This window comes from Tenacibaculum sp. XPcli2-G (assembly GCF_024124505.1).
Taxonomy (GTDB): domain Bacteria; phylum Bacteroidota; class Bacteroidia; order Flavobacteriales; family Flavobacteriaceae; genus Polaribacter; species Polaribacter mesophilus.
Genome location: NZ_JAMXSH010000002.1, coordinates 230,687 through 461,372 on the forward strand (window position 1 = coordinate 230,687; position 230,686 = coordinate 461,372).

A 230,686-nucleotide genomic window follows, 5' to 3' on the forward strand; every position below is an offset into this window, starting at 1 on the left:
TTTTTTTGCTGCTTCAAAACTCATATCAGCCGCCAATAAAGAGAATGAAAAACGTTGTTCATTCTCATTCACTAGATTATAAATATCTGCTAGTTGCCCTTCGCTTCCTCCTTCTATAAAAAAACTTTCACCAAATAATGCTTGTGCAATAATAGCTGCATTGTTATCTTTCTCTACAATTTCTTGCCAAGTTTCAATAGGGTCTGCTTGTATCTTTTTTGCCCATACTTTTTCTAAACTTGGTAATCGTTTTCCATCACGAGAAAGCACGTATTTTTCTAATGTAAAACCACTTTTGTTTGTCTTTTTCCAAGCATTTGCTGTAGTTGCAGCCCAACGTAATAAAATTTTATCTTCTTGTACCCTAGCAAGTATTTGTATATTTGGGTCATTTATAATTTCATTTCTTTGAGCTAAAGAACTCATAGGAAGCAAAAAACTCATAGCTACGAAAAACAATATCTTACAGACAATAAACTGTTTTTTCATGTTCTTTTATCTTTTTTTAAACCTCTAATTAATATTTTAAATTACTACCTAAACTTATTAGGGTTTTTAAATTTATATATAACGCTGGTTCCTTTTATTCCACTTGGTAACGTGTAAAACAATTCAGTTTTATAATCCCCATACCTCATAAATAAGTAATTCTTATCTAAAAACTCCAATACTGGATTCCCATCATCGATAATTCCATCACTATAATCATTTACTATTTGTGATTGTATATCTATCCAATCTTGTTTGTATACATACCCTAAATTATACCTGAAAGGGAATGTCGTTTCTAACATATTTTTATTTACTTCGTACTCTGCGTTACTTATATAAGTATTTAACAATGGAAGTGCATATTTTGGAGGTGCTCCCAACTCACTTTCGTCACGTCTTTTTACTCGGTAACCTCCTAATGGATATTTTGCATACAATGGTGGATTTATATCTTTTTCAAAATAATCATCTTGTAAAGTTGCTTCTATATTTACTAAAGGAACATTATCTGTGTAGCTTGTTCCTAACAGTTCTACTATATCAAACGGCTCATGATTCTCTATTCTATTGCTTAAATAAATAACATCTGAATAAATTTTACCCCAATTATAATTGGTTGTTTTTATTGAGTTTATTTTATTTCTAAAGGTTTTATATTTTGAAGTACTAAAATCGTAAGCTAACCTTTCTATTTCTCCATCTTTAGAAATATTCTCCGCTTTATTTTGCTGTACCTTCACAGAGTTATCTTCACTATCATTTCCTAAATCCACATTTTGATAAGTACTGTTATCATTACTTACATTATTCTTTGTTTTTGGTTTACTTACAATACTTAAATGATACTTAGATGATTGTACTACATTAGGTAAGTCGTATGTAAGTACATTATCTGATGTATTGTAATTAAACTCATATTTAGAAGGTAGCTCGCCTTCTTTTTCATAAATTAAATAACTATTCCATTGTGCATCATCGAATAGGTAATCTTGCCCTCTTTTTAGTTGAATATATCCCTTATCATATTCTTTCTCTAAAAAATATTTTTGATCTAAAACAGGGTATGCATAGGTTATATTATGTAATGGAATTACTGTTGGTGCTCCTCCTGTTACAAAAGTTCTTTCTTCTTTTTCAATAGCTTTTTTTCCATCTATCATTATTGTTTTAAAGACTCCTTTTACTTTTTCTTTAAAACTTACTTCTACCTCAACGGTTAATTCTTCATTCGGCGGTAAAATATCAGTAGAAATAAAGTTGGCTCTATCTTTATAATTAGACCACTCAATATTTCCTTCTATTTCTTTCCCTTTATGTAGTATTCTATATTTTTCAAGAATAATCTTGTATGTTTTATCTCCTTCATCTTCCGGTATTATAATAGGTTCTCCTACTTTCATACTAAAAGTAGCCTGAGGTATAGCAAATACATCTACATCTTTACCTCCATCATCTGGAGTAACGTCTGTTATTATTTTCAGTCCTCCAAGTGGTGATGCATCTTCAAATACACATTCTTCTCCTAATGTTAATTTAAACCTAAATCTCCCTTTAATCAATCCTCCTAAAACGTTAAAATGCCCTCCAACATAACCTCTCATCCATACAGGGTTTGGAGCTTTTGCTTGCAACAATACTGCTGCGCCAGCTTTTATAATCGGTATTTTTTTACTTATAAAAAATAATTTAACATGAATCCCTAACTCCCCTTGTAAGTACACATACGCCTGTCCGTTAGCATACCATCCATTAATTCCTACTTGATCTCCTGTATTTGAACATTTTGCCTCCCCATAATCTTTCAACATAATATCAAAACCAGCCCCTGCTTGAAAACGAGCATAAAAAATTAAAAAACGTAAGTCTCCTGTATCGATAGAGATATCTGCTCCAAAAGCAAATCCTCCCCCATTACTTAAACTATTTTCATCTCGCATATAATCAAGTTCATTGACATCAACTCCTAAAATTTTAGCAACTATAGGTGGAGGTGGTGGTGACCCCGGTAGTTTAGATCCTACCATAAAATACCCTCCTGATTCTACACTTACAGGACCAACACCTATACGCAACCCTAAACGATCTTCTGGTGTACCTATATATATATACCAATCTTCTGGTGAAAAGTGCAACACCGCCCAACCTGCTCTACCTCCTGTTCCTCTACCTTCAACAAAACCACCAGCTACATTTACATAAGCATCTAACTCACCGTGAAGCACATCATTTTGAAAGTCATAGGTAATTCCAACTTTGGCACTAATAGCCATCTTACCTGTTGGTGTTTGTGGAAAATCTCCAGAAGCTTTATTTAAGAGGTTTCTTCCTGTCCAAGAATTATCTATATTCTCTTTAGTTACCCCTAAAAATTTTTCTTTGGCTACAGTATTTTCCTTCAGTTTTGACATTAACTCACTTACTTTTCCCATTCCTGGAATTTCCACCCCCATAAGTGTTGCTTGCCCATAAAAGCCTAAAAAGTCAACACCTCCTTTACTGTTAAAAACTATTTCGAATCCCGCTCCTCCTTTTACTAATTCTTTCTTAACAGCATTAAACATTACCATAGCTTTAACTCCTAACCCAACCTTACTATCTGGAACATAGCCTATACCTGAAGGTGAAAAAGAAGATGAAAAATCTGTACGCTTCATTCGATAAGAAGCCCCCCCCGAAAAACCTTCTAAATTCAATATTCCTGACCCTGTTCCTGGAGGTAAATTATCCACCATAGCTTCAAATTGCCAATACCTAAAAGTAGTTTTCCCGAAAACCCCTTTAGCTTCTACCTTAATTCCATTTCCTGACTTAAACTCAGCCTTCAAATTAGCTGCAAAACCGTTACCATACTCTGGATCGTCATTCATTAATGTTAAGTTTCCCTCCATAGAAAAACCTCCTAAGTCAGCTTTTAAGGCTATAGCATTAAGCTCTATTTCCTGAAACTTCCACTTTTGCCTGTAGTTTTCTTCCTCATAAGCTCCTATAATACCTAAACTAGTTTTTGCCGCAAAACCATTATTTTCTCCCATTAGGTTAATCCCTAAGTCAAAATATAAATTTGCATTCGTTTTATTTGCTGTAATCCCTATATTTTCTATAGAAACTGGAAATCCAGCTAGAGCTACCTTATCACGATACCCCATATAATCAACCGAAAAAACTGGACTTTCAGTCTGTAAAACTAAGTTTTGAAAAACAATTCCTTTAAATTCAACTAATTTCTTTTTACCTGAATTATCTACTAGCGAATCTCCTTCGTTTTCTAAACTTTTTACTTGATTTGCACTAATTGCCAAACGACCATGTAACGTTGCTTTAGGTTTGAATTCACCTTCCTTAACTTTTAATTCAATAGCACTATTAGGCAATAGTTCTCCTTTAGCTTTCCATATATTAAAATCAATAATAGAATCATTACGTACATTCAACAAATATTCTTCTTCTGAGATAATACCTGTATATCTTAAACCTAGTTTTTCATTTTTCTTTTCAGATTTTGAAATAGGTAACTGAATACGTCCACCAAAAGATGCCCCAATTAATTTATTTGCTACTAACGACACTTCTATTTTATCTAAAGAATATGCCCAAGCTTTTTCTTTATTGGTTCTTCCTTCATTTAATGGAAAAATGTTTTCTGCATAAAAAGAACCTGAAACCCCATGACCGTCAATTAATAAGTTATGAGCTCCGAAAGCTATTCTCTTATCTCCTTTAGAAATAGTTTTTGAAGTTTTAAACTCTTTAGGTAGTTTTACATCTAACGTGTTTACATAAACTCCTCTCCAAATATTTTGATTTGGTAGTAATAATCCGTTTTTATGATAATGTTCGGGGAATTTAACACTAGAAGAGTTTCGTAAGTCACTAAAATCTAGAACAGCTTCATTTAAATAGAATTGAAAATTACCATCATAATCTTTTTTATTTCTCTTTTTAGCTAAAACAAAAGGTTGTAGACTTATTCCGACCAATAAATCGTTCCAATCTGAAGCAATAGCTTTAAAAGCTCCTTTTACACGATAAGGCACTTGGAGGGTTTGCGTTCCGTTTTCTGTTTCTACTTTATAAGGAACTTTTGTTTTTCCTTCATTTACTTCTCCATTTTCTTCTAAAGGTACAATCAATTCTCTTGAAAACTCAATTTCTCCTTCTATTCCTAACTCTTTAACACCATCACAATTAATGGTTACATATGTTTTATTTTGCGTTAGACCTGTTCTATAATCAAACCCTCCTTTTAAAGTTAACATCCATTTGCCTCCATTAAAAGGTATATGCATATCTCCTAACAATACTAAGTTAGCATCTCCGATAATACCTCCATCATGCGATAACTTAACATTATTAGCTCCAAAAAACAGCTCTACAGGATAACCGTTTTCATTAGTTTGCGGCAAACGTACCCTTGCAAAAACAGTTAACTCTGTATAGTCTTTGTAAATGTTAGCTTGTGTTATCCCTATGGCATATTGAATATTCTCTCTAGTATGCTTAACACCGACTGGAAGTTCTTTTATATCTTCATTTGAAAAATTGTCTACCCAAGACTCATGCTTTTCAATTTGTTCAAATGAAGCTAGCGCTTTATCTCTATCATTAACTACAAGCGAAGAAGCTGGATACCATTTTTTAATATTGGGCCAAGAAAATTCTTTTGCCTTTGGTGAAGTCTCTATTTCATAAGTTTCTTTTAATAAAGAATTAGAAAAAGAGTTTATTGGCTTAACTTTTAAGCTATCTTTTATTGTTTCTTTAACAGCATTATAGCCTTCTGATGCAATCGTTATCTGAACAGTAAACAACCACAAAAGAAAGAAAATAGCAATTTTCTTTAACATAGTTTTTTATATAGTAGACTTAATCTTTTATTCCCCTTTAATAGTCTGCAAATTAAGTGAAAAATGTAATCACAACAAAGCTTTTTTACCTTATAATACTTTTTTATATAAAAACCACTTAAAATACTGTTAATTTTTATTAACAAATTAAATTTATGTATAAAGAATTTTAAGTCTTAAAAAAAGAATTCTCTATACTATAATAAACTTTGCTTGACAAGCAAAAACATTTATACAATAGCAATACAAATCCTTCTAAAAAAAGCCCGCTAATTGTGATAAACTATGCACACTAAAATTTATACTCCTCCCTTTAAGTTTATAAAAGTAACGGTGTCAAATTGCTGTTCTAAAAAATCAATTGCACATTGGCTACGTACTCCTGATTTACAGTACACTATTACAGGTTTTTCGGTATTTATATCATCATATCGTTGAGCAAGCTCTCCTAAAGGGATATGTTGTCCTCCAATATGGTGCTGCTCTCGTTCCCAATCTTCACGAACATCTAATAAATTATAGAATGTTAGATTATTTTGTAACTCCTCTAAAGTTATTTCGTGGGTCGCTGTTTTAATTCCACAAAAGAATTCATAATCGTTATCTAACTCTGTTACCTCAGCTTTATCAGTTCTTTCAAACTTTAATATCATTTGACGCATGCTTAATGTATTATACATCAATAATTTATTAGCTAACACCTCCCCTATTCCACAAATAATCTTAATAGCTTCATTAGCTTGTAAACTTCCTATAATTCCAGGTAATACACCTATCACACCAATTTCAGAACAATTGGGTGATTCTTCTGGTTTGGGTGGAGTTGGATATAAACATCGATACGTAGCACTTCCCTGATAATTAAACACACTTACTTGTCCTTCAAACTTAAAAATAGCACCATATACCAACGGCTTTTGAGTTAGTAACGCTGCATCATTGGTTAAATAGCGTGTTGCAAAATTATCGCTACCATCTACAATTACATCATATTTTTCAAATAAAGAAATAGCATTCTGGTTCGTTAGTTTTTCTTTATACACATAAAACTGAACAAAAGGATTCAATTTTGACAAGCGGTTTGCAGCCGTTTCTGCTTTTGACTTTCCTATATCGTCTATTGTATATAAAATCTGACGCTGTAAATTACTTTGGTCTACTACATCATCGTCTATAATTCCAATCGTACCTACACCTGCAGCCGTTAAATACTGTAATACAGGACAACCCAATCCACCAGCCCCTATCACTAATACCTTGGCTTGCTTTAATTTTAATTGCCCTTCTTCTCCTACTTTGTCTAGAATAAGATGGCGATTGTATTGTTTTTGTTCTTCTTGACTTAAGTTCATGTTTAATTGTAGAATAAATTCACCTCATTAACTCTTAAAATTTTCATTCTTGATTCTAATAATGTAACGGTTTAACTTCTAAAATGCTCCCAATCTTTCCAAACCACTTCTAATCCCTGACCTTTTAGCATCTGTACAATTTCTTCAGTGCTTCGTTCGTCTGAAATTTCAAATTGCTCTAACGACTGTGGTTCAACACTATACCCTCCTGGGTTTGTCTTAGACTCCGCACTTATTGAGGTAGCCCCTAAATTAACAATATTATTCCTAAAAATTTCACTTTCTCGGGTAGACATTGACAGTTCTACATCTTCATCTAACATTCTAAACGCACAGATTAATTGTACCAAATCTGCATCCGTCATTTCTACTTTGGGCTCTAATCCTCCTGAATGTGGTCTTAAACGTGGAAATGAAATAGAATACTTTGTTTTCCAATAGGTCTTCTGTAAATATTTTAAGTGCAATGCTGTAAAAAAGCTATCAGCTCGCCAATCTTCCAGTCCAAATAAAGCTCCTAATCCTATTTTATGAACACCTGCTTTCCCCAATCTATCAGGGGTTTCTAAACGATACTCAAAGTTTGATTTTTTCCCTTTCGGATGATGTTTTTTATACTCTTGTTTATGATAGGTTTCTTGATATACCAATACGGCATACAACCCATTCTCAATTAACAATTCATATTCATCTTGATCTAAAGGTTGAACTTCAATAGTAATATTTGAAAATTGTGAACGAATGAGCTGAATCGCGTTTTTGATATAATCAACTCCCACTGTTCTGTTAGCTTCCCCAGTAACTAACAAAATATGATCGTAGCCTTTTTTCTTTAAAAAAGCAACTTCTTTTAATATTTCATCGTCGGTTAATGTTCTTCTCGGAATTTTGTTTGTAAAACTGAATCCGCAATACGTACATATATTCTGACACTCGTTACTCAAATACATTGGAGCATACATTTGAATGGTATTTCCAAATCGCTTTTTAGTAAGCATGCGACTCCTTTGCGCCATTTGCTCTAAAAATGGTTTTGCTGCAGGAGAAATGAGCGCTTTAAAATCTTCCAAATCGAGTTTATCCTTAGATAAAGCACTTTCAACATCAACGGATGTTTTATTGAAAATGCTTTGTAAAGTTTCATCCCAATTGTATTGATTAAATATGGTTGTAAATGTTTTACACATCTTTTAATTTTTATTCGTCATCGTAAGCGAAGCGAAGAAATCTTTATTTTTTTAGGTTCTCAGCAAACAGATTACTTCGTCCTTTTCTCCTCGTAATGACGTTATACTAACTTAAAAAACTCGTTAATGGGCTACTTGCTTCTGCTTGTTTTCTTACGGGAGCTAATTTTGCTTCATATGCCATTCTTCCTGCTTCAACTGCCATCTTAAAAGCTTGTGCCATCGCTACCGGATTTTGTGATACCGCAATAGCTGTGTTTACTAAAACAGCATCAGCTCCTAATTCCATAGCATATGCCGCATGCGAGGGTGCTCCAATACCAGCATCTACAACTACTGGAACATTAGATTGTTCTATAATGATTTCTAAAAACTCCAACGTCTTCAATCCTTTATTACTTCCAATGGGCGCTCCTAAAGGCATTACACATTGTGTTCCTACTTCTTCTAATCGCTTACATAAAACCGGATCTGCATGAATGTAAGGCATCACTACAAAACCTTTTTTCACCAATTCTTCCGCAGCTTTTAAGGTTTCTATAGGATCTGGCAATAAATACCTTGGATCTGGATGTATTTCTAATTTCACCCAATTCGTTTCTAATGCCTCTCTAGACAATTCAGCTGCAAACACTGCTTCTTTTGCTGTACGAACTCCCGAAGTGTTTGGTAATAAATTGATTCTTGAGTGGCTTAAATGTGATAAGATATCATCATCTTCATTTTGAACATCTACTCTTTTTAAAGCAACTGTTATCAATTCACTTTCTGATGCTAGCAAAGCCTCTTTCATTAATTGTGAGGAACTGAATTTTCCTGTTCCTGTAAATAATCGTGAGGTAAATGTTTTATCGGCTATTGTTAAGTTGGTATTCATTATTGCTAATTTATTGCGCTCCTATTTTGTACACTTGTTCATTGGTACTTGGAGCTTTTAAAATTTTATGAAATGTAGGAATCGAGTTGAAATTTTGTGTAATTGCTCCTGAAACAGCGACTCCATATACTCCTGTGTTTATAACTTCAGATACGTCTTCTATAGTAATTCCTCCAATGGCTATTATTGGAGTGGTTGTTTTCAACTCTTCTAAAAGCATCTGGTAGCCAGTAGTCCCTAAAACTGGACTCAAATTCTTTTTAGTTTCAGTAAACTGATAAGGACCTAAACCAATATAATCTACTTTTTTCTCTAGTAGCATTTTACAATCTTCTAAAGTATTTGCTGTTCCTCCTACGATATATAAATCACCTAAATACTCTTTTGCTTTTAACGGACACGTATCTGTTTTTCCTAAATGAACTCCATCTGCTTTGATTTCTTTAGCTACTTTGTAATAATCGTTTATGATTAAACGAGTTTGAAAATGACTCGTAATTTCTCTCGCTTTTTGAGCTGTTTTTAAAATAGTTTTCGGATCCAGATTCTTTAATCGGAGTTGTACCCACTCTGCTCCAGAAGCACAAGCTCTTTGAACATTTTCTAAGTGTTCTTCTGGAGTTTTCCCTTGAGTTATATAGTGTAATTTACTTATCATGTATAGTTGTGCTCTCCTAAGAGCGTTTTATTAGAGTTTAAAAATTGTTCTGTATACCATTTGGCATTTGTACATGCATCTTCTAAAGAAAGTTGTTTGGCTATGTTTGAAGCTAAAGCTGAAGACAACACACAACCGCTTCCATGCTTTTCAAAAACGGATGTAGCTTTCGGTGGAATATTCAATTGTACTATCTTACTGTGATATACTTCATCCCATCCTTTTTTATCTTCTCTATGTCCTCCTTTTAAATAGATATTGGTCTTTTCTGAAATGAATTCAATGGTTTCTTCAATCGATTTATTAGAAAACAAAACTTTGATTTCATCATAATTTGGGGTGATAAAATCACAGTGTTGTATTACTTCTTCAAACACTTTTATATGCTCTTCAGAATGAAAATCAAATCCAGCGCTGGCTTTTAAAATAGGATCCAAGACTATTTTTATGGATGAATTGTATTTTTTTAGTGATTGAATAACCTCCAATAATACATTCCAAGATTGGATGATTCCTATTTTTGCTACTGATATTTCAAAGCGTTCAAATAAAGTTTCTATTTGATTGATGATGGTTTCTTTATCAACCCAAACACAGTCTTTAAAATCAATATCATTTTGAACTGTAACTGCTGTACATACCGATAATCCATATAATCCATGTGCTTCAAAAGTTTTAATATCCGAAGTCAATCCTGCTCCACTTGACGGATCAAATCCTGCAATCGTTAGTATGTAAGCTTGTTGTTTCATTTTTTATTAATATACTTTCTTTGACAAAAAGATTACTTCTTCATATACTTCTCGTAATGACGCTTGATATTTTTAAAGCTTTCAACTGGAGTTTCTGTATTCCAAACTCCTCCTAAGACACCAATTCCTTGAAAACCTAGCTCTAAGGTTTCTTGAATGGTATCTGTATTGATTCCGCCCATACCTATAATGGTTTTATCAATATGGTTTACATCAAAGCCTCTCCCTTCGTATCCTTCCTTTGAAATAGAAGAGAAAACAGGACTCAATAAATGGTAATCGAACTCAATATCACAATTTGCTAGTTCTTCAGGTTCATGAAAAGAACTACTCATCGTTTTTCCTATCATATCTAATCCAATAAAATATTCGCTTCCATTCTCTAAAGCATCAATTCTTTTTTGCTCTTGAAAATGAATTCCTTTTAGGTCGAATTCATTAATGAGTTCATGAAAATAATGAGTAACTATTCTATCATGATACTTTTCATCTATCTTACTCAAATAAACCACGTGCTCTTCGTAATTCTTCTCAGGTTTTCTAAAATGATAATATTCCAATCCTTCTTCAAATAATTGTTGAAGGATTTCAATCTCATTTGGAATATCTTTTTCTGGAGCTATTAGAACAATCATATAGTGAATTTTAAATTATGAATTACGAATTTAGAAATTGTCAACTCGTAATTCATAATTCTAAGTTTAGGTTTTATAGATAAACTTCTGAACCTTTGTCTTTAAACTCTTTAGATTTTTCCTCCATTCCTTTTACAAATACTTCGTCTCCTTCCACTTTATTTTCTGCTGCAAAGTCACGTACTTCCTGCGATATTTTCATAGAACAGAATTTTGGCCCACACATAGAGCAAAAATGTGCAATTTTAGCTCCTTCTGCTGGTAAGGTCTCATCGTGATATTCTCTAGCTAATTCTGGGTCCAATCCTAAATTGAATTGATCTTCCCAACGGAACTCAAAACGTGCTTTACTTAAAGCATCATCTCTGTGTTGCGCTCCCGGATGTCCTTTTGCTAAATCCGCTGCATGGGCTGCTAATTTATAAGTAACTACTCCTGTACGTACATCTTCTTTATTAGGTAACCCTAAATGTTCTTTTGGTGTTACATAACACAACATGGCACAACCAAACCAACCAATCATTGCCGCTCCAATTCCTGAAGTTATATGGTCGTATCCTGGAGCAATATCCGTAGTTAAAGGACCTAAGGTATAAAACGGAGCTTCATCACAAGCTTCCAATTGCTTATCCATATTTGCTTTAATCATATGCATTGGCACGTGACCTGGACCTTCTATAAAGCATTGTACTTCATGTTTACGTGCTATTTTTGTTAGCTCCCCTAACGTTTCTAATTCAGCAAATTGCGCTTCATCATTCGCATCGGCAATACAACCTGGTCGTAAACCATCTCCTAACGAAAAAGCAACATCATAAGCCTTCATAATTTCACAAATTTCTTCGAAATGGGTATATAAAAAACTTTCTTTATGGTGTGCTAAACACCATTTTGCCATGATAGAACCTCCTCTTGATACAATCCCTGTAATACGTTTTGCCGTCATAGGCACATAACGTAAACGAACTCCTGCGTGAATCGTAAAGTAATCTACTCCTTGCTCAGCTTGTTCAATTAAAGTATCTCTAAAAATTTCCCAAGTTAAGTCTTCAGCAATCCCATTTACTTTCTCTAAAGCTTGATAAATAGGTACGGTTCCTACAGGTACAGGTGAATTACGGATAATCCACTCTCTAGTTTCATGAATATTTTTACCTGTAGATAAATCCATAATATTATCAGCACCCCAACGACATGCCCAAACTGCTTTTTCTACTTCTTCTTCTATGGAAGAAGTGGTAGCTGAATTTCCAATATTCGCATTGATTTTCACCAAGAAATTACGACCTAAAATCATAGGTTCTGCTTCTGGATGGTTGATGTTTGAAGGAATAACTGCGCGTCCTCTTGCTACTTCCTCTCGAACAAATTCAGGAGTAATTTTTGTAGGAATACTTGCTCCGAAATCTTGCCCTGGATGTTGTTTAGACAAACGTGTCATTTCATCTATTCGCTGGTTTTCACGAATGGCAATATATTCCATCTCGGGGGTAATAATTCCTTTTTTTGCATAATGTAACTGAGTTACATTTTGTCCTTTTTTAGCTCTCTTAGGTTTATGCTTTAAGTTAAATCGTAAATGGTCTAAACTTTTATCATTTAAACGTTCGTTACAATAATTCGAAGTAAATTCATTTAATTCTTCTACATCTCCTCTCTCTATAATCCATTCTTCTCGAATACGTTCTAATCCATTATGAATATTAATCTCTTTATTGGGGTCTGTATAAGGACCTGAAGTATCGTATACTGTAACTGGCTCATTAGGTGTTCTTTTTTTAGTCATCGAATCCACAGTATCACTCAATTCAATTTCGCGCATTGCTACTTTTATCTGTGGATGAATTTTTCCTTGAACATATATTTTTTTGGAGTTCGGAAATGGTTGTCTTGTTACACCATCTTGTTTTGGAGCTGTATCTTTTTTCTTCATTTTAGGGTTGTTTGTTTATGTTTTTGTTTTGCTTTCTGAAAATATTATCCTCCTTGTGTAGATTTAATGATTAAAACTTCATCATTGTTTTGGAGTAGTTTTGAAGACCAATCTGTTTTTTTTACCACACTACTGTTAACAGCAATAGCAATTCCATTGGTTTTAATTTGTAGTTTATCTACTAATTCTTGCAATACTAATGGGCTTAAAAACTCTTGTTGATTATTGTTTACTTTTATCGTTATCATACTAACATATATTTAAAGTAAACTGTAGAAGAAATTCAGAATTGTTTTATTATGAACAATACCTAAATAAGATTTTATAACTTTTCCCTACGCTGGTGTTAACCATATCAGGTTCAAAGGATCTTTCTCAAACTAGCGAACTAGCTACTCCTAAAGTTTACTGCAACAAATATAAACGTTTATTTTTTCTAAAACGACCTCTATAAAAATAAAAAAGCGAACTTTTAAAAGTTCGCTTTTTACAAAAATTATTATAATACTATAAACTCTTTACCTTTTTAGTTACTTCTTCAAGAACTTCAAACGCCGTTTCAGCCATTTTATTTCCTTTAAAGTCTAGTAATGGGTTTACTTCAACAAACTCCAAACAAGCTACTTTATTACTTGCTAACAATCCGTTAATTATATCAATGATTTCATGTTGATCAAATCCTTTAGGTACTGGTGTTCCTGTACCATAAGATATCATATCACAATCCATTGAATCTACATCAAACGACACATATATTACATCACAAACAGATAATTTATCTAAAGCTTCGTTTACACAAACATCTAATCCACGGTAACGAACTTCAGCAACCATATAGTTTTTAATACCATATTTTTCCATTTGTTTGTCTTCTGGTTCTTCTGTATCACGAACACCAAAGAAAATGATGTCTTCAGGTAAAACTTTTTGCCCTGGAGTACCTATGTTTTTCATACGTTCCCACAACTCTGATGTTTCTCTGTCTACATCATTAATTTGGCAGTCTAAATTATCGTCTGAAATAGCGGCAGATAAAGGCATTCCGTGAATATTTCCTGATGGTGATGTATAAGGAGAATGTAAATCTCCATGAGCATCAATCCAAACTACCCCTACTCTTTTATTAGGGTTAGCTGCTTTTATTCCACTGATAGTTCCTAACGCTGAAGAATGGTCTCCAGACAAAACTATAGGAAACTTCCCTTCTTGTAAATTTACTTTCACGTGGTTACTTAATCGTTTACATTGATTAAAAACGCTATCAATTCGTTTTGCAAACGAATTATTTACCTTATTATAAATAGATTCGTTTTCAGTGATTACATCTTCAAAATAAAAAGAATCGAAATAATTACTTTTTTTATTTATCGCTGCAATTTCAATCGCATCTACTCCCATGTCAGACCCACGAGTTCCTGCTCCAATGTCTGATCTGTTTTTGATAATTTTAATTTCTTTCATCATGAGTTATTTTACATAAAAAAATGCCATTTAATTATTTTAAATGACACTTTTTAAATAGTTTATCTCTTGTCTAATTCTACGAATTCCCTTAAGTTCTCTCCAACGTAAACTTGACGTGGACGACCAATTGGTTCTTTGTTTAAACGCATTTCTCTCCATTGAGCAATCCATCCTGGCAGGCGCCCTAGAGCAAACATTACTGTAAACATTTCTACAGGAATCCCCATAGCTCTATATATTATTCCTGAATAGAAATCTACATTTGGATATAGTTTTCTATCTACAAAATATGGATCATTTAATGCTTCTTGCTCTAATCCTTTTGCTATATCTAAAATTGGATCTTCAACTCCTAAGTCGTTTAACACTTCATCAGCAGCTTTTTTGATGATTCTTGCTCTCGGGTCGAAGTTTTTATATACACGATGTCCGAATCCCATTAAACGGAAAGGATCATTTTTATCTTTAGCTTTTGCCATGTACTTTTTAGTATCTCCCCCATCTTCTTTAATTGCTTCTAACATTTCAAGTACTGCTTGATTTGCTCCACCATGTAAAGGTCCCCATAAAGCTGAAATTCCTGCTGATAGCGATGCAAATAACCCTGCATGAGAAGAACCTACAATACGTACTGTAGATGTAGAGCAGTTTTGTTCATGGTCTGCATGTAAGATTAATAACTTATCTAGGGCATCTTTAACTATTGGATTTAATTCATACTCGTCATTAGGTTTTTGAAACATCATTGTTAAAATATTCTCAACATAACCTAACTTACGTGAACCGTAATTTAATGGCAATCCTTGTTTCTTACGTAAAGTCCAAGCTACCAATACTGGGAATTTCCCCATTATTTTAACAATAGCTTTATACATATCTTCTTCTGAGTCAACATTAACAGAAGATGGATTAAAAGCTGTTAATGCAGACGTTAACGACGATAATACCCCCATTGGATGTGCATTCTTTGGAAAGGCATCAATAATTTTTTTGATGTCATCATCAACAATAGCTTCATCTAAGATGTCTCCATAAAATTTATCTAATTGTTCTTTAGTTGGTAATTCTCCAAAAATTAACGCATAAGCCACTTCTAAGAAATCTGCTTTTTCTGCCAATTCTTCAATTGAATATCCACGGTATCTTAAGACACCTTCTTCACCGTTTAAAAATGTTATAGCACTTTGGCATGAACCTGTATTCTTGTATCCTGGGTCAATAGTTATAACTCCACCCGTGGCTCCTCTTAAGGCTTTAATATCAATTGCAGTTTCATTTTCTGTTCCTTTTATTAAAGGAAACTCATACGTATTTTCGCCAATTTGTAATTTTGCTATATCTGACATTTTTTACTATAATTTTTTATGATTGAAGTGAGTTGCGAAGATACCATTTTTTGAATTATTTTAAAAGTTAGAATTGATAGATTTTTAATATGTAAAAATCAGTTTATTTTATTAAAAAAAACAAATCTAATCTTACTTATAATACAACGCCTTACCTAGAAGAAAGACATAATTAATTTCTCTTATAAAATTGATTTAATCTTAATTCTCTTATTTTTTCAGACCTTACAAACTTATTTAAGCATACCAAATTCCGTATTCTTTTAGAGTGTGTATTTTTTTCTTGATAACAAATCAAATACACAATATCTTTTATTTAACTCCGTTAACAAAACAACATATATTTTTAGAAAAAATTAATTCAATTCATAAAACCCTTTCACAATGAAAAAAATTAAATTTATTATTGCATTATTATGCATATCAATTCTTGCCGTACAATGTACCAAAGAAGACAATAATTTAACAAGCGACAACGCCCCTATGGGGATTAACTCTCCAAGCATGCTAGAAATTAACAATGCTGAGTGTTACACTGTTGACGGTTTTGGTCCAAACTCTTATTGGGCTGATTATATAGTTAACCAATCTACCACCAATTTTTTAAAAACTGAACACAACGAAGCTGCGAGTTTTTTTGGAATGGGTAATGTACCTTTATACTTAGCAGGTGGAGACGGAACTTTCAATGCTCTTTCTTATTCTAATGGTTATGTAATATGGGGAGAAGAATTGCTAGCTAGTGCTTTAAATTATGGTAATGTTGCTATTGCTTATGTTGCTGCTCATGAAATGGCACATCAAGTACAGTTTAGAGACAATACTATTCCTAGCGGCAATCATGTTAGTGCTACTGAATTAGAAGCTGATGGTTTTGGAGGATATTTTATCCGTAGAACTTATACTAGTGATTGGAATACTGCAGCGGGTGCTTACAACTTCTCACAAACATTAGCTGGTCCAAATGGAAGTTCTCATGGTACAGCTGCACAAAGAAGATCTGCTTTTAGGTTAGGTTACTTATTAGGAGATAACGGTACCTATTCTAACAGAAACTTTGATGCAAACTTTTTTTACTACTATGACTATTATGTAAAAGATGGTAGATTAAAGTTAGAATTAGTTAAGCCTGCTACTATCGAACAAAGTCAGCACGAGCATATTGTAGCACACTTAGAAGAGTTACAAAAAATTGCTTCAGGAGAAATTTCTGAAGAAGAATTCTTAAACTTAAATTAAAATATAATCGACTAAAATAAACGAATTGAATTGAATTTCAAAGGCTGTTTTATAATTTAAAACAGCCTTTGTTTTTTATACTATTTAGCCTTGATTTGGTTTTTCTTTATCTTCTTCATAATTCTTTTCAAAGCACTATGAATAATAAGGTTTGAGTTTTTTGAAAGCGCATAATCATTATCTTTTTCAGAAACAACTAATTTACCAACTACTGTTTGACTGTATATTATTTTAAATATGTTTAAATCGTAGATACTAAGTGTCACCTCACCTATGTTTTTTGAAGGATCAGTTAGAGAATTACTTGCCCCTAAAACACCTACTTCATTGGATATATTTTTAGTTCTAATATCAATAAAGTAATCATAACCTGTGCCGTATTTTATATCTTTTAAAATAGATTTATCAAGACTAGGTGAAATATTACTAGGAATTAATAGTCCTTTCATGTTGCTAACTACCAAAAGTCTATTACCTATAAGTTCAGAAAATCGTTCATTTGCCATTTCAGTTAAGCCATCTTTTCTAATGTTTTTAAAAGAAGTAACATCATTTAACAACCACTTTCCTTTTCTGAAATCTAATCGTGAATTTACATCTCCAGAATGAGTGTATTTTACCAAATTACAAGACGTAATTACAATAACAGCAAGTAATATGTATAAGTATTTCATATTTCTATAAATCAAACCCTAAATTTAGTTGTAACATTAAGGGGAAAAAACCATGACCTCCATTTACATCAAAATAATAAATAGGTCCCATATCAAATAAAAAGTGAAAGTTTTTACCATATTTACGTTGGATACCCCAAGTAGGTCCGACAGCAAAATCTAAATTATCAGTTACTACATCATCTCCAAAAAGAGTTTTACCTCTTGTTAAAATACGAGCTGATATAAAATTTGCTGAATTGTTGGTTATATTCAAACCTTTAGTTTTACGTTTATCAAAATTATAAAACCATCTCTGTTGCACATCTAAAAAAGGGTTTATGGCATATACTAACCCTGTATCTACATCAGAAGCTGAAGAGTGTGGATAACTTCCACTATATCCTATTCCTACCCCTATAGAAAGAGTTGAGTTATTTCCAATAGGCATTTCATATTCAATCCCTGGGTTTAAAAAATTTACTCTCCAAACACGCTGCGTTAGTTGTTCTTGAGAAAATACTGTTGCAACAAATAAGCTACAAATAAGCAGGAATGATTTTTTCATAATTATTTTTTTAGTTCATAAACAACTATATAAAAAGTTAGAAGTGTTTTACCCTACTTTTACTTCTTATATTTAAACTATTTATCAAAAAACAATACTATACTTAACTAAAAAAGCCCGTACTTAAGTACGGGCTTTAAAGTTTATTAAAAAATTATTTTATTTTAAACGCTTTTTCTTTCGGATAATAAGCTACATCTGCCAATTGTTCTTCAATACGTAATAATTGATTGTATTTTGCCATACGATCAGAACGTGAAGCAGAACCTGTTTTGATTTGTCCACAGTTTAATGCTACAGCTAAATCTGCAATGGTATTATCTTCAGTTTCTCCAGAACGATGACTCATTACAGAAGTATATCCTGCATTATGCGCCATGTTTACCGCTGCAATTGTTTCTGTTAATGTACCTATTTGATTTACTTTAATTAAGATTGAATTTGCAATTCCATTCTCAATTCCTTTTGATAAACGCTCAACGTTTGTTACAAATAAATCATCTCCAACTAACTGAACTCTATCTCCTACTTTTTCTGTTAACATCTTCCATCCATCCCAATCGTTCTCATCCATTCCATCTTCAATAGATATAATAGGGTATTTTTCACATAATTCAGCTAAATAAGTAGCTTGTTCTTCTGAAGTTCTTACAGCACCTTTATCTCCTTCAAACTTAGTATAATCATACTGTCCATCTATATAAAACTCAGCTGAAGCACAATCTAATGCAATCATCACTTCTTCTCCAAATTTGTATCCAGCATTCTTGGTTGCTAAGGCAATTGTTTCAATAGCATCTTCTGTTCCTTTTAAAGTTGGAGCAAACCCTCCTTCATCTCCTACTGCTGTAGATAAATTACGGTCATGCAATACTTTCTTTAAGTTATGGAAGATTTCAGACCCTACTTGCATTGCTTCTGTAAAGTTTTGAGCTTTTACTGGCATAACCATAAATTCTTGGAATGCAATTGGTGCATCTGAATGTGAACCTCCATTAATGATATTCATCATAGGAACAGGTAAAGTATTTGCTGAAACTCCGCCTACATAACGATATAATGGTAATCCTAATTCATTTGCTGCTGCTTTTGCTGCTGCTAAAGAAACACCTAAAATAGCATTCGCTCCTAAAACTGATTTGTTCGGAGTTCCATCTAAATCAATCATCAATTGATCGATCATGTTTTGCTCAAATACAGATACTCCTAATAACTCTTGGGCAATAACTGTGTTAACATTTTCAACCGCTTTTAAAACACCTTTACCCATATAATTGTCACCTCCATCACGTAATTCAACAGCTTCGTGTTCTCCTGTAGAAGCACCAGATGGTACTGCTGCTCTACCTACGATTCCATTTTCTGTAGTTACATCTACTTCCACTGTTGGATTTCCTCTTGAATCAAAAATTTGACGTGCATGAATGTTTATTATGATACTCATAGTTATTTACTTTTAATATAGATTCCCGTGATTGTTAATTCACGGGAATTTATTTATTATACTTTTTAAAAATTTATGCTTTTACTTTTTTAATGTTTTCAATGAACTGATCAAATAAGTATTCAGCGTCATGCGGTCCAGGACTAGCTTCTGGATGGTATTGTACAGAAAATACATTTTTAGACTTCATTCTAATACCTGCTACAGTATTATCGTTTAAATGTACATGTGTTATTTCCACATCTGGATGCGATTCTGTTTCTTCTCTATTAATAGCAAAACCATGATTTTGAGAAGTAATTTCTCCTTTTCCTGTCAATAAATTTTTAACAGGATGATTAATACCTCTATGACCATTATGCATTTTATAAGTAGAAATTCCATTAGCTAATGCAATTACTTGGTGCCCTAAACAGATTCCAAATAAAGGCAAATCTTTTTCTATTATTTCTTTGGCTGTCTTTTGAGCTTCTACTAAAGGCTCTGGGTCTCCAGGTCCATTAGAAATAAAGTATCCATCAGGGTTAAAATCACTCATTTGTTCGAAACTAGCATTGTAAGGGTACACTTTAATATAAGCGCCTCTTTTAGCTAAGTTTCTTAAAATATTTTTCTTTATACCTATATCTAAAGCTGATATTTTTATTGGGGCATTTTCATCACCTACGAAATAAGGTTCTTTGGTTGATACCTTAGAAGCTAATTCTAATCCTTCCATGTTAGGAATTTCAGCTAATTGCTTCTTTAATTCGTCTATTTTATCTATTTCAGTTGAAATAACAGCGTTCATAGCTCCATTTTCTCTAATGTAAGATACTAACGCACGTGTATCAACATCTGAAATAGCTACTAAATTGTGCTTTTCGAACCAATCGAATAGATTCCCATCTGAATCTACACGAGAGTGTGTAAAACTGAAGTTACGACAAATTAAGCCTGAAATTTTAATTCCTTCTGATTCTACTTCTTCATTATTAACTCCATAATTACCAATATGAGCATTGGTCGTTACCATTAATTGTCCGAAGTAAGAAGGATCTGTAAAAATTTCTTGGTATCCTGTCATACCTGTATTAAAACAAATTTCTCCTGTTGCGGTTCCTTCTATCCCAATAGATTTACCGTAGAAAATAGTCCCATCTGCTAATAGAACTAATGCTTTTTTACGTGTTTGATATTTCATTTAGTGGTGTTGTGTAATTTGTTTGCAAAAATATATAAAAAAAGGGACAAACATTAAATGTTTATCCCTTTGATATAATTTATAAAAATTCTCATTTTTATTCTTCTTCTTGTGAAGTTTGAGTTTCAACAGCTGCAGCTTCAGTTTTCTTCGCTCCACCACGACGGCTACGACGAGTACTCTTTTTAGCTTTGTTTCCTTTTGGATTGTATAACTCGTTGTAGTCAACTAATTCAACCATCGCCATTGGAGCGTTATCTCCTTGACGGTTTCCTAATTTGATTATACGAACGTATCCTCCTGGTCTGTCTGCTACTTTTACAGAAATTTCTTTGAATAATTCTGTAACAGCTTCTTTGCTACGCAAGTAACTAAATACTACACGACGGTTGTGCGTTGTATCGTCTTTAGATTTTGTAATTAAAGGCTCAACAAACTTACGTAAAGCTTTCGCTTTAGCTTCAGTAGTATTGATTCGCTTGTGCTCTATTAAAGAACAAGCCATATTAGATAACATCGCTTTTCTATGCGCTGTTTTTCTACCTAAGTGATTAAATTTCTTTCCGTGTCTCATGACATTTGGTTTTAGCTCTCATCTTGCTACTACTCTAATTTAGAGGAGCAAAATATGAAAGGTTAATCTTTATCTAATTTGTATTTGCTTAAATCCATTCCGAAATTTAAACCTTTGTTAGCCACTAACTCATCCAATTCTGTTAATGATTTTTTACCAAAGTTTCTGAACTTCATTAAATCGCTTTTGTTAAATGATACTAAGTCTCCTAAAGTATCTACTTCTGCAGCTTTTAAACAATTTAAAGCACGAACTGATAAATCCATATCAACTAGTTTCGTCTTTAATAACTGACGCATATGTAATGATTCTTCATCATAAGTTTCAGTTTGTGCAATTTCATCTGCCTCTAAAGTGATACGCTCATCAGAGAATAACATAAAGTGGTGGATTAAAATCTTAGCTGCTTCTGTTAAGGCATCTTTAGGATTGATAGATCCATCAGTATCGATATCGAAAACTAATTTTTCGTAATCGGTCTTTTGCTCTACACGGAAATTTTCAACAGCATATTTTACATTCTTTATTGGAGTGTAAATAGAATCTGTAAAAATTGTTCCTAAAGGCGCACCAGCCCTTTTATTTTCTTCTGCTGGTACAAAACCTCTACCTTTTTCAATGGTAATTTCAGCATTTAACGTTACTGATTTATCCATGTTACAAATTACTAAATCTGGATTTAGTACTTGAAAACCTGAAATGAACTTTTGTAAGTCACCAGCTGTTAATTGCTCTTGACCTGATATTGCAATAGAAACTGTTTCTCTATCTGATTCCTCAATCTGCTTCTTAAAACGTACTTGCTTTAAATTTAAGATAATTTCTGTTACATCTTCTACAACACCTTGAATAGTTGAAAACTCATGATCAACTCCGTCGATACGTAATGATGTAATAGCGAATCCTTCAAGAGATGATAATAATACTCTTCGTAATGCATTACCAACTGTTAATCCAAAACCTGGTTCAAGAGGTCTAAATTCGAATCTTCCTGAAAAATCAGTAGATTCAATCATTATTACTTTATCAGGCTTTTGAAAATTTAAAATTGCCATATTATTTTTCTTCGTTTTAATTGTTATTTAGTTGCGCGGTTTATAAGTGTGAAGAAATACGAATAAACCCTTTGGCTAAATACCAATATGATTAATTTATTACTTAGAGTATAATTCTACGATTAATTGCTCTTTAATGTTTTCAGGTATTTGTAATCTTTCTGGAGCTTTTACAAATGTTCCTGATTTTTGATCTGCATTCCAAGTTAACCACTCGTAAACATTGCTATTAGCTGCTAAAGCATTTTCAATAGCTTCTAACGACTTAGATTTTTCTCTTACTGCTACTACATCTCCCTCTTTTAATCTATAAGATGGAATGTTAACGATATCTCCGTTAACTGTAATGTGACGGTGAGATACTAACTGACGTGCAGCTCTACGTGAATTTGCAACACCTAAACGGTATACTACGTTATCTAAACGAGATTCACATAATTGTAATAAGATTTCACCTGTTACTCCTTGAGAAGCTGATGCTTTTTTGAAAAGGTTACGGAACTGACGTTCTAAAATACCATAGGTATATTTAGCCTTTTGCTTTTCCATTAACTGGATTGCATATTCAGATTTTTTACCTCTTCTTTTACCTACTCCATGTTGTCCTGGAGGGTAATTTCTTTTTTCGAAGTTTTTATCGTCTCCGAAAATTGCTTCGCCAAACTTACGAGCAATTTTAGTTTTTGGTCCTGTATATCTTGCCATTTCTAATTAGTTTAGTAGGGATTATGAATTAAGGCGTACTCCTTCGATAATCTTTTTTATCCTACTGTGTTAAAATACTTAATTTTTCACGCACAAAAGTACGCTAAATAAAGTATAAGTTGAAAATTAATTCAACTTATACTCTTCTTCTTTTAGGTGGACGACATCCGTTGTGAGGAATCGGAGTAACATCAATAATTTCTGTTACCTCAATACCTGAATTGTGAATAGATCTGATTGCAGATTCTCTACCGTTACCTGGTCCTTTAACATACACTTTTACTTTACGTAAACCTGCTTCTTTAGCAACGTTTGCACAATCTTCTGCTGCTAACTGAGCTGCGTAAGGAGTGTTCTTTTTAGAACCTCTGAAGCCCATTTTTCCTGCAGATGACCAAGAAATAACGTCACCTTTTTTGTTTGTTAAAGAAATAATAATATTGTTGAAAGATGCAGTTACGTGAGCTTCACCAACTGACTCTATTACAACTTTACGTTTTTTTGTTACTTTAGACTTTGCCATAATTCTTTACTATTAGTAAAAAATAATCATTGATTATTTTTTCTTGTTAGCTACAGTTTTTCTCTTACCTTTTCTTGTACGAGAGTTATTCTTTGTTCTTTGTCCACGTAATGGTAAACCAAGTCTGTGACGAATACCTCTTTGACATCCGATATCCATTAAACGTTTGATGCTTAATTGAACCTCAGAACGTAACTCACCTTCAATAGTGTAAGTTCCAACTTGCTCACGAATTGCTGCAATTTGATCATCAGTCCAATCTTGAACTTTGATACTTTCATCTATATTGGCAGCAGCTAAAACTTCTTTAGCTCTGCTTCTTCCTATACCAAAGATGTAAGTTAAAGCGATAACACCTCTTTTATTCTTTGGAATATCTATACCTGCGATTCTTGCCATAACTACCCTTGTCTTTGTTTAAATCTAGGATTCTTTTTGTTAATTACATATAATCTGCCTTTTCTGCGTACAATTTTGCAGTCGGCACTTCTTTTCTTTAATGATGCTCTTACTTTCATCAGTGTGTGTTTTTAATATCTGTAAGTAATTCTTGCCTTTGATAAATCATACGGACTCATTTCTAACTTTACCTTATCTCCTGGTAATAGTTTTATATAATGCATACGCATTTTTCCTGAAATGTGAGCCGTAACAATATGTCCGTTCTCTAATTCTACTCGAAACATTGCATTCGATAATGCTTCTGTAATAGTTCCGTCTTGTTGAATTGCTGGTTGTTTAGCCATATTATTTTAATGATTTTCTGTTACTGTTACCTGTTTTCATTAAACCATCATAACGACTGTTTAATAAATACGAGTTTATTTGCTGAATAGTGTCTATTGCAACTCCTACCATAATGATTAATGATGTTCCTCCATAAAACATTGCCCAGTTTTGAGTAACTCCAAACTTTACAATGATTGCTGGTAAAATAGATAAAGCTGCTAAGAAGATAGATCCTGGTAATGTAATTTTCGACAATACTGAATCTAAAAAGTTAGCTGTTTCTTCACCTGGTTTATAACCGGGAACAAAACCATTACTTCTCTTTAAGTCTTCTGCCATTTTATTCGTTGGAATAGTAATAGCAGTATAAAAGTAACTAAAGACAATAATTAATAAAGCAAATATAACGTTATACCATAAACCGTTAATATCAGTTAAACTGTTTAATGCTGGATATTTTTGACCTAATGCTATTGGTAAAAACATAATAGCCTGTGCAAAAATTATTGGCATTACTCCAGCTGCATTCAATTTTAAAGGAATGTACTGTCTTGCGCCATCAACATCTTTAATGTTTGTAACTGCTGTACGACGTGCGTATTGAACGGCTACTTTACGTACTGCTGTAACTAATAATACGGTTAACAAGATTACTACAAACCAAACTATTAATTCGATTAAAATCATCATAATTCCTCCAGCACCTGCAGTTTGCTTAGAAACTAATTCTTGAATAAAAGCTGCTGGGAAATTTGCGATAATACCAACGGTAATTAATAATGAAATTCCATTACCAACTCCTTTATCAGTAATACGCTCTCCTAGCCACATTGCAAAAATTGTTCCTGCACTTAAAAGAATGATAGATGATACCCAAAATGTTGCTCCAGTTACTAAGAATGCTTCTTGCGGTAAACCCATTTGGTTTTGGATTACTCCAATGTAGGTTGGTGCTTGAAACAACGTAATAGCAATCGTAAGCCATCTTGTTATTTGCGTAATCTTCTTACGTCCACTTTCTCCATCTTTTTGTAATTTCTGTAAATATGGTACTGCAATACCCATTAACTGAACTACAATTGATGCAGAAATATAAGGCATTATACCAAGTGCCATAACTGACGCTCTAGCAAATGCCCCACCTGTAAATGCGTTTAATAAACCTAAAAGTCCACCGTCAGTACTGTCTTTTAATGCTGATAACTGAGTAGGGTCAATTCCTGGTAATGGAACTGCTGCCATAAAACGGTAAACAGCGATTAAACCTAAGGTTAAAAGTAATTTTTCTTTTAACTCTTCAATCTTCCAAATGTCTTTTAAAGTATTTATAAAATTCATCATTTACAATTCTTATAATGTTACTGCTTCACCTCCTGCTGCTTCAATAGCTGCTTTAGCTGATGCTGTAAATTTATGTACAGTTATATTTAATTTAGCTTTTAACTCTCCACCACCTAATATTTTAACTAAGTCGTTTTTACGAGCTAATCTGTTTTCTACTAAAACGTCTAAATTAACTGTATCTGTTATCTTTCCGTTATCTACTAATGATTGTAACTTGTCTAAATTTACACCAACATATTCTTTACGATTAATGTTAGTGAAACCAAATTTAGGCACACGTCTTTGAAGTGGCATTTGCCCTCCTTCAAATCCTATTTTACGAGAATAACCAGAACGAGATTTAGCTCCTTTATGTCCTCTTGTAGAGGTACCTCCGTGACCAGAACCTTCTCCACGAGCGATTCTTTTACCGCTTTTTGTAGATCCTGCTGCTGGTTTTAAGTTGTGTAAACTCATCTTTATATTGTCTTATTTAATTTCTTCTACAGAAACTAAGTGTGAAACTTTACTTACCATACCCAAAATTGTAGCTGATGCTTCATGCTCTACAGTTTGGTTCATTTTACGTAAACCTAACGCCTCTAACGTTCTTTTTTGATTTTTAAGGCGACCGATTTGACTTTTTACTTGTGTAACTCTAATTTTACTCATCGTCTTAAATTTTAACCGTTAAAAACTTTCTCTAAAGATATACCTCTTTGCTTAGCAATTGTAGCAGCACTACGTAATTGTAATAAAGCATCAAAAGTTGCTTTTACTACGTTGTGAGGGTTTGATGATCCTTGAGATTTTGATAATACGTCTTTAATACCTACAGCTTCTAATACTAAACGTACAGCACCTCCGGCAATAACCCCGGTACCGTGTGAAGCAGGCTTGATGAATACTTTTGCACCACCAAATTTACCTTTTTGTTCGTGTGGTAATGTTCCATCTAAAATAGGAATACGTACTAAATTTTTCTTTGCATCTTCAACTGCTTTTGCAATTGCAGAAGAAACATCTTTAGACTTCCCTAATCCGTGACCTACAACTCCATTACCATCTCCAACTACTACGATTGCAGAGAAACCAAATGCTCTACCTCCTTTAGTTACTTTGGTAACACGTTGTACACCAACTAATTTATCTACAAGCTCTAATCCGCTTGGTTTTACTCTTTCTACGTTTTTATATCCTAACATAATATAATTTCTTAAAATTTTAAACCAGCTTCTCTTGCAGCGTCTGCTAATACTTTAACTCTTCCGTGGTATAAATATCCGTTACGGTCAAAAGCAACAGTATCAACACCAGCCTTTACAGCTTTTTCAGCAATAGCTTTACCTACAGCTGTAGCCGCTTCTGCTTTAGAACTAGATGTAATTTCTTTATCTCTTGATGATGCAGATGCTAATGTAACACCAGCAACGTCATCAATTAACTGAGCATAGATTTCTTTGTTACTTCTAAAAACTGATAACCTTGGTTTTTCAGCTGTACCTGTAACAATCTTTCTAATTCTATGCTTAATTCGTTGTCTTCTTTCAAGCTTTGATAATGCCATAATAATTTCTCTTATTTATTATGCAGATTTACCTGCTTTTCTTCTTAATACTTCTCCTACAAACTTAATTCCTTTTCCTTTGTAAGGTTCTGGCTTACGGAATGAACGAATTTTTGCTGCAACTTGACCAACTAATTGCTTGTCATGTGAAGTTAATTTTACGATTGGGTTCTTACCTTTTTCAGATACTGTTTCAACCTTAACTTCTGGAGCTAAATCTATTACAATATTGTGAGAGAAACCTAGGGCTAAATCTAATTTTTGTCCTTGGTTAGATGCTCTATAACCAACACCTACTAACTCTAACTCTTTAGTAAATCCTTTGCTAACACCTTCAACCATGTTATTGATTAAAGCACGGTATAAACCATGTGCTGCTCTGTGATCTTTACTTTCTGATGGTCTTTCTAAAGTAATGGTACCATCTTCAACTTTTACAGTAATATCAGACTTAATTTCTTGAGTTAACTCTCCTAATTTTCCTTTTACTGTAACCACATTTCCGTCTACTTTTACTTCAACACCTTGTGGCAATGCGATTGGATTCTTCCCTATTCTACTCATCTTACAAAATGTTTTTTAGTAAACGTAACATAATACTTCACCACCAACGTTCTCTTGTCTTGCTTTTTTGTTTGTCATTACACCTTTTGATGTAGAAACAATAGCAATACCTAATCCGTTCAATACTCTTGGCATTTCTTTAGCGCCAACGTATCTACGTAAACCTGGTGTTGAAATTCTTTGAATCTTTCTGATTACTGATTCTTTCGTATCACGATCGTATTTTAAAGCTATCTTAATCGTTCCTTGAACCTTATCGTCATTGAACTGATAACTTAAAATGTAACCTTGATCGAACAAAATCTTCGTCATTTCCTTCTTCAACTTTGAAGCAGGAACTTCAACTACTCTGTGATTTGCTGCAATAGCATTTCTCACTCGAGTAAGAAAATCCGCGATTGGATCTGTATACATAGTTAATTAATTTTCGGTTTTGGTTTTTAGCATTATTATCTTATCAACGCAAATACTAAACCTGAAACCAGTTAATACTTATTTATTTGTTTTTTGAGTAAAATCTCATAAGCATTATACCATTTAAGTGGTATTTACTTACAAGGCGTAATTTACCCTATAAAAACAGAGTGCAAATATACATAAACTTTTTGAAAATCAAACCTTTTTGATGATTATCATTTTTAGTATCAAAATATTACGTTTCTGTAAGAGTATTTTAATTTTAAAATGAAATTAAAGTATGTATTAATTACACCTTTTTATTAAGCAAAAAGGTGTACAACTTTGTTTAGTTATACACCTTTATTTTGTATGGAAGAGCTTCTTACCAGCTTGCTTTCTTTACTCCTGGAATTAATCCTTGGTTAGCCATTTCACGGAAAGTAACACGTGAAATTCCGAACTGACGCATATATCCTTTTGGACGTCCAGTTAGTTTACAACGATTGTGCATTCTAATTGGTGATGCGTTTTTTGGCAACTTTTGTAATGCTTCATAGTCTCCAGCTTCTTTTAAAGCTTTTCTCTTTTCTGCATATTTAGCAACCATTTTAGCTCTTTTGCGCTCACGCGCTTTCATTGATTCTTTAGCCATCTTATTAATTCTTTTTAAATGGTAATCCTAATTCTCCTAATAATGATTTAGCTTCCTTATCAGTGCTTGCTGATGTTACAAAAGTAATATCCATACCACTAATTTTTTTCACTTGATCAATATTAATCTCTGGGTAGATGATTTGCTCAGTAATTCCTAAATTGTAATTACCTCTACCATCAAAACCATTTGCTTTGATACCGTTAAAGTCTCTTACACGTGGTAAAGAAGCTGTAACTAATCTATCTAAAAATTCGTACATTTTGTCTCCTCTTAACGTAACTTTTGCTCCAATAGGCATTCCTTTACGTAATTTGAAGTTTGCAACGTCTTTCTTAGAAATTGTAGGTACTGCTTTTTGACCAGTAATAGTAGTTAACTCATCAATAGCGTATTCTATTAATTTCTTATCTGCTATAGCTGCACCAACACCTTTACTTACTACTATCTTTTGTAATTTAGGCACTTGCATTACATTGCTATAACCAAATTCATCAGTAAGAGCTTTGATAACTCTGCTCTTGTACTCTTCTCTTAATCTTGGTACGTAACTCATTGTTATATTGCTTTATCTGATTTTTTTGAAACTCTGAACTTTTTTCCACTTTCCTTATCAAAATCATACCCTACTCTAACAGCTTCACCGTTTTCGATTAAGGCTACATTCGATATATGTAATGGAGCTTCCTTTTTTACAATTCCTCCTTGAGGGTTAGCAGCACTTGGTTTAGTGTGTTTAGACACCATATTTACACCTTCTACTACTACTCTATCCTTATCTTTAAGGATTTGTAAAACTTTTCCTTCAGATCCTTTATGATCCCCTGCTATAACTTTAACAGTATCTCCTGATTTAATTTTAAATTTTTTCATTTTAAAATCTGATTTTATAACACCTCAGGTGCTAATGATACTATTTTCATAAATTGTTTCTCACGTAATTCACGAGCCACAGGTCCGAATACACGAGTACCTCTCATTTCCTCTGAAGGATTTAAAAGTACACAAGCATTATCATCAAATCTGATATATGATCCGTCTTTACGTCTAACTTCTTTCTTAGTACGAACAACAACTGCACGAGATACTTGACCTTTCTTTACAGTTCCGTTTGGAGTTGCAGATTTTACTGAAACTACAATTTTATCTCCAACACTAGCGTAACGCTTTTTTGTTCCTCCTAAAACTCTAATCACTAAAACTTCTTTTGCTCCAGTGTTATCTGCGACTTTTAATCTTGATTCTGTCTGTAACATATTATTTAGCTCTTTCTAGGATTTCTACTAATCTCCAACGCTTAGATTTACTCATAGGACGTGTTTCCATGATCCTTACAGTATCACCTTCGTTGCAATCGTTATTCTCGTCATGTGCAACGTACTTCTTAGTCTTCAATACGAACTTTCCGTACATTGGGTGCTTTACTCTTTTTACCTCGCTAACTACAATAGATTTCTCCATTTTGTTGCTAGATACTACACCTATTCTCTCTTTTCTAAGATTTCTTTTTTCCATCTTTAAAACTGACTAGAATTATTGTAATTCTCTTTTAGTTAACTCTGTAGCAATTCTTGCTACAGTTTTTCTTAAGCTACGTAACTCTAATGGGTTTTCCAATGGAGTTATGGCGTGAGCCATCTTAAGATCAGTATAATTTTTCTTCAACGCCCCTAGCTTTTCTTGTAAGTCAGCTGTTGATAATTCTTTAATTTCTGATTGTTTCATGATCTAATAGAATTAAGCGTTATAATCAAAATCTCTTGCTATTACAAACTTCGTTTTTACAGGAAGTTTTTGCGCTGCTAAACGTAAAGCTTCTTTTGCTACTTCCATTGGTACTCCACCAATTTCGAACAAAATTCTACCTGGTTTTACAACTGCTACAAAGTGATCTGGTGCACCTTTACCTTTACCCATACGTACCTCTAACGGTTTCTTTGTTATTGGTTTATCTGGGAAAATCTTAATCCAAAGTTGCCCCTCTCTTTTCATATAACGAGTTGCCGCAATACGAGCTGCCTCAATTTGACGAGAGGTAAGTAAGTTCTGGTCTAATGATTTGATACCAAACATTCCGTTAGAAAGTTGAGTACCTCTACCAGAGTTACCTTTCATATTTCCTTTCGCCTTCTGTACCTTACGGTATTTTACTCTTTTTGGCTGTAACATTGTTAATTTCTTTTAAAAATTATTTTCTTCTGCGAGGTTGACGTTTACCACCACCTTTGTTTCCACTACCTTTTTGCTTAGATAGTCCAACTAATGGAGATAATTCACGTTTTCCATAAACCTCACCTTTCATAATCCATACTTTCACACCGATTCTTCCGTATGTAGTATGTGATTCAACAAGTGCATAATCGATGTCTGCTCTGAAGGTAGAAAGAGGAATTCTTCCTTCTTTGTAATGCTCAGAACGTGCCATTTCAGCTCCGTTTAAACGACCTGATAATTGAACTTTAATTCCTTCTGCATTCATTCTCATTGCAGCAGCGATTGCCATTTTAGTAGCTCGCTTGTAAGAAATTCTATTTTCAATTTGACGTGCGATACTAGCAGCAACTAATTTTGCATCTAATTCTGGACGCTTAATTTCGAAAATATTAATTTGAACTTCTTTACCAGTAATTTTCTTAAGCTCTTCTTTTAACTTGTCTACCTCTTGACCTCCTTTACCAATAATGATACCTGGACGTGCAGTAGTGATAGTAACGGTTACAAGTTTTAAGGTACGCTCAATAATAATTCTTGATACACTTGCTTTAGATAATCTAGCATATAAATACTTTCTTATCTTATCATCTTCAGCAATCTTATCTCCGTAGTCATTTCCACCATACCAGTTAGATTCCCATCCTCTGATAATTCCTAAACGATTTCCTATTGGATTTGTCTTTTGTCCCATTTCTACTTTGATTAATTACTATTATTTTTAGTTCCTAACTCTAAAGTTACGTGATTAGAACGCTTACGAATTCTATGTGCACGACCTTGCGGAGCTGGTCTTAACCTTTTTAACATACCTGCGCTATCAACACAAATTGATTTTACGTATAATCCAGCATCTTCAATGCTTGCATCTTCATTTTTAGCTTGCCAGTTAGCAATAGCTGATAATAATAACTTTTCTAAGTTACGTGATGCTTCTTTTGGACTGAACTTTAAGATTTGTAAAGCTTTTTCAACTTCTACTCCTCTTACTAAATCTGCTACCAAGCGCATTTTTCTTGGTGATGTAGGACAATTAGTTAATTTAGCGAAAGCTCTAGACTTTCTAGCTTCTTTTAACTGTGTTGCCATGTTATGTTTACGACTTCCCATAATTTCCTACTATTTTTTACCTTTATTTTTTGCACCAGCATGTCCTCTAAATGAGCGTGTTGGTGAAAATTCGCCTAATTTATGACCTACCATGTTTTCAGTAACGTAAACTGGTACAAACTGACGTCCGTTGTGAACTGCAATTGTTTGCCCTACGAAATCAGGAGTAATCATACTTGCTCTAGACCAAGTTTTGATAACTGACTTACTACCTGCTTCTACGTTAGCTAACACTTTTTTCTCTAACTTATAGTGAACGTAAGGTCCTTTTTTTAATGATCTTGCCATGGTTTATTATTTCTTTCTACGTTCTACGATATACTTATTACTAGCTTTGGTCTTTGATCTAGTCTTAAATCCTTTAGCAGGAATACCGTTTCTAGATCTTGGATGCCCTCCAGAAGAACGTCCTTCACCACCTCCCATTGGGTGATCAACTGGGTTCATTCTTACTGCATTTGTTCTTGGTCTTCTTCCTAACCATCTACTTCTACCTGCTTTACCTGAAACTAATAATTGGTGGTCTGAGTTAGACACTACTCCAATTGTAGCCATACAAGTTAATAAGATAAATCTTGTTTCTCCAGAAGGTAATTTAACTGTTGCATATTTACCTTCTTTTGCAACTAACTGAGCAAAAGCTCCAGCAGAACGAGCCATAACAGCTCCTTGACCTGGGTGTAACTCAATACAAGAAATTGTAGTTCCTAAAGGAATTTCACTTAAATACATAGCGTTACCTACTTCTGGAGCTACTTCCTTTCCTGAAATGATTGTTTGACCTACTTTTAATCCGTTTTGTGCAATCACATAACGTTTTTCACCATCAGCATAACTAACTAATGCAATAAATGCAGTACGGTTTGGATCGTACTCAATAGTTTTTACTGTTGCAGGAATACCTTGCTTATCTCTTTTAAAATCGATAATACGGTATTTTTGTTTATGACCTCCACCGATGTTACGTGTAGTCATTCTACCCTGGTTGTTTCGACCTCCAGATCGTTTTTTCGGAGCTAATAAAGATTTCTCCGGCTTATCAGTAGTAATGGTGTCGAACCCATTTACAACTCTAAAACGCTGACCTGGTGTTATTGGTTTTAATTTTCTAACTGACATTCTGTCTTTTCTTAAAGATTGTTATAAAAATCAATAGTTTCTCCTTCAGCTAACTGAACGATTGCCTTTTTGTATCCACCTGTTAATCCAGTAACTAAACCTTTTTTAGTGTATTTAGTTTTTCTTTGTACTGGATAATTCATTGTTTTTACAGATTCAATCGCTACACCATAAGCAGCTTCTACAGCTCCTTTGATTTCTAATTTGTTAGCTTTTTTATTTACAACAAATGTATAACGGTTGTTTAACTCGCTATCATTTGTAGCTTTTTCTGTAATAATAGGTTTAATTAAAATACTCATCTTGTTCCCTATTTACTTAAATTAGACTCAATTCCTTCTAGAGAGCTTTCTGAAATAACCACTTTATTAGCATTTAAAACGCTATACGTGTTAATACCTGAAGCATCTACTACTTTAGAACCTTTTAAGTTACGAGATGATAAGTAAACATTCTTACTTTCTTCACCTAATACGAATAAAGACTTTTTAGCGTCTAATTCTAAAGCTTTTAATACATTGATAAACTCTTTAGTTTTTGGAGCTTCAAAATTGAAATCTTCAACAACCACTAAATTGTTTTCTTTTGCTTGAATACTTAAAGCTGACTTACGTGCTAAACGCTTTAAGTTTTTATTTAACTTAAAAGAATAGTTTCTAGGTCTTGGACCAAACATACGTCCACCACCTCTAAAAACACCAGACTTGATACTACCCGCACGAGCTGTACCAGTTCCTTTTTGTTTTTTTATCTTTCTTGTACTACCAGCAATCTCAGCTCTTTCTTTCGATTTATGAGTACCTTGTCTTTGATTAGCCAAATACTGCTTTACATCTAAATAAATTGCATGATCATTTGGCTCAATTCCGAATACCTCGTTAGAAAGTTCAACTTTTCTACCAGTATCTTTTCCTGTAATATCTAATACTGCTACTTTCATTATTTCTCGATAGTTACATAAGAGTTTTTGTGACCAGGAATTGCTCCTTTTACAACGATAAGATTCTTATCTGCAACCACTTTTAAAACTCTTAAATTTTGAACTTTTACTTTGTCTCCACCCATACGACCTGCCATACGCATTCCTTTGAATACTCTTGCAGGGTATGATGCTGCACCAATTGAACCTGGAGCTCTTAAACGGTTATGTTGACCGTGAGTTGCTTGTCCAACCCCGCCAAAACCATGACGTTTAACAACACCTTGAAAACCTTTACCTTTTGAAACTCCTGATACATCAACGAATTCTCCTTCAGCAAAGTGTTCAACAGTAATTGAGTCACCTAATTTGTACTCACCTTCGAATCCTTGGAACTCAACGACCTTTCTTTTAGCAGATGTACCAGCTTTTTTAAAGTGACCATCTAAAGCCTTGTTAGAGCTTTTTGCTTTTTTGTCATCGAAACCAAGTTGTAACGCGTTATAGCCGTCAACCTCTTCGGTTCTGACTTGGGTAACAACGCAAGGACCTGCTTCGATTACAGTACAAGGAATATTTTTCCCATTTTCATCGAATAAGCTGGTCATTCCTACTTTTCTTCCTATTAACCCAGACATATTTGTTAATTTTCAGACGATAGATTTTAATTTATCCAGCGCGTCTATTAATAAAATAATTTTTTGAAACAAATGTTTCTTGTTTTCCTTCGAACTTCTCAAAAAAAAAAAAAAAAAAAAAAAAAAAAGAGCGAAAAACATCTTCACTCTTTGAATTTGTTTTACCGTTTTTCCTTCGCGAAACCCTCAGGACATGTCATTTCTGAATACTTTTCAGAAACTTACACACTCCGAAAACTAAAATTTCGGTGTGCAAAAGTATAAAAAACTTTCGGCTTAACAAAATTAAACCGAAAGTTATTGATTTATTTACTTATACTTTGATCTCAACTTCAACTCCACTTGGTAACTCAAGTTTCATTAGCGCATCAATAGTTTTTGAAGAAGAACTATAAATGTCTAATAATCTTTTGTAAGCAGATAATTGAAATTGTTCTCTTGATTTTTTGTTTACGTGTGGTGAACGTAACACTGTAAAAATCTTTTTATTTGTTGGTAAAGGAATTGGTCCGTTTACTACAGCACCAGTACTCTTTACTGTTTTTACGATTTTCTCAGCAGACTTGTCTACTAAATTATAATCGTAAGATTTTAACTTTATTCTAATTTTTTGACTCATCTTAATTAACCTTTAGCGTTTGCGATTACTTCTTCTGAAATGTTACTTGGAGTTTCTGCATAGTGAGAGAATTCCATAGTAGAAGTTGCTCTACCTGAAGATAATGTTCTTAAAGAAGTAACATATCCAAACATTTCTGATAAAGGAACGATTGCTTTTACTACTTTAGATCCAGCACGATCGCTCATATCGTTTACTTGTCCTCTTCTTCTGTTTAAGTCTCCAACGATATCTCCCATGTTCTCCTCTGGAGTTAACACTTCTAATTTCATCATTGGTTCCATGATTACAGCTCTTGCAGCTTTTGCAGCAGCTTTATAACCTAACTTAGCAGCTAATTCGAATGATAATTGATCAGAATCTACAGGGTGGAAAGATCCATCCTTTAAAGTAATCTTCATCGAATCCATTTCGTAACCAGCTAAAGGACCATTCTTCATTGCCTCTTTGAATCCTTTCTCTACTGAAGGTACAAATTCCTTAGGAACGTTACCACCTTTAATAATAGACTCAAATTGTAACCCTGTAACACCTTCATCAGCAGGCTCCATAGTAAATACAATATCAGCAAACTTACCACGTCCACCAGATTGTTTCTTATAAACCTCTCTGTGATCTGCAGTAGCTGTTAAAGCTTCTTTGTACTCTACTTGTGGTTGTCCTTGATTTACTTCAACCTTAAACTCACGCTTTAAACGGTCAACAATAATATCTAAGTGTAACTCACCCATTCCAGAAATTACAGTTTGACCTGAAGCATCATCTGTTTTTACAGTAAATGTTGGATCTTCCTCTGCTAATTTACCTAAAGCCATACCTAACTTATCAACGTCAGCCTTAGTTTTTGGTTCAACAGCAATACCGATTACTGGATCTGGGAAATCCATTGATTCTAAAACAATTGGATTCTTTTCATCAGATAAGGTATCTCCCGTTTTAATATCTTTAAATCCTACAGCAGCTCCAATATCTCCAGCTTCAATAAAGTCGATAGCATTTTGCTTGTTAGAGTGCATTTGGTAAATACGTGAAATACGTTCTTTTTTACCTGAACGGTTGTTCAACACATAAGAACCTGCATCTAAACGACCAGAATAAGCACGGAAGAATGCTAAACGTCCTACGAAAGGATCTGTAGCTATTTTAAACGCTAAAGCTGAAAATGGTGCTTTTGCATCTGGCTTACGTGTTTCTTCCTCACCAGTATCAGGATTAGTTCCTACGATATTATCTCTATCTACCGGAGAAGGTAAATAACGACATACAGCATCTAATAAAAACTGAACACCTTTATTTTTGAATGAAGAACCACATACCATTGGAATTATAGACATATCCATTACAGCAGCTCTTAATGCAGCATGCACTTCTTCTTCTGTAATTGAATCTTCATCTTCCATGTACTTCTCTAATAAGTTTTCGTCATAAGCAGCAACCTCTTCGATTAACTTACCACGTAACTCACGAGCTTCTTCTTTCAATTCTTCTGGAATTTCTACAACATCGAAAGTCGACCCGTAGTTATCATCATGCCATACAATAGCACGGTTTTTAACTAAATCAACAATTCCTTTAAAATCTGCTTCATCACCAATGTTTAATACGATTGGCACTGCATTAGACTTTAACATGTCTTTTACTTGCTGACATACAGCTAAGAAGTTTGCTCCTTGACGGTCCATTTTGTTAACGAAACCGATACGTGGTACTTTATAGTTATCAGCTAAACGCCAGTTAGTTTCAGATTGTGGCTCAACTCCGTCTACTGCAGAGAATAAGAACACTAACCCGTCTAATACACGTAACGAACGGTTTACCTCTACGGTAAAATCAACGTGACCTGGAGTATCAATAATATTAAAATGGTATCCCTTAGCATCAGCGGTAGGCTGTCCATTTTCGGTTGGAAATTGCCAAGTACAAGTAGTAGCTGCAGAAGTAATTGTAATACCTCTTTCAGCTTCTTGCTCCATCCAGTCCATTGTAGAAGCACCATCGTGAACCTCTCCAATTTTGTGAGACACCCCTGTATAGAAAAGGATACGCTCAGTTGTTGTTGTTTTACCAGCATCAATATGAGCAGCAATACCGATATTTCTTGTATATTTTAAATCTCTTGCCATTTCTTATTAAAATCTAAAGTGTGAGAATGCTTTGTTTGCTTCAGCCATCTTATGAGTATCAACTCTTTTCTTAACAGCAGCACCTTCTTCTTTAGCAGCAGCTAAAATCTCAGCAGCTAAACGTTGTGCCATTGTTTTTTCATTACGCTTACGCGCATAAGAAATCATCCATTTAATCGCCATAGAAACCTTACGGTCTGGACGAATTTGCATTGGAATTTGGAAAGTTGCACCACCAACACGGCGAGAACGAACTTCTACGTGAGGCATCACGTTAGACAAACCATCTTTCCACACTTCTAAAGCCGACTTTTCTTCGTCAGTTTTCTTTTCGTTTACGATATCCATTGCATCGTAAAACACTTTGAACGCTACAGATTTTTTACCGTCCCACATTAAGTTATTCACAAAACGTGTAACTAATTGATCGTTGAATCTTGGATCCGGTAACAAAACTCTTTTTTTAGCTCTTCTTTTCCTCATGTCTTTACATTAAAAAAGTTACTAATTAATTTTTACTTTTTGTCTTTTGGGCGTTTTGCACCGTACTTAGATCTACGTTGGGTTCTACCCTCAACTCCAGCAGTATCTAATGCTCCACGTACCACGTGATATTTAACACCTGGTAAATCTTTTACCCTTCCACCTCTAACTAATACTATCGAGTGCTCTTGCAAGTTGTGTCCCTCACCTGGAATATACGCGTTGATTTCATTACCATTTGTTAAACGCACCCTTGCAACCTTACGCATCGCTGAGTTAGGTTTCTTAGGTGTAGTGGTATACACACGCGTACAAACTCCACGTCTTTGTGGACATGCTTGTAAAGCAGCCGATTTACTCTTCTTAGTTATTTTGGCTCTTCCTTTACGAACTAATTGTTGAATAGTTGGCATACTAAATTATTACTTGTTTTTTTAATTTGTACTTAAATTACTCTAATTTTAAGAGTGTGCAAATGTACGACAATTTTCTATTTATTCAAATATCAAGGAGTTATTTTTAACAAACCTCGAAAAAACTTCAAAAACTCAAATTCACAGTACCACTTACACCTCCTCCAAAACACAAAAAACAAACAATCAAAAAAAATAAACAACAACCTTACATTCTACAACAAAACAAATACTTTATTTTAGAATTATTTAACAAATACCTTGTTTTTTTAAGTTTTATTTATGAATTTTGACTCAATCAATTCAAATAATTACATAATGAAAACAAAAATTAATGGAATACTAACACTACTCTTAGCGTTAGTTGTGCAAATATCCTTTGCACAAGAAAAAGTGATTTCAGGTACTGTTTCCGACGAAACAGGCCCCCTGCCTGGAGTTAACGTACTAATAAAAGGGACAACTTCCGGAGTAGAAACTGACTTTGACGGAAAATTTTCTATTAAGGCTAAGACTGGTGATACACTTATTTTTAGTTTCGTAGGAATGAAAACTGTTGAAAAAATAGTTGGAACTACTAACGTTATCAATTTAACCATGGCTAGCGACAATGTACTTGATGAAGTTGTTGTAACTTCCTTAGGTATAAAAAGAGCTAAAAAGAGTTTAGGTTACGCTTCTCAAGAAATCAAAGGAGACAAGGTTTCTACTGTAAAACTTGATAATGTAGTAAACTCTTTATCTGGTAAAATTAGCGGTGTTCAAATTAAAGCTAACAACAATTTTGGCGGATCTTCTAATTTTTTAATCAGAGGAATTAGCTCTTTAACAGGAAACAATCAACCTTTATTTATCATAGACGGAATCCCTATTTCTAATCAAATAGAAAATAGCGCAAATCAAAAAAATGGTAGAAGAGGCTTTGACTACGGTAACGCAGCTTCTGACATTAACCCTGATGATGTTGAATCTATTAATATTTTAAAAGGAGCCGCTGCATCTGCTATATATGGATCTAGAGGAGCAAACGGAGTTGTCATTATTACAACCAAAAAAGGAAAAGAAGGAAATATGAAGGTAAATATATCTTCCGGTATTACCTTAGGAAAAATAGATAGATCTACTTTTTTAAAGTATCAAGATAAATACGGTGCTGGATATGGCCCCTACTATGGAAGTACAGGATATTTTGAAGATATTGATGTTAATGGAGATGGGATTAACGATTTAGCAGTGCCTACCTACGAAGATGGTTCTTTTGGAGCTCCTTTAGATGGATCTCTTGTTTATCAATGGGATGCGTTTGTTCCTGAACACCCAAACTACCAAACTGCAACACCTTACATCGCTGGTAAAAACACTCCTGCAGATTTCTTCGAAACTTCTCACCAAATCAATAACTCAATATCTATTTCAGGAAGCGATGATAAAGTGAGTTACAGATTAGGGTACACAAACTTTCAAAACAAAGGTATTTTACCAAACTCTAAACTAGACAAAAACACCTTTAACTTTAATGGTACTTTGAAAGTTTCAAATAAACTAACTACAGGTGCCAATGCCAACTTTATCAACCAAGATGTTATTGGTAGAAATTCTACAGGATATGGAGATAATTTAATGTCTCAATTTAGACAATGGTGGCAAGTAAACGTTGACATTAAAGACCAAAAGTATATTTACGACTTAACTGGCAAAAACTATAGCTGGAATCACCAAGGTTCGGTTGGAGGATCTCCTTTACAACCACAATACTGGGACAATCCATATTGGACTAGATATCAAAATTACCAATCTGATAACAGAAACAGATTCTTTGGTAATGCATTTGCTACATATAATATTAATGATTGGTTGGATTTAACTGGTAAAGTAGCTGTTGATACATACTCTGAAGTACGTGAAGATAGGAGAGCTGTTGGATCAGTTGCTACAGAGTTTGGACTAACAGTTGGAGACCAAGCGTCTGGTTATCAAAGAACACAAATTAACTTTTCAGAATTCAACTATGATCTAATGTTGAACTTCAGTAAAGATTTATTTGAGAAATTAACCCTAAATGGTGTTTTAGGAATGAATATCAGAAAAGAAAAATACCACTTCTGGAGAGCCTCAACAAACGGAGGTTTAGCTAACCCTGGTGTATATTCTTTAAGAAACTCTGTCTTACCCGTTAACCTACCCGAAGAACGTTTAGCCGAAAAACAAGTTAACGGATATTACGTTCAAGCTACTTTAGGATATAACGATAGACTCTTCTTAGAATTCACAGACAGATACGATGTATCTTCCTCTCTTCCAACAGCAAACAATAGCTATAACTATTTTGCTGTTAGTGGTAGTTTTATTTTTTCAGAACTAATAAACACAAACTGGTTAAACTATGGTAAACTTAGAGCTGGATACGCTGAAGTAGGTAACGACCTACCTGCCAACAACGTTTACGACACCTATAATGTTATAGATCATTTCGGCAGTGTAGCTTTAAGCTCATTTAATGGCACCAAGAAAAACGAAAACTTAGTACCTGAAAGAACCAAAGAAATAGAACTTGGTCTAGAAACTAGATTTTTAAACAATCGCTTGGGCTTAAATTTATCTTGGTATAAAAAAGACACAGAAAACCAATTAATGCCAGTCACCACAACAGCTGCTTCAGGTTTCTCTAGTAGATGGGTTAATGCTGGTACCATAGAAAACAAAGGGGTTGAAGTAAGTTTAGATGGAAAAATAATTCAAAATGAAGACTTTAAATGGAACACTACAATTAACTGGTCAAAAAACAACAACTTAGTTAAAGAATTATATTCCGACGTAGAAAACATTCAACTTGCATCGTTCCAAGGGGGTATTTCAATTAATGCCACTAAAGGTCAACCCTATGGAACAATAAGAGGTACTGGGTTTGTCTACGATGATAACGGCAACAAAGTTGTTAACGATAATGGTTACTATAAAGTTAAAAGCAATCAAATTATAGGAGATACTAACCCTGACTGGAACGCCGGTATCACAAACACTCTTTCTTATAAAAATTTATCGTTAAGCTTTTTAATTGACATCCAACAAGGAGGAGATGTATACTCATTAGACCTTCATTATGGCCAAGGTACAGGTTTACCAGACTACACAGGGGGGCTTAACGAACTTGGAAACCCAATAAGAAATCCTATTACATCAGGACCAGACAGTGGAGGTGTACTTAACCCTGGTGTTACAGAAGACGGACAACCAAACACTACTCGTACTCCTGCAGACACATACAATGGAGCTTTCTACTGGGGAGACTCGAACGTAAACCCAGCCGCACTTACTATATATGATGCTTCATATATTAAACTAAGAGAGTTAAGCCTTAAGTACAATTTTCCTAAAACTTGGCTTCAAAATTCTGCAGTATCGGATTTAACAATATCTTTAGTAGGTAGAAATTTATGGATAATAGACAAAAACGTACCTTTTGCTGATCCTGAATCAGGATTAGGAGCAGGTAATGCTCAAGGATATTTATCCGGATCATACCCTACCGTAAGAACAGTTGGTCTTAATGTTAATTTAGAATTTTAAAAGATTATGAAAAAAATATTTTTATTTTTAATTTCAACATTCTTAATCGTCTCTTGTGTCGATGAAGACTTAAATGTTGATAAAAAAAATCCGAGTGAAGTATCAGGTGCAACACTTTTTGCCAACGGTACCAGAAACATGTTTGACTTAATGAACTCATGTAGTGTTAATGAAAACGTTTTTAGACTATATGCTCAATATTGGGCACAAACAACCTATCCTGATGAAAGTCAATTTAATCAAGTTAGTAGAAACATAGGAGGCTCAATTTGGAACACACTATACAGAGATGTTCTTAAAGATTTAGATGGAGCTAGAGTCTCTACAGAAAACTCAGTAGATAACCCTAACAAAGAAAATCAATTAGCAATCATAGAGTTTACTACAGTTTACGCATATAGTATCTTAGTAGATACCTTTGGAGATGTGCCATACACAGAAGCACTTGATCCAAACAATCCAACTCCAAAATATGATGATGCTGAAACAATTTATTTAGATTTATTAGATAGACTATCAAAGGCCATTCAAACTATTAACACCAATGGAAACTTTGGTTTTGATGATTTTATTTACGGTGGTGACCTTTCAAAATGGAAAAAAGCTGCTAACTCATTAATGTTAAGAATGGCTATGAGAATAGCAGACTCTAACCCTACCGAATCTATCCAGTATGCTAACTTAGCTTCAACAGATTTAATTCTTAATAACAGTGATAACTTCTCTATTAATTATCTGGGAGCCTCTCCTAACACCAATCCTCTATACGTTAGCTTAGTACAGAGTGGTCGTAATGATTTTGTTGCAGCTAACACATTTATTAACAAAATGCAACCAAGAGAGTATTTAACTTACAATTCATCTGACTTGAATGGAGACGGCGTAATTGATGAAAAAGATGAAGTAGAATACATAGATCCAGACTCTTTTACTAACACAGATCCTAGAATGTTTGTATATTTCAGAACCAATAAAGTAATCCCTGAAGAGTTAAACATAACTGACTCTAATGACAATGTAGTTGCTACTTTCTCATACACAAATGCATACAACAACCAAACTCAATTGTTCGAAGGAGGTACTTATGGTACTGCCAACAGCCACAGTGGTCATACTCAACTAGGAGACATTCTAAGAGTACCAGACCTTAAAGGCACGATTATATCAGCTGCTGAAATTAGGTTTTTATTAGCAGAGGCATCTGCTAGAGGTGGATATAGTGTAAGCGGAGATACCGAAACTCACTATAACGAAGGTATCAGAGCCTCTTTTGATGAATGGGAAATAAACGATGTTAACTCTTATTTAGCAATGAGTCACGTTGCTTACTCAACTGCATCTGGTGACTGGAAAGAAAAAATTGCTACTCAAAAATGGTTAGCTTTGTATAATAACGGTTTTGAAGGATGGACAACTTGGAGATTATTTGACCAACCAACCTTAAACAACTTACCTGTTACTGACCCTGAACAAATTCCTACTCGTTTTCTATACCCTACTTCAGAATCAACACTTAATGGTACAAACTATCAAAGTGCTTCTTCAAGTATTGGAGGGGATGAAAAAACAACAAAGATTTTTTGGGATAAAAACTAACACCTAAAAACATTAAAAGCTGAAGTTAGTAACTTCAGCTTTTTTTATCATATCCAATAAAAACACAAAATTTTACACTAAAAAATCATGAAATTGAAATTATTATTAATTACAGCGCTAATCACAAATACTATTTTCTCACAATTTACCAGAGCTCAAAAAATTCCCAAACACGCAAACAGTATATTCAATAACAACATGGATCATTTTGCTATGGCTAAAATTGATATGAAATTCAATAATGAATTTGGAAAAAATGTATCTGGCACATATTACTTAACTAAAGAATGGAAAAAATGTAAAATAACTACTAAAGAAAGTAAAAGCTATACTCTACCAAACTGCAATTACAATTTATTCGATAAAAGATTTGAAGTTCAATTTGAAAATAATGATTTTATCTACTTAAAAAAACAAAGCATAGATCAAATTATTTTTGACAACAAAACTTTTAAACCTATAAGCAACACCCTTATACCTAACACAGATAATAATTATTATCAAGAGATTGCTCAAAACAAGAATATCACTCTTGTAAAACTATACAAGCTTAAAAAGAGAACAGTAAACTCAAAGGAGTCTCTAGGCATAATCGAAAACAAAATAATCAATAAAGGCTACAACTATTTTATTAAGGATAACCAACTCATAAAAATACCTAGATCAAAAAAGAAAACCCTATTTATTTTAAACATTAAATACAAAAAAGAAGAACACAAAAAAATTAACATAAAAAAGACAAATGATTTAAAAAGACTTATCTTAAACCTATAGTTATTGCTACTACTCATTCTCCTTAATTAATTCAAGTTACCCCCTTCTCTGCCTATCATAAAATAGCTATCACATATCTATTTTAACACTCAAAATTAATAAGCTTTACACTATTCAACCATTAAAGATTAAGTTATTTTTAAAAAATAATGTGTTAACTTTCTTCTACCAATACTCAAAAAAAAATAATTCATTATTAATATTTGCATATCAACTATATCAATGAACAAATAAAATTAACTCTTAACAACAAACAAGTAAATTTATATACTTTTTCTAATTAAAACTAAAGTTATTTATGTTAAAAAATTGTTTATTTAAGATAATTTTATGATTTTAGCAACTAATTAATTCAAATAATTACATAATGAGAACAAAGTTTAATGGAATGTTAACGTTATTCCTAGCGTTAATTATGCAAATGTCCTTTGCACAAGAAAAAACAATTTCAGGTACAGTTTCTGATGAATCTGGACCATTACCTGGAGTTACAGTATTAAAAAAAGGTACCACACAAGGTACCGAAACGGATTTTGACGGAAAATTCTCTATCCAAGTAAAAGTTGGAGACATCTTGGTATTTAGTTTTGTAGGTATGAAAACTACAGAAAGAACAGTAAATAGCCAGCAACAGATTAACGTGATAATGACGGGTGATAATATTCTTGATGAGATTATAGTTACTGGTACAGGTGCGGGTATAAGTAAAAAGAGATTATCAACCACTGTTGACGCTTTAACAAGTAAAGACATCGAAAAAACTCCTACGAAACAATTAGATCAGCTTTTACAGGCCTCTGCACCTTCTGCACAAATTAAGTTAAGCTCAGGACAACCTGGTACAAACTCAATTATCAGAACAAGAGGACCTCTAAGCGCTAACGGTAACACTACCCCAGTTATAATTGTTGATGGTATCAGGGTAGACAACTTGAACTCAAACGCCCAACTTGGCCTTGCTACTGGTGGAGCTAATAGTTCTTCAATTGCAGACATCCCACTAGAATCAATAGAAAAGATTGAGTATGTAAAAGGTGGAGCTGCCACAACACTTTATGGAGCTGATGCCGCTAATGGGGTTATTCAAATCATCACAAAAAAAGGAACCGTTGGTAGAACTTCTATCAATTTCGAAGCTTCTACGGGTGTAATTAGTGGTACTAAAGATTTTTTAAGATTTAAAAGAACTGCAGATTTAATATTCGAAGATGGTGTTTTTCAAGATTATAAAATAGGACTGAATGGAGGTACTGATAAATTTAGATATAATGTTGCAGCTTCAATGTACCACGACGATGGTTTTAATAATGTAAATAAACAATTTAGAAGAACAATAAGATCTGGATTCACTGCAAAAATCACTGATAAACTAACCTACCAAGGTTCTGCTGTATTTAGTACATTTAACTATACTCGTGACTATAATGCTAATAGTGGATTTTCAAGGTTTTCAAACGCTGAAGGTGGAGATAATGGTGATATAGACACTTTATCTGACGAAGATTTTAATACCCTTAAAGCAAGATATGATAAAGAAGGTGAATTAACTGATATAACAGACAGAATTAGAAGATTCCAAACATCTAACAAATTCACCTATGATTTTACCGAAGACTTTAAAGTTAATTTAATCTTTGGGCTTGACTCAAGAAATAATAGACAGGAGCTTATCGCAACCAACGCACTATTGATCGCCAAAGGTAATCAACCTGAAGGAACAACTGATAGGGGATCTATACAAAGAGCTACTAGAAACTTCATCTCTTTTACTGGAGAAATAAACGCTCAACATAAATTTAATATAAATAATAATTTTTCATTTATAACAACAGTTGGAAGCCAGTTTTTTAGAAATGATGACTTTCAACAAAATATAACCGCTACTGGTGTAACTGATGGTGCTATTACAGTTAATGGTGCTGAACATTCTGTAACTGACTTTCAAAGAGGTTTTTCTAACTTTGGCTTTTATTTATCTGAGAATGTAGGTTTATGGGATAAAATTTTTATCGATCTGGGATTAAGGATTGATGGTAACACCGCATTTGGTGATGACATAGGCTTATTATATTTACCTAAATTTGGTATAACTTATAACATTTCTGATGAAGATTTTTGGAAAAACACATTCGGAAACACATTGTCTAATTTCAAATTAAGAGCTAACTGGGGACAAGCAACTAACTTCCCTACTCCTTTTGCTGGAGATTTGACTATCGCAGCAAATAATTTTTTAGGTCAACAATCATTTACCTTCAACAATCCTGGAAACACAAAATTAACATCTGAAACTGTAACCACAAAGGAAATCGGAGTTGATGTTGGCTTATTTAATAATAGAATTCGCTTAAGTGCAACATATTATGATGGATTAACAGAAGACGCATTATTCACACCTCCACAAGCTCCTAGTTCTGGTCAATTAAACCAACTAAAAAATATTGGTGAAATATCAAACAAAGGTTATGAATTATCTCTACAAGCAAACATAATAAACAATGAGAAACATAATTTACAATTCAATGTTTCTTATAATAGAAATGAAAATTTAGTTGTTAGCTCAGGAGGGGCTCCTGAATTTAATGTTGGTGGATTTACCTTCCTTGGTGCTTATGTAAAGGAAGGACAACCTTTAGGTTTTCTAAGAGGTGCAAAAACTACTGTTGATGAAAATGGTGTGGCTACTATTTTAAGAAACCAAAATATTGGTAATACTTTTTCGCCAAACTTTGGTAGCTTTTCAATTAACTACACTTTCAATAATAAATTAAATTTATTCTTAAATGGTGATTATCAAACTGGAGGGCAAGCTGTTGCTGTTGATGATGTACTTAGGTTTTTTGCAGGATTAGAAGATGAAGGAAGATTCCCTCAAGAAATATTAGACTACCAAGCAAATGTAGGAGGGTTAACATTTTTTGACTTAGCTAGTTATTGGGTAGAAGATTCAGATTTCTTAAAAATAAGAAATATTGGTGGGACCTATAATTTTGGAGAAATCTCCAATACAGTAAAAGACTTTACATTAGGATTTAATGTTGCTAACCCTTTCAACTTTGTGAAATCAAGATTTGATCCTGAAGCATCAGGTTCTGGTTTTGGTGCTCAAGGAGGGTTCTCTGGTGGAGGATTTGGATACGGTACCGAATCTGCACCAAGAATCTATAGTTTAACATTAAAAGCAAGATTATAAACTTAACAACAAAGTATAACATGAAAATATTTAAATATTTAGGAGTAACATTGGCTTTATCAATTTCTTTTTCTTCTTGTAACGAAGATCTTATTGATTTCACAGATGTCACTAATCCTAATTTATCAGAACAAAGTGTTGTTGGTCAAGCCAACTCATCAAAAGCCTGGTTAACAGGTATCAAAAGACAAAACGCATTATTATATAATGAAATTGTAACTATTTCTGAAATAGCCTCTGATAACTATGTAAATTCTCAAACCTTCTATAATCAATTGTTAGATAATTTAACTATTGATTTTCAAGACAGAGATTTAAACGATTTACATTTTGACATTGCAAGATTGAGAGAGATGTGTACATTTGGTATAAACCGTATTTCGCCTAATGATGTTAATTCTTCAGACGAAACATTGGCTGAATTTCATTTCTATAAGGGCTTATCATTTCTTTTAGCTGGAGAATACTTCAGCTTTTTGCCACAAGAAGACAAAGGTGTACCTAAAAGCTCTACAGAAAACTATAATTCAGCTCTTGAAAGCTTTAATACTGCAATTAATCTTAATAACGACTCTAAATATCATTTAGCAAAAGCTAGAACTTATTACAATTTAGGAAACAAAATTGAAGCTGTTAATTCTGCTAACACATCTTTAAATATGGATGATAGCTTATTATTTACAGTTGATTTTGATGAAACTAACGGTCCTTCAAATACTATGGAAGATGCTTTATATGAAAGAGGTACTTTTGACGACTTACAGCCTCTTCCTTCATTAGATTTTTTAGACCCTAAATATTCTTTTGTTGACAATGCTATTGATGCTTCTATCGCTGTATTAAAAGCCGAAGAAGCTTATTTTATAATTGCTGAAGCAAATCTATCTGACAACTCTTTAGAGGATGCTAAAACAGCAATGAAGAACGCTCTATCTATAATTAATAATAGACCAACAAAGATAGTTGATGAAACATCAGAAGACAGAACTCAAAGAAACCCTAACTCTAGACCTAATAGTTCAAGTATACTCGTTAGATACGAAGGTGATGTTTTATATAAAACTGGTTTGGTTATCGACAGAACTGCTACAGCTACAACTTATACTGTATCAGGAACTTCACTTACAGAAACGTCTATTAACGCTCTTACAACCATAGATGAGGCTCTTGAAGCATTGTACTTAATGAGACAAGAAGTATTTATCGCTGAAGGTCGAAGAATTATTGACTTGGGTGTTAAATATGTTTTATCTGAAAATGAATTATTATTAAACTCCAATGTTGACGAAAGTCATCCAGGATTAACAGGTGTTATACCTAGTTTTATTAACTCTATAAAATCAGAACTAGATGCTTTCACTTATGACCCTAATGCTGGAACTGTTGAAATAAAGCACAACTTGAATAAAATCTTAGTTCAAAACAAAACTTCAAATGAAGTACTACCTTTTCACTAAGTTTTATTATAAACTATAATAATAACTAATAAAAAAGCTGCTTATGAGCAGCTTTTTTTGTTAAAAAATTGTTTATTTAAGATTTAATTAAGATTTTAGCCACTAATTAATTCAAATAATTACATAATGAGAACAAAGTTTAATGGAATACTAACACTATTCCTTGCATTTCTTGTACAAATATCCTTTGCACAAGACAGGACAATTTCTGGTACTGTTTCAGATGAAACGGGTCCATTACCTGGAGTTACAATCCTAAAAAAAGGTACTACTTTAGGTACCGAAACTGATTTTGATGGAAATTATTCCATTAAGGCTAAAACTGGAGATGTATTAGTTTTCAGTTTTGTAGGTATGAAAACTACAGAAAAGACTGTAGGAAGCTCTAATCAAATTTCTTTGGTACTTAAAAGTGATAACTTACTCGAAGAAGTTGTCGTAGTTGCTTATGGTACGCAATCAAAAAACTCGGTTACTGGTGCAGTAAGTGTTATTAATCAAGAGCAAATAGAAAACACTAACTTTTCAAATCCTTTAAAAAGCTTAGAAGGTTTAGCTCCTGGTATCAGAGTTATTCAATCTAGTGGACAACCTGGTTCTTCACCTATAATTAGAGTAAGGGGTTTTAATTCTATCAATGCAGATGCTGCTCCACTAATTGTTTTAGATGGAGTTCCTTATTCTGGTAGTATGAGCAGTATTAACCCAAAAGATATTGAATCTACATCTATTTTAAAAGATGCTTCATCTACTTCATTATATGGTAATAAGGCAGCAAATGGGGTATTATTAATTACCACTAAGAAAGGGAGTAAAAATAGGATTCAAGTTAATATTGATAGCAAATTTGGTATTACTCAAAGAGGTGTTAAGGATTACAATATAATAGAAACACCTGGTAAATTTTATGAATCTTACCATAGTGTCTTAGCTAATTCTGAGTTTTATCGTCAGAGCAAAGCTGGTACTCCTATTACAATGGCTGAAGCCAGACAATTTGCTTCTGACAATTTATTAGATAGATTAGGCAACTACAACCTATACAATGTCCCTGGAAATCAAATAGTTGATCCGAACACAGGAAAAATTAACCCTAATGCTAAATTACTATTAGAAAATAATGGTTGGGAAGATGCATTATTTAGGAACGCTGCTAGTTTTACTTCAAATAATATTTCTATTTCTGGTGGTTCTGAAGAAGCAACGTATTATTTATCTTTAGGTTCAGAAACAAATAACGGTTACACTATTCTAAGTAATTTTGAAAGACATAATGCTCGTTTAAAAGCTACTTCTGCTAAAATATTTGATGTACTAACAATAAGTGGTGATGCCTCATACTCTAACTCTATTAGTCAATCTGTTCCTGGTAACAATACGACTCAGTTTAGTAATGCTTTCTTTTGGAACAGAAGAATAGCTCCTATTTACCCTGTTTATCAACATGATGAGAACTGGAATCTTATTTCAGATCCTAATACTCCTAGTGGCTTTGCTTATGATTTTGGTCAACCTCAATTTTTTGATAATGGTACTAGTCGAGGAGCTAGACTTTATGCTCCTGGTGAACACCCTTTAGCTGTAATTGAAAATACAACATTAACAACTAAAAGAGATAATTTTAATGGAGGTTTAAGGGCTAAATTTGATTTACCTTTAGGTTTTGACTTTGAATATGTAACAAACTATCTTACTGAATCTGATAGAGACACTGACTTTAGAGGTCCTGGAGCTGGTGTGTTTGCTGCAGCTCAAAATGGTTTATTAACTAGTGGCACTAATCATTTTTCTGCATTTACAAATCAACAATTATTAACATGGAAAAAAGATTCTGGAAGGAATACTTTTGATGTTCTTTTAGGTCATGAAACATATACAGAAAAGTTCTCTTTATTATCTCTTTCTAAAAGAAATCTTATTGGAGATCTAAACCCAGTGATTGACAATACTGCTGTTTATGCTTCTGCAGAAGGATATAATACAAAGTATGCTACCGAGGGGTACTTCTCAAGGTTTATCTACGGTTTAGACAATACTTACTTTTTAAACCTTACAGGTAGATATGATTCTACTAGTGTTTTTCACCCTGATAATCGATGGGGATTTTTTTGGTCTGCTGGTGCTTCATGGGTTATTAGTAACGAAGATTTCTTGAGTAATTCAAATGTAATTAACTATGCAAAATTGGCAGTGAATTACGGTACAACAGGTAACGATAGAATTTTTTATGATAATAGTACAACTCGTAACCTTTCTGCTTACCTAAATCAATTTATAATTGGAGAAAGTAATGGACAATTAACACAAGAGTTACGTTATTTAGGAGGAGATGCTGTTACATGGGAAAATTCTGCAAGTTTTGATGTATCTTTAGATTTAAATTTATTTAATAAATTGAGCTTAACTGCAGGTTACTTTAGAAAAGAAACTGATAATCTTTTATTTAACGTTCCAATAGCTATTTCTGCAGCTGCTGAACAAGGTTCTAGAGCTGTTAATTCAGGTACTATGGTTAATAGTGGTTTTGAAACACAGTTAGCTTGGAAAGCTGTAGATAAAGAAAACTTTAAAGTAAATTTAAACGCAAATTTATCTACTCTTAGAAATGAAATGACGTATTTACCTCCAAGTGCTCCAGCACAATCAGGCAGCTTCCGTAGAGAGGTAGGTAGAAGTATTTTTGAATACCATATGGTGAAGTTTGCAGGGGTAGATCCTCAAAATGGAGATGCGTTATACTGGGCAAAAAACAAAGCTACAGGAGAGGAATTTAAAACCGATGATTATAGTCTTGTGTTTGAAACTGATACTACAATTGACAATAGACAATTTGTTGGAAAGAGTGCTATTCCTGATTTTACAGGAGGATTTGGTGCAAATATACAAGCAGGTAATTTTAGTTTAGATGTGCAATTCGCCTATCAAGTCGGCGGATACGGCATTGACAGCGAGTATTTCAGTCTACTTTCCGCGACTCAAAATGTTACTAATTTCCCTGATTATGATAAAACTTGGACTGTTGATAATCCTAAAGCTGAATTACCAAGAATTGATCCTTTAGCAAGAAATCAATACAGGTTTTCTGACCTTTATTTAACTGATGCTAGTTACTTAAGCTTAAATAACATTAGCTTGTCTTATAACCTTAATAATGATGTATTTAAAAAATATCATATAGATAATGTTCGTATTTATGGAACTGTTAATAATGGATTTTTATTATACAGTGCTAGGCAAGGGTATGATCCTCGTTTAAACTCAGTAGGTCGAACTTCGGCTGAATATGGTGCAAACAGAACTATTTCTCTTGGAGTAAATATTAATCTTAATTAATAATGTAATTATGAAACACAATAAAATTTTTATAAAACAGTGGTACAAGTCTGTTTTATTTACCTTAACAGTAATATTTTTCATTTCCTGTTCAGATTTAGAACAAGAATTTGAAAATGAAAGGTATTTGACCGAAACGCAAGCAGAAGCATTAGCTGCAGCAGGTAATACTCAAGGTCTTAAAGCCTTAGATGGTGCTATTTTATCTTATATCAGAGATGGACTTCAAGAAGATGATGATGATTTTGGACTAAAAGCTTTAGAGCTTGGAATGGATTTAAGAAGTAACGATATGGATATGAGTAGAAATACTTGGTTTGGTTCTTTTAATAACTACGATAATATAATTACTACAAATAGAAATAATGAGGTTATGTGGAAATTCTGCTATACCCTTATAAACAGAGCTAACGCTATTATTAATACTATACCTGATACCGCACCTGAAGAGGTTAAAGTATTTAAATATAAATCTTACACGTACAGAGCTATTGCTTATTTTTATTTAGCAAGAATTTATCAACATACTAAAGCTAGTGATGACACGCCAACAGTACCAATTGATAGCGGAGACTATACGCCTCAACCTAAATCAACATTAGGACAAATAAAACAGTTAATTCTTGATGATTTAACATTAGCATATAATGGTTTAAAATCATATACAAGAAGTACAAAAGATGAAATTGATGCTAATGTAGTAGCTGCATATTTAGCTAGATATTATCTTACCTATGAAAACTGGGAAAAAGCAGAAGAATTTGCAGATATAGCTATGAATGTTGGCTCAATTAGTGACGATGTTCAACATGGATTTGATGAATTATCTTTATCAGAAGCAATATGGGGTGCTACCATTACACCAACGACAACTACAGTATACGGTTCTTTCTTTTCACATGTTAGCCAAATAAACGATGGTTATAGTGGGTGGAATCATTTTAAAACTATAAACTCTAATTTGTATGATATGATACCAAATACAGATAAGAGGAAGCTATGGTTTGCTGATAAGCAATATGAACCTTGGACAATTATAGTACCTGGAACATGGGCACATTATAATATAACACCAAAATATACAAGCTTGAAGTTTATCGCTCATCCAGGTCCTGGAGAGTTTATTGGAGATTATATTTACTTAAGAAACACTGAATTTTATTTAACAAAGGCCGAAGCATTAGCTAGGCAAGGTAAAAACTCAGATGCTCAACAAGTATTATTTGACTTGAACTCTGTTAGAGACCCTAACTATGTTAAATCAACAAAAACTGGTCAGGATTTAATTGATGAAATTTTACTCTATAGAAGAATTGAATTATGGGGTGACGGTGTTGCTTCATTTGATATGGCAAGAAACGGAGTCGGCTTGAACAGAAAAGATGGAAGATTGAATCTTGTTATGCCTGGTGCCGATCTTGTAATACCAGCAATGGACCCTAAAATGATTTATCAAATACCTTTAGATGAAGTTGACGCAAACCCTAACTTATAAAAAAGAATAAATATATTAATTAGTATTAAACCACCTCTAACGAGGTGGTTTTTTTATACCATAAAATCAACTACATTTGCAACATGGAACAAAACACAAATATTTTCGGTATTAGAGCCATTATTGAAGCTATAGAAAGTGGAGCTTCTATTAACAAGGTATATCTTCAAAAAGGTTTACGAGGAGAATTATTTTTTCAATTAGATAAGCTCCTAAAGAAGAATAAAGTATCAACTAGTGTAGTTCCTACTGAGAAGTTAGATCGTTTATCTAAACATAACAATCATCAAGGTGCTGTAGCTAAAATTTCCCCTATTGACTTTTATGATTTAGAGAGCTTAATTGAAGAAGCATTAGAATCTGATAAAACTCCCCTATTTTTATTATTAGATCAAGTTTCTGATGTAAGGAATTTTGGAGCCATTATTAGAACAGCAGAATGTACTGGTGTAAACGGAATCATCATTCAAAAAAGTGGTAGTGCTCCTGTAAATGCTGAAACCATTAAAACTTCAGCTGGAGCTGCTTTTAAAGTACCTATTTGTAAAGTAGATCATATTAAAGATGCCATTTTTCAACTAAAGGCTGCAGATATTAAATTAGCTGCTGCTACTGAAAAAACTGAATCTTCAGTTTTTGATGTTAATTTTAATCAACCTATAGCAATCATCATGGGTTCTGAGCACAAAGGAGTAAGTAACTCTGTTTTAAAAATGGTGGACTATAAGGCTAAATTGCCACTTCTAGGTGAAATTGAATCTTTAAATGTTTCAGTTGCTTGTGGTGCGTTCTTATATGAAGCTGTAAGACAACGTTTATAATATTTTAAATCCTGCTTAGTGCAGGATTTTTTATTCCTCTTCCTTGTAGATATAACGGTATTTTATTTCCTTCAATTCTAACTCGGCTTCTTCTACAATTGGTGGAATATAGTTTCCATTTTCATCAAACATATCATCAAATTCTGTTTTAGAGAACTCAAACCTTTCCTTAATTATACCTTCATTTTTGTATAACAAAGCTAATACTATTCCTGTAATTAACCCTGATAAATGACCTTCCCAAGACATTCCTTCTTTAATCGGTAATACATACCAAACCATACTTCCGTATAAAAATATGGTGATAAAAGAAACAGCTACTAACCTGTAGTTTTTCTTTATAATCCCACTAAAAAGAACAAAACTAAAAAGCAAATACACAATTCCACTCGCTCCAATATGGTAGGATTCTCTTGCAATTAACCAAGTTAGTAATCCAGTAATAATCCCTCCAAATAACAAAACTTTAATTGCTACTTCCTTATAAAAATAAAAAAGACAAGCTGAGAGCACAAATAAAGGAACTGAATTATTAAAAAGATGCTTGGTGTCACTGTGAATAAAAGGAGAGCACAAAACCCCTTTTAAACCACTAAAATTTCTCGGAAAAACTCCAAATTTATTGAAATTCCATCCAAATTTAATTTCTATCCAGTATACAAGCCAAATTGTAAAAACAAACAGGAAAGGAATAGTAAAAACTGTTGAAGAAAATTTTAGTTGCTGTTCTGTGTTCATAGCCATTAAAATAACAAAAATAAATCCAAAGCAGTATTTCTGAAGTTCTGTCATAAATCTTTGCTATTTTTACATTATGAATCAACCTTTGGCAGAAAGAATCCGTCCACAAAGTTTAAGTGACTATATTAGTCAACAACATTTAGTGGGCGAAAATGGAATTTTAACCAATCATATAAAACAAGGAATTATTCCTTCACTAATTTTATGGGGGCCTCCAGGAATTGGAAAAACTACCTTAGCCAATATTATTGCTAATGAATCTGGGCGTCCATTTTATACCTTAAGTGCTATTAGCTCTGGAGTAAAAGATGTTCGTGAAGTAATTGAAAAAGCAAAGAAAAGTGGCGGATTGTTCACACAAAAAAACCCTATTTTATTTATTGATGAAATTCATCGTTTTAGTAAATCACAACAAGATTCTTTATTAGGCGCTGTTGAAAAAGGTTGGGTAACTCTAGTTGGCGCTACCACTGAGAATCCAAGCTTTGAGGTTATACCTGCCCTACTCTCTCGTTGCCAAGTGTATATATTAAATTCTTTTGATAAAAATGATTTGGTTGCTTTGTTACATCGCGCAATGGAAAAAGATGAAATCATTTCTCAAAAAAAAATCAACTTAAAAGAAACCGATGCACTGCTTCAAGTTTCTGGTGGTGATGCGAGAAAACTTCTGAATATTTTTGAATTATTAGTTTCTGCTGATGATGAAATTGAGGTTACTAATGAATTGGTGTTATCTAAAATTCAAAAAAATACGGTTCGTTATGATAAAACAGGTGAACAACATTACGATATTGTTTCTGCTTTTATAAAATCAATCAGAGGTAGTGATCCCAACGCAGCAGTGTATTGGTTAGCTCGTATGATAGAAGGCGGAGAAGATGTGAAGTTTATTGCTCGTAGAATGCTTATTGCTGCTTCTGAAGATATTGGTAACGCAAACCCTACTGCGTTAATTTTAGCCAACAATACCTTTCAAGCTGTTTCTGTAATTGGCTATCCAGAGTCTAGGATTATTTTAAGCCAGTGCGCTGTATATTTAGCAAACTCTGCCAAAAGTAATGCTTCTTATATGGCTATAGGTGAAGCACAAAATTTAGTTAAAACAACTGGTGATTTGTCTGTTCCGTTGCATTTACGTAATGCTCCTACTAAATTAATGAAAGACCTAGACTACGGAAAGGAATATCAATACTCTCACAACTACGCTGGTAATTTCGTAAATCAAGAATTTTTACCCGATGAGATAAAAAACACAAAATTGTATGAACCAGGTAACAATGCTCGTGAAAATCAATTTAGAGAACTACTGAAGCAACGTTGGAAAGATAAATACAATTATTAGTTACAATACAAATAGGTTATGAATTATAAACTAAAAACTTTTATCAAAGTTGCTCAGTATTCAAGTTTTACACTTGCTTCTAAAGAGTTGAATATTTCACAACCTGCCGTTTCTAAAACTATTTCAAAATTAGAAGAAGAATACAATACAACTTTTTTTAATAGATCACGAAACTCTATTTCATTAACAAATGAAGGAAAAATTTTTCTTGATTATGCTTATAAAATTACTGAGTTATTTGAAGAATTAAAGAATTCTTTTCTTTTAAATGAAAAGAGCATTTCTCTTGAATTTAATATAGGATTGAGCACCACAATTGCTACGTATGTGATACCAAAAGTACTCGCTAAAATAAAACAAAACTCTAATAATATAAAGTTCAATATAATTAGTGGCAATACAAAAGATATTGAACATAAGATTTTAAATCAAGAATTAGAGTTTGGTATTGTAGAAGGAAAATCTTCTAATCAATTATTACGATACTCAAAATTTATAAAAGATGAGATTGTGCTGGTTACAAGCACTAACAATAGCAATAGTAAAAGCTCTATATCAAAAAAAGAACTAAGTGAAATACCTTATGTAAGTCGTGAAGTTGGTTCGGGTACACGTGAAGTAATTGAAGAAACTTTAAAGAAAAACAACATTACTACACTAAACAGAGTAATAACATTAAATAACACAGAGGCTATTGAACAGTATTTGCACTACTCTAACTCTTATGCTCTCTTATCTATCCATGCTGTAACGGAAAAACTTATTCAAAACAAATTAAAAATAGTTGATATTAAAGGACTTTCTTTTGAACGTGAGTTTGATTTTGTTTGTAGGACAAACTATCAATCAAAAAAAATGGATCTACTTTATAAATTAATTAAAACCAACTATAACTTTTAGTTATCTTGTATAACTATTTAATTTCCTTTTTAGCTATATTTCAGTCGTAGTTTTGTTTCATCAAATTCTTAGAAAAAATGAAACAATTCTATCTAATTATCTTTTTTATATTCTCTTTAACACTAGCATTGGCTGGCTACATTTCTAGCCCTTTTGCTTTAGTATTTGGCTTTATTTTGACATCTATTTTTGGTAATCCTTTTCCAGAAAAAACCAAAAAAGCAACTCAAATTCTTTTAAAAACGTCTGTTATTGGTTTAGGTTTTGGAATGTCTTTAACTGAAACTATACAAACAAGCAAAGAAGGGTTTATTTTAGCTACTTTATCAATTATTTTAACCGTAACTCTAGGTCTCTTTTTTATTAATTTTTTCTCAATTGAGAAAAAGTTAGGCTTTTTAATTACTTCGGGGACTTCTATTTGCGGCGGAAGTGCTATCGCTGCTATTTCACCTGTAATTAAAGCTAATCATAAAACTATAAGTATCGCTATTGGAGTTGTTTTCTTTTTAAATGCTATTGCCTTATTTATATTTCCTCCTTTAGGGCATCTTTTTGGTTTAACTCAACAACAATTTGGAATTTGGTGCGCCATAGCTATCCACGACACCAGTTCTGTTGTAGGGGCTGCTTTAGAGTATGGTGATGAAGCTTTGCAAATAGCAACTACTGTGAAACTTGCACGTACTTTATGGATTATACCTTTATCTTTTTTTGCTATGCTTCTTTTTAAGTCTAGTGATAGAAAAATTAAAACCCCTTATTTTATAATTGGATTCATTGTAGCTATGCTACTCAACAGTTATCAAGTTGTTCCTGAAAGTTTTTCAATAAACATCGTAGAATTATCTAAAAGACTTCTCGTAGTAACCTTATTTTTAGTAGGAATGAATTTAACTGGTAAGGATTTAAAAGAAAGTGGTATTAAGCCTGTTATTATTGCTTCTCTTTTATGGATATTTATAAGTGTTTTTTCACTACTCTTTATTATTGTTTCTTAAAGAGTAGTGAAAAAAATGCATTAGAACTTTATTTGATATTGTTTTATTGTTTTAGTTCCATCTATATAATACTCAGCAAACCAAAAATTTCCATTTTTATATAAAACTCCATTCTTATCTTTAATTACAAAAACGTCTTTTACATTCGTTTTTAATACTTGAAAAACAACTTCAGGTTTTGTGTTTACTAACTGGAATCCGTTAGTTGTTAATTGTGCATACAATACATTCTTTGTTGTGTTTTCTTCATTAGCCTGCACTGTTTTATTTTTTACTACCTCAACAGTTGAAACCACTGGAGCTACTTCTTCTTCTTTTACAGTAGTTACTTCTTTTGATGGTGTATACTTGTACTTTAATGCCTGTACTGATTTAAAAGCATTACGAATAGCTTCATGATAGGCCTTTTTGTAATCTTTCTCTTTACTTCTTCCTTCTTTAGATGCAAACACCACTTTGTTATTACAATCTTTTAACTCTACAATACTCTTTGTTGTAAATAATCCTGATTCATCTCTTACTGTACCTGTTAAAGCTAAACACCTATTATTTACAACTTCTTCTGGTAACTTCTCATCTTCTAATAGTGCTGTAAAGCCATACTTATTGAATAAGAATTTTGTTAATGAACTTGTTTGGTATTTATCTTTACCTTTTAAAAAGTCAAACTTTGTTGGTACAATAACATACTTATAAGTATTAATAGATTTTTGCGCAAAACTTGTTGCTGTGATTAATAATAAAACGTAAACTATTTTTTTCATTTATTTAAATATTAAATTAACTCCTAGTTGAAAAGAGGTTGTATTGGCATCAGCAATATCGGCAATTTTAAACAAATTGTCCACTACACCGTATATGTTTAACTTTCCTGTTTTTACTGATAATCCTAATCCAAAATTAGTGTATGAAAAATCATCAACTGTATAGGTTATTTTACTCCTCACTCCTTTTATTAAAATTCTTTCATAAAAACTTGTAAATGCGAATTTAGGTCCTGTAGGTCTAAAAACAGCAAACAACTGACCACCAATAGCATTGTTATAAAATTTATTATACGTCATATCGTAGCAAGTTTCTTCTCTTCTTGATTTTCCCCAACTATGTTTAACTGAACTATTAAACTTTATAGGACGCATTACTGTGTATGAATTTTTATCTTCTTCATTAGGTATTTGGCTTTCTATGTCATTCTTTAAGTCTTCCCAATAATTACGATTTGTTCCATCGTATTTAAACTCAATACCAGAAAAATCATAACTTCCTTTTACAGATGCATTTCTATTTCCTTTTGAATAATTCACAAAACCTACATCTAACAAACTAGCTGTTAATTCAGTTTGTTTATTAATCTTATAGGTAACTCCAAAATCTATACCTAAGCCCAAGTTTCCTCCCAAAAGTGCTCTACTAATTATATCTTTTGTAGAAATTTCAACATTATTATTTTCATTATAAATACCAGAGCTATAAACCGCGGCATCAATATTATTTAAATGGTGTGTGTAAATATTATCTTGACCTAATTTTGTTGCAAAACTTCCTTTATTTTCAGTAGAAGTAACATTAGCTATTCCCGAATAAATTTTTAACCTCCCCCCTATTGTTAACTTATCATTTACTTTTTTTGAAATACCAACATGGAGAACACTTAATACTTCAGATTTTACCGAAACTTCTGATGCCAAAAAATCTTTATTTAAGTTGGAAGCATTGCCATCATTAATTAGTTGTAATATATTTTTTGGCACCGCCATAAATGCGTCTACTTCTGTATAAAAGCCTCCAGATATATAATACTTATCATTAAGTTTATAGCCTGCATTTAGTATTTCTATTTGTGTGTTTAACTGTACATAATCGTTAACTGATAATTTATTTAATGCATTCCTATACTTAACATTAAAATTAATCATGTCATTTCTAAAAACATCGGCTATTGTAACATCACCTGTTACTCCGGCTTGAAAAGACACTCCTGATAAAAAGGGAATTCCTACATGATATTTATAATTAACGGTTGCTCCTGGGTTTAATAATAATGTTTGTGGTATTTCATCGAACCCATATAAAACTTGTTTATTTTGACTGTTTATTTCGTGTATTACGATTATAAACAACAGCAATAAAATGTATAAATGTTTCATTAATTTATTTTAAAATAAAGGGTTCCTGCTGATTTAAAAGTAAACTTTTTGGGTTCGTTGATATCAATCACGGTACCGTCTGAACTTGGTAATAGCTCAAGAATTAATTCAATTTTAGTTGAATTTAAAATACTTGAATTACTCAAAACATCAATAACCTCTTGAAAGTTAAAAGCCTGAGTGTTTTTTGGAATATTAATTGATGTAACTCTATACGTTACTGCATTATTCTCGTCGAGAAAATTAAAATTAAGTTTAAAGTTTCTATCAAAAGGATTATTTATTTCAAAATTAAGTTCAATTTTATTTAAATCTTCAGCTCCTTCATTATTAAAAACTTCTAACCTTGAAACCTCTCTTATTCTTGCTATTTCAATTCCTGTTGGTGTAACTAATGAAGTTTGATCAAGATTGGCATACACTAATGATGCAACAATAACTGGTGTTATTTCTATATCTTCTGCTTGACTAAAATCAATATCTTTTATACATGACATATGTGTTATTAAAACAAATAATATAAAGAAGTGTTTTACTTTCTTATTTTTATTTATTTTCAGAATATTATTCATTTATAAATATTTTTTTAATTCAATTAATGAAGTTATTTGTTGGACATCTTTACTTTTTATTTCTTCTGAAAAGTGAATTACTTTCATTTCTGAATTTAGAGCACCAATAATATCAGCCTCATAATTGTCACCTATCATAACAGACTCTTTTGCTTTAGCTCCGGCTTTTTCCAATGCAAACTTAAAAACCTTTGAATTAGGTTTTTTAGCTCCAACACATTCAGATGTGATTACTTGTTTAAAAAAATTACTAATTCCTGACTTTTTTAGTTTTAATTTCTGCACCTCTTCAAAACCATTAGTAATGATGTGTAAATCATACTTCTTTTCTAAGTACTCTAGTACCTCTTTAGTATTATCAAATAGGTGGTTAAAGTTTGGTAAATATTCTATGTAATCTTTAGATATTTGGTTTATTAAATCATCAGAAACTTCATAATTTAAACTATCAAATGTTTCTTTTAATCGATAATACCTTAAAGCTGATTTTTCTATTTTATCTTCTCTGTATAGTTTCCAAAACTTAAAGTTCAAAGGCATATAAACTTTTAAAAAATCACCTACTGGAATAGTTATATTTTGTTCTTTAAAAATTTGATTAAAGGTTAGTTTAGAGTTTTTATCAAAGTCCCATAATGTATGATCTAAATCAAAAAACAAATGTTTTATATCCATATTATCTATGTATTTCTTACTATTTTTATCATTGAATTGTATAATCTATTCCAGCCTCTCCATCTTAAATAATTACTTAAACTTTCATTATGAAATACTGTTATAAAAGTACCATTTACCGCCTTTACTTCATTTTTTAAATCTCTAATTTTTCCTAATGACTGTTTTGGTGTTAACTTCATGTAATCGTTTAACGTTGTATCCATCAAAGCAAATGGGAATATTTTTAATGGTGTTTGAATTTCAAAATCTAAATCGTAAAAGTGAAAAGGTGTGCATGTAGTTGCTCGAAAACCAACATGTGTTGTATATCCCATTGAATAGTCTTCATCTACCTCTAAATCTATTAACTGTTGATATGTTTCTGGTAAAGACACTCTTAAATAGTGTTGTCTTGAACGCTTAATAGGCATATTAGTTATGTTTTCTAAACGCTCTTTTTCCTTTTTTAACATAGCCGCATTATTAACGGTGTAATAAGAAGGATGTAAGCCTACACGAGCGTAATCAACCATATCTTTTATTAACAATTTAAATTTTCTTTTAGAAGCAGAAACATTAGTATCGAATGTAGTATAATCACCTATTAAAAAGAAAAATATAGTTCTTATGTTATATGTTTTCTTTATATCTATTATTTCTTTAAAGGTATCAAATGGGTCTTTTTTAATATTAAAAAAGACAGCAAATCTATCCCAAACTGTAAAAATCTTAAACTGAGAAATGTCTTTTAAAAAACCTCCCAATATCCTAATAAAACTTTTATACTTATATGCATAAGCATTATCCACATCTATTGTAGATATATACTTATATTTTCTTGTAGTATGTTTAAAATCAGGAAATTTTTGCTTTAAAGTATCGAGAAACTTATATGCCCATATATCAACAAGTGGCTTTTCTAAAAACCCATTTTGATATGCTATACTTTCTTTTACCGAAAAACGGCCATGCTCGTCTTTAATATGCGGTAAATATTCTTCATATCTTGATATTAAATAAAAACTAGCAGCAAAAATATCAAATGGGATCTCAGAAGTTTCAGCCGTTGAAAAAAAACAAGGAGCTTCATCCCATTTTTGAATAATTATTTCTACATCCTTTACACCTTGTTGAAACAACAACTCATTACTTTCAACAAAAAACTCTTTTCCTAAAGGAACATTTGTATATGAAAACTTAGGTCCATTATAAGCTACAAATTCCTCTACTTTCCCTGTAAAATCAATCTGAACTTGTAAAATACGAGTAAATATATGTTTAAAAATATAACGTACTCTAGGAGTAACTTTATGGGTATAAATAAGTATCATAAATAGTAACTAGAATCGTAAAACGACTATAAAATTCCTTCATCTGCAAAGCTAAAATAAGCTTTTTCAGTAACTATTAAGTGATCTAGTAATTTAATATCTAAGGTAACACCTGCTTGCTTTATTTTTTTAGTGATATCAATATCTGATTTACTTGGTGATAATTTTTCTGAAGGGTGGTTATGACAAACAATTATTCCAATTGCAGAAAGCTCTAAAGCCCTCTTATACAACAACCTTACATCTACCAAAGTAGCGGTAAATCCTCCTTTACTTAATTGGTGTTTTGCTAATACTTTATTTGAGTTATTAAGATATAATACCCAAAATTCTTCGTATTGTAAATCACCTATAAGTGGTTGCATAATTTTTGCTACATCAATAGAACTTTTTATTTTAGGCACACTTGCTCTTCCTACAAACTGTCTTCTTTTACCAAACTCTAAAGCAGTTACCACAGATATTGCTTTTGCCTCCCCTATTCCTTTAAATTTCATTAACTCCTCTATAGATAATTTTGCTAAAGCATTTAAGTCGTTGTTTACTGATAATAATATTCTTTTTGCTAAAGCAACTGCACTTTCATCTCTATTTCCAGAGCCAATCAAAATAGCTACTAATTCGGCATCTGACAATACTGTTTTTCCTTTAGACATTAACTTTTCTCTTGGTCTATCATCTAATGCCCACGATTTAATAGAAATCTTATTCATATTATTTTTTTTCTTTTCACAGTCTTATAAATACGTAAATAAACGTAGTCGTTTAATTACAAAACTTTAATTGTTTTTTCTTTTAAATTTATAAATATAATTCATTTTTTGCACAACCAAAAGAAGCACAGTATCTTTGCATTCTATCTTTTTTAATTTTTAATATGAAGATTATTATAGCCGGGGCTGGAGACGTTGGTTTTCATTTGGCTAAACTCCTTTCTTACGAAGCACAAGACACATATGTAGTCGATTTTGATGGTGAAAAATTAGAATATCTAAACAATCATTTAGATGTTATCACCAAAAAAGGAGACGCTACCTCTATAAAATTATTGAAAGAAATAGGTGTAAGCTCTGCTGATTTATTATTAGCAGTTACTGAAAGTCCTAATACAAACTTTACGATTTCTGTAATAGGTAAAGCATTAGGTGTTAAAAAAACAATTGCTAGAATTAGTAATCCTGAATTTTTAAATAACCCTTGTATTAATTTTAAAGATTATGGTGTAGATTTTATGATTTCTCCAGAAGAATTAGCTGCGGAAGAAATTAAGTCTCTACTAAATCAATCTTCGTTTAACGATACTGTAGCCTTTGAAAATGGAGTTTTTAATATCATGGGAACTACACTTGGCTATAAATCTCCTATTTTAGACCTTACTGTTAAAGAAACTAAAGAGAAATTTTGTTTGGTAGACTTCATTACTATAGCTATAAAACGTGAAGGGACTTCTCAAACAATTATTCCTCGTGGAGATACTGAGTATAAAATAAACGACCAAGTATATTTTTCTGTGCCAAAATATAGTATTGATAAACTATACCCTATCATAGGAAAAGAATATATAGATATTAAAAATGTAATGATCTTGGGAGGAAGCCGTGTAGGAAGAAAAACAGCGAGAAAACTCTGCAAAGATAACTTTAAAGTAAAGCTAATTGAAAAAGACAAAGACAAAGCCTTACAACTTGCAGAAGATTTACGTAATACATTAGTTATTTACGGTGATGGTAGAGATTTAGAATTATTAGAAGAAGAAAGTATTAGAGAAATGGATGCTTTTGTGGCTGTTACTGGAGACTCTGAGACCAACATCATGTCCTGTTTAGTAGCTAAATCTAAAGGTGTTAAGAAAACAGTAGCTTTAGTGGAGAATATGGATTATATTAACATTTCTCAAACTATTGGTATTGATACATTAATTAATAAAAAATTAATTGCTGCAAGTAATATTTTCCGTCACATTAGAAAAGGGGAAATTGTAGCTTTAGCTAATCTGCATAATGTTGATGCTGAAGTTTTTGAATTTGAAGTACATCCAGGTGCTAAAGTAACTCAAAAAATCATTAGAGAATTACGCTTTCCTAGAGAAGCCATTATTGGAGGTGTAATTAGAAATGGAGAAGCATTAATGTCTTTTGGTGATTTTCAAATGCAAAGCGGTGATAGAGCCATTGTTTTCTGCTTGCCTGAAGCTATAAATATCGTAGAAGACCTATTTAAGTAATGGAAAACCTTAATCTTAAATTAGTCTATCGTTTTTTAGGAGTTACAGCTATCCTGAATGGGTTATTTATGTGGCTTGCCTTACCCATAAGTTTTTATTACAACGAATCCGCCAAATTAGGAATTCTAAATGCCGGAATTATTACGATAGCAATTGGTTCTTTATTGTTTTTTTTCAATAAACCCGATAATAAAAACATTCATAAAAAAGAGGGATACCTTATTGTTACTTTAGGATGGCTTACCTTATCGTTCACAGGAATGCTTCCCTATCTACTCACAGAAAGTATACCGAACGTAACTAATGCTTTTTTTGAAACAATTTCTGGTTACTCAACCACAGGTTCCTCTATTTTAACCGATATAGAATCTATGCCTAAGGGTATTTTATTTTGGCGAAGTTGTACACACTGGATTGGAGGCATGGGAATTATTGTACTTACTATTGCTATTTTACCTTTATTAGGTATCGGAGGTATGCAACTTTTTATGGCTGAAGCCCCAGGTCCTTCTGCTGATAAACTACACCCAAGAATTACTGATACAGCAAAACGCTTATGGTTAATTTATGTATTGTTAACTGCTATTGAATTTTTACTACTAAAAGTAGCTGGAATGACTTGGTTTGATGCTATTAATCATGCTATGGCGACCGTAAGCACGGGTGGGTTCTCCACTAAAAATGCTAGTGTAGCTCATTGGAATAATGCTCCATTGATTCAGTACATTATCATCTTTTTCATGTTTATTGCTGGTACTAATTTTGTACTCACCTATTTTGCATTAAAAGGAAAAGTTAGAAAAGTTATACAAAGTGAAGAATTCAAATACTACCTTTTTGGTATTCTTGGAATAGCTACCATTGTAGCTTTAATGATTATCTTTTTTCAAGATCCCAATCTACAAACTACTATAGAACATCCTAAAGTATGGGGTGAAGTAGAAAGTGCAATAAGACATTCTTTATTCTCTGTTATATCTGTAGTGACCACAACTGGTTTTGTTACTGCCGATTTTACAATGTGGAGCTTTTTTGTTACCGCAATATTTTTCTCTTTATTTTTTTTAGGAGGTTCTGCGGGGTCTACATCTGGAGGAGTGAAAATTGTTCGTCACATTATCTTGTTGAAGAATAGCTTTCTTGAATTTAAAAAATCATTACACCCAAATGCCATAATACCTGTTCGTTATGACGGAAAAGCAGTTAATCAAACAATTATATTCAACATACTTTCATTTTTTGTACTCTACATGCTAATTTTTATAATTGGTACTGTTGTTCTAGCCCTTTTAGGTTTAGATATAAAGTCTGCTTTAGGAGCATGCGCTTCTTCATTGGGTAATATCGGACCTGCTATTGGAAGTGTTAGTCCTGTAGACAATTTTAACCATTTATCAGCAGGTGCTAAATGGTTTTGCTCTTTTCTAATGTTAATTGGTCGTCTAGAGCTATTTACTGTGTTAATTTTATTAACTCCTTTTTTCTGGAGAAAAAACTAACTTAAGTAATAAACTTACCTATAAAAAACATCTTTACTTATACGTATATACCTTAAAAGTACACGTTTGCATATTAATCGAATACGCTTAAACAATAGAATTAAAGTTTAGTGCGGTTTGTTTTTATATTTGGTTTATAGAAAACAAATATTCAACATTTAGCAATTTTACACACTTGTAACAAAAAACTATAACCAACAAATAATTAAACAGTTACACAAAGCATATTGTTTTTTTTACTAAATTGTTGTTCTTAACATTAACTACTAAACTTTTTATTTATGGAACCATTTTTAGGTCAAATTACGATGTTCGGAGGAAACTTTGCTCCAAGAGGTTGGGCATTTTGCGATGGACAATTACTGGCAATTTCACAAAACTCTGCTTTATTTTCAATTTTAGGAACCACGTACGGAGGAGACGGAAGAACAACTTTTGCTTTACCCGATTTAAGAGGTAGAGCTCCAATAGGCCCTAGAAATGGCCCTGGCTTAAGTGATTATAGATTGGGTCAAAGAGGAGGGGTAGAAACGGTTACCTTAAACATTACTCAAATGCCAAGTCATAATCATGCAACTCAAAACAATACAGCTGCTGACCAACATATTCAATTAAGTGCTGATGCTGGTATTCGTAGTACTCCTCAGGCAGGAGATGTTCCTGCTGGAGCAAGTTTTGGATCTGGTATTAGTGCCACACCTGTAAATGCTTATGGACCAGCTAACAATACTGTTAATGGACAAACTATTAGTGCTAATGCTGGTTTGAATATACTTAATACAGGTGGAAACCTACCACATACTAATGTACAACCTTACTTAGCTGTTAATTATATTATTGCTTTGGTAGGTGTTTTTCCTTCTAGAAATTAACTTATTTGTTATAATTCATTTGATAAAATAAAACTCTAGTGAAAATCATTAGAGTTTTATCTGTAAAATTATTTAACCAATCATATACTAAATAAAAATGAAACATCGTTACTTTAAATTCTTATTGAATATACTTGTTTATTTTGTGCTTATTTTTTCTAATAAGCAATTGAACGCTCAGACCCCTAGTACTATGGAATTTGGTTCATCAACTGTGGTTTTAGCAACTGGTACAAATCCTAGTGCTGATCAATCAGTTAATTCTCTATTAAATAGCTTTGATATCTCTAGTACATCTAGTGGCAACATTGTTCTTGCCTTTGCCACAAATGGGAACGGAGTAGGTACTGATGCAATTGGTGGAGCCTCGGATGCTGTATTAGCTTGGGCAGGAAACGGTACTTTTTCTGTTAGTTCTGGAACACTATCAACAGATAGTGGTGGGGAAATAGGTATTACATCAATGCAATTTGCTTACCAACAAGCTATAGGTGGTAGCACACTTGATTTCACATTCATTGGTAAAAAAGATGGTGCAACAGTTGGTACACTTGTCTTAGTAGACCCTGCTCATAACTCTGCTATAAATATAAACTTAGCTTCACCTACTACAGGTTCTTTTTCAGATATTGACGAAATAGTTATAACACCTGCTACTCCTATTTTTGGGGGATTTTCAATAGATGGTATGGTAGTTACATCTGCTTTTTCCAATACAGCACCTGTAATTGGAGGAACAACCGCTGGTCAAAGTGTAAATGATAATAGTACTCTTTCTCCTTTTTCAAGTATCACAACAACAGATGCAGATGGCGATAACTTATCTGCTACTATTACTTTAGATAATAATGCAAAAGGAATATTAACAGGTACCGGCCTTATTGGTTCTGGTCCTTATACAATTTCAAGTACTACTCCCGCAGACCTACAATCAAAACTGAGAGCTTTATCGTTTAATCCAACAGACAATAGAACATCAACAACAGAAACGACCACTTTTACAGTAGTTATTAATGATGGTACTGTTGATGATACGGATAACACAACAACTGTGATTTCAAGTGCAGTTGCACCTGCTGTTTCTAGTGTGAGTGTACCTACCAATGCAACTTACGTAACAGGACAAAATTTAGATTTTACCGTAAACTTTGACGAGGATGTAACTGTAAATACTACAGGAGGAATACCGCAAATAGCTATTACCATTGGAGCTACCATACGCCAAGCAACCTACATTAGCGGTAGTGGAACAAATGCTCTAGTTTTTAGACATACGGTTCTTTCAGGGGATCTTGATACTGATGGTATTGCTGTTGGCTCTTTAGCTGCTAATGGCAGTACTTTAAAAGATTCTGGAGGAAAAGATGCTAATCTAACATTAAATAATGTGGGGGCAACTACTGGTGTATTAGTAGATGCAGTCGCCCCTACTGTAACAAATGTTAATGTACCTGCAAACGCCACTTACATATCAGGTCAAAACTTAGATTTTACTATTAACTTCAATGAAAACGTAATCGTAAACACTACTGGAGGAACTCCTCAATTAAGTATTACAGTAGGAGCAACTACTCGTCAAGCAACCTACATAAGTGGAAGCGGAACAAGTGCTTTACTGTTTAGATATACTATACAATCAGGTGATTTAGATTCTGATGGTATTGCTATTGGTACATTAGCTATAAATGGTGGTACTTTAAAAGACGTCGCTACTAATGATGCTAATCTAATTTTAAATAGTGTTGGAAACACAACCGCTGTATTAGTGGACACAGTTGCTCCCATTATAACAAGTGTTAATGTGCCTTCAAACGCTACTTATGTTACAGGTAATAATCTAGATTTTACCGTTAACTTTAATGAAAATATTATAATCAGTACTACTGGAGGAACTCCTCAATTAAGTATTACAGTAGGAGCAACTACTCGTCAAGCAACTTACATCAGTGGTAGTGGAACAAGTGCTTTACTGTTTAGATATACTGTACAGTCAGGTGATTTAGATACTGACGGTATAACGGTTTCTACTTTAACTGCTAACGGTGGTACTTTAAAAGACACCGCTACTAATGACGCTAACCTTACTTTAAATAGTGTTGGAAGTACAACCGCTATATTAGTAGATACAATTGCTCCTATTGTAACAAGTGTTAATGTGCCTTCAAATGCTACTTATATAGCAGGTAATAATCTGGATTTTACTGTTAATTTTAATGAAAATATTACAATCAGTACTACTGGAGGAGTTCCTCAAGTCGCTATTACTATTGGGGCTACTATACGTCAAGCAACTTACATCAGTGGTAGTGGAACAAGTGCTATAGTCTTTAGATACACAGTACAATCAGGTGATTTAGACACTGACGGTATAACGATTTCTACTTTAACTGCTAACGGTGGTACTTTAAAAGACGCCGCCACTAATGACGCTAACTTAACTTTAAATAGTGTTGGAAATACAGCTGGTGTTCTTGTAGGAGTACAAACTATTACTTGGACAGGAGCTAGTGATAATGATTGGAATACAGCTTCAAACTGGGATTCTAATAGTGTTCCATCAACAAATTCTGATATTATTATTCCATCTGGATTAACAAATTATCCAACAGCTTCATCTGCTATTACTTTTAATTCTCTAACAATTAGTAATGGGGCTTCTTTTATACCTCAAAGTACTGTTACTGGTACCGTTACTTATAAAAGAAATTTACCAACTACAAACTGGTATTTAGTATCACCCCCTGTTGCTGGTGAAACTTTAGAAGATATTATTGCTAATCATACCTTGGCTTCTGGTACTGGTGGTAATTTAGGACTTGCTCCTTATAGCAATATTACTGGCCCTGCATGGTTATATGTTCAAAGTGGTAATACAGGAACCATTACTAATGGAATAGGTGTTTCTATTAAATTAGCTACTCCTGGAGAAGTTTCAATCAGTGGAACAGCTAATACTTCTAATATTACTAAAGCTATTTCTACAGGTAGTAGAACTAATTACAACCTTGTAGGAAATCCGTATACATCATACATTAATTCTGCTAGTTTTACAGCTGCTAATTCTGCTGTACTTACCAGCGAAACTATTTGGTTGTGGAATGGAACTCAATACATAACCAAAAACGCTATCAATCCAATTGAAATTGCTCCGGGGCAAGCTTTCTTTGTAGAAGCTGCGGTAAACAATAATGTTATCTTTAGTTCAGCCAACCAAAGTCATCAAAATTCAGATACATTCATGAGACAGGAACCTATTCCTTCAATTGAATTATCTATTGACAATAACGATGTTAAAAGATCTACAGATATCTTTTATGTTTCAGGAAAGACTACAGGATATGATAGAAGTTATGACTCAAAAATGTTTGGGGAAGATACTTCTAACTTAGCTGTTTTTACTGAGCTAATAACTAATAACCAAGGAAAACAATTAGCTATTCAAACATTACCAAACACTAATCATGAAAATATGATTGTTCCTGTAGGTATTAAAGGAAAAGCAGGTGAAAAAATAACTTTTTCAACTATTTCTAAAAATCTACCAGCTAATCTTAAAGTATACTTAGAAGATAGAACAAATAGAGTTTTTACCAATTTATCTGAAGATAATTATACTATAACTCTTACGAATGATACAAACGGTATTGGTCAATTCTATTTGCATACTAGCTCTAAAAAACTTGAAACACCTTCTGTTACCCCTTCATTAGATAATATTAGTATATATAGTTCTTCTAATAATGAAGTTACCATTGTAGGATTGCAAACTAAAGCCAATATAGTTGTTTACTCAATCTTAGGGAAAGAAATTTTAAATCAAAACATAAACTCTAACGGAGTAAGTAAAGTAAGCCTTCCTGAGGTATCTAGTGGTGTATATATTGTAAAGTTAAATTCTGAATTAGGAGAGATCACTAAAAAAATAATCTTAAAATAAGCTAGCTATAAAATCAAGTAATTATGAAGAAAAACATAAAAAAGACTGATACAGATTCTAAAAATATCACTCGCAAAGAAGCTCTAAAAAAAATTGGCGGTTATAGTAAATATGCTGCTTTAACGGCTTTAGGAACTTACATGATTTTAAATCCTCAAAAAGCACAAGCACAAAGCGCCCCAGAAGATCCTGGTAGTGGATTTTAATCTTAAAAACTTCATCCAAAAAACCTCGATAAAATTATCGAGGTTTTTTATCTTTAGTCAATCATGATAAATAAAATAATTAAACGAAATATAGATAATAAAAGTATTGTTTGGTTTCAAGATAACAATGAATATCTTGTTGTAGATCCTCTTGTGGCTGAAATACTCTCTCTTTTAAATCAAAACGTTGATAAGCAAGAGATAACTACTCAGATTACTAAGCAAGTTGATATTACTTATAAAGAAGCGTTCAGTTTAGTTATAGATATTGAGACTTTACTTATCTCTTCAAAAGAAACTAACAATAAAAGCAAAGCTCACCCTGTAGTTAAACCAACATCTTTTGCTTCAATAAAATATTATAAAATAAAGGATATAATTTTAGAAGTGAAGTATGCTTCTGACATAGAAACTTCTCTAATTCATCCAAAGTTTGCTCATTTAGAAACTGAAGAAACTAAAAATATCAATCATAAATTTGAAATCTTTAGTAATGACAATAGCATTTCTCTCTCCGTAGATGATATTGTTATTGATACTTGGAGCTTGAGAGAAGTGCATTATTTTCAGGGCAAATTTTCTATGGAATTAGTACAAAAAATCCATAAAAAAAATGAAGATGAATGGATAGGTGTTTTTCATGCTTCAGCAGTTAGCAATAACAACAATTCTATTTTATTTTTAGGAGACTCTGGAAATGGAAAAAGCACATCTTTAGCATTATTACAAGCCAATGGTTTTACTTGTTTAGCCGATGATTTTGTACCTGTTGACAACTCTTTAAATGTACACAGTTTTCCTTCTGCTATATCTATTAAGAAAAGTAGTCTAGAAACCTTACTTCCAATATATCCTGAGTTAAAAACATCTGCCGAATATCATTTTAAAAGACTAAATAAAATTGTTCGTTATCTGCCTACAAATAATCATGATTACTCTTTAAAGTTACCTTGCAAAGCTTTAATTTTTATTAAGTATCAAAAAAATAGTGGTTTAATCATTGATAAAATTTCCAACATTACAGCTTTTGAACAGTTAGTTCCTGATTCTTGGTTGTCTCCAATATCTCAAAATGCAGAGCTTTTCTTGGATTGGTTTGAAAAATTACCTTGTTACCAATTAACCTATTCTGATAATGAAAAAATGATTGAAACTGTAAAAAAAGTATTTGCTAATGAATTATAAAGACACCTTGTTATTTACTGGAAAATGCTTAACAAGCACCCACAACAAGCATAATTGTAAGTTAGTTGGAGAAAAAATTAAATCAGGATTGGTTGACTGGGACGCTGTAGTTAAAGTAAGCACAGCCCACTATGTTTTCCCAGCATTATATTGTAATTTAAAACGAGCTGACTTCTTACACTATTTACCAACTGATTTAGTAGAGTACATGCGACACATTACTGAGCTAAACAGAGAACGAAATAAACATATTATAGCTGAAGCTAAAGAAATCAATAAGCTTTTGCTCTCAAATAACATCACTCCTATTTTTTTAAAAGGAACAGGTAATTTACTTGAAGGCTTATATGAAGATATTGCTGAACGTATGGTGGGAGATATTGATTTTTTGGTAGAGAAAAAATATATCCAAACGACCTATAAGCTTCTACAAACTAACGGGTATACCAATAAAATTTCTGAGCTTTTTGAGGATCATAGACATCTACCTAGAATTACACATCCAAATAAGATTGCAGCTGTAGAAATTCATAAAGATATATTACGAAAAGACAAGACTACATTTTTTAATTATAATAGTATCAAAGATTCTCTATTGAGTGTAAATGATGTCACTGTACTGTCTCTCAAAAACCAAATCAAATTAACCGTTTTTTCTAAACTAGTAAATGACTACAATTACTTTTTAAAGAACATTAATCTTCGAGGTGCCTATGACGTTTTTTTACTAGGTAATAAGTTAAAAGTACAAACCAAAATATATGATAATAAGCTATCTAAAGAATTAAATGCTGGTTTAGACTTATACTGCAAACTCTTGTCAGAGCCCAAAAACCTTCAATATACATCTGATAAAAAAAGTCAACAATATATATCTAGTTGTTTACAGAGTTTGTCTCTAAATCGATATAACAAAATAAAGAAAGTAGTATTAAAACACTACTTAAAAACATCAATAAGAATTCATATTTTATGTAAAGCCTTATTTAAAAAATCATACTTTAAGTTTTTCTTTTCTAAAATAACTGATATTAGCTGGTTAAAAAGGAAATTAGGTTTTACACCAGACCTTTAACCTCATCAAAGTCTAAACCGCCATAATTACCAGAACTCATTAATAATAAGGCAGCATTTTCAAGGTTTTGACTAAATAAGAACTCCTTAAACTCTTTTGGGTTTGTATATATAATCAAATCATCTCGTTCAAAAGCCTTCGCTATTTGTACTGTTGAAACTTCTTCTAATTGTTTAATTTTTACTGCATGGGGAGAATAAAATACTACTGCTTTATCAGCTTTATCTAAAGCGCCTTTGTATTCTGATAAAAACTCAGCATTTAAGCTCGAATAAGTATGCAGTTCTAAACATGCTAACAAAGTTCTATTTGAATATTGATTTTTAACCGCTGCTGTCGTAGCTGCTACTTTAGATGGTGAATGTGCAAAATCTTTAAACACAACTGTTGAAGAATTTTCAGCAATCTTTTCCAAACGTTTACTTGCACCTTTAAAGCTTGCTATCGCTTCATAAAACTCATCTTCATCAATTCCCATGTGTTGACAAATCCACTTTGCTCCTGCCAAATTTTGTAAGTTATGTTCTCCAAAAATTTCTAACGGTAAATCTCCTTCTTCAGTTTCCAAATAAGTAATTCCATTATCAATAAAATAATGTGGGGTTTTATAAGGATATTTTTTTATCGGGTGATTAGAACTTTCTATAACTTCTTTTAAAATCGCATCTTCCTCATTATACACCATAATTCCACCATTCGTTAAAGAATCTGTAAAAATTGAAAACTGTTCAACATAGTTTTCAAACGTTGGGAACACATTGATATGATCCCAAGCAATTCCACTTAACAATGCAATGTTCGGTTTGTACAAATGAAACTTTGGACGCATATCTATAGGAGAACTCAAGTATTCATCTCCTTCTAAAACAATAAACTCATTTTCTTCGGTTAAATGTACCATTGTATCAAAACCATCTAACTGAGCCCCTACCATGTAATCTACTTCCCTATCATGATAATTCAACACATGTAAAATCATAGAAGTAATCGTTGTTTTTCCATGAGAACCACCTATAACCACACGAGTTTTATCTTTAGACTGCTCATATAAGAATTCTGGATATGAATAAATTTTCACTCCAATTTCTTGCGCTTTTAATAACTCTGAGTTATTTTTTTTTGCATGCATTCCTAAAATTACAGCATCTAAATCAGCGGTTATTTTTTCTGGAAACCAACCAAACTCATTCGGTAATAAACCTTTATTTGCTAAACGAGTTTTTGACGGGTCATGAATTGTATCATCACTTCCTGTTATTTGGTATCCTTTTTGTTGTAATGCGATTGCTAGGTTATGCATTGCGCTACCTCCGATGGCTATAAAGTGAATTTTCATAGTGTTGTTATCTGTAATGTAAGCGTCAAAAATACAAAACCAAGCGAGAATTTTAAGTATCTTTAAATCGAAACTCATTAAATAGCTATGTTAACTCACTCAAATAGTATCTTTACAAACTTTAACTTGTAAAAAACTACTGTTTTTAAGTGTTTTGTTCATATAAATTTACGATTAGCATCAAAAAATATAGATAAATGAAAAGAATAACCCCTATTTTACTAATGATTTTATTTTCAACCTTAGCACACGCCCAAGAAAACTATGCCAACCTATGGGAAAAGGTGCACAAGCTTGAAGCTGAAAACTTACCTAAATCTGCTTTAAAAATAGTAAACACTATTTACGATAAAGCTGAAAAAAGTAACAATGCTCCTCAAATTATAAAATCATTGTTTTATAAAAGTAAGTATGCTCTAACTTTAGAAGAAAATGCGCAATTAAAAATTATTGATGAGTTTAAACAACAAATTAATCAACATAATTTTCCGACGAAAAATGTATTAGAAAATGTATTAGCTAACTTATACTGGCAGTATTTTAATCAAAATAGATGGAAATTTTACAATCGTACCCAAACACAAGAAAAAGTAGATGGAAATGATTTTAGAACATGGGACTTAAATACGTTGTTTGCTGAAATTCATTGTCACTATCAAAATTCTTTAGAAAATGAATCTGCACTACAAAAAACAGACATTTATACTTTTAAAGATATTATTCAAGCAGAAAAAGACTCTAAAAAATACCGCCCTACCCTATTTGATTTTTTAGCGCACAATGCCTTAGAGTTTTATAAAACCACAGAAACTAACATCACAAAGCCTACTTATCAATTTAAAATTGATAACGCTTTATACTTAAGTGAAGCTGATAAGTTTTCTGCTTTAAACCTCACTACAAAAGATGATTTATCATTACAGTTTAATGCCTTAAAAATCTATCAAAAATTAATAACCTTTCATTTAAAAAACAAGAATCTTAATGCGGTTGTGGATGCTGACATTCAACGATTACAGTTTGTTAAGCAGCATATAACCTTAAATAACAAACAAGAGTTATTATTACAAACACTAAAAACATCAGTTAATAATTACAAGAACAATGAAGTTTCTGGATTATATAGTTATGAAATAGCTAGAATTTATAATCAGCAAGCTGGATCTTATAAAACTAAAAAAAACGAAGACTTTCGTTTTAAAAACAAAGAAGCACTTGCTATCTGTAAAAAGGTCATTAAGCAGTTTCCTAAAAGTTTAGCTGCTGAAAAATGTGAAGCTTTACAACAACAAATCACAGCTACATCACTCAGTATTCTTTCTGAAAAATTTGTACCCATCCAATCTCACTCTAGGTTACTAGTTACTTATAACAATATCGATAAACTGTACTTTTCTGCTTATAAAATTGATCATAAACAATTAGAAGAGCTTCAAAAAATTCATAAAGAAGAAGAACGCTTTAACTTTATAAAAAAGCTTACAAAAGCTACTTCATGGAATAGTAACTTACGAAATGAAAAAGATTATTTATTACACACAACTGAGGTAGTAGTTCCCGAATTAACTCAAGGAAATTATTTAATCATAGCACACCAGAATGATACTTTTAACTCTGAAGACTTATATGCTACTGCTCATTTACAAGCAACCAATTTAGTTTTGGTTGAAAATAATAATGATGGTGTAAAAACCTACCAAGTTGTTGATAGAAATACTGGAAAGCCTGTTAAAGACGCTGAATTATTATTACAAAACAAGCAACATAGGTATGGAAAATCGATTCACAAAAAAATAACAACTGATAAAAACGGATTTGCTTCTTTTAAAAGTGATGCTAGTTATGGTAATGTGTACGTTACTGTAACACATAAAAACGATTCAGCAGTTTTTGGTAACTATTACCTGAATAAATATCAAAAACAAGCCTCTCCTACTACAAATGATAATCGTATAAATATTAAATCTTTTATTTTTACTGATAGAAGCATTTATCGACCAGGACAAACTGTATACTTCAAAACTATTTTCATTCAAGAAACAGAAAAAAAATCAACGCCTTTCACCAATGAGTTTATACAAGTAACATTAAATAATGTTAACGGTGAAGCAGTAAAAACACTAGACCTAAAGCTAAACGAATATGGGTCAGCTTCTGGTGAAATTATACTACCAAATACAGGGTTAACTGGTGAATATTGGTTTTCTATTGATAAAAGTGAAAAACAAGAAAGCAGGTTTTATAAGACTATAGATTTTGATTTTGAGAGAGAAGATTATATCACTCATATTTCAGTTGAAGAATATAAACGTCCTAAGTTTAAAACAGAATTTAAACCTGTAACAAAAACCTATAAGTTACATGACAGCATTACAGTAAACGGATTTGCAAAAGCTTTTGCTGGTTCAACTATCACAGATGCTAAAGTAGTATATCGCGTGCATCGTAAAGTACAATACCCTATTTGGTGGTACTGGCGTAAACCTCAGTTTACTTCAGAAGCACAAGAAATTACACACGGTGAATTAACAACTGATGCACAAGGTAACTTTTCAATTACTTTCAAAGCCTTACCTGATGAAAGTGTAAACAAAGAAAACTTACCTGTTTTTGAATATGAAATCACAGCTGATGTAACCGATGTTAATGGAGAAACTCGCTCAGCAACCTCTATTGTAAAAGTTGGGTATCATGCATTACTTGCTACTTTACAAATTCCTTCTACAATACATAAATCGGACAAGGAAACAACAATTGAAATATCAAGTAAAAATTTAAACGGGGAATTTGCACCTGCTAAAGGAAGCATTAAAATATACAAATTACAAGCTCCTAAAAATCCGTTACGTAAAAGATCTTGGGATACTCCAGATTATCAAGATATTTCAGAAAGTGAGTTTAGAAACTTATTTCCTCATGAAGCTTACACTTCGGAAGAACAAAATCCTCATAATTGGAAAAAAGAAAAATTAGTATTTGAGCAAAATTTCAATACAGAAGAATCTAAACAAATTATACTTAATAACTATAAAAAATGGGCTTCTGGTAAATACATAACCGTATTAAGTTCTAAAGATAAGTTTGGACAAGATGTTACAGACAAAGCTCTTTTTACAATAATTGATAACAAAGAAAAAAGTGTAACCGACAATCAGTTGTTCACGTATAACACAAATAAAACAACTTATAAGCCAAATGACATTGCTAAGTTACAAATTGGTTCTGCTTCAAAAGATGTTACGGTTATAGTTCAAATAGAAAAGAATCATACCATCGTAAACACAGAGCTTATTCATTTAAATAACAAAATCAAAACAATTGAAGTTCCTGTTACGAAACAAGATGTTGGCGGGTTTGTTATTAAATACTATTTTGTGAATTACAATAGTTTTGTAAGTGGAATAATTCCTATTTCTGTTCCAAATGAACAAGATAACATTACTATAGAAACCAATACATTTAGAGATAAATTACAACCTGGAACTCAAGAAACGTGGAGTTTTACCATTAAAAACGATAAAAACAACAAAGTAGCAGCAGAGATGCTTGCAAGTATGTACGATGCTTCTTTAGATGAATTTAAACCTCATAACTGGGAGTTTTCACCTATCTCTACTTCTACATATTACTCTTATAGCGGTAACGCTAATGCATATCAAAGTTTTGGTAATGAACGTTTCAGAGTTTTTAACAATACTTATCCATCATCTTTTAAAACTCAACGATATGACCAATTGAATTGGTTTGGTTTTTACTTCGGAATAAATAGAAATATTCGTTTAAGAGGCTTAGCTATGAGTGCTAAAATGCAACCTTCTCCAGAAAGAGAAATAATTGTTGAAGAGAAAGAACTTTTAGATGCTCAAGAAGCTGATTTGGCAAATGATTCAGTTATGACGGGATACGCTAAAAAAGAATCTAAACAAGAAAACGTTTCTTTAGATGGAGTTCAAATTCGTAAAAACCTTCAAGAAACTGCTTTTTTCTATCCTCATTTACAAACCGATAAAGAAGGGAATATCACCTTTAGCTTCACCACTCCAGAAGCTTTAACACGATGGAAATTGCAGCTATTAGCACACACAAAAGAATTGCAATCTGCTACCAAAACATTAACTACTGTTACTCAAAAAGAGTTAATGGTAATGCCTAATGCTCCTAGATTCTTAAGAGAAGGTGATCAAATTACATTCAGTACTAAAATTGCTAATATTTCTGATAAAAACTTAGAAGGTACAGCACAACTTATATTAACTGATGCTATTACCGGAAAAGAAATCAACCTGTTAAGTAATTCTTCTAAAAACCAGTCTTTCAGTGTTAATTCTAACGGAAACACGAATGTATCTTGGAACTTATCAATTCCTGATACTTATCAAGCAATTCAATATAAAGTAATTGCCAAGGCAGGGGATTTTTCTGATGGAGAACAAAATGTATTGCCTGTTTTATCAAACAGAATGTTAGTTACAGAAACACTACCTATGTGGGTTCGTTCAAATCAAACCAAAACATTCACATTAGATAAGCTTAAAAATCAAACTTCGACTACGCTCAGCCACCATAAATTAACGTTAGAAGTAACTTCTAATCCTGCTTGGTACGCTGTACAGGCTTTACCCTATTTAATGGAATACCCGTACGAGTGTAGTGAACAAACCTTTGCTCGTTATTATGCAAACACACTCGCTAGTCATATTGCAAATTCAAATCCAAGAATACAAGAGGTGTTCAATGCTTGGAAATCTTCAGATGCTTTATTGAGTAACTTAGAAAAGAATCAAGAGTTAAAATCATTGATTATCCAAGAGACTCCTTGGTTACGTGATGCTCAATCAGAGACTGAACAAAAAAAGCGCATTGCTTTGTTATTTGATTTAAACAAAATGAAAAACGAGCAACAAAACGCTATTAATAAACTATTGCAAATGCAATTAAACAATGGAGGGTTCCCTTGGTTTAAAGGGAATGATAATCCTAATGTTTATATCACGAATCATATTGCTACTGGTTTTGGACATTTACAAAAATTAGGTATTGATAATAAAGATGATTCTTTACAGAAAATGCTTGTGGATGCTATCCGCTTTTTAGATACTGAAGTTGAACATACCTACAAGAAGTTATTAGAAAGTGCTGAACGTATTAAAGCTGAAAAAGGACAAAAAGAATACACTAAGTATTTGGAAAAAAACCACCTAAACTACTTTATTATTCAGTATTTATACATGCGTTCTTTTTATAAAGATATCAATGTTAATAGTACAACTAAAACCGCTATTGAATACTACAAAAATCAAACAGCAACTTACTGGAAAGAGTTTAGTTTATACGGAAAAGGACAAATTGCCCTAATACAGTTTAGAAACGATAATATATTAGTTGCTAATAAAGTTTTAAAATCTTTAAGAGAAAACAGTATTACTTCTGATGAATTAGGAATGTATTGGAAAGAAAATCAACCGAGTTGGTATTTGCATCAAGCCCCTATTGAAACCCAATCGTTGTTAATTGAAGCTTTTTCAGAAATTGAAAATGATATTCAAACTGTTGATAATCTAAAAATATGGTTACTAAAAAATAAACAAACCAATCGTTGGAAAACTACCAAAGCAACTACTGAAGCTGTATATGCATTATTATTACAAGGTAGTGATTGGATTTCGGTAACTGATATGGTAGATGTAACAATTGGAGAAAAAACAATCAATCCTTCTAAATTAGAAGACACAAAAGTTGAAGCGGGTACTGGTTATTTTAAAACCTCTTGGAATGGTTCTGAAATCACTCCTAATATGAGTACTGTTAGTATTTCTAAAAAAGGAAAAGGTATTGCTTGGGGTGGATTGTATTGGCAATATTTTGAAGATTTAGATAAAATCACTTCAGCAAAAACACCACTACAATTAAAGAAAAAACTATTTAAAAAAGTAAATACTAATGCGGGTAAACAACTTCAAGAAGTTACAAAAAACACACAATTAAATATAGGAGATTTAATAACTGTTAGAATTGAACTTCGCTCTGATAGAGATATGGAATTTGTACACATGAAAGATATGAGAGCAAGCGGAGTTGAACCTATTAACGTATTATCACAATACAAATGGCAAGATGGTTTAGGGTATTATGAAAGTACAAAAGATGCTGCAACAAATTTCTTTTTCGATCGTTTACCTAAAGGAGTATATGTATTTGAGTATGATGTTCGTGTAAATAATGCAGGAAACTTTAGTAACGGAATCACAACTATTCAAAGTATGTATGCTCCCGAGTTTAGTAGTCATTCAAAAGGAGAAAGGTTACTAATTAAGTAAAATAATTTATCTTAGCATTCACAAAACACTAAATTAAAAATTATGAAGAAAATCTTTTTATTCATCGGTTTTTTAACCATTTCATTTTTCACTGCAAATGCACAAGAAATTTCAAATAACGCAATAGGTCTTCGTTTAGGTGATAATGATGGTTTTGGAGCTGAAATAACTTACCAACGTAGATTAAGTGATGCCAATCGTTTGGAAATAGATTTAGGTTTACGTAACGGTAGTAATTATGACGGCTTTAAAGCTACTGGTTTATATCAATGGGTATGGCAATTAGAAAATCGTTTTAACTGGTATGCTGGTGCTGGTGGTGGTCTTGGGCATTGGAATGTAAAAAATGTAGATGCCTCAGAAACCTATATTTTCGCAGCTGGTGTTGTTGGTATTGAATATAATTTTGATATTCCTTTGATGTTGTCATTAGATTATAGACCAGAAATTGGTTTTGGTGATTATTATGACGGGTTCAACTCTGACTTTGGTTTAAGTATCCGTTACCAATTCTAAAAAACGTTAAACTACATATAACAAAAGCCTCCAAATTAATTTGGAGGCTTTTTTATTTTAAAACTTCAAAAGTTAAATATCAAATGTTTTTAAAAGGTGATTTTTATATTAAATAAAGAATACTTAAACATTATAAAAACCTCAACCAATTAACATATAATCAACCTTATGTATAAGTTTTAATAATTTTTTACTAACAAATTTGAAATCTTGTTGCTAGTTATCGTAAATAATTTCGCCGTGGACAATTCACTAAAGATTTCAAAATGAAAAAAATAATACTAATTACACTTTGCTTGGTAAGTATTTTAGGATACTCACAAAGCAAATCCGGTTTAAAAGGAAGAGTTTTAGACGAAACAAGTCAACCTTTACCTGGAGCTACTATTAGCATTCCTTCTTTACAAGTTGGGTTTTCTACCGACTTTAATGGAAATTATGAACTTTTAAATATTCCTGTAGGAAATTACGAGGTTCAAATTTCATTCTTAGGTTATCAAACCTTAACAAAAACTATTACGCTCACAAACAATATTCAATCTAAAAACTTTTCGCTAACACCTAAAATAGATAGGTTGGATGAAGTTGTTATTAAAGGAAGTATTGGGAAAGGGCAAGCTAAAGCCTTAAATCAACAAAAAAACAAAGAGAATATAACCAACATTATTTCTGCCGATCAAGTAGGAAAGTTCCCTGATGCCAATATTGGTGATGCTTTAAAACGTGTTCCTGGTATTTCTATGCAAAACGACCAAGGAGAAGCTAGAGATATTGTTATCCGTGGGTTAGCCCCTCAATTAAACTCTGTAACCTTAAACGGTGACAGAATTCCATCTGCTGAAGGAGATAATCGTAGAGTTCAAATGGACTTAATTCCTTCAGACATGATTCAAACTATTGAAGTTAACAAAGCAGTAACTCCTGATATGGAAGGAGACGCTATTGGTGGCTCTGTTAATTTAGTTACACGTTCTGCTCCTACTACTTTTAGGGCTTTCGTTGCTGGTTCTTACGGACAAAATCATGTAAGAAATACGCCTAACTATAACGTTTCTGCATTAGTTGCCAACAGAGCTTTTAAAGACAAACTAGGCTATGTAATCAATGCTTCATACAACTCTAACGATTATGGTTCAGATAATGTTGAGTTTGAGTGGGAAAAAGAAAACAACAAAACATACATTGGTGAACACGATATTAGACGTTACGATGTAAAAAGAAATAGAATGAGTGTTTCCGCCAACTTAGACTGGACACCTGACAACAACAATACACTTTTCTTTAAATCAATGTACAATCAGAGAAACGACTATGAAAACCGTTATAGAGTGCGTTTTAGAAAAATAGACGAACCAGATGCTACAGGAGTATCAAAAGCTGAAGTACGTCGTCAAACTAAAGGAGGTATCAACAATGATACGAATGACAACACACGTTTAGAGCGCCAAAGCACTTACAATATATCTGTAGGTGGAGAACATATTATTTTCGGAAACATTAAGTTAAACTGGAAAACAGGAACTGCCAAAGCTAAAGAAGAACGTCCAGACGAACGTTATATTAGTTTTGAGAATGATGACATTGAAGTTATGCAAGACTTCTCGCGAACAAACTTCCCTGTATTACGACCAACAAACAATGACTTTAACGAACCTTCAGCTTTTGATTACAAAGAAGTAACTCAACAACAAGGATTTACACAAGAACGTAAAATCAGTTCTAATTTTGATATCTTGGCTCCTATCAATGCTACAGGAGCTTACAAAAACTCTTTAAAATTTGGTTTTAAATACAAATACAAAGAAAAAGTAAGAGACAATAGCTTTTATGAGTATGATTTAGAAGATCAATTTCCGACCATGAATACTACCACTACTAATGACTATACTATTAATGGTTATTTAGCAGGTGACGATTATAAATCAGGTCTTTTCGTTTCAAAAGAATTTTTAGGAAATTTAAACCTAACAGGTGGTGAACTTGTATTAGATGAATTTGTTCCTGAAAACTACGATGCTAATGAAAACATTTATGCTGCATACGGAATGTTACAACAAAACTTAGGTAACAACTTTTCTTTTATAGCTGGTGTAAGAGTTGAAAAAACAACAATAGATTATAACGGTTTTGCCATTGATGTTGAAACAGCTGATGATTTAAGTGATATAACTAAAACATCAGGAACTCGAAACTATACCAACTGGTTACCTAACCTACAAGCTAAATACAATATTGATAAAAATACTATTGTTAGAGCTGCTTGGACAAATACAATTGCTAGACCTAACTATTACGATTTAGTTCCTTATAGAAACATTAATAGTGATGATATTGAAGCTGAGTATGGAAACCCTAATTTAGACCCTACTGAAGCAATGAACTTTGATTTAATGTTTGAACACTACTTTAGTAATGTCGGAATTATATCAGCTGGAGTTTTTTATAAAGATTTAGATAAATTTATTTACAATTCAGTTACTGAAGAACCAATTACCGTTGGGGGTATTACAGAAACTTATGATGTTACACGACCTTTTAACGGAGGTACTGCCGAAATTTATGGTTTTGAAGTGGCTTTACAACGTAAATTAAACTTCTTACCTGGCTTCTTAAGAAACTTAACAGTGTATGGTAACTATACCTATACAGACTCTAAAACAGATGGTATTGCCGACAGAGAAGATGGGTTACCTTTGGCTGGTGCTGTTAAAAACATGTTTAACGGATCGTTAGCCTATGAAAGTTCTAAACTATCCATTAGAGCCTCTTTAAACTTTGCTGATGATTACATTTTTGAATACGGAGATGATGCTTTTACAGATGTGTTTTATGACGAACAATTGTTTGTAGACCTAAATGCTTCTTACCGTATTACTAAAAACTTACAAGTCTTTGCTGAAGCAAAAAACTTAACCAATCAAGAATTACGCTTTTACCAAGGAGCAAAGCATCAAACAATGCAAGCTGAGTTTTATAACTATAACTGGAATGCTGGTTTAAAATACAATTTTTAAGAATGAATAATGTATACAAAATAACACTTACTTGCCTTATTTTAAGCGCTTGTAAAGTTGAAAAAATAGTCCATCAAAACCCGCAAGCAAAACCAGTAGTAGCTTTAGTTGCTGATGCTGAAACAGACCCCGTAACTTCTTTTGACGATGCTGCTGATGACCCGTGTGTGTGGATAAATCCCGCTGATGTAACAAAATCAACCATAATTGGCACAAACAAAAAAGAAGGTTTAGAAGTTTATAATTTAGAAGGAAAACGTTTGTATTCCTATAAAATAGGACGTGTAAACAATGTTGATATTCGTGATGGATTTTTATTAAACGGAAAAGAAGTTTCGGTAGTTACCGCTAGTAATAGAACCTACAATACTATTTCTATATTGATTGTAAAACCAACAGGTGAATTAGAAGATGCTGCTGCACGAAAAATAACTTCTAACTTAAAAGAGGTTTATGGTTTAGGAATGTACAAGAGCCCTAAAACTAACAAATTTTATGTTTTTATGGTTGGTAAAAAAGGCGGTGTTGAGCAATGGGAATTGTTTGAAAACAACACTCAAATTGATGCCAAATTAGTCCGTGAATTTTCATTAGGAAGTCAAGGAGAAGGTATTGTTGCTGATGATGTACATGCCAAAGTATATATTGGAGAAGAGAACAAAGCCCTATGGAAATATGATGCAGAGCCTAATGCTTTAAACAACCGTGTAAAGGTTATCAGTACCAAAGACTTGAATATGAAAGATGATTTTGAAGGTGTTACCTTATACGACGCTGGAAACGGAAAAGGATACATTATTTTATCCTCACAAGGAAATAACAGTTATGCTGTTTTCGATAGAGTTAGCAATCAATACCTAGGAAGCTTTTCATTAAAAGACGGTACTATTGACGGTACCTACGATACGGACGGAATTGATGTAACTTCTGTTAATTTTGGTACAAAATACCCTAAAGGATTCTTTATTGCGCAAGATGGTGCTAATACCCAAGGTAAAGACAGTTTACATCAAAATTTTAAGATCATTGACTGGCAAAAAATTTCTAAAAGTCTACATTTAGATTAGTCAAATTAGTGTATTTGTTGTGTAATTTAAAAAGCCTTTTGGTAAAACCAAGAGGCTTTTTTAATGCTAATAAAATTAGCTTAAAATATAGTCTTGAAAAAACACCTTGATGTTTTTGTAAAAACGTCAAGGTCTTTTTTGTAAGTCTTCTTAGTGTTTTGTTTTTATAGGTTGTTAAGTGTTAGAAAAGTAGCTGTTATTTTGGAGGATAATTATTAATCACTTTACCAATTACTTTTTGAAAATGTAATTTCTTTTGTTCTGGTGTTGCTTTTTCTCTTATTTCACTAGTAGCAATTCCTTGCCATATTAACTGGTTGTCTTTACTTTCAACAAAATCAATGGTTAATTGCTGATTTATTTTTCTACTCTCAATAGGGATACCTCCTGAAATTCCAAAACCAACATTTCTTCCTCCACTTCCTAAGCCAACACCTATCGTATTTCTATTAAGAGACTCTCTTTCTTCAGCTAAAATATTAATATACATATCAGGGGTTTCAGTTAATCGCATCCCTTTGGCTTCCAAAGCAGCCGTTATTTCATAAGTGACTCTTTTTGCATCCAACTCATTTAAACCTTTACCTGCATCTTCAAAAAAATTAAAGGTTTTATACTGACTAAAATCTGTTTGACTATCGTAGTCATATACTACTTTGGAAGAGGCACAACCAATAATAACTAACAGAAAAAAATATTTGTAATATTTCATATATAAATTCTTTACAGTGTGTTTAATCAAAAACTATACCTTATAAAAATACAAAAAAGCCTCGCGTAAACGAGACTTTTTCTAAGGTTAGTTAGTTGATTTTTATTTAACTGCTTTTAACGCATCAATATTTCCATATCCAAACTCTGAATGTTTGTTCGGATAAAAATCAGCGGATTCTTTCATTTTTTGTAAAACTTGTTCTCTTGACCAACTTGGATGTTTTGCCCATACTAACGCTGCAATACCAGCAGTTGTTGCTGTTGCTACAGATGAACCTCCTACATAATTTGCTTGTCCATCATAATAACTCAATACAGGAATTTTATTATCCGTTCCGTTAGTACGTTGCATTTGTACCGTAAAATCAATTTGCGATCCGGTATGGCATACATCACACTTACTATATTGTCCTTCTTTAACTCCTGTTACCGCAACAGTTTCAGACATACTTGCTGGAAAAATTACTCCATACCAAGTAGTAAACGAAGTAGATGTTCCTCCTGCTGCTAAAATCATCTTTCCTTTGCTATGTGCATACTTTACTGCATCCGATACATTACCAATACTAAAAGGAGAACCTAATGACATAGAAATAACTTTTACATCACTTCTATTTGCCAAGGCTGTTAACGCCTCTACAATACCTCTTTTTTCATGATAATCATCAATTACTACATTTTCAACAGCCCTATACGTTACTAAGTTTGCATTGTAAGCAACCCCTACAGGTAAGTTGTCATTATTTCTTGGAGCAGTCGCTACTGCAGCCATTTTGGTTCCATGACCACACTTATCGTTTACTCCATCATAATTATTAGACCAAGCCCACCAAGAATCCACAAATGTTCCATATTTCTGAACTGTTCTTCCTGATGAATATCCATCGTTAAAATATTGATTCATCCATTTTTGTTCTGGTGATAGACCTGAATCAACTACTGCTACAGTAATTCCTGACCCAGTACTGTAATTCCAAGCTTGTGAAATATTGTGTGCATCAAAAGACCATGGTAATTTAGCTCCTGGTGCTACTGTTCTATAATCATTGGTGCTTAAAGTAGCCGTACCATAGCCACATCCTGAAGAACCTGATGAACTTGACTTAGCTTGTGCAGTAGACTCTAAAAAACTATAACCTCCCGGTTCTATATAACGAACTCTACTATCTTTTAATAAGACATTTATTGTTTCCTTGTTAGTAACTCTAATATCTAATACATTAATATTTTCATTTACATACAGCTCCGTTTCTCCCTTAGCAGATGTTGATTCAAAGCTTTTTACTAATGCTATTAACTCATCTTTTATATTAGTACTTTCTTCACTTTTTTCATAGTTATTTTTTGAAGTACCGTACCCTATAGTCAAGATATTTTCTCCATGATTTACTGCACTCCATATAGTATGAGCATCTTGTGACATCCATTTGAAATCTCCAGTTTTTTGTAAAGATTCCTTGATTTTTGAATTAATTTCTTTTTTGGTAAGTAAATCTTGATCTTGTTTTATGTCTAATGTTTCATCATTATTAGAACATGAAATCATAGTTAAAACAACCGTTAGGCTTAAAAGTATTTTTTTCATTCTTGAAGGGGTTTAGATTAAATTTTTTCGAATATAGTAAAATTTTAATACAATTTTAACACTTTAAATAATTTAACATACACATAATTAACGTTTTATTAAAAACACAACATCTAATCCCAATAAAAAAGGAGCTCATGGCTCCTTCTTTACTTTAAGTTTTCAATATGTTTACTCCATCTTTACTCTAGTAGGTGTGTCTTTTCCTTCAATAATACTTTGAGTTCCTCTAGCAACTGCTTTAACAGTTTCTGTTAATACAGTCATATTTAACGTTTCAGCTTCATCTGTTACTTTATGATAATCCGCATCGATATCAATCGGAGTGGTTGAAAATGTATGAGATGGTACACCTAAACGTGCTAGAGAAGCATTGTCTGATCGTAAGAACAATTGAAATTTAGGGTATGGATCTGGAAATAACTTATATCCTGACCCTTCCAAGTTCTTCTGAATTATTTTACCAAAATCTGATTTATCAAAACCAGTTAACCATGCTGTTTTTGGTCCTGTTTTAGGTTGTTTCCCTATTAACTCTAAATTAATTCCCGCTACAAACTTATTCGCATCAATTCCTTTTCCAAAATACTCAGAGCCTACCAACCCCATTTCTTCAGCAGTAAAACATACAAACAAAATACTACGCTCATTGTTTCCTTTTTTAGCATAATATTCAGCCAATGATAATACACCAGTAACACCAGAAGCATCATCATTCGCACCATTAAAAATTCGATCTCCTTCCCCGTCTTTCTTTACCCCTAAATGATCGTGATGTGCAGATACAATAACAAACTCATCTTTTTTAGACTTCCCTTCTAACAAGCCTATAATATTACTCATCTTGATTCCTTTATACTCAAAATTTTGGCGATACGTAGTTAATGTATCAAAAGTTTTTAAACCAATTCTTTTGTATTCATTTTCTATATACTGAGTTGCTTTTTCCATTCCCTCAGTACCTGGTTTTCTACCTTCCATTTCATCTGAAGCAAGTGTATATAAGTGTTTTCTTACTAAAACAGAATCAATTAACTCTTCTTTATTTTCTTTTTTCTGAGTTACCTCAACAGTATTCATAGCAACCTCGCTACTAGTATTTTTAGTTTGCTTACACGACAGTAAAATTGATACACTTACAAGTGCTAATGGATATAAAACTTTTTTCATTCTTTATTTATTTAAAAGCCTAAATATAGCCAATTTAATTTCTTAATTTTGTTGAAAATTTTTAAGGATGGCTTTAACTGATATTCCAAACATAAAACATACTGATTCAAACAACTTTTTTTTACTTGCTGGTCCTTGTGCCATCGAAGGAGAAGATATGGCAATGCGTATTGCTGAAAAGGCAATTACCATTACTGATAAATTAGAAATTCCTTATGTATTTAAAGGAAGTTTTAAAAAAGCGAATCGTAGTAGAATAGATAGTTTTACAGGAATTGGTGATGAAAAAGCATTAAAAATTTTACGTAAAGTTTCTGAAACTTTTAATGTTCCTACCGTAACCGACATTCATGAAGTTTCTGATGCTGAAAAAGCTGCTCAATATGTAGATGTATTACAAATTCCTGCTTTCTTAGTTCGTCAAACCGATTTAGTAGTTGCTGCTGCTAAAACTGGTAAAGTTGTGAATTTGAAAAAAGGACAATTTATGAGTCCTGAAGCTATGCAACATGCTGTAAAAAAAGTTCATGATGCAGGAAATAAAAAAGCGTGGATAACTGATAGAGGTACGATGTTTGGGTACCAAGATATGATTGTTGATTTCCGCGGAATTCCTACGATGCGTCAATACGCTCCTACTGTGTTAGATGTTACCCACTCCTTGCAACAACCTAACCAATCTACTGGTGTTACTGGTGGGCGTCCTGATATGATTGAAACCATTGCTCGTGCTGGTGTAGTAAATAATGTAGATGGTTTATTTATAGAAACACATTTTGATCCTGCAAATGCAAAAAGTGATGGAGCTAACATGTTACACCTTGATTATTTAGAAAGTTTGTTAACCAACTTGGTTAGCATTAGAAAAACTATTAATAATTTATAGGCACAGTTTTTGTTTCATACAATTGTTTTTAATTCATATATGAAACAACTTCTTTTTTTATTCTTTCTAGCTACTACCATCTTAAGTGCACAAGACTTTTCTTTAATTGAAGAGAAAGTAAATGGGTATTCTAAATTTAGTAAAGTAGAACGTCTAGCTCAACAGATAGCAAGCGATTTTAAAACTGAAGAACAACAAGTACAGGCTGCGTTTTATTGGCTTGCCCATAACATACAGTATGATTTAGATGCATACTATCGTCCTAAAAACAAACGAATTTCTTTTAGATATAGGAATGAGCAAGAGAAATTAGCAAAGCTACAGGCTATAAAAGACGATATTGTTAACCAAACTCTATTAACTCGTAAAGCAGTTTGTGAAGGCTATGCACAAACTTTTGCTAAAATATGTACTATACTTCAAATTGAAAACGAAGTTATAAAAGGGTACATCAGAAATTCATCAAATGATATAGCTAATCCTAAAATCAATTCCAATCATGCTTGGAACGCTGTTAAATTGAATGGAAAGTGGATTTATATTGATGCCACCTGGGCAGCTGGAGTTGTAAATAATAATAGATGGCAACCTTTATTTAATGCTTACTACTATAACATTCCTAAAGAAAAATACTTTAAAACACATTTTCCAGAAAAAACACTTTGGCAGTTAAGAGTTGGTAGAATGGGGAAAAAAGACTTTTACAATCAGCCTATTTACGATGCTTCTTTTTTACAATCTGACCTAGAGCTAATTTCACCTTTAAAAGGGATATTAGATAAAAAAGCTACTATTGAACTAAAAATTAAAAACATACACCCTAATCAATCAATATTCTTAGGCTATAGTGGATATAGATATGCTGTAAAACCAGATAAAATATCTACTAAAAATAATATTACTACAGTTACAACAACTCCACTTGACAATAGCAAACAGTTATTTTTAATTATAGATAAAGAGGTTATGCTTGAATTTTTAATTGAATAACAATATTTTCTTCTTTTGATTTATTAAAGTAAATTTCTCTGTAATGATTTAAAAGAAAATCGACAAAGGGTGAAAACAAATTAACATTACATGAAAAAATTTTACACCCTCCTATTCTTTTCTATTTTATTGGGAATTTCAATAACCTCTTACGGTCAAGGTCTATATGATGGCTTTACTCCAAAGAAAAATAGTTTATCTATTACTACTTCTTTTACCAAAAGCGAATATGAAAAATTTTATCTAGGTAAAACTAAACAAAACGCTACTCCTGTTCATGAAAAGATTAATCAGAATATTTATTCTCTTTATGCAAAATATGGTATCACTGATCGACTTTCAGCTATTGTAAGCATTCCTTTTATTGATGCTACAAATACTAGTAATCAACCAGACCCTGTAAACGGGTTAACCTCTATCTCTGAAGTTCAAGACATTTCAATAGCTTTAAAGTTTAATGCGCATAAGTTTCAGTTTAAAAGTGGAGATTTAAATATTATAACAGGTATTACTACCGTTATTCCTACAGGGTATGAGCCAAACGGAATATTATCTATTGGTAACGGAGGCTTCGGATTTGATTTAAAAGCTGGTTTACACTTAAACACAAACGTTGGCTTTTTCTCTACCATTTTTGCAGGTTACAACTTAAGAGGAAATGCTGATAATAATTTAACTCCTGGTGGTGACTTTGGTGTTCCTAATGCCTTTACCACTACTGGTAAAATTGGTTATGCTAGTAGCTTTATTTATGTAGAAGCTTGGGCAGATTATTATAACTCAGAAGAAGGAGTAGATATCGGAAGCCCTTCATTTAAAGGTAATTTCCCTGAAACTGATGTAGATTATAAGAGTGTGGGTATAACTGTTTATAAAAATATTCTTCCTAAACTAGGAATTGGAGCTGGTTACGGTAAAGTAATAGATGGTAGAAATATTGGTGAATCTTCTACTTACTCTGTAAGCCTAACGTATAATGTCCTATAATCAAACACAATTAGATAAAAAAAAGAGCTTTTAAAAAAAGCTCTTTTTTATAGATATTCTTTAACAAGATTAGTGACGTTATAAATTCAATTAGTTAATCTTTCCTCCAAAAACCTTTATGATTGTGTTTTGCTACTTCTCCTATAACTTGTAGTAGTATTTCTTCATTAATTTCTTCTATTGATGAATAACGAAGTGATTTTACAACTGCTCTTCCTTCTGAAACTAAAAAAGTATCAAAGTCCTGTAAAATACCTTTTGCCCAAAATCCAACGTCAACAAATCCTTTTTTATGGGATGCATTTATATAACATAATTGCTTACCATTAACATAATATACTGGAATTTTCCATTTGTATTTTAATTCTAAATTTTGAAAATTCCCTTCTATCAGTACTTGTAAATGCAGTAAAATAGACTTGAATGGTTCTGGCTGTTTAAGTATGTATTCTTCGGCTGGTTTCATTCTTTCAAAAATACATCAAATTTTTATTTGTATGTTTCATAAAATTAAGTTTACTTTGTTTTTCAAAGTTCTTTAAAAATGAGTTCAGAAGATTATTTAAAAGACATATCAGAAATTAAAAACTTAATGAATAAATCATCAAGATTTATATCATTAAGCGGCTTGTCTGGTATTTTAGCAGGAATTTATGCTCTAATCGGTGCAGCTTATGCCTATTGGTTAGTCAATATTAATTCTAGTGGTTATTTGATACTAGATGGAAAAACTTTCCAAATGGTCATCCTTGATTTATTGTTAGTTGGCTTTTTGAGCATTACTACCGCCATTTTTTTAACTACGAGAAAAGCTAAAAAAAACGGTGAAAGAATTTGGGATGCTACCACAAGAAGGTTATTATTGAATTTCCTTATTCCTCTGGTTTCTGGAGCTATCTATATCATTATTATTTTAGGACATCAGAAATATGGACAAACTGGGGCTTTGATGTTACTTTTTTATGGCTTAGCATTGATTAATGCTTCAAAATATACTGTAGGTGATATTAAGTATTTAGGGTATACTGAAGTTGTTTTAGGACTTATTGCTGCTATGCTTCCCGGTTATGGTTTTTGGTTTTGGGTTCTAGGGTTTGGAGTTATGCATATTGTTTATGGTACTGTCATGTATTTTAAACACGATAGAAAATAAGCACTATTTTCGTACTTTAAAATTTATCTTTTTTGAAAAACATTATTCTAAATATAAATAAAGCTTTTGATCATAGAATCAGACTCGGAATTATGTCTGTTCTTATGGTTAATGAATATGCTGAATTTACTACATTAAAAGAATTATTAGGTGCTACAGATGGTAATTTGGCAAGCCATACCAAAGCCTTAGAAAAAGTTGAATTTATTAGGATAGAAAAACAATTTATTGGTAGAAAACCCAATACAAGATACTATGCTACAGAGCTTGGTAAGCAAGAATTTAAAAAACATATTGACGCTTTAGAAAAACTAATTAAAAATAAATAAAAACTAATTTTTTTATCATTAAACTTTGAAATTCAAAGTTCTTTTAAAAAAACAAACTATGGAAATATCAAACAAACAAAACGGAAGATTCGGAAAGTGGGTAAAAACATCAATTACAGCTAGGATGCTAATGATTGGATTTTTAATTCTCATTCTTTTAATTCCTTTATCTTTTATTAAAAGTTTAATTGTTGAGCGAATGAATCGACAGCAAGAAGTTGTACAAGAAATCAATCAAAAATGGGGTAAAGAGGTCTTGCTATATGGTCCTATTTTAAAAGTTCCGTACAAAACTTATAAAGAGAAATTTGTTAGAAACCAAAAAACAAAAGAAACTCAAACCGAGATTGAAGAAAAAATCAAGTATGCCTACTTTTTTCCGAAGAAACTAAATGTGAAATCTTCTATAAACCCTGAAGAGAAAAAGCGTGGTATTTATAAAACAGCAGTATATAATAGTAAAATAGATATTGATGGCAGTTTTACAACACCTGATTTTAGTGAAAAAGATATTAATGAAAAAGACATACTTTGGAACAAAGCTCGCTTAATTATTAAAACTTCTAATTTAAAGGGAGTAAACAATTTAGTTGAAATAAAACTGAATAAAAACAACTACGCTTTTACTTCTAAATATGAAGATGATGCTAGTAATGAAAAAGCCTACTACAACTATTTAAACCTTCATAAATTAGAAAGTAAATTTTTAAATGAAGAAGACCTTCCTAAAAAATCAGACACGAACTTTAATCTATCACTAAGCATCAATGGTAGCAAACAAATTCGTTTTATTCCTATCGGAAAAGAAACAACTGTTCATATAAATTCTGACTGGAAAACCGCTAATTTTATTGGAGAATACCTTCCTTTTAACTCCGACAAAATCTCTGATAATGGTTTTGATGCCAGATGGAAAATATTAGATATTAACAGACCTTTTTCTCAGCAATCTTTTACTGGAATTCCTAACTTAAAAGAATATGCTTTTGGTGTAAACTTCATGATTCCTGTAGATGAATACCAAAAAAGTGAACGATCTGCTAAATATGGCTTTATGGTTATTGGGCTTACATTCTTAATTTTCTTTCTAATTCAAACAATGAGTAAAATATCCATTCATCCCTTTCAATATTTAATGATTGGTGTTGCCTTAACCATGTTTTATACGTTACTTATTTCTATTTCTGAACACAGTAGCTTTTTAAAAGCTTATTTAATAGCTTCGATAGCTGTTGTATTGCTAATTTCTTTGTATTCTAAATCCATTTTAAAAAGTAATAAATTTCCTTTATTTGTTGGAGCTTCTCTTACCACATTATATGCCTTTATTTTTGTAATTATTCAACTAGAAAATTATGCTCTTTTGGTAGGTAGTGTAGGATTGTTTATAATTCTTGCTTCAGTGATGTATGCTTCAAGAAAAATAGATTGGCAAAACGGTTAATTAACAACAATAAATAAGCAAACTATTATATTATGTAATAGTTTGCTTAATATATGATTATGAAATTCAATATAAAATACTTCCTTGCCTTTATATTTCTTCTTTTGTTAGAAATTATAATAGCTCAAACTTCAGGATTTATAAGACATACTTTTGGTGACTTTTTAGTCGTTATCTTACTTTTTTATTTGGTGAAAGCTTTCTTTAACTTCTCTGATAAAAACACTGGAGTTTCAGTACTTATTTTTGCTTATTTAGTAGAATTTTTACAGTTAACTCCTCTTCTAGAATTTCTCGGTTTAGAAAATAACCGATTGGCAGTAATCGTATTAGGTGCTACTTTTAGTATTGGTGATTTAGTAGCTTATACCTTAGGAATTGTCACTGTTTTACTTTTAGAAAAATTTTTAACTCGCAAATTATCTTCTAATCTTTCGTAAAATATCTTCTAGTCCGTTTAACTTCAATTCGTAAACTAGCTCTAACATTGTGCCTAGTTTCCCTTGTGGAAATCCTTTATTCTTATACCAAACAATATAATACTCAGGAATGTCAATTAAATACGTTCCTTTGTATTTACCAAAAGGCATTCTCATGTTTGCTGTATCAATTAAGAACTGTTTGTCTGGTATCATATTAAATAAAAATCCAGCTGAAGCGGGATTTATTAAGTGTTATTCTTTTCCGTCTACGTAATCCTGCAAATATGCATAACGTTTGGTTAATTTACCAGTATTTGTTGTCATTTTTGATCGAGCTAAAATTCCGTCTTTATCATCATTATAAAATGCTGGAATTACATGCTCCAAAAACATTTCTCCAAAACCTTCACTTGCATCTTTTGGTAACTCACAAGGTAAATTATCAACCGCCATTACTGTAATGGCTTTTTCGTCTTTAAAGTCAATTTCTGATTCTGTTTCTGGGTTGTAACCGTAAATAGGGTCTGCAATTGTTGACGCACGAAGTGTTGTTGCTACTGGTCCATCAATATCACATGAAATATCTGCTACATACTTTATTCTAAACTCAGGATGTTTTACATCTTCACGTGTAAATAAATACGGAGCTCCGTCTCCATAAAAATGCCCTGCTATAAAGAAATCAGTTTGTTTCGCATACGCCATAAAATTACTTTCGTACCCTGTTGGATCTTTATAAAACTCAAACTTATCTCCTACTTTACCATCTTTTCGTTTGGCATACTCCATAACATCGGCTATACAATATACTGGTTCAGTAAACTCACTTGTTAAATATAAAGCATCGCTTACTTGCTTAATTTGCAAATGATCTAAAATTTCTTGTGCTCCTTTAGCTACTTTTCCTGTTCCTGTTAGTAAAATTTTGATGTTTGGTAAAGTTATTTTATCTAATTCAACTTTTACAGCATCTAAATCTGGTAACGTTTCTACTTTGGGTAATTTGAACAATCCTTCACGTATGCCTAAGGCTCTAAAACCATTATAAGCACCTACCAAACCTGCATAACGACCAAAACCAATTAAACGAGCTCCATTTTCTTCAATAATGGTTTCATGATCAAACATTTCTATATTTCTATCAAGCATTGCTTTTAACAACTTACGATTATATGGTTGCTTTTTAATCGTATGACTAAAGAAAAAATATTTTTTATTTGGAATTAAATTGTCTACAGGAACTTCTTTTACTCCTAATAACACATCACAATCAGAAACATCATTGGTTACTTCAAAACCTGCTTTTGTGTAAGCCTCATCAGAAAAAACTCGGATATCAGAACTTTCCACGACTATTTCTGCTTGAGGAAACTGTTCTTTAAACTCTTGCAATTTTTCTGGAGAAAACACAACTCTTCTATCTGGTGGATTTTTACGTTCTTTAATAATTCCGAATTTCATAATTGACCTTTGTATTAAAATTAAACAATTTTACATATAATGTTATAGTTTATAACAATTGCAGCGAAAATACTTGTTTTAAAATGATTGTACAAGTAGTATTTTTTTATATTTGCATCCTCTTGTTTCAACAGTATTGTTTTATATTGCTGTTAAACGAAATTGCATAGAATCAAAAAGATTATCTGGTATATTTTTTGCACGGGTACATATAGCATCTTTGACATATTGGGGACGACTGGTTTTGACAGCAAGATTAGTAAAAATGTAAGCATACCGAGGAGTGAAATGACAACTCGTTAAACTTATTTCAAACATTTAAACGGCGAAGATAACTACGCTTTAGCTGCTTAATCTGAATTAATAGTAAGATAGAGCCTCGGCGCACAAGGTGCGCAAGCTAAATGTCCACGAAAAGCCTTGGTTTACGGCGTTTCACTTTTGGGCATCGTAAAAGTAAACATAGAAAACTTAGGGCTTCGATAGGTTTTCGAAACTAAAGAAGATAAGTTAAGATTGGACGGTTTTTGGTCAGGTCTTAATCGAAAATTAAGCAAAAACTAAGTATGTAGAAAGCCTTTGAGCTACTTGTTTGGACCCGAGTTCGATTCTCGGCGTCTCCACAAATAAACCCTGTAAGCATTATGTTTACAGGGTTTGTTGTTTTTGGGTGTCAATTTAGATGTCAATTAAAACAGTAGTAACTCTACAAGTTTTACCCTAATAATATTCTTTTATATAAGCATAAGCTCTATCAAATAAAACTTGATCTTTATGTAGCTTATATTTTAAAAGTGATTTTCTTAAAGATTTTTGAACTTCTCTTTCTCCTGAACTAGTAGTTTGCCAACCAGGAAAACTAACTACCCGTACAATAGCATCAATATCATTTACAATACGCTCTACTACTGCAGGAGTCGAATCAGTTTTCATTTCTAAGAATAAGTCTGTTAAAGCTGCTTTTGGAGATTTTTCTTTAACCAGCTCTTCTATTTCTTTTTCGGCCTTTACAGTTTCTTTTGCTATTTTACAAAGTTCTTTTATAAACTCTATGGATGTAATTAACCCTCTTTCCGCTTTGTCTCTTAAAGCTTCTAATCGTTCACTTAATTTTTTAAACTTTGGGTTTAAACCATGTTTTTTAAAACGCTTAACTAAAATTTTCTCTAACTGTTTTGCATTTTTTGGATCTGGATTATTAAAAATGTCTTCAATAGTATCTGCATCTAATACAAATTCTTCTAATTGATGTACTTCTCCTACATGAACGTTTTCATGAATTAATTTAGTTGTTTGCGCACCTAAAGAGAACCATAATAACTTACCTATATTATCTGATGCAGGTCTTACAGATTCGAAAACTTGTGAAAGCCATTTGTAATCTGCGTAATATGCATCTAATATCCGATCAGGTGACAATGATTCCCATAATTTTGAAAGGTATTTATAATCTTTTGCAAAAGCATCTTTTGCATCATCTGTTTTTATTGCGTTTTGCGCAGCTTCCAGTCCTTCAAAACCTTCCAAACTTCTATCAACATCTTTAAAGTGACTTAATGTACTTTTCATTGCTTTTGGAAACTTATCTTTTAATTCAGAAAGATTAGTAATTACTTTTTTTACAGACTCCTCATCAAATTGTAATGCTTTTGCAGCATCATCAAAAACACCAAAATAATCTACAATGCGACCAAATTTTTTACCAGGATATAATCTGTTTGTTCTACAAATAGCTTGTAACAAAGTATGATCTTTAAGTGATTTATCCAAATACATAGTTTGTAAAACAGGTGCATCAAAACCAGTTAATAGTTTAGCTGTGACAATGATAAATTTTATATCTGAGTTAGGATTGCTAAAATTTTCAACAATTTTCTCTTGTTGACTTTTATCTATTCCCCATTTTTGTTTGAATTCAAAGTCATCATTTGCAGAAGTAGACATCACTACAACACTTGATTCTTCTTGAAAATATTTATCCAATTCTTCTTTATATTGGACACAAGCGTAACGATCTGGAGTTACTATCATAGCTTTGAAACCATGAGGTTCAACTTTTTCTTTGAAATGCTTAGCTATATCTTCTACTATTTTGGATACTCGTTCTGGAGATTTTAAAAATGCAGCCATTTTAGCCGACTTTTGATTTAATGCATCGGCGTCTTCATCAGATAAAGCTGTACTTTCTTTAAAATCTGCCATAGCTTGATCAATTGTTTCTTTATCTACATGTACATCAACTAAGCGTGGTTCGAAATGTAATGGCAATGTAGCATTATCACGTATAGAATCATGAAATGTATAACGAGACATATATCCGCCACTGTCTTCTTCAGAACCAAATGCCCAAAATGTGTTTTTATCCGCTTTGTTTACAGGAGTACCTGTTAACCCGAACAAATATGCGTTTGGTAATGCAGCTCGCATAGTTCTTCCTAAATCCCCTTCCTGCGTTCTATGTGCTTCATCTACCAAAACAATAATGTTATCACGGGTATTCATGTTAATCGGTGCATCTCGAAACTTAAAAATCATCGAAATAATAATTTTTCGAGTATCTTTTTCTAATAAACCTTGTAATTCATTAATACTGTCTGTACTCACAACATTGGCTACATCAGCAGCATCAAATATTCCATTGATTTGTGTATCTAAATCGGTACGGTCTACCAATACTATAACCGTAGGACTTTTAAGTACTGGTTCTCTTCGCAATTTTTGCGCAGCGAATACCATTAAGAAAGATTTACCTGACCCTTGAAAGTGCCATATTAATCCTTTTTTTATACGACCTTCTTTTACACGTTCTACTATTTTGTTGGCACCTTCATATTGTTGGAATCTGGGAATTATTTTAATCCTTCTTTTTTTATTATCTGTTGAAAACAAAGAAAAATTTCGCATTATATCTAATAGGCGAGCTGGATTTACTAAATCAGATAATTCTTTTCCTATCTCAGATAGACCGATATGTTTAGCAATATTATCTTTATCATTTTCTAATCTCCATGGTGCCCAAAATTCTAAAGGACATCGAACAGCTCCGTAATACAATTCTTTTCCTTCCGTAGCAAAAGAAAGAATATTTGGCACAAATAACTGTGGTATAGCATTTTCATAAACATCATGTATTTCATGAGCACCATCTAACCAACTTATTGAAGGTCTAATAGGTGTTTTAGCTTCTCCAACCACTACAGGCAAACCGTTTATAAATAATACTACATCTGGTATTTTAGTTTCTCTATGATGAACACGGTATTGAGTAGTTGCTATATAACTGTTATTTGTAATTGTATCAAAATCAATTAAGCGAATTGGTATATGTCGATTGTTTTCACCAAAAGGCATTGTTTTGTCGCCTTGCATCCATTTAAAAAACTCTTCATTTGCTCGAACTAAACCTACCTGATGTACTGATATTAAAATGGTTCTTAATTTATAAATCACTTCATCTGCTAAATTATTGTTAGCTTGTATTTCAGGATTTAATTTTATCAGAGCCTTTTTTATTTCATCTTCTATTAACACTTCATTAACAGAGCGTTTTAAATCTTTAATAGCAATATATTTCCATTGTGCACCGTATGAAATATCTTCTTCATATGCAGCACCTGTATTTAAGTTAGTTCCTGTTAATTGTTTAATGATGTAGCTTTCTACACTGTTTAGTTCGTTGAAAGTCATAACTAAATTGGTTTATAGTTCTGAAAAGCAGTTATTAGTACTTCTTTTATTCTTATCGGCATAAAAGGAATTACTATATCATCAAAATTTTTACTATTGTGGATAATATAGCTTCGTAAATATGTAAAATCAAGCTCTGGGTCATTTGCATCGTCATAAAGCTTTTGTATTAAACTATTAACTTCATTTTTTATTTGTTGAATATCCTTATTACCCGTTGATAGCTGTTTTAATAATGCTAAAAGTACTTTTCTGATGGGATAAACTACACTTCTCAATCTATCTACGCGAATTTCAGGTCTGTTCATCTGGCAAATATCAATCGTTGCTTGACCTCTTCCTAATTGATCTTTACCCTTCATTGATATTCCTTTTTTTTCACTATCAACTTCAAATTCAAATACATCATCTATTACATCGAGTTCAGGGTTGAGTAAAAATGGCTGTTCAATTGTTAAACCATTATCACTAATTAAACATCTGGGTATATCTAAATAATTACTATTTAGAGGTGGGGTTTTGACATAGGAATGAATTGTTGGAAATTTAGATACTTTTCCTCCATCACGATTGCAAGATATACAAGCTGGCAATAGATTACTCCATTCGTAGCATAACCAGTAATAACCTGGATGAGGAATTATTGTACCTTTTGAGTTAGTAATATTTACTAATTTATTATTCAAATCCCTCACTTCTCCTTTTGGCCGATAATGTTCTACATCTAACTTATAAACCCTTTCACAGTATGCACATTTATATAAATACCATTTATTAAGATGATCAATTACTCTTGAAGCTGTGTTACCATTAATATCATAATACGGATCACTGTATAAAGCTCTTTTAATATTACTTTGGGTTCTTAATGCAACATTATTCCACTCACTTAAAGTACTTGATAAAGTTAAAACTCGAGGTTTATCATTATAATTTCTTACTATGTTTCTCATTTCTCATCATGATTTTTAAAAATCTCTATTAAATCTTTAATATTCTCATTTGTAAGATAAGATTCCACATCTTTCTCTAGTTTATTATAAAGGATTGCATCAGAGTATTTATCATCAAGTATTATATCTACTTCATCCTCCTTAGAGAAAGGAACTAAATCATCCATACCAAATATTGGAGAATTTAAAATTGTATTAGGAAGAATTCGATCGAACATTACTTTATCATCTAATCGCTCTGTAAAAACTCCTTTTACCCAATTTCTCTTGACGACATAAATGGCAGAGTTTTTTGGAGCGCCTAATAATGGTATTGGACTATGAGTACTAACTATAAATTGAATTAATGGAAATGTTTCAGAAAGTATAACTACTAAATCTCTTTGCGCTTTAGGGTGAAGATGTAAATCTATTTCATCAATTAAAACAATACCTCTCAATTCAGAAGGGTCTGTCACTTTTGGCTGTTGATAGAATAGCCTTATTATAATATCTGAAACTAAATTTAAAATACTTTTATTTCCAGAAGAAAGTTCATTCCATTTTAAGGGCATAAGTTCATCAGAACCTTGGGTTTGTAATAGGTATTTAAATTCAAATTTATTTTTCCCTTTTCTAAAATATTCAACTTGACGTAAATCAGGTATAATTTTAGGCAAAAGAGACAAAATCTGTTTTATTCTATTTTCATTAATGTTATAACTCCTTTTTGAATCTAACTTCCAAAACTCTAGTTGTTTATCTAAACTTAATAGTTTGGAACTGTCTTCAAATAAAGATTTAAATGTACCAGTCTTACTTAAAGCTTTTCTAAATGTATCATCCTTTACCATAGTAGAGGTTTGCTCCAATCGGTAAGGACCATACATTGCTAATCCTTGAGTAATAGGCTTGACACTAATTTTATTATTTCCGTTTCGACTAACCTTTTCTATTTTATTTTTATACCATAATTCTGCATTAATTTGAAAACTTTCAATAGAACTCTCTCTTAGATCATTTTTTGACAGATGTTTTTGCCCCAAAAATGCGGCTATTGCACGTAATAAATTCGTTTTACCAGATCCATTCTTACCTGTGATAAATATCCATTGATTTTTAAAATCATCAATCTCTAATTTGAATTCATTAATGAAGCCATATTTTTTTACAAAGAGAGATTTAATTTTTGTTGGTCTTATTTCATATGAGGAATGCTTTTCTCCACTCTCTATTTTTAGTTTATTATCACGGTATTTATCAACATTTTTCTTTCTTTTAGAAAACTCTTTTGGTGAAATAAAATTTATAATGTCCTCTTCCATTTGTTTATCGATAAATTCTTTGTTTTTATTAATAATTTTATCGATAATTAATTTATCTCCACTCAAAAAACTATCTAAAATCGATTCAATAGCATTAGTTTCTCCGTTTGAATAAAATTTACAATATCTTCTTCCTTTTTCTTCAATATTTTGAATCTCTGGTAAAATATTATTTTCAACAAATTCCATTTTTCTTGTAGAATCTGATAAATTGATTTCTAAAAAACAGTCCCCTATTTTATTGATCATAAAAACTATATTAGGAGTTCTGTTTTTCCAATCCATTCCAGACCAGAAAGAAATAGCTAAGTAATCATCATTACCGTAAAACCAATAACCATCTTCTAGTTTTCCTCCATGATTGCTCTTTCTAAATGAGTAATATAATTTCGGATTATCTTCTCTTTTTCTTTTTAGAAACAAGTAAATTGATTCATGAACTTTTAATAGATCTATCATACCCTAAAACACCTGATTAATTAAACTCTTTTGTAAAGCTTTGGAGCTGGTGATTTTGGATTCGAAAGACGAAATATTATCCTCCATAATTTCTAGTTTATCTGCAATCTGTTTTTGCTCATCTATTTTAGGTAATATAATTTTCATTTTTTTCTTAACAGTAGTTTTTGATAAATTAAACCTTGTAGAACCTTGAGCTCTTTTAAACATAAACTTTCGTACCTCTTCTCCTCTCATCAAAAACCTTGCGTATTCTGGAAGTAAAGTTTTAAAATCATTAAGCCTAAATCCAAAACAAAAAGAGTTTAGATAATAGCCTTGTAAATCATCTAAAACGATAGATGACATTCCTAATTCTTGTGGTGTTTCAGATGATCCAGTAATTAATATATCTCCATATTTTAATTCATTTTGTTTCTCTCCATCATTTATTTTCACATAGTCTACTTTAGATGGATCTATTTTTGAATTTGAGAAAACATTCATATAGTTAACAAAAGGACTACCTTTTCCAAAATCCTTTTTTGTCTTGCCATTTAAGCCACTAAACGATTCTCCCAAATCTCCAAAAAGATGCTCTTGCCAAGTGTGAAATTTATTGGATAATTTACCTGAAACAGAATCAAACAAGTATCGCTTATAGAATGTTTCATACTTATTTTTATTTTCAAACCCTTTCTCCACAACCTCATCCATAGCCCAAAGTAATTCAGCAAGTTGGGCTTGTTGATCTTTAGGTGGTAGGAGGAATTCTTGATGTTTCAAATCTCCCCAATTTATGGTTGGTGATAATCCACCAACAGATATATCTACCATACGATGCATAAATTGGTCAGAATGCAAAAAGAAAGGAAATAATTTTGGGTCTATAAGCTCTGGGTTTGCCCTAAAAACAAATGCATGTGCAGAACAAATACCATGAAAATCTACTATAGCTGCTTTACGTTGATAAGCGCGTCGTTTTCCAAAAATAACGTCACCAGGGTAACAACGTAGTTTACCTCCTTTAACATCCGACGGTACACCTTTTCTACGAATATGAATGTCGTTAGCATCTAAATGTTCTAAACCTACATAAATTTCAACTTCAGCATTTTCTGGTTTTACTGTTTTTGATATTTTTTGAGCAATCTCTTCAAACTTAAAAAGCTCCCAACTGGATTTATCTAAATTATTTAAATTTATATTCTGTATTGTCACCTCCATTTAATTCAAAACTTTAAATAAATTATTCATACTAGCTTTCAAATTTTCAGATTGTTCTTCCCAATTTTTTAATGCATTTTCTAAAGATAAATAAGGTTCACTAGTATCAACATTACTTAAATATTGAGCAATGTTTAAACTTCCTTTGTTTTCTAAAATTTCTTTATTCGAAACTACTTTTGAGAAGTTTTCAATATCTTTATAATTATGATACGTTTTATAAATCTTGTTGATGTGTTTGTCTTCTAAGAAAGCAATATTCTTTTCTTGTTTTACTTCTTTTAGGGCATTTATAATTAAAACCTTCCCTTTTTTATCTTTAGACTTATTAGTTTTGGTTATTAATAAACACGCCTCCATTGGTGAGTTATAAAACAAATTAGGTCCTAAGCCAATTACGCATTCAACCAGGTCTTCTTCTATCATTTTTCTACGCATTTCAGCTTCACTTTCACGAAATAGAATTCCGTGTGGCCATAAAGAAATGGAACGTCCATTTTTAGCATCTAAACTTTTCTGTATATGTTGTTGGAAGGCATAATCGGCACAACCTTGTGGTGGTGTTCCCCAAAGGTTCCGTCCGTACGGATCCTTTTCAAAGCTCTTGCGGTCCCAAGCTTTTATACTGTATGGTGGGTTGGCCAAAATAACATTGAAGGTTTTTAATTCATCGTTATGTAAAAAGGCTGGTCGAGCCAGCGTATCACCACGTACAATGCTAAACTCTTCTATACCATGCATAAACATATTCATACGAGCTATGGCACTGGTAATAAGGTTTATTTCTTGCCCGTATAATTTTAAGGTACGGTATTCCTTGCCTTCATCGCGTAAATGCAAGGCGCAGTTTAATAGCAAACCACCAGAGCCACAGGTAGGATCGTATACAGATTCTCCTGGTTGTGGATCCATAATCATAGTCATTAATTTAACTACAGTACGGTTGGTATAAAATTCGGCTGCGGTATGGCCAGAATCATCAGCAAATTCTTTAATTAGATATTCATAAGCGTTCCCTAATTGATCATCTGGTACATTTTGTAAATTAAGTTTGTGTTGCGAGAAATGTTCTATCAGATTGGTTAAGGTTTCGTCACTTAACCTGTTTTTGTTAGTCCATGAAGCATCTCCAAAAATTCCATATAAAGTTTCTGGATTGGCTTTTTCTATTTCGCGCATGGCATTTTGTATGGCTACACCAACATTTACAGTGGTTTCACGTACGGTTTTCCAATGTGCTGTTTTGGGAACTATAAAATGATGGTGTTCGTCAAATGCTGCATATTCTAAATCGCCATCGCTTTCTTGTAAGGCTTTTTCAAACTCTTCATCGTACACATCACAAATACGCTTGTAAAACAATAACGGAAATATGTATTGTTTATAGTCACCAGCATCTATAGTACCTCGTAACGAGGTTGCTGCGCCCCAAAGGTATTTTTCTAGTTCTTGTTGGGTCATAATTATTCTGGTAAGATATCTTCTGTAATTTTTATATTTAGAATACTTATTAGTTTTTTCTTAAGTAATTCTTTTCTCTCTTCGTAAAACGAAACAAAGTTTGAAAACTCAATACCTTCATTAGTTGGAAAAAAGTGTAAATGTTTAAATGCGTTCTGTTCAGCTTCACTTGGGTAAGCTTCAGTTAACCAGTCATTTAATTTTTTAGCACTTTTCTGTTTATTTTCTGTCGCTTCTATTAACTGTAAATTAGGTAATGAATTAAATCTTGATAAAAACTCATCTCTTTCTTCTTGAGTTTCAATTCCAGCTTTTTCTAATTTCTTATTTGTAAAAAAAGTTTTAGGATGTATATGATCTTGATGGAATTCATAATTTCCTTTTAATGGATATAATAAACTTAAAACCATAAATGCAAATGCGCTACCGTAATTTGTAGTTAATAAGTGATCTATATGCTCTTCATGGAACTCTAATGATTTATTAGAACCTTTATACCTATCAATTAAGGCTTCTAAGGGAAAATTACCTTCATTTTGATTTATAATATTCCTATAAACTGGATATAAACTATCAGGTGTACCACCAAAAACTTTTTTCAGTAAAGCTCTAATCAACCATTCTTTAATAAGTTTTCTATTGTTTTCCTGACTTGAATGATGTAATAAAACGTCATCTGTTATACCTCTTGTTTTAATAAAATAGGCTATAGGAATTATTGCATTATTAGCAGTTAAAGATTTTGAATTAAAACCAAAGTGGGCAATTAGTTTAATAGCTGCAGAAATTGCATTAGCAATCTCATCCCATTCTTTTTCAATTTTACTCATATTCTCTGAAGTAAAATTATCTACATGAAATCGAATATCTTTAATATTGGACAATACTAATGATGATTTTAAAACTAAATCTTTATTGAAATTGAAACCTGTACCTATACTATTAATTTTATCTACAAAAGAGTGAATTATCTCTCTAGCATCTTTTTCTTTCCATTGTGCAGTAGCTATAGACAAAAGTAAATCTGAATAACTTAATTTGGTTCCGCCACTATTAATTCTTATAAAAATTTGAAGGACTTTGTCTAATTCTTCACTTTTTTCTAAAAAGAAATTAATATTACCATCATGACAAAACACGTTATATAGCTTATTGATAGTACGCCGAGCAAACTTTTTTGCTTCTTTACTTAAAGTTAATTCATTATCCTCAATAAAATCATCAATAGAATCCATAACTTCTTCGTTAGCATCAGAAACATCAGAATACTTTATAATATCTCCTACTTGATACCAAAATGTATTTTCAGAATTTACTTTGGCTTCCTCTTTTGTTAAAAACCTAAAATCATATTCCTTATCTGAATCAACTAGTTTCGAGAATAAATTTAAGTATAACTTTTTTGTTGGAAAAGCATGATCACTTTCCCATTTATACTTAGGTAATTTTCTAGAATCACTTCCTTTTAAACCAATATATAATGACGTTAGCCTTTGTTGTCCATCTAAAATAGCTATTCTATCTTTTGATGTACTTAATTCAGCTGGTTCATTATGCTTTCGGTCTCTTTCATGATAATCTTTTAAGAATCTATAAAATTTAAATTTATCAATATCCTCAGACTTCACTTTCCAAAACAAAAAAGTACTTATTGGATAATCCCTCATAATTGAGTCGAACAGTATTTCTATTTGATAAGTTCCCCAAACAAATTCTCTTTGTATTGAGGGTAACACATAATCTTGTTCTTGTATAGCTATTATAGCTTCCTTTATAGTAATTGGTTTTTCGTAGGCCATTTATATAAACTCTTTCAATATTTTTTTAAACTTCTCCTCTGCTTCTTGACTAGCTTTCCATGCATCTTTCAAATCATCAAGTGCTTCTTCAACACTTGGGAGATTATCTTCAATTATTTTTTCTACATAAAGAGGTATGTTCAAGTTAAAATCATTTTCTCTTAAATCATTTATAGAAGCCACTTTTACATAATTCTCAACATTTTGATAAGCAGTGTACCAATCAAAAATTTGAGTTACATGTTCAGGTTCAAGGAAATTCTGAGCTCTACCCACTCGAATTTGATCTGAAGCGTCTATAAATAAAATCTTATCTTTTTTTGTAGTTTCTTTATTTTGTTTAAACACCATTACACAAGCTGCTAATTGTGTCCCGTAGAAAATATTAGGACCTAAACCTATAACAGCTTCGAGTAAATCTTGTTCTAATAATGCTTTTCGAATTTTTCCTTCAGCTCCTTTTCTAAATAAAGCACCATGTGGTAAAACCACGGTCATTCGCCCAGTACTATTCATTGATTTAATCATATGTTGTACCCAAGCCATATCACCATTTCCTTTAGGTGGTACACCAGCAATATTTCGTCCATAAGGATCATTTACCCAGTTTTCTGCTCCCCATTGTTTCAAAGAAAAAGGTGGATTAGCAATAACACAATCAAAAGTTTTAAGACCATCTGCAACAAAAAAGGCTGGATCTCTAAGGGTATCTCCTCGAGCTATTTGAAAATCTTCAATACCATGAAGAAACATATTCATTCTAGCAATAGAGCTTGAGGTTAAGTTCTTTTCTTGACCAAATAATTTAAGTGTTCTGTAATCTTCATTATTATCCTTTAAGTGGTCTACACATTCTAATAACATACCTCCAGTACCACAAGCAGGGTCATATATAGTTTCTCCTTCATGAGGATCTAGAATTAAACCTAACAAATGTACCACAGAACGTGGTGTGTAAAATTCTCCTGCTTTTTTGTTTGTGAGATCAGCGAAGTGCTTTATCAAATATTCATATGCGTTACCCAAAATATCTGGATCTACTGCTGAGTTTGATAAAGTGTATTGTGAAAAATGTTCTATTAAATCGATTAACAGCCTATCAGAAAGTTTATTTTTGTTACTCCATTGTGCATCACCAAAAATTCCAAATAAAGACTCCTGATTAGCCTGCTCAATTCCACGAAGAGCTTTTTCAATAGCTAATCCTATATTAGTAGTAGTTTCTCTTACATTTTTCCAATGACAACCATCTGGAATTTCGAATCTATGAAACTCAGGTAAGGAAGCGTACTCAATATCTCCATCAGATTCTTCTAAAGCTAATTGATATTCTTCATCATATACATCTGACAATCTTTTAAAAAACAACAGTGGGAAAATATAAACTTTATAATCTGAGGCATCCACAGGACCTTTTAATATCCATGCAGCCTTTGATAAGTATTGTTCAAGTTGTGATAACGTAATTTTTGTTGAAGACATTATAAAAGTTTAATTAGCGATTTTTTAAAGTTCTAAAATAATAAAAGCAAGGGAGAAATAATTATGGTTGACTATATTTTAAATGAAAATATTTTTGGTATCAACTTACAATTAATAAAATTAAGCACATTCCCTTGTTCATAACTTTTTTGCGTTTTTTCAAAAGAAAATGCAAAATGCGCAATAAGATATTAAAGATGATTAAGTTTTTTGATAGCTAGTGTTTTAAAACATAGGATATAAGTGTTTTATTTGTTTTTTATGTGGAATAGCTCATTGTGTTTTACGCAAAAAAAAACGCAAAACGTAAAAATTGAAAAAGTTAATAAAACCATTGTTTTATTGAAATTATCGAGAAAAGATTTAAGGAAAGTAAATATCATAATATTTTTTCCTATTATTGTTGTGTGGTTATCAAGAACTATTTCGCATAGTTAATTTTAAACTTGTATAATCATGAATGATATTTTTTTTAATACCAAAAAACAGGCTCAGCTTTTATATAAACAAGGGGCAAAATACGATGCGTATTTACTTGTTTGGAATGAAATGCCATTAGATAAAATAGTAGATTGGTATTCAATGAATAAAACAAAAAAAGCTTTCTTTAAAGATGTTTTTTTTTACGATTCATTTTTAACCAAACAATCTGCTGTTTGGATGTCGGAAGCCAAGGCCATCGAATTATGGAAAGATTATCTTAAAAATTACAATTCCATAGAGTTTGAATACTATGTAGCCTATAACAATCCAGAACTTTTTATTGAAGGCTATAAAGAAATGTTACTTTTCTTAGATAGTTCTCGATTAAAAACTTTAAAAAACAATGAGTTACCACCAGTTGTTAAGGAAGAAGTGTTAATATGGGAAAAACTTTCAGATCTGCTAAATACTACATGGTACAAAGTTTTATATAAAATTAAAGGTCTAAACAAATCTAAACATGAATTTATTGTCGCTTCATGTGCTGCTTTTGAAGCATTTGTCTATAATAATCATGAAGATCCTATTAAGTTTCAATATGGAGGTTATGCTTTGAGTATATTAATTGCTTATGCACAGTCTGAGAAACAAGAAGAAACTAAAGAACTTACAGATGAAAACATCTATCAAGTTTACCTTGAGGAAGTATTGAAAGAAGAGTTTAAATCTATATTCGCTTTAGTGAATGAATATGTAATGAATAAAGACGTTGTATATAGATACGCCTATGAACCTGGATTAAAAATTAAAATAAATGATATAGATAAAATAGTAGTTTTAGAAGATAAGGCATTTAACATCAAATGGGATTATGATGCTGATAGATATTCTTTAAATGAAAATATGTATTGTAAATTTGGAATACAATCTTATTCTGAATGTTTAGAAAAAGGACAAATTATTTTTCATAACAATAATAAATCTGAAGAGAATATTATAGGGAATGTATTGTGTAATGGGATTAAACTTGCTGTTAATGATTTAGGTCTAAAAGAAAAAGAAATGAAAAATAAAATTCCTTTACTTACGGCAATTACTTTTTTACAGGGGTTAGCGACAAGAAAATATCATACAATTATAAAGCCTTTACATGATACTGCCTCTAAAAGTAAAAGTACTTATATAGAAGGAACATTATCGTTACAAAATAAAGAACTTATACTTATTTCTGATATTAAAAATCTTCATCGAATGACTAATACTTCAGGGAATAAGTGTTCCATAGATGATATAGAAAAAATCATATCTAATTTTTCTTTTAATTGGAAGGTAAAAAAGTTTAATCCTTTTAAACTAACTATAAACTTATGGCAAAAACCTTTTATAAAACTAGGAAAAAATATTATAGCTCCAATGTCTATTCTAACAGGCTTTACTGGACTTTATGGATTAACAGAAGCTTTATTTAGAAACTTTAAACCGAACGATGGAACCTCTATAGAAAATATATTATATGAATATTATAAAGATATGCCATGGAATACTAGGATTGAATTAGCAAGTGTTCAAGAAAAAGGAGATGTAGATGTTATAATGGAGGATGATTTACATATTGTTTATTTACAATTGAAACGTACTAGTCAGAAAACGAATACTTATGAGATAGCTAAACAAAAAAAACAAGATGAAAAAGCAATTTCTCAGCTTCAATTAGCAGCAACAGCATATAAAGGTAAAAAACAAATTCATTTATGGTATGTATCAACTGCTCTTGAAGGATTGGGAATTAAAACTAAAAATGTTTTTAAAGTAGGTTATCAAGATTTACTTCATATTAGTAGGCTAAATTTATATCGTAATAAGTTAAAGTCATTAGGAGATTTCATAGAAATTGTAGAAACAGATCAGTTCTATAAAAATAATCGTAATACTTATTAATCGCCTAAATTAATTTATATGCTCGTATTGAGATAGAAGCCTTTAGGCTTAATTTTAAACTATTTCAAAATGACTAATAAAGATTTTATACCAAGCGTTAATTTTCATTTATGGGAACCTTGTAATATGCGTTGTAAATTTTGTTTTGCAACATTTAAAGAGATGAAACAAAAAATATTGCCAAAAGGACATCTACCAGAAAAAGATGCTATTAATGTTGTATCTGAGTTAGCTAAATATGGTTATAAAAAAATAACCTTTGCAGGAGGAGAACCCCTACTTTGTCCTTGGTTACCAAAATTAATAAAAAAGGCTAAAGAGCTTGGATTAACAACAATGATAGTTACAAATGGAAGTGTTTTAACTGAAAAATTCTTGAATGACAATAGATTGTATTTAGACTGGGTTACATTAAGTATTGATAGCCTTACTGATAAAACTAATTTAAAAACAGGTAGAGCAATAACTGGTAAAAAAATAATCACAGAAAAAAGATACAAAGACCTAGTAGACCTAATAAAAAAGAATGGTTTTGGATTGAAAATAAATACTGTTATAACTGCTTTTAATTATCTCGAGGACTTTAATCAGTTTATTAGCTTCGTTAAGCCTAGTAGGTGGAAAGTATTACAGGTATTACCTATTACAGGTGAGAATGATAATGAAATAAGTTCAATGATGATTACAGAAAAACAATTCAGAGTTTTTTTAGAGAATCATAAAACTCAAAAAAATATGATATCAGAATGTAATAACGCAATGAAGGGGAGTTATGCAATGATAGATCCAGCAGGTCGATTTTTTGATAATTCTGAAGGGAAATATAATTATTCTGAATCTATAATAAATAATCCTATAGATACCTTATTAAAGAAAATGAATTATAATAAAGAGAAGTTTTTAGATAGGAATGGTTTATATAATTGGTAATTTTTTTATCATTGAACATATAATGCTTACAAAACCTTGATCACTTTGTTTCTTTCAATTAGCAATAGGACATTATATTTACTTAAGAAAAAACGCAAATATTTCTGGTGTACATTAAAACCCTGAATATTGCTTTCTTTGTTGAAGTGTTGAAGATTATTTTGCAACCTCCTAAAAACATTGAGTTTTTAAGCAGAACAAAAAATCAACAGTTAGTCAACATACGCATTTTGCGTTTTGTGTTGACTAACTGTTGAACTCTTGTCACCCACAGAGCATTGCTTTTTCACTCACAAATGGGATGTTTTATCAACAGTCAACGAATTTTCTAAAAAATCACTTTTTTTAAACTCATAGTATCTCCCTTTTTTGGTTTCAAAATCAACAATTGTTTTTTGTGAAGTGTTTAGCGTAAAAAAATATTTCTTATAACTACCATTATATGGTTCTAGTTTATAATCTTCTTTTAAACATTTAGAAATTCTTGAACGATTAGTTCTTACTCCTTTATTTAGTTTTTCAAACAAATCTGTTGCGGTATAACGCAAAACATCAGCTTCAAACGCAACAAAATCGTCAATTATAATTTCTTTAATTTCTTGACTTAAATAGGTCTTGTTTCCTTTTACAACTTTGTCTAAAGCAGGTGTATAAATTTGTTGTTTCGTAAACCACATTCTAGTTTTTCTTTCCGATACTATTTTTCGATTATTTAAATAATGTAAAAAATGAGGAATTTCTTTGGTTAACTTTTCAAGCATATCAACATCTTCAATTTGAAAAGAATTCACTTTAATTACCCAGTAGCGAATTTCGTTTTCGTCGATTTGAATGAAATTTTCTTCATTATTAGAACATAAAATAAACTTTCCAAAAAAATTAGTTTCAACTTTGTCCTTTCCTTTAGATTCCAGTTTATAAGTTCCTGCTGTAGATAAGTTCTTAATTCGCTCGCTATCTTCTCGTTTATCTAAAAGAACTTCATCAACAGAAATGATAAGTTTAGATGCCCAATCGCTATTAAATCTACTTCTAAAATCTTCATTTTTATTTATAGTCATATTACCTTGAAATATCAATTTTAACCATTTTAAAAATGAAGTTTTACCTGTGTTTATAGAATTACTCACTAGGCATAAAATAGGTAATATCTGAGTTGGCAATTGCCATAAAATAGTAAGGTAATCTAAGCCTAATTCATATTGATCTTGAAAAATATGTTTCAAAAACCCTTCGGTTATTTGAAATGAACCTTTTGAGAGTTTATGTTCGATTTTTTCATATTGATTGTAGAAAGAACTGATTTCTTGTTGATAATTTTGATGATCTGGAATTGTGATAAAACCATCATACTTTTTTATAGTATTTAAATAATCTTTTCCTTTATCTGTAATAAGTTCTCCTTTTGTCCACTTGATTAATGTTTTATTTGTATCACCGCTAAATAATGGTACGTTACAAATCTTAAAATAATCTGTCCCTATTCTAACATACTCCATAAATCTTATAATTTTAACTTAATTAAAGGTCTGTTAGGAATAGATGTTTCTTTCCAATCAAAAACAATATTTATACCGGTAACTGAATTATCCGATTTGAAACAAGAATCTATCTCTTGTTCAATAAGTTGCCATTTAAAACGCGGGTTATATACAGCTAAATCTTTGATTTTATCTATTTCTTGTATATAGAAATCCAAATGCTTGTTTAGTAAGGAATCCGCTAATCTGTTAATCTTTAATTTGCTAATTTCTGATTGTACATTATCAGCAATCAGAATTAAATTATTAGTAAAACTCTGATTTTGTAAGTTTAAATCCTCCATGTTAACGTCTATATTTTAAAGATTTAACTTCCTCCAATGTATTATCCAAACTTTCTAGATTGATGACAATTCTTCTACCAATTTTAGAAGCTTCAATAGTACCTCTTTTAATATAGTTTCGAATTGTTAATTCTGAAACATTAAGTCTTTCTGCAGCTTCTTTTACAGTTACATTTTCTTTTTCAGGATTTAATTTTTTGTTAATTAAATTTTCAAGAGAACTCATTCTAGTTGAAACAGCTGTATCAATTATTTTTGTAAGCTCTTCCTGTGTTGTTACGATTATACTTTTCATAATATATTTTTTTTAATAAATTAAAAACACATCATATTCAGTAATTACTAATATCCATGGATTGAATATTTATGTTTTGATATCACAAAGATTATGTGTTTAATGATAAAATAAAAGGTATAATCGATGGTTTAATGGTAGTCTAATACCATTAAACATATATTTAATTCGTTTGTTTTTAGGTAATTAAAGTTTATCTTGCGCTATATACCACCTATAGTTTGGTGGTGATTATTTAGAGTTTTTATATCGAATTAAGGCTCTTTTAAACTTTTCAATATTCTTAACTGTTTCTATCTTCTTTAAAATTTCATCTATCATGATACTTTTTTCAAAAGAAGGTTTATCGGAAGCATTAACTCCTTTATAGAAGTAATTATATTTAGTATGGTTTGTATTGGCTTTTTGAACATCTTGTTCCGTCAAACATTCTGAAGTTAAAGATAAAACTCTAAAATACTCAGTACTTAAACTATGTAACCCTGAATCTTTAAATTCATGTAAAAGAACATGAAGTAAAATCATTTTTTCATTTTGTGTTAAATAATAAACAGATTCTTTTTTCTTCTGTATGTCTTTATTTTTAGGATCTTTTTTTTGAGGCTCTTTTTTTAAATCATTAAGTTTATACAACTCATTGTTAGCTTTAACCACATTAAAGAAATTACCTATTTTTTGATTATCAAACATTTTTGTCAACTCTTCTTTATTTTTTTCTAAAAAAGAAAAGTAATCATATATGGCTTTCCTGTTTGCGAATACATATATGAATTCCTCGTAATTCACCTTTTCTTTACTCTTTGAAGTAAACTGATCAAATATCTCATATATTTCATCATTAATTAAAGATAAAGTAACCTCTGAAGTATAATGATTTCTACTTCCTCTAATTATTCTATCACAAGTTTCATATATTTCTCTTTCTAAATTATTTAACTTTAATAATTTATCAATTTCTTCTACTAATTGTTTTATAAGAACCTTTTCTACCTTAACAAAAGAGTAATTGGTATTATAGTAACTCTCAAATTGCGTTTTTGCGTTTAAACAAATAGACGCAAATTTTTTATTATATAACTCAACAAATTGTTCTCCGTAATTCATAGCTGTTTTTATATCTCTATATTAAATGTATCATGTACTGCATCTTTAACATCTTCATTTGAAATTTGATAATACTGATTAAGTGTTTTCATATCATTATGACCAGATATTTCTGCAATAAGTTTATCACTTTTTCCGTTTCTTTTCATCATTGTAATAAAAGTTCTTCTAGCAGTATGTGAACTTATCCTTTTATAAAAAGGCATTTCTTCTCGAAGCACTTCTTTTCCTCTAGTAGATGTTTTTACAACATTATGTGTATATCCCGCTTTTTCAAAAACTTCTTTTATATAGTCATTAAATTTTTGATTACCTATTAGAGGTAAGGTATAGTCATACTTGTTTAAAATATGTAAAGCGATATTACTAAGTGGTATTTCTCTACTTTTTTTACCAGAACCCTTTTCTTCTTTAAGTAATAGTACTTTACCGTTAATGGTATTTTTTGAAACATACTTTAACTCACCAAAACGCATTCCTGTTACACATGAAAAAATGAATATGTCTTTAACTCGCTCTAATTTTTTAGATGGCATTTCAACTTTTAATAAAAGTTCTAAATCTTCTTTTCTTAGTGCAATTTGATTCGTTATTACTTTTGGTTTCTTTTTGAATTTTATAAAATCAGATTTATAGGTATGTCCATTTTTTAAAGCCCAATAAAGAAATGTTTTAACCAATCCAACATTTCTAGTAAAAGTATTATTGATATGCCCTCTCTGAACCATGCAAAAATCTGTAAACTCAGTATAAAACTTTTGATTTATGGTGTTAAAAGTTATTTTATAATTTTTTGTTTTTTCAAAATCTTCAAGTAGTGACTTAATATTATAATATCTCTTAATAGTAGCTTTAGACCATTCTTGATTTTTTTGCTTGAATAACATAAACTCATCATAAGCTTCATAAAACTTATTTTTTCCTTTAGCTACCCTTTTGAATTCCTTGTCAAATTCTTTTCTTACTTTTTCAACAGTTAATTCTTGATTGGTGTTTTTGAAAGTTTCTGTTACTTGTATAAAAAAGTTAGAATATCGATCAAGTTGCCTTTTTATTGTTCGATGAGAATCTGCTTTTGAAGTTCTTCCTGTAAGGTTATTTGGCTGTCTGTTTTTTATATCCCATTCTTTTGGATGGATAAATTCTCCTGTTGAGTATACAAATCTTTTACCCTCATTTTTAAAATAGGCTTTCAAATAAATAAGTGTTAATCCATCTTTACTTTTTTCTTTTAGATTGAATGTATATGTCATAGCTATCAGGTGTCAATTTAGGTGTCAATAAAGGTAGTATTTAACATCTATTTCAGCATAAAAAGAATTGTAAAAAATTTACAAAATCAGTATTGATAGTAGTTATAGCGTGGGTTAAGGTATAATAAGACAAAACAAGGTCTATTCTCGGCGTCTCCACAACAATCCCTTACAAGTCTAGTTTTGTAAGGGATTTTTTTATTATAAAGCTCATTTCTACGCTATCTATTATGCTAAAATTAACATACGTATCCTTATATTTTTTTAACGTTTACTTCCTTATACAAAATAAATTATTGAGTATTTTTACGAGCTGATTCTTTAATTGATTAAAGAACTTAATGTTTTTTTAAAGAAGATATTCTAAACTAAAAACAAAATCAACCTAATTTTTATTATTCAAATTATATTATGAAAAAAACAAGTCTTTTTTTAATTGCTTTTTTAATCTTACTACCTGCTTCATTGTTCGCTAATGAAGGAATGTGGTTTTTAATGCATATTAAGCGTTTGAACGAACGTGATATGCAAAAAATGGGACTTCAACTAACCGCTGAAGAAATTTACAGTATCAATAATCAAAGTCTCAAAGACGCTATCGTTCAATTTAACGGTGGTTGTACAGCTAGTATTATTTCTAATAATGGATTAGTACTTACAAATCACCACTGTGGTTATGACGCCATTGCAGAATTATCTTCTGAAGAGCAAAATCACCTTAAAAATGGGTACTGGGCTAAAACATTAAAAGACGAGCTTAAACCAGAAAGTCTTTTTGTAAGATTCTTTGTGAGAATGGATGACGTTTCTAAACGTATTTTATCTAAAGTAAACGATTCTATGACAGAAAAAGAACGTGAAGCTGCTATTAACAAAGAAATTGCAAAAATAGAACAAGAAAATAATGAAGGTGGTAAATATACTGTTTCTGTACGTTCTTTTTTCCAAGGTAATGAATATTACTATTTTGTATATGAAGATTATAAAGATGTACGATTAGTAGGTACACCTTCTGATAAAGTTGGTAAATACGGTGGAGACACTGATAACTGGGAATGGCCACGTCACACAGGAGACTTTTCTTTATTTAGAGTATATGCAGATGCAGAAGGAAACCCTGCAGAGTATTCTGAAAACAACGTGCCATTGAAAGCAAAATATCACTTACCTGTTAACATTAAAGGGGTAAAAGAAAATGATTTTGCTATGATTTTAGGATACCCTGGTAGAACAAACCGTTGGATGCCTGCAGAAGGAATCGAACAAAACGTAAATTACGCATATCCTGCTTGGGTAGAAGGATCTAAACTTAGCATGGATGTAATGAAAAAATACATGGATAAAGATGCATCTATCAATTTAATGTATGCATCTCAATATGCTAGAATTGCCAACTATTGGAAAAACAGACAAGGTATGATTGATGCTTTAACAGCTCATAAAACTGCCGAGGCTAAACGTAACGTAGAAAAGAAATTTGACAAATGGGCTAACAAAAAGTCTAACAAAGCAATTTACGGAGATGTTGTTACTAACATCAATAATTACTACAGCTTAACCAACAACAAAGCAAAGCATGATAATTACTTAATGTTATTATTACGTTCTAGTAAATTTGCAGTTTTACCATATCAAATAGGTAAAGGATTTGAGTCTTATATTAATGCTAATGAAGCTGCTCGTAAGAATTTAATGCCTCGATTGAATGCTTTTATAGAAAGTAACTACACAAATTATCATTTACCTTTAGAAAAAGAAATTTTAACTGAGCAACTAAAGTTATATTCAGCTAAAGCAAATTACGAATTACCAAAGATTGTAGCTAAAATTGCTAAGGATGATAATTTTAACGACTACGTAAATTCTATTTTTGAATTAAGTATTTTTACATCTAAAGAGCGTGCTACGGCTTTCTTAAAATATCCTAATAAAGAATTGTTAGCTAACGATCCTTTATATATCTTATCTTCTCAATTACTAGATAAGTATAGAGAGCAACCTGAAAACTTAGTACAACCATTAAACGATTATCAAAAATCATTTAGACTATTAGTAGATGGTTTACGTAAGTCTGGTCTAAGCAACATTAAATATCCAGATGCTAACTCTACTTTACGTTTAACTTACGGAAAAGTAAGAGCTTTACCTAAAGATTCTAGAAACGACGCTAGCATTAACAACTACACAACGTTAAAAGGAATGGTTAAAAAATATAAGCCAAACGATAGCGAGTTTGATTTATCTAAAGATATGTTAGATATCTATGAGAAAAAAGATTACGGAAGATATGCTAACAGTAAAGGTGAATTACCTGTAAACTTCTTATCTGATAATGATATTACCGGTGGAAACTCTGGTTCTCCAGTATTAAACGGAAAAGGTGAATTAATCGGGCTAGCATTTGATGGTAATATTGAAGCGATGGCTGGTGATGTTATTTTTGATAAAAACCTACAACGAACTATTAATGTAGACATTAGATATGTACTTTGGTTAATTGATAAGTATGCTGGTGCTAAACGTATTGTAGATGAACTTACTATTGTGAAATAAAGTATAACACTGACACGAACTAAAAAAACGTAGCTATTTCTTTAGCTACGTTTTTCTTTTTTAGATAATTCATGATTTTTTTTACACATAAGATATTTCTTTTAATAAACGTTTTATAAAAAAATCATATTTAAAATATTTACTAATTAATATAACTAACCTTAAAAACTTATAGTTTCTCCATCATCAGGTACATATACTTTTTTAGACAAATCTAAATTTAAAACTTCTGCTCTCAATTCTTCACGCCTTGTAGGGCAATGATTTACTGCCTCCATATGATTGGCGATGACTTTACCTGGTGCATTTTTAGCAAATTTTAAAATATCATCCATAGTCATTAATAAAGGTTTAAAAATATCAAACTGAGCCGACCCTGCTGCAACTACGCTAATATCTGGTTTATAGTTTCTAAAAACTTTATCTACTGTATCTGTATAAATAGTATCGCTACTTAAATAAATTGATGGTTGATTAGGTAATTGTATAAAAAAACCCATAACATTACCTGCTGGTTTGGCTACAAAACCATAACCATGTTTTCCCGGAATTCCTTCTATACTACCATCTAAAAATTCAGATTTAGTCCAATATTCAATAGTTTTTACAATGTTTAAACCTTTCTTTGAAAATGTTTTTTCATCTTTTACACTACAAAACACAGGGATATTCTTCTCTTTTAAGAAATCTTCTGCAGGTTTGTCAATATGATCTGGATGGTTGTGCGTTATAACACAATGCGTAATTTTATCTAAAAAGGTTTTACTAATTTCTGGTAATTCTACAATAGGATTTTTAACAGGTTTAAACCTAAAAAATGTAAATGGAGGCAAAGATCCTTTTGAGCCTAACATAGGATCTATTAAAATAAAATGACTATTAGCTTCAATAACCATTGTGGCATTTCTAAAGTGATGAATTTTCATAATGCTTAAATGTTTTTGCAAAGGTTACAAACGTATTACACTTAAGCATTGATTCAAATCAAGAAATGCGTTTTCGAATACGACTTAAAGTTTCTGGTGTAACATTTAGGTAAGATGCAATGTGGTATTGTGGAATATTGTCTAGCCAGTTAGGTCTATAAATAATTAGCTCTTTGTATAGTTCATCTGCTGTTTTAGTAATACGATTATATTCAAAAAGTTCTTTTTGTTTCAATAATCGTTGAAACGAAATTTCTATAAATGATTTTCCGCATTCGTAATTATCCAACAGCTTTCTAAAGGCACTTTTTTCAACAGATAATAGTTCTACTTCTGTTATACATTCTTGGTTTTTGTTAGTAGAGATATTATTAATAAACGAACTTAAGTCTGTGATAAATTGTGGTTCGGCATAAAAATTAATGTTGGTCTCTTTGTCTGATGTAGCATAATACTCTCGCACCACACCAGAATTAAGAAACCTTAAATAATTTTCAGTAGTATTTGCAGCAAGAAGCATTTCGCCTTTAGCTACTTTTTCAACTTTAAATAAACCGAATAATTCTTTTAAACCTTCTTGATTCAGAGGGTATTCGGTGTTAAAAAATGCTTGTATTTGACTTAGTTCTGATTGCAAATCATTCTTATATTTTGATATGATCCTGATCTCTAAATTTTTCATAGAGACTAGGATAATTTGATTTAAATGTTTCCTTTATAAATTCCAAAGGTACATCATCAAAATGACCATAATCTTCTATATAGGTCATAAATTTATGGTCGTCTTTATTGTATTCTTGCAACACTGCATCTTCGACACCATTAAAATCTAAAACATCAACATTGTAAATGGCACACAGTTCTTTATTAAACGCAGGCGAACATTTAACCCATTTATCATTATAAAATACATCTACCAAACCATGAGGAGCTAATTCATTAGTTCCAATCACTTTTTCTAAGCGCTCTGTAGCAATATGGTTGGATACTTTGGCTAAATGTAATCTTGCTGGAATATTGAAGGCACGTAAACAAGCAATGTATAAAATGGCTTTATCAATACAATGTCCATCTGGCTTTTTTGCAATATTACTAGCTTTAAAGTACTCTTTAGTTAAACCAATATTAAAAGGTAAATAACGCCAACCATCTCTAACCTTTAGATATAATTGCTCTATAATATCTTGTTGAGAGGTAAAATGCTTAACGTCTTTTATAACATCTTCAATAACTGAACTATTATAATCGAAATAATAGGTTTTTTCGGTGTATTTCATATTACAAATTTATAACATTTCGCCTCTTGCAGGATAATCTGAAGACACAATATAATCTACAGCTTTTACAAATGAAGGTAAATAAGGTCTTCCCCAAGGATTACTATTCATAGCAGAATAATAGATTTGATTGTTATTATCTATTAAAAAAAGTCCTGGTTCACTAAATGTGTTTGGTTCACCATCTTTTATACCTTTGCTTAAATATAACCCCCAGTTTTTAGCAGTTTCTAAATCTAAGTTATACCCTAATTTTAATTCTGATAGCTCCCATTTTTGACGTGATAAGCGTGCTCTAGACTCAGAATCCATACTTACAGCAACAACATTAACAACTCTTTCTTTAAATTCTGGTAATAACTCTTCTAATTGTTGTAAATATTTTTTACACAACGGGCAATGCAAACCTCTGTAAAAAACCACTAAAGTAAATTTTTCTGGTTGTTGATTGTTAATCTGCCATTCGTTACCATCTAATACTGGAAAAGTTAAATTTGGTGCTGTATGCTTTGGTGTTGGTCTGTTCATTTTATGTGTATTAGTTGTATTCTATTAAACGTGAAAACTTTCAATGGATTATATTTTTTTAAGTAATTCTTCATTAATATGTTTTTCAAATCTTACAAAGTCGCTTTCAATCTCCGGATTTTTCATCACGTCGTAAGCAAAAAATGTTTTTAAAGGTTCTAAACCAAACCATTTAAAGTTGAGATGCATTGGTAATAACAAGTCGTCTTCACTTTTACCAGCAAAAAAAGGCTCATCAGGATTGTTAAAAGCCTCTTTAGGCGCATTTGCAGTTACTGACATCATGTATTTTCCGTTTAACAAACCACCTAAACCATAATTCTTTTTTGGTGCTTCAGAAGTACGACCATCACCTTGCGATAGTTTCCCCATCATACCTGCAGTGAATACATCATCCATATATTTTTTAAACGACCAAGTAATTCCCATCCAGTTTAAAGGCGTTTGTAAAAATACAACATCTGCCCAAAGGAACTTTTCTACTTCCTCATCTACATTATAGTCATTTTGAGTTACGGTAATCTTTATATTTAAGTTAGCTTCTTTTAATTGAGCTGATAGTTTTTCAATAAAAGATTGATTTAATTTTCCTTCTGCAAATGGATAATATTGATGACCATTAATGATTAAAATGTTTTTCATTTTTATAAAACTTTAAATTAGTATTGCAAAGAAACTAATAATAGTTTATTTTTGAAACCAAAATAATATAATCACATTAAATAGTGGTTACAAAATAGTAACTAATGGGAAGAAAAGTAATTGATAATCCAAATGTGTGTTCGTTAGTTCACGCGATGAACGTAATTGGAAATAAGTGGAAGCCTATTTTAATTTACTTATTAGCAAACGGAAGTTTACGCTTTGGAAAACTCTTAATATTTACTCCTACTATATCAAAAAAAGTGTTAACAGAACAATTAAGAGAGCTTGAGGAAGATGGTATCATAATTAGAAAAAAATATGCTGAAATACCACCACGAGTTGAATATTCACTATCTGAAAAAGGTGAAGCTTTACTGCCAATTCTTAAAAGTTTGAGTGAATGGACTCAAGATAGTTTTAAGGACATTGAGTTTGAAGCCTGTAGAATAATAACTTTATAAAATACCAGTAAAATTACTCTAATACTCTTCCCTTTTTAACAACAACTTCTCTCTACTTAACTATAGTAGCCAACAAAATTCTTACGACTTCTTCAAACGGAGTTTATTCGTACTTTACTTTTAAAGACATGTTTTTTATATACCCTTTTCTAGTTATTAAGCCGTCTTTCTCTAACTATTTTAATTGAAGACTTAATGTATGTTATATAATGATGGAAGTTAACTCGTATAATTTGTTACAGCACTTTTTTCGTTCAAAAAAAAATAAAAAATTATACTTTTCCTTTTACCTCCTATCAATTAAATAGTAATAATTGTAGAACTCTAAAGCTCTCTATAATTATACTTAATTAATCTTTTATTTTGCCTGTTCCAAATGCTACTATAATTTAATGTTCCAAAAACATTATACTATCATTAATTATAAAACTTTACTTTTTATAGTAAATTTAACATTACCTATAAAGCTATTAAAAATAGTAGCTAACAGTGTTTTTTAACATAAAAAACATACTATCATTTTTGACCGTTATTGCAAAAACCTTAAACTATTAATACTTTTGATACTATACTTTTGATAGTTTAAATTAAACAAATAAAAAACAATTAAAATGAATTTAAAAGACATATTAAATTGGAGATATACCACAAAAGAATTTGATCCATCTAAATCAATTTCTAAAGAAAATATGGAGCAAGTAAAACATTTACTACAAATGAGTCCTTCAAGTGTTAATCTTCAACCTTGGCACTTTATTATCGCTGAAACTAGAGAGGGTAAAGCACGTATTGCAAAAGGCACTCAAGGTTTTTTCCACTTTAATGAACCTAAAGTAACTAATGCTTCAGCTGTTATTTTATTTTGTGTAAAGACTAATGCAGATGAAGATTATTATAAATATATAGCAGAGGTAGATGATAAAAATGGACGATTTCCTAATGAAGATGTTAAAAATGGATTTATAGGCGCCGTTAAAACCTTTGCAGATATTCATAAATATGACTTAAAAGATCTTCAACATTGGATGGAAAAGCAAGTATACCTTAACGTAGGAAGTTTTTTGCTAGGTGTTGCAAGTTTAGGTATAGATGCCACACCAATGGAAGGTATAGATGTAAAAGCATTAGATGAAGAATTTGGTTTAAGAGAAAAAGGTTATACCTCATTAGTTGCTGTTTCTATTGGATACAGGGTAAAATCCGACTTTAATTCTACTGATAAAACTCCTAAATCAAGATTGTCACAATCTGAAGTTTTTACAGAAATCTAAAAATATTAAAATGATTAAAACTGTCCTGTTAGCTTCATTTTTTTTAATGTTTACAGTTAAAATCAATGCTCAGACTTCAACTATAGATCACACAAAGACTAAAAACGAAGTAGTAACCACTGAACAAATAGAATGGAGCTGGCTTAATCCGTTACGTGGAGACAAAAGTCCAGCTGCGGGAAAACTTTGGGGCGATCGTACCAAAAACGAACCTTCAGGTTTTTTAGTAAAATTTAAAAAAGGTTTTTCATCTCCACCACACATTCATAATGTCACTTATCGAGGTGTAGTTATTAAAGGGTTATTGCATAACGATGATGAAAACGCAAAAAAACAATGGTTACCTACAGGATCTTTTTGGATGCAGCCTGCAGGCGAAACGCATATTACTGCTGCCAATGCTGAAGACAATTTAGCATATATTGAAATTCAAGAAGGTCCATATTTAGTAAAACCTACAGATGAAGCTTTTGATAATGGTGAACGACCAATAAATGTAGACCAACACAACCTCGTATGGTTAAATGCAAACGATATTACTTGGGTTACAAATAAAAGTGATATTGAAACTGCATTTTTATGGGAAACACATAAAAACAATAAACTTCAGGCTATTTTAGTTAAATTACCTGCTGGTTTTAAAGGTAATATTAAAAACCTAAGCGAGAATTTTAGAGCTATAATAATAAAGGGTAAAATAGTGCATCAAATAGAAAATAATAAGGTTATAAATGTGCTTGGAGCAGGGAACTACTTTAGTTCTAAAAAAGGAGCTAAACATACAATAGCTGTAAAAAACAACAAAGAGTCTATTCTCTACATAAGAAGCAACGGAGACTTTAAAATCCACTAACAAAAACCTAAAACACTAAATAACAGTGTTATAAATTTATTTTCATAATAAAAAAATATAAGAGCCACCAAATGTAAAACATTCTGTGTGGCTTTTATTTTTATAATTTATAAACTAGCTTAATAATTACTAAAAAAAATTACTCTTGCGCTTTTAGCATAAACAACAATGATTTTAAATTATTAACTTTATCAAAATACAATCATAAAAAACATATTTTCCAACATAAAACTAAATAAACTCATGAAAAAAGTACTTATTCTTTTTGCCCACCCAAAGTTTGAACAATCGAGAGTTAATTCAACTCTAGTTAATCGTTTAAAAAATAAAGTGCATGTAACTTTTCATGATTTATACGAAAACTATCCTAATTTTCATATTAATATACAGCGTGAACAAGAATTATTACTCCAACATGATATTATTATTTGGCATCACCCTTTATATTGGTACAGTAGCCCTGCTATTTTAAAACAATGGAAAGATTTGGTGTTAGAGTTTAATTGGGCTTATGGTCCTGAAGGAAAGGTACTTCATAACAAAACTATTTTTAATGTTATAACCACGGGCGGTTCTCGAGAGGTATATTGTACCGAGGGTTATAATACCTATACAATTAACGAGTTTTTAAGACCATATGAACAAACTGCTAAATTATGTGGAATGAATTATTTATCTCCATTTGCAGTAATGGGTACACATAATTTATCTGATGAAGATTTACTGGATTATACCAACCAGTACGAACAATTAATAGATTTATTACAAGGTGATTTTAATACAACGCAATTATCAAATTGTTCTTTTCTTAACGATTTAGAAATTTTAACAACCTAAGGTATGTCTGGAAATTTATTATTTGAAGCTATTGTATTTCTTGCTGGTGCTATTATTTGCGTTTCTATAGCAAAACGATTAGGGTTAAGTTCTGTTATAGGTTATCTACTAGCTGGTGTACTTATTGGTCCATATGTACTTGGCTTTATTGGTGAAGAAGGTGAAGATATTCTACATTTTGCTGAGTTTGGAGTAGTTGTAATGCTATTTTTAATAGGATTAGAAATTGAACCTAAAAATTTTTGGAATATGCGAAAAACTATTCTCGGTATGGGGGGAATACAAGTCGCTTTAACAATTGGCTTAACTTATATATTGTTTACATTTATAGGTTATGAATGGCAAGTAGCATTGGCCATTAGTATGGCTGTTGCTTTATCATCCACCGCAATAGCTTTGCAGACCATTAAAGAAAAAGGCCTAATGAATACCACTTTTGGCTCTAGCTCCTTTTCCATACTATTATTTCAAGATATCATTGTAATATTTATGATTGGTGCTTTACCACTATTAAGTAATTCGTCGGAACACACAAGTAATGAAGCTTCTCATTCAGCATCAACTTTAATTCAAAGTTTACCTATTGGTTTACAAACATTGGCAATTATACTTTCTGTTGTGATTATTATTTTAGCTGGTCGTTTTATAGTGGTACCAATGTTACGCAAAGTAGCTAAAACTGGCGTTAGAGAGTTATTAATAGCTTCTGCTTTTTTAATCGTTTTTGGAATTTCATACTTAATGGAATTTGTTGGTTTAAGCCCTGCATTAGGTGCTTTTTTAGGTGGTGTTGTTTTATCTACTAGTGAGTTTAAACACGAGCTAGAAAGCACACTAGAACCATTTAAAAACCTTTTACTAGGACTCTTTTTTATGGCGGTTGGTGCGTCTATTAACTTTGTAGTTATTGCGAATAGCCCGTTAACTATTAGTGGTATTTTGCTCGTTATTATTATTATAAAAGCATTGGTTTTATTTATTACAGGTCGTATTTTTAATTTAAAAATAGACCAAAATATACTGCTTACTTTTAGTTTAGCTCAAGTTGGTGAATTCGCTTTTGTTTTATTGTCTTTCGCCTTTCAGCTTAATATTTTAGAACAAGAGCAAATGGACATAATGTTAGTGGTTACCGCAGTTTCAATGTCCTTAACACCTATTTTAACAGTAGTAAACGAACGTTTAATTCTTCCAAGAATTGGCACCAAAGAATTTATTAAACGACCTATGGATCATATAGCTAAATCTCAAAAAGTCATATTAGTAGGCTTTGGTCAGTTTGGTAGTACTGTTGGACGTTTTTTACGTTCACATGGTGTTGAAACAACTATTTTAGATTTTGATTCTAATCGTGTTGATTTTCTACGAAAAATGGGGTTTGAAGTATATTATGGAGATGCAACAAGAGAAGATTTATTAGAGTCTGCTGGAATAGCTGAGGCTAAAATTTTAATTTGCGCTACTAATGAAGTTTCTGTTTCTAAAGCAATTTCAAAAATTGTAAAAAGAAAGTATCCACATATTGAGTTAATGGTTAGAACTAAAAGTAGATTTGATGCTTATGAATTACTTAATTTAAATGTTAATAATATTTACAGAGAATCATTAGATACCTCTTTAGCATTAGCAAGTGATGCTCTTAATAAATTAGGTTTCAGAAAATACACCTTAAATCGTCAGGTACAGAACTTTATTAAATATGATGAAGCCAGTTTAAAAAGATTAGCAGCAGATCCTAATAGAAATGAAAATTATATTTTTAAAGCTAGAAAAGAACTAGAACAACAAGAACAATTATTGGAAGATGATTTTAAAAGAGGAATTGTTACCTTTGATAAACATTGGGATGGAGAACATATTCGAAATATATTAAGTAAAAATAAAAAAAGTAAAAACTCTTAATTTCTGAGTGCTTTATTTTGTGTGCATATAAAGTTAAATTTATCATATTTAACTTAGAATATAAAAGCCTTCGTTTTTTGAAACGAAGGCTTTTATACTTTATACTTACTTAAAAGTATAAATTTTATTTAACTCTTTTTTCATAACTAATAAGCTCTAGTAATTCATCCATAACGTCATTACATATTACAACTGAATTATGAGTACAATTTTTTAGAGCAATTGGGTCAAAACCTTTTACACTTATTCTTGAAGGACTAAATTCTTTACTCTGTAAATGTGTATACATATTTAAGGCTGCTTTGGAACTAGCATAAGCTGTCATACAATAATTAGAATAACAAAATGACTCATCCGACATTTTATTAAGGTCTCCCATAGCGCTTGTAACATTAATAATTCTAGGGTCTTCACTTTTCTCAAACAAAGACTTTAATATTTTTACAGTACGCATTACAGCAAAAACATTCATCTCATAAAGAGATTTTACCTCTTCAATATTTATTTGTTCTATTTTCTGACCAAAACCATTAGCTTTTTCAACATTGTTAAACAATAAATCTAAATGACCAAATGTATTAATAATTGTGTTTTTTAACTCAAAAACACTTTCGTCAGATGTAAAATCTGTTTTAACTAATTTGTATTTATGCAAATCATCTGTCTCTATAGACAGGTTATCAAAACTATCTTGGGTTGCAGCTAGAATAACGTTGTACTCATTTTTAAGTAAAGTATTGGCAAAAGTTCTTCCTAACCCATTGCCAGAATCTGTAACTACTGCTGTTCTTTTTACATTCATACATTCTAATTTTAATAATCAAATTTAAATATAAATTAACTTAAAAAATAACCACTTTCTTTACTAAGGCATTTAAAATTAAAAGCTCTATTTTTAAACTTTTGGTAAGTGGTTAAATAATAATTTACATGCCCTCTTGTCTAAAACGGTTTGGTGTAGTACCGCTTAATTTTTTAAAAAATCTGGTAAAATGCGTTGGCTCTTGAAAATTTAAACGATAGCCAATCTCTGCAATATCTAAATCTGAAAACTTCAGTAAACTCTTGCTTTCTAACAATAAACGGTTTTGTATAATATCTTTAGCGCTTTTGCCTGTTTGTTTTTTTATCATAGTGGTTAGATAACTTGGTGTAATATTTAATGCTCTAGCATAATCGCTTACATTTTTAGTATCAACATACATTTTTTCTACCAAATTTTCAAACTTCTGTGTAATAATTTGCTCTCTAGATAAATTGTTTTGAGTAGATTTATGTCGTTCATAAATAGCCTTACAATAGTAGAGTATCGACACCAGCATACCTTCCAACATTTTTTCTTGATAAGGGTGTGGGTTTTCAAATACTGAAACCATACGTTTTACATCAAACAGCAAAGAATTCATTTCATCTTCTGTCATCATCAACACTTGATTTTCAGTCATTTTTAAAAACGGAAAATCATCTGTTAACTTAGGTATTCCATTTATTAAAAACTCCTTTTTAAACATTATGTTATACCCTGCAATATCTTCATCTCTAATCCAAGACACCACTTGTCCTGGAACTGTAAACCACAAAGGGTGATTTCCTAAGTCTAACCAATCTGTATTAATGTTTAATCGGCTGTTACCAACATAGGTTAACAAAGCTATTTGAAAAAAATCTTGTCTATATGGAGGCATGCATCGACTAGAAGCAGGCTCTAACTCATCAATTGCGTGAACATCAAAATTAGGTATATGACTTCTATGAGGAAAACCAATAGCTTTATATAAATCATTACTATTTTTAAAAACAGGAACTTGTGTTTTAGACATATTGTTCTGTTGATTAAATACTTTTTTGGTAACGAAACGACCCTATATCGGTCGTTCCGTTTTGCATTTCATTACTTAATTTATTGTAGTTTCTTTTTGCTTTAATTGCATCATTTTTGCATCTATATCTTCTTCTGTTATAATATCCCATCCACCACCTAAAGTTTTATATATAGCAATTAAATATGTAGTTGCTGCAATTTCGCTTGTTGCTAATGAATTTTCTGAAACCAACATGGTATTTTCAGCACTTAAATAATCTATAAAATTATCTAAACCTGCCTCGTAACGTTGTTTAGCTATGGTAGCTGCTTTAGCACTGGCTGCTGATGACGCGCGTAAATTTTCTCGTCGCTGTAACTCGTTAACATAATTTGTTAATGCAGTTTTGGTTTCTTCTAGAGCTTTTAAAACTGTTTTTTCGTACTTATTTAAAGCTGCAAGCGTTAATGCATCATTTTCTTTAATTCGTTGTTTTACACGACCTAAATTAAAGGCTTCCCAAGATATACTAGGTAAAATACTCCATGTAAAAGACTCTTTTTGTGCAAAGTTAGAAAAATCTACTGCCGAAAACCCAATAGAACCACCAAATTGTACTTTAGGATATAAATCAGCTACCGAGATATTGTATTTTGCAATCTGGATTTGCAAGGTTGCTTCGGCACTTCTAACATCTGGTCTGCGACGTAACAACTCGTTAATATTATCATCTAATGCAACCGATTCAGGTAAGCTTGGTAATGGCTGTTCTGTTAATAAGGTATCATCTATCTCTCCTGGTATTTCGCCAATTAACACATTTAAACTATTTTTTAAGGCTTCAATACGTGCTTTTAAAGGATGAATTGTAGCTCTGGTATTTTCTAATTGTGCCAATGCTCTTGAAACATCTAAATTACTACTTGTACCAGCTTCTAATAATTTTACTGTTAAATCGTAAGTATTTTGTTGACCTTTTAAATTACGTTTAGCAATACCTAACATGTGTTGTGTACCTCGTAACTCCATATAGTTTCTAGCAGTTTCTGCAAACATGCTAATGTATACGCTTTGCATATCTGCTAAAGCTAATTGACTGTTAGCATAAGCGCCTTTAATACGGTTAGACACACGACCAAAAACATCGGCTTCCCAAAATGCATCAAAACTACCATTAAAGTTATTGTACGTTGGGTTTGCACCGGGTACAAAAACATTTTCTCCTAATCGTGTTCTGGTATAATTACCGTTTAACGTTACCGTTGGAAAACGGTCTAATTTTGTGTTTTTTAAAAAGGCACGAGATGCTTCAAAATTAGCTACAGCAACATTAATATCTAAATTATGCTGCATAACTTTATTAATTAATGTATCTAAAATAGGGTCATTAAATTCTGTCCACCATTTTTGAGCAGTTTCTTTACTTACAAAAATACCCTCCTTTACATTATCTTTTAAAAAATAGTTAGATACATTCACACCAGACTGCACATTAAAATCGCGCTTTGTAATACCACAAGATGTTAGTATTATAGTTAGCACGACAAGATTTATATAGTTTATTTTTTTCATTATTATACTGTTTTTTTTGGAGTTGTCCATTTTCTACCTAAATAATAAAATACAGGTGTTAAAAAAATACCAAAGATGGTAACTCCTAGCATTCCACTAAATACTGCGATACCTAAAGATACACGTAATTCTGCACCAGCACCGGTTGAAATTGCTAATGGTACTACTCCAAGAATAAAAGCCATTGCTGTCATTAAAATAGGACGTAAGCGCAATTTTGATGCTTGTATAACGGCTGTTTTTAAATCTGTTCCCTGGTCTTCTAATTGTTTTGCAAACTCAACAATAAGAATCGCGTTTTTACTTGCTAAACCAACTAATACAATTAAACCAATTTGTACCATAATATTGTTGTCTAATCCTGCTAAATCAATACCAACAATTGCCGACAGTAATACCATAGGCACAATAAAAATAACCACTAATGGTAAAACTAAATTTTCAAATTGAGCAGCTAATAATAAGAATACAAACACCACAGCTAATAAAAAAGCGATACCTGCTGTGTTACCCGTTTGTTTTTCTTGGTAGGCCATTTCTGTCCATTGATATGAAATTCCCTGTGGCAAAATTTCTTTTGCTAATTGTTCCATACGCTCTAATGCCTGACCTGAACTGAATCCTGCAGCGACATCTCCATTTAAAGATGCTGAAGGATACAAGTTAAAACGTGGTATTCTAGCTGGACCAGAAATATCTTTCTGTGTAGCTATGGTTCCTAATGGCACCATTTCTCCTTTATTGTTACGTACTTTAATACGAGTAATATCGTCTGGTGTTAAACGGTTTGGTGAATCTGCCTGTGCTGTTACTTGAAAGGTTCTACCTAAATAATTAAAATCGTTTACAAATGCAGACCCCATATAGATTTCCAATGATTGAAATATTTCATTAATATTAACTCCTAATTGTTGCGCTTTGTTTCTATCGATATCTAAATACAACTGAGGTGTTTTGTCGTTAAAAAAAGTAAACACATTACTTAAAACAGAGTCTTGATTGGCAGCCAATGCTAAATTATTTGTAGCTTCTATTAACGCTGCTGTACCCAAGTTAGCACGATCTTGCAGCATCATTCTAAATCCACCAGCATTACCTATTCCTGCAACCGATGGAGGTGGAATAATAAATACAACCGCATCGTCTACAACAGCTACTTTACCACGCAATGTATTTAATAAATTGTGGTAATCAATTCCTTTTTTTGTTCTTTCATCAAAATCTTCTAATGTTATAAAAATAGCTGCTGCATTTGATGAATTGGTAAATGAAGGTGCATCAAATCCTGTAAAAGATACAGCTGTTTTTACACCATCAGTATCTAAGGTTAAACCTAAAATGTTTTTTACCACCTCATCAGTTCTACTTATTGAAGAACCAGGGGGTAACTGTACTACCGTTACAAAGTACTGCTGATCCATTGCTGGTACAAACCCTTGCGAAACACGACTGAACTCAAATCCTGTTAAAGCTATTAATCCACCATAAATTAGCATAACCATAGTACTTGTACGTATTAATTTTTGAACACTACTACCATACTTTTCAGAAATCGTATCCATAAAACGATTGAAGGTATTCCCCAAAAACACAAACGGCTTTAATACCAATGGTGTATTTTTCTTTTTAATTTTATCTTCGTGTCGCATTAATAAAGCTGCCATAGCTGGACTTAAAGTTAACGATACAAATACCGAAATAGCTGTTGCCACAGCAATGGTTACTCCAAATTGTTTATAAAACTGACCTGAAAATCCGTCTAAAAAAGCAGTAGGAATAAAAACAGCTATTAACACCAATCCAATTGCTATTAAAGCACCTCCAACTTCGTCCATAGTTTTAAAAGCTGCTTCTTTTGGTGAATAGCCTTCTTCGAGATAACGTTCCATATTTTCTACTACTACAATTGCATCATCTACCACAATACCAATGGCTAACACCAACCCAAATAAGGTTAAGTTGTTAAGAGAAAAACCAATACCTTGCATAATAGCAAATGTACCTACCAATGATACCGGAATTGCTAAAATTGGAATAATAGCTGCACGCCATGATTGTAGGAATAATAAAATTACTAAAATCACAAGGATTACGGCTTCTAAAATTGTACTGTATACTTGATCTACCGATTTTTGAATAAATTCGGTGGGGTTATATTCTATCTTGTACTCCAAATCTTCTGGAAAGCTTTTGGATAACCTTTCCATAGTTTCTTTAATACTTCTAGCGGTTTCTAACGCATTACCTCCTGGTTGTTGAAAAATAGGCATAGCAATTGCTGGCTTCTTGCCTAAATAGCCTTTTGTAGCGTAATTTTGTGCACCTAATTCAACACGACCAACATCTTTAAGTTTTACTATTCTGTTATCTTCTGCTGATTTAACGATCACATTTTCAAATTCTTCAGGTGTAATTAGTTTTCCTTGCGTCTGAATATTTACCTCGAATGCTGATTGCGTGCCTGATGGTAAGGTGTTTAATGTACCACTAGCTATTTGTACGTTTTGAGCACGTAAGGCTGCAACTACTTCACCAGCTGTCATATCTAAATTAGCAATTTTATCTGGGTCTAACCAAATACGCATGGCGTATTCTGCCGCTCCAAAAATTTGGATATCACCAATACCTTTTAATCGTGCCAACTCATCTTTAAGCTGTAACGTAGCGTAATTACCCATATAAATCTGGTCATAGGTCTCATTAGGTGAAATTAAGTTAACCAACAGTAAAATATCTGGTGATATTTTCTTTGTAGTGATTCCTAAACGTCTTACCGATTCTGGTAAACGTGGTTCTGCGATAGCAACTCGGTTTTGTACTTGTACTTGGGCGCGATCTAAATCTGTACCCAGTTCAAAGGCAATTTGTACTGTTACTCTACCATCAGCTGATGATTGGGAAGTCATATAAATCATACCTTCAACACCATTAATTTCTTTTTCTAAAGGCGCTGCTACAGTTTCTGACAGTGTCTTGGCACTCGCACCAGGGTACATAGCAACTACTTCTACCGTTGGTGGGGCTACATCTGGAAACTGTGAAACGGGTAATGAAAAATAGGATAAACCACCAACAATAAGTATGAGTACACTTAGTACTGCAGCAAATATTGGTCTTTTGATAAATATGTGACTAAATTTCATTGTATTTTGTTAAAATTTGAACATAACTCTAAGATTTTCATATCCTTATTTAAAGACATAAAACTATAAATGAGTTTATTTTTTAATATGGTTTTACTACTAACTTGTTATTGATTTACAGTTAGCTTTTTGGGATTTCTAAATTAGTTTCAACGGGGGTAACTACTGTACCTGGCCTAATTTTTTGAATATTATTAATTATCAACTTATCTGTTTCTAATAATCCTTCTCTAACAATACGAAATCCGTTAGAATGTAATGGTCCTAAAATGATGTTTTTACTGGTTACAATATTGTTTTCTCCTAAAACATAAACATATCGTAGTGACTGGTTGGTACCAATAATATCCTCTGGTATCATAATCGCTTTATGTGCTGTGCTTTCACTTATTCTAGCTTTACCAAACATTCCTGGCTCTAACAGTAAGTCTTTATTTGGTAAAATGGCTCTGTTTTCTATTGTACCTGTACTATTATCAATTTGATTATCTACGAAGTCTATTTTTGCTTTGTGTAAAAACTCATCTTCATCTTGAAGTTTAATATGTACCGGAAGTCCGTCTGTGCGAACCGCTTTTCTTTCTCCATTATTTGCCAATCGTACATAACGCAAGTAATCAGACTCGCTGCTTGTAAAATAAAAGTGAATAGGGCTTGTAGCTACAATAGTGGTTAATAATGTAGAATTTGAAGAACCTCCATCTATAAGGTTTCCTTCGTTCACACGATCTCTACTCACTAAACCTGAAATTGGAGCTTTAACACGTGTAAACTCTAAATTTAATTTAGCATCAGCCACGTGTGTTTCCGACACCTGAATACTAGCTTTAGCATACTCTAGAGCTTGTTTTCTACGATTGAATTCTTCAATAGATACTGCACCTGTTTCCTTTAAATCTTCGACACGCTTAAAATTGTCTTGTGCAATTTCTAAATTTGCTTTGGCTTGAGCTAAATTGGCATTAGCTTTATTTAGGGCTATTTTAAAAGGTCTGTCATCAATAATAAAGAGCGTCTGTCCCTTTTTTACAATTTGTCCAGCTTTAAAATTTACACGCTCTAAAAAACCACTTACACGTGCACGAACTTCTACTTTATTACTTGCTTCGAAACGTCCTGTATACTCATCCCATTCCGTAATAGTTTTGTATATAGGTGTTGTAACTTTTACAGGTAACTTTTGAGAAACTAATTCTGTTTTTTTTACTTCTGAAGAACTAAATGCATAACTAGAAACTATAACTATAAATAAGCCTATAATTGTGTAAGTTAATACTTTATTTTTTTGGGAAGTATTCTTTTTTTTCATCTTAAATTAATCATTTATTATTTGAAGAGCAAAATTAATTTAGATGTTAATGTCTTTTTTAACCAAAACTTTTGCAGGAATGACCAAAATTTAATCTTTTGCTTATTTAGCTACTAAAAAAATACTATTAAATGTTAAAAGCTATTCTACAAAAAAACGCAACCCCTTCGGATTGCGTTTTATATTTTTTGTTGTATCAAAATTATTCTTCGTTAAATAATTGCTCTTTATAAGCTGCTTTTTGAATTTGAGCTCTTCTTGTTACTGATGGTTTTACATATTGCTTTCTTTCTCTTAATTCTTGTAAAACTTTTACGTCTCTAAATTTTCGTTTATAACGTTTCAAAGCTCTATCAATATTTTCGCCTTCTTTTACTACTATTCTTAACATATGATATGGTTTTTAATTATTAAATCTTACAACATGAAAGTAACTTCACAGCACTTCATAAGAAGTTCTATGATTTTTATATGATATTATTTTTTTGATTAAAAATTCTATTGAAAATAAATTTATAAAGAAACTGAAGACTAAAAAACTGATGTATAACAGAAAAATAGTGTAGAGACTTGTAGATTTTCTCCTAAAAAAAGGATAGAACATTAATATTATGACAAAGGTAGGGTTTCTTTATTGGCTCTACAAGTATTCATAGTTCTAATTCTTTTCTATAAAAAAAAGCGTTACCAATATGGTAACGCTTTTTACTAAATAGTTTCTCCTAATTCTTTTAGTTTAGAAGTATTTTCCGCAAGCATTAACTCGTCTATAATTTTTTGAATATCTCCATTTACAATATTTGATAAATCGTATAAGGTTAACCCTATTCTGTGATCAGTTACACGTCCTTGCGGATAGTTATACGTTCTAATTTTCGCGGAACGATCTCCTGAGGTTACCATCGATCCACGTTTTGCAGCGTCTTCCTCTTGCTTTTTAGCTAACTCTAAATCGTATAAACGAGAACGTAATACCTTAAATGCTTTTTCTTTGTTTTTATGCTGTGATTTTTGATCCTGACATTGCGCTACCAATCCTGTAGGGATGTGTGTTAAACGTACTGCTGAATAGGTAGTGTTTACCGATTGACCTCCTGGTCCTGACGAACAGAAATAATCAATACGCACATCTTTTGGGTTGATTTCTACATCAAACTCTTCTGCCTCTGGAAACACCATACATGTTGCTGCCGATGTATGTACACGTCCTTGGGTTTCGGTTTGCGGTACACGTTGTACACGATGTACACCAGCTTCAAACTTTAAAGTTCCGTATACATCTTCACCAGAAACTTCAAACTGAATTTCTTTAAATCCACCATTGGTTCCTTCAGAAAAATCTACCGTAGATACTTTCCATCCCTTGCTTTCACAGTACTTGGTGTACATTCTAAATAAATCACCAGCAAAAATACTTGCTTCATCTCCACCCGTACCTGCACGCAATTCTACTACCGCGTTTTTAGCATCTTCTGGGTCTTTTGGAATTAATAAAAACTTAATCTCCTCTTCCAATTCTGGAATACGAGTTTTTGCTTCATCCATTTCCATTTTAGCCATTTCTACCATTTCCGCATCCGATCCGTCAGCAATAATCTCCTTAGCTTCTTCTATATTATTTAATAAAGTTTCGTACTCGTTTGCCTTTTTTACAACCTTTCCTAAGTCTTTATACTCTTTATTTAATTGCACATAACGTTTTTGATCAGAGATAACATCTGGTTGGATGATTAAATCTGATACCTCATCATAACGTTGCTTAACTATCTGTAATTTATCTAGCATAGTATCTTTTCTTGGGGTGCGAATTTACGATTTTTTATCGAATTTTATTCATATCTTTAATTCATTAAGGCTTTTGTTATGCGAATTTTAATCTTATTTTTTACTTGTACACTACTTTTTTCTTGTCTACAAGAAAAGAAAATAAAAAAACCTACTTGGCTGTTTGGTAAATGGAAACGTATTTATAACGAAGCTGGTAAAAGAACTTACGAGTTTTGGGAAAATGATTTTTCTGGAATTGGTTTTTCCTTACAAAAAAACGATACTGTATTTAAAGAAGTCTTACACATCATTACTAAAAATGATTCTTTGTTTTTACAGGTTACAGGCGTGAATGAAACCTCGACATTATTTGCTTTTACACAACAAACTGATACTTCTTTTACTGCGGAAAACAAACTAAACGAATTCCCTAAAACAATACAATACTGGAAAGAAAACAATCTACTGAAAGCTAACGTTAGTAACGATGAGTTTTCAATTGATTTTGTGTTTGAAAAAATGAAATAAAAAAATCCTCAGAGAAATCTGAGGATTATACTTTTATTTTACAGTATTAGTATTCAAAAGTTCCGTATTGACTTTTGATTGTTAATTTCTTTTTATCAGAAGTTTCAACTCTACCAACAATCTGTGCATTTACGTTAAACGTTTTTGAAATAGTAATAATCTCTTCTGCTATTTCTGGAGATACATATAACTCCATTCTGTGTCCACAGTTAAACACTTGATACATTTCTTTCCAATCTGTTTTTGATTGCTCTTGTATCAATTTAAACAATGGTGGAATTGGAAACATATTATCTTTTACGATGTGTAAATTATCTACAAAATGTAAAATTTTTGTTTGAGCTCCTCCTGAACAGTGAATCATTCCGTGCACTTCTTCCGAAGAAAATTTCGATAAAATTTCCTTGATAATTGGCGCATAGGTTCTTGTTGGCGATAACACTAGTTTACCAGCGTCAATCGGAGAATTTTCTACTTCATCTGTTAATTTTGTATTTCCTGAATACACTAAATCTGACGGTACTGAAGCATCAAAACTTTCTGGATATTTTTCTGCTAAATAATTGTGGAACACATCGTGACGTGCAGAAGTTAATCCGTTACTTCCCATACCTCCGTTGTATTCTTTTTCATACGTTGCTTGTCCGAATGACTCTAAACCAACAATTACATCTCCTGCTTTAATATTTGCATTATCAATTACATCGGTACGCTTCATACGAGCGGTTACCGTAGAATCTACAATAATAGTACGTACTAAATCACCAACATCAGCAGTTTCACCTCCTGTTGAATGAATCGTAACTCCAAATTCCTTCAACTCATTAATTAACTCTTCTGTTCCATTAATAATTGCCGATAAAACTTCTCCTGGAATATTATTTTTGTTACGTCCAATAGTAGAAGATAACATAATGTTATCGGTAGCACCCACACACAATAAATCATCAATATTCATGATTAAAGCATCTTGAGCAATGCCTTTCCATACCGAAATATCTCCTGTTTCTTTCCAGTACATGTATGCTAAAGACGATTTTGTTCCTGCTCCATCTGCATGCATTATTAAACAGTAATCATCATCGTTTGTTAAATAATCTGGAACTATTTTACAGAAAGCTTTTGGAAATAATCCTTTATCAATATTTTTTATAGCATTGTGTACATCTTCTTTAGATGCCGATACTCCGCGTTGTGCGTAGCGTTTAGATACTTCGTTACTCATTTGTTGTGTTGTTGTTACCTGCAAATTTAGGTTTTATTACGCTTTTATCAAGAAAAAAGCGAACGTTTTTTATACGTTCGCTCTCTAAGTAATAGTTTGTTTTCTTTTATTCCCAATCTGGCATTGTCGCATTTTCAAACAATGCTGTTCTAGTTGTAGATCCTTCACTAAAAGGTACTTTATAAATTGTTTTTGTAGAAATACCATCATTGGATGTATTCACAAAGATAACTTCAGCCTCATTAGGTGATAAACGTGGGTCTAAATCATTTGTTCCATCTGCTTTTCCTTCTGATAAATCAGTAACTTCTGCCGTAGCAAATTCATATAAAAATAAATGACTGTTTAGTTGCCTATAATTACTTGATTCATATCCAGAAATATCTCTAGTATACAACAGCGAGCTTCCATCTATTGTAAAATTAATTCCCCCTGCGGCTCCTTGCATTCCTGTTAAAACAGTGTCAATTATATTTCCTGCCATATCAATCGTATAGATTTGTGCATTATAACCACTTGTGTTATTGGTTTTCAGTGCTATTTTAGACTCATCATTACTCCAGTCGCATTCAGTAATGTAACTACCATCTGTTGTTTGATAAATTTGTTGTAAACCACTTCCATCTTTATTTATCAAGTATAATTTATCGTAATTCGGATATATAATTCGATCTCCGTTTGAAGACCACGAGAAATCAACTTCGTTTAAATCAAATGCAACCACAGGAACATTAGATGTAACTTTTTTAACATCTGAACCATCTGTTTTCATTGTATAAATATGAGTTTCGTTATTGTCTGTTCGTAAGAAGGCAACCAAATTTGCCGCTGAGTTTTTTCTTGGTCTCCAAGAGTTTGTTGTTGGTAATGTTAACAATAATTCATTTACAGAGGCTTCATTGATAAAATCTCCAGAGTATATTACATTATTTCCTCCCTCTTGTCGTGTATAAAAATATCTGTTATTGGGTGTTGATGTAATTTTAAATGTACTCACTGTACTTAATACTTCGGCATTAATACCATCTGATGCTCCTATTTGCCAAAAATATTTTACTCCGAATTTTAAATCGGAAACTGTGTATAAAGTGTCTTTTACATTTTCAAAAGATATAACATCATTATTTAAGTCGTTTTTAATTTCTATCCTGTATGTTATTTCATCTTCATCAGGATCAATTGATTTAAAACTTAATTCTACTGTATTATTTAAATCTTCTATGCCATTAGCTGGAGCTCTAAGCTCTGGTGCTGTTGGTGGGTCATTTAATGCTGTTTCTATATCTAATTCAAATACTATATTAATTTCTGTCCCTGCATCTAAACCTACAGGTTGAAAACCTGTTAAATACCCCTCTTTAGTGGCACTTACCGAATATTCTTGTGCTGGTACATCTTCCATTAAGAAGTAACCATCTTCATCGGTAAAACTTGTGTTATTGGTAGGTGATAATGCAATTTTTGCATTTGTAATAGGTTCAAAACTTTTCTTTTTAACTACACGACCTTTAATTGTTCCGAACTCTACATAATCTACAGTATCTTCACTACAATTAAATAAGGTTACACAAATTAAGAGTATTGTTATTTTTATTATTTTTTTCATTATTTCTTTTCTTAAAAATAAACATTTATACCTGCTCCTACTCTCCAAATAAAATCATTTCTCTTTCCTCTAACTAGCTTATCTAAGTTGTCTGAACCTAAAAGATAATTTTCTCCATAAAGAGTTAATCCTATTTTATTTGTTACTAAATACTCTAACCCTAAACCATATTGAAATTTAAACATAGGATTGTCTAGGTTTTTCTCTAAAACTGAACCTACACCTATGTATGCATACGGTGTTAACCTATCGTAAGGCATCATATTGTATTCTAGAAAAATACTAGATGTTAAAAAAGTATTTTTAAAAGATTGTTCGTTTTCTAACTCAAACCTTCCTATGCTTCCTCCAAAACTAAATCGAGGGTTCTTAAAAAAATATCTGTATTTTAGGTCAAAACCAAATCTTGCTACGGGTTTTGAATAATCTCCTGAAATTATTGAAGCTCCTCCCATTACACTCATTGAATTTTTTGCTCTTCTTGTTTCCTGCTTTCTATTAAAAAGTAATGTATTGTCTGCTTCATTTTTTTCTTTTAAATACTCTTCTTTAAAGAGGTTAACAACCTTATCACCTCCTTGAGGAGTCCATAAACCATCTACAACACCTTCTATAATCAACTGTTCGACTGCTTTATCTATCGCTTCTTTTACAGCTAATTGCATAGGCTCATTTTTGGTTACTCCTGTTTCTACTTCTAACAATCTTCTTAAAGAAACATATCTATACAAGTTTGCTGAAATTCCTTGAGAGAGTATTGTTTTTGATACGTAAATATTTTTTAAAATTTGTCCATTTGATGTAGATACGGCTCTTAAATAAACGGTTATTCTATCTTGTCTATATTGATTAGATGCTCCTGCTCCAAAATATCGAACTCCTGAACCTCCTGTAATAATATTAGAATCATAAGAAACCACGCCTCCTTCTAAAATAATTCCAGCAAAAAGTAATGGTGGCATTTTTGTAGAATTAACTCCTTGATATTCTTGCCTTGTTGACCTTATTATTTGTCGTTCATTTAATAAATTAGCGATATTTTCTCTTTCTATTGGAGTAAACCATTTTGACTCTTCTAGTGATTTTAATAGAATTGATGTACCTCCTTGCGTTACCGCGGTACTAAATGTAGAACCGTTTTCAGTCGGCTTGTATTGTCCTGTTTGATCTCTAAATTTATAAACTCCTACGATTACTTTTTCGACAGGTAGAATATTCTTAATTAAATCGTTTTGTAAAGAGGTGTTTTCCCCTATTCTAGCATTCGTTGTTTGGAATGGCTGATTTAGGTATGCTCCACAACTAGAAAACAAGATAAAACTTAAAGAGAATAGTAATTTGAATAATAATTTTCTCATAAAATTTAAGTTATGGTTAGTCGTTTTGTTGTTAATTGTTTGGTATTATAATTTGTGTTTGTTCACCTGTTTGGGTATTTAAAATATTTACAGATAAACCTCCACTGGTAGGTGTTACTTCTACTACTAAAGATCCAAACACATAAGTTCCAACAGTTAACCCTTGATCTCCAAATTGTTCTTGAAATAAATCTTGAGATAATGAGTTTAGTAGTTGCCTGTTTAAACTATTAGTAAAGTTTTCTAAGTCTGATGGTTGTTGAAAAGGATCTTGTGTTTCTTCTTGAAAATCGTTTTGTGCATTTGCTGATGCCAAAATTTGCTGATACCCGAATGGATTATTTCCTCCAAAAAATGGATTAACTGGTTTATAAACTAGTTCTTGTGAAAAAGTAAATGAACTTATTAAAAATAAAACAATTGTTATAAGTTTGGTTGCTATTTTCATAACTTACTTTGTTTAAATTTTATAACTTAATAATGTATTTCTCTGTTTTGAGTAACTACTTAATCTTACCAAAGATGCTCTAACAGCTCGTTTAAGAAAATCTTCTCCTGGCATTGTCATGAACTCAAAAACCTTTTTATCATCAGCTTCAATAATTAAAACTGTAGTTCTTCTTAATCCTGGTTTCTCTTTTATTTTTATAATGAAAGGATACTTTAAGCCTGAAAGCAGGTATTCTTGGTAAAAAAAATCATAAAAGTCTTTCCCTATTTTTGTTATTGCTTCTTCAATAACCAATCCTTTTAACACAAAATTAGATTCGTCTATTTTTTCTTTTTTTATTATACCTACCTTTTTAGGTACTATTACTAAAGTATCTTTATCTATTAAAGTTTCCTTGTGCTTTATAAATAAATAAGCTCTTAGCTCTTCATCAGGGTTTAAGCTTAACCTTATTAATGATAGCTCTTTTTTTTCATTAGGTTTTAAAGAAAATTCTCCTGATTGTTTATTGTTAGAGTAGCTTCCATCTTTACTCTTTTTTAACACCAATAAGTTGTAATTAAACTCATCTTTAAACAATACTCCTTCATTTTCAGCTTGTGCTTTTACTGCTATAAAATTGTCTTTTTTAAGAATAAGAATTTTGGCTTTTACCTCGTTTATTTCTTGAGCATAACTTGTTGTTATACAAAGTAAAAACAGAGTAATATATTTTATTTTTCTTTTAAAGAAATTAAACCTTAGCATCATTTTAATAGTTCCTAACTATAATTGTTTTATAATTAGATTTTTGAATGATTTTTACATTTTCCATTAAAGAGTTTGTTCCGTACACCTGTAATGAATTTGCATTCCCCTGTTGAAGAATATTCATTTTTGTAGGAGAAGCATTGTAATAATCTATAAAGCTATAATAGTTGTTTTTTCCCTTTTGCCCCACTAACTGTACATCTCTAACTCCACTTTTTAATTCTGCTACATTATTTATTCCTACTTGATTTATTGTTAGGTAATTTTGATTAGCTGCTGAATAGGTAAAATCTTGTGAATTATTTAATGAATTAATATTTTTCTCTAGTATTACAAAAGAAACATCATTTCCTATTTGAGGTACAGATACAAAATATGTAGATGTTTTTTGCTGTGACATAATAGTCAGATTAAAAGTAACCAGCATTATAAATAATATTGTTTTCATATCTTTCATTACCTTCATTTTAATAAGTTAAGAGAAGAGAGAAGAGTTTCTCCCTTCTCTTAAAGTTTTATTAATAAATAAATTATAGTCCTGTTTGTTCAACACAAGCCTTATTCATATAACCTGCTTGACCGATAAAGCTAGCATTACCTGAACCTTGTGCGTCTTGAATAACAGACGCATGATTTTCTACACCAAACTGACTAATTAAACTTAAGTTAATACCAACATCAGCGTTTTGATCAACACAAGCTTCATTCCCCGAACCTGTCTGTCCAATACCAGAAATATTTATCCCCCCTGTTGATGTTTGCGTAGTAGAAGCCATATTTCCGTTTCCAAATTGAGCTATTCCATCTATATTAAAACTACCTCTTTGTACTTGTTTAGCCTTATTATAGTTACCGACTTGTAAAATACCTGCTACACTACCTGGTGCACCATTAGTTCCTGTACTTTGATCTTGGTGAGCTAAATTTCTTCTACCAGATTGTGCTACAATAGCTACATTATTATCATAACGTTGTTTTTGAATAGAAGTATTTTGACGTCCTGTTTGGTAAGCATATGCTCTGTTATTTTCTGCCCAACCTACACCTACATCTTGTTGTGCGTAGTTTTTATATCCTACTTGATTTACAAAACCAGAATTGTAATCTCCATGTTGTTTAATGTCGGTTTCGTTCTTTCTTCCTCTTTGGTATACAGTCGCTTCGTTTCCTAAACCTCCAGAAAATCCTTGGTTTTGACCATCTTGATCGATATTTGATAAGTTACCTACTCCAGTTTGAACTACACTTGCATCATTCATGTGTCCTGTTTGATCTACGTAACTCGTGTTTATTGCTGCTCCTCTATCTCCATAAGAAGGACCTACTTGTGCTACTGAACATCCTAAACAGTTAGCTTTTGGTGTTGGTAATGGGTTTGCGAACTGTGCGAAAACGGTTCCTGAAGCTAAAAAAATAGCTGCTAATAAAAAATTTTTCATAATAGATAATTTTAAAATACGTTAATTGATTTTTAGCATACTCTATGTATGATATAAGCATACAAATACTAATAATGCTTATTATGGGAGAATGCTAAGTAAATAAGGGTAAGATAAAATTATGGGGTAAAATGTAAGATTAGTTTGGTAACTGTAATTACATCCATCAGTTTAAAATAAAACTGTAAGAATCTATATATAGACTGTTTGTTTAAACATAGCTAATATACAATTTTTTTTAGCTTCAAAAACCAATCAAGATTTCTATACTTAAAAAAATAAAATAAGAAAAAGCCAAAAACACGCTATAAACGTAGTCTTTGGCTTTGTTTTTTTCATTTTCATTTTTATTAAAAAAAGGGGTTTTCCCCCTTTTTTAATAAATGTTTTTTCTCATTCAAAATAGGTTATTTTATCTAGTAAATAAAAGCTCCCTGTACTTAGTTAAAGGCCATAAATTATCATCTACCATTAATTCTAATTTATCACAGTGATAACGAATTTCGTCAAAATAAGGTTTCACTTTGTTACAATAAGCATCTGCATTTTTTTGTCCTTCTAGTTTATTTGCCTTTTTACGTTCTTCAATCATATCTTCTACTTTAGAGTTAATTTCAGCGATATGATTAGATATTTTCTGAATTAAATCGATTTGTTCGTTAGCGTATTTCTCAAAATTATTTCCAAAAATCTCTTTCAGTCCTCTTACATTTTCTATCAACGTATTTTGGTATTGAATAGCAATAGGTATAATATGGTTTCTTGCAATATCACCTAGCACTCTACTTTCTATTTGTATTTTCTTTGAATATTCTTCTAACTCGATTTCATGACGAGCTTCTACCTCAACCTTATTCATCACTTTCATTTCTTCAAAAAGAGAAATTGCTTTTTCAGAAACTTTTGCTTTTAATGCTTCTGGAGTTGTTTTGTTATTCGACAACCCTCTTTTCTTAGCCTCCTTTTCCCATGCTTCTCCATAACCATCTCCTTCAAATCGAATATTCTTTGATGCTTTAATATATTCTCTCAATACATTAAATATGGCTTCATCTTTTTTAAGTTTTTTGGTATCAATTAACTTATCAACTTCTTCTTTAAATTCATTCAGTTGTCTTGCTATAATTGTATTCAATACAGTCATAGGCCCTGCGCAGTTAGACCATGAACCTACTGCACGTAGCTCAAATTTATTTCCTGTAAAAGCAAAAGGTGAAGTTCTGTTTCTATCTGTGTTATCTAATAAAATTTCAGGAATTTTCCCTACAATGTTTAATTTTAAATCTGTTTTTTCTTCAGGTGATAGTTTTCCTTTCGTTACATTTTCTAGCTCATCTAATACCGATGATAATTGTGAACCTATAAAAACTGATATAATTGCTGGTGGTGCTTCATTAGCTCCTAAACGATGATCGTTACTAGCACTTGCTATCGACGCTCTAATTAATTCTTCGTAATCGTGAACTGCTTTGATGGTATTTACAAAAAAGGTTAAGAATTGTAAGTTTTTCATCGGGGTTTTCCCTGGACTCAGTAAATTAACTCCTGTATTGGTAGATAAACTCCAGTTATTATGTTTTCCTGAACCATTAATCCCTGCAAATGGCTTTTCATGGAATAACACTTTGAATTTATGACGTTGCGACACTTTCTCCATCACATCCATTAATAATGAATTGTGATCTACTGCTAAGTTTGCTTCTTCAAAAATTGGCGCTAACTCAAACTGATTTGGTGCTACTTCATTATGTCGTGTTTTAACAGGCACTCCTAAGAGCATACATTCATTTTCCAAATCACGCATAAAGTTCAATACTCTAGTAGGTATTGATCCAAAATAATGATCGTCTAACTGTTGTCCTTTTGCTGGTGCATGTCCTAACAATGCTCTTCCTGTCATCATTATATCAGGACGTGCTGCTGCTAATGCTGTATCAATTAAAAAGTATTCTTGTTCCCAACCTAAGGTTGCGTTTACTTTTGTTACATTTTTGTCAAAATATTTACAAACTGCTGTCGCCGCAGTATCAACCGCTTGTAATGCTCTTAATAAGGGTGCTTTATTATCTAACGCTTCACCTGTATATGCCACAAAAACAGTTGGAATACATAAGGTCGTACCATAAATAAACGCTGGTGATGTTGGATCCCATGCCGTATAACCACGTGCTTCAAAAGTATTTCTAATTCCTCCGTTAGGAAAACTTGATGCATCTGGCTCTTGTTGTACTAACTGACCTCCATCAAACTTCTCCATTGCTCCTCCTCCGTCAACAGTTTCAAAAAACGCATCGTGCTTTTCTGCTGTAGATCCCGTTAAAGGCTGAAACCAGTGTGTATAATGCGTTGCTCCTTTAGATAATGCCCAATCTTTCATGCTTACCGCAATCTGATCAGCGGTTTTCCTATCAATCTTAGTCCCAAATTCAATAGCATCCATTACACTTTGATATGCCTCTTTGGTCATATATTGACGCATTGCTTGCTCATTAAATACGTTTTTACCAAACAATTCTGAACGACGTTCGTTTTCTTCTACTACAACAGTTTTTCTATGTAAAACCTCTTGTAATGCACTGAATCTTAAAGTTGACATATAATAAAATATTAAATTAGATACTCAAAAATACAAACTTTAAGCAAAACACCCCTAAAAAAACAGGGGTTAAATTAATTTAAAGTTAATTTTAAACAAAAATACCCTTAAAAATTTTGCCTTTAAACAAAAAATACTCAATTTTGCTTCGTAATTAACTCAAAACAACACAAAAACAAAAATCATGAGTAAATCAAAATTAGAATACATTTGGTTAGATGGTCATGAGCCAACTCAAAACATGCGTAGTAAAACTAAAGTTGAAGAAAACTTTAGCGGTAAATTAGAAGACTGTTCTATGTGGTCTTTTGACGGAAGTTCTACTGAGCAAGCATCTGGTGGTGCTTCTGATTGTTTATTAAAGCCTGTTGCTATTTATCCTGACCCGACTAGAAAAAATGGATTCTTAGTAATGTCTGAAGTTTTAAATGCTGATGGAACTCCACATGCCTCAAATGCACGTGCTAAGATTGATGATGATAATAATGACTTTTGGTTTGGTTTTGAGCAAGAGTATTTTTTAATGGATACTAAAACTGATTTACCTTTAGGATTCCCTCGTGGCGGATTCCCTGGACCTCAAGGGAAATACTACTGTTCTGTAGGAGGAAGATACACTTGGGGAAGAGATTTTGTTGAAGAACATGCCGATTTATGTATTGAAGCAGGTTTAAACTTTGAAGGGATTAACCAAGAAGTTGCTCCAGGACAATGGGAATTCCAATTATTTGCTAAAGGAGCAAAAAAAGCTGGTGATGAAATTTGGGTTGCCCGTTACTTATTAGACCGTTTAACTGAAAAATATGGTTACTACATTGAATACCATCCAAAACCAGTAAAAGGAGATTGGAATGGTTCTGGTATGCATGCAAACTTTTCTAATACTACATTAAGAACTTGTGGTTCTCAAGAAACTTACGAGAAAATTTGTGAAGCTTTTAGACCTGTTACAGAAGAACATATTGATGTATATGGAGCAAATAATGACGAGCGTTTAACTGGTTTACATGAAACTGCTCACGTATCTGATTTCAGTTATGGAGTTTCAGATAGAGGTGCTTCAATCCGAATTCCTATCATTACTGTAGAAAAAGGATGGAAAGGTTGGTTAGAAGACAGAAGACCTGCTTCAAACGCTGATCCATACAAAGTAGCTGGAAGAATTATAGAAACCGTAAAAGGTGCCAACATATAATTAACAAACACAACAACACAACTAAAAAAGCCGCAAAATTGCGGCTTTTTTTATTTTATGACTAATTCGTTTTTACGAAATTGTTAAATAGATAAAAGTTGCATACGTTCCTAACAAAATAATTCCATCTCTCCAACCTAAACGTAATCCTTTTGGAATAAATACTAAAGGTAATATGGCAAACGAAATTCCTAACATCCAATAAATATCATTATTAATCAAACTATAGGCGTCTGGTTTTACCTCAACAGGCGTAATCATTGCTGTAATACCTAAAACGGCTAAAATATTAAACACATTAGACCCTACAAGGTTTCCTAACGAGATGGCTTTTTCTTTCTTTAACACCGCAATAATTGATGCAGCCAATTCTGGAACACTTGTTCCTACTGACACTACAGTTACTCCAATAATCGCGTCACTTACTCCAAAATGTTGAGCCATAGCTACCGAACCATTAATCAATAGTTCTGAACCGCCCCATAAACCAACTCCTCCAACAGCTAGAAACAAGGCTATTTTATATAAGGGTAACTCTTCATCGTCTTCAGGCATCTCATCAACAACTGCTTGTTTTTGAAAACGTAATAAATAAATTAAAAATACTACCAACATTCCAAATAATATAGCTCCTTCATAAAATTGAATGGTCTTGTCATTCGCTATAAAAAAATACAGTAGTACTGAAGCAATCATCATTACTGGCCAATCTGTTTTATAAAAACTTTTTTCTACATCAATTGACGATAATATAACTGTTATTCCTAAAACCAGACCTAAGTTTGCAATATTAGACCCAATAACATTTCCTACCGCTAACCCGGTAGCTCCATTCAAAGCAGACTTTATGCTTACAATTAATTCTGGTGCTGATGTTGCAAACGACACTACTGTCATACCTATTACTATTTTTGGTATATGTAGTTTAAGTGATAAGCCTACCGCTGCTTTTAACAGCCAATTTCCTCCTAAAACCAACAATGTTAAACCAATAATAATATATAGAATGCTCATAAAATATTTTTTAGGCGAAGATAAGGTTTTTACCCAGCAAAAATGAAAACAAATTCAAGCTCCTGAACCAATAAAACCTTAATTAAGTTGCCTCTTTAGTTTCTTACGTTTTGAACTATAAACTTTAAAGCCTGTTATCAATAACACCAAAGGCACTAAACCAGATACAAATACTAAAACTCTACCCAATATTCCTCCTATTTCTCCTATATGTACTGGGTAAAACTGAGCCGCTATTCGATTATTATTTGCATCAAAATCAAAACTTGATAGTGTTCGTAATTTACCTTGCTGATTTAACTCCATTTCTTTTGTCTTTCTAAACCCTGCTTTAATAAATCGATCTTTTATGTACCGAAGTCTATATACTCCTAAACTGTCTTTCGGGTAATAAATAGCTCTTAAAGCATATTTTCCATCAGTTTGTAAAACTGCTTCTTCTAATGAAAATATCTTTTCTTGCTTTGCTTCTTCATCCAATACAGTTTTATCTGAACTATTAAATATAGATAAAGTAGATTTATAGGTTTTATGATACGTGAAGTAACCTCCCGTAAATGCTATTATCAATAAAGGCAACAAAAAATAAATTCCGAATACTTTATGTAGATTGAAGTAAAATCGTTTCTTTTTGGGTTTCCACTTCATCGTAAATCCTTTTGACAGGTTGTTTTTATATATTTTCCACCACATATAAAACCCTGTTGTTAATAAGAAGAAACAAAACAATAAAGCACTTGTACCTATAACATACTTGCCAATTGTAGGCATTCCTAACGTACGGTGTAACTTCAGGAGGGTTTCAAAAAACTGTATTGACACCGATTTTTCACCTAACAAAACTCTGGTTTTCGGGTGATAATACAATGTTTTACCGTTTTTATAATTTATTGAAATCGTTTGCTGCTCTCTATAAGGCAAAAAAACTTTATTTACTTTTCCCTTATTCTGTGTAGCTAAAAAATAAGCAGAACTTAAAATTGTTTTTTCGTTTATTTTAGAAAAATCTTCAACCTTTAATAATTTCGGGTTTAGTAATGAAGTTATTTCAGGTTGCCAAACATACAATGCTCCCGTTAAACCAGAAAAAGAAGCAATAACCCCACAACTAAGTCCTAGCCATAAGTGTATCTTCCAAATTATTTTATGTATCTGCTGCAATTGATATCTCTTTATTTTTTAAAACCCAGAGTCTAAAATAAAATAGACACTGGGTTTATACTTTTGCAAATGTAAGATGTTGTTTATTATTTTAGAAGTTATACAACACACTTAATTTAGCATTTGCCCCTTCTCCAGTTCCTGTAAAAGTTCTTAAAGGTGCTGCCCATTGTGATCTTGCTGGTAAATAATATTCGTTTAACAAATTATTTACAGCTAATGAAACCGATATATTTTCTTGCAATTTATAGTTCATAGACCAATTAAGTAAAGTGTATCCTTCTACAGGAAATTGTGTATGTCTAAACGTATAATTATCACTTGCATCTAAATACGGATTAAAACGATTTCTATCTCCTAAATTAGTCATACGTAAAGAAGTACTTATTTTCTTTGTTGGAACCCAAGTTACGTAAGCTGTTAATTTTGGAGCTGAAATTACATCACCTCCTAAATAAGTTAAATTATTTTCATCTCCCACATTATGAGTTAAACCTTCAACATAAGAATATGATGTTCCTACTTTTAGTTTACTATTAAAAGCAGTATAATCTATTGCTATTTCTCCTCCATAAATGTTCTGCGGCTTTTTAGATGGCACAAAAGAATTTATATTTTCATCAAATGCAACGCCTGTACCTAAATTAGAAACACTATAATACCCTACAGCTTCTAACCTAAAGTTTTTAAACTTTGATAAAAATCCGAACTCATAATTTTTGGTTACTGCTGGTTCTAATTGAATATCTTCAATATTATCGGCAGTTGCAGAACGTAAAACAGAACCTAAATCGGCAATTGAAAAACCTTGTGAATAACTTACATAAGGGATAAACTCTTGATGCTTAATATACCTTACACCCGCATTAAACGCTAAATTATCAAACCCTATTTCACCTCCTGTTACCGCTACTGATGGATTAAAATTACCATCTCCTAAAGGTGAGTATGGTAACGTATTATAATCATCTATTGTAAGATTCATATCATCATATCTTAACCCTGCTTTTAAAACCCATTCGTCATTAAATTTTACTGTAGATTGTATGTATTGTGCCCAACTAAACATATTAATATTTGGCACCCATAATCTACCATCTAACAATCCTTGATTGGTTTTATCTTTTAACAAATCTAAACCATAGGTTAATGAAATCTCTGTTGATTCATTTGGAGTAAGTGTAGTGTTAAAATTTGGTCTTAAACCATACTTTTCTGCATTAATTACTGATTGACCTCCGTTTTCAAATTTATCTGAATAAAAGAATATGTTTTTTGTTTTTTGATAATACACATCAGCTGCAAAATCTGTTGTTCCATCAAAAATATTATTTAAATCATATTTCAAGTTACCATTATACAGTTTAGATCCTGTAGGTTCTTGTCCTTCAATAGAGCCTTCAACACCATAACCAGGTGTTAAAGTATAATCTCCATTCTCATTATACACTTCAAAAGATCCAAGAACAGGTACAAATGGAGTGTCTTGTAAAGAATTATACAAGTTTCCTCCAATACTTATTTTTTGTCTATCAGATATTTCATACTCTAACTTAGCTAAAGCTGTATAAATTCTTGTATTATCTAATCCATAAGTAGGAAGTATAACTTTACCATCTGCATCGTATTTATTTCCTGTTTCCTCATAACTACCACTTAAGTAGTAATTAAACTTATCTATTTTTCCTCGTAATGACTGATAAGCTCCGAATCCAAAAGCATCTTTCGTTTTTGTTAAGTTAGAAGTTCCCCAAATATTAGTAGTTCCTTCTATCTTTTCATTTGCATTTGGCTTTTTTGTTATGTAGTTAATAAAACCTCCATTTCCTCCATTTCCAAAAATAGAGGTTGCTCCTTTTATTACTTCTACACGACTAATATCGTTAGGACTCACAGATTTTATTCCCAATTGACCGTTACGTAAAGGAGTAGATTGAGGAACACCATCAATCATAACTAATAAAGAACGACCACGTAATGTTTGTCCCCAGTTAGAAAAGGTTCCTGTAGAAACAGCTAAACCTGGAACAGTAAATTCTAAAATTTCATTAATATTAGTTGTTGAGTTTGATAAGTCTGTTAATTGTTTTTGGTTGACAACAGTTATTGATGCTGGTATCTCGGAAAGGTATTCTGAACGTCTACTAGCAGAAACAACAACTTCGCTTAAACTCTCCGAATCTTCCTTTAATGTTTGTAAAATCTCCACAGTGTTATTTTGGGTAAATGCTATTTTTCTTATTTCTGTTTTGAAACCTACCATACTAAAAGTTAACTTAAAAGCTCCTTCTTTTATATTTTTTAATATAAAGCCTCCATTTTCATCAGAGGTAGTACCTTTTTGAAGCTCTGAAATATGAATATTAACCCCATAAATTGGTTGCCCTTGTTCATCCTTTATTTCCCCTTTTAAACTAGACTGAGCTGATACTCCGAAGGTTAAAAATAAAGCTGCTACTACTGTGTAAAATTTCATTATGTTTATTTAGATTTATTTTAAATCGCGAATATATCTCCTCTCAAAATAGTACCAAACATTTATTACGAAAAACTTATTTTTTTCTTTCTGAAGAAATGAAACACCTAAAAACTATTTACTTTAAAGATCCTTTTTCCTTTACTTTTAAAACTCTGTAAAAAAAGCCCCTTTAAAACCTTACTAAATACGAATAATAAGACACTTTTAAGTTTCATTTAATAATTTAAATATAGACTATAAGGTTATAAATTAAAACTAATAGTGTTTTTATTGATTTAAATTCAAACTCAATCCAATTAAATTAGATTCAAAAGTTTGGTTGTAATATTTCCTTTCTCATATATTGAAAAAACAATTCCGGAATTCATCATTATTTACTAACTAAAAACACATGAACCTAACATGATTATACTTGCTTTAAAACTAATTCTAATAACCATTAAAATTGCTTATTTATTACTGGAATTGATCTTTTAAGAGATTGATTAACCTAAACCTATACTTTTCATTTTAAACTAAGTTAAGTTTAGTTTTTCTTATCATAACAAATTATTTTTCGTTATTTTTGATAGTAGAATCAACTACTAATGAAAAAAAGTTTTTTTAAGTTTTTAGCCAAACTAAACAAGACGCTACTACCTTCCTTTACTAAAAAGGAATTGGATATTTCGAAAGCATCAAAATTTCAATTGGCTATTATTGGATGGCGTGCTTATGTTACAATAAATTCGTTGGATTAAAATTTACCATTATGAACAAGCATATTAAAGTTTTCTCAGGTTCTCAAATCTTTGTGAACAGATTAAGTCAGTTACTTAACGAAATTGAAGTTCCATATTTAGTAAAAGATAATAAAGAAGCTGGAAGAGTTGCTGGTTTTGGAACTTTAGGCAATTCTATTGACGTATTTATCTATGAATCAGACCTTGAAAAAGCTCAAGACACTATTGATAGTTTTAAAGAAGAAATAGCAGAAGAAAAATAAATTAAAAAAGGTGAAAAAATATTATTTTTTTGCTTTACAATTTAAAAAACATTCTTATATTTGCACCCGCAAAACGGCCTCGTAGCATAACTGAATAGTGCACTTGATTACGGCTCAAGAGGTTGCAGGTTTGAATCCTGCCGAGGTCACAAAAAAACCCTTTAAAACATTGATTTTAAAGGGTTTTTACTTTTTTGGGCGGCAATATTGGCGGCATAAATATTACAACTATCTTTCTTTTGCTAAAAAATATTATTCCTTGCCTTTCAATAAAATTAAACTACAATTAATTTTTAAAGATAAACTCTTCTAATCCTTGATTCAAAAAAGTATCTAAATCCCTTAACATTACTTTTATTTTATAACTAATCTGGTGAACTATGAAAATCATTTTTTATCTTCAAAGTTTCATCTAATAACATTTTGAATTTTTCGTATTTAGAAACATCAAAAGTCTTATATTTATTTTGAATAATACTTTTGGGTTTTTGATATTCTTCAAGTTGTTTAAAAGAAGTTTTTCCATTTATTGCGTTTATAATATCCGTTTTATAAGCATCAACAGGGAAATAATCTTCCATATAAAAATCCTCATTATTAACGTGATCTGTCCCATCTAATTTTGTATGATACATAGCTTTTAAGTTGGTTTTATCTTCTTTTGTCGCTATCTCTATTATTTTTTCATAATTTCTTCTACCTTGACTGTCATAATCAAAAGTACATAAGCATAATTGAGAGTCCTTTAAAATTGATAATAAAGACTGCTCTACAACCGCAGGAACATTGTCAGCACCACCACAATTAATAATATGAAAATCATAAGCATCATAATCTGGACTTAATTTTTCAATCGCTTGCATTATGTAGTTATAATCATTTGTACCCTCAACCAATAAAATATCTTTAGATGTGCTCAATGCTAATGTTGCATCAATAATTGAAAATTCTCCGTTTGTGATTTCGCTTAATGCATTAATTCTATCTAACTTCAATACTTCTACACCTGTTTCCTTAGTGTTTTTGATTAGCTTAATGTTGTTTTCGTTAATGCAGTTTAAAATCTTTGGAGAGTGTGTTGTGAATAGCGTAAAACAATCTTCTTTATCTATTATATCAATAATATCCTTTTTACGTTCAATGTGGATATGTGCATCTGGTTCATCTAATAAGATTAGTGTTTTATTATCTGCTAGTAGATGTGTTATTGTGTAAATTAATATTAGCTTTTTTTCTCCTTCACTTAGCTTTCTCACATCAATGTCATTAAATTTTAATTCTATTGAATTGATCAATTTCTGAACATATATCTTTGCATTAGTATTTCTTACAGGCATACTAGTAATAAACAAACTAAAAAACATTTCTTTGAGTACATCTAAACTTTTAAAAACACTAAAATTTATGTTTTGAATTTGTGTTATTGTTAACTGACCTCCATTTTTTGTTTGAGCTTCGATTAGTTCTCTTACAAAAATTATAACATCATTATCAGGATAATTCTTTGAGTTTTCAATATCGTTGAAAGTAAAAGTTACTTTTACATCTAATGCGGTAATCTGTAATACATCTGTAATAAACTTTTTAACAATATCACTTTCTGAACACAAAAGCGTTATTAGCGAAAATTCCCAAGCATACTTATTTAAATATAATAAGCGAGGAGATGCAGATTCAGCATTGTTTTTAATGTTCTTAAAAAATTCTGAATAGCTTTTAAAATAGATATTATCCCACATTCTTAATTCTTCTCCACTATAAGAGGCAATTACATTGGTTGGCAAATAGTTTTTATGAGATTTTTTACCAACAGTAATAACACCTTTTGCGTTTGGTTGTTCAACAGTCATTGCGCCATTACTCACTTGTACTTTGACATTATCAATCTCGTAAATTAAATCATACTGAAAATCATCTTCTAATTTCGTATTGTGATATAAACTTGAAAAAATAAGACTAACCGCTTCTAAGACATTGCTTTTTCCTGAACCATTAAGTCCTATTAATGCCGTATAGTTTGTGCAACCACTAAAATCAATAGACACTTTACCTGTATCTTTCAAGTTTTTGTAGCCTTGTATTTTTAGAGAGAGTAGTTTCATTCTGCTTGGGTGTTAAAAATAATATTCTCAAAGTCTATAATCGCCTGTTTTTTCAGTTCTTCCGACAACTTATTTTCTAATTTAATTTCTCCTCTTTTTTGGTAGATAGTATTAATTATATTTTCCATAATTAATTCAGGAGGTATAGGAATAGATAAATTTTCTAAAAAAGATTTAGGCACACGTTGTTGACCTGATGAACCAGTAAAATAATTTTTAGCAGAATTTAAAACCATATCATTTCTTAGCAAGAGATGAATGTATTTTGTTAACACCTTACTTTCGGTTCTAATTCTATGATACTCAGTTGACCCATACCCAATTCCATTTTGCATACCTTGAACAATAGCTGATTTTCCATTCTGCATACAAGGGGTAATTCGAGCCCATAATAAATCCCCATCTTGAAACTTAGTGTAACCTGATGATAAGCTCACTTTGCCTGGACTATATAATTTTACTTCTCCATCAACATCTGATATATTTGTCATTGGAATAAATGAAGCTTCTAAATCCTTATCTAATTTAGAAAAACTGGTAGGTGGGTTTACTTCTGCAATTTCTTTTATTTTCTTATTGACAAATTTAGACGAAAACAATAAATTATTTGGATCTGTCTGCTTCGAGCTCCAATCGTCAATATCTTTAAATTTCACAAAACGTAACCCTTTTGAACTAACAGTAAGAGTGCTTTTAACTCCTAATTCATTTAATAAATAAGTTTGAATTTCAGCTTCTTTGCTAATTGCATTCTTTTCTGCTTGTTTCGCCTGTTTAATTTTTTGATTATAATCTGCTACTAATTTCTCTTGTGTAATAGCAGTAGACAAGCCTTGTTTTATAGCATTTACAGCATTCAATGGCGGTAAGGGTATTTGAACTTCTAAAAATAAATCTTGTTGCAAATAATGCCTATTTGTAGTTCCAGTACTGCTCTTTTCACAAAAGCGAATAAATTCAGGTGTAGTAGTAATAAGAGATAGATAATGCGGATTAATTAAATTATAATCCACATCAAAAGTCCAAAAATTACCAGTGATTATCGCTCCATCAACTTCATTTGTAACAACCCCAAAAGCACCATTTCGTGCATCTATTTTTGAAACTATAAATTGACCAGATTTAACCTTAAACTGTTTTTTTGTTCCAATTTTATCTCCTTTCACAACATCTCTTAAAAAAACTCCTCCTTTATTGGTTTTTATAGTTACTCGTTTATAAGTTTTGTCATTTTCAATTAAAATATTAGTCTTATTTCTTTTTAAAAATTTACCTATTGCCACTAATGGAAAATCTTTATTATAAGAAAACTGATCATCCAATAAATATTGAACACTCCAATTGTATAACTCAGAGAATTTTACAAAATTTATATTCTGCATAGTAGCTACTTCCATTACCATTCTATTAATTGGGTTTCGGTATCATTTTTAATACGTTCTACTTTACCCGTTTTACTACTCCATTTATACTCAAACTTTGGTTTAAGTTCTTTCCAAAGTTCATTTCTAAATCTATATGGAGTGTATTCATTTTGTATATCTGTTAGTTCGTTATCTATCACCCCTCCTGTACTACTAATCCCTGCTTTTTCTACTGTTGCTATCGGAATATCATAATCAAATTTTTCTTTTACTATCGCCTTTATTTCCTCTTGTATTTGTGCTTCAATTTTCTTTTTCTTTTGGCGTAGTTCTTTTTTAGTAGCCACATCTAAAGCATCTTTACCTCTTAGGGTTAATTTGTTTTTAATTTCTTCTAACTCATCTTTATATTTTTCTTTAACAGTTTTAGTTGCTTGAGCTGTATAGCCCTTCCATTGCTTAGCTTCTTCGTTGGTAAACTTTTTTAAGAATACTAAACTGGATTTTACGGTAGCTCCACTTTTCATAAATACATCTTGAGGAATAGAAGTAATTAGAATGATTTTTGCAGTACTTTCAAAGTATTCTCTAACCTTTGCTAAGTTTTGAGTGTTTAAAACGCCTTCAGGCAATACAATCCCTGTTCTACCACCTGGTTTTAATAAACGAATACATCTTTCTATAAACAATACTTCTGTTAAACTACTCATACCATTTTTACCTATATGTAAAGTATTAAGTAATGGTTTACCTATGTTATTATCTACTTGAAGCATAGCTTTTGTGTAGGTTTCTTCTCCATACATTTGCTTGTATTTAGCTATGCGTTTTTCGTCTTTTAATTGGTCTGCTTTTGTAATCAGTAATGATTTTTCTACCCTTGCACCAAAAGGGGGGTTGGTTAAAATGACATCAAAACGGTTTTCAAAAATACCGTTGATGTTTAGTAGACCATCTCTATGATGTACACCTCCGTGACCGTCTCCGTGCATAATCATATTCATTTTGGCTGTACGTGCCATTCGAGGGTTGGCATCTGTACCAAATATGCAAGCGGATGATAATTTTTCTAAACGAGAAATGTATTTTCCAGCTGCTTTAGCTTTTTCTTGTTCCTCACGTTTTCTTATCTGTGTTTCAAAGCCTAGTTTATGAATAATTTCGTTAGAAATATCGTTTAGCTTTTCTTCATCTTGGTCTTCGGTTTTTATCTCATCAAAGGTTTTATTAACCTTGTCTTTTTCTAATTTAATGTCATTTTCAATCTTTTCTCTTACATATTCAAAAGCCTTAATTAAAAACCCGCCAGAACCACAACAAGGGTCACACATTACTTCATCTTCTTGAGGATCTAAGACTTCTACAATAAAATCCACTACTGTTCTTGGAGTAAAAAACTGCCCTAACTCTCCTCTAAAAGTTCCGCCCAAGAATTGCTCAAATGCAATACCTTTTACATCATCAGAGGTTGTAGAAAGGTTATATTTCTGTAGTTTCTTTACTATCTCTTTAAATGAACCTTGTTTGATTCTTATTTTATCATTGACATCAAAAAGCTCATCTTCTTCAAATTCATCTTTGGTTAATTCAAACCAATAATCCATATAAGGGATATCGTCTTTTGGACCATTACGTTTTACATTAACAGGACGAATATTTTTCTCGTAATTAGATTCTTGTTTTTCAAATTGCTTTAATGTGAAAATATTATCCTCATCAGGATTTCGTTCATACCTGATTTTCATAAACAGAATTTTACTTATTTCATCAAATGCTGCTTCTGGAGATAGCTTGTCATTATTACGAATTACGTTATGACATTGGAATAATAGTTTAGAGAACTCGTCTCTTTCAAACGCTTTGGTTTGCTCTAATAACTTTTGAATTTTATCGTTGCTATTTGCTTCTTTAGCATTTGGAATATCTAAAATTTCATCACTTAATGTTTTGGGTGTAACTTCTAAATTGACTTTAAAAACCTTAGTTTCTTTTTCATTTGTGGTTACAAAAAAAGGAGCATTTGCGAAGCGAGCATAGTTTTGACCTTGATAGTAATCTTCCGATTTAATAGTTATATAATCAGCTTTACACTCTACCACAATAATTGGGTTTAATTTTTTGAGTTTATCCTCTTTACTACGCCATATTACAATGTCTGCACTTGCTCGCCCAGTCCCTCTCTTAGAACCCGTCAACTTTACTTCTTGAGCCATTTGCTCTAAAGTATATTCATAGTGATTTACCAATCGACAAATGTACTTTTGCCTTACGTGTTCTTCTGGAGTCATTATCAACTCTTTTCCTAAAAGAGGTGCAAATATTTTGTTACCGTTTATTTGTAGTTCTAATGACATAAACTATTTAAATTTCTTTGTATTATTTTTTAATTCTTTCTTTACAATTTGCAAGGCTTGCAATGCCTGTCCTTCATTCTCTACCAACTGAAATACTTGGTCTGCTAACCAAAGTGAGAGTAATTCGTTATAATCGAGTTTAAAAAGTTTCGCTAAAGGATGTATATACTCCCTTTTAGCAATTTTTTCTCCTCTTTCTATTTTACTAAGCATTGCAATATCAATATCTAACTCTGCAGATAAATGTCTGAGTAACATTTCCTGTTCTTCTCTTTTAGACCTAATTATATTTCCGAATTTATTCATAACTCCATTTGTCATAAAATGATTTGTCAAATATAAACAAACAGAAAGTTTCCAGAGTAAAAGTACTACTCTACTTTTTTGCTTATGATAATGATCAAAAATCAACTATTTTTTAATTATCTTTAAATATCTCCAAACACTTTTGGAGATATTTTTTCTTTTTCATAGCAATTTACCCACTCAATAGAGTGGGTTTTTAGTTTTAGGTTTTATCCACTCCTCTTTTTAAATTGAGTTAACGAAGTGAAACAAGCAAAGACTTGAGATAAGGAACGGATGTGACTTAGCGATGGTTTTGTGAAGTTTGAACGAGATAACTCGATTTAAAAACCACCTAATAAAAAGTTATTCTTCTTTTCAAAACCTCTATTAACCCTTTTGAGTAGTACAAATACAAATCGGGTATACCAAGTATAAAAGTTTTCGTTGAGTACATTCCTTTCCCATGCTTTTCAATAAGCTCTTTATGGTTCTCTTCCATTACGAAAACATAATCTGCCCATTCCATTAACTCTTCAGTCAATTCAGTTACTCCATGCTTTCTACAAAGTTTAATATTCGTTCCTGCTGATTTAAATTCAATCTCTGGATGCTCTTTTGAAAAATATTCCTCTGCAGTTTTAGAACGCTGTTTATTTGCACTACAAACGAACAATATTTTTAATTTCACTTCATCTTTATTAGAAGGAAAGTTATCATCTATAACATTAATAAAATCTTTTTTTAGCTCTTCAAATGTATTACCCTCAAAAGAAACACCTTCATTTATATTTTGTAATGTACCCTGAAGAACCTGATCATCTTCAGTCCATTTCACTAGACCTACTAGTTTTTTATATATTAAATACTTTCTCATTTTATTGTTTTTTATATAAAAGCCCCAGTTATAACTGGGGCTTTTGAGTTAATTTCCATACCAATCAACTGTTGCTGTTTTTTCTACCTTAACTCCATTAGAATCAATAAATACAAATTTTATTTCTCCTTTTTGAGGTTTTTCAACACCTGTTTGCACTATGGAAATATTTCCTCTTCTTATACTTCCCATATCTAACAACTCACCTGGGGTAATACTCACACCTGTATTAAACTCTGTTAGGCTAGTAGTTCCTAAACCATTTGTTTCATAATAGAATTTATATTCTAAAAATTGATTTTTTACATCTGGAGGGACTATATTAAAACTTGACGATAAATTAAATTGATAAAAATTTGAAAAACTATCTGAACCTAGTGTAACTTCAAAATCAGTAGGTTTTGATTCAAAGCTAATTTCTTGAGTTTTAGAAATACCATTCGGTCCTTTAATAACAAACTTTATGGGTTCTTTAGTTATTTCTAGTCCCTTATAGTTGAATCCAGACCTTCCAATACCTAGAGGAATAATATCTGAATTTTTGTACACTACACCATCTTTTAATATCTCAGCATTAGCTCCGGTAAAATACATTTCGTAATTTGTATCTCCAGCTCCGATGTGATTTATATCAACATTAAATTTTGTTTTTTCTCCAATATAGTTGTCATTACTAGAAGGCGTTATCAAAGACGTAAAGCTAGATTCTTTTACTTCAAAATCTACATATAAAACTACTGAAGCCCCATTAGATGCTGTAAGTGTAAACTGAATAGGAATGATAGAACCTTCACTACCTATATATTGCATTTTATGTAAACCTTCATCTATATCAAAAACCTGAGTATTTAAATAAGTTTTTGTCCCGTCCTTTAATTGCCCTTTACTTCCGTCGAATGATAACTCAAATGTCAATTTTTCTACTCCAATCTTTAAAACCTCTATATTGAAATCTGTTTGATAAGCTACATAGTTACTTGTTTTTGAAGGAGTAATTTTTAAATCAACTTCAGTTTTTTTAACAACGAAATCAACCTTGACTTCATACTCTTTACCATTAGAAGCCTTAACAAGAAAACCTAATTCAAGGTTTCCTACTTCTGTAGAAGAAAAAATGAAAGATAACTTTCCCTCAGACAAGCCAGTAATCTTTTCATTTAACTTTAATTCATTACCATCTACTAATAGTACTCCTTGCAATGATTGTTTTATGCTTTTAAGCTCATATGTTAAATCATCTTCTAACTCGCCTGGGAGTTTTTCAATTTCAAGATTGAACTCAATATCTTCAGCAAAATAAACTTCATCACCTGTTAACTTCGTTAGATTTATTTTAAAATCATTCAAATCAACAACTTTGTAATAAACAAGTTTTTCTGTTTCTAAATCACTATCGTTTCTTACCTTTATTTTCACCTCATTCTCTTCTGGTTCTTCAGCTATATACACAACTTCAACTTCCAAAGAGTTTAATTCATATTCCTCTCCTGGTATTAGAGTTGAACCATCCATTTTATACAACCCCTTTCCTTTATTTAATTCATATGAAAAGTAATATTTTGTCCCTTTTACAACTCGCTCAGGGTTTATTTTGATAGTGGTTTTTATTTCTTCACCGATAAAACTAATTTCTTTTTGCTCTGTAGTTATCTTAAAATCAAAGTTGTCTTCAACTATTACATCTAAGTTACTATCACATGATATAAGCACTAATGCAAATAGTGCATAGAAAATATTTTTCATTATTATTTTTTTAAAAGATTACATATTTCAACCCTAAACCAGCCATAAACTTTGACTTCCCAATCTCACTATTAACATGGTAATAATGCGTGTAACGAGCTAATAAACTAAACCTATCTGTTAAAAATAAGTCTCCTTGAACCCCTGCATAACCACCATAAATAGATCCATCTTTACTCGTTATTAAAGCTCCATTAGGCAAACTTTCATTTCCATTATTAATAGTTTCTTTTCCTATTACTCCACCAACTCCAGCATAAACTAAGAAGTAATCTTTTTGGACTGAAAGAAAATCTATCTTTCTAAAGTAACCTAGATTTAAAGTGTGAACATTGACATCTATTTTATACTCTGTTTCTGTCTCATTTAAGAAACCAGAATAAAAACCTAACTCAAAAAAATCTTGCTTAATGTTTTGAAAAGAGTATGCAACATTAAATAAAGTTGCTACTCCATTATCTGAGTAACCTAAGTTACCCGAAATAAACTTCTTACTCTGCGCTTTTGTAACTGGGATATAGAGAATAAGAACTAACCCCAAAAAAAATATTTTTAAACTTTTTGACATTTCTAATGTTTTTAAATTAATACTAACTTTGTTAAGCAAGATGGTAAGTACCAGTTACCATCTTGCGTGACATTTCTTAATGTTTGGTAGGTCGTTATCTTATAACTTCCTACCTTTTTTAATAGTTATTTATTCATTGGCGAGTTTTTTTAAAAAATTAAAGTGTGAGGTTGTGTCCGTTTAATGTGAGAACCTTATGGACAAAACATTTTTCTTGGATTATGACGCAATGAAATTAATTCACTTTCTAACTCGTAAGTTATTTCATCTACTTCTTCTTCATGAAGTCCCTGCTCATTCAAAAAGTCATAAGACATCCTTAGAGCAAAGAACTGATTTGACACATCAAAAAAATTGAGGACTTCAGCAAATTTCCTAACAACCATTTCTTTATAGGTAACATTAGGAACCATTGAGTTTGTAGCTCTAGTTTCTATTTCTGAAATAGTTAATGGTGTTGCTCTACCGCAAGGAGAATAAAATCCTTCAGGAGCATCTTTTACTAATTCTAAAAAACGTGTATTCATATATTATTGATTTAAGATTTCTTTTAAAACTGACTTATTAAAATCTGACTTCATAAACCTTTTTACATCCCCTTTGAACGTTAGTAGTTCATGATAAAATTGCAGTTCCTTTGTTTGATTACTAGAATAATACTTGCAATACTCATCTATCGGTAAATTGAAGTAATTCTCCTTAAATTTTTTAAACCTTGGGTTGTACTTGTTATTTACCCAATACAACACTAAAATTTCTATTTTTTCTATCATTTTCATATATCTAATTTACGAATTAACCACCTTAAAACCCTTTATTTTACTAGGTTTGTAGCTGTTTTAACCCCTCTTGTTTTTTCCCTTTTTATTTAATCTAAGTTTACCACTATTTCTTCGCTGGTTGAGTTCTGCTCTTGGTTTCTACCGCTTTTAATTTCCTCCACATCTTTATATATTTTATTGAATATTTCTCTTGGATAGCTGTCTTCTTTCTTTTCAAATTTTCGATACTTTGAATCAACCTCTCCAAACTGAACCCCCAATAACTCATTATAATTACCTTGTGCTATTACTCCATAAAACTTCCCTGGACTAGCATTTGTGATATCTGAAATTTTAACTCTTTCTCTTTGCTGATACGACTCAGAAATACTCTTTGATGAACTAGAACTTCCATAAGTGTTTTCACTTGCGCTTTTTGAAGAACTCTTGAATTTCACATCATGCTTACCAAAAAGACTGATAATCATTTTAGCTGTTTGCTCATTTACAGTTCTTCCATAGAATTGATTTCCTAAGTTTGAAATCATTACTTGCGCTTTATCTCTCCCATATTTATCAACCATTTGAGAATAATCTTGAACTCCCAAAACAGTAGCCACTCTATTACTTCTTGCTGTAGCTGGTATTTGTTCAAAATTTGGAATGTAAAGTGTAGGAGCCTCATCAAGTATTATGGCACTTTTTAACTTATTTGGTTGATTCATTAACCTAGCAGAAACACTCACTATTAAAGAAATAATAGGCGCATAAGTATCACTTAGAGAACTATCATTTCCTACACATAAGAAAGTTCCTTGTCCTGGATTATTCAAGTCTAAACTTGTTTCATCTTCACTTAACAGATAAAAAACTTCTGGAATATTTAACTGAGCTAAAGAGTTTTTTAATGTTCCTACTACTCCAGCTATTTGTTTTTCAGCTTTCATTTCATGTGCTTCTTTTAAAGAGGCAATCATACCTGCTGTTTCTGGATCTTGTGTTAGTTTTTCTATTAGAACCGTTGAAGGAAAAGCCAAAACCATAGCTATCAAATGAGGTAGACTACTGAATTGAGGATAATTATTTCTCAAATACCAAATAACTCCTGATAATATACTTATTGAGGTCCTGGTCCAATAATCTTTTGATTTAATACTTTCAGGTAGTAAATTATTAATCAAAACTGTAGCTAACTCAAAAGCAATAGCTTGCTTAGTAACATATTTTGGAGATAATGGATTTACTCTAGTAGATATCTCGTGATTTTTAAAGCTAAGAATAGCAAAATTAATCTTATCATTCTTATAATAATGTGCTAGTTCTGAAAGCTCAGGACTTTTAAAATCATAGAGAATACCTGTATATTTATTCTCCATAAATTGTTGGATAATGGGATAAAACAAAGATTTACTTTTACCTGAACCTGCACCTCCAATCACAATAGTACCTCTATACGGATTTTCAATAGTAACTGTTCCTATCCCTGTCTCTAAGTATAATATTTCATCACTTGTTCGCTCTAAGGTTTTAGGTTTTCTATCTCTCTTCTTAGCTAATTTTCTATATATTTTCCACCCATTGACAGCACAAAAAACTACTCCAATCGAAAACCATAAAAAAAGGAAACCTCTTAAAAGTAAGAATGATAAGAGTGATATAAGCAATGAACCTATAAAACTGTCTGTTTTTTTATATAGTAAGTAAAAAACCTGTACAACCCCTAGAAATACTAACACTAAAAAAGCTTTCTGTAGTAAAATGTAAATCTCTTGTTCCATAATTATAATTCTAATTCGTTATTAATATCCATTTCTAACTCAAGCTGCTTAGTGTTTTCCTCACACAGCTCTTTGTCTATCTCAGTATACCCATTCCTCTTATCATAAGCTTTAACTAACTCCTTTTCTAAATCAGTTTTCTTTTCTTTATCTTTTTCCAATTCAATTTCTTTTAATCTGAAAGCATTCTTTGAAGCTTCTATTCTATATTCTACTTTCTCATTTATGCTTCTTGGGTAAGAAAACTGTACATCAAACAATCTTTCTGATTTTATATTAAATAAGTTTCTATCAAAACCTCTTTGGACACTTTTTCCATTTAGGACACTTTTATTATTCTTACCTCTTTCTTTTGCTAGCGGACTTAGTTTAAACCTCATTTCTTTATCCTTTCGAGCAACAATCAAATGCACATGAGTATTTAATCCTGATTTTTTATCTCCAGATTTCACTAAACCTCTTTTTACTTCAATGTCAGTTCCCTTATATTCTCTCGTGTGTTCAACTTTTGCTGCATATAAAAGTTGTTTTCCATTATTTAATCCATCCCTTTTAAAGTGAGCAGCATATTCATTCATGATTTTTCTCGTATAGGACTCTAGTAATCCCTCATATTTACTCAACTCCATTTTATTTAAATCTTTTACTGAATCAATGTCTCTAGACGTAATATTTTTTATCAGGTACTTTTGTTCATTTTCACTTGGGGCTATTGTAATTGAATAAAATTTTGCATCATTCCTACCTAATCCCTTACGGTTATTATTTATTAATTCAATAACTTCTTGCTTATTTAAACCTTGTTGATTTTGACTAAAAAAGCCTTTTCTTGGTTCAGGGAGTTCTTTGTTTTTTAAAGCCTCATTTTCCTTCTCTACATCCTCTTTTTCTAAATATGAAACAAGAGCCATACAATTCCCTTTATTACCGTTACTTTTTTCTGAAGTTTGAATTTTAACTATCATCATTTACTTTATTCACAATCTGTTTTGCAGTTTCTGTCAAAGCACTCAACAGGTACTTTTTGTCTACTAAGTCCTCCTTAATGAGGTTCAAAAATTTTTCTATTAAGAGATCTTGTTTTCTAATTAAAGGAACTAACATTTCCTTTTCTTGAGTTCTTATAAAAGAGATTAACTGATTCTTCATTTTTTTTACTTCAGCACTCACATCAGATACGTCTGTTGGATCTATTTTAGTTTTAATAAAAAAGGTTAAACAACTCTCTATCAACTCTGTTTTATTAAGTGAATATTTAGCACATAAATCATTCATTTTCTCAAATGAAGATTCATAAACTCTAACTGTTTTATATTGTGATTTTTTACTCATTATGCATTAGTTTATTCTCTTTAACTAGCTTATTTACTGATGATTTTAAACTTGATTCTAAAAAAGTGCATAATTAAAAAGGGAAACAAAAAATAAGCAAACACCTAAAAATCAATAAAATACAATCAAAAACCCCGTAGGGCGAGGCGAACAATTCGGACTCTGTCCGAGTTCGCCTCGCTTACGATGTAACCCTTTCAAAACCTCCTGTCATTACCCTTTAGTTCTAAGAAGTTAAACATCTCATAAAAGCGGCTATACACTCTATCTCCATATTCCTTTTTGACATCTTGTATGTTTAAGTTTGAAGTAATAAAAGTTTTTGTTGCTTTAGCCTTAAACTCATTGTACCGTATCTCTAAAATCCTAATCATTAATTTCTCTTTCACTCCCCAACTATTTGCTAATTTTTCGGCTCCTAAATCATCAAAATGTACTTTTCCTTTTGTGTGTTTTTCTACTACATATTCTCCTTCTAAGTTGTAGTTAGTAATAACATTATGAACAGATACATTTTTAAACCATAAATAAGGAAGTTTATATTTCTTACTAATAATTTGTATGACATTAAAGATTGATGACTTTCCTGTTCCACATGTTCCATAAACGAACAACCCTTTTCTAAGTTCTCCACCATATTCGCTTTCAAATTTTGGGTTATTTGAAAAGTAAAGAGATACTAAGTGAAGAAAGTCTTTGTTAAAACCATCTACTTGAAATTCTCTCCCTCTTTGTTTAAAATAATTTTTACTTTCTCGCCAAATCAAAGTTTTTAAAGCTTCTGTTGGTATGCTAGAAATAGGAACTTGTTCTTTTACTTGAGATATTTTTTTGAAATAGGAATTATTGATTTCTATTTCTTTTTTTTCTCGCGCAACTCTTTTTTTTCTTTCTTCTTCAGTTTCCATTCTAAGCTGCTGTTTTAATCTTTGACCTATTCTCATAATTTTATTTTTTTCTAGGATTTAAACTTTTTTTCTCTTTTAAATAATTATTAGATTTTACTATTAAATTACTTGTATTATTATCCTTTAGAATTTTCTCAATAGGGGTATTTAGATTTTTCAAAATACCTTCTCCATAAATTTCTATATACCTATTTAGAATATGCTTAGTACCTTTTCTATAGATGATTTTCGTATTTATATGCCCACATTTTTCAAGTGAACTTATCCAAACACTAATCGTTTCAATTCTCACTCCATACAATTCTGAAAAGTATCTGTTAGTTGCCCAGCAAAATCCTTTTTCATTACATAGAGCAGTTATTTCACCATAAAGCAGTTTCGCATTTGGGGTTAATCTATTATCATACCTAACTTTGGCTGGTATAATAGCATAATAGCCTGGTCTAAATCCTTCCATATAATTATACCTTAACCAAACTCTTATCTTTCTTTGCGTACTCAATAAGTTTTTTCTTTGAGTAAAAAATTGGTCTACCAATTCTTATATACGCATCTCGAGGAATCTTACCAGACTTTCTCCAATCTATTATCGTAGTAACACTAACTCCTAAAAACCTAGCTGCTGCCTTTTGGGATAGCTTTTCATCATCTGAAGGAATTGAAGTATCTATTAATTCTGTTTGCCTTATTTCATTCATAACAAGACGAACAGCTCTTACTAAGTCTTCTTTTGTATGTGTATAGAAAAGTACATTTGCCATAACTAAACTTGTTTTTACTTCTTTTAATTAAACTTCTTATTAGCTAGGTGCAAGTTGGCTTCAATAGGCACAAAAAAAAAGTTGACAATTAAAATTGTCAACTTTCAATATTTTTAAACTGTTTAATATTAATGCTTTAAGTAGTTTTTAATTTCTAAAAAACTATCTAAACCTGTAAACTTAACTAGTTCTATTAACTTACTTTCAGGAATACTTAAAAACTCATTTCTTATTACATTCCTAAGATTATCACTCAAACCTATATATTGCCGATTAATTTCTTGAAGTTCATCCTTCAGAATATCTTTAATCTTAACACCACTTTCTTCGATTTGAACATAACCTAATCTCATAGTTAGTATGATAAAAGCTACGAACTTTTTAGTGATATCTTTTGTTAAAAAATCAATGGATGATATTTCTGACACATATGAAATTGATGGATACTTAGACTTCCATTCAAAAGAGTTTAAAACAAACCTATTAATTTTTCTCTCCACTTCTCCACTCATTTGGACACCATTTTTTTCAAAAAAAGCTTGGAGAAGTTTACTATACCCTAAAGGGCTAACATTTAACTTGAACTTATCTCGTTCTTTATACTTTTTGTTCTGTTTTACTTCTTGCTTTATAAAACTTAGATTTAATTGATCTAACCAATTCTCAAAATCTTCAAACCTCAAAACCTGCCTACTAACAGGTATTTCTAAAAAATTCATCATTTCTCTCACGTGCTCTCCATTCTCAAAACCTAATGAAGTTCCCTCTCCTTCAAAAGGATCTACACTTAATACCTCTTTCGGAAACTGTTTTAATTCATATCTATATATTTCATTATACAAATCCCATGAAATAGGTTTCCCTAACCTAATAGCTAATTCAGACAAAAAACCTTTTAGCCTATTCACATATAAATTTAACTCCTGTTCATCAACAAGTGTTAGTTCATAAACTACTATTCTTTGCAATAAATCTAGTGGTAAAATAAAAAGGGAAATAAAAAAGCATTCTTTATCAGAGATTAACCTCGGAGACCTATGATTAAGCTTTTTCAGCTCATTAAAAGAACACTGACTTAACAACGGATTCAAAAAACCACTGTCAACATCTAATAACCTCCCTATGACGTGAGTCTTTAATTGTTCTTCTCCATAATTTTCAAGAAAATCACTCTCTGCTTCTTCTCTCGAACCTACTTTACGACTTTCAATACCATTTATAATCCTAATACTAGATTTTTCAACATCCTCATAAAAATCTTTATACAGTCTAGAAATCATAAAAACAATCCTATCTACAAGCGAAATAGACTTTATCTCTGACTCTATTAATATTATTTCATTTTGAAGTTCATTACTTACAATCATAGCTTATCCCAAGTATTATCCATTTCTTGTTTCTTAAAGTCTTCTGCAATTTTCACATAACGCCTAAACGATTCTTCCTTTTTATGCCCCGTAATGTTACGCACAACCATTTCTTTCATCCCAAGGATAAGAGAATTTGTCACAAACGTTTTTCGAGCTGTATGCGTCGTTATAAGTTCATATTTAGGAACTGTCTTATCAATTCTCTTTTTTCCTACAAACCTTGTTGTGGAGGTTGGCGTATTGATTCCAGCTAGCTCACAACATTCTTTTATGTACTTATTCATTTTCTCTCTTGAGATAACTGGAAGAGGTTCATAGATTGTGTCTTTGTATTTATCTAGAATTTCTTTAGCAAAGCGATTCAAAGGTATTTTATGATCTATCTTTTTGTCTTTTGAATATTCAACTTTATATAATCATCAAAAACATGAGAAGAGTTTAGTTGCTTTAAATCTGAATACCGAAGACCACTAAAGCAACCAAAACAATAAGTATCTTTTGTGTGCTCTAACCTTGGAGATTCAAATTCATGCTTGTAGAGCTGCATTAACTCTTCCATTGTTAGATAAACTACTTCTATTTCCTGTTCTGGAGCTTTAAATTTTTGATACGCTATATTTTCATGATATCCTCTATCAAAAGACCAGTTCATAAAAGTTTTCAATACTGAAACCAACTTAGCGAAGTAATTATTTAACGTATTTCTTTCTTCAAAGGCATAATCTCTAAAATCCTCAAAAAAATCAATCGTTATATTATCGAAATGAAGCCTGAAGTTTTTAGCTTCAGAAAAATCTTTATAAAAATTAAGTGCAGTTCTATAACGTCTAAGAGTTCCATCTGTTTTAATATTCTTGCCTTTCTCTATGAACTCTTCAAAGCAATCAACAAAATCATGAGTCAAGTTTACTTCTAACCCTGAATTAAGCTTATCTAAAACAAACTCTTTTGTAGGCTCAATGTTATTCAACATCAAATACCTAAAAATGCTTTTTACAACACCCTCTTGCTCATCTAACTTCTTATTATACTCTACATGGTAATTATATTCTTCCGATTTCGTAGACGGCTTTATTCGTTGGTCTTTTGCCTTCCAATGCTTTTCTTTTACTCTTACGTCTTTTACGTCCTTCCTTACCCTTTCTCCTTTAAACGTAATCGTCATTAAGACTGGCATCAATCCACTTTTATTAATCTTATTCTTTCTTACACTAAATGAAACTTGCATTCTTATTTAACTATGTTTAAACGGATTAAATTGGTGTCATTTATGGTGTCAAATTTTCAACATAAACTAATAAAAGTTAATTTAACAACACAACATTAATCCCAAATATAGTAATAAAGAGAGAGTTAAGTAAGTAAAATTTTAATTAAAAATAAAGGTACTCCTGCCGAGGTCACAAAAACCCTGTTAGAAATCTAACAGGGTTTTATTTTTTATAATATTTCCTACTCAAAACATACTACATAAAAATCAAATTGATTTTTTTAAATTACTTCTAATAGAAAAGTATTATTCTTTCTTAAACCAGCTTAAGTTGTAACAATAGTCATAATAATACCTTTGATTTTATAAAATAAAAATCATGAAACAAAGACTAAACATTCAAGAATTAGAGCCAAATTCTTACAAAGCTATTTTAGAAATTTTTAAATATCTTGAAACAACATCCCTCTCAAAAGACATTAAAAATCTTATAAAAATAAGAAGTTCTCAAATTAATTCTTGTGCTTATTGTATAGAAATGCATACTTCGGAGGCTCTAAAAATTGGAGAAAAACAAAACAGAATTTTTGCTTTAAGCGCTTGGAAAGAATCTCCTTTATTTTCTAAAAAAGAAAAAGCCTTGTTAGCTGCTACTGATGAAATAACACAAGTAAGTAATAATGGATTATCAGAAAACACCTTTCAGGAACTTAAGGAACACTTTACCGATAATGAAATAGCACAAATTATTATACAAATAGGAGAAATTAATATTTGGAATCGTATTGCAGTATCTACACTAATGTTTCATCAATCATCATAATGGTTTGTTATAAGATTAATAAATAAAGTCTTATCTAAATTTTCAATAAAGCTATTCTTTTTGAGTAGCTTTATTACCTTTCATTATATCCTTTACCTTGGAACATTTTAGGTATGGACTTTTCTATTCTTGACAAACGTGTTTTTGATTGTTTAGCTTTAGAAAAATACAGTAAGTAACTTCTTTGTCTTCCTGGTGTTAAGCCTTCGAAAGCTTTTTGTAAATCTGAGTTTTCTTTTAGGGTTTCTTTAAACTCACTTACCATTTCAAATTCTGAAGTTTTCTTAGTTTCCACCTTTAAACCTGCTTTTTCAACTGCTATCGCTTCAAAAATATATTCTTTAATCGTTTTTGCTATAACAACTATTTCTTCTGGCTTTGTAAACCTAATTTGACGAGCAGATTGTACATTTTCTGTTTGTTGAATTAAAACCTCGTTTGTATCTTTTAACAATGCGCCTTTATGAAAAAGTAGTGCACAATAATCTTTAAAACCATGAATCAATACAATATTTTTTCCTTGAAAGGTGTAACAAGGATGCATCCATTTAAAATCTTCTTCAAGACCACAGTCCAAGCAAATTTGTCGTAACAGCTTTGTTTCTTCTTTCCAGTTTTTTATTTTTTCTATGTATTTATCTACTTTCTCCATTACAACTTTTTGTGTTCTTTTTAAATATGCAGCTTCAACAGAAACTTTGCTTAAAGTTATTGATTTTTTAAGTATAACTTAAAAAAGTGTAACGATATAAACTTCGTTACACTTTTTTATAATTAGTGATTAGACGTTTCGTCTGCTTTTACATCACCTTTTAAACTCATTTCCATATTGTGATCGTATTGACAACAACCTGGTAAGTTACCATAAGCATCTTCATTACTTGCTACTTTATCAGTATCGTAACCAGACCCTGCAATTGCGTTATGAATAGCATCTACATTTGTTTTAGAGTCATCAAACGATACGTTGATTTGCTTTCTTACTTTATCCCAATCTGCTGACGCTACTCCATCTATACCATTTACAGCTTTTTCGATAGTACTTTTACACATTCCACAGTTACCTCTTACTCCAAAAGTTGTAGTAGTCATTGCTACTTCCTGAGTAGTTGTTTGCTCTGTTTGCACTTCTTTTGTTTCTGTTTCTTTTTTAGCTTCGTTTTTACAACTTACTAAACCAATTGTAGCCAACATAGCTACTCCTAAGATTACTTTTTTCATTTTGATTTGATATTTAATTATTAGTAATTATTTCTTTTACTTCACCACATTTTAGCATACCCTCACCAAAATACGGATTTAACACTTGTTTTTCTTTACTTAACCAATAAGCCCCTTTATCACTATCTGCCATAGGACAGTATTGTTTATAAGTAACCTCATTTATTCCAAAAGATTGAACTGCTATAATAAAATGCTCTGATAATACTTTAAAATACTTTCGCTGTGCACTTACATCAGTAATTTTTACAATTTCTGCATTGCTTGACTTTAGCGCAGGGACTAATTGCAACCACTGCTTATGAGCTTCTTCATTCGTTAACAACTTCATATCAACCGATGTTAAGGCTTTTTGTAGGTTGCCTGCACTTATTTTTGCTGCATTTGCATCAGTTTTTACCAAAGCATCTTTTAAGACAATGTAGGCTTCATAAGCTTTTTGCAATTGCTCTTTAAACTTTTTTGATGTACTAAAAGATTCCATAATCTCTTTTGTATGATTCATCATTGACTTCTTCCCTTGTAATTGTGCTGATGCATCAATTGTGAACACACCATTCGTAACAATCTCTTCTCCTGACTTCAACCCTTTCTCTACTAAATAGCTCTCTCCTGCTCTTCTTCCTAATACCACTTCTCTCATTTCAAAAACTGGTTTACTTGCGTCAGGCTTTATGTATACAACTGAACGTTTTCCTGTCCATAAAACTGCTGTAGCTGGAATACTCAATTGTTGTTCTGTTTGCTTTTCTGTAGCTTCTACCTTTCCTGTAACAAACATAGCTGGCTTAAACCTTCCTTTGTTATTGTTAAGAACAGCACGCATAGTTACCGTACGAGTTTCTTGATTTAACACAGGGTCGATAAACGAAACTTTTGCTTTAAAAGTTTCGTTAGGGTATGCATTTGTAGTAATTGATATATTTTGACCTACTTTAAAATTACTGATTTGATTCTCATATACATCAAAGTTCGCCCATACTGAACTCAGATTTGCTATTTTTAATAATGCTTGTCCTTGGCTTACATAATCTCCTTGTTCTACTAATTTTTCTGATACTGTACCAGAAACTGTAGCATATACAGGAAAGTTTTCTTTGACTTTCCCTGTTTTTTCAATTTGATTGATTTGATTTTCGGACAGCTTCCACAATTTCAACTTATTTCTAACTGCTTTATACAATGCTGGCTGATTTTCTTTTACTGACGCTGCTGTTAATAATTCTTGCTGTGCTTTTACCAATTCAGGAGAATATACTGTTGCCAACAACTGGCCTTTTCTTATTTCTTCTCCTGTAAAGTTCACATTTAAACGTTCTATTCTTCCTGCAAAATAACTTACTTGTACTGCATTTGACTTTTCGTTTTCTGCTATTTTTCCGGATAATGTAATTGTATTATCAGCACTTATAGCATTGCCAATCACAGTTGTTTGTACATTTGCTAATGCCAATGCATTTTTAGTCAATTTAAACTGGTTTACTGCTAGTCCTTCAGCTCCTACTTCCGCAGGGATTAAATCCATTCCACAAATAGGACAATCTCCTGGTTCTGGTTGCATAATTTGTGGGTGCATAGAGCATGTCCACATTTTACCTTTTTCTGCTGTAGTATGGTCATGAGCTGCCTCACTTTTTGAAGAACCTCCACCAAAAAGTAGCCATCCTAAGAATACCCCAGCAATTAAAATTACTATATATATTATATATTTTTTCATCTGTTTACTTTATTAAATAATTAATAGTGGCACTTTGTGTATAATAAGCTACTTCTGACATTATCATATTCGTTTGAAACTTCATTTGTAATTCTTGAATATCTAACACATCGTTAAAATCTATGGTTCCTGTCTCGTAACTTTTTACCAAAATTTGCTCTGCATTTTTAGCTTTCTCTAAATTTTCAAGTTGTGTTTGATAACTTATTACAGATGCTTTCCTATCTGAAACTGCTCTGTATAATACAGACTCTAGCATATTATATCGCTGTTCCTTTTGCGATAAAATTTCCTCTTGTTGTAACTTATTTTGCTTACTGATAGATTTATTTTTCTTATTAAAAATAGGAATTAACAACGATACCATTGGCATTACAATATCTTTTCCATTATCTATCACATTCATATCGGTACGCTTACCAACATTCACATAATCAAGTCCAAAACCAATCATTGGTTGTTTATCTTTTTGGTTTAAGAATTCAGACTTTTCTACAGAAGTATACAACTTGTCAAACTTCACCAATTCTGGATGTAACTTCAAAGTACTTGGTTGTATTTTATTCACTTCATTCGGGATTTGCAAACTATCAACTACTGAAACTGGTGTGTTCACCTCCTGATTCAACAGCTTATTAAATGCTTTCTGCATTCCTAAAAAAGTTTCTTGTAACACTTCTTTTTGTTGTGCTAACTCGTTTTGTCTTATTTGTAACCTTAACACATCTACTGCTGATGCTTTTCCTACTTCAACAGAAGTTAACGCTAACTTTTCATACGTTTCAAGTAACGCTATATTTTCGTCTAATACTTTTTGTTTTGCTTTAACTTCATAAAGCTTATAATACGACTGCGCTACTGATGTTGCTAGTTTACGTTTTACAACTACGATATCCTGATAAGCTGCATCAGCTAATGAAGAAACATAGTTTTCTCGTGCAGTTATAGTTCCAAAAAAAGGAATCATTTGCTTTACAGATAGTTTAAATTGCTGCGGACCTGTACGTGTTTCTGGTGTACTTACGAAATAACCCGCTCCGAACTCAGTATTAGGAAATGTATTCACCTCTTCTTTTTTCTCGGAAATGCGTTTATACTTCGTATCAAACTGTTGCACTTCTGGGTTGTTTTCTAAAGCTGTCTTTATATATTCTTGCAACTCCTGTCCTTCCATCTTAAGAAACAAGAAACAAGAAACAAGAAACAAGACTATCTTTTTATTTTCTATTTTAATACTCATCTCCTTTCGTTTTTCTTTTTAACAAAAATTCTTCACGCCAACTGTACAGTACTGGTACGATAAAGTATGACGTTACATCTATAATCATTCCTCCAAAAGCTGGAATAGCCATCGGAATCATAATATCACTACCTCTTCCTGTTGAAGTTAATACTGGCAACAAGGCTAAAATAGTAGTCGCTGTTGTCATTAAACAAGCTCTAATACGCTTATTCCCTCCGTGTAATGCAGATGCTCGAATGGCTTCGATTGTTTGAGGCTTATCTCTTTTAAAGGTTTGCGTTAAATAAGTTGCCATTACCACACCGTCATCAGTTGCAATTCCGAACAATGCAATAAAACCTACCCAAACGGCTACACTTAAATTTATCGGATGCATTTGAAATAGTTCTCGTAAGTTTTCTCCAAAGACACTAAAATTTAAGAACCAATCTTGTCCGTATAACCACATCATGATAAATCCTCCTGCAAAAGCTACTGTGATCCCTGTAAATACCATTAATGAAGTAGCTACTGAACGGAACTGGAAATACAGTATTAAAAAGATAATCATCAATACTAATGGTACTACTACCGATAATGTTTTTTCTGCTCTTAATTGATTTTCATAAGTTCCTGTAAACTGATAAGAGATTCCTTTCGGAACAACTAGTTCTCCCGAATCTATTTTTTGTTGAATTGCTTTTTGAGCAGCTTCTACCACGTTTACCTCAGCAAAACCATCTAACTTATCAAACAATACATACCCGATTAAGAAAGTATCTTCACTCTTAATCATCTGAGGACCTTGTTCATAACGAATCGTTGCTAATTCACTTAATGGAATTGGTGTTCCTTTCGCAACTGGCACATAAATATTTTCTAAATCCGTTGGATCGGAACGTAATTCTCTTGGATAACGAACTCGAATTCCATAACGTTCTCTACCCTCTACCGTTTGCGATAATTGCATACCTCCTACCGCTACTTTCAATACATCTTGTACCGTTTGAATGGCAACTCCGTAGCGAGCTAATTTTTCTCTATCAATATCAATTAACAAATAAGGTTTCCCTACAATTCTATCCGCAAAAACCGCCTCTTTTTTAACACCTTCAACCTCCTTTAAAACTCCTTCAAGTTCTACTCCAAAAGCTTCAATTTGTTTTAAATCTTGTCCTTTTACTTTAATCCCCATCGGAGCTCGCATTCCTGTTTGCAACATAACCAATCGGGTTTCAATAGGTTGTAATTTAGGTGCCGATGTTACTCCTGGTAACTTGGTTACTTTTACGATTTCATTCCAAATATCATTAGGTGATTTGATATGCGGACGCCAGTTACGGTAAAACTCTCCGTCTTCATTGGGAATAAGTTCCGTGTTTGCATCAATAGATTGCCACGCTTCACCATATTTCGCTCGCAATGACATTCCTTCTTTCAGTATAAAATCACCATTTTCATCAACCTTAAATCGCTGGCGTTCTCCGTTATAATTTAATGCATACTCAGGCTTATAGTTAATCACATTTTCATACATCGATAAAGGTGCGGGATCTAATGCTGAATCTGTTCTTCCTGCTTTACCAACTACCGTAGCTATCTCTGGTATGTTAGCAACTGCCATATCTAATTGCTGTAACACTCGCTTATTTTCTTCTGTCCCCGAATGCGGCATTGAAGTTGGCATCAATAAAAATGATCCTTCATTTAACGAAGGCATAAATTCCTTCCCTGTATTTTTAAAAATAAGGAACCCACAAGTTAACACTGTTAACGGAATGGTTAAAAACAGTAGCTTATTATTCAATGCCCATCGTAATATCTGATTGTAATATTTTTGAAGTAGACTGAAAAAACCTAACAACCCGAAACAAATCAGAGCTACAAATAAAAGATTGGTTACAATACTTTTATCAACCCCTAAAGGTCTCCAATATTCTGCTAACAAACCTACAATTGCTAATGCAGATATAACGATATTGATGGTATTCACTGAAAATGAAAAATGAAAAGTGAAAAGTGAAAAACTAACCTTTGTTTTTCCTAAATAGTTACTCCAAAATTGTACAGCTCCAAAAGCTACTAATACAATTCCTAGCCAACTTCCGTAAAAAACAGCTGTAATACCTAATACTATTAAAACTCCATTTATAAAATACTTAAAGTTTTTTGTCAACTCTTTTTTCTTGAATAAGACAGCTGCAAATGGTGGTATTAAAAACAATGCTACTATAATAGCTGCTATTAAAGCGAAAGTTTTGGTAAATGCTAGTGGGCGGAATAATTTTCCCTCAGCACCAATCATGGTAAATACTGGAATAAAACTAATAATAGTTGTCATTACTGCAGTTACAATTGCTCCTGAGACTTCTGCTGTTGCATTGTAAACTAATGTATTTATCGGTAATTTATTCTCGTCCTTTTCTAAATGACTTATAATATTTTCGGAGAGTATAACCCCGACATCAACCATGGTTCCAATGGCAATAGCAATTCCTGATAAGGCTACAATGTTTGCATCTACTCCAAAGGCTTTCATTGCAATAAAAACCATCAACACTGCCACAGGTAATAATCCTGATATTAATACAGAGGCTCTTAAATTGAAGACCATTACAACAATTACCAAAATAGTTATTAATATTTCCAACGTAAGTGCTTCATTCAACGTATCTAACGTTTCATGAATCAATTCTGTACGATCATAAAACGGAACAATAGTTAATTGAGAAGTTCTACCATCTGTTAACTCTTTACTTGGTAAACCTGCACTTAGTTCTTTAATCTTCTCCTTTACATTGGTAATTACTTCTAAAGGATTTGCTCCGTAACGAGCTACCACTACACCCCCTACTACTTCAGCACCTTCTTTATCTAAAATCCCTCTACGGGGTTCAGCTCCTAACGATACTTTTGCGATGTCTTTTATTCTTATTGAAGTATAATCTTTAGCAGTTACTACAGCATTTTCAATATCTGCTATAGACTTTACATATCCTAAACCACGAACTAAATATTCTGCTTGATTTATTTCTATCGTTTGCGCTCCAATATCTTGGTTACTTTGTTTTACTGCCGCTACAATTTGCTGTAAACTAATGTTGTATTGACGCATCAACTCTGGTTTTACATCAATTTGATATTCTTGCACATAACCTCCTATTGAAGCTACCTCAGAAACTCCATTAGCCGATGAAAGCGCATATTTCACATAGTAATCTTGTACACTACGTAATTCATGCAAATCCCAACCTCCAGTTACATTTCCCTTTTCATCTCGTCCTTCTAATGTATACCAAAAAATTTGACCTAATCCTGTTGCATCTGGTCCTAAAGACGGACTTACTCCTTCTGGCAATAAATTACTTGGTAATGAATTTAGTTTTTCTAGAATTCTTGAGCGACTCCAGTAAAAATCAACATCTTCGTCGAAAATGACATAAATACTAGATAATCCAAACATAGAAGAACTTCGAATGGTTTTTACTCCTGAAATCCCTAACAAAGATGTTGTTAATGGATAGGTTATTTGGTCTTCTATATCTTGTGGTGATTGTCCATCCCACTTTGTGAAAACAATTTGTTGATTTTCCCCAATATCTGGTATGGCATCAACCGCTACAGGATTACTTGGTAAAAAGCCTGTATCTAAATTAAATGGTGCATTTACAGTTCCCCATCCTACAAATAAAACGAGTAATATAACTGCTACCAGTTTATTTTCTATTAAAAATTTAATGCTTTTATTTAGCATAAAAAATGATTTTAAACAATTAAACATTGATGTTAAAAAAACATCGAATACGACAAATCATCCTAATGAGTTTCTCAAAAGGATAACTAGTTATTGTTTAAAAATCATATTAAATATACTTCATCAAGTACATGAATGTCCTTGATGACCAGTGGAGGTGTATAATCTTTAAAAGGAATTACTTTATTGTGAATTCCTTCAAATAAATTAATATAGCCATAGTAAAATGAAGCTATAAAGACTTGTTGATCAAAAGATAGTTGATCAAAAGATGTAATCTTTAAAGTATCTTGACCTTCAACTACTGAAGCCACATCTTGACAACAGTTCTTTTTCATCACTGAACAGTCTTCAGATCTTGTTTCTTGCTTCATATCCATTCCACAAGATTCAGCCTTTACAAAATAGCTTGTACCCACTAACATGTCTCCACAAAAGTGACTATTAACGGTAAATGACATTGTAGATAACAACACTACAAAAGCCATTACAATAGATGCTATTTTATGAAATACTTTTTTCATTTTACAACACAAAAGTACAAAAAATTAAATTTCAAAAACTTAAACAATCCTTAAAACCACTTTTTGTATTTAAAATACCCTAACATAATCAACACTGTAAGCAAGATAACTCCCCACATTACAAAATACCCACTACGGTACCTAAGTTCTGGTATATACTCAAAGTTTGTCCCATATATACCCGCTATAAAAGTAATAGGAATAAATATTACTGAAAATATGGTTAGTATTTTCATAATATCATTCAAACGATTATTTACATTCGTTGAATATACCGTTAATTGCTCACTTAACATGTTTTTATAATTTTCAACTGAGTCATAACTTCGTTGTACTAAATCATGTAAGTCATTAAAAAAAGGTTGTTCCTTTTTAGTAATTAATTCTGTTTTTAAAGCTTTAAAGTTATTTATTGCTTCTCGGGCTGGTCTTATTGCTTTTCTAAAGTAATTAAGTTCTATTTTATATTTATTAATTTCTTGTAATATATTTTTATTAGGTTGAAGTAAGATTTTATCTTCTAAATCTTCTACTTTTTCTCCAAAGGTTTCCATTAAGAAATTATAATTATCTACAATTACATCTAATAAACAATACTTTAAATATGTTACGTTATAACTTCTAACTCTTCCTTTTTTATTACGCAACCTTTCTCTTACCGGCTCAAAAACATCTCCCTTTCGCTCTTGAAAAGTAATAAGTATATTTTTCAATAAATACATAGAAACCTGTTCTGCCTCTAACTGATGCTTCTCTTTATTCAAAAACATCATTTTGATGCTCGTAAAAATATAATAATCCTCTATATCTACTCTTGGTCTTTGATCGGTATTTACTACATCTTCCAAAACAAGTGTATGGATGTCAAACAACTCCCCAACCTCTCCTATTAAATCCACGTCATGTAAGCCATCTATATTAATCCAAAGTCTCTTGTATTTATTTATATAATTTTCTAATTCATTTATTGTTTTTAACTCAACTTCTATAAACTCAGTTTCATCATACCCTATTAATCGTATTCTTGTATTTTCTTCCTTTTGACTGCCTACAAAAACTGGACTTCCAGGAATTACATGTTTTGTGTTTTTTTGTTTTATTATAAATCGAGTCATAATTTATTTTTAAGCAAGTTTTAATAGTTTATGCAACTTTGCCAAAATTATGAGTTCTGACTTATTTTTTCCAGCATAGGCATCAGAAATTTCGTGTGACGCCGCTAAAAGATCATGAATTACTTTTTTTGAAAATTCTTTTTTATGTGCCAAATAGTAAGCCTTAAAGTTTTCATAGGCTTCTTCAGAAGTTATTTTTTCTTTAATTAATCCTCTTATAGTCTCATAAATTAGTTCGCTATCGGATTTATTTTCTGAAGTAGACCAATTTATTTCTACTCTTTTAACAATGCTTCTTTTTTCTTCTACAGTCATATTCTTATCGGCCATAGAAACTGCATAGAACAGGTTAGCTATACATTTATAAAACTCTTCCGTAAATTTCATAATTAAGTTATTTCTGGTAGTATTAATATAGGAATTTTACTATTGAATGCTGATTTTTTTATTACATTTTCTTCTAACAATCGGTTAAAAAAATTATACTTATGGTTTATTAAAACCAATAACTCGCTTTCTGTTTCTTCTATATGATTTTCTAAAGTTAATGTCTCAGAGTCTTTCCAATCTATTTTTTTATATTCAACATTTAATTCATGGAATAATTCTCTCAATTTCACTTTATTCCTTTGCTGATTTTCTGATAAAAAACTTTCCTCTGAAAGATTCACAACTTCTAACATACATTTTTTAATTGTGATTAAATTAATTAAAAATTGTAATTCTTTCACTGTAAACAACCTTTTGTAGTTTGTTGAAAATACAATTTGATGTAATGGTTTATACTTATAATTCATAGGAACCACAAGTATTGGACATTTGTTAACTACATTAATCATTTTCATGGTATTTGTACCAATAAATGTTTCTGCTAAACTTTTTGCTCCTTTTGTACCCGTAATTACTACATCAATATTCCTCTCTTCAATTGTTTTAGTAACCGCTTTTGTTAATGAGTTTGATGCTACAACATACTCATAATTAAAACTGGTATTCTCTCTTCTTAAGACTTCAATTAGGTATTTTAATTCATCTTCAATTTCATTATCCATTTCATTAAACCATTTTTCATTTTCTTCGTCGCTCAATAATTCTGATGGTTGACTTACATACACATCTAATAAATAAATAGTTACCTCAACACCTTTAAACAGTTGTTTTGTGTAATTTAAAGCATTAATAGCTGCTTCTGAAAAATTATAGGGTATTAAAACATTCTTCATAACGATATATAATTATGGTTTTCAATCAAATATAATTTTTTATTTTGAGATTATATTTAAAAAACCAGAAGTATATTTGTATAAAAATATAATAATGAAAAATCGCTTTCTAGAGTTATCTATATACAATCCTTTTTTACAATTCTTGCTTTTGACAGCTTCATTATTTTTTTTAATTCATGTAACAAAAAAGTTAACTAGATCTTACATTGTAAAAAATGCTATTGAACCTCATAGGAGAAAACTGATACTAAACCTAAGTTACTTTTTATATTACACATTAGCTCTCTTTATTTCTTTAATTATTTTTGGCATTAATTTTAAAGAAGTAATTGTTTTTGCATCTTCAATACTTGCTGTACTTGGGGTTGGTTTCTTTGCCCAATGGTCTATCTTATCAAACCTAACAGCTAGTATCATCTTATTTTTTTATCATCCAATGCGTATAGGTGATACTATAAAAATTATTGATAAAGACTTCGATTTACAAGGTGTGGTAAAAAACATTACAGGTTTTTACGTTCTTTTATACATGCCAGAAGAAAAGAGAGAAATAACTATCCCTAATACTATTATTCTTTACAAAGGAATTGAGTTAATAAAAAGGCAAAACAACACTTAACACACTACACAACATATATTTAAAAAAAATAAAAAAAAGTTTGTTGTATTAAAAAATAGTTTACATTTACGGCATCTTATTATATAAGTCGAATGTTACGTTTTACTTATTTCGGTAATAACTTTTACGGGAAGATTAAGGGTTATTTAGTGTTTTGGAAACACAACGAAAAAATTAAGGATTCTTCCATTCCTGAATACTCTCTACCACTGAATTTTTATAAACAGTGCGGTGATTGCTTAGCTTTAAGAGTCTAACTATTCATATTATTTTAGTTTAACAATCTTGTTTGTTATAACAACAACAATGATACTTGTTATACAATTTATTTAAAAAAGTTTTGGCGCATGCCTTAACTGCTTTTTGAATTATCTATCTGTACTCAAAAAACAGATACAACTAAAAATAATAATGAATACTAAATATAAAGACTTAATAGAACAAACGTTTGATTTTCCTCAAGAGGAGTTTCACACAGAAAACAACAACTTATTTTTTCATGGTATTGACTTAATGCAATTAGTCAAGCAATATGGTGCGCCCTTAAAGTTCACTTATTTACCAAAAATATCAGAAAATATAAATAAAGCTAAAGCTTGGTTTCATAATGCTATTGAAAAACACAATTACAAAGGAAACTACAATTACAGCTACTGTACTAAGAGTTCTCACTTTAAATACGTATTAGATGAAGCTTTAAAAAATGATATTCACATCGAAACATCATCTGCTTTTGATATTGACATTGTAAAGTCATTAAAAAAAGAAGGAAAGCTAAGTGATGATGCTTTTGTGTTGTGTAATGGTTTTAAACGCGATCAATACATCGCTAATATTGTTAGTCTAATTGATGGAGGGCATACAAACTGTATTCCAATCATAGATAACTATGAAGAGCTAAATTTACTTTTAGAAGAAACTAAAAGTAAATTTAAAGTAGGAATTCGTATAGCTTCTGAAGAAGAACCCAAGTTTGAATTTTATACTAGCCGTTTAGGTATTGGATACAAAAATATCGTATCTTTTTACGAGCGTGAAATCGCTAATAACCCTCAAGTTGAATTAAAGATGTTACACTTCTTTATCAACACAGGTATTAGAGACAACGCATACTATTGGAACGAATTAATGAAATGTTTAAATGTGTACATCAAGCTTAAAAAAGTTTGCCCAACCTTAGACAGTTTAAATATAGGTGGAGGTTTCCCTATAAAAAACTCATTGGCTTTTGATTACGACTATGAGTATATGGTAGACGAAATTATAAACCAAATTAATGTCGCTTGTAAAGAGGCAGGTGTAAATGTTCCTAATATTTTTACAGAATTTGGAAGTTTTACTGTTGGAGAAGCTGGAGGTGCTATTTACGAAGTGTTATACCAAAAGAAACAAAACGATCGTGAAAAATGGAATATGATTAACTCATCTTTCATTACTACTTTACCAGATTCTTGGGCCATTAATAAACGTTTTATCATGCTTCCCTTAAATAAATGGAATCATAGATACGAACGTGTTTTATTAGGTGGTTTAACTTGTGACAGCGATGATTATTACAACTCTGAACAACACGTAAACGGAATATACCTACCTGTATATGAAAAAGAAAGTCCTCTGTACGTAGGCTTTTTCAATACGGGAGCATACCAAGAAACTATTGGTGGTTTTGGAGGATTACAACACTGTTTAATCCCAACTCCAAAACATATATTAATTAATAGAAACGAAAACGGTGATTTAACCACCAAACTATTTAAAGAACAACAAAAGAGTGAAGAACTATTATCAATTTTAGGATACTAGTAAAAATATTAAGATGAAAAAAAGAAATTACGCAGGAATACCTGATCAATACGCAAAATTGGAGAACGCTAAGGTTGTACTTATCCCTGTTCCTTATGACGGAACTAGTACTTGGCAAAAAGGAGCTGACAAAGGTCCTGAAGCTTTTTTAGACGCTTCAGAAAACATGGAATTATACGATATAGAAACTGATAGTGAAGTATATAAAGAAGGTGTTTATTTAGCGGATGCTGTTACAGAAAATTCTTCTCCAGAAGCTATGGTGGAAGCTGTGCATGCAACGACTAAAAAATTTATTAATAAAAATAAGTTTGTAACACTTTTTGGTGGAGAACATTCAATTTCTATAGGAACAATCCGTGCTTTTAACGAATGTTTTAACAATCTTACCGTTTTACATATTGATGCACATGCCGATTTACGTAAGGAATATGAAGGTAGTTCTTGTAATCACGCTTGCGCTGTATACGAAGCGAGTCAAACAACTAACTTAGTACAAGTAGGTATTCGCAGTATGGACATATCAGAAAAGTCATCTATGAATATGGATAAAGTCTTTTTTGCACACGATATGGCTGTAAATGAATACTGGATGGATGAAGTTATTGATCAATTAACAGGTAATGTTTTTATCACTTTTGATTTAGATGCTATTGATCCGTCGCTATTACCAAGTACAGGAACACCGGAACCAGGAGGATTATTTTACTATGAAACCTTAGAGTTTTTAAAAAGAGTGTTTACTGAAAGAAACGTTGTTGGCTTTGATATTGTGGAGTTATGCCCTAACGAAAATGAAAAATCATCAGACTTTTTAGCAGCTAAGTTATATTATAAAATGTTGAGCTATAAGTTTTCTTCTACTATGGAAGATGAAGAAGATTACGATGATGACGAAAGCTCTCCATTTAACAAATTAGCGAAGTTTAAAAACGACGACGACGATTACTAAAATGCACTTACAAACAATTGCATATCATCTTGAAAGACGAATAGCACTAAGTGCTATTCGCTCTCAGTTTGAATCGTATGAGTTAGTAAAAAGAGAACATTCTTTTTTACTATATAAAATCACAAACAATTCATACATCTATATAAAAGATTATGGAAGTGTTGTTTTTATGAACTGTACAAATGATTTAATTAATCAAATTGTTAGTTTTTTAATTAATAAAGAAAATTCAAATACCAACAACTTGCCCTCAGAAAAATACAACATCACTTTTTCTGATACTATAGAAGTTGATTTCGGAACTATTCAAATTAAAGAATTAAATGATGATGTAGCACATATCATTATGCTTAACCTAGCACAATCGGTAGCATTGATGAACTATGTAAACAAAACATCTGATTTGCACGATAAAACATTAGTGTATTCAAAGCAATTAGAAAAGACAGGAAGTTTTAAACTTTCTAAAATTCAAATGCGAAAATTTATTGGTAAAACCTTAAATTTAAAAAATAATATTGCTGAAAATTTATTTGTTTTTGACTCACCAGATGTTGCTTGGAATAACAAAGACTTGTCTGATTTAGATTATAAACTAAAAGATGAATTAGATATTTTAAAACGTCATCAAGGAATAGAAAATAGTTTAAACGTAATTAAAGAAAATTTAGATTTATTCAACGATATACTACAACATAAGTACAGTAGCATGCTAGAATGGATTATCATTCTTCTAATTCTTTTTGAAGTAGTACAGGTAATTATTGAAAAGCTAATTTAAAAAACACAAGGGCTTATAAAGTTATCACTTCTAGCATTAAAGAAGCAATTTTATAAGCTTAAAAAAATAATAAAATGAACAAACCTATAACAAATTTTATAGAAAAATACTTTTTACACTTTAATGCAGCTGCACTGGTAGATGCTGCCAAAGGGTACGAAGCACAATTAGAACAAGGCTCTAAAATGTTAGTATCTCTAGCAGGAGCCATGAGTACTGCAGAATTAGGAAAAATTTTTGCAGAAATGATTCGTCAAGACAAAGTACACATCATTTCTTGTACAGGAGCCAACCTTGAAGAAGACATCATGAATTTAGTAGCGCACTCTCATTATAAAAGAGTTCCTAACTACCGTGATTTAACTCCACAAGATGAGTGGGATTTATTATTAAAAGGATTAAATCGTGTTACAGACACTTGTATTCCTGAAGAAGAAGCTTTTAGACGCCTACAAAAACATATTTTTAAAATCTGGAAAGATGCAGAAGAAGCTGGCGAACGTTATCTTCCTCATGAATATATGTATAAACTATTATTATCTGGAGTTTTAGAGGAATATTATGAAATCGATTTAAAAGATTCGTGGATGTATGCAGCAGCAGAAAAGAACTTACCAATTGTTGTTCCTGGATGGGAAGACAGTACTATGGGAAATATTTTTGCCTCTTATGTAGTAAAAGGAGAGCTAAAAGCATCAACTATGAAGTCTGGTATTGAATATATGACCTTCTTAGCTGATTGGTATACTGAAAACTCAGAAAACGGTATCGGGTTTTTCCAAATTGGTGGTGGAATCGCTGGAGATTTTCCTATTTGTGTAGTACCAATGCTATATCAAGATTTAGAAAGAGAAGACACCCCTTTCTGGAGTTATTTCTGTCAAATTTCAGATTCAACGACTAGCTATGGTTCTTACTCAGGAGCTGTTCCTAACGAAAAGATTACTTGGGGGAAATTAGACATCGATACACCTAAGTTTATTATAGAAAGTGATGCAACTATTGTTGCTCCATTAATATTTGCCTATTTATTAAAAATGTAACCTTATGAAGAGAGTTATTGTAGACTATGCCAAGTTAACTACTGATATTCTAGATTTATTGGTAGAAAGATATCCTGATGGATATGATCATTCAGATATTATTTCCTTTAAAAATAGTAAAGGAGAAACAATAAAAGCGGTAGAAGTAAATACCGAAGATACTCTTTTTTTAGTAAAAATAAGTTCTCAGTTACAACAGTCAATGGAGGACCATGAAACCGACGATGAAGAAAATGACGATACCTTTGATGAAATTGAAATAGCTGATGACTTTGATAATGAATAAATAGTAAACTGTATTTAAACCATGGCTTATTATAACTCACAACAAACAGTTACATTAGTCGGCGTTTATCAAGGATATACAAACGGCTATTATGTTTTTGAATTAGAAAATGGAGATATTATTGATTTTGAACAAATCAACAAAAAGAATCTTGAACATTTAGACTTGAAATCATCTAATTATAAAAACAAAAGTTTTGAAATTACGTACAAAGAAATTTTTGATGATGTAGACGATGAAGATCTTGTAATTTTTAAGTTAGAAAAATTACAGTTACTTTAAAAAACAAATCCCATTCTGTTTAGAATGGGATTTTACTTTTTATAGAATGTTTAATATCAATTTATACTGATCTAAATCAATTTTACCACTAAAAATTTTTATAGTTTTAGAAATAATTTCTTCTGCTTTTTCTTGTGAAAAACCGAGTTGAATAGCATATCGTAAAATTAATTTTAATTCTGCTTCATCAATTTGATGGTCTGAGTAAATTATTTTAAATAAATCTAACAAACGTTCTAACCTATCATCAGTTTTTGCTTGGGGCATTACAGGGTGTTTTTGTGAGTTTTTTATTATTTCATTATACTCATCTTCTGTTATATCTAGTTTCCTAGCAAAACGATTTATTAATTTTTCTTCATCTTCATTTAAATCTCCATCAACAATGGCTAAATTAAAAATAGCATTAAAATGCGCTACATTATTTCTATGTTTGCTTGATTCATATAAATCTACAATACTCATAATTATTTTACTTTTTTTATTGATTGTAATATAGGTTCTTCAATATCATCATCTGATTTTTTATACTCATATATGATTTCAAATTCTTCCTCTAAAAACTTATTATCTTTTAAATTATACATTTTTAATATTTTATCTGATATAGTTTCAAAAGTTACTACATCTTCATCTCCTTCTTCGTTTATAAACGAAAAAGTAAAACCATATTCATCATAGCCTTGAAAAGTTGCTAAAGTTTTAATAGGGTTTGTAAATTTATATTGTTTTGTAGTAAAAGATAAACTTGCTCCCACAAATAAAATAAAAACTGTTTTTATTATAATGTTTCTCATTTTCTTTAAAATTATAGTTATTAAACTTTTTCCTTGGATATTAACCACAACAAGTCCAAGCTTCTTTTAGCAAAAGCTACTCTTTAGCTTTGCTCGTGGTGTTAAAGAAAATGATATTACATAAGCGTTTATTTATCTATATAAAGATACATTATTTTTCATTCTTTTTTACTTTATCTTTATTTTTTTTTAGTTAAAAAAACAATAATAAAAAGGCCTTAAACTTATAGTTTAAGGCCTCTTCGTCTAACCAAACTTAGTATAAAAACTAACTACTACTATTTTTAAAAATTAAATAACTTCCCTTTACAAGCTTTAGGCAAAAAAGAGAAGTTATGCATTTAAGAGGTAATATCTTTTAAAAAATTATATTCTTTTATTTTGCTTACATTATTATGACACTATATTTTTAATTTGGTCACCTAAAAACATAAAAAAAACTCAAAATAAATTTTGAGTTTTTAATATAAATATTTTCTAAGTACTATTCTGTGCTCTGGTATAGACTTATCGTAATTTTCTATCAATAGCTCCAGTATTTCTGGTGGCTCCTTCCCTATACTCTTTTTTGAGCTGTATTTTGATACGTACAAGTTATATTGTGAATCTTTTTTTTCAAAAATTAAAAAATGTTCTTTGTTCAGTTCCGAAAAACTTATTTCGTTTTCTTGAAACGTTCCTGAGTTATCTTTTAAAAAACCTGAAAATTCGTAATACCTAAAAATGTTCTCCATTCTTATATTATCTCTGCTGATAAACCTAATTCTAATAATTTAGAGCATCTTGGTTCTAAATCTTTATACTCTCCTGTTTTAACCGAACACTTACCTTTATAATGTACTAAGATAGTACATTGTTCTGCCTGCTCTAATGTATGATCACATACAGTTACAAGGCTATCAATTACAAAATCAAAAGTATTTACATCATCGTTATGCAAAACAATTTCATGCTTTCTTGTTTCATTTAATAAAACATCAAGCTCTTCTTGAATTTTTTCTATCGTACTCATTTGTTTTATTTTTGATACTGCAAAGCTACCCAATTATTTCTTTTTATGGTATCTTTTAATGTTAAACTGTACTTAGAAACCTCATTATCAATCACTGGAATATCTTCACTATAAAATCCACTTAATAATAAAACTCCTTTTTCAGTTAAGCAACTCGTGTAGGTTTCCATATCATTTAACAAAATATTTCGGTTGATATTCGCTATAATAACATCATATTTTTTCCCTTTTAATAAAGATGCATCTCCTTCATAAACCGAAATATGTTTACAGTTATTTCTTTCTACATTCTCTAATGAATTCTCATAACACCAAACGTCAATATCTATAGCATCAATAGGTTGTGCTCCTTTCATTTCTGCAAAAATTGCTAAAATCCCTGTACCACACCCCATATCTAGTACTTTTTTACTCGCTACATCTAAATTAATCAAATGTTGTACCATCATGTGTGTAGTTTCATGATGTCCCGTACCAAAACTCATTTTTGGCTCAATAACGATATCGTACTTCAAGTTAGGGTTTTCATGAAATGGAGCTCGGATACTAACCAAATCGTCTACTTGAATAGGATTAAAATTCTTTTCCCATTCTTCATTCCAATTCGTTTGTTCTATCTCTTTGTGTTTATAGTCAATTGAAAACTCTTCTGAGTTTAAAACAAAAACATCATTTAAAATATCTTTATTCCAATCTTCTTTTTGGATATATGCTATAACTCCATTTTCATTTTCAACAAAACTTTCAAACCCTAAGGCACCTAACTCAGCGATTAGAATTTCTGTAGTTGGTTCTTTTGGTGTTACTTCAAAAGTATATTCTATATAAATATTGTCCATTAAATTGATTTAATTATTGCTGCAAAATCTTCAACTTTTAATGCCGCTCCACCTATTAAACCTCCATCAACATCTGGCTTAGAAAAAATTTCTTTAGCATTGGCTGGTTTTACACTTCCTCCATACAAAATTGAAATGGTATCTGCTATTTCTTTTCCATACTCTTTAGCAAAAATTTCTCTTACAAAAGCATGCATTTCTTGTGCTTGCTCTGGTGAAGCTGTTTCTCCTGTTCCAATAGCCCAAACTGGCTCATAGGCTAAAATAATATTCTTAAAAGCTTCTTCTTTTAAGTGGAACAATGCTTTTTTAACCTGACTTTCAACCACCCCAAAATGATTTCCTGACTTTCTATCTTCTAATAATTCTCCAAAACAAAAAATTACTTCTAATCCGTTCACCAAAGCAGCATCTACCTTTTGAGCTAATAACTCATCCGTTTCACCAAAGTATTCTCTACGTTCAGAATGCCCCAAAATTACTATGCTAACACCTAAATTTGTTAGCATATCTGCTGAAACCTCTCCTGTGAACGCTCCACTTTTAGATTGATGCATGTTTTGTGCGGCAACTTCTACAAGTGATTCTTCAGTGTTTTTTACTGCTGACTCTAGGTTTACAAAACTAGGAGCAACTATCACTCTAGTACCTTCTTCTAAACCAGTTTTTACTTCTTCCTTTATTCCCTCAATTAATTCTTTTGCTTCATCAAGGTTTTTATTCATCTTCCAGTTACCTGCAACTATTTTTTGTCTCACGTGTGTTATTTTTTCTGGTTATTGATTTTATGTTTGCAAAATTACATTTTTTCTAGGCTTTAACGAATTAATTTATCCGACACCTTTGACGATTTAAATATCTCAATACTTCCTTCTTCATCAACAATTAAAAATCGTGGAATTGTTTTTAGTTTTAAAAACTTTCCAAGTTCACCTTTACCTTTCTTCTGAATGTAATAGTGCTGTCCTTTAACAGGAATACTTTCTAAACCTCTTTTCCAATCATGGTACGAATGGTCTACCGATAAAAACACATATTCAAATTGTGAGTTTTTCTTTTGAAATGAAAGCACATCTTTAAAGCTCTTTTGACTATAGGGACAATAGGTTGCAAATATTTGTACAAATATCTTTTTGCCTTTATTTCGCTTTAAGACTTCCTTAAATGAAATTGACTCTCTTTCTAAAGTTAGTAATTCTTCATTCAAAGATGTTTCAGTAAAATGTTTTGGCTGAAAAACAGCGCAACTTGATAAAAAAACTATGATTGTTAATAAAAAAAATGTTCTCATTTATTGTAATCTTATTCGAGGGTCTAACCAGCTATATAAAATATCTACTATAATATTTATGATTATAAATAACGTAGCCACTACTAAAACAGCTCCCATAATTACGGGTAAATCAAGAGTATTTAGCGAGTTTACTATTTCTTTTCCTAATCCGTTCCAGTTAAAAATATACTCTACAAAAACCGCGCCTGCTAACATAGATGAAAACCATCCAGAAATTGCTGTTATTACTGGGTTTAATGAGTTTTTTAAGGCGTGCTTTTTTATTACTTGATACATCTTTAACCCTTTTGATTTTGCAGTTCGTATGTAATCTTGACTCAGCGTTTCTAACAACGAGTTTCGCATTAACTGAATTACCACTGCTAACGGGCGAATACCTAACACTATTGCTGGTAGCATTAAATTTTTCCATTGAATATGCATTCCTTCTCCAAAATCATCTACTTCGTACAAACTTCCAGTCATTTCTAAACTTGTGTACTTGTGTAATACAAAACCGAATAACCAAGCAAATAAAATTGCCGAAAAGAAAGAAGGAACACTCATTCCTAAAGTACTAATGACTGCTATGATTCTATCAAAAAATGTATCTTTAAATAAGGCCGAAAAGACTCCTAAAATAATTCCTAAAATTAAAGCAATGGTTATGGCTACCACCGCTAGAATTGCTGTATTGGGTAACGTTTCTTTAATTACTTCGGAAACATTTTTTCCGTTTTTTTGAAATGATTGACGTAAATACGGCGTTTTTACAACCACCTCTGTATTTCCTATAGAAAATAAGTGTTGCGCATTGTATTTTTCTTCTAATAAAAAGGTATAATCATCTGTGTTTTTACTATGAAACGACAACGGAGAAACATCATTCAAATAATACAAATATTGTGTGAATACAGGTTTATCAAATCCGTATTTTTTTCGAATATTTTGTAGTTGTTCGGTGTCTTCTCTCTGATCTAACATCATACGAGCTGGATCACCGGGTAAGATATTAAACAGTAAGAATATTACAGTAACTACCCCAAACAGTGTTAAGAATCCGTAAAAAATTTTGTTAACGATATATTGAAACATATATAACAAAGATAACAGAAACTGCTAAATTTATGTACTTTTGCCTAACTTTTACAACAACACATGACAACACAACAACTTGTATCTGAAATTCAAAAAAAGAAATCATTTTTATGTATTGGATTAGATGTTGATTTAAACAAAATTCCAGCACATTTACTTCAAGAGGAAGATCCTATTTTTGCCTTTAATAAAGCTATTATTGATGCTACTCACCATCTTTGTGTAGCTTACAAACCTAATACTGCTTTTTATGAAGCTTATGGAATTAAAGGCTGGAAATCTCTTGAAAGAACGATTAATTACTTAAACGAAAAACACCCTGAAATTTTTACCATTGCTGATGCTAAGCGTGGTGATATTGGTAATACTAGTACCATGTATGCAAAAGCTTTTTTTGAAGACTTAGCTTTTGACTCGGTAACGGTTGCTCCATACATGGGAAAAGATTCTGTTGAACCTTTTTTAGCTTTTGAAGATAAACATACTATTATGTTGGCTTTAACTTCTAACCAAGGCGCTTTTGACTTCCAAACAAAAACTGTTGATGGTAAAGAGTTATACAAACAAGTAATTGAAACTTCTAAATCTTGGAAAAACTCACAGAATTTAATGTACGTAGTTGGCGCTACGAAGGCTGAATATTTAGCTGATATCAGAAAAATTATTCCTGAAAGCTTTTTATTAGTTCCTGGGGTTGGTGCCCAAGGAGGTAGTTTAGAAGAAGTTTGTAAATACGGGATGACTAAGGATACTGTAGGCTTATTAATTAATTCTTCTCGTGGAATTATTTATGCTTCTAACGAGAATGATTTTGCTGAGGCTGCTGCTGCTAAAGCTAAAGAGTTACAACAACAAATGGAAAATATTTTAAAATAAAAAAAGCCAAGGTTAATGACTCCTTGACTTATATAATTAATTCAAATAATTACACCAATGAAAACAAAGTTGGTATAAGTTAGCACAAATGTATTAAGCTTAACTCTTTATTGTTATAATTTTGATTTGAATCACCCCTTTTTTGAACTGAAAAACTACTACTTTAATATGAAAAGGGCTGAGTTTAAACTCAGCCCTTTCTTTTTAGGGGAATGAATATTTAACTTTAATAAGTCAAATCATAATTTCTTTAGCACTTATTTTTTAATTTTGATCTGCTTCTGAAATATTTGGATTCTTATCTATTTCAGCTTGAGGAATTTTAAATGTCCATCTTGGACTACCAGCAGGGAATTCAACTTCAAACCTATAAGCACTTCCTTTTCTAGAAATTCCTTTATTTCTTCTCTTAAGATCGAACCAAGAAACACCTAATTCTCCGTAAAGCTCCTTTCTTCTTTCTATAAGGATTTCTTCTACTAAGTCTTCTTTTGTTGCTGCTGTAGATAAAGTTGCATTAGGATCTCTAACTTTTAATAATTGTAATAGAACATTTTTTGCTCCAGGTAAATCATTCATTTCAGCTCTAGCCTCTGCCTCTATTAAATACATTTCAGACGCTCTCATAAACACTAAGTCTCCAGATCTATCTGTTAAATCTCTAAATTTTGAAGTTCTAAATAAATGTGTATCTTCAGTACGACCTGTAGAAACTATTAATTCTTTTCTTACATCTGTATCACTAGTAAACAAAGCTTCAAAGTCTTTACTCACGTATATTACGTTATATCCTGGACTAGAATGATCTATAAAAGAATAATACCTAGCAAAACCTTGTTGTTGATCTGCGTTAAATGGTAATCCCCACATCCATTCTCCATTATCATAAGAATTAAATCCTGCTTTATAATCTTCTGCATCCATCAACGGGTAAGCCGTTTTAGCCTTTGCTGCATATTCTGCTGCTTTTGCCCAATTACCTACTTCAAGATATACTCTAGCTAATACTCCTTCTGCAACAGGTTTATTAAAACGGTACTTCAATTTCCCTTCATTAATACTAGGAATTGCTGCTTCTAATTGAGATATAATTCTATCATAAACATCTTGAATAGTTCCTCTAGCAGCCGGTGTAATTCCATCTACTATAGGCGCATCATATAAAGGAATACCTGGTTTATCGGCTCCTAAAAGATATGATCCTGAATAATATCTCACTAAGTTAAAATAACAATAAGCTTCAACTGCCTGTAACTCAGCAATAGTACTCTTTTTAAAATCATCTGCTAATGAAGATTTAGATATTCCTTGAATATGAGTACGTGCGATATTAGCTACAGAATAGTATAATTCCCATGCCCAATTGTTTCTTCTTCCATTAGCATTTTCTGTTACATTCCATCTGTGTTCGAAAATATACCAGTTAAAATCAGGCACAGTAAGATCAGTCCCCATTACATCTGCTCCTAAGTAGTATGCTTTAGATCCCCAAGTATCATGACTTGCCCTGTAATCTCTTAAGACGTTAAACATCCCTGTCATTGCAGCATTTACACCAGCCTCTGTAGTATACGCTACATCACCAGTCACCGAACCTGTTGGTACTGGCTCCTCTAAAAACTCATCACTACAAGACGAAAGTCCTATAAAAAGAGAGCATATAAGTGTGTATTTAAGTATTTTATTCATTTCTTTACTTTTTTATAATGAAATATTAACTCCTAAACTAATTGTTTTTAAAACGGTCGATCTATTATCTGTAATACCGTTAAATGCTTGTTCAGGATCATCTATATTATCTTCTTTGGTCCATGTCCAATAATTGTCTGCAGATAAATAGATTCTTAATCTTCTGATGTTTAATTTATCTAACATTTCTTGATCTAAGTTATAACCTAATGAAATGTTTCTTAATCTGATAAAATCACCTTTCTGTAACCATCTGGTAGATCTTGAACCAAAATTATCATTTTCTGTAGTTAACCTAGGAACATCTGTTACATCCCCTGGCTCTTGCCATGCGTCTAAAACACTTGAGCTTAATTGTTCTCCTATATTTCTAGCCTTCATTAAAGAAGCATAGTCTGTATTGTAAACATAGTTTCCAAACTTATAAGTGAAGTTTAAAGCTAAATCAATACCGTTGTATTCAAATTTAGTTCCTAATGCTCCTTCAAAATCTGGTAAAGCTGATTTACCTGTGTAGTATCTGGTAGCATCTGCATAAGTAGACGTTTTCTCTCTTGTTACGGTACCATCATTAGCGGTAACATCTTTATACCATTGTGGATTACCTGTTGCTGGGTCTACTCCAGCCCATTCTCTCATAAAGAACTCATAACGATCTCTCCCTTTTTCCCAACGGAAAGATCCTCTTGGTTCTGTTTGTGCTATATCTTCAATTTTATTTTTATTAGTTGATATAGAGAATGAACTTGTCCATCTAAATTTATCATTACTAATATTTACAGAATTTAAGCTTAATTCAAAACCTTTGTTACTTAACTCTCCAAAGTTCTTCCATTCAGCTAATTGTCTTGGATCACCATTTCCATCTATACCAGCACCTTCTGAACCTAATGATGGAGCAAGTACTTGTAAGTATAATAAATCTGATACACGGTTATCGTAATATTCTACACTACCATAAAGTCTATTATTAAAGAAACCAAAATCTAAACCAACGTTTAATTTGTTATGAGTTTCCCACTTTAAATCTGGATTACCTAAAGAAATAGGTGTAAAACCTGGGTTAGTTAATAAGTTAAACCCTAAACCATATTCGTTAATATAAGTAAACTGTTGATTAATATTTTGGTTACCAACTGTACCATAACTAGCTCTTAATTTTAACGAATTTACAGTTTCGCTTCCTTTTAAAAATTCATCATAAATACTCCATCCTGCAGCAATAGACCAGAAAGTACCCCATCTGTTATCTGGTGCAAAAATTGATGACGCATCTCTACGAACACCTGTACCGAAATAATACTTTTCATCAAAGTTATAATCTAATCTTCCAAAGAAACTATATAACCTATTTTTTTCTATAATAGAACCTACAGTAGTCGGTGTAGCACCGTTATCTAATTCTGGTAAGTCTTCAAAAATAAAACCTGTAGAAGTAGCATTAACACGATTATAGGTTCTATCATACATTTCTTGACCTAATAAAGCAGTTAATGTGTGCTTATCGTTAAAAGTATTTTTATAAGATAATGTGTTAATAACATTCCATGTTTTTGTAGTATTTCGTTCTTTACTACTAGAACGGTTATTTACTATGGCATCCTCACCATCTGTAAAATGATTATTAAACGAATTAGTCTCATATAAATAATTTGTATAATTGAATTGAGACTTAAAGTTTAGCTTATCGTTAAACTTCACTGTAATATATGGAGAAAAATTGAACGTATTTCTTTCAAATAAGTTTGGGCTTCCATAAGTTTCTGCTACAGGGTTATATGCTCCAAAGAAACCTCTTGATTCTGCAAAATCATATTGTTTATTTCCTAATGGATCTAAAATAAAACTTCCATCTGGATTTCTCTGATACAATGGATAGATAGAGGAAACTGATCTAGCATATTGAATATTATTTGCGAAAGTACTACCATCTTGTGTCGGTGAGTTTGATTCACTTATAGTTACAAAAGAATTAGCACCTACAGTTAACCAAGGTTTAACTTCTGATGATACGTTTACCCTTCCTGTATATCTCCTAAATTTTGAATTCAAACTAAACCCATCGCTATCTAAAAAAGCACCAGATACAAAGTATTTAGTTTTATCATTTCCTCCTCTTAAGACTAAAGACACATCTCTTCTAGTAGCATTTTGAGTTAAAATATCATAGTAGTTAGTGTTATATAATAATTTTGCATTAGACTTAAGTTTTCCATCAACACCTATAGGCTCTGCAATGTTGTATGGGTTAGCTTTAAGATCACCTATTAAATTAGATGTAGCAAAAGCAGCTGCTTGTTCTGCAGTATCTCCTTGATCTAACCTTTCATTCCTAATAGCTTGCCAAGATGTAGCAAGAATTTGTTCTGAATTTAAATAAGAGTAGTCATCTGTAGCCTTATCTGAAAACCCATAACTTGTATTAATCTCTATTATTCCTTCACCATCTGTGTTAACACCTGATTTCGTTTTAATGATTATAACACCATTAGCTCCTCTGTTACCATAAAGAGACACAGCATCTGCATCCTTTAAAACGGAATAAGATTCAACATCATTAAAATTAATAGAATTTAAGTTACCAGCGAACTGAGCTCCATCAACAATAATAAGAGGGTCAATGTTACCTTGTAACGACCCAACACCTCTAATCCTGATTGTTGGACTAGATCCTGGTTGTCCTGAAGTATTAACCAAAGACAATCCTGAGGTCCCTTGTAAAGCTTCAGTTACTGTTGTTACTTTTAAATCCCCTAAGTCTTTAGCAGAAACAACGCTCACCGCTCCAATAATATCCTTCTTTTTTTTAGCCGCATAAGCTACAGACACAACTACTTCATCTAAGATGTTAGCATCTTCTTGCATAGTTATGTCAATTGTAGATGACTCCCCTACAATTTTTTCTACCTTAGCATAACCTAAAAACATGTAAACAAGGGTATCTCCTGTTTTAGCACTGATGGTATAATTTCCATCAAAATCTGTTTCAGCACCTTTTATCGTACCTTTAATCACAATGCTAACGCCCGGTAAAGGCCCAGCACTATCGGATACAACTCCTGTGATTTTTTTCTCCTGTGCATTCACATTCAGCATAAAGCTGAAAAAGAATAAAACACAGATCACATTTTTTAAATGTAGATTCATAAATTATTAAATTTTTATTAATTAACAGTTGTAAATCTAAAGGCTATAAGTTTTTGTTAACAGATATTTGAAGTTAACATCCTTTATTTTGATGCGAAAAAACAATTTTAAGAAGTGAGACTTAAAAAGAATAAAACAACCAAATACTAAATAATGTTAATTTTTTTAAAAAAACTTATTTTAGTTCAATTAGAAAAAGATTCTTCTTTATTTTTGCAGCGTCTTAATATTATAATTAAATATTGGTCCCCTTCAATGTCTATAGAGCTAATTTGACATTCTTAAATTTTGGCTTTTATTTTAACTAATTTTTAACTAGCTTAAATTTAAGGCTCTCATTAGGTTCGAATGTTATATCTGTTAAGAAAACAAAATGTAAATGAAATTATCTATTCTAATCGTTGATAACGAAAAAGCTGCTAGATTAAGGTTTAAAAAATTACTAAGTAATTATAATTTTATAGAAATTATTGATGAATGTTCTAATGGCTTAGACGCTATAAAGAAAATCAACACTTTAAACCCAGATGTTGTATATCTTGACACCAAAATAAACGATATGACTGGGTTTGATATTATCGAAAAAATAACTCTACCTAAAAAGCCTATTTTTATTTTCACAGCTTCTTCTAACGAACATGCTGTGAAAGCTTTTGACTACTTTGCTTTTGATTATCTTTTAAAACCATTAAAAGAAGATCGTTTTTATGCTTCTATTAAAAAGGTTATTGATTATAAGAAAATAGAAAAACTTTCAGATTTAGATAACATCATAGATCTAGTAAAAGAGAAGACTCCCATTGAAATGCCTGTAAAAGGAACCAAGATTAATATTAAATCGGGAAACAAAATAATTTTCTTAGAACGAAACGCTATTAAGTATATATCCGCTTCAGGTTATTATGTAGAAATTTTCACTACTGATAATAAAAAGTATCTACTACGTGAATCTTTATCAAGCATAATTAAAAGGTTAAACTCTAATTTTTTTGTTAGAATTCACAGATCTACTATAATCAACTCTAATTTTATTGATGAGATCATCACTTCCAATTATGGTGAGACAGATGTAAAAATTAACGATAACAAAACCTTTAGAGTAAGTAAAAGCTATAAAAAAGATTTTCAAGAACTTATGGGAGTTAAATAACAATCCTTTCTTTTGAATCATTAATTTTGTTTAATGAACACTAACAAAAAATATAAAAGAATTATTTCTTTAGTTCCTAGTCAAACAGAACTTTTAGTTGATTTAGGTCTCGAAGACAATATATTAGGAATAACAAAATTTTGCGTTCACCCAACACACTTAACTAAAACAAAAACTATTGTTGGTGGCACCAAAAACATAAAAATAGATAAAATTAAAGAGCTTCAACCAGACATTATTCTTTGTAACAGAGAAGAAAACACCAAAGAAATAGTAGAAGCCTGCCAGCAAGTAGCATTTACCCATGTTTCTGATATTTTTACACTTACAGACTCCATAGAGTTAATTTCTTTGTACGGAAGTTTTTTTGAGAAGCAAATTGAAGCTAAAAAAATAACTAATAAATTAGAGTCAAAAATAATTGATTTTAAAAAGTTTATTGAAAATAAAAAAAGTAGAAAAGTTGCTTATTTTATTTGGAGAAATCCTTGGATGGTTGCAGCAAGTAATACGTTTATAAATCACCTGCTAGAATTAAACAAATTTGAAAATGTTTATGCTAACGAAAAAAGGTATCCAGAAGTTGATATAAAAAATATCAATAAGAAAAAACCAGAATTAATTTTACTTTCTTCTGAACCTTTTCCTTTCAAAGAAAAACACATTCTTGAGATTATAGAACACACTAACAACCTGACTCCTATCTTGGTTGACGGTGAATACTTTTCTTGGTACGGTAGTAGACTGTTAAAAGCTTTTGATTACTTTAAGGAGTTACACAACAGGGCTTGACATATCTTCATCTAAATATTTTATTCTATTTAGTTTTTCCAATATCTTCATCGCTTTGAATGCTGAGCGATCACTTTTACACTCATCTTCATATTTATAATCATTAGCTGTCTCAACCAACCTTAGATATCTCTCTTCAAGATGTTTTCTGTATCTACGTAATTGATTAATTCTTGACATTTATAATTGGGTTAACACGGCTTATAAATATACATAATTATTTGATTTACAAAAACATAAAAACCTACAAATAATAAAAAAGGGGAAAACCCTCTTTTATTATAATTAACAACCCTTATTCTGTAATTTACAAATCATATTTCTACTCTTAAAATCTTCAAAAAATATCATATACCATCCAAAAATTATTTTTTTATCTAAACTATCTCTATAAAACTTCTTCTATTTTATAGTAAACTACTGAATTCTACAAAGTCATATTCTGGGGAATATTCTATCACATGCCTTAATACAGACGCATGTCCATTACCTATAACTACTAAAATCCTATCTTCTTTTGTATGGTCTATCTTCTGAATATTTCTAAAAATTCGAAGATTACGGTTATACCACCAAATAGATAAAAAATCTGCACCTCTATTATTATCCAATTTAAAATCTCCAACCAAATAAGCACCGTAGTTATTTTTGTGCCCCTCAATAGAATTCATGTGTTTAAAATATTCTAGTAAATTCACTTTAGAAGGAATTTTAGCGTCCTCATCAAATGATTTTTGAACCATTTTACTATAAGGATCACCTGATTTAAAGTCATAATCTTTCGATAACTCTTTCATGAACTCAGGGTTTAATTTAGACAAATCATTACTTAATGTATTTGCATCTATAGAGTAAATAGTATCTAAATTAAAATCATTTGCTATACGCATCCCTAACTGATAATCTTCACCTCTTTCGTTTCTGTGCTCCCCTTTTTTATATTCTTTATACCTTTTATTCATATTCCAACTTGGTTTTGCTTCAATAGCTACTTTAGTTGGTTTAAACTTTTTGATATATTCTACTAATTCTGTTACTTCTGATTTTTTTGGCTCCCTTAGCACATCTATCTTATCATTTTCTTTTGTTTTAGTATAATCTAACCCTGGATAAGAAAAATGAAAGGTTCCAACCACCAACACTTTGGTTTTACTACTTGGATAATAAGATGCATAAGGCTTCAAAATTGCCTGGTCTTTATCTAATAGTTTTTTTCCTTTATTTTGACAAGAAAATTGTAACAATACCCCAAATAACAATACTAAATATTTTTTCATTCTTTTGTTTTTAAAATTCTACACAAGAATACATCGTTAATTCAGCCTATTAGTTTTTATTACACCAACTCCGATTTCTTTTACACAAGTAGTTTCTTTTAACAAAAAACTCATGTTAGTTTTACAAAAACATGCTTTTGTAATAACAAAACATTGATTTGTCCTATTTTTAATCTCTTAAAGAATATTCCACTTATTTTTGAATAATGAAGTTTTCAAAAGAATTAAAATACAACTTACTCATTATAGCCCTACTAATTTTATTAGATTTTGGTTGGAATTTTTTTACCTCATCTAACAGGTTACCTATAAATTACTCCCTCCTTTTTACACTAACATTTAGTATTAGTTTTTTTACTGTATATTTTCTTAACTACTACTATTTACTCCCTAGACTTTTTAATACGAAAAAGTATATACTATTTGGAGCTTCGGTTATTTTTATGGTTTTTGTTTTTGCAGGAATTCGTTTTTTACTAGAAGAAATTCTATCTCCCATATTATTCAATATTAATAATTACAACATTAACAATCAAAGTATAGTTTTTACTTATTTTTTCGATAGCTTCATTTTCAGCTTTAAAGCTTCTTTATATAGTACTCTGGTATATTTATTTTTTAGATATAGAGAAAACAAAAACAAACTTCATTTATTAGAAATAAAACATCAACAAGCACAATTAACCACTTTAAAATCTCAAATAAGCCCACATTTTTTATTTAATGTACTTAATGGTTTTTACATAGAATTATATGATGAACAACCAGAAACTGCTAACGACATTTTAAAACTCTCACATCTACTACGTTATGTTACTTATGAAACATCTGAAAATTTTGTTTTGTTAGAAAATGAAATACAGTTTCTTAATGACTATCTACACTTCTTTAAACGTAGATATGAAAGTAATTTTTATGTTAGTTTAACTATTCACGGAAATCCTAAAAGCCATAAAATACCATCGTTAATTTTAATCAATTTTATTGAAAATGTTTGTAAGCATGGAGTTATAAACAACCCGAATAAACCTGCCAATATAAACATAACTATTGATGATATTAGCTTGGTAGTTACCACTGAAAACCACACAAACACTTCTGAAAAATATATGGAAACTGGTATTGGAACCGAAAACATTCGAAAAAGATTAGAAGTTCTATATAATGACAATTTTTTACTAACTTTTCAGCAAAGTAATAATATTTTTAACGCATACCTACAATTTCCATTATGAGTAAACAACTAACTTGTATTATCATTGATGATGAACCGCCAGCTATTCGCTTGTTAGAAAAGTATGTAGATAAAGTTCCTTTTCTTTCAGTAAACAGCACTTACACAAATCCGTTAGAAGCCTTAATAGAAATAGAAAAAGGGACTATTGATTTAGTTTTTTTAGACATACAAATGCCTGAAATTACGGGCATACAATTGTCTAAAATTATTAGTAATAAAACTAATATCATTTTTACGACCGCTTATCCTCAATTTGCCCTAGAGAGTTATGATATTGCTGCTATTGATTATTTACTAAAACCTTTTGATTTTGATCGATTTTACAAAGCTGTTTTAAAAGTTCATAAAAAAATTACCAAGTCAGACCAAAAAATAAACCAGAACACTGAAAATGATTATTTCTTTCTAAAAACAGATGGAAAAAAAAAGTTTTCAAAAGTTTTTTTAGATGATATTCTATTTATTGAAGGCTTAAAAAACTACGTTTCAGTTTACTTAAAAAATGAGCGAATTATTACTTACAGCACCTTAAAAAACCTAGTAAGCAGTTTACCTGAAGATAATTTTATCCAAACACACAGGTCATACATTATTTCAATTAAGGCTATTGATAAAATTGAAAATGATTCATTATGGATACAAAAAAAAGAACTTCCTATTGGTAACACCTACAAAAAGTCCTTTTTTGAAAAAATTGCTAGTAAGCAATTATAATTTATCTATTATCCTGCAAAGCAAAAACTTGACGTAATAACGCTGTATTACGTAATCCTACTTTATTACGTATACCTTTTTCTTCAACCGCAATCATAGTAAACACACCATCTAACGCTTCAGTTGTTACATAGTCTGTTAAGTCTGGATTCACTTTTTTAACAAACGGAATACTATTGTATTTCGTGATTAAGTTTGACCAAATTTTATCAGCTCCTACTTTCGAAAATGAGTTTTTAATAACTGGATTAAACTCAGCATATAATGCAGAAGTTGTTTTTCCTTCTAAATAAGAAGTCGCTGCGTTATCAGCTCCTAATAAAATATTTTTTGCATCTGTAAACGTAATTTCCTTAACGGCGTTCACAAAAATTGGAGTTGCTGTTTTTACAGCATCCTCAGCAGTTCTATTAATTGCTTTTAATCCTTCATCAGCTAAATTACCTAAACCTATCTTTCTCAACCCCTTGTCTACTGCTTGTAATTCCTCTGGTAATAAAATTTTTACCAAGTCATTTTTATAAAAACCATCTTTTGAAGTTAATTTAGTTACTTGATGCTGAATTCCGTTATCTAAAGCTTGACGCAAACCATTACCAATCTGTTCTTGTGTTAACACCCCTCCTTGTGGTAATTGATTTACTACTTTTTGTAATTCTGCACATCCCATAAAAGTAAGTGCAATAAAGAATACTGTAATTTTTTTCATGTCTACTTGTTTGATTTTATCTATTAGAAACAATAAACTATTTATTGTCACATTTATTTGAAACTATCGGTATTTTTATCATATCCATACGGACAGTGTTTACAACCACTTTTACAACAATATCCTCGTCGTAAATGATACGCTTCTTTAAAAACCCTATACCCTTGCTCATTAGTATAATACTCATCAGGAGTGGGTTTTAATATCTTATTTCTCATACTACAAATATCATAAAAAAATACGTTAAACAGACTTTATAGCTCTGCTTAACGTATTTGTATATCTTAAAAAATTTGAATCTTACTTTTTAGCGTTAGGTGGATACTCCGCCATAATCTCAGCCACAAATTCTTTAATACGAGCTTCCTTTCTTTCTACACTACTTGTACTCAAAGCTCCCGTTCCTATCCCTTGCCATACTAACTCTTTTTTGTCAGCATCTAACAAATCAATAAACAACGTACCTTCGGTATATTGAGAAACAGTTACTGGACTTGGTCCATAATACCATGGATAGTAAAATCCTCCATAGAAATTATCATTCACATTAATACGTTCACGAGACTTTGTAAACAAACTCACTAAAACATCTGGGGTAGCTGACTTTGTCATCCCTTTCGCCGTCAACTCTGCTTCAATAGCACGCATAATACGTTTTTTATCTAAATCAGAGATTGGAGCTTTGTCTATACCTGTTTTGTAAAACGCAAACGTTTTGTATTGATTAAAATCTGTTTGTGTATCATAATCCGTTACTACTCTTACTGAACTACATGAAGTAATTAGTAAAGCTACAATTGGCAAAAAAAGTAATTTTAAATTTTTCATTTTCTAAGAGTTTACATGTTTTCTAATAACGCATCGTCCACTAAGCTTGGAAGTGTAACTTTTAGTTTCTTTTCAACTTCCATGGCACGTTTAATAGCAAAAACAGCTTCATTATTTCGTGCCCAACTACGTCTTGCTATTCCGTTATTCACATCCCAGAAAAGCATTGATTTTAAGCGCCTTGATGCATCTTTAGAACCATCAAGAAGCATGCCAAACCCTCCATTAATTACTTCTCCCCAACCTACTCCACCTCCATTGTGAATAGAAACCCAAGTAGCTCCTCTAAAACTATCTCCTATTACATTATGAATTGCCATATCTGCTGTAAAGCGCGAACCATCATAAATATTAGAAGTTTCACGGTAAGGTGAATCAGTTCCAGATACATCATGATGATCACGACCTAAGACTACTGGGCCAATTTTTCCTTTCTTAATTGCTTTGTTAAACGCTTCTGCTATTTTCATACGTCCTTCAGCGTCTGCATATAAAATACGTGCTTGTGAACCTACAACTAACTTATTTTCTTGCGCTCCTTTAATCCACTGAATATTATCTGCCATTTGTTGTTGGATTTCTTCTGGAGATTTTTTCATAATTTTCTCCAATACCTTACAAGCAATCGCATCCGTTTTGGCTAAATCTTCTGATTTTCCTGAGGTACATACCCAACGGAAAGGCCCAAAACCATAATCAAAACACATAGGCCCCATAATATCTTGTACATAACTAGGATATTTGAACTCTCTTCCTAACGTCGGATTTGGGTTCATTACATCAGCTCCTGCTCTACTCGCTTCCAATAAAAAGGCATTCCCGTAATCAAAGAAATACGTTCCTTTTTCTGTATGTTTATTAATCGCTTTTGCGTGACGACGTAAGGTTTCTTGTACTTTTTCTTTAAACAACTCTGGATTATTCGCCATCATTTCGTTTGATTCTTCAAACGACATATCTACTGGATAATAACCTCCTGCCCATGGATTGTGCAACGATGTTTGATCTGAACCTAAATCAATATACACATTTTCTTCAGCAAACTTTTCCCAAACATCCACGATGTTTCCTAAATATGCTAACGAAACAACTTCTTCGTTTTCCTTTGCTTTTCTAACACGTGCTACTAATTCATCTAAATCGGTGATTTTTTCATCAATCCAACCTTGATCTAAACGAACCTGCGTTATTTTCGGATTCACCTCAGCACACACTGTAATACAACCTGCTATATTTCCTGCTTTTGGTTGCGCACCACTCATTCCTCCTAAACCAGCAGTAACAAATAAATTACCTTTTGGAGACTTTCCTATTTTTCTGAATCCGTTTAACACAGTAATTGTTGTTCCATGTACAATTCCTTGTGGACCTATATACATGTAACTTCCTGCTGTCATTTGCCCATATTGAGTTACTCCTAACGCATTAAACTTTTCCCAATCATCTGGTTTTGAATAATTCGGAATCATCATACCATTGGTAACCACTACTCTTGGTGCATCTTTATGTGATGGGAATAATCCCATTGGGTGTCCTGAATACATTACCAAAGTTTGTTTATTGGTCATTTCAGATAAGTACTTCATGGTTAATAAATACTGTGCCCAATTAGAAAATACTGCTCCATTACCACCATAAGTAATTAATTCGTGAGGATGCTGTGCTACTGCATAATCCAAATTATTTTGAATCATTACCATAATCGCTTTTGCTTGCTCTGATTTCCCTGGATACTCTTCAATAGGACGCGCATACATCTTATAATCAGGACGGAAACGATACATATAAATTCGTCCGTACCTCTCTAATTCTTCAGCAAATTCTGGTAATAATGCTGAATGATGTTTTTTATCAAAATAACGCAATGCATTACGTAAAGCCAATTTCTTCTCTTCATCAGTTAAAATTTCTTTACGTTTTGGTGCGTGATTTATGGTGGTGTCATACTCCTTTTTTGGAGGTAATGTAGTAGGTATTCCTTGTTTTATTTGTTCTTTAAAAGTCATTTTATACGGTTTATCGTTTCCAATTAAAAAATGAAAACATATTAATTTTAAATCTGTTTATAATCGTAAAAATGAAGAAACTATGGATAACGGATATCGGCTCTGTGGTACTGAGCTTCAATCCTCTTTTTATATTTTAGAGTTAAAAAATCCATTTCTTTGAAGTTTGCACAAATATAAGTCTATACAGTTAAAAACAGCATCTTTAAAAAGTATAAATTTTTCTTCTTCTTGTATTTTTACTCTTGTCCTAACAATAAATTGTACCTTTGGTAAGTTTATTGCATGAACAAGTTTATGATATTTATTTCAAAACATATAATACCAAAAGGATTTTCTGGAATGACATTATACCCTTTTATATTCTTAAAAAGAGAAGATTTAAAAGGTGATCCTGTTTTAATAAATCATGAAAAAATACACTTAAAACAGCAATTAGAGTTACTAATTGTCTTCTTTTATCTTTTCTATTTTTTAGAATGGCTTATTAAGCTATTAATTTATCGAAAAACATCATTAGCTTATAAAAACCTAAGTTTTGAACGAGAGGCCTATCAAAATGAACATAATTTAGAATATATCTCTACTCGAAAGAGATGGGCATTCCTTTCTTATTTATAATTGTTAAAACATCCGTCTATTTTTTAAGATTTCCGTAAATTGCGTACCCGAAAATTAAGACAATTTACGAATGGAACAAATAACTCCCTATAAACCTAAACACAAAGTACGAATTGTAACTGCGGCTTCTTTATTTGATGGACACGACGCTGCCATTAATATTATGCGCCGAATTATTCAATCTACTGGGGTTGAAGTAATTCACTTAGGACATGATAGAAGCGTTGAAGAAGTAGTAAACTGTGCTATTCAAGAAGACGCAAATGCAATTGCTATGACTTCGTACCAAGGTGGACACAACGAGTACTTTAAGTACATGTACGATTTATTGCAAGAAAAAGGAGCTGGACATATTAAAATATTCGGAGGTGGTGGCGGAGTAATTCTACCAGAGGAAATCAAAGAATTGATGGACTATGGAATTACTCGTATTTACTCTCCTGATGATGGTCGTGAATTGGGATTACAAGGAATGATTAATGATTTAGTTCAACAATCAGACTTTGCCATTGGAGATGCATTAAATGGAGAAGTAGATAAATTAGCCGATAAAGAAGTTGGCAGTATTGCTCGTGTAATTTCTGCTGCGGAGAACTTCCCTGAAGTTGCTAAAGAAGCTTTAGAAACCATTCATAAAAAAAATAAAAACTCCAAAACTCCAGTATTAGGTATCACGGGTACGGGTGGTGCTGGTAAATCGAGTTTAGTTGACGAATTAGTTCGTCGTTTCTTAATTGATTTTCCAAACAAAACTATCGGATTAATCTCTGTTGATCCTTCAAAAAGAAAAACAGGTGGAGCTTTGTTAGGTGATCGTATTCGTATGAATGCCATCAACAATGAACGTGTATACATGCGTTCATTAGCTACACGTCAATCCAACTTAGCCTTATCTAAGTATGTAAACGAAGCGGTAGAAGTTTTAAAAGCTGCCGAATTTGATTTAATTATTTTAGAGACTTCTGGTATTGGACAATCAGATACAGAGATTATCGAACATTCTGATACTTCTTTGTATGTAATGACTCCCGAATTTGGTGCTGCAACACAGTTAGAAAAAATCGACATGCTTGATTTTGCTGACTTAGTAGCCATTAACAAATTTGATAAAAGAGGAGCTTTAGATGCTTTACGCGATGTAAAAAAACAATACATGCGTAACAACAATTTATGGGATGTTCATATGGATGACATGCCTGTTTTTGGAACCATTGCATCTCAATTTAACGACCCAGGAATGAATTCGCTATACAAAGCGATTATGGATAAATTGGTGGAAAAGGCGGGAGCTGATTTACAATCTACTTTTGAAATTACGAAAGAAATGTCTGAAAAGATATTTGTAATTCCACCTAGTAGAACACGTTATTTATCTGAAATTTCAGAAAACAACCGCGCTTACGACAAAAAAGTTGATGAGCAAGAAAAAGTAGCTCAGAAATTATACGGAATCTATCAAACCATCTTATCTGTCATTCCGAACGAAGTGACGGAACCTTTCCTTACTAAAAACGGAATTGACCAAGATGAAATTCAGAAACAAGTTCAGGAGGAAGAGCAACCATTTATAAAATTATTATTTGCTCAATTCGATAAAGTAAAACTAAATCTTGACCCACATAACTGGGAAATTATTTTAAACTGGCAAGACAAAGTAAAAAAATATAAAGATCCTATTTACTCGTTTAAAGTACGTGATAAGGAAATTAAAATAGAAACACATACTGAGTCACTTTCGCACACACAAATTCCGAAAGTAGCGTTACCAAAATACCAAGCTTGGGGTGATTTATTACGTTGGAATTTGCAAGAGAATGTCCCTGGAGAATTTCCTTATGCTTCAGGATTATATCCATTTAAACGTACTGGGGAAGATCCAACACGTATGTTTGCTGGTGAAGGTGGTCCTGAACGTACCAACCGTCGTTTTCATTATGTGAGTTTAGGAATGCCAGCAAAACGTTTATCTACAGCATTTGACTCAGTTACGTTATATGGAAACGATCCAGGACACAGACCTGATATTTACGGTAAAATTGGAAATGCAGGAGTATCTATTTGTTGTTTAGACGATGCTAAAAAATTATACTCTGGTTTCGATTTAAGTCATGCTATGACTTCTGTTTCTATGACTATTAATGGTCCTGCTCCGATGTTATTAGGATTCTTTATGAATGCTGCTATCGATCAGAATTGTGAAAAATACATCAAAGAGCACAAACTAGAGAAAAAGGTTGAAGCTAAACTTAAAGAATTATATGACGATAAAGGTATAGAACGTCCTAAATATAATGGAGAACTTCCTAAAGGTAATAACGGATTAGGATTACTACTTTTAGGCGTTACAGGTGATCAAATTTTACCTACGGATGTATACGCTGAAATTAAAGCAAACACTTTAGCACAAGTACGTGGTACGGTTCAAGCAGATATTTTAAAAGAAGACCAAGCACAGAATACTTGTATTTTCTCTACGGAATTTGCATTACGTTTAATGGGTGATGTACAAGAATATTTTATTGAGAAAAATGTTCGTAATTTCTACTCAGTATCTATCTCAGGGTATCATATTGCAGAAGCTGGTGCGAATCCAATTACACAGTTAGCCTTAACCTTAGCGAATGGATTCACTTACGTAGAATACTACTTATCAAGAGGAATGGATATCAATAAGTTTGGACCAAACTTATCGTTCTTCTTCTCTAATGGTATTGATCCTGAATATGCCGTGATTGGTCGTGTGGCACGTAAAATATGGGCAAAAGCTTTAAAACATAAATACGGAGCGAACCCTAGAGCTCAAATGCTAAAATATCATATTCAAACTTCTGGACGTTCATTACACGCTCAAGAAATTGATTTTAATGATATTCGTACAACACTACAAGCGTTATATGCGATTTACGACAACTGTAACTCGTTACATACAAATGCTTATGATGAGGCAATTACAACGCCTACAGAAGAATCTGTACGTCGTGCGATGGCAATTCAGTTAATCATCAATAAAGAATTAGGATTAGCTAAGAATGAAAATCCAATTCAAGGCTCATTTATTATTGAAGAGTTGACTGATTTAGTAGAGGAAGCTGTGTTAACTGAATTCGATAGAATTACGGAGCGTGGTGGTGTTTTAGGAGCAATGGAAACGATGTACCAACGTTCTAAAATTCAAGAAGAGAGTTTATACTACGAAACCTTAAAACATACAGGTGAATTCCCAATTATTGGAGTAAACACCTTCTTAAGTTCTAAAGGTTCTCCAACGGTTACTCCACAAGAGGTGATTCGTGCTACGGAGGAGGAAAAACAATTCCAAATCAAAACGAAAGAAAACTTAAACAAAGCACATGAAGATAAAATAGAACAGCTTTTATCTGAAATGCAATCGGCTGCTATTAACAATCAAAATCTTTTTGAAAAATTAATGGATGCTACTAAAGTTTGTTCGTTAGGTCAGATTACTTCTGCTTTATTTGAAGTTGGTGGTCAATACAGACGAAACATGTAAAAGGCAATGCCTTTAAATAAATATTTAAAGCCTCACTTAAATTTAAGTGAGGCTTTTTATACTTTTAAATATCTTCTTTATTAAAGAGTTTCTATTCCTTAAACTTTTGTTTTAAAATAATAAAATGTTAAATAAAAAAATTACACGCAACCTTTCTATTTCTGTAGCGTCTAATCAATAATAATTTGATACAACTCCATTAATTCTATGAAAAAAACCTTTTTAATAACTACTCTTTTCTCTTTACTATTTGCTTGCAGTAGCGAAACTAAAATTGATTTACCAGAAAATCCAGAACCTCCTTTAGATAACTTAGAAGTCTACACCTTACCCGTAGTCGTACACATAATACATGGCGGAGAAAGTATAGGCGAAGGCTTTAACCTAGCTACCGAACGTATTAAAGAACAAATTCAATCTTTAAATCACGACTTTAGAAGAGTAGCAGGTACTTTAGGAGAAAACAACTCCCCACTTAGTAGTGACTCTTTTATTCAATTTAAACTTGCTGAAATAGACCCTAACGGAAACCCAACTAACGGAATTAACCGTATTAATTATTACGACAACACTCCCGTAAGAGGTGATAAAGACAGATTTGATTGGCTTCCTGAGTTTGAATATTGGAACCCTAATAAATATATCAACATTTGGGTATATGGCGGATATGCCCCTAATACATTTGCTGGTGCAGCTTCTTTTCCTACTACTAACTTACCTGGAATAAAAGATGAGTTAAAAACCATAGGTGATGGTATTTTAATTAATGTTCATCACTTTGGAAAATCCGATGTTTCTGGAGGTCTCAATCTTGGTAAAACATTAACCCACGAAATGGGACATTTCTTAGGTTTATTACATATTTGGGGAGCTGCTCTTGAAGGAAAACCTTGTTCTGACCATGACGATTTTATTGAAGACACACCACCTGTAAGTAGTTCTATTGATGGTTGTGATGGAGCAATTCCAAAAGCTTGTGACGGACAACCTGCTCCTGTAAACAACTATATGAATCTTACTGATGATAAATGTATGAATGTATTTACCAAAGGACAAATTAAACGAATGAGATATGTACTTGAACATGCAGAAAGAAGAAAAACACTAATTACTTCTGATGTGATAAATAGATAACTTACTATTAAAAATTTTAACTAAGCAAATAAGTAGAAATAGTTTTATCTCTACTTATTTTTATAAAACTCTTTCAGTACGTAAAACTGTTTTGTTTTCAACACTTATTTCAGAACCTCCTAGCAAAAATACAGAGCTAGGTTTTTGACTCTGTAAAAAAGAAAAATGCGCTCCATAAGTAGCAGTAAAATCAACATCTATTTTATAATCTGTCACTAGATAATAACTCCAAGTAGGGTGCTTCACTTCGTATTCAGTAGTTTTACTTTCACTCTTAGCATATCCCCAATAATGCTCTGCTATAAATTCAATTTCTGTATTCGGTTCAATAGCTATTGATTTTGATAAGCTTTCAACTGATATTGAATTCCATTTCTTATTTATTTTCCATTGATACGATATTTTTAACTTATTATCTTTCTCTACCCAACTATGTTTCATGGGTAATGTTTGATAGTTTTCTTTATAAATAGTATTCGCTACAAAGGTTATAGCTGGCTTGGGTACTATTTCTTTTATAAAAACTACCCCTCTCTTATCTTTTCTTTTTACATAAAATCGAAGATTTACTTCTTCAAAATTTACATGAAAAGGAACTCTTACACCTAATAAGTTTGTATTTAAGAACATAAATCCCACAACACTTATATAGCATTTATTTTCATAAAAATCTAACTTAGTACCTTTAGGTATATACTCTTTTAGCACTTCTGGATTAACCTCATAATTTACCATGACCAATTTTCGCCATTCTGCTTTTAAAAAACTCATATAATTCTATTTTTTTATTAATTTACAAACCTCATAAGTATTTTACTTATGAGGTTTACTTACTCTTTTTCTAATTTGTTAAGTAATTTCCCCTAACTATTCTCTTGTCTATTTAGCTTTAAATATTCCATTTTACTTGCTTTTCTACCTTTCAAAAAGAAAATGATAAAGAAAATCATAACAATTCCCAAGTAAATAGAAAAGCCTCCAATTTTAGCACTTAGTGCTTCAACTAAACTTTTATAATTTGTCAGACTATAAACTTGAATAATTCTTAATGCAAACCCTATGTTTAATAGGTAAAAACCAATTTTAAATAGCTTGTTCGTAGCAAATGCTATTTCTTGTTTTTGATTAAAAATATCTAACATAAAAATCTTACTGTTTTTAAATAAATGCTGAGAAACAAAAGTTGTTAAACCAATGCTAATAGGTAAATAAATTAAATACGCTATTAATTCTAAATTTCCATTCATAACTATTACTTTTTTAAATGTTTGTGAATTAAATGAACCATATAGATATTACTAAAATGTAGTATTCCAATAACTAATAAAATAAAACTGAACCTTAAACATAACTCTACCAATAAAGTATTTATGCCTTCTATTTCATTTATAGAGTTTAAGCTCCAAATAGCCAATCCTATGTTTAAGCAGTAGTATGAAACAAGTAATGTGTTATTTATTGCGTTACCAGTTGACAAATCATTAGGAAAATAATTTTGTGTGTAGATTTTTCCATTTTGAAAACAAAGGCTACCTACATAAAAAACAACTGCTATAGAAAAAGTTAAATAAGATATATAAGTGAGTAGTATCATTTCGCTAATATTGATTTTAATTTTTCTATAAAAAGAGTTATGAATAAAGCCAATATTACCGGTATAGTATATAGAATATATTTCATAATTAAAATCTCTTTTTCTTTTTCATAGACTACAGTGAAAAATATAATTAGAAAATAACAAAGCACAGTGGCTAAGTAAATTATCTGAGAAAATTTTAAGTATCTATTCATCTCATTCCACAGATATAGTGTAGTAAAACCAAATAGTATTTGAAAAAAACCTAAGGGTATAGCCAATAATGCTGCAATTGCTAAACAATCATTCTCAATTACACCTAATATTAACAAAACTATAAAGGGAAGCATTAAAAATCTATTAATACAAGAGATTACAGATATTGTATATTTCATATTTTCAGAAATTTTTGAAAGTTACTATTTAAATTTTTTTACTTTTTTATCATTTTGGTAAAGTTAGATAACAACCAATGTTCATCAGCCTTGATTGCATTTTCTAAAATGCCATTTACAGTTTTGGTAACAGATGATAAATCATTCATTACTTTTTTAAAGGCTTCTGCTTCTTCAGAGTTCTCTTTAACACCCTCTTGTAACTCATCTAACACTTTTAAAACAGGTTCAATTTCCCTTTTCTTACGCTCTTTCGTTACCTGTTTAAATAGTTCCCAGATATCCTTGTCCGCGACAAAAAACTCTTTACGCTCTCCCACTACAAACTCTTTACTTACAATTCCCCAGTCAATCAAAGCACGAACATTCATGTTTACATTACCTCTAGAAATTTTTAGAGTTTCCATAATTTCATCGGCTGAAAGTGGTTTGGTTGAAACCAATAATAAAGCATGGACTTGCGCCATGGTTTTATTAATTCCCCAATTGGTGGCTAAACTACCCCAAGTATGAATGTATTTTAATTTTGCATTTTCTAATTTCATACTACAAACATACAAAATTTCATTAAACTTTCAATAATTTCTGAAAATAAAAAAACAAAGATTTTAACCTAACTAAAAACGGTATTTTTCCTTGAAAACGAATAATAAACATAGCATACTTTACTATTTTCTAATCAAACAACATAAATATGAGTACACAATTGTATTTTATTACATCTGGTAAAATGACTATCCAATTAAACGGAATGGCCTTTGGTAAACATTTAAAAGATCCTGTAAAAAACATAAAACATTTCGGAACGAAACAACATAGTCTAGAATTAGTTTCTAATAACCCAAATAACTTTACTGATTGGGGGATTATAGAATTGATAGACCTACATCCTTCAATGGGACAGTTAACTGTATCTATTGATTGTGATGATTGGGGATGGTTCGGTACTGCCCAAATTCAATTAAAAATGAACAACCAAATTGTACTTAACGATAATTTTCAATCGGGAGTTAAAGGTCCAATAGGCAATCCACTTCGTATAAAAAGATTTCCTATTACCAATTTTTAAACTCTATTATTACACAAAAAACATTTTATTATCCTTACAATTAATTTTGTAAGGTTTTTTATTTTCAAAAAAATGAAACTTTCTTGTAATAATTTTACTTTTCAGAATACCTATCAAGAAAACCAAATTTTGAGTAACGATTTTTATATAACATCCATTTTACCACATGCTGGTATTATTATTAAAATATGTAGAGCTTATACGGACTCTCAGGAAGACTTTGAAGACTTTTATCAAGAAGCTTGTTTACAAATATGGAAAAGCAGAGATGCTTTCCAAAACAAATCGAAATGGTCTACTTGGATATACAGAATTACGCTAAATGTTTGTTTAACCTTAGCGAAGAGAAATGCTAAAAAAGAATATTCTTTAGAGAAAACTCCCAATTTATCGGAGGATAATAAAGCTTTTCAAAACGAAGATTTAAACTTGTTATATGATGCTATTAAAAAATTATCTGAAGTCGACAGAGCGATAATTTTACTGCATTTAGAAGAAAATCCTTACAAAGAAATTGCTGCAATTATTGGAACTAGCGCTAACAATATTGCAGTACGTATTAACAGAATTAAAAAACAATTAAAAATAATATTAGATGGAAAAATCAATTGAAAAAAGATGGAATGAAGCTTTTCTTGACGAACAATCATTAATAGCTCCAAAAATTAACGATATATACAACCAGAAGTCTAAATCGGTTATTAATAAAATTAAAAGAACCTATGAGTTTGACAATAAAGGGTTACTTCCTATGGCAGGAATTGTAGTTATCGGTGGGATTCTTTTATCTGAAACTATTATTGGTGCATACGGTGCTTTTTTAATCCTAAGCTTGTACTTCTTTAATACAAGATTATTAAAAAGATTTAAGACTATTGATGTTAAATCTGACAACTTAACATATTTAAAGAACTACAGAAGTGTAATTAACTCGGTATCTAAAGCCACAAAAAAGTTATTTGTTTTTGCAATTCCACTAGCTATTGTATCAATTTTTGCTCTGGCTTACGGTGTGAAAGAGAAAAGTTTTTTATCTAACTATATTTCCAGTGACTCTTCATTCTTACATATTATAGGAGTTGGACTCATCGTAGCAATTGTGACTGGAGTTATTGGTTTCGTGGTATACAACATCTCTACTCGAATTTTATATCACAGTCTTATATCAAAACTAGACGATATTATTAAAGAAATGGAAGAATTAAAAACTTCTTAATTAATCATAAATCAGAATTGTTCTTTTATAATTCTGGTTTATTTTTTTGTTCTGGTTCGTTTACGAAGTTTAAAAATTCTATCGTCATAATAGACTTTTAGTTCGTCAACAAATGACATAGGATTTTTGTATGTTGTTAAAACTTTATAAGTATAACTATCTAACAAATTGGTTAATTGCTTTTCTAAACGTTCTACCTCATTTGTTAAATAAGTAGTGTTGCTAGTTGTTTTTTTTACTAATGTTATATCTTTATTAAAACTCAACGCTGTATTACCTCCAAAAATATGAGCATGAAAAGCCTCTAACTCTTCCAAGCTTCCGTTTTGATATATTTCAATCAGCTTTGTTGTTGTTTCTAATGCTTTTTGTTGCTCATTTTCTTGCATCGAAAATTTATCAGGATGCACATACAACATTGCTTCTTTATATAATCTCTTCTTCTCTTTTTGATTGACTTTCTCTACTTCTTCTTTTTTCGAAACAGGCACAATACCTGTATATTCTTTGTAATTTTTACCTTTTCGCTTTTGTACTAACCTTTTTTCCTTTTTAGCTTTCTTTTGTGCTTTATATAAGATGGTTAGCTCTCGTTCTTCTATTAACAAATCAGCAATTGAATTTCGTAACGATTGTTCAAAAGGAAGCAGCTTGGTTTTAATTGCTTCAATCTTACCTTTTAACGCTTTGATTTTCTCTTCTAAGTTTAAAATAGCGTCTGAATTAGCATCAATAGGAAAATGGTTCTCGTTCATAATACACTATCCTTTCCTTTGTAAAATGGTCAATCCTACTCGTATTTTTTCATACGGAACTTTCTCTCCTAAAAACTCAAAATAAGGTTTTAAAGCTGTCTCATTTTTCAATACTTTTTTTGCATTAGCTACCAAAGCTAATGTATCTGCCTCTATAAACTCATCCAAACTCACATCTTTTCCTTCTAGGTATAACTTAGATAAATGAGAAAAAATAGTGGTAGGTTTTAACCCTCGGCTCTCTGCTATTTCTTCAACCGTAAATCCTTCTTTATATAACTTAAACGTTTCTAAAGTGGTATCTTTTTTAGTTTTCTTCTTTTCGTTTAAAAAAGTTTTGATTTCTTCCATAAACTCAGCTCCATACACTTCTAATTTTCGCTGTCCCACTCCACTTATTGCTAGAAATTCTTCGTCAGATTGTGGTCTTTCATTCTCTATTTCTTTAAGTGTAGCATCATTAAAAACTAAATATGTTGCAATATCTTCTTCTTGGGCAATGCGATAACGCAGTTTTCTCAAACGCTCAAATAACGTGTCTTTAACTGCTTTTTTCTTTTTCTCTTTTGTTACCGTTTTTACTTCCTTTGTAAACGCTACTGGAGTTGTTAATTGTACTTTTTCTCCTTCAAAAAGCACTTTATTCGAAAACTCGGTAAGCTGTAAACTGTTGTTTAAATGAAAAGCTATTTGACAATATCCTTGATTAGTTAACTGAATTAAATAATGTTGCCAATCTCTCCAAGAAATATCGTTACCAACACCATAGGTTTTTAGCTTATCATAGTTTCTATCTAAAACCGTGGCATTTTTTGCTCCTCTTAACACATCAATCACCGTTCCCATAGCTTCTTTTCCTTGCAATCGATAAATAGCTGACAATCCTTTTTGCGCAATAACTGTTCCATCAAAAAATTGGGGTGGATTCTTACACACATCGCAATTCCCACAGTTTTCTTCAATCAGTTCTCCAAAATAACTGAGTAATATTTTTCTTCGGCAAACCGTAGCTTCAGCAAATTGCTTCATACGTTCTAATTTTGCCTCTTGAACTTCTTTATTTCCTGTGTTTTCTATAAACTGACGTAGTTGAATAACATCTGCATAACTATGAAATAATAAAGCCTTTGCAGGTAATCCATCACGACCTGAACGTCCTATCTCTTGATAATAGCCTTCAATGTTTTTAGGCATGTTATAGTGTATTACCCAACGAACGTTCGATTTGTCAATTCCCATTCCAAATGCAATAGTCGCGCAAATTACTTCACAATCATCTTTAATAAAAGCCTCTTGAGTTTTAGCTCTTTCTTCAAAAGATAATCCTGCGTGATATGCCTTTGCATCAATGTTATTTTCTTGTAATTTTTTTGCTAACTGCTCCGTTGCTTTTCTACTCAAACAATAAATAATTCCTGCTTCATTAGGTCTTCTTTGAATAAACTTAATAATTTGTTGTACTCTATCGTTTGCTGGACGAACTTCTAAAGCAATGTTTTCTCTGTTAAAAGAACTTATAAATTGTGTAGCATTGGATACAGCTAACTGTTCTAAAATATCTTGTTGCGTTGCTTTGTCTGCCGTAGCCGTTAGTGCTACAATAGGAACTTCTGGTAACGATTTTTTTAAAAATGCTAGTTGTTTATAAGAAGGACGAAAATCATGCCCCCAAGCAGAAATACAGTGCGCCTCATCAACAGCAATACAACTTATATAAGATTGGTTTAATACATTTTGAAGCAATGATAAACTTTCAGGAGCAACATATAGTAGTTTTATACTTTTTGAAGCTACTGCATCAAATACTTGTTGCTGCTCTTCAGTTGATTGACTACTGTTAAAAAAAGTTGCAGGGATTCCGTTTGCTTTTAAGCTATCTACTTGATCTTTCATCAAAGCAATTAATGGAGAAATCACCAACGTAACACCTTCAAAAAATAATGCTGGTAATTGGTAACAAATAGATTTTCCTCCACCTGTTGGCATAATAACCAACGTATCTTTTTTTGCTAATATATTTTCAATTATAGCTTGTTGCTCTAAACGAAAACTATCGTATCCAAAATTTACCTTTAATTTTTCTAACAATTCTTGTTCTGTAATCTGCATCATTTGGCAAAAATAGGAATAAAAAAAGCGCAGAGTTTAAACTCTACGCTTGATCTTTTTTTAGTTCTTATTACTTAATATCTTGTAACAACACCTCAACTGCTTTTTTTAACTGAGCATCTTCTCCTCTATCCTTCCATCCTGGTGCATTTTTCACTAAATAATCTGGTACTGCAGGAGCTTCGTTCTCCATATTTTTTCCTGATTTTTTCACATACCATGCTCTAAAAGGCATACGAATAAATCCGTTTTGTAAGCGTTTTCCTCCTGTAGAAATTACTGCTCCAAAAGTTGGTTGCCCTACTAATTTTCCTAACCCTAAATTTTTAAACGCATGTGAAAAAATTTCTGCGTTTGAATAACTATTCTCATTGCATAAAGCTACCATTGGTTTTGTGTTTACTGATAAAATAGCTCGCTCGTTAAACGGATAATTTTTATTGAACTTTTTATGATTTTTTAAACTTTTTGCTGCTCCTCTCGGAACTGTATATGCATGTTGATCTACATTTAACACCGCCATTAATCGGTCAGTAGTCCAACCACCACCATTGTAACGAACATCAATTACGATTCCTTTTTTACCATAACCGCTTGCTTTTAATTCACGCTCAAAACGCTCGAAACTTGGCATGTTCATTCCTTGAATATGAATATATCCTAACTGACCGTTAGAATATTCATCCACCAATTTCTTTCTAGAATTTACCCATTCTTCATATTGCAGCCTTCTTAAGGATCTTTCTGGACGTAATACTACATCTTTATCATTATCTAAACTCAATAAAATCTCTTTAGTTTGTGTATTCTTTAGTAAACTGTAAAAATTAGTATTCTTTTCTATTTGTTGTCCATTAACTGCCGTGATAATATCACCAACTTTTAACTTACTCGTTGATTTATCTGCTACTGAATTTGGTAATACATAAGAAACTTTTACACCTTTTTTAGTATTTTCTACTTCTAAACCTAATACGCCAACTTTATCGCTTGCATTTCTAGGAGCACTTCCTCGGTAGCCCATATGACTCGCATTTAACTGTCCTAAAAGTAAGTTAAACATATAAGTGTAATCTTCGTGTGTGGTTGCTGACAATATCCAAGGCTTGTACTTCTTTACTAAAGCATTCCAATCATACCCATGAAATTCTGGATCGTAAAAACCAGCTGTTAATGCACGAATTCCTTCTTCAAAAACCTGTTGATACACTTCTTTTCTATTTGTTGTGTACGTCGCACTGTGAGGCAATCTTGTTACTTTATCTGATTTTGTATTTAATTCAGCTAATTTTCCTCTTGAAGTAAAATAAATTTTCCCTTTGTTTTCAGTAAAGTTTCGTGCATTAGCAACTCCTTTTACTAATTTTGGCTTGCTACCATCCCATTTAACTTTATATGTACTTCTTTTTTCTGTAGCAGGGTTGGTTGCTGAAAAATAAATGAAATCACTATCTGCACTAAACACAGGACTATACTCATCATCTTGTAAAGAAGTAACCTGTACTAAACGGTCGTAAATTTTATCTTCATCTATTTTTACAACTACCTTTTTCTTCTTTTTTTTGCCTTTTTTTGCGTCTTTATCTTTAGAAGGCTCTTCTTTCTTCTCAGGATAATAAGCTCCTTCTTCGTGATCTAGTTTTGACTTTTCCCAATCTGATTTTTCCAACCAAACCATCCAAACATCGTAATTGATTCCGCTTCTGTTTGATAAAAATGCTAACTTTTTTCCGTCAGCACTCCAAACTGGATTGCGGTCACTTCTAGGATGCATCGATACATTCATTTTAGTAGAAGGATTCTCTACAGATTGAATAAAAATTTCGCTATCAAAATTTAAGTCCTCTTGAGAATACGCTATATACTTACTGTCTGGACTCCATGAAACTCCTTCAGCAGCTGCCCAAGAATTAGAGTATTCTTTAACATTTGCTATTTTTCCTTTTTTAATATCAGCAATCATTAAAATTCCTCTTCCCACCTGATAAGCTATCTTCTTTCCATCAGGAGAAACTAAGGAATATTCAATATCTTCTTTGCTATTTGTTAGTTTAGAAACTTTTGTTTTTAAACTACGGTGCAACCCCACCAAAGTATCTGTAGAAACTGCACTGTACAACTGATAAACTCCGTCTCTATCTGAAGAAAAAACAACTGTTTTATCGTCTAACCACTGTGGATTAATATCTCTATACGGATGCTTACTCACATTGTTTGAGCGCTTCTTTTCTTTATTATTCTCCTTTACAAAGATTTCTCCATTAATTTCTAATGCTACGTTTTTTCCGTTAGGTGAAACTGCATAATTACCAATGTTTCCTGAAACTGTTTTAGTTTCTTCTTCTTCAAAACGATTATCTGAAACAATATCTAAGTTAATTTTTTGAGTTTTTCCATTTTCTAACTTGAAAGTATCTGCTCCACTAGTATATACAATCGTTCCATTATTACTTACTGAAAATGTTTGTACACCGTCTTTTGTTTGATTTGTTAATTGAGTAGCTATACCATTAGCAGTTCCATTTGCAGAAATTGCTTGTTTATAAATATTATAACGTCCACTTTTTGCTCCGATGTAGTATAAATTCCCCACTGCATCCCAAACAGGAGAGTGATCATTCTTGTTACTTGTTGTTATTTGATGATATTCATCTGTTTCAGTATTATAAACCCAAATATCACGTTGCGCAGAACCTGAGTAATCTTCACGAGCAATACGGCATGCTCCTTTGGTAAAAGCGATTAATTTTCCGTTAGGAGATACCGAGGCCATTTCACCATAAGCAGTTAATAATCGACGAGGTGTTTCTCCCTTTTCATTAACTACATACATTTGTTTATCCCACTCTGGACCTCTTAACACACGACCAGTCGTAAAAACAATATCTCCTTCTTTTGTCCAATCTGTAGGAACATTGGCTGTTGGGTAGTATGTTAACTGTTTAGGAACTCCTCCTTTTATAGAAGTTACAAATACATTATCATTTCCCTTTCTATTGGATGAAAACGCAATTTCAGTTCCATCTGTGCTCCAAACAGGGTTACTTTCGTAACCTTTATGAATGGTCAATCTTTTTGTTTGCTGATTGTTAAAGTTATATAGCCAAATATCGCCATAATAACTAAATGCCATTTGAGAAGCGTCAGGGCTTATCACAGGCTTACGAATTAACGTATGCTGTGCAAATAAAAGATTACTTGCTAATAAGGCCACCCCTAAGAATATCTTTTTAGTCATGTTATTTGATTTTAAATCACCAAATTACTTTATTATGACTAAAATTCTCTTAAAATTAGGAATATATTAACAGTTCTTAACAGTTCTCACAAAATTACTTATCTCTTCAATCCCATTTTTTTCTAATTCTTTAATAAAAGCTGAACCTATAATAGCTCCATTCATGTACTCGCAAGCTGTAGTAAAAGTTTTGTTATCTGAAATACCAAAACCTACAATCAACTTACTTTGCAAATTCATCGCTTGAATTCTTTTAAAGTAATTTATTTGTGCTGATGAAACTTCACCTTTGGCTCCCGTAATAGATGCCGAAGCAACTACATAAATAAAAGCATTTGTTAAAGAGTCTATCTTACGAATACGTTCATCTGAAGTATGTGGAGTGATTAAAAACACGTTTGTAATTCCGTATTTTTCAAATAACTGCTGATAGTGATTTTCGTATTCAACCATTGGTAAATCGGGAATAATTACCGTATCAATGCCACAGTCCTTTACTTTTTGACAGAATTTATCTTCTCCATATTTAATAATCTGATTCAAGTATCCCATCACTACTAATGGCGTTTTATTCGTTTCTTTTATAGAAGACAACTGTTCAAAAACCACGTCGAGATTCATACCGTTTCTCAACGCTACATCACTACTATGCTGAATAGTTGGTCCATCTGCAAGTGGGTCAGAATATGGCAAACCTACTTCTATAAAATCTACTCCACTATTACTTAACTTAGCAATAACTTTTGTAGTATCTTCTAGTTTTGGAAAACCTGCGGTAAAAAAAATTGATAATAAATTGTTTTCCTTTTTATTGAATATATGTTGAATTGAGTTCATTTTCTATGGTTTTGTCAGTTCGAGTGATTTTCGACTTTAGGAGAAAATCGTATCGAGAACTTATTACATCTCGATACAAATTTATTCGTTCCTCTCAAATTCACTCGATGTGACATTCTTTTTAACTATTAGCTTAAATGTTTTATATACGTTTCTAAATCTTTATCACCTCTACCTGATAAATTCACCACAATCACCTGATCTTTTTGTAAATACATTTTTGGTAATACTGCTAATGCGTGTGCACTTTCTAATGCCGGAATAATTCCTTCTATTTTTGTTAGTTCGTAAGCAGCTTCTAATGCTTCTTTATCCGTAGCATTCATAAATGTTGCTCGTTTTGTTTCATGCAAATAAGCATGTAACGGTCCCACTCCTGGATAATCTAACCCTGCCGAAATTGAATAGGGTTCTACAATTTGTCCGTATTCATCTTGCATTAAAATGGTTTTACTCCCATGAATAACTCCTACTTCCCCTAATTGTGACGTTGCTGCACTTTCTCCAGAACTCACTCCTAATCCTGCTGCTTCAACTGCAACTAGTTCCACTTCTTCATCTTCTAAATAATGATAAAAAGCACCTGCTGCATTACTTCCTCCACCTACACAAGCTATAATAGTATCAGGATTTTCTTTCCCTGTTTGTTCTTTTAGCTGTACTTTCATTTCTTCTGAAATCACTGCTTGTAATCGCGCTACCATATCTGGATACGGATGTGGACCTACCACAGAGCCTATTAAATAATAGGTATCTGGATGCTGAATCCAATAACGGATGGCTTCATTCGTAGCATCTTTCAAGGTTTTGCTTCCACTAGTTGCTGGTATTACTTTAGCACCCAACATTTTCATACGGGCTACATTCGGCGCTTGACGTTGAATATCAGTTTCTCCCATGAAAACAACGCATTCTAATCCCATTAAGGCACATACTGTAGCTGTAGCCACTCCATGTTGCCCTGCACCTGTTTCTGCTAAAATTTTAGTTTTTCCTAAATGTTTTGCGATTAGAATTTGACCAATGGTATTGTTTACTTTATGCGCGCCTGTATGATTTAAATCTTCTCTTTTTAAATAAATAGCTGCTCCATACTTTTCTGATAACCTTTTTGCTAAATACAGAGGACTTGGACGACCAACATAGTGTTTTAATAAATCTTTATATTCCTCTTGAAATTCTTCAGATTCTATAATTTTTATATAATTATCTTCTAATTCTTTTACGTTTGGGTATAACAATTCTGGTATAAATGCTCCTCCAAATTGTCCGTAATATCCGTTATTGTCTGGTTGAAATTTCATATAATTTGTTTTAGCTGTTAGCCGTTAGCTTTTTAAACTTTTTTATTTTTTCTACTGATTTTACTCCTGGCTTGGTTTCAAACTTGCTATTCACATCAATGGCAAAGCAGTATTGTGATTCTTTTCTTTTAAGAAAGGATTGTAATTCTCCTACCTCTTCTAAGCCTATTCCTCCGCTTAAAAAGTAAGGTTTGGTTGAATTGTAATCTCTCAAAACCTGCCAGTTAAAAGTTACTCCGTTTCCTCCGCGCTCTTTACCTTTGGTATCAAACAAAAAATAATCTATTACCTCTTCATAAGGTTTTAATATCTCAAAATTAAATTTGTCTTTGATTCCAAACACCTTAATAATTTCTAGTTTTGGTAAATGCCCCTTTAATTTTTGAATATATTCAACAGGTTCATCTCCATGCAACTGAACCGAATCCAGCTGATATTCTTCAACTAAAGAAACTACAATCTCCAAATACTCATTTACAAAAACACCTACTTTTTTGATTCCTTTAGGTAGTTTCGGAATGATGCCTTCAAAATTTCTTGATGATTTTTCATAGAAAATAAACCCTAAATAATCAGGTTGTAATTCAGCTACTTGCTGAATATTTTCTATAAACTTCATTCCACAAACTTTTAGTTTCATATTATTTGTATTTCGTCACTTCGAGTAATTTTCGACTTTGTGAGAAAATTGTATCGAGAAGTACTTGTTCTCGATACTAATTTATTCGTTCCTCATAAATTCACTCGAACTGACATTATCTAATTTGATCGATAAATTCTTGACATGCTTGTCCTGGATTTTCTGTTTTCATAAAGTTTTCCCCTATTAAAAAACCATGAAAACCATGTTCTTTTAACCCTGTTATAATCCTTGGGTCTGAAATTCCACTTTCTGAAACTTTTACAACTGTATCTGGAATTTGACTTGCTAAATTTATTGAATGTTCTAAATCAACTTCAAACGTCTTTAAGTTTCTGTTGTTAATTCCTATAATTTTATTATCCAGATCTCCAATTTTATCTAAATCTTCTTGGGTATGGATTTCATATAAGACTTCTAATCCTAAATCTGTTGCTAACTGACCGTAATTCTTCAATTGTTCAGCTGTCAAACAAGTAGCTATTAACAACACCACATCAGCACCAATTGCTTTAGCTTCTACTATTTGAAACCCATCAACAATAAAATCTTTTCTTAAAATGGGTTTTTGTTGATTAATTACTCGTGCTTCCATCAAATCTGCCATGGTACCTCCAAAAAAAGAAGTATCGGTTAAGATTGATTGTGCTGCTACATTAGCATCTAAATATCCATTCGTTACTTCAGTAATCGTTGCTTTGTCATTGATAATTCCTTTAGAAGGCGATTGACGTTTAAACTCTGCTATAATTCCTGTTGAATAAGGCTCCAATAATGATTTTTTCAAAGAAATTGGTTGTCTTTTAAAATTCGGGCTTTCTACCAATTTTTTAACAGCTACTTCAGCTTTTATTTTTGCTACTTCCTGTTTTTTAAAGGCTATTATTTTATCTAAAATAGTCATCTTATATTCTTTTTGTTATTGCGAACAAAATGAAGTAATCTAAATTATTTTCTTTACAGAAAGATTCCTTCACTACCACTTCGACTACGCTCAGTGTCCGTTCGGAATGACGTTTTTTTATTTTAATTTACTAATTTTTCTAACGATTGTTTTGCTTTTAACCCTAATAACGAATCTTTTGCTTCTTCAAATGCGGTTTCAAAACGCTTATTTTTATTAAAAGTTTTTAAGGCAAATGCCGCGTTGGTTAATACCACATTATTTTGAGCTTCTGTTCCTTTTCCATTAATAATATCTACAAATATATCTGCAGCCTCTTTAACGGTATTGCCTCCAAAAATAGCCGATGGAGCAATTTGTTTTTGTCCTAAATCAGATGGAGAAACTTGTTGCTCTGCCTCTTTTGTAAATAATTTAAAATCTCCTGTTAACGATATTTCGTCGTACCCATCTAATGCATGTACCACACCATAATTTACTTCAGATTGTTGCAACATATAATTGTACACTCTGGCAACCTCTAAATTAAATACGCCCACCAATTGATTTTGTGGACGACTTGGATTTACCAATGGCCCCAACATGTTAAAAAATGTTTTTACTCCTAATTCTCTTCGAATAGGTGCTACAACTTTCATCGCCGGATGAAATAGTGGTGCGTGTAAAAAACAAATATTTGCTTCTTCTAACTGACGCTTTAACGTAGTCTCATCATTTGTGAAATTGTATCCTAAAAACTCTAACATATTAGAAGAACCTGATGCAGAAGACACACCATAATTTCCATGTTTTGCAACTTTATGTCCTGTTCCAGCCACAATAAATGAGGTTAATGTTGAAATGTTGAACGTATTTTTCCCATCTCCCCCTGTTCCGCATAAATCAATCGTGTTAAAGTCTGATAAATCTACCTTTATCGCTAATTCTAATAAAGCTTCTCTAAACCCTGATAATTCATCAACCGAAACTGGTCGCATTAAAAACACGGTAATGAATGCAGCTATTTGTGAAGCATTGTATTTTTCTTGTGCAATATTTATCAAAACTTCTTTCGATTGTTCCTTGGTCAATCGTTTTTGTTCAAATAGGGTGTTTAGTATTTTTTTCATATCAATAGCTTTAAGCTTTTGGCTTTTGGCTTTCGGCAAAAGCAATAAAATTCTGAATCATTTTTTTTCCGTCTGGAGTTAAAATACTTTCTGGGTGAAACTGTACTGCTTCAATAGCAAATTCTTTATGGCGTAATGCCATAATGCTTCCTTCTTCATCAACTGCTGTTATTTCTAGTTCCTCAGGAAAGTTGTTGTGTGAAGCAATCCAAGAGTGATAACGTGCAGCTTCAAAAGTTTCTGAAATATCTTTAAAGGTAATTGCATTATTTTTAGTCACTTTCATTTCAGTAGCTACTCCATGAAATACATCGTTCAAGTTTTCTAACTTACCTCCAAAAACTTCCGTTATTGCTTGCAAACCCAAACACACTCCAAAAATTGGAATTTTACCTGCATAGGTTTTTATAGTTTCCTTTAAAATACCTGCTTCATCAGGAATACCTGGTCCTGGTGACAGAATAATAGCATCGTATTTTTTAATTTCATCTACTGAAATTTCATCGTTACGATACACATCTGGCAACTTTCCTGTTATATCCTCCACATAATGTACCAAATTATAGGTAAATGAGTCGTAATTATCTAATATTAATATCTTCATATTTATAGTATTGAG

213 protein-coding genes, 1 tRNA gene, 1 other RNA gene and 1 riboswitch (1 of these 216 only partly in view) are annotated in these 230,686 nt (G+C 31.6%); of the genes, 63 read left to right on the forward strand and 152 right to left on the reverse strand.

All coding sequences use genetic code 11. The features are described from left to right. The 12 genes from NH341_RS05690 to NH341_RS05745 form a co-directional block, all read right to left on the reverse strand. Positions 1-489 carry the beginning of a fibronectin type III domain-containing protein gene (locus tag NH341_RS05690; protein WP_167713441.1) on the reverse strand. Its footprint begins 1,617 nt before the window's first position, so the window shows 489 of its 2,106 coding nt (coding positions 1-489); its start codon is at positions 487-489; its stop codon lies beyond the left edge, outside the window. Positions 490-533: 44 nt separating this feature from the next. Further along, positions 534-5,336 (reverse strand): hypothetical protein, encoded by a 4,803-nt coding sequence (locus NH341_RS05695; protein ID WP_253055962.1) that lies wholly within the window; start codon positions 5,334-5,336, stop codon positions 534-536. A 299-nt stretch (positions 5,337-5,635) separates the two neighbouring features. Further along, on the reverse strand, positions 5,636-6,688 hold the full coding sequence (gene moeB, locus NH341_RS05700; RefSeq protein WP_253055964.1) for a HesA/MoeB/ThiF family protein: 1,053 nt from the start codon (positions 6,686-6,688) through the stop codon (positions 5,636-5,638). 71 nt (positions 6,689-6,759) lie between these two features. Next, positions 6,760-7,875, reverse strand: a complete 1,116-nt coding sequence (gene thiH / locus NH341_RS05705) for a 2-iminoacetate synthase ThiH (RefSeq protein WP_253055966.1) — start codon at positions 7,873-7,875, stop codon at positions 6,760-6,762. A 106-nt stretch (positions 7,876-7,981) separates the two neighbouring features. After that, positions 7,982-8,752 carry a thiazole synthase gene (locus NH341_RS05710; protein ID WP_047789803.1) on the reverse strand — a complete coding sequence of 257 codons (771 nt, stop codon included), beginning with the start codon at positions 8,750-8,752 and terminating at the stop codon, positions 7,982-7,984. Positions 8,753-8,762: 10 nt separating this feature from the next. Further along, positions 8,763-9,410, reverse strand: a complete 648-nt coding sequence (gene thiE, locus NH341_RS05715) for a thiamine phosphate synthase (protein ID WP_167713434.1) — start codon at positions 9,408-9,410, stop codon at positions 8,763-8,765. Next, positions 9,407-10,162 carry a hydroxymethylpyrimidine/phosphomethylpyrimidine kinase gene (locus NH341_RS05720; protein ID WP_253055968.1) on the reverse strand — a complete coding sequence of 252 codons (756 nt, stop codon included), beginning with the start codon at positions 10,160-10,162 and terminating at the stop codon, positions 9,407-9,409. The genes thiE and NH341_RS05720 overlap by 4 nt, the downstream gene beginning before the upstream one ends. A gap of 32 nt (positions 10,163-10,194) precedes the next feature. Next, on the reverse strand, positions 10,195-10,797 hold the full coding sequence (locus tag NH341_RS05725; RefSeq protein WP_253055970.1) for a thiamine phosphate synthase: 603 nt from the start codon (positions 10,795-10,797) through the stop codon (positions 10,195-10,197). A gap of 73 nt (positions 10,798-10,870) precedes the next feature. Further along, a complete protein-coding gene (thiC, locus tag NH341_RS05730; RefSeq protein WP_253055972.1) occupies positions 10,871-12,730 on the reverse strand; it encodes a phosphomethylpyrimidine synthase ThiC in 1,860 nt (619 codons plus the stop codon). A gap of 44 nt (positions 12,731-12,774) precedes the next feature. After that, positions 12,775-12,978, reverse strand: a complete 204-nt coding sequence (gene thiS / locus NH341_RS05735; protein ID WP_047789808.1) for a sulfur carrier protein ThiS — start codon at positions 12,976-12,978, stop codon at positions 12,775-12,777. Between the two features lie 67 nt (positions 12,979-13,045). Then, a riboswitch (TPP riboswitch) is annotated at positions 13,046-13,140 on the reverse strand. Between the two features lie 97 nt (positions 13,141-13,237). Then, positions 13,238-14,194: an arginase gene (locus NH341_RS05740; RefSeq protein WP_159613052.1), complete on the reverse strand. Its 957-nt coding sequence runs from the start codon at positions 14,192-14,194 to the stop codon at positions 13,238-13,240. A 59-nt stretch (positions 14,195-14,253) separates the two neighbouring features. Then, complete coding sequence (locus NH341_RS05745; protein WP_047789810.1) at positions 14,254-15,540, reverse strand: citrate synthase; 1,287 nt, start codon at positions 15,538-15,540, stop codon at positions 14,254-14,256. Positions 15,541-15,924: 384 nt separating this feature from the next. Here NH341_RS05745 and NH341_RS05750 point away from each other — a divergent pair, with 384 nt between their 5' ends. Further along, positions 15,925-16,779 (forward strand): neutral zinc metallopeptidase, encoded by an 855-nt coding sequence (locus tag NH341_RS05750; RefSeq protein ID WP_253055974.1) that lies wholly within the window; start codon positions 15,925-15,927, stop codon positions 16,777-16,779. Between the two features lie 80 nt (positions 16,780-16,859). Here the strand turns inward: NH341_RS05750 and NH341_RS05755 are convergent, their stop codons facing one another. The 36 genes from NH341_RS05755 to rpsL all read right to left on the reverse strand — a co-directional run bounded on the left by NH341_RS05755 (position 16,860) and on the right by rpsL (position 38,353). Then, entirely contained in the window at positions 16,860-17,453 is a 594-nt protein-coding gene (locus NH341_RS05755) for a hypothetical protein (protein ID WP_156167073.1), read from the reverse strand. A gap of 4 nt (positions 17,454-17,457) precedes the next feature. Continuing rightward, positions 17,458-18,000 carry a hypothetical protein gene (locus tag NH341_RS05760; protein WP_073181425.1) on the reverse strand — a complete coding sequence of 181 codons (543 nt, stop codon included), beginning with the start codon at positions 17,998-18,000 and terminating at the stop codon, positions 17,458-17,460. A 154-nt stretch (positions 18,001-18,154) separates the two neighbouring features. Further along, positions 18,155-19,444: a phosphopyruvate hydratase gene (gene eno, locus NH341_RS05765; protein ID WP_073181426.1), complete on the reverse strand. Its 1,290-nt coding sequence runs from the start codon at positions 19,442-19,444 to the stop codon at positions 18,155-18,157. Positions 19,445-19,517: 73 nt separating this feature from the next. Next, positions 19,518-20,627, reverse strand: coding sequence for a glutamine-hydrolyzing carbamoyl-phosphate synthase small subunit (carA, locus tag NH341_RS05770; RefSeq protein WP_253055976.1), 1,110 nt, complete (start codon positions 20,625-20,627; stop codon positions 19,518-19,520). A 97-nt stretch (positions 20,628-20,724) separates the two neighbouring features. Then, positions 20,725-21,201, reverse strand: coding sequence for a 50S ribosomal protein L17 (gene rplQ, locus NH341_RS05775; RefSeq protein WP_047789815.1), 477 nt, complete (start codon positions 21,199-21,201; stop codon positions 20,725-20,727). 62 nt (positions 21,202-21,263) lie between these two features. Further along, positions 21,264-22,256 (reverse strand): DNA-directed RNA polymerase subunit alpha, encoded by a 993-nt coding sequence (locus NH341_RS05780; RefSeq protein ID WP_047789816.1) that lies wholly within the window; start codon positions 22,254-22,256, stop codon positions 21,264-21,266. A gap of 99 nt (positions 22,257-22,355) precedes the next feature. Further along, a complete protein-coding gene (gene rpsD, locus NH341_RS05785; RefSeq protein ID WP_047789817.1) occupies positions 22,356-22,961 on the reverse strand; it encodes a 30S ribosomal protein S4 in 606 nt (201 codons plus the stop codon). 136 nt (positions 22,962-23,097) lie between these two features. Continuing rightward, positions 23,098-23,484, reverse strand: a complete 387-nt coding sequence (gene rpsK / locus NH341_RS05790) for a 30S ribosomal protein S11 (RefSeq protein ID WP_047789818.1) — start codon at positions 23,482-23,484, stop codon at positions 23,098-23,100. Between the two features lie 33 nt (positions 23,485-23,517). Further along, complete coding sequence (gene rpsM / locus NH341_RS05795; protein ID WP_047789819.1) at positions 23,518-23,883, reverse strand: 30S ribosomal protein S13; 366 nt, start codon at positions 23,881-23,883, stop codon at positions 23,518-23,520. Positions 23,884-23,885: 2 nt separating this feature from the next. After that, positions 23,886-24,002: a type B 50S ribosomal protein L36 gene (gene ykgO, locus NH341_RS05800; protein WP_010181906.1), complete on the reverse strand. Its 117-nt coding sequence runs from the start codon at positions 24,000-24,002 to the stop codon at positions 23,886-23,888. 12 nt (positions 24,003-24,014) lie between these two features. Further along, on the reverse strand, positions 24,015-24,230 hold the full coding sequence (gene infA, locus NH341_RS05805) for a translation initiation factor IF-1 (RefSeq protein ID WP_024740627.1): 216 nt from the start codon (positions 24,228-24,230) through the stop codon (positions 24,015-24,017). A 1-nt stretch (position 24,231) separates the two neighbouring features. After that, the gene (gene secY / locus NH341_RS05810; protein WP_047789820.1) at positions 24,232-25,551 is read right to left on the reverse strand and encodes a preprotein translocase subunit SecY; all 1,320 of its coding nucleotides are present in this window, start codon (positions 25,549-25,551) and stop codon (positions 24,232-24,234) included. 12 nt (positions 25,552-25,563) lie between these two features. Next, a complete protein-coding gene (gene rplO / locus NH341_RS05815; protein ID WP_047789821.1) occupies positions 25,564-26,013 on the reverse strand; it encodes a 50S ribosomal protein L15 in 450 nt (149 codons plus the stop codon). Positions 26,014-26,025: 12 nt separating this feature from the next. Next, the gene (rpmD, locus tag NH341_RS05820; protein WP_047789822.1) at positions 26,026-26,208 is read right to left on the reverse strand and encodes a 50S ribosomal protein L30; all 183 of its coding nucleotides are present in this window, start codon (positions 26,206-26,208) and stop codon (positions 26,026-26,028) included. An 11-nt stretch (positions 26,209-26,219) separates the two neighbouring features. Next, entirely contained in the window at positions 26,220-26,744 is a 525-nt protein-coding gene (rpsE, locus tag NH341_RS05825) for a 30S ribosomal protein S5 (RefSeq protein ID WP_125064354.1), read from the reverse strand. Positions 26,745-26,752: 8 nt separating this feature from the next. Continuing rightward, entirely contained in the window at positions 26,753-27,103 is a 351-nt protein-coding gene (gene rplR / locus NH341_RS05830) for a 50S ribosomal protein L18 (protein WP_047789824.1), read from the reverse strand. An 18-nt stretch (positions 27,104-27,121) separates the two neighbouring features. Beyond that, entirely contained in the window at positions 27,122-27,667 is a 546-nt protein-coding gene (rplF, locus tag NH341_RS05835) for a 50S ribosomal protein L6 (protein ID WP_047789825.1), read from the reverse strand. A 15-nt stretch (positions 27,668-27,682) separates the two neighbouring features. After that, a complete protein-coding gene (gene rpsH / locus NH341_RS05840) occupies positions 27,683-28,081 on the reverse strand; it encodes a 30S ribosomal protein S8 (protein WP_047789826.1) in 399 nt (132 codons plus the stop codon). A gap of 367 nt (positions 28,082-28,448) precedes the next feature. After that, on the reverse strand, positions 28,449-28,718 hold the full coding sequence (rpsN, locus tag NH341_RS05845; RefSeq protein ID WP_028890738.1) for a 30S ribosomal protein S14: 270 nt from the start codon (positions 28,716-28,718) through the stop codon (positions 28,449-28,451). A 4-nt stretch (positions 28,719-28,722) separates the two neighbouring features. Then, positions 28,723-29,274: a 50S ribosomal protein L5 gene (rplE, locus tag NH341_RS05850; RefSeq protein ID WP_047789827.1), complete on the reverse strand. Its 552-nt coding sequence runs from the start codon at positions 29,272-29,274 to the stop codon at positions 28,723-28,725. Between the two features lie 2 nt (positions 29,275-29,276). Continuing rightward, entirely contained in the window at positions 29,277-29,591 is a 315-nt protein-coding gene (gene rplX, locus NH341_RS05855; protein WP_047789828.1) for a 50S ribosomal protein L24, read from the reverse strand. Positions 29,592-29,605: 14 nt separating this feature from the next. Next, positions 29,606-29,974, reverse strand: a complete 369-nt coding sequence (gene rplN, locus NH341_RS05860) for a 50S ribosomal protein L14 (RefSeq protein ID WP_047789829.1) — start codon at positions 29,972-29,974, stop codon at positions 29,606-29,608. Between the two features lies 1 nt (position 29,975). Then, entirely contained in the window at positions 29,976-30,233 is a 258-nt protein-coding gene (gene rpsQ / locus NH341_RS05865) for a 30S ribosomal protein S17 (RefSeq protein ID WP_028890734.1), read from the reverse strand. 18 nt (positions 30,234-30,251) lie between these two features. Further along, positions 30,252-30,443 carry a 50S ribosomal protein L29 gene (rpmC, locus tag NH341_RS05870; protein ID WP_028890733.1) on the reverse strand — a complete coding sequence of 64 codons (192 nt, stop codon included), beginning with the start codon at positions 30,441-30,443 and terminating at the stop codon, positions 30,252-30,254. Between the two features lie 12 nt (positions 30,444-30,455). Beyond that, positions 30,456-30,887, reverse strand: a complete 432-nt coding sequence (gene rplP, locus NH341_RS05875) for a 50S ribosomal protein L16 (protein WP_047789830.1) — start codon at positions 30,885-30,887, stop codon at positions 30,456-30,458. Between the two features lie 19 nt (positions 30,888-30,906). Further along, a complete protein-coding gene (rpsC, locus tag NH341_RS05880; RefSeq protein WP_047789831.1) occupies positions 30,907-31,623 on the reverse strand; it encodes a 30S ribosomal protein S3 in 717 nt (238 codons plus the stop codon). An 11-nt stretch (positions 31,624-31,634) separates the two neighbouring features. Next, positions 31,635-32,039 (reverse strand): 50S ribosomal protein L22, encoded by a 405-nt coding sequence (rplV, locus tag NH341_RS05885; protein ID WP_028890730.1) that lies wholly within the window; start codon positions 32,037-32,039, stop codon positions 31,635-31,637. 9 nt (positions 32,040-32,048) lie between these two features. After that, the gene (gene rpsS / locus NH341_RS05890; RefSeq protein ID WP_028890729.1) at positions 32,049-32,327 is read right to left on the reverse strand and encodes a 30S ribosomal protein S19; all 279 of its coding nucleotides are present in this window, start codon (positions 32,325-32,327) and stop codon (positions 32,049-32,051) included. A gap of 6 nt (positions 32,328-32,333) precedes the next feature. After that, positions 32,334-33,158: a 50S ribosomal protein L2 gene (gene rplB / locus NH341_RS05895; protein ID WP_047789832.1), complete on the reverse strand. Its 825-nt coding sequence runs from the start codon at positions 33,156-33,158 to the stop codon at positions 32,334-32,336. 11 nt (positions 33,159-33,169) lie between these two features. Next, positions 33,170-33,460, reverse strand: coding sequence for a 50S ribosomal protein L23 (gene rplW / locus NH341_RS05900; RefSeq protein WP_125343660.1), 291 nt, complete (start codon positions 33,458-33,460; stop codon positions 33,170-33,172). A gap of 8 nt (positions 33,461-33,468) precedes the next feature. Next, entirely contained in the window at positions 33,469-34,098 is a 630-nt protein-coding gene (rplD, locus tag NH341_RS05905) for a 50S ribosomal protein L4 (RefSeq protein WP_047789834.1), read from the reverse strand. Further along, a complete protein-coding gene (gene rplC, locus NH341_RS05910) occupies positions 34,098-34,715 on the reverse strand; it encodes a 50S ribosomal protein L3 (protein WP_047789835.1) in 618 nt (205 codons plus the stop codon). Before rplC ends, rplD begins: the two co-directional genes overlap by 1 nt. Positions 34,716-35,028: 313 nt before the next feature. Continuing rightward, positions 35,029-35,334: a 30S ribosomal protein S10 gene (rpsJ, locus tag NH341_RS05915; RefSeq protein WP_024740605.1), complete on the reverse strand. Its 306-nt coding sequence runs from the start codon at positions 35,332-35,334 to the stop codon at positions 35,029-35,031. A gap of 5 nt (positions 35,335-35,339) precedes the next feature. Then, positions 35,340-37,457: an elongation factor G gene (gene fusA / locus NH341_RS05920; protein ID WP_047789836.1), complete on the reverse strand. Its 2,118-nt coding sequence runs from the start codon at positions 37,455-37,457 to the stop codon at positions 35,340-35,342. Positions 37,458-37,463: 6 nt separating this feature from the next. Beyond that, positions 37,464-37,940: a 30S ribosomal protein S7 gene (gene rpsG / locus NH341_RS05925; protein WP_028890723.1), complete on the reverse strand. Its 477-nt coding sequence runs from the start codon at positions 37,938-37,940 to the stop codon at positions 37,464-37,466. A gap of 32 nt (positions 37,941-37,972) precedes the next feature. After that, positions 37,973-38,353, reverse strand: a complete 381-nt coding sequence (gene rpsL / locus NH341_RS05930) for a 30S ribosomal protein S12 (RefSeq protein ID WP_028890722.1) — start codon at positions 38,351-38,353, stop codon at positions 37,973-37,975. Between the two features lie 318 nt (positions 38,354-38,671). Between rpsL and NH341_RS05935 the strand changes: the two genes are divergently transcribed. The 8 genes from NH341_RS05935 (at position 38,672) to rlmB (ending at position 54,589) form a co-directional block, all read left to right on the forward strand. Further along, positions 38,672-41,920: a SusC/RagA family TonB-linked outer membrane protein gene (locus tag NH341_RS05935; protein ID WP_159613058.1), complete on the forward strand. Its 3,249-nt coding sequence runs from the start codon at positions 38,672-38,674 to the stop codon at positions 41,918-41,920. 6 nt (positions 41,921-41,926) lie between these two features. Next, on the forward strand, positions 41,927-43,516 hold the full coding sequence (locus NH341_RS05940; protein ID WP_159613060.1) for a SusD/RagB family nutrient-binding outer membrane lipoprotein: 1,590 nt from the start codon (positions 41,927-41,929) through the stop codon (positions 43,514-43,516). 87 nt (positions 43,517-43,603) lie between these two features. Continuing rightward, positions 43,604-44,290, forward strand: a complete 687-nt coding sequence (locus NH341_RS05945; RefSeq protein ID WP_239178999.1) for a hypothetical protein — start codon at positions 43,604-43,606, stop codon at positions 44,288-44,290. A 367-nt stretch (positions 44,291-44,657) separates the two neighbouring features. Then, complete coding sequence (locus NH341_RS05950; protein WP_253055978.1) at positions 44,658-47,483, forward strand: TonB-dependent receptor domain-containing protein; 2,826 nt, start codon at positions 44,658-44,660, stop codon at positions 47,481-47,483. Positions 47,484-47,503: 20 nt separating this feature from the next. Next, positions 47,504-48,940 (forward strand): hypothetical protein, encoded by a 1,437-nt coding sequence (locus NH341_RS05955; protein ID WP_159613069.1) that lies wholly within the window; start codon positions 47,504-47,506, stop codon positions 48,938-48,940. A gap of 126 nt (positions 48,941-49,066) precedes the next feature. After that, a complete protein-coding gene (locus NH341_RS05960; RefSeq protein WP_253055980.1) occupies positions 49,067-52,273 on the forward strand; it encodes a SusC/RagA family TonB-linked outer membrane protein in 3,207 nt (1,068 codons plus the stop codon). A 10-nt stretch (positions 52,274-52,283) separates the two neighbouring features. Then, positions 52,284-53,768 (forward strand): RagB/SusD family nutrient uptake outer membrane protein, encoded by a 1,485-nt coding sequence (locus NH341_RS05965; RefSeq protein WP_159613073.1) that lies wholly within the window; start codon positions 52,284-52,286, stop codon positions 53,766-53,768. Positions 53,769-53,851: 83 nt separating this feature from the next. Further along, complete coding sequence (gene rlmB, locus NH341_RS05970) at positions 53,852-54,589, forward strand: 23S rRNA (guanosine(2251)-2'-O)-methyltransferase RlmB (RefSeq protein ID WP_253055982.1); 738 nt, start codon at positions 53,852-53,854, stop codon at positions 54,587-54,589. Between the two features lie 30 nt (positions 54,590-54,619). Here the strand turns inward: rlmB and NH341_RS05975 are convergent, their stop codons facing one another. Then, on the reverse strand, positions 54,620-55,381 hold the full coding sequence (locus NH341_RS05975) for a rhomboid family intramembrane serine protease (protein WP_253055984.1): 762 nt from the start codon (positions 55,379-55,381) through the stop codon (positions 54,620-54,622). A 22-nt stretch (positions 55,382-55,403) separates the two neighbouring features. On the opposite strand from NH341_RS05975, the gene NH341_RS05980 reads away from it, so the two are divergent. From NH341_RS05980 to NH341_RS05990, 3 genes are all read left to right on the forward strand, one after another. Next, a complete protein-coding gene (locus NH341_RS05980) occupies positions 55,404-56,675 on the forward strand; it encodes a replication-associated recombination protein A (RefSeq protein WP_047789843.1) in 1,272 nt (423 codons plus the stop codon). 18 nt (positions 56,676-56,693) lie between these two features. After that, entirely contained in the window at positions 56,694-57,575 is an 882-nt protein-coding gene (locus NH341_RS05985; protein ID WP_159613077.1) for a LysR family transcriptional regulator, read from the forward strand. A 77-nt stretch (positions 57,576-57,652) separates the two neighbouring features. Next, positions 57,653-58,576, forward strand: coding sequence for a YeiH family protein (locus NH341_RS05990; RefSeq protein WP_253055986.1), 924 nt, complete (start codon positions 57,653-57,655; stop codon positions 58,574-58,576). Between the two features lie 20 nt (positions 58,577-58,596). On the opposite strand, the gene NH341_RS05995 is transcribed toward NH341_RS05990, so the two are convergent. The 6 genes from NH341_RS05995 to radC are packed head-to-tail and all read right to left on the reverse strand — an operon-like array spanning position 58,597 to position 63,996. After that, entirely contained in the window at positions 58,597-59,340 is a 744-nt protein-coding gene (locus NH341_RS05995; RefSeq protein WP_159490040.1) for a hypothetical protein, read from the reverse strand. Next, positions 59,341-60,723, reverse strand: coding sequence for a DUF5723 family protein (locus tag NH341_RS06000; RefSeq protein WP_253055988.1), 1,383 nt, complete (start codon positions 60,721-60,723; stop codon positions 59,341-59,343). Beyond that, a complete protein-coding gene (locus NH341_RS06005) occupies positions 60,723-61,295 on the reverse strand; it encodes a hypothetical protein (RefSeq protein ID WP_125064442.1) in 573 nt (190 codons plus the stop codon). The genes NH341_RS06000 and NH341_RS06005 overlap by 1 nt, the downstream gene beginning before the upstream one ends. Continuing rightward, a complete protein-coding gene (locus tag NH341_RS06010) occupies positions 61,296-61,970 on the reverse strand; it encodes a YjjG family noncanonical pyrimidine nucleotidase (protein ID WP_047789849.1) in 675 nt (224 codons plus the stop codon). 5 nt (positions 61,971-61,975) lie between these two features. Continuing rightward, positions 61,976-63,283 carry a polysaccharide deacetylase family protein gene (locus NH341_RS06015; protein ID WP_253055990.1) on the reverse strand — a complete coding sequence of 436 codons (1,308 nt, stop codon included), beginning with the start codon at positions 63,281-63,283 and terminating at the stop codon, positions 61,976-61,978. Between the two features lie 26 nt (positions 63,284-63,309). Then, positions 63,310-63,996: a DNA repair protein RadC gene (gene radC / locus NH341_RS06020; protein ID WP_047789851.1), complete on the reverse strand. Its 687-nt coding sequence runs from the start codon at positions 63,994-63,996 to the stop codon at positions 63,310-63,312. A gap of 164 nt (positions 63,997-64,160) precedes the next feature. On the opposite strand from radC, the gene trkA reads away from it, so the two are divergent. The 7 genes from trkA (at position 64,161) to NH341_RS06055 (ending at position 74,281) form a co-directional block, all read left to right on the forward strand. Further along, positions 64,161-65,507 (forward strand): Trk system potassium transporter TrkA, encoded by a 1,347-nt coding sequence (gene trkA / locus NH341_RS06025; RefSeq protein ID WP_047789852.1) that lies wholly within the window; start codon positions 64,161-64,163, stop codon positions 65,505-65,507. Beyond that, positions 65,507-67,006: a TrkH family potassium uptake protein gene (locus tag NH341_RS06030; protein ID WP_159613088.1), complete on the forward strand. Its 1,500-nt coding sequence runs from the start codon at positions 65,507-65,509 to the stop codon at positions 67,004-67,006. The genes trkA and NH341_RS06030 overlap by 1 nt, the downstream gene beginning before the upstream one ends. A gap of 281 nt (positions 67,007-67,287) precedes the next feature. Next, entirely contained in the window at positions 67,288-67,878 is a 591-nt protein-coding gene (locus NH341_RS06035) for a phage tail protein (protein WP_047789854.1), read from the forward strand. A gap of 169 nt (positions 67,879-68,047) precedes the next feature. Further along, positions 68,048-71,815, forward strand: a complete 3,768-nt coding sequence (locus NH341_RS06040; RefSeq protein WP_253055992.1) for a T9SS type A sorting domain-containing protein — start codon at positions 68,048-68,050, stop codon at positions 71,813-71,815. Between the two features lie 23 nt (positions 71,816-71,838). After that, positions 71,839-72,021 carry a hypothetical protein gene (locus tag NH341_RS06045; protein ID WP_047789856.1) on the forward strand — a complete coding sequence of 61 codons (183 nt, stop codon included), beginning with the start codon at positions 71,839-71,841 and terminating at the stop codon, positions 72,019-72,021. Between the two features lie 63 nt (positions 72,022-72,084). Then, a complete protein-coding gene (locus NH341_RS06050; RefSeq protein ID WP_253055994.1) occupies positions 72,085-73,206 on the forward strand; it encodes a hypothetical protein in 1,122 nt (373 codons plus the stop codon). Next, complete coding sequence (locus tag NH341_RS06055; protein ID WP_253055995.1) at positions 73,196-74,281, forward strand: nucleotidyltransferase family protein; 1,086 nt, start codon at positions 73,196-73,198, stop codon at positions 74,279-74,281. Before NH341_RS06050 ends, NH341_RS06055 begins: the two co-directional genes overlap by 11 nt. Here the strand turns inward: NH341_RS06055 and murC are convergent. Further along, positions 74,265-75,617, reverse strand: coding sequence for a UDP-N-acetylmuramate--L-alanine ligase (gene murC / locus NH341_RS06060; RefSeq protein ID WP_239179348.1), 1,353 nt, complete (start codon positions 75,615-75,617; stop codon positions 74,265-74,267). The two genes, NH341_RS06055 and murC, sit on opposite strands and share 17 nt — an antisense overlap. 197 nt (positions 75,618-75,814) lie before the next feature. On the opposite strand from murC, the gene NH341_RS06065 reads away from it, so the two are divergent. From NH341_RS06065 to NH341_RS06080, 4 genes are all read left to right on the forward strand, one after another. Next, positions 75,815-81,934 carry an alpha-2-macroglobulin gene (locus NH341_RS06065; protein WP_253055997.1) on the forward strand — a complete coding sequence of 2,040 codons (6,120 nt, stop codon included), beginning with the start codon at positions 75,815-75,817 and terminating at the stop codon, positions 81,932-81,934. Between the two features lie 42 nt (positions 81,935-81,976). Further along, entirely contained in the window at positions 81,977-82,450 is a 474-nt protein-coding gene (locus NH341_RS06070) for a hypothetical protein (protein ID WP_159613098.1), read from the forward strand. A gap of 266 nt (positions 82,451-82,716) precedes the next feature. Continuing rightward, complete coding sequence (locus NH341_RS06075; RefSeq protein ID WP_253055999.1) at positions 82,717-85,464, forward strand: TonB-dependent receptor; 2,748 nt, start codon at positions 82,717-82,719, stop codon at positions 85,462-85,464. 2 nt (positions 85,465-85,466) lie between these two features. Further along, positions 85,467-86,531 carry a phytase gene (locus tag NH341_RS06080; protein ID WP_253056001.1) on the forward strand — a complete coding sequence of 355 codons (1,065 nt, stop codon included), beginning with the start codon at positions 85,467-85,469 and terminating at the stop codon, positions 86,529-86,531. Positions 86,532-86,727: 196 nt separating this feature from the next. Here the strand turns inward: NH341_RS06080 and NH341_RS06085 are convergent, their stop codons facing one another. The 3 genes from NH341_RS06085 to NH341_RS06095 form a co-directional block, all read right to left on the reverse strand. Continuing rightward, complete coding sequence (locus NH341_RS06085) at positions 86,728-87,243, reverse strand: DUF4136 domain-containing protein (RefSeq protein WP_253056003.1); 516 nt, start codon at positions 87,241-87,243, stop codon at positions 86,728-86,730. Positions 87,244-87,345: 102 nt separating this feature from the next. Beyond that, on the reverse strand, positions 87,346-88,830 hold the full coding sequence (locus tag NH341_RS06090; RefSeq protein ID WP_253056005.1) for a S8 family serine peptidase: 1,485 nt from the start codon (positions 88,828-88,830) through the stop codon (positions 87,346-87,348). A 171-nt stretch (positions 88,831-89,001) separates the two neighbouring features. Next, positions 89,002-90,000, reverse strand: a complete 999-nt coding sequence (locus NH341_RS06095; RefSeq protein ID WP_047789871.1) for a M28 family peptidase — start codon at positions 89,998-90,000, stop codon at positions 89,002-89,004. A gap of 67 nt (positions 90,001-90,067) precedes the next feature. Here NH341_RS06095 and kdsA point away from each other — a divergent pair, with 67 nt between their 5' ends. From kdsA to NH341_RS06110, 3 genes are all read left to right on the forward strand, one after another. Then, positions 90,068-90,886: a 3-deoxy-8-phosphooctulonate synthase gene (kdsA, locus tag NH341_RS06100; RefSeq protein WP_159613108.1), complete on the forward strand. Its 819-nt coding sequence runs from the start codon at positions 90,068-90,070 to the stop codon at positions 90,884-90,886. A 39-nt stretch (positions 90,887-90,925) separates the two neighbouring features. After that, positions 90,926-91,876, forward strand: coding sequence for a transglutaminase domain-containing protein (locus tag NH341_RS06105; protein ID WP_253056007.1), 951 nt, complete (start codon positions 90,926-90,928; stop codon positions 91,874-91,876). A gap of 90 nt (positions 91,877-91,966) precedes the next feature. Then, positions 91,967-92,863: a hypothetical protein gene (locus NH341_RS06110; protein ID WP_073181474.1), complete on the forward strand. Its 897-nt coding sequence runs from the start codon at positions 91,967-91,969 to the stop codon at positions 92,861-92,863. Between the two features lie 94 nt (positions 92,864-92,957). On the opposite strand, the gene NH341_RS06115 is transcribed toward NH341_RS06110, so the two are convergent. After that, positions 92,958-93,329, reverse strand: coding sequence for a DUF1801 domain-containing protein (locus tag NH341_RS06115; RefSeq protein WP_159613114.1), 372 nt, complete (start codon positions 93,327-93,329; stop codon positions 92,958-92,960). Between the two features lie 78 nt (positions 93,330-93,407). On the opposite strand from NH341_RS06115, the gene NH341_RS06120 reads away from it, so the two are divergent. From NH341_RS06120 to NH341_RS06135, 4 genes are read left to right on the forward strand one after another with little or no spacing between them, the layout of a single operon-like run. Then, positions 93,408-94,016, forward strand: a complete 609-nt coding sequence (locus NH341_RS06120; protein WP_047789876.1) for a hypothetical protein — start codon at positions 93,408-93,410, stop codon at positions 94,014-94,016. A gap of 32 nt (positions 94,017-94,048) precedes the next feature. Continuing rightward, positions 94,049-94,345, forward strand: a complete 297-nt coding sequence (locus NH341_RS06125) for a transcriptional regulator (protein WP_047789877.1) — start codon at positions 94,049-94,051, stop codon at positions 94,343-94,345. 58 nt (positions 94,346-94,403) lie between these two features. After that, positions 94,404-95,789: a cell envelope integrity protein CreD gene (gene creD, locus NH341_RS06130; protein ID WP_253056009.1), complete on the forward strand. Its 1,386-nt coding sequence runs from the start codon at positions 94,404-94,406 to the stop codon at positions 95,787-95,789. Between the two features lie 59 nt (positions 95,790-95,848). Beyond that, on the forward strand, positions 95,849-96,229 hold the full coding sequence (locus NH341_RS06135; protein ID WP_253056011.1) for a DUF2809 domain-containing protein: 381 nt from the start codon (positions 95,849-95,851) through the stop codon (positions 96,227-96,229). On the opposite strand, the gene NH341_RS06140 is transcribed toward NH341_RS06135, so the two are convergent. Then, on the reverse strand, positions 96,209-96,424 hold the full coding sequence (locus NH341_RS06140) for a DUF3820 family protein (RefSeq protein ID WP_047789880.1): 216 nt from the start codon (positions 96,422-96,424) through the stop codon (positions 96,209-96,211). The genes NH341_RS06135 and NH341_RS06140 overlap by 21 nt on opposite strands. Before the next feature lie 39 nt (positions 96,425-96,463). Continuing rightward, positions 96,464-97,672, reverse strand: coding sequence for an NAD(P)-dependent oxidoreductase (locus NH341_RS06145; protein WP_253056013.1), 1,209 nt, complete (start codon positions 97,670-97,672; stop codon positions 96,464-96,466). A gap of 230 nt (positions 97,673-97,902) precedes the next feature. Between NH341_RS06145 and ssrA the strand changes: the two genes are divergently transcribed. Then, positions 97,903-98,298, forward strand: a transfer-messenger RNA (tmRNA) gene (gene ssrA, locus NH341_RS06150). 94 nt (positions 98,299-98,392) lie between these two features. On the opposite strand, the gene NH341_RS06155 is transcribed toward ssrA, so the two are convergent. From NH341_RS06155 to NH341_RS06185, 7 genes are read right to left on the reverse strand one after another with little or no spacing between them, the layout of a single operon-like run. Continuing rightward, positions 98,393-101,359: a type I restriction endonuclease subunit R gene (locus NH341_RS06155; RefSeq protein ID WP_253056015.1), complete on the reverse strand. Its 2,967-nt coding sequence runs from the start codon at positions 101,357-101,359 to the stop codon at positions 98,393-98,395. Positions 101,360-101,361: 2 nt separating this feature from the next. Further along, positions 101,362-102,312 (reverse strand): hypothetical protein, encoded by a 951-nt coding sequence (locus NH341_RS06160; RefSeq protein ID WP_253056017.1) that lies wholly within the window; start codon positions 102,310-102,312, stop codon positions 101,362-101,364. After that, the gene (locus NH341_RS06165) at positions 102,309-104,075 is read right to left on the reverse strand and encodes an AAA family ATPase (RefSeq protein WP_253056019.1); all 1,767 of its coding nucleotides are present in this window, start codon (positions 104,073-104,075) and stop codon (positions 102,309-102,311) included. The genes NH341_RS06160 and NH341_RS06165 overlap by 4 nt, the downstream gene beginning before the upstream one ends. A 3-nt stretch (positions 104,076-104,078) precedes the next feature. Continuing rightward, positions 104,079-105,281 (reverse strand): restriction endonuclease subunit S, encoded by a 1,203-nt coding sequence (locus tag NH341_RS06170; RefSeq protein ID WP_253056021.1) that lies wholly within the window; start codon positions 105,279-105,281, stop codon positions 104,079-104,081. Next, entirely contained in the window at positions 105,282-106,742 is a 1,461-nt protein-coding gene (locus tag NH341_RS06175; protein ID WP_253056023.1) for a class I SAM-dependent DNA methyltransferase, read from the reverse strand. It lies immediately after the preceding gene. Between the two features lie 2 nt (positions 106,743-106,744). Beyond that, entirely contained in the window at positions 106,745-108,541 is a 1,797-nt protein-coding gene (locus NH341_RS06180) for a DUF262 domain-containing protein (protein ID WP_253056025.1), read from the reverse strand. Further along, on the reverse strand, positions 108,542-110,023 hold the full coding sequence (locus NH341_RS06185) for a class I SAM-dependent DNA methyltransferase (RefSeq protein WP_253056027.1): 1,482 nt from the start codon (positions 110,021-110,023) through the stop codon (positions 108,542-108,544). Positions 110,024-110,479: 456 nt separating this feature from the next. Between NH341_RS06185 and NH341_RS06190 the strand changes: the two genes are divergently transcribed. Together NH341_RS06190 and NH341_RS06195 are read left to right on the forward strand one after the other, a co-directional pair. Next, a complete protein-coding gene (locus NH341_RS06190; protein WP_253056029.1) occupies positions 110,480-112,384 on the forward strand; it encodes a hypothetical protein in 1,905 nt (634 codons plus the stop codon). A gap of 69 nt (positions 112,385-112,453) precedes the next feature. Next, a complete protein-coding gene (locus tag NH341_RS06195) occupies positions 112,454-113,314 on the forward strand; it encodes a viperin family antiviral radical SAM protein (RefSeq protein ID WP_256471478.1) in 861 nt (286 codons plus the stop codon). A gap of 290 nt (positions 113,315-113,604) precedes the next feature. On the opposite strand, the gene NH341_RS06200 is transcribed toward NH341_RS06195, so the two are convergent. The 5 genes from NH341_RS06200 to NH341_RS06220 form a co-directional block, all read right to left on the reverse strand. Then, positions 113,605-114,813: a primase-helicase family protein gene (locus tag NH341_RS06200; RefSeq protein ID WP_253056031.1), complete on the reverse strand. Its 1,209-nt coding sequence runs from the start codon at positions 114,811-114,813 to the stop codon at positions 113,605-113,607. Between the two features lie 5 nt (positions 114,814-114,818). Then, on the reverse strand, positions 114,819-115,139 hold the full coding sequence (locus tag NH341_RS06205) for a hypothetical protein (RefSeq protein WP_253056033.1): 321 nt from the start codon (positions 115,137-115,139) through the stop codon (positions 114,819-114,821). A gap of 1 nt (position 115,140) precedes the next feature. Beyond that, complete coding sequence (locus tag NH341_RS06210) at positions 115,141-115,434, reverse strand: helix-turn-helix domain-containing protein (protein WP_253056035.1); 294 nt, start codon at positions 115,432-115,434, stop codon at positions 115,141-115,143. 231 nt (positions 115,435-115,665) lie between these two features. Further along, positions 115,666-116,538 (reverse strand): hypothetical protein, encoded by an 873-nt coding sequence (locus NH341_RS06215; RefSeq protein ID WP_253056037.1) that lies wholly within the window; start codon positions 116,536-116,538, stop codon positions 115,666-115,668. A gap of 8 nt (positions 116,539-116,546) precedes the next feature. Beyond that, positions 116,547-117,791 (reverse strand): tyrosine-type recombinase/integrase, encoded by a 1,245-nt coding sequence (locus NH341_RS06220; RefSeq protein WP_253056039.1) that lies wholly within the window; start codon positions 117,789-117,791, stop codon positions 116,547-116,549. 411 nt (positions 117,792-118,202) lie between these two features. On the opposite strand from NH341_RS06220, the gene NH341_RS06225 reads away from it, so the two are divergent. Then, positions 118,203-120,344, forward strand: coding sequence for a S46 family peptidase (locus NH341_RS06225; RefSeq protein ID WP_253056041.1), 2,142 nt, complete (start codon positions 118,203-118,205; stop codon positions 120,342-120,344). A 161-nt stretch (positions 120,345-120,505) separates the two neighbouring features. Here the strand turns inward: NH341_RS06225 and NH341_RS06230 are convergent, their stop codons facing one another. From NH341_RS06230 to NH341_RS06250, 5 genes are read right to left on the reverse strand one after another with little or no spacing between them, the layout of a single operon-like run. Further along, on the reverse strand, positions 120,506-121,270 hold the full coding sequence (locus tag NH341_RS06230) for an MBL fold metallo-hydrolase (protein WP_253056043.1): 765 nt from the start codon (positions 121,268-121,270) through the stop codon (positions 120,506-120,508). 58 nt (positions 121,271-121,328) lie between these two features. Next, positions 121,329-121,952, reverse strand: coding sequence for a Crp/Fnr family transcriptional regulator (locus NH341_RS06235; RefSeq protein WP_253056045.1), 624 nt, complete (start codon positions 121,950-121,952; stop codon positions 121,329-121,331). Further along, on the reverse strand, positions 121,915-122,547 hold the full coding sequence (locus NH341_RS06240; RefSeq protein WP_253056047.1) for a transglutaminase family protein: 633 nt from the start codon (positions 122,545-122,547) through the stop codon (positions 121,915-121,917). Before NH341_RS06240 ends, NH341_RS06235 begins: the two co-directional genes overlap by 38 nt. Positions 122,548-122,556: 9 nt before the next feature. After that, entirely contained in the window at positions 122,557-123,075 is a 519-nt protein-coding gene (locus NH341_RS06245; RefSeq protein ID WP_253056049.1) for a peroxiredoxin-like family protein, read from the reverse strand. Between the two features lie 48 nt (positions 123,076-123,123). Then, the gene (locus NH341_RS06250) at positions 123,124-123,717 is read right to left on the reverse strand and encodes an NAD(P)H-dependent oxidoreductase (protein ID WP_159613131.1); all 594 of its coding nucleotides are present in this window, start codon (positions 123,715-123,717) and stop codon (positions 123,124-123,126) included. Between the two features lie 104 nt (positions 123,718-123,821). Between NH341_RS06250 and NH341_RS06255 the strand changes: the two genes are divergently transcribed. The 5 genes from NH341_RS06255 (at position 123,822) to NH341_RS06275 (ending at position 129,044) form a co-directional block, all read left to right on the forward strand. Beyond that, positions 123,822-124,181 carry a helix-turn-helix domain-containing protein gene (locus NH341_RS06255; protein ID WP_159613133.1) on the forward strand — a complete coding sequence of 120 codons (360 nt, stop codon included), beginning with the start codon at positions 123,822-123,824 and terminating at the stop codon, positions 124,179-124,181. Between the two features lie 611 nt (positions 124,182-124,792). Next, positions 124,793-125,452, forward strand: a complete 660-nt coding sequence (gene nfsB, locus NH341_RS06260; RefSeq protein ID WP_253056051.1) for an oxygen-insensitive NAD(P)H nitroreductase — start codon at positions 124,793-124,795, stop codon at positions 125,450-125,452. Between the two features lie 10 nt (positions 125,453-125,462). Then, complete coding sequence (locus tag NH341_RS06265; RefSeq protein WP_159613137.1) at positions 125,463-126,305, forward strand: DUF4437 domain-containing protein; 843 nt, start codon at positions 125,463-125,465, stop codon at positions 126,303-126,305. Between the two features lie 243 nt (positions 126,306-126,548). Further along, positions 126,549-127,142, forward strand: coding sequence for an NAD(P)H-dependent oxidoreductase (locus NH341_RS06270; RefSeq protein WP_047788399.1), 594 nt, complete (start codon positions 126,549-126,551; stop codon positions 127,140-127,142). Positions 127,143-127,145: 3 nt separating this feature from the next. Beyond that, positions 127,146-129,044: a monovalent cation:proton antiporter-2 (CPA2) family protein gene (locus NH341_RS06275; protein WP_253056053.1), complete on the forward strand. Its 1,899-nt coding sequence runs from the start codon at positions 127,146-127,148 to the stop codon at positions 129,042-129,044. A 124-nt stretch (positions 129,045-129,168) separates the two neighbouring features. Here NH341_RS06275 and NH341_RS06280 read toward each other — a convergent pair whose 3' ends face one another. The 7 genes from NH341_RS06280 to prfA all read right to left on the reverse strand — a co-directional run bounded on the left by NH341_RS06280 (position 129,169) and on the right by prfA (position 138,655). Next, positions 129,169-129,846 (reverse strand): SDR family oxidoreductase, encoded by a 678-nt coding sequence (locus tag NH341_RS06280; RefSeq protein WP_253056055.1) that lies wholly within the window; start codon positions 129,844-129,846, stop codon positions 129,169-129,171. 124 nt (positions 129,847-129,970) lie between these two features. Further along, positions 129,971-130,864 carry an AraC family transcriptional regulator gene (locus tag NH341_RS06285; protein WP_073181540.1) on the reverse strand — a complete coding sequence of 298 codons (894 nt, stop codon included), beginning with the start codon at positions 130,862-130,864 and terminating at the stop codon, positions 129,971-129,973. Between the two features lie 75 nt (positions 130,865-130,939). After that, the gene (locus tag NH341_RS06290) at positions 130,940-132,418 is read right to left on the reverse strand and encodes an efflux transporter outer membrane subunit (RefSeq protein WP_253056057.1); all 1,479 of its coding nucleotides are present in this window, start codon (positions 132,416-132,418) and stop codon (positions 130,940-130,942) included. Positions 132,419-132,420: 2 nt separating this feature from the next. Then, entirely contained in the window at positions 132,421-135,561 is a 3,141-nt protein-coding gene (locus NH341_RS06295) for an efflux RND transporter permease subunit (protein ID WP_253056059.1), read from the reverse strand. A 121-nt stretch (positions 135,562-135,682) separates the two neighbouring features. Continuing rightward, on the reverse strand, positions 135,683-136,870 hold the full coding sequence (locus tag NH341_RS06300; RefSeq protein WP_159613143.1) for an efflux RND transporter periplasmic adaptor subunit: 1,188 nt from the start codon (positions 136,868-136,870) through the stop codon (positions 135,683-135,685). Positions 136,871-137,072: 202 nt separating this feature from the next. Next, positions 137,073-137,261: a 30S ribosomal protein S21 gene (rpsU, locus tag NH341_RS06305; RefSeq protein ID WP_047788404.1), complete on the reverse strand. Its 189-nt coding sequence runs from the start codon at positions 137,259-137,261 to the stop codon at positions 137,073-137,075. A gap of 317 nt (positions 137,262-137,578) precedes the next feature. After that, on the reverse strand, positions 137,579-138,655 hold the full coding sequence (gene prfA, locus NH341_RS06310; protein WP_047788405.1) for a peptide chain release factor 1: 1,077 nt from the start codon (positions 138,653-138,655) through the stop codon (positions 137,579-137,581). A gap of 78 nt (positions 138,656-138,733) precedes the next feature. On the opposite strand from prfA, the gene NH341_RS06315 reads away from it, so the two are divergent. After that, positions 138,734-139,165 (forward strand): hypothetical protein, encoded by a 432-nt coding sequence (locus NH341_RS06315; protein WP_053056640.1) that lies wholly within the window; start codon positions 138,734-138,736, stop codon positions 139,163-139,165. Between the two features lie 46 nt (positions 139,166-139,211). Here the strand turns inward: NH341_RS06315 and NH341_RS06320 are convergent, their stop codons facing one another. The 8 genes from NH341_RS06320 to NH341_RS06355 all read right to left on the reverse strand — a co-directional run bounded on the left by NH341_RS06320 (position 139,212) and on the right by NH341_RS06355 (position 148,590). Then, entirely contained in the window at positions 139,212-140,390 is a 1,179-nt protein-coding gene (locus tag NH341_RS06320) for an AIR synthase related protein (protein ID WP_159489962.1), read from the reverse strand. 106 nt (positions 140,391-140,496) lie between these two features. Further along, positions 140,497-141,996, reverse strand: a complete 1,500-nt coding sequence (locus NH341_RS06325; protein ID WP_253056061.1) for a carboxypeptidase regulatory-like domain-containing protein — start codon at positions 141,994-141,996, stop codon at positions 140,497-140,499. 11 nt (positions 141,997-142,007) lie between these two features. Then, positions 142,008-143,354 carry a CsgG/HfaB family protein gene (locus NH341_RS06330; RefSeq protein ID WP_253056064.1) on the reverse strand — a complete coding sequence of 449 codons (1,347 nt, stop codon included), beginning with the start codon at positions 143,352-143,354 and terminating at the stop codon, positions 142,008-142,010. 31 nt (positions 143,355-143,385) lie between these two features. Then, positions 143,386-143,802: a curli assembly protein CsgF gene (locus NH341_RS06335; RefSeq protein WP_047788409.1), complete on the reverse strand. Its 417-nt coding sequence runs from the start codon at positions 143,800-143,802 to the stop codon at positions 143,386-143,388. A 12-nt stretch (positions 143,803-143,814) separates the two neighbouring features. Beyond that, a complete protein-coding gene (locus NH341_RS06340) occupies positions 143,815-144,555 on the reverse strand; it encodes a curli production assembly/transport protein CsgE (RefSeq protein WP_253056066.1) in 741 nt (246 codons plus the stop codon). Between the two features lies 1 nt (position 144,556). Beyond that, positions 144,557-144,955 (reverse strand): hypothetical protein, encoded by a 399-nt coding sequence (locus NH341_RS06345; protein ID WP_047788411.1) that lies wholly within the window; start codon positions 144,953-144,955, stop codon positions 144,557-144,559. A 130-nt stretch (positions 144,956-145,085) separates the two neighbouring features. Beyond that, positions 145,086-145,994 carry a hypothetical protein gene (locus NH341_RS06350; RefSeq protein WP_253056068.1) on the reverse strand — a complete coding sequence of 303 codons (909 nt, stop codon included), beginning with the start codon at positions 145,992-145,994 and terminating at the stop codon, positions 145,086-145,088. A gap of 412 nt (positions 145,995-146,406) precedes the next feature. Continuing rightward, positions 146,407-148,590 carry a glutamine synthetase III gene (locus tag NH341_RS06355; RefSeq protein WP_073181554.1) on the reverse strand — a complete coding sequence of 728 codons (2,184 nt, stop codon included), beginning with the start codon at positions 148,588-148,590 and terminating at the stop codon, positions 146,407-146,409. A 184-nt stretch (positions 148,591-148,774) separates the two neighbouring features. On the opposite strand from NH341_RS06355, the gene NH341_RS06360 reads away from it, so the two are divergent. Next, positions 148,775-149,785 carry a glutamine synthetase beta-grasp domain-containing protein gene (locus tag NH341_RS06360; RefSeq protein ID WP_073181556.1) on the forward strand — a complete coding sequence of 337 codons (1,011 nt, stop codon included), beginning with the start codon at positions 148,775-148,777 and terminating at the stop codon, positions 149,783-149,785. Between the two features lie 72 nt (positions 149,786-149,857). Here the strand turns inward: NH341_RS06360 and NH341_RS06365 are convergent, their stop codons facing one another. From NH341_RS06365 to NH341_RS06375, 3 genes are all read right to left on the reverse strand, one after another. Then, entirely contained in the window at positions 149,858-150,799 is a 942-nt protein-coding gene (locus NH341_RS06365; protein WP_253056070.1) for a calcium/sodium antiporter, read from the reverse strand. 78 nt (positions 150,800-150,877) lie between these two features. Continuing rightward, complete coding sequence (locus NH341_RS06370; RefSeq protein WP_253056072.1) at positions 150,878-151,960, reverse strand: PepSY domain-containing protein; 1,083 nt, start codon at positions 151,958-151,960, stop codon at positions 150,878-150,880. Positions 151,961-152,051: 91 nt separating this feature from the next. Beyond that, the gene (locus NH341_RS06375) at positions 152,052-154,436 is read right to left on the reverse strand and encodes a TonB-dependent receptor (RefSeq protein WP_253056074.1); all 2,385 of its coding nucleotides are present in this window, start codon (positions 154,434-154,436) and stop codon (positions 152,052-152,054) included. 590 nt (positions 154,437-155,026) lie between these two features. Between NH341_RS06375 and NH341_RS06380 the strand changes: the two genes are divergently transcribed. The 3 genes from NH341_RS06380 (at position 155,027) to NH341_RS06390 (ending at position 155,573) form a co-directional block, all read left to right on the forward strand. After that, positions 155,027-155,179: a hypothetical protein gene (locus tag NH341_RS06380; RefSeq protein ID WP_047788417.1), complete on the forward strand. Its 153-nt coding sequence runs from the start codon at positions 155,027-155,029 to the stop codon at positions 155,177-155,179. 11 nt (positions 155,180-155,190) lie between these two features. Then, a complete protein-coding gene (locus NH341_RS06385; protein WP_047788418.1) occupies positions 155,191-155,424 on the forward strand; it encodes a putative signal transducing protein in 234 nt (77 codons plus the stop codon). A gap of 75 nt (positions 155,425-155,499) precedes the next feature. Continuing rightward, positions 155,500-155,573: transfer RNA gene (locus NH341_RS06390), tRNA-Arg, on the forward strand. A gap of 216 nt (positions 155,574-155,789) precedes the next feature. Here NH341_RS06390 and NH341_RS06395 read toward each other — a convergent pair. The 18 genes from NH341_RS06395 to NH341_RS06480 form a co-directional block, all read right to left on the reverse strand. Next, positions 155,790-157,526, reverse strand: a complete 1,737-nt coding sequence (locus NH341_RS06395) for an ATP-dependent endonuclease (RefSeq protein WP_253056076.1) — start codon at positions 157,524-157,526, stop codon at positions 155,790-155,792. Then, complete coding sequence (locus tag NH341_RS06400; RefSeq protein ID WP_253056078.1) at positions 157,523-158,923, reverse strand: restriction endonuclease subunit S; 1,401 nt, start codon at positions 158,921-158,923, stop codon at positions 157,523-157,525. Before NH341_RS06400 ends, NH341_RS06395 begins: the two co-directional genes overlap by 4 nt. After that, positions 158,923-161,244 carry an N-6 DNA methylase gene (locus NH341_RS06405; RefSeq protein WP_253056080.1) on the reverse strand — a complete coding sequence of 774 codons (2,322 nt, stop codon included), beginning with the start codon at positions 161,242-161,244 and terminating at the stop codon, positions 158,923-158,925. Before NH341_RS06405 ends, NH341_RS06400 begins: the two co-directional genes overlap by 1 nt. Positions 161,245-161,247: 3 nt before the next feature. Next, positions 161,248-161,565: a helix-turn-helix domain-containing protein gene (locus NH341_RS06410; RefSeq protein WP_253056082.1), complete on the reverse strand. Its 318-nt coding sequence runs from the start codon at positions 161,563-161,565 to the stop codon at positions 161,248-161,250. Between the two features lie 319 nt (positions 161,566-161,884). Then, positions 161,885-162,406 (reverse strand): hypothetical protein, encoded by a 522-nt coding sequence (locus tag NH341_RS06415; RefSeq protein ID WP_253056084.1) that lies wholly within the window; start codon positions 162,404-162,406, stop codon positions 161,885-161,887. A gap of 48 nt (positions 162,407-162,454) precedes the next feature. Then, positions 162,455-164,149, reverse strand: a complete 1,695-nt coding sequence (locus NH341_RS06420; RefSeq protein WP_253056086.1) for a TraQ conjugal transfer family protein — start codon at positions 164,147-164,149, stop codon at positions 162,455-162,457. A gap of 10 nt (positions 164,150-164,159) precedes the next feature. Continuing rightward, the gene (locus NH341_RS06425; RefSeq protein WP_253056088.1) at positions 164,160-164,717 is read right to left on the reverse strand and encodes a conjugal transfer protein TraO; all 558 of its coding nucleotides are present in this window, start codon (positions 164,715-164,717) and stop codon (positions 164,160-164,162) included. A 194-nt stretch (positions 164,718-164,911) separates the two neighbouring features. Next, the gene (locus tag NH341_RS06430) at positions 164,912-165,244 is read right to left on the reverse strand and encodes a hypothetical protein (protein ID WP_253056090.1); all 333 of its coding nucleotides are present in this window, start codon (positions 165,242-165,244) and stop codon (positions 164,912-164,914) included. 3 nt (positions 165,245-165,247) lie between these two features. Next, positions 165,248-165,496, reverse strand: a complete 249-nt coding sequence (locus NH341_RS06435; RefSeq protein ID WP_253056092.1) for a hypothetical protein — start codon at positions 165,494-165,496, stop codon at positions 165,248-165,250. Positions 165,497-165,585: 89 nt separating this feature from the next. Next, on the reverse strand, positions 165,586-167,256 hold the full coding sequence (locus NH341_RS06440) for a type IV secretory system conjugative DNA transfer family protein (RefSeq protein ID WP_253056094.1): 1,671 nt from the start codon (positions 167,254-167,256) through the stop codon (positions 165,586-165,588). A gap of 2 nt (positions 167,257-167,258) precedes the next feature. Then, complete coding sequence (locus NH341_RS06445; RefSeq protein ID WP_253056096.1) at positions 167,259-168,224, reverse strand: DUF5712 family protein; 966 nt, start codon at positions 168,222-168,224, stop codon at positions 167,259-167,261. After that, on the reverse strand, positions 168,211-168,588 hold the full coding sequence (locus NH341_RS06450) for a BfmA/BtgA family mobilization protein (protein ID WP_124591282.1): 378 nt from the start codon (positions 168,586-168,588) through the stop codon (positions 168,211-168,213). Before NH341_RS06450 ends, NH341_RS06445 begins: the two co-directional genes overlap by 14 nt. A 197-nt stretch (positions 168,589-168,785) precedes the next feature. Further along, entirely contained in the window at positions 168,786-169,532 is a 747-nt protein-coding gene (locus tag NH341_RS06455) for a hypothetical protein (protein WP_253056098.1), read from the reverse strand. Positions 169,533-169,536: 4 nt separating this feature from the next. Continuing rightward, positions 169,537-169,953: a helix-turn-helix domain-containing protein gene (locus tag NH341_RS06460; protein ID WP_253056100.1), complete on the reverse strand. Its 417-nt coding sequence runs from the start codon at positions 169,951-169,953 to the stop codon at positions 169,537-169,539. Between the two features lie 4 nt (positions 169,954-169,957). Next, on the reverse strand, positions 169,958-170,257 hold the full coding sequence (locus NH341_RS06465) for a helix-turn-helix domain-containing protein (RefSeq protein ID WP_124591285.1): 300 nt from the start codon (positions 170,255-170,257) through the stop codon (positions 169,958-169,960). Between the two features lie 128 nt (positions 170,258-170,385). Then, positions 170,386-171,624 carry a hypothetical protein gene (locus NH341_RS06470; RefSeq protein ID WP_253056101.1) on the reverse strand — a complete coding sequence of 413 codons (1,239 nt, stop codon included), beginning with the start codon at positions 171,622-171,624 and terminating at the stop codon, positions 170,386-170,388. Then, positions 171,621-171,992, reverse strand: a complete 372-nt coding sequence (locus NH341_RS06475) for a hypothetical protein (RefSeq protein WP_253056103.1) — start codon at positions 171,990-171,992, stop codon at positions 171,621-171,623. Before NH341_RS06475 ends, NH341_RS06470 begins: the two co-directional genes overlap by 4 nt. A gap of 14 nt (positions 171,993-172,006) precedes the next feature. Continuing rightward, complete coding sequence (locus tag NH341_RS06480) at positions 172,007-172,855, reverse strand: site-specific integrase (RefSeq protein WP_253056105.1); 849 nt, start codon at positions 172,853-172,855, stop codon at positions 172,007-172,009. A 361-nt stretch (positions 172,856-173,216) separates the two neighbouring features. Here NH341_RS06480 and NH341_RS06485 point away from each other — a divergent pair, with 361 nt between their 5' ends. Continuing rightward, positions 173,217-173,660, forward strand: a complete 444-nt coding sequence (locus NH341_RS06485) for a carboxymuconolactone decarboxylase family protein (RefSeq protein WP_159613608.1) — start codon at positions 173,217-173,219, stop codon at positions 173,658-173,660. A 73-nt stretch (positions 173,661-173,733) separates the two neighbouring features. Here the strand turns inward: NH341_RS06485 and NH341_RS06490 are convergent, their stop codons facing one another. The 9 genes from NH341_RS06490 to NH341_RS06530 all read right to left on the reverse strand — a co-directional run bounded on the left by NH341_RS06490 (position 173,734) and on the right by NH341_RS06530 (position 184,436). Continuing rightward, positions 173,734-174,312 carry a YdeI family protein gene (locus NH341_RS06490; protein WP_159613606.1) on the reverse strand — a complete coding sequence of 193 codons (579 nt, stop codon included), beginning with the start codon at positions 174,310-174,312 and terminating at the stop codon, positions 173,734-173,736. A 122-nt stretch (positions 174,313-174,434) separates the two neighbouring features. Further along, complete coding sequence (locus NH341_RS06495; RefSeq protein ID WP_159613604.1) at positions 174,435-174,881, reverse strand: heavy-metal-associated domain-containing protein; 447 nt, start codon at positions 174,879-174,881, stop codon at positions 174,435-174,437. A 13-nt stretch (positions 174,882-174,894) separates the two neighbouring features. After that, the gene (locus NH341_RS06500) at positions 174,895-176,598 is read right to left on the reverse strand and encodes an efflux RND transporter periplasmic adaptor subunit (protein ID WP_253056107.1); all 1,704 of its coding nucleotides are present in this window, start codon (positions 176,596-176,598) and stop codon (positions 174,895-174,897) included. Positions 176,599-176,602: 4 nt separating this feature from the next. Next, entirely contained in the window at positions 176,603-177,838 is a 1,236-nt protein-coding gene (locus tag NH341_RS06505) for a TolC family protein (protein ID WP_371875258.1), read from the reverse strand. Further along, complete coding sequence (locus tag NH341_RS06510; protein ID WP_253056110.1) at positions 177,828-181,574, reverse strand: efflux RND transporter permease subunit; 3,747 nt, start codon at positions 181,572-181,574, stop codon at positions 177,828-177,830. The genes NH341_RS06505 and NH341_RS06510 overlap by 11 nt, the downstream gene beginning before the upstream one ends. Before the next feature lie 104 nt (positions 181,575-181,678). After that, on the reverse strand, positions 181,679-182,098 hold the full coding sequence (locus NH341_RS06515) for a hypothetical protein (RefSeq protein WP_173359864.1): 420 nt from the start codon (positions 182,096-182,098) through the stop codon (positions 181,679-181,681). Positions 182,099-182,148: 50 nt separating this feature from the next. Next, entirely contained in the window at positions 182,149-183,213 is a 1,065-nt protein-coding gene (gene corA / locus NH341_RS06520; RefSeq protein WP_073181574.1) for a magnesium/cobalt transporter CorA, read from the reverse strand. Between the two features lie 9 nt (positions 183,214-183,222). Next, positions 183,223-183,600, reverse strand: coding sequence for a hypothetical protein (locus NH341_RS06525; protein ID WP_047788426.1), 378 nt, complete (start codon positions 183,598-183,600; stop codon positions 183,223-183,225). 2 nt (positions 183,601-183,602) lie between these two features. Continuing rightward, entirely contained in the window at positions 183,603-184,436 is an 834-nt protein-coding gene (locus tag NH341_RS06530) for a universal stress protein (RefSeq protein ID WP_073181576.1), read from the reverse strand. Between the two features lie 94 nt (positions 184,437-184,530). Here NH341_RS06530 and NH341_RS06535 point away from each other — a divergent pair, with 94 nt between their 5' ends. The 7 genes from NH341_RS06535 (at position 184,531) to NH341_RS06565 (ending at position 190,205) form a co-directional block, all read left to right on the forward strand. Then, complete coding sequence (locus tag NH341_RS06535; RefSeq protein WP_047788428.1) at positions 184,531-185,058, forward strand: mechanosensitive ion channel domain-containing protein; 528 nt, start codon at positions 184,531-184,533, stop codon at positions 185,056-185,058. A 411-nt stretch (positions 185,059-185,469) separates the two neighbouring features. Continuing rightward, positions 185,470-186,861 carry an arginine decarboxylase gene (locus NH341_RS06540; RefSeq protein ID WP_073181578.1) on the forward strand — a complete coding sequence of 464 codons (1,392 nt, stop codon included), beginning with the start codon at positions 185,470-185,472 and terminating at the stop codon, positions 186,859-186,861. Between the two features lie 13 nt (positions 186,862-186,874). Then, positions 186,875-187,813 carry an agmatinase gene (speB, locus tag NH341_RS06545; RefSeq protein ID WP_047788430.1) on the forward strand — a complete coding sequence of 313 codons (939 nt, stop codon included), beginning with the start codon at positions 186,875-186,877 and terminating at the stop codon, positions 187,811-187,813. A gap of 1 nt (position 187,814) precedes the next feature. Continuing rightward, the gene (locus tag NH341_RS06550) at positions 187,815-188,594 is read left to right on the forward strand and encodes an RMD1 family protein (RefSeq protein ID WP_253056112.1); all 780 of its coding nucleotides are present in this window, start codon (positions 187,815-187,817) and stop codon (positions 188,592-188,594) included. A gap of 74 nt (positions 188,595-188,668) precedes the next feature. Further along, positions 188,669-189,637, forward strand: coding sequence for a deoxyhypusine synthase family protein (locus NH341_RS06555; protein WP_047788431.1), 969 nt, complete (start codon positions 188,669-188,671; stop codon positions 189,635-189,637). 4 nt (positions 189,638-189,641) lie between these two features. Continuing rightward, positions 189,642-189,923, forward strand: a complete 282-nt coding sequence (locus tag NH341_RS06560) for a hypothetical protein (protein WP_047788432.1) — start codon at positions 189,642-189,644, stop codon at positions 189,921-189,923. Positions 189,924-189,944: 21 nt separating this feature from the next. Continuing rightward, the gene (locus NH341_RS06565; protein ID WP_047788433.1) at positions 189,945-190,205 is read left to right on the forward strand and encodes a hypothetical protein; all 261 of its coding nucleotides are present in this window, start codon (positions 189,945-189,947) and stop codon (positions 190,203-190,205) included. Between the two features lie 39 nt (positions 190,206-190,244). Here the strand turns inward: NH341_RS06565 and NH341_RS06570 are convergent, their stop codons facing one another. From NH341_RS06570 to NH341_RS06605, 8 genes are all read right to left on the reverse strand, one after another. Beyond that, on the reverse strand, positions 190,245-190,670 hold the full coding sequence (locus NH341_RS06570; protein WP_047788434.1) for a hypothetical protein: 426 nt from the start codon (positions 190,668-190,670) through the stop codon (positions 190,245-190,247). 2 nt (positions 190,671-190,672) lie between these two features. Next, positions 190,673-191,002 carry a hypothetical protein gene (locus NH341_RS06575; RefSeq protein ID WP_156166988.1) on the reverse strand — a complete coding sequence of 110 codons (330 nt, stop codon included), beginning with the start codon at positions 191,000-191,002 and terminating at the stop codon, positions 190,673-190,675. A gap of 461 nt (positions 191,003-191,463) precedes the next feature. Next, the gene (locus NH341_RS06580) at positions 191,464-191,736 is read right to left on the reverse strand and encodes a hypothetical protein (RefSeq protein WP_047788436.1); all 273 of its coding nucleotides are present in this window, start codon (positions 191,734-191,736) and stop codon (positions 191,464-191,466) included. Between the two features lie 2 nt (positions 191,737-191,738). Then, positions 191,739-192,014: an ATP-dependent Clp protease adaptor ClpS gene (locus NH341_RS06585; protein ID WP_047788437.1), complete on the reverse strand. Its 276-nt coding sequence runs from the start codon at positions 192,012-192,014 to the stop codon at positions 191,739-191,741. A 5-nt stretch (positions 192,015-192,019) separates the two neighbouring features. Beyond that, positions 192,020-192,853 (reverse strand): 50S ribosomal protein L11 methyltransferase, encoded by an 834-nt coding sequence (gene prmA, locus NH341_RS06590; protein WP_047788438.1) that lies wholly within the window; start codon positions 192,851-192,853, stop codon positions 192,020-192,022. Continuing rightward, positions 192,853-193,611: a triose-phosphate isomerase gene (gene tpiA, locus NH341_RS06595; RefSeq protein WP_073181586.1), complete on the reverse strand. Its 759-nt coding sequence runs from the start codon at positions 193,609-193,611 to the stop codon at positions 192,853-192,855. The genes prmA and tpiA overlap by 1 nt, the downstream gene beginning before the upstream one ends. A gap of 59 nt (positions 193,612-193,670) precedes the next feature. Next, positions 193,671-194,144: a thioredoxin family protein gene (locus tag NH341_RS06600; RefSeq protein WP_159489905.1), complete on the reverse strand. Its 474-nt coding sequence runs from the start codon at positions 194,142-194,144 to the stop codon at positions 193,671-193,673. Further along, positions 194,145-195,221 (reverse strand): ABC transporter permease, encoded by a 1,077-nt coding sequence (locus NH341_RS06605; RefSeq protein WP_253056114.1) that lies wholly within the window; start codon positions 195,219-195,221, stop codon positions 194,145-194,147. 63 nt (positions 195,222-195,284) lie between these two features. On the opposite strand from NH341_RS06605, the gene pyrF reads away from it, so the two are divergent. Further along, positions 195,285-196,100, forward strand: coding sequence for an orotidine-5'-phosphate decarboxylase (gene pyrF / locus NH341_RS06610; protein ID WP_253056116.1), 816 nt, complete (start codon positions 195,285-195,287; stop codon positions 196,098-196,100). 264 nt (positions 196,101-196,364) lie between these two features. On the opposite strand, the gene NH341_RS06615 is transcribed toward pyrF, so the two are convergent. Together NH341_RS06615 and NH341_RS06620 are read right to left on the reverse strand one after the other, a co-directional pair. Continuing rightward, on the reverse strand, positions 196,365-197,789 hold the full coding sequence (locus NH341_RS06615) for a RagB/SusD family nutrient uptake outer membrane protein (protein ID WP_159613579.1): 1,425 nt from the start codon (positions 197,787-197,789) through the stop codon (positions 196,365-196,367). Positions 197,790-197,801: 12 nt separating this feature from the next. Continuing rightward, positions 197,802-200,936 carry a TonB-dependent receptor gene (locus NH341_RS06620; protein WP_159613577.1) on the reverse strand — a complete coding sequence of 1,045 codons (3,135 nt, stop codon included), beginning with the start codon at positions 200,934-200,936 and terminating at the stop codon, positions 197,802-197,804. A 379-nt stretch (positions 200,937-201,315) separates the two neighbouring features. On the opposite strand from NH341_RS06620, the gene NH341_RS06625 reads away from it, so the two are divergent. Both NH341_RS06625 and NH341_RS06630 read left to right on the forward strand, forming a co-directional pair. Further along, positions 201,316-202,086 (forward strand): LytTR family DNA-binding domain-containing protein, encoded by a 771-nt coding sequence (locus tag NH341_RS06625; protein WP_159613575.1) that lies wholly within the window; start codon positions 201,316-201,318, stop codon positions 202,084-202,086. Between the two features lie 33 nt (positions 202,087-202,119). Continuing rightward, the gene (locus tag NH341_RS06630) at positions 202,120-202,878 is read left to right on the forward strand and encodes an ABC transporter substrate-binding protein (RefSeq protein WP_159613573.1); all 759 of its coding nucleotides are present in this window, start codon (positions 202,120-202,122) and stop codon (positions 202,876-202,878) included. Here the strand turns inward: NH341_RS06630 and NH341_RS06635 are convergent. Both NH341_RS06635 and NH341_RS06640 read right to left on the reverse strand, forming a co-directional pair. After that, positions 202,861-203,058 carry a hypothetical protein gene (locus tag NH341_RS06635; RefSeq protein WP_047788449.1) on the reverse strand — a complete coding sequence of 66 codons (198 nt, stop codon included), beginning with the start codon at positions 203,056-203,058 and terminating at the stop codon, positions 202,861-202,863. The two genes, NH341_RS06630 and NH341_RS06635, sit on opposite strands and share 18 nt — an antisense overlap. 227 nt (positions 203,059-203,285) lie before the next feature. After that, positions 203,286-204,155, reverse strand: a complete 870-nt coding sequence (locus tag NH341_RS06640) for a DUF5694 domain-containing protein (protein ID WP_253056118.1) — start codon at positions 204,153-204,155, stop codon at positions 203,286-203,288. Positions 204,156-204,361: 206 nt separating this feature from the next. Here NH341_RS06640 and NH341_RS06645 point away from each other — a divergent pair, with 206 nt between their 5' ends. Both NH341_RS06645 and NH341_RS06650 read left to right on the forward strand, forming a co-directional pair. Continuing rightward, entirely contained in the window at positions 204,362-205,390 is a 1,029-nt protein-coding gene (locus NH341_RS06645; protein ID WP_173359871.1) for a sensor histidine kinase, read from the forward strand. Next, positions 205,387-206,106 (forward strand): LytTR family DNA-binding domain-containing protein, encoded by a 720-nt coding sequence (locus NH341_RS06650; RefSeq protein WP_253056120.1) that lies wholly within the window; start codon positions 205,387-205,389, stop codon positions 206,104-206,106. The genes NH341_RS06645 and NH341_RS06650 overlap by 4 nt, the downstream gene beginning before the upstream one ends. A 1-nt stretch (position 206,107) precedes the next feature. Here NH341_RS06650 and NH341_RS06655 read toward each other — a convergent pair whose 3' ends face one another. The 4 genes from NH341_RS06655 to NH341_RS06670 all read right to left on the reverse strand — a co-directional run bounded on the left by NH341_RS06655 (position 206,108) and on the right by NH341_RS06670 (position 209,649). Further along, complete coding sequence (locus NH341_RS06655; RefSeq protein WP_253056122.1) at positions 206,108-206,815, reverse strand: DUF4197 domain-containing protein; 708 nt, start codon at positions 206,813-206,815, stop codon at positions 206,108-206,110. Positions 206,816-206,868: 53 nt separating this feature from the next. Beyond that, positions 206,869-207,033 carry a DUF5522 domain-containing protein gene (locus NH341_RS06660; protein ID WP_159432107.1) on the reverse strand — a complete coding sequence of 55 codons (165 nt, stop codon included), beginning with the start codon at positions 207,031-207,033 and terminating at the stop codon, positions 206,869-206,871. An 82-nt stretch (positions 207,034-207,115) separates the two neighbouring features. Next, positions 207,116-207,643 (reverse strand): DUF4136 domain-containing protein, encoded by a 528-nt coding sequence (locus tag NH341_RS06665; RefSeq protein WP_159613565.1) that lies wholly within the window; start codon positions 207,641-207,643, stop codon positions 207,116-207,118. 11 nt (positions 207,644-207,654) lie between these two features. Then, complete coding sequence (locus NH341_RS06670; protein ID WP_253056124.1) at positions 207,655-209,649, reverse strand: urocanate hydratase; 1,995 nt, start codon at positions 209,647-209,649, stop codon at positions 207,655-207,657. A 297-nt stretch (positions 209,650-209,946) separates the two neighbouring features. On the opposite strand from NH341_RS06670, the gene NH341_RS06675 reads away from it, so the two are divergent. The 3 genes from NH341_RS06675 to NH341_RS06685 all read left to right on the forward strand — a co-directional run bounded on the left by NH341_RS06675 (position 209,947) and on the right by NH341_RS06685 (position 214,915). Continuing rightward, positions 209,947-210,270 (forward strand): hypothetical protein, encoded by a 324-nt coding sequence (locus tag NH341_RS06675; protein WP_047788453.1) that lies wholly within the window; start codon positions 209,947-209,949, stop codon positions 210,268-210,270. Positions 210,271-210,340: 70 nt separating this feature from the next. Then, the gene (locus NH341_RS06680) at positions 210,341-213,781 is read left to right on the forward strand and encodes a methylmalonyl-CoA mutase family protein (protein ID WP_253056126.1); all 3,441 of its coding nucleotides are present in this window, start codon (positions 210,341-210,343) and stop codon (positions 213,779-213,781) included. A gap of 207 nt (positions 213,782-213,988) precedes the next feature. Then, positions 213,989-214,915, forward strand: a complete 927-nt coding sequence (locus NH341_RS06685) for a M43 family zinc metalloprotease (RefSeq protein ID WP_159613559.1) — start codon at positions 213,989-213,991, stop codon at positions 214,913-214,915. A 60-nt stretch (positions 214,916-214,975) separates the two neighbouring features. Here NH341_RS06685 and NH341_RS06690 read toward each other — a convergent pair whose 3' ends face one another. The 3 genes from NH341_RS06690 to NH341_RS06700 all read right to left on the reverse strand — a co-directional run bounded on the left by NH341_RS06690 (position 214,976) and on the right by NH341_RS06700 (position 217,431). Then, positions 214,976-215,686, reverse strand: a complete 711-nt coding sequence (locus tag NH341_RS06690) for a YqjF family protein (protein WP_159489879.1) — start codon at positions 215,684-215,686, stop codon at positions 214,976-214,978. Between the two features lie 92 nt (positions 215,687-215,778). After that, positions 215,779-216,162 (reverse strand): hypothetical protein, encoded by a 384-nt coding sequence (locus NH341_RS06695; RefSeq protein ID WP_253056128.1) that lies wholly within the window; start codon positions 216,160-216,162, stop codon positions 215,779-215,781. A 762-nt stretch (positions 216,163-216,924) separates the two neighbouring features. Beyond that, positions 216,925-217,431, reverse strand: coding sequence for a GbsR/MarR family transcriptional regulator (locus NH341_RS06700; protein ID WP_253056130.1), 507 nt, complete (start codon positions 217,429-217,431; stop codon positions 216,925-216,927). Between the two features lie 149 nt (positions 217,432-217,580). Between NH341_RS06700 and NH341_RS06705 the strand changes: the two genes are divergently transcribed. The 3 genes from NH341_RS06705 (at position 217,581) to NH341_RS06715 (ending at position 219,171) form a co-directional block, all read left to right on the forward strand. Then, positions 217,581-217,955 carry a hypothetical protein gene (locus tag NH341_RS06705; RefSeq protein WP_125343505.1) on the forward strand — a complete coding sequence of 125 codons (375 nt, stop codon included), beginning with the start codon at positions 217,581-217,583 and terminating at the stop codon, positions 217,953-217,955. Between the two features lie 129 nt (positions 217,956-218,084). After that, a complete protein-coding gene (locus NH341_RS06710) occupies positions 218,085-218,567 on the forward strand; it encodes an RNA polymerase sigma factor (protein ID WP_047788669.1) in 483 nt (160 codons plus the stop codon). Then, a complete protein-coding gene (locus tag NH341_RS06715; RefSeq protein ID WP_047788463.1) occupies positions 218,551-219,171 on the forward strand; it encodes a hypothetical protein in 621 nt (206 codons plus the stop codon). Before NH341_RS06710 ends, NH341_RS06715 begins: the two co-directional genes overlap by 17 nt. Positions 219,172-219,209: 38 nt before the next feature. Here NH341_RS06715 and NH341_RS06720 read toward each other — a convergent pair whose 3' ends face one another. The 9 genes from NH341_RS06720 to NH341_RS06760 all read right to left on the reverse strand — a co-directional run bounded on the left by NH341_RS06720 (position 219,210) and on the right by NH341_RS06760 (position 230,671). Further along, complete coding sequence (locus tag NH341_RS06720) at positions 219,210-219,926, reverse strand: hypothetical protein (protein ID WP_253056135.1); 717 nt, start codon at positions 219,924-219,926, stop codon at positions 219,210-219,212. A gap of 6 nt (positions 219,927-219,932) precedes the next feature. Beyond that, positions 219,933-222,038, reverse strand: a complete 2,106-nt coding sequence (gene recQ, locus NH341_RS06725; protein ID WP_253056137.1) for a DNA helicase RecQ — start codon at positions 222,036-222,038, stop codon at positions 219,933-219,935. A 67-nt stretch (positions 222,039-222,105) separates the two neighbouring features. After that, positions 222,106-225,273 carry a S41 family peptidase gene (locus tag NH341_RS06730; protein ID WP_253056139.1) on the reverse strand — a complete coding sequence of 1,056 codons (3,168 nt, stop codon included), beginning with the start codon at positions 225,271-225,273 and terminating at the stop codon, positions 222,106-222,108. Positions 225,274-225,339: 66 nt separating this feature from the next. Continuing rightward, positions 225,340-226,110 (reverse strand): tryptophan synthase subunit alpha, encoded by a 771-nt coding sequence (trpA, locus tag NH341_RS06735; RefSeq protein ID WP_253056141.1) that lies wholly within the window; start codon positions 226,108-226,110, stop codon positions 225,340-225,342. Positions 226,111-226,238: 128 nt separating this feature from the next. Beyond that, positions 226,239-227,414 (reverse strand): tryptophan synthase subunit beta, encoded by a 1,176-nt coding sequence (gene trpB / locus NH341_RS06740; RefSeq protein ID WP_173359880.1) that lies wholly within the window; start codon positions 227,412-227,414, stop codon positions 226,239-226,241. Positions 227,415-227,424: 10 nt separating this feature from the next. Then, on the reverse strand, positions 227,425-228,054 hold the full coding sequence (locus NH341_RS06745) for a phosphoribosylanthranilate isomerase (protein ID WP_082118614.1): 630 nt from the start codon (positions 228,052-228,054) through the stop codon (positions 227,425-227,427). Between the two features lie 115 nt (positions 228,055-228,169). After that, on the reverse strand, positions 228,170-228,958 hold the full coding sequence (gene trpC / locus NH341_RS06750) for an indole-3-glycerol phosphate synthase TrpC (protein WP_047788469.1): 789 nt from the start codon (positions 228,956-228,958) through the stop codon (positions 228,170-228,172). A 122-nt stretch (positions 228,959-229,080) separates the two neighbouring features. Beyond that, complete coding sequence (gene trpD / locus NH341_RS06755) at positions 229,081-230,067, reverse strand: anthranilate phosphoribosyltransferase (RefSeq protein WP_047788671.1); 987 nt, start codon at positions 230,065-230,067, stop codon at positions 229,081-229,083. A gap of 10 nt (positions 230,068-230,077) precedes the next feature. Beyond that, entirely contained in the window at positions 230,078-230,671 is a 594-nt protein-coding gene (locus NH341_RS06760; protein ID WP_047788470.1) for an aminodeoxychorismate/anthranilate synthase component II, read from the reverse strand. Positions 230,672-230,686: the final 15 nt, after the last annotated feature.

What these genes read in the sequence shown, in the direction of transcription:
- NH341_RS05695 (WP_253055962.1), bottom strand. Translation starts at nt 5,336, where the DNA reads ATGTTAAAGAAAATTGCTATTTTCTTTCTTTTGTGGTTGTTTACTGTT.
- moeB (WP_253055964.1), bottom strand. Translation starts at nt 6,688, where the DNA reads ATGAACTTAAGTCAAGAAGAACAAAAACAATACAATCGCCATCTTATT.
- thiH (WP_253055966.1), bottom strand. Translation starts at nt 7,875, where the DNA reads ATGTGTAAAACATTTACAACCATATTTAATCAATACAATTGGGATGAA.
- NH341_RS05710 (WP_047789803.1), bottom strand. Translation starts at nt 8,752, where the DNA reads ATGAATACCAACTTAACAATAGCCGATAAAACATTTACCTCACGATTA.
- thiE (WP_167713434.1), bottom strand. Translation starts at nt 9,410, where the DNA reads ATGATAAGTAAATTACACTATATAACTCAAGGGAAAACTCCAGAAGAA.
- NH341_RS05720 (WP_253055968.1), bottom strand. Translation starts at nt 10,162, where the DNA reads ATGAAACAACAAGCTTACATACTAACGATTGCAGGATTTGATCCGTCA.
- NH341_RS05725 (WP_253055970.1), bottom strand. Translation starts at nt 10,797, where the DNA reads ATGATTGTTCTAATAGCTCCAGAAAAAGATATTCCAAATGAGATTGAA.
- thiC (WP_253055972.1), bottom strand. Translation starts at nt 12,730, where the DNA reads ATGAAGAAAAAAGATACAGCTCCAAAACAAGATGGTGTAACAAGACAA.
- thiS (WP_047789808.1), bottom strand. Translation starts at nt 12,978, where the DNA reads ATGATAACGATAAAAGTAAACAATAATCAACAAGAGTTTTTAAGCCCA.
- NH341_RS05740 (WP_159613052.1), bottom strand. Translation starts at nt 14,194, where the DNA reads ATGATGAAAGAAATTAAAATTATCAAAAACAGATCAGACATTGGAGCA.
- NH341_RS05745 (WP_047789810.1), bottom strand. Translation starts at nt 15,540, where the DNA reads ATGTCAGATATAGCAAAATTACAAATTGGCGAAAATACGTATGAGTTT.
- NH341_RS05750 (WP_253055974.1), top strand. Translation starts at nt 15,925, where the DNA reads ATGAAAAAAATTAAATTTATTATTGCATTATTATGCATATCAATTCTT.
- NH341_RS05755 (WP_156167073.1), bottom strand. Translation starts at nt 17,453, where the DNA reads ATGAAATACTTATACATATTACTTGCTGTTATTGTAATTACGTCTTGT.
- NH341_RS05760 (WP_073181425.1), bottom strand. Translation starts at nt 18,000, where the DNA reads ATGAAAAAATCATTCCTGCTTATTTGTAGCTTATTTGTTGCAACAGTA.
- eno (WP_073181426.1), bottom strand. Translation starts at nt 19,444, where the DNA reads ATGAGTATCATAATAAACATTCATGCACGTCAAATTTTTGATTCAAGA.
- carA (WP_253055976.1), bottom strand. Translation starts at nt 20,627, where the DNA reads ATGAAATATCAAACACGTAAAAAAGCATTAGTTCTATTAGCAGATGGG.
- rplQ (WP_047789815.1), bottom strand. Translation starts at nt 21,201, where the DNA reads ATGAGACACGGAAAGAAATTTAATCACTTAGGTAGAAAAACAGCGCAT.
- NH341_RS05780 (WP_047789816.1), bottom strand. Translation starts at nt 22,256, where the DNA reads ATGGCAATTTTAAATTTTCAAAAGCCTGATAAAGTAATAATGATTGAA.
- rpsD (WP_047789817.1), bottom strand. Translation starts at nt 22,961, where the DNA reads ATGGCAAGATATACAGGACCAAAAACTAAAATTGCTCGTAAGTTTGGC.
- rpsK (WP_047789818.1), bottom strand. Translation starts at nt 23,484, where the DNA reads ATGGCAAAGTCTAAAGTAACAAAAAAACGTAAAGTTGTAATAGAGTCA.
- rpsM (WP_047789819.1), bottom strand. Translation starts at nt 23,883, where the DNA reads ATGGCAAGAATCGCAGGTATAGATATTCCAAAGAATAAAAGAGGTGTT.
- ykgO (WP_010181906.1), bottom strand. Translation starts at nt 24,002, where the DNA reads ATGAAAGTAAGAGCATCATTAAAGAAAAGAAGTGCCGACTGCAAAATT.
- infA (WP_024740627.1), bottom strand. Translation starts at nt 24,230, where the DNA reads ATGGCTAAACAACCAGCAATTCAACAAGACGGAACTATTACAGAAGCA.
- secY (WP_047789820.1), bottom strand. Translation starts at nt 25,551, where the DNA reads ATGAATTTTATAAATACTTTAAAAGACATTTGGAAGATTGAAGAGTTA.
- rplO (WP_047789821.1), bottom strand. Translation starts at nt 26,013, where the DNA reads ATGAGTTTACACAACTTAAAACCAGCAGCAGGATCTACAAAAAGCGGT.
- rpmD (WP_047789822.1), bottom strand. Translation starts at nt 26,208, where the DNA reads ATGAGTAAAATTAGAGTTACACAAGTAAAAAGTCAAATCGGTCGCCTT.
- rplR (WP_047789824.1), bottom strand. Translation starts at nt 27,103, where the DNA reads ATGGCATTATCAAAGCTTGAAAGAAGACAACGAATTAAGCATAGAATT.
- rplF (WP_047789825.1), bottom strand. Translation starts at nt 27,667, where the DNA reads ATGAGTAGAATAGGGAAGAATCCAATCGCATTGCCACAAGGTGTTGAA.
- rpsH (WP_047789826.1), bottom strand. Translation starts at nt 28,081, where the DNA reads ATGTATACAGATCCAATCGCGGATTTTCTTACTCGAGTGAGAAATGCT.
- rpsN (WP_028890738.1), bottom strand. Translation starts at nt 28,718, where the DNA reads ATGGCTAAAGAATCAATGAAAGCGCGTGAGCGCAAAAGAGCTAAAATG.
- rplE (WP_047789827.1), bottom strand. Translation starts at nt 29,274, where the DNA reads ATGAGTTACGTACCAAGATTAAGAGAAGAGTACAAGAGCAGAGTTATC.
- rplX (WP_047789828.1), bottom strand. Translation starts at nt 29,591, where the DNA reads ATGAAAAAATTTAAAATTAAATCAGGAGATACTGTTAAAGTTATAGCA.
- rplN (WP_047789829.1), bottom strand. Translation starts at nt 29,974, where the DNA reads ATGTTACAGACAGAATCAAGATTAAAAGTCGCAGATAACACTGGAGCA.
- rpsQ (WP_028890734.1), bottom strand. Translation starts at nt 30,233, where the DNA reads ATGGAAAAAAGAAATCTTAGAAAAGAGAGAATAGGTGTAGTATCTAGC.
- rpmC (WP_028890733.1), bottom strand. Translation starts at nt 30,443, where the DNA reads ATGAAACAATCAGAAATTAAAGAATTATCAACAGCTGACTTACAAGAA.
- rplP (WP_047789830.1), bottom strand. Translation starts at nt 30,887, where the DNA reads ATGTTACAGCCAAAAAGAGTAAAATACCGTAAGGTACAGAAGGCGAAA.
- rpsC (WP_047789831.1), bottom strand. Translation starts at nt 31,623, where the DNA reads ATGGGACAAAAGACAAATCCAATAGGAAATCGTTTAGGAATTATCAGA.
- rplV (WP_028890730.1), bottom strand. Translation starts at nt 32,039, where the DNA reads ATGGGAAGTCGTAAACATAACATGGCAACACAGTTAAAAGAAGCTAGA.
- rpsS (WP_028890729.1), bottom strand. Translation starts at nt 32,327, where the DNA reads ATGGCAAGATCATTAAAAAAAGGACCTTACGTTCACTATAAGTTAGAG.
- rplB (WP_047789832.1), bottom strand. Translation starts at nt 33,158, where the DNA reads ATGTCAGTTAGAAAATTAAAACCAATAACACCAGGTCAGCGTTTTAGA.
- rplW (WP_125343660.1), bottom strand. Translation starts at nt 33,460, where the DNA reads ATGAGTATTTTAATTAAACCTATTATTACAGAAAAAGCTACAAATGAT.
- rplD (WP_047789834.1), bottom strand. Translation starts at nt 34,098, where the DNA reads ATGAAAGTAGCAGTATTAGATATTACAGGAAAAGATACTGGTAGAAAA.
- rplC (WP_047789835.1), bottom strand. Translation starts at nt 34,715, where the DNA reads ATGTCTGGGTTAATAGGAAGAAAAGTAGGAATGACCAGCTTATTCGAT.
- rpsJ (WP_024740605.1), bottom strand. Translation starts at nt 35,334, where the DNA reads ATGAGTCAAAAAATTAGAATAAAGTTAAAATCTTACGATTATAATTTA.
- fusA (WP_047789836.1), bottom strand. Translation starts at nt 37,457, where the DNA reads ATGGCAAGAGATTTAAAATATACAAGAAATATCGGTATTGCTGCTCAT.
- rpsG (WP_028890723.1), bottom strand. Translation starts at nt 37,940, where the DNA reads ATGAGGAAAAGAAGAGCTAAAAAAAGAGTTTTGTTACCGGATCCAAGA.
- rpsL (WP_028890722.1), bottom strand. Translation starts at nt 38,353, where the DNA reads ATGCCAACTATTCAACAATTAGTTCGTAAAGGAAGAGCCAAAATAACT.
- NH341_RS05935 (WP_159613058.1), top strand. Translation starts at nt 38,672, where the DNA reads ATGAAAACAAAAATTAATGGAATACTAACACTACTCTTAGCGTTAGTT.
- NH341_RS05940 (WP_159613060.1), top strand. Translation starts at nt 41,927, where the DNA reads ATGAAAAAAATATTTTTATTTTTAATTTCAACATTCTTAATCGTCTCT.
- NH341_RS05945 (WP_239178999.1), top strand. Translation starts at nt 43,604, where the DNA reads ATGAAATTGAAATTATTATTAATTACAGCGCTAATCACAAATACTATT.
- NH341_RS05950 (WP_253055978.1), top strand. Translation starts at nt 44,658, where the DNA reads ATGAGAACAAAGTTTAATGGAATGTTAACGTTATTCCTAGCGTTAATT.
- NH341_RS05955 (WP_159613069.1), top strand. Translation starts at nt 47,504, where the DNA reads ATGAAAATATTTAAATATTTAGGAGTAACATTGGCTTTATCAATTTCT.
- NH341_RS05960 (WP_253055980.1), top strand. Translation starts at nt 49,067, where the DNA reads ATGAGAACAAAGTTTAATGGAATACTAACACTATTCCTTGCATTTCTT.
- NH341_RS05965 (WP_159613073.1), top strand. Translation starts at nt 52,284, where the DNA reads ATGAAACACAATAAAATTTTTATAAAACAGTGGTACAAGTCTGTTTTA.
- rlmB (WP_253055982.1), top strand. Translation starts at nt 53,852, where the DNA reads ATGGAACAAAACACAAATATTTTCGGTATTAGAGCCATTATTGAAGCT.
- NH341_RS05975 (WP_253055984.1), bottom strand. Translation starts at nt 55,381, where the DNA reads ATGACAGAACTTCAGAAATACTGCTTTGGATTTATTTTTGTTATTTTA.
- NH341_RS05980 (WP_047789843.1), top strand. Translation starts at nt 55,404, where the DNA reads ATGAATCAACCTTTGGCAGAAAGAATCCGTCCACAAAGTTTAAGTGAC.
- NH341_RS05985 (WP_159613077.1), top strand. Translation starts at nt 56,694, where the DNA reads ATGAATTATAAACTAAAAACTTTTATCAAAGTTGCTCAGTATTCAAGT.
- NH341_RS05990 (WP_253055986.1), top strand. Translation starts at nt 57,653, where the DNA reads ATGAAACAATTCTATCTAATTATCTTTTTTATATTCTCTTTAACACTA.
- NH341_RS05995 (WP_159490040.1), bottom strand. Translation starts at nt 59,340, where the DNA reads ATGAAAAAAATAGTTTACGTTTTATTATTAATCACAGCAACAAGTTTT.
- NH341_RS06000 (WP_253055988.1), bottom strand. Translation starts at nt 60,723, where the DNA reads ATGAAACATTTATACATTTTATTGCTGTTGTTTATAATCGTAATACAC.
- NH341_RS06005 (WP_125064442.1), bottom strand. Translation starts at nt 61,295, where the DNA reads ATGAATAATATTCTGAAAATAAATAAAAATAAGAAAGTAAAACACTTC.
- NH341_RS06010 (WP_047789849.1), bottom strand. Translation starts at nt 61,970, where the DNA reads ATGGATATAAAACATTTGTTTTTTGATTTAGATCATACATTATGGGAC.
- NH341_RS06015 (WP_253055990.1), bottom strand. Translation starts at nt 63,283, where the DNA reads ATGATACTTATTTATACCCATAAAGTTACTCCTAGAGTACGTTATATT.
- radC (WP_047789851.1), bottom strand. Translation starts at nt 63,996, where the DNA reads ATGAATAAGATTTCTATTAAATCGTGGGCATTAGATGATAGACCAAGA.
- trkA (WP_047789852.1), top strand. Translation starts at nt 64,161, where the DNA reads ATGAAGATTATTATAGCCGGGGCTGGAGACGTTGGTTTTCATTTGGCT.
- NH341_RS06030 (WP_159613088.1), top strand. Translation starts at nt 65,507, where the DNA reads ATGGAAAACCTTAATCTTAAATTAGTCTATCGTTTTTTAGGAGTTACA.
- NH341_RS06035 (WP_047789854.1), top strand. Translation starts at nt 67,288, where the DNA reads ATGGAACCATTTTTAGGTCAAATTACGATGTTCGGAGGAAACTTTGCT.
- NH341_RS06045 (WP_047789856.1), top strand. Translation starts at nt 71,839, where the DNA reads ATGAAGAAAAACATAAAAAAGACTGATACAGATTCTAAAAATATCACT.
- NH341_RS06050 (WP_253055994.1), top strand. Translation starts at nt 72,085, where the DNA reads ATGATAAATAAAATAATTAAACGAAATATAGATAATAAAAGTATTGTT.
- NH341_RS06055 (WP_253055995.1), top strand. Translation starts at nt 73,196, where the DNA reads ATGAATTATAAAGACACCTTGTTATTTACTGGAAAATGCTTAACAAGC.
- murC (WP_239179348.1), bottom strand. Translation starts at nt 75,617, where the DNA reads ATGAAAATTCACTTTATAGCCATCGGAGGTAGCGCAATGCATAACCTA.
- NH341_RS06065 (WP_253055997.1), top strand. Translation starts at nt 75,815, where the DNA reads ATGAAAAGAATAACCCCTATTTTACTAATGATTTTATTTTCAACCTTA.
- NH341_RS06070 (WP_159613098.1), top strand. Translation starts at nt 81,977, where the DNA reads ATGAAGAAAATCTTTTTATTCATCGGTTTTTTAACCATTTCATTTTTC.
- NH341_RS06075 (WP_253055999.1), top strand. Translation starts at nt 82,717, where the DNA reads ATGAAAAAAATAATACTAATTACACTTTGCTTGGTAAGTATTTTAGGA.
- NH341_RS06080 (WP_253056001.1), top strand. Translation starts at nt 85,467, where the DNA reads ATGAATAATGTATACAAAATAACACTTACTTGCCTTATTTTAAGCGCT.
- NH341_RS06085 (WP_253056003.1), bottom strand. Translation starts at nt 87,243, where the DNA reads ATGAAATATTACAAATATTTTTTTCTGTTAGTTATTATTGGTTGTGCC.
- NH341_RS06090 (WP_253056005.1), bottom strand. Translation starts at nt 88,830, where the DNA reads ATGAAAAAAATACTTTTAAGCCTAACGGTTGTTTTAACTATGATTTCA.
- NH341_RS06095 (WP_047789871.1), bottom strand. Translation starts at nt 90,000, where the DNA reads ATGAAAAAAGTTTTATATCCATTAGCACTTGTAAGTGTATCAATTTTA.
- kdsA (WP_159613108.1), top strand. Translation starts at nt 90,068, where the DNA reads ATGGCTTTAACTGATATTCCAAACATAAAACATACTGATTCAAACAAC.
- NH341_RS06105 (WP_253056007.1), top strand. Translation starts at nt 90,926, where the DNA reads ATGAAACAACTTCTTTTTTTATTCTTTCTAGCTACTACCATCTTAAGT.
- NH341_RS06110 (WP_073181474.1), top strand. Translation starts at nt 91,967, where the DNA reads ATGAAAAAATTTTACACCCTCCTATTCTTTTCTATTTTATTGGGAATT.
- NH341_RS06115 (WP_159613114.1), bottom strand. Translation starts at nt 93,329, where the DNA reads ATGAAACCAGCCGAAGAATACATACTTAAACAGCCAGAACCATTCAAG.
- NH341_RS06120 (WP_047789876.1), top strand. Translation starts at nt 93,408, where the DNA reads ATGAGTTCAGAAGATTATTTAAAAGACATATCAGAAATTAAAAACTTA.
- creD (WP_253056009.1), top strand. Translation starts at nt 94,404, where the DNA reads ATGGAAATATCAAACAAACAAAACGGAAGATTCGGAAAGTGGGTAAAA.
- NH341_RS06135 (WP_253056011.1), top strand. Translation starts at nt 95,849, where the DNA reads ATGAAATTCAATATAAAATACTTCCTTGCCTTTATATTTCTTCTTTTG.
- NH341_RS06140 (WP_047789880.1), bottom strand. Translation starts at nt 96,424, where the DNA reads ATGATACCAGACAAACAGTTCTTAATTGATACAGCAAACATGAGAATG.
- NH341_RS06145 (WP_253056013.1), bottom strand. Translation starts at nt 97,672, where the DNA reads ATGAAATTCGGAATTATTAAAGAACGTAAAAATCCACCAGATAGAAGA.
- NH341_RS06155 (WP_253056015.1), bottom strand. Translation starts at nt 101,359, where the DNA reads ATGACTTTCAACGAACTAAACAGTGTAGAAAGCTACATCATTAAACAA.
- NH341_RS06160 (WP_253056017.1), bottom strand. Translation starts at nt 102,312, where the DNA reads ATGAGAAACATAGTAAGAAATTATAATGATAAACCTCGAGTTTTAACT.
- NH341_RS06165 (WP_253056019.1), bottom strand. Translation starts at nt 104,075, where the DNA reads ATGATAGATCTATTAAAAGTTCATGAATCAATTTACTTGTTTCTAAAA.
- NH341_RS06170 (WP_253056021.1), bottom strand. Translation starts at nt 105,281, where the DNA reads ATGGAGGTGACAATACAGAATATAAATTTAAATAATTTAGATAAATCC.
- NH341_RS06175 (WP_253056023.1), bottom strand. Translation starts at nt 106,742, where the DNA reads ATGACCCAACAAGAACTAGAAAAATACCTTTGGGGCGCAGCAACCTCG.
- NH341_RS06180 (WP_253056025.1), bottom strand. Translation starts at nt 108,541, where the DNA reads ATGGCCTACGAAAAACCAATTACTATAAAGGAAGCTATAATAGCTATA.
- NH341_RS06185 (WP_253056027.1), bottom strand. Translation starts at nt 110,023, where the DNA reads ATGTCTTCAACAAAAATTACGTTATCACAACTTGAACAATACTTATCA.
- NH341_RS06190 (WP_253056029.1), top strand. Translation starts at nt 110,480, where the DNA reads ATGAATGATATTTTTTTTAATACCAAAAAACAGGCTCAGCTTTTATAT.
- NH341_RS06195 (WP_256471478.1), top strand. Translation starts at nt 112,454, where the DNA reads ATGACTAATAAAGATTTTATACCAAGCGTTAATTTTCATTTATGGGAA.
- NH341_RS06200 (WP_253056031.1), bottom strand. Translation starts at nt 114,813, where the DNA reads ATGGAGTATGTTAGAATAGGGACAGATTATTTTAAGATTTGTAACGTA.
- NH341_RS06205 (WP_253056033.1), bottom strand. Translation starts at nt 115,139, where the DNA reads ATGGAGGATTTAAACTTACAAAATCAGAGTTTTACTAATAATTTAATT.
- NH341_RS06210 (WP_253056035.1), bottom strand. Translation starts at nt 115,434, where the DNA reads ATGAAAAGTATAATCGTAACAACACAGGAAGAGCTTACAAAAATAATT.
- NH341_RS06215 (WP_253056037.1), bottom strand. Translation starts at nt 116,538, where the DNA reads ATGAATTACGGAGAACAATTTGTTGAGTTATATAATAAAAAATTTGCG.
- NH341_RS06220 (WP_253056039.1), bottom strand. Translation starts at nt 117,791, where the DNA reads ATGACATATACATTCAATCTAAAAGAAAAAAGTAAAGATGGATTAACA.
- NH341_RS06225 (WP_253056041.1), top strand. Translation starts at nt 118,203, where the DNA reads ATGAAAAAAACAAGTCTTTTTTTAATTGCTTTTTTAATCTTACTACCT.
- NH341_RS06230 (WP_253056043.1), bottom strand. Translation starts at nt 121,270, where the DNA reads ATGAAAATTCATCACTTTAGAAATGCCACAATGGTTATTGAAGCTAAT.
- NH341_RS06235 (WP_253056045.1), bottom strand. Translation starts at nt 121,952, where the DNA reads ATGAAAAATTTAGAGATCAGGATCATATCAAAATATAAGAATGATTTG.
- NH341_RS06240 (WP_253056047.1), bottom strand. Translation starts at nt 122,547, where the DNA reads ATGAAATACACCGAAAAAACCTATTATTTCGATTATAATAGTTCAGTT.
- NH341_RS06245 (WP_253056049.1), bottom strand. Translation starts at nt 123,075, where the DNA reads ATGAACAGACCAACACCAAAGCATACAGCACCAAATTTAACTTTTCCA.
- NH341_RS06250 (WP_159613131.1), bottom strand. Translation starts at nt 123,717, where the DNA reads ATGAAAAACATTTTAATCATTAATGGTCATCAATATTATCCATTTGCA.
- NH341_RS06255 (WP_159613133.1), top strand. Translation starts at nt 123,822, where the DNA reads ATGGGAAGAAAAGTAATTGATAATCCAAATGTGTGTTCGTTAGTTCAC.
- nfsB (WP_253056051.1), top strand. Translation starts at nt 124,793, where the DNA reads ATGAATTTAAAAGACATATTAAATTGGAGATATACCACAAAAGAATTT.
- NH341_RS06265 (WP_159613137.1), top strand. Translation starts at nt 125,463, where the DNA reads ATGATTAAAACTGTCCTGTTAGCTTCATTTTTTTTAATGTTTACAGTT.
- NH341_RS06270 (WP_047788399.1), top strand. Translation starts at nt 126,549, where the DNA reads ATGAAAAAAGTACTTATTCTTTTTGCCCACCCAAAGTTTGAACAATCG.
- NH341_RS06275 (WP_253056053.1), top strand. Translation starts at nt 127,146, where the DNA reads ATGTCTGGAAATTTATTATTTGAAGCTATTGTATTTCTTGCTGGTGCT.
- NH341_RS06280 (WP_253056055.1), bottom strand. Translation starts at nt 129,846, where the DNA reads ATGAATGTAAAAAGAACAGCAGTAGTTACAGATTCTGGCAATGGGTTA.
- NH341_RS06285 (WP_073181540.1), bottom strand. Translation starts at nt 130,864, where the DNA reads ATGTCTAAAACACAAGTTCCTGTTTTTAAAAATAGTAATGATTTATAT.
- NH341_RS06290 (WP_253056057.1), bottom strand. Translation starts at nt 132,418, where the DNA reads ATGAAAAAAATAAACTATATAAATCTTGTCGTGCTAACTATAATACTA.
- NH341_RS06295 (WP_253056059.1), bottom strand. Translation starts at nt 135,561, where the DNA reads ATGAAATTTAGTCACATATTTATCAAAAGACCAATATTTGCTGCAGTA.
- NH341_RS06300 (WP_159613143.1), bottom strand. Translation starts at nt 136,870, where the DNA reads ATGAAAAAAAAGAATACTTCCCAAAAAAATAAAGTATTAACTTACACA.
- rpsU (WP_047788404.1), bottom strand. Translation starts at nt 137,261, where the DNA reads ATGTTAAGAATAGTAGTAAAAGAAGGCGAAAATATTGATAGAGCTTTG.
- prfA (WP_047788405.1), bottom strand. Translation starts at nt 138,655, where the DNA reads ATGCTAGATAAATTACAGATAGTTAAGCAACGTTATGATGAGGTATCA.
- NH341_RS06315 (WP_053056640.1), top strand. Translation starts at nt 138,734, where the DNA reads ATGCGAATTTTAATCTTATTTTTTACTTGTACACTACTTTTTTCTTGT.
- NH341_RS06320 (WP_159489962.1), bottom strand. Translation starts at nt 140,390, where the DNA reads ATGAGTAACGAAGTATCTAAACGCTACGCACAACGCGGAGTATCGGCA.
- NH341_RS06325 (WP_253056061.1), bottom strand. Translation starts at nt 141,996, where the DNA reads ATGAAAAAAATAATAAAAATAACAATACTCTTAATTTGTGTAACCTTA.
- NH341_RS06330 (WP_253056064.1), bottom strand. Translation starts at nt 143,354, where the DNA reads ATGAGAAAATTATTATTCAAATTACTATTCTCTTTAAGTTTTATCTTG.
- NH341_RS06335 (WP_047788409.1), bottom strand. Translation starts at nt 143,802, where the DNA reads ATGAAAATAGCAACCAAACTTATAACAATTGTTTTATTTTTAATAAGT.
- NH341_RS06340 (WP_253056066.1), bottom strand. Translation starts at nt 144,555, where the DNA reads ATGATGCTAAGGTTTAATTTCTTTAAAAGAAAAATAAAATATATTACT.
- NH341_RS06345 (WP_047788411.1), bottom strand. Translation starts at nt 144,955, where the DNA reads ATGTCACAGCAAAAAACATCTACATATTTTGTATCTGTACCTCAAATA.
- NH341_RS06350 (WP_253056068.1), bottom strand. Translation starts at nt 145,994, where the DNA reads ATGAAAAATTTTTTATTAGCAGCTATTTTTTTAGCTTCAGGAACCGTT.
- NH341_RS06355 (WP_073181554.1), bottom strand. Translation starts at nt 148,590, where the DNA reads ATGTCAACTTTAAGATTCAGTGCATTACAAGAGGTTTTACATAGAAAA.
- NH341_RS06360 (WP_073181556.1), top strand. Translation starts at nt 148,775, where the DNA reads ATGAGTAAATCAAAATTAGAATACATTTGGTTAGATGGTCATGAGCCA.
- NH341_RS06365 (WP_253056070.1), bottom strand. Translation starts at nt 150,799, where the DNA reads ATGAGCATTCTATATATTATTATTGGTTTAACATTGTTGGTTTTAGGA.
- NH341_RS06375 (WP_253056074.1), bottom strand. Translation starts at nt 154,436, where the DNA reads ATGAAATTTTACACAGTAGTAGCAGCTTTATTTTTAACCTTCGGAGTA.
- NH341_RS06380 (WP_047788417.1), top strand. Translation starts at nt 155,027, where the DNA reads ATGAAAAAAAGTTTTTTTAAGTTTTTAGCCAAACTAAACAAGACGCTA.
- NH341_RS06385 (WP_047788418.1), top strand. Translation starts at nt 155,191, where the DNA reads ATGAACAAGCATATTAAAGTTTTCTCAGGTTCTCAAATCTTTGTGAAC.
- NH341_RS06395 (WP_253056076.1), bottom strand. Translation starts at nt 157,526, where the DNA reads ATGAAACTACTCTCTCTAAAAATACAAGGCTACAAAAACTTGAAAGAT.
- NH341_RS06400 (WP_253056078.1), bottom strand. Translation starts at nt 158,923, where the DNA reads ATGGAAGTAGCTACTATGCAGAATATAAATTTTGTAAAATTCTCTGAG.
- NH341_RS06405 (WP_253056080.1), bottom strand. Translation starts at nt 161,244, where the DNA reads ATGTCATTAGAACTACAAATAAACGGTAACAAAATATTTGCACCTCTT.
- NH341_RS06410 (WP_253056082.1), bottom strand. Translation starts at nt 161,565, where the DNA reads ATGACAAATGGAGTTATGAATAAATTCGGAAATATAATTAGGTCTAAA.
- NH341_RS06415 (WP_253056084.1), bottom strand. Translation starts at nt 162,406, where the DNA reads ATGAGAAAGTATTTAATATATAAAAAACTAGTAGGTCTAGTGAAATGG.
- NH341_RS06420 (WP_253056086.1), bottom strand. Translation starts at nt 164,149, where the DNA reads ATGAAAAATATTTTCTATGCACTATTTGCATTAGTGCTTATATCATGT.
- NH341_RS06425 (WP_253056088.1), bottom strand. Translation starts at nt 164,717, where the DNA reads ATGTCAAAAAGTTTAAAAATATTTTTTTTGGGGTTAGTTCTTATTCTC.
- NH341_RS06430 (WP_253056090.1), bottom strand. Translation starts at nt 165,244, where the DNA reads ATGAATACACGTTTTTTAGAATTAGTAAAAGATGCTCCTGAAGGATTT.
- NH341_RS06435 (WP_253056092.1), bottom strand. Translation starts at nt 165,496, where the DNA reads ATGAAAATGATAGAAAAAATAGAAATTTTAGTGTTGTATTGGGTAAAT.
- NH341_RS06440 (WP_253056094.1), bottom strand. Translation starts at nt 167,256, where the DNA reads ATGGAACAAGAGATTTACATTTTACTACAGAAAGCTTTTTTAGTGTTA.
- NH341_RS06445 (WP_253056096.1), bottom strand. Translation starts at nt 168,224, where the DNA reads ATGATGATAGTTAAAATTCAAACTTCAGAAAAAAGTAACGGTAATAAA.
- NH341_RS06450 (WP_124591282.1), bottom strand. Translation starts at nt 168,588, where the DNA reads ATGAGTAAAAAATCACAATATAAAACAGTTAGAGTTTATGAATCTTCA.
- NH341_RS06455 (WP_253056098.1), bottom strand. Translation starts at nt 169,532, where the DNA reads ATGAGAATAGGTCAAAGATTAAAACAGCAGCTTAGAATGGAAACTGAA.
- NH341_RS06460 (WP_253056100.1), bottom strand. Translation starts at nt 169,953, where the DNA reads ATGGAAGGATTTAGACCAGGCTATTATGCTATTATACCAGCCAAAGTT.
- NH341_RS06465 (WP_124591285.1), bottom strand. Translation starts at nt 170,257, where the DNA reads ATGGCAAATGTACTTTTCTATACACATACAAAAGAAGACTTAGTAAGA.
- NH341_RS06470 (WP_253056101.1), bottom strand. Translation starts at nt 171,624, where the DNA reads ATGATTGTAAGTAATGAACTTCAAAATGAAATAATATTAATAGAGTCA.
- NH341_RS06480 (WP_253056105.1), bottom strand. Translation starts at nt 172,855, where the DNA reads ATGCAAGTTTCATTTAGTGTAAGAAAGAATAAGATTAATAAAAGTGGA.
- NH341_RS06485 (WP_159613608.1), top strand. Translation starts at nt 173,217, where the DNA reads ATGAAACAAAGACTAAACATTCAAGAATTAGAGCCAAATTCTTACAAA.
- NH341_RS06490 (WP_159613606.1), bottom strand. Translation starts at nt 174,312, where the DNA reads ATGGAGAAAGTAGATAAATACATAGAAAAAATAAAAAACTGGAAAGAA.
- NH341_RS06495 (WP_159613604.1), bottom strand. Translation starts at nt 174,881, where the DNA reads ATGAAAAAAGTAATCTTAGGAGTAGCTATGTTGGCTACAATTGGTTTA.
- NH341_RS06500 (WP_253056107.1), bottom strand. Translation starts at nt 176,598, where the DNA reads ATGAAAAAATATATAATATATATAGTAATTTTAATTGCTGGGGTATTC.
- NH341_RS06505 (WP_371875258.1), bottom strand. Translation starts at nt 177,838, where the DNA reads ATGAGTATTAAAATAGAAAATAAAAAGATAGTCTTGTTTCTTGTTTCT.
- NH341_RS06510 (WP_253056110.1), bottom strand. Translation starts at nt 181,574, where the DNA reads ATGCTAAATAAAAGCATTAAATTTTTAATAGAAAATAAACTGGTAGCA.
- NH341_RS06515 (WP_173359864.1), bottom strand. Translation starts at nt 182,098, where the DNA reads ATGAAAAAAGTATTTCATAAAATAGCATCTATTGTAATGGCTTTTGTA.
- corA (WP_073181574.1), bottom strand. Translation starts at nt 183,213, where the DNA reads ATGACTCGATTTATAATAAAACAAAAAAACACAAAACATGTAATTCCT.
- NH341_RS06525 (WP_047788426.1), bottom strand. Translation starts at nt 183,600, where the DNA reads ATGAAATTTACGGAAGAGTTTTATAAATGTATAGCTAACCTGTTCTAT.
- NH341_RS06530 (WP_073181576.1), bottom strand. Translation starts at nt 184,436, where the DNA reads ATGAAGAATGTTTTAATACCCTATAATTTTTCAGAAGCAGCTATTAAT.
- NH341_RS06535 (WP_047788428.1), top strand. Translation starts at nt 184,531, where the DNA reads ATGAAAAATCGCTTTCTAGAGTTATCTATATACAATCCTTTTTTACAA.
- NH341_RS06540 (WP_073181578.1), top strand. Translation starts at nt 185,470, where the DNA reads ATGAATACTAAATATAAAGACTTAATAGAACAAACGTTTGATTTTCCT.
- speB (WP_047788430.1), top strand. Translation starts at nt 186,875, where the DNA reads ATGAAAAAAAGAAATTACGCAGGAATACCTGATCAATACGCAAAATTG.
- NH341_RS06550 (WP_253056112.1), top strand. Translation starts at nt 187,815, where the DNA reads ATGCACTTACAAACAATTGCATATCATCTTGAAAGACGAATAGCACTA.
- NH341_RS06555 (WP_047788431.1), top strand. Translation starts at nt 188,669, where the DNA reads ATGAACAAACCTATAACAAATTTTATAGAAAAATACTTTTTACACTTT.
- NH341_RS06560 (WP_047788432.1), top strand. Translation starts at nt 189,642, where the DNA reads ATGAAGAGAGTTATTGTAGACTATGCCAAGTTAACTACTGATATTCTA.
- NH341_RS06565 (WP_047788433.1), top strand. Translation starts at nt 189,945, where the DNA reads ATGGCTTATTATAACTCACAACAAACAGTTACATTAGTCGGCGTTTAT.
- NH341_RS06570 (WP_047788434.1), bottom strand. Translation starts at nt 190,670, where the DNA reads ATGAGTATTGTAGATTTATATGAATCAAGCAAACATAGAAATAATGTA.
- NH341_RS06575 (WP_156166988.1), bottom strand. Translation starts at nt 191,002, where the DNA reads ATGAGAAACATTATAATAAAAACAGTTTTTATTTTATTTGTGGGAGCA.
- NH341_RS06580 (WP_047788436.1), bottom strand. Translation starts at nt 191,736, where the DNA reads ATGGAGAACATTTTTAGGTATTACGAATTTTCAGGTTTTTTAAAAGAT.
- NH341_RS06585 (WP_047788437.1), bottom strand. Translation starts at nt 192,014, where the DNA reads ATGAGTACGATAGAAAAAATTCAAGAAGAGCTTGATGTTTTATTAAAT.
- prmA (WP_047788438.1), bottom strand. Translation starts at nt 192,853, where the DNA reads ATGGACAATATTTATATAGAATATACTTTTGAAGTAACACCAAAAGAA.
- NH341_RS06600 (WP_159489905.1), bottom strand. Translation starts at nt 194,144, where the DNA reads ATGAGAACATTTTTTTTATTAACAATCATAGTTTTTTTATCAAGTTGC.
- NH341_RS06605 (WP_253056114.1), bottom strand. Translation starts at nt 195,221, where the DNA reads ATGTTTCAATATATCGTTAACAAAATTTTTTACGGATTCTTAACACTG.
- pyrF (WP_253056116.1), top strand. Translation starts at nt 195,285, where the DNA reads ATGACAACACAACAACTTGTATCTGAAATTCAAAAAAAGAAATCATTT.
- NH341_RS06615 (WP_159613579.1), bottom strand. Translation starts at nt 197,789, where the DNA reads ATGAATAAAATACTTAAATACACACTTATATGCTCTCTTTTTATAGGA.
- NH341_RS06620 (WP_159613577.1), bottom strand. Translation starts at nt 200,936, where the DNA reads ATGAATCTACATTTAAAAAATGTGATCTGTGTTTTATTCTTTTTCAGC.
- NH341_RS06625 (WP_159613575.1), top strand. Translation starts at nt 201,316, where the DNA reads ATGAAATTATCTATTCTAATCGTTGATAACGAAAAAGCTGCTAGATTA.
- NH341_RS06630 (WP_159613573.1), top strand. Translation starts at nt 202,120, where the DNA reads ATGAACACTAACAAAAAATATAAAAGAATTATTTCTTTAGTTCCTAGT.
- NH341_RS06635 (WP_047788449.1), bottom strand. Translation starts at nt 203,058, where the DNA reads ATGTCAAGAATTAATCAATTACGTAGATACAGAAAACATCTTGAAGAG.
- NH341_RS06640 (WP_253056118.1), bottom strand. Translation starts at nt 204,155, where the DNA reads ATGAAAAAATATTTAGTATTGTTATTTGGGGTATTGTTACAATTTTCT.
- NH341_RS06645 (WP_173359871.1), top strand. Translation starts at nt 204,362, where the DNA reads ATGAAGTTTTCAAAAGAATTAAAATACAACTTACTCATTATAGCCCTA.
- NH341_RS06650 (WP_253056120.1), top strand. Translation starts at nt 205,387, where the DNA reads ATGAGTAAACAACTAACTTGTATTATCATTGATGATGAACCGCCAGCT.
- NH341_RS06655 (WP_253056122.1), bottom strand. Translation starts at nt 206,815, where the DNA reads ATGAAAAAAATTACAGTATTCTTTATTGCACTTACTTTTATGGGATGT.
- NH341_RS06660 (WP_159432107.1), bottom strand. Translation starts at nt 207,033, where the DNA reads ATGAGAAATAAGATATTAAAACCCACTCCTGATGAGTATTATACTAAT.
- NH341_RS06665 (WP_159613565.1), bottom strand. Translation starts at nt 207,643, where the DNA reads ATGAAAAATTTAAAATTACTTTTTTTGCCAATTGTAGCTTTACTAATT.
- NH341_RS06670 (WP_253056124.1), bottom strand. Translation starts at nt 209,649, where the DNA reads ATGACTTTTAAAGAACAAATAAAACAAGGAATACCTACTACATTACCT.
- NH341_RS06675 (WP_047788453.1), top strand. Translation starts at nt 209,947, where the DNA reads ATGATATTTATTTCAAAACATATAATACCAAAAGGATTTTCTGGAATG.
- NH341_RS06680 (WP_253056126.1), top strand. Translation starts at nt 210,341, where the DNA reads ATGGAACAAATAACTCCCTATAAACCTAAACACAAAGTACGAATTGTA.
- NH341_RS06685 (WP_159613559.1), top strand. Translation starts at nt 213,989, where the DNA reads ATGAAAAAAACCTTTTTAATAACTACTCTTTTCTCTTTACTATTTGCT.
- NH341_RS06690 (WP_159489879.1), bottom strand. Translation starts at nt 215,686, where the DNA reads ATGAGTTTTTTAAAAGCAGAATGGCGAAAATTGGTCATGGTAAATTAT.
- NH341_RS06695 (WP_253056128.1), bottom strand. Translation starts at nt 216,162, where the DNA reads ATGAATGGAAATTTAGAATTAATAGCGTATTTAATTTATTTACCTATT.
- NH341_RS06700 (WP_253056130.1), bottom strand. Translation starts at nt 217,431, where the DNA reads ATGAAATTAGAAAATGCAAAATTAAAATACATTCATACTTGGGGTAGT.
- NH341_RS06705 (WP_125343505.1), top strand. Translation starts at nt 217,581, where the DNA reads ATGAGTACACAATTGTATTTTATTACATCTGGTAAAATGACTATCCAA.
- NH341_RS06715 (WP_047788463.1), top strand. Translation starts at nt 218,551, where the DNA reads ATGGAAAAATCAATTGAAAAAAGATGGAATGAAGCTTTTCTTGACGAA.
- NH341_RS06720 (WP_253056135.1), bottom strand. Translation starts at nt 219,926, where the DNA reads ATGAACGAGAACCATTTTCCTATTGATGCTAATTCAGACGCTATTTTA.
- recQ (WP_253056137.1), bottom strand. Translation starts at nt 222,038, where the DNA reads ATGATGCAGATTACAGAACAAGAATTGTTAGAAAAATTAAAGGTAAAT.
- NH341_RS06730 (WP_253056139.1), bottom strand. Translation starts at nt 225,273, where the DNA reads ATGACTAAAAAGATATTCTTAGGGGTGGCCTTATTAGCAAGTAATCTT.
- trpA (WP_253056141.1), bottom strand. Translation starts at nt 226,110, where the DNA reads ATGAACTCAATTCAACATATATTCAATAAAAAGGAAAACAATTTATTA.
- trpB (WP_173359880.1), bottom strand. Translation starts at nt 227,414, where the DNA reads ATGAAATTTCAACCAGACAATAACGGATATTACGGACAATTTGGAGGA.
- NH341_RS06745 (WP_082118614.1), bottom strand. Translation starts at nt 228,054, where the DNA reads ATGAAACTAAAAGTTTGTGGAATGAAGTTTATAGAAAATATTCAGCAA.
- trpC (WP_047788469.1), bottom strand. Translation starts at nt 228,958, where the DNA reads ATGACTATTTTAGATAAAATAATAGCCTTTAAAAAACAGGAAGTAGCA.
- trpD (WP_047788671.1), bottom strand. Translation starts at nt 230,067, where the DNA reads ATGAAAAAAATACTAAACACCCTATTTGAACAAAAACGATTGACCAAG.
- NH341_RS06760 (WP_047788470.1), bottom strand. Translation starts at nt 230,671, where the DNA reads ATGAAGATATTAATATTAGATAATTACGACTCATTTACCTATAATTTG.